Annotated in this window: 208 protein-coding genes, 1 tRNA gene and 2 riboswitches (2 of these 211 running past the window's edge); of the genes, 108 read left to right on the forward strand and 101 right to left on the reverse strand. The window is 68.8% G+C overall.

Annotated elements, in window-relative coordinates:
• Positions 1-519: the 3' portion of a c-type cytochrome biogenesis protein CcmI gene (ccmI, locus tag ACKTT0_RS04280; protein WP_407848407.1), read on the forward strand. The gene continues 339 nt to the left of window position 1, outside the view; 519 of the gene's 858 nt are visible here — the last part of the coding sequence; the start codon falls outside the window, past its left edge; the stop codon is at positions 517-519.
• Positions 520-594: 75 nt separating this feature from the next.
• On the opposite strand, the gene gcvP is transcribed toward ccmI, so the two are convergent.
• From gcvP to gcvT, 3 genes are all read right to left on the reverse strand, one after another.
• Entirely contained in the window at positions 595-3,468 is a 2,874-nt protein-coding gene (gene gcvP / locus ACKTT0_RS04285; protein ID WP_407848409.1) for an aminomethyl-transferring glycine dehydrogenase, read from the reverse strand.
• A 64-nt stretch (positions 3,469-3,532) separates the two neighbouring features.
• Positions 3,533-3,910, reverse strand: a complete 378-nt coding sequence (gene gcvH / locus ACKTT0_RS04290) for a glycine cleavage system protein GcvH (RefSeq protein WP_407848411.1) — start codon at positions 3,908-3,910, stop codon at positions 3,533-3,535.
• 69 nt (positions 3,911-3,979) lie between these two features.
• Complete coding sequence (gene gcvT, locus ACKTT0_RS04295) at positions 3,980-5,080, reverse strand: glycine cleavage system aminomethyltransferase GcvT (RefSeq protein ID WP_407848413.1); 1,101 nt, start codon at positions 5,078-5,080, stop codon at positions 3,980-3,982.
• Between the two features lie 81 nt (positions 5,081-5,161).
• Positions 5,162-5,279: riboswitch (glycine riboswitch) on the reverse strand.
• A gap of 36 nt (positions 5,280-5,315) precedes the next feature.
• A riboswitch (glycine riboswitch) is annotated at positions 5,316-5,413 on the reverse strand.
• Positions 5,414-5,591: 178 nt separating this feature from the next.
• Between gcvT and napF the strand changes: the two genes are divergently transcribed.
• From napF to ACKTT0_RS04330, 7 genes are read left to right on the forward strand one after another with little or no spacing between them, the layout of a single operon-like run.
• Positions 5,592-6,065 carry a ferredoxin-type protein NapF gene (gene napF / locus ACKTT0_RS04300; RefSeq protein WP_407848415.1) on the forward strand — a complete coding sequence of 158 codons (474 nt, stop codon included), beginning with the start codon at positions 5,592-5,594 and terminating at the stop codon, positions 6,063-6,065.
• Positions 6,062-6,364, forward strand: a complete 303-nt coding sequence (locus tag ACKTT0_RS04305) for a chaperone NapD (RefSeq protein ID WP_407848417.1) — start codon at positions 6,062-6,064, stop codon at positions 6,362-6,364. Before napF ends, ACKTT0_RS04305 begins: the two co-directional genes overlap by 4 nt.
• Positions 6,355-8,898, forward strand: a complete 2,544-nt coding sequence (napA, locus tag ACKTT0_RS04310) for a nitrate reductase catalytic subunit NapA (protein ID WP_407848418.1) — start codon at positions 6,355-6,357, stop codon at positions 8,896-8,898. The genes ACKTT0_RS04305 and napA overlap by 10 nt, the downstream gene beginning before the upstream one ends.
• A 37-nt stretch (positions 8,899-8,935) precedes the next feature.
• Positions 8,936-9,718 (forward strand): ferredoxin-type protein NapG, encoded by a 783-nt coding sequence (napG, locus tag ACKTT0_RS04315; RefSeq protein ID WP_407848419.1) that lies wholly within the window; start codon positions 8,936-8,938, stop codon positions 9,716-9,718.
• The gene (gene napH, locus ACKTT0_RS04320; protein ID WP_407848421.1) at positions 9,715-10,647 is read left to right on the forward strand and encodes a quinol dehydrogenase ferredoxin subunit NapH; all 933 of its coding nucleotides are present in this window, start codon (positions 9,715-9,717) and stop codon (positions 10,645-10,647) included. Before napG ends, napH begins: the two co-directional genes overlap by 4 nt.
• A complete protein-coding gene (locus ACKTT0_RS04325) occupies positions 10,644-11,099 on the forward strand; it encodes a nitrate reductase cytochrome c-type subunit (protein ID WP_407848422.1) in 456 nt (151 codons plus the stop codon). Before napH ends, ACKTT0_RS04325 begins: the two co-directional genes overlap by 4 nt.
• 12 nt (positions 11,100-11,111) lie before the next feature.
• Entirely contained in the window at positions 11,112-11,729 is a 618-nt protein-coding gene (locus ACKTT0_RS04330) for a NapC/NirT family cytochrome c (protein ID WP_407848423.1), read from the forward strand.
• A 12-nt stretch (positions 11,730-11,741) separates the two neighbouring features.
• Here ACKTT0_RS04330 and ACKTT0_RS04335 read toward each other — a convergent pair whose 3' ends face one another.
• The 3 genes from ACKTT0_RS04335 to ACKTT0_RS04345 form a co-directional block, all read right to left on the reverse strand.
• Positions 11,742-12,635, reverse strand: a complete 894-nt coding sequence (locus ACKTT0_RS04335) for a ZIP family metal transporter (RefSeq protein ID WP_407848425.1) — start codon at positions 12,633-12,635, stop codon at positions 11,742-11,744.
• A 35-nt stretch (positions 12,636-12,670) separates the two neighbouring features.
• Positions 12,671-13,285, reverse strand: coding sequence for a superoxide dismutase (locus ACKTT0_RS04340; protein WP_407848427.1), 615 nt, complete (start codon positions 13,283-13,285; stop codon positions 12,671-12,673).
• A gap of 62 nt (positions 13,286-13,347) precedes the next feature.
• Positions 13,348-13,914 carry a hypothetical protein gene (locus ACKTT0_RS04345; RefSeq protein ID WP_407848428.1) on the reverse strand — a complete coding sequence of 189 codons (567 nt, stop codon included), beginning with the start codon at positions 13,912-13,914 and terminating at the stop codon, positions 13,348-13,350.
• Positions 13,915-14,100: 186 nt separating this feature from the next.
• On the opposite strand from ACKTT0_RS04345, the gene ACKTT0_RS04350 reads away from it, so the two are divergent.
• The 5 genes from ACKTT0_RS04350 to ACKTT0_RS04370 are packed head-to-tail and all read left to right on the forward strand — an operon-like array spanning position 14,101 to position 19,395.
• Positions 14,101-14,889, forward strand: coding sequence for a hydroxypyruvate isomerase family protein (locus tag ACKTT0_RS04350; RefSeq protein WP_407848430.1), 789 nt, complete (start codon positions 14,101-14,103; stop codon positions 14,887-14,889).
• Positions 14,890-14,931: 42 nt separating this feature from the next.
• Positions 14,932-16,242 carry a Rieske 2Fe-2S domain-containing protein gene (locus tag ACKTT0_RS04355; RefSeq protein WP_407848431.1) on the forward strand — a complete coding sequence of 437 codons (1,311 nt, stop codon included), beginning with the start codon at positions 14,932-14,934 and terminating at the stop codon, positions 16,240-16,242.
• 56 nt (positions 16,243-16,298) lie between these two features.
• A complete protein-coding gene (locus tag ACKTT0_RS04360; protein ID WP_407848432.1) occupies positions 16,299-17,270 on the forward strand; it encodes a Bug family tripartite tricarboxylate transporter substrate binding protein in 972 nt (323 codons plus the stop codon).
• Positions 17,271-17,303: 33 nt separating this feature from the next.
• Positions 17,304-18,254 carry a PDR/VanB family oxidoreductase gene (locus tag ACKTT0_RS04365; RefSeq protein ID WP_407848434.1) on the forward strand — a complete coding sequence of 317 codons (951 nt, stop codon included), beginning with the start codon at positions 17,304-17,306 and terminating at the stop codon, positions 18,252-18,254.
• A 40-nt stretch (positions 18,255-18,294) separates the two neighbouring features.
• Positions 18,295-19,395: a tartrate dehydrogenase gene (locus ACKTT0_RS04370; protein WP_407848435.1), complete on the forward strand. Its 1,101-nt coding sequence runs from the start codon at positions 18,295-18,297 to the stop codon at positions 19,393-19,395.
• On the opposite strand, the gene ACKTT0_RS04375 is transcribed toward ACKTT0_RS04370, so the two are convergent.
• Complete coding sequence (locus ACKTT0_RS04375) at positions 19,376-20,272, reverse strand: LysR substrate-binding domain-containing protein (RefSeq protein ID WP_407848437.1); 897 nt, start codon at positions 20,270-20,272, stop codon at positions 19,376-19,378. The genes ACKTT0_RS04370 and ACKTT0_RS04375 overlap by 20 nt on opposite strands.
• A 76-nt stretch (positions 20,273-20,348) precedes the next feature.
• Here ACKTT0_RS04375 and ACKTT0_RS04380 point away from each other — a divergent pair, with 76 nt between their 5' ends.
• Entirely contained in the window at positions 20,349-21,200 is an 852-nt protein-coding gene (locus ACKTT0_RS04380; RefSeq protein WP_407848438.1) for a fumarylacetoacetate hydrolase family protein, read from the forward strand.
• Between the two features lie 7 nt (positions 21,201-21,207).
• Here ACKTT0_RS04380 and ACKTT0_RS04385 read toward each other — a convergent pair whose 3' ends face one another.
• From ACKTT0_RS04385 to fabG, 9 genes are all read right to left on the reverse strand, one after another.
• Positions 21,208-22,413: a BaiN/RdsA family NAD(P)/FAD-dependent oxidoreductase gene (locus ACKTT0_RS04385; protein ID WP_407848440.1), complete on the reverse strand. Its 1,206-nt coding sequence runs from the start codon at positions 22,411-22,413 to the stop codon at positions 21,208-21,210.
• A gap of 196 nt (positions 22,414-22,609) precedes the next feature.
• Positions 22,610-23,425, reverse strand: coding sequence for an enoyl-CoA hydratase/isomerase family protein (locus tag ACKTT0_RS04390; RefSeq protein WP_407848442.1), 816 nt, complete (start codon positions 23,423-23,425; stop codon positions 22,610-22,612).
• A gap of 36 nt (positions 23,426-23,461) precedes the next feature.
• The gene (locus ACKTT0_RS04395) at positions 23,462-24,592 is read right to left on the reverse strand and encodes a CaiB/BaiF CoA transferase family protein (RefSeq protein WP_407848444.1); all 1,131 of its coding nucleotides are present in this window, start codon (positions 24,590-24,592) and stop codon (positions 23,462-23,464) included.
• A gap of 17 nt (positions 24,593-24,609) precedes the next feature.
• A complete protein-coding gene (locus ACKTT0_RS04400; protein WP_028352721.1) occupies positions 24,610-25,347 on the reverse strand; it encodes an IclR family transcriptional regulator in 738 nt (245 codons plus the stop codon).
• 62 nt (positions 25,348-25,409) lie between these two features.
• Positions 25,410-26,585, reverse strand: a complete 1,176-nt coding sequence (locus tag ACKTT0_RS04405; protein ID WP_407848446.1) for an acyl-CoA dehydrogenase family protein — start codon at positions 26,583-26,585, stop codon at positions 25,410-25,412.
• A complete protein-coding gene (locus tag ACKTT0_RS04410; RefSeq protein WP_407848448.1) occupies positions 26,582-27,349 on the reverse strand; it encodes a citryl-CoA lyase in 768 nt (255 codons plus the stop codon). The genes ACKTT0_RS04405 and ACKTT0_RS04410 overlap by 4 nt, the downstream gene beginning before the upstream one ends.
• On the reverse strand, positions 27,346-29,481 hold the full coding sequence (locus ACKTT0_RS04415; RefSeq protein WP_407848449.1) for an acetate--CoA ligase family protein: 2,136 nt from the start codon (positions 29,479-29,481) through the stop codon (positions 27,346-27,348). Before ACKTT0_RS04415 ends, ACKTT0_RS04410 begins: the two co-directional genes overlap by 4 nt.
• Positions 29,478-29,957, reverse strand: a complete 480-nt coding sequence (locus ACKTT0_RS04420) for a MaoC/PaaZ C-terminal domain-containing protein (protein ID WP_407848450.1) — start codon at positions 29,955-29,957, stop codon at positions 29,478-29,480. Before ACKTT0_RS04420 ends, ACKTT0_RS04415 begins: the two co-directional genes overlap by 4 nt.
• A gap of 33 nt (positions 29,958-29,990) precedes the next feature.
• On the reverse strand, positions 29,991-30,743 hold the full coding sequence (gene fabG, locus ACKTT0_RS04425) for a 3-oxoacyl-ACP reductase FabG (RefSeq protein ID WP_407848451.1): 753 nt from the start codon (positions 30,741-30,743) through the stop codon (positions 29,991-29,993).
• 192 nt (positions 30,744-30,935) lie between these two features.
• Here fabG and ACKTT0_RS04430 point away from each other — a divergent pair, with 192 nt between their 5' ends.
• The 7 genes from ACKTT0_RS04430 to ACKTT0_RS04460 all read left to right on the forward strand — a co-directional run bounded on the left by ACKTT0_RS04430 (position 30,936) and on the right by ACKTT0_RS04460 (position 38,649).
• A complete protein-coding gene (locus ACKTT0_RS04430; protein WP_407848453.1) occupies positions 30,936-31,901 on the forward strand; it encodes a Bug family tripartite tricarboxylate transporter substrate binding protein in 966 nt (321 codons plus the stop codon).
• A gap of 25 nt (positions 31,902-31,926) precedes the next feature.
• On the forward strand, positions 31,927-32,904 hold the full coding sequence (locus tag ACKTT0_RS04435) for a Bug family tripartite tricarboxylate transporter substrate binding protein (protein WP_407848455.1): 978 nt from the start codon (positions 31,927-31,929) through the stop codon (positions 32,902-32,904).
• 63 nt (positions 32,905-32,967) lie between these two features.
• A complete protein-coding gene (locus tag ACKTT0_RS04440; RefSeq protein WP_407848457.1) occupies positions 32,968-33,825 on the forward strand; it encodes a MaoC family dehydratase in 858 nt (285 codons plus the stop codon).
• A 19-nt stretch (positions 33,826-33,844) separates the two neighbouring features.
• On the forward strand, positions 33,845-35,386 hold the full coding sequence (locus tag ACKTT0_RS04445; protein ID WP_407848458.1) for an acyl-CoA synthetase: 1,542 nt from the start codon (positions 33,845-33,847) through the stop codon (positions 35,384-35,386).
• Positions 35,387-35,885: 499 nt separating this feature from the next.
• Positions 35,886-37,043, forward strand: coding sequence for an acyl-CoA dehydrogenase family protein (locus ACKTT0_RS04450; RefSeq protein WP_407848460.1), 1,158 nt, complete (start codon positions 35,886-35,888; stop codon positions 37,041-37,043).
• A gap of 35 nt (positions 37,044-37,078) precedes the next feature.
• On the forward strand, positions 37,079-38,236 hold the full coding sequence (locus ACKTT0_RS04455; protein WP_407848462.1) for an acetyl-CoA acetyltransferase: 1,158 nt from the start codon (positions 37,079-37,081) through the stop codon (positions 38,234-38,236).
• 2 nt (positions 38,237-38,238) lie between these two features.
• Positions 38,239-38,649: a Zn-ribbon domain-containing OB-fold protein gene (locus ACKTT0_RS04460; RefSeq protein ID WP_407848463.1), complete on the forward strand. Its 411-nt coding sequence runs from the start codon at positions 38,239-38,241 to the stop codon at positions 38,647-38,649.
• A gap of 48 nt (positions 38,650-38,697) precedes the next feature.
• Here the strand turns inward: ACKTT0_RS04460 and ACKTT0_RS04465 are convergent, their stop codons facing one another.
• On the reverse strand, positions 38,698-40,959 hold the full coding sequence (locus ACKTT0_RS04465) for an arginine/lysine/ornithine decarboxylase (RefSeq protein WP_028352733.1): 2,262 nt from the start codon (positions 40,957-40,959) through the stop codon (positions 38,698-38,700).
• 246 nt (positions 40,960-41,205) lie between these two features.
• Entirely contained in the window at positions 41,206-41,652 is a 447-nt protein-coding gene (locus ACKTT0_RS04470; protein ID WP_407848465.1) for a hypothetical protein, read from the reverse strand.
• A gap of 259 nt (positions 41,653-41,911) precedes the next feature.
• Between ACKTT0_RS04470 and ACKTT0_RS04475 the strand changes: the two genes are divergently transcribed.
• Together ACKTT0_RS04475 and ACKTT0_RS04480 are read left to right on the forward strand one after the other, a co-directional pair.
• The gene (locus tag ACKTT0_RS04475) at positions 41,912-42,334 is read left to right on the forward strand and encodes a VOC family protein (protein WP_407848467.1); all 423 of its coding nucleotides are present in this window, start codon (positions 41,912-41,914) and stop codon (positions 42,332-42,334) included.
• Positions 42,331-42,783, forward strand: coding sequence for a GNAT family N-acetyltransferase (locus ACKTT0_RS04480; RefSeq protein WP_407848469.1), 453 nt, complete (start codon positions 42,331-42,333; stop codon positions 42,781-42,783). The genes ACKTT0_RS04475 and ACKTT0_RS04480 overlap by 4 nt, the downstream gene beginning before the upstream one ends.
• Here the strand turns inward: ACKTT0_RS04480 and dcd are convergent, their stop codons facing one another.
• The 4 genes from dcd to apbC all read right to left on the reverse strand — a co-directional run bounded on the left by dcd (position 42,784) and on the right by apbC (position 50,057).
• Complete coding sequence (dcd, locus tag ACKTT0_RS04485; protein ID WP_028352737.1) at positions 42,784-43,347, reverse strand: dCTP deaminase; 564 nt, start codon at positions 43,345-43,347, stop codon at positions 42,784-42,786.
• A gap of 92 nt (positions 43,348-43,439) precedes the next feature.
• Positions 43,440-47,072 carry a translocation/assembly module TamB domain-containing protein gene (locus ACKTT0_RS04490; protein WP_407848471.1) on the reverse strand — a complete coding sequence of 1,211 codons (3,633 nt, stop codon included), beginning with the start codon at positions 47,070-47,072 and terminating at the stop codon, positions 43,440-43,442.
• Positions 47,069-48,967 carry an autotransporter assembly complex protein TamA gene (locus tag ACKTT0_RS04495; RefSeq protein WP_407848472.1) on the reverse strand — a complete coding sequence of 633 codons (1,899 nt, stop codon included), beginning with the start codon at positions 48,965-48,967 and terminating at the stop codon, positions 47,069-47,071. The genes ACKTT0_RS04490 and ACKTT0_RS04495 overlap by 4 nt, the downstream gene beginning before the upstream one ends.
• 1 nt (position 48,968) lies before the next feature.
• The gene (apbC, locus tag ACKTT0_RS04500) at positions 48,969-50,057 is read right to left on the reverse strand and encodes an iron-sulfur cluster carrier protein ApbC (protein WP_407848473.1); all 1,089 of its coding nucleotides are present in this window, start codon (positions 50,055-50,057) and stop codon (positions 48,969-48,971) included.
• Positions 50,058-50,155: 98 nt separating this feature from the next.
• Between apbC and ACKTT0_RS04505 the strand changes: the two genes are divergently transcribed.
• Both ACKTT0_RS04505 and metG read left to right on the forward strand, forming a co-directional pair.
• A complete protein-coding gene (locus ACKTT0_RS04505; RefSeq protein ID WP_028352741.1) occupies positions 50,156-50,428 on the forward strand; it encodes a hypothetical protein in 273 nt (90 codons plus the stop codon).
• Between the two features lie 142 nt (positions 50,429-50,570).
• A complete protein-coding gene (gene metG / locus ACKTT0_RS04510) occupies positions 50,571-52,646 on the forward strand; it encodes a methionine--tRNA ligase (protein ID WP_407848474.1) in 2,076 nt (691 codons plus the stop codon).
• A gap of 44 nt (positions 52,647-52,690) precedes the next feature.
• Here metG and ACKTT0_RS04515 read toward each other — a convergent pair whose 3' ends face one another.
• From ACKTT0_RS04515 to ACKTT0_RS04525, 3 genes are all read right to left on the reverse strand, one after another.
• Entirely contained in the window at positions 52,691-54,262 is a 1,572-nt protein-coding gene (locus ACKTT0_RS04515) for a phospholipase D family protein (protein ID WP_407848476.1), read from the reverse strand.
• Positions 54,253-55,005 carry a sulfurtransferase gene (locus ACKTT0_RS04520; RefSeq protein WP_407848478.1) on the reverse strand — a complete coding sequence of 251 codons (753 nt, stop codon included), beginning with the start codon at positions 55,003-55,005 and terminating at the stop codon, positions 54,253-54,255. Before ACKTT0_RS04520 ends, ACKTT0_RS04515 begins: the two co-directional genes overlap by 10 nt.
• A gap of 82 nt (positions 55,006-55,087) precedes the next feature.
• Positions 55,088-55,615 (reverse strand): META domain-containing protein, encoded by a 528-nt coding sequence (locus tag ACKTT0_RS04525; protein WP_407848479.1) that lies wholly within the window; start codon positions 55,613-55,615, stop codon positions 55,088-55,090.
• A gap of 363 nt (positions 55,616-55,978) precedes the next feature.
• Between ACKTT0_RS04525 and ACKTT0_RS04530 the strand changes: the two genes are divergently transcribed.
• The gene (locus ACKTT0_RS04530) at positions 55,979-56,770 is read left to right on the forward strand and encodes a response regulator transcription factor (RefSeq protein WP_407848481.1); all 792 of its coding nucleotides are present in this window, start codon (positions 55,979-55,981) and stop codon (positions 56,768-56,770) included.
• Between the two features lie 54 nt (positions 56,771-56,824).
• Here ACKTT0_RS04530 and ACKTT0_RS04535 read toward each other — a convergent pair whose 3' ends face one another.
• From ACKTT0_RS04535 to tssJ, 6 genes are all read right to left on the reverse strand, one after another.
• Positions 56,825-58,288 carry a serine/threonine-protein kinase gene (locus tag ACKTT0_RS04535; RefSeq protein ID WP_407848483.1) on the reverse strand — a complete coding sequence of 488 codons (1,464 nt, stop codon included), beginning with the start codon at positions 58,286-58,288 and terminating at the stop codon, positions 56,825-56,827.
• Between the two features lie 28 nt (positions 58,289-58,316).
• Entirely contained in the window at positions 58,317-59,027 is a 711-nt protein-coding gene (tagF, locus tag ACKTT0_RS04540; RefSeq protein WP_407848485.1) for a type VI secretion system-associated protein TagF, read from the reverse strand.
• Between the two features lie 11 nt (positions 59,028-59,038).
• Complete coding sequence (tssM, locus tag ACKTT0_RS04545; RefSeq protein ID WP_407848487.1) at positions 59,039-62,650, reverse strand: type VI secretion system membrane subunit TssM; 3,612 nt, start codon at positions 62,648-62,650, stop codon at positions 59,039-59,041.
• Positions 62,647-63,930: a DotU family type VI secretion system protein gene (locus tag ACKTT0_RS04550; RefSeq protein ID WP_407848488.1), complete on the reverse strand. Its 1,284-nt coding sequence runs from the start codon at positions 63,928-63,930 to the stop codon at positions 62,647-62,649. Before ACKTT0_RS04550 ends, tssM begins: the two co-directional genes overlap by 4 nt.
• A gap of 35 nt (positions 63,931-63,965) precedes the next feature.
• Positions 63,966-65,300 carry a type VI secretion system baseplate subunit TssK gene (tssK, locus tag ACKTT0_RS04555; protein WP_407848490.1) on the reverse strand — a complete coding sequence of 445 codons (1,335 nt, stop codon included), beginning with the start codon at positions 65,298-65,300 and terminating at the stop codon, positions 63,966-63,968.
• An 88-nt stretch (positions 65,301-65,388) separates the two neighbouring features.
• Positions 65,389-65,934 carry a type VI secretion system lipoprotein TssJ gene (gene tssJ / locus ACKTT0_RS04560; RefSeq protein ID WP_407848492.1) on the reverse strand — a complete coding sequence of 182 codons (546 nt, stop codon included), beginning with the start codon at positions 65,932-65,934 and terminating at the stop codon, positions 65,389-65,391.
• Between the two features lie 229 nt (positions 65,935-66,163).
• Between tssJ and ACKTT0_RS04565 the strand changes: the two genes are divergently transcribed.
• Positions 66,164-67,513 (forward strand): FHA domain-containing protein, encoded by a 1,350-nt coding sequence (locus ACKTT0_RS04565; RefSeq protein ID WP_407848494.1) that lies wholly within the window; start codon positions 66,164-66,166, stop codon positions 67,511-67,513.
• An 18-nt stretch (positions 67,514-67,531) separates the two neighbouring features.
• On the opposite strand, the gene tssH is transcribed toward ACKTT0_RS04565, so the two are convergent.
• The 12 genes from tssH to tssA all read right to left on the reverse strand — a co-directional run bounded on the left by tssH (position 67,532) and on the right by tssA (position 80,035).
• Positions 67,532-70,210 carry a type VI secretion system ATPase TssH gene (gene tssH, locus ACKTT0_RS04570; protein ID WP_407848496.1) on the reverse strand — a complete coding sequence of 893 codons (2,679 nt, stop codon included), beginning with the start codon at positions 70,208-70,210 and terminating at the stop codon, positions 67,532-67,534.
• A 34-nt stretch (positions 70,211-70,244) separates the two neighbouring features.
• On the reverse strand, positions 70,245-70,631 hold the full coding sequence (locus tag ACKTT0_RS04575) for a DUF2195 family protein (RefSeq protein ID WP_407848497.1): 387 nt from the start codon (positions 70,629-70,631) through the stop codon (positions 70,245-70,247).
• Positions 70,621-71,142, reverse strand: coding sequence for a DUF2778 domain-containing protein (locus ACKTT0_RS04580; RefSeq protein ID WP_407848499.1), 522 nt, complete (start codon positions 71,140-71,142; stop codon positions 70,621-70,623). Before ACKTT0_RS04580 ends, ACKTT0_RS04575 begins: the two co-directional genes overlap by 11 nt.
• Positions 71,139-72,272 carry a type VI secretion system baseplate subunit TssG gene (tssG, locus tag ACKTT0_RS04585; RefSeq protein ID WP_407848501.1) on the reverse strand — a complete coding sequence of 378 codons (1,134 nt, stop codon included), beginning with the start codon at positions 72,270-72,272 and terminating at the stop codon, positions 71,139-71,141. Before tssG ends, ACKTT0_RS04580 begins: the two co-directional genes overlap by 4 nt.
• A gap of 2 nt (positions 72,273-72,274) precedes the next feature.
• On the reverse strand, positions 72,275-72,934 hold the full coding sequence (locus tag ACKTT0_RS04590; RefSeq protein WP_407848503.1) for a DUF3540 domain-containing protein: 660 nt from the start codon (positions 72,932-72,934) through the stop codon (positions 72,275-72,277).
• Positions 72,935-72,967: 33 nt separating this feature from the next.
• A complete protein-coding gene (tssF, locus tag ACKTT0_RS04595) occupies positions 72,968-74,872 on the reverse strand; it encodes a type VI secretion system baseplate subunit TssF (RefSeq protein ID WP_407848505.1) in 1,905 nt (634 codons plus the stop codon).
• Positions 74,872-75,429 (reverse strand): type VI secretion system baseplate subunit TssE, encoded by a 558-nt coding sequence (tssE, locus tag ACKTT0_RS04600; RefSeq protein ID WP_407848507.1) that lies wholly within the window; start codon positions 75,427-75,429, stop codon positions 74,872-74,874. Before tssE ends, tssF begins: the two co-directional genes overlap by 1 nt.
• On the reverse strand, positions 75,429-76,244 hold the full coding sequence (locus ACKTT0_RS04605; protein WP_407848508.1) for a type VI secretion system accessory protein TagJ: 816 nt from the start codon (positions 76,242-76,244) through the stop codon (positions 75,429-75,431). The genes tssE and ACKTT0_RS04605 overlap by 1 nt, the downstream gene beginning before the upstream one ends.
• 84 nt (positions 76,245-76,328) lie before the next feature.
• A complete protein-coding gene (locus ACKTT0_RS04610; protein WP_407848510.1) occupies positions 76,329-76,814 on the reverse strand; it encodes an Hcp family type VI secretion system effector in 486 nt (161 codons plus the stop codon).
• 53 nt (positions 76,815-76,867) lie between these two features.
• Positions 76,868-78,370, reverse strand: a complete 1,503-nt coding sequence (gene tssC / locus ACKTT0_RS04615; RefSeq protein WP_407848512.1) for a type VI secretion system contractile sheath large subunit — start codon at positions 78,368-78,370, stop codon at positions 76,868-76,870.
• 19 nt (positions 78,371-78,389) lie between these two features.
• Entirely contained in the window at positions 78,390-78,944 is a 555-nt protein-coding gene (gene tssB, locus ACKTT0_RS04620) for a type VI secretion system contractile sheath small subunit (RefSeq protein ID WP_028352763.1), read from the reverse strand.
• Between the two features lie 41 nt (positions 78,945-78,985).
• Positions 78,986-80,035: a type VI secretion system protein TssA gene (gene tssA, locus ACKTT0_RS04625; RefSeq protein WP_407848514.1), complete on the reverse strand. Its 1,050-nt coding sequence runs from the start codon at positions 80,033-80,035 to the stop codon at positions 78,986-78,988.
• Positions 80,036-80,379: 344 nt separating this feature from the next.
• Between tssA and ACKTT0_RS04630 the strand changes: the two genes are divergently transcribed.
• Positions 80,380-81,381: an Lnb N-terminal periplasmic domain-containing protein gene (locus ACKTT0_RS04630; protein WP_407848515.1), complete on the forward strand. Its 1,002-nt coding sequence runs from the start codon at positions 80,380-80,382 to the stop codon at positions 81,379-81,381.
• Between the two features lie 90 nt (positions 81,382-81,471).
• Positions 81,472-81,804 carry a four-helix bundle copper-binding protein gene (locus ACKTT0_RS04635; protein ID WP_407848517.1) on the forward strand — a complete coding sequence of 111 codons (333 nt, stop codon included), beginning with the start codon at positions 81,472-81,474 and terminating at the stop codon, positions 81,802-81,804.
• Positions 81,805-81,814: 10 nt separating this feature from the next.
• Here ACKTT0_RS04635 and ACKTT0_RS04640 read toward each other — a convergent pair whose 3' ends face one another.
• Both ACKTT0_RS04640 and ACKTT0_RS04645 read right to left on the reverse strand, forming a co-directional pair.
• Entirely contained in the window at positions 81,815-82,279 is a 465-nt protein-coding gene (locus tag ACKTT0_RS04640; RefSeq protein ID WP_407848519.1) for a DUF2269 family protein, read from the reverse strand.
• Complete coding sequence (locus ACKTT0_RS04645; RefSeq protein WP_407848520.1) at positions 82,264-83,553, reverse strand: SDR family oxidoreductase; 1,290 nt, start codon at positions 83,551-83,553, stop codon at positions 82,264-82,266. The genes ACKTT0_RS04640 and ACKTT0_RS04645 overlap by 16 nt, the downstream gene beginning before the upstream one ends.
• 107 nt (positions 83,554-83,660) lie before the next feature.
• On the opposite strand from ACKTT0_RS04645, the gene ACKTT0_RS04650 reads away from it, so the two are divergent.
• Positions 83,661-84,125: a hypothetical protein gene (locus ACKTT0_RS04650; protein ID WP_407848522.1), complete on the forward strand. Its 465-nt coding sequence runs from the start codon at positions 83,661-83,663 to the stop codon at positions 84,123-84,125.
• Here ACKTT0_RS04650 and ACKTT0_RS04655 read toward each other — a convergent pair.
• The 10 genes from ACKTT0_RS04655 to ACKTT0_RS04700 form a co-directional block, all read right to left on the reverse strand.
• Complete coding sequence (locus tag ACKTT0_RS04655; protein ID WP_407848524.1) at positions 84,122-84,658, reverse strand: BON domain-containing protein; 537 nt, start codon at positions 84,656-84,658, stop codon at positions 84,122-84,124. The two genes, ACKTT0_RS04650 and ACKTT0_RS04655, sit on opposite strands and share 4 nt — an antisense overlap.
• An 81-nt stretch (positions 84,659-84,739) precedes the next feature.
• Positions 84,740-86,197 (reverse strand): N-acyl-D-amino-acid deacylase family protein, encoded by a 1,458-nt coding sequence (locus ACKTT0_RS04660; protein ID WP_407848526.1) that lies wholly within the window; start codon positions 86,195-86,197, stop codon positions 84,740-84,742.
• A gap of 21 nt (positions 86,198-86,218) precedes the next feature.
• Complete coding sequence (locus ACKTT0_RS04665) at positions 86,219-87,904, reverse strand: ABC transporter ATP-binding protein (protein ID WP_407848528.1); 1,686 nt, start codon at positions 87,902-87,904, stop codon at positions 86,219-86,221.
• Complete coding sequence (locus ACKTT0_RS04670; protein ID WP_407852381.1) at positions 87,901-88,752, reverse strand: ABC transporter permease; 852 nt, start codon at positions 88,750-88,752, stop codon at positions 87,901-87,903. The genes ACKTT0_RS04665 and ACKTT0_RS04670 overlap by 4 nt, the downstream gene beginning before the upstream one ends.
• A 64-nt stretch (positions 88,753-88,816) precedes the next feature.
• The gene (locus tag ACKTT0_RS04675) at positions 88,817-89,758 is read right to left on the reverse strand and encodes an ABC transporter permease (RefSeq protein ID WP_407848530.1); all 942 of its coding nucleotides are present in this window, start codon (positions 89,756-89,758) and stop codon (positions 88,817-88,819) included.
• A gap of 8 nt (positions 89,759-89,766) precedes the next feature.
• Positions 89,767-91,359, reverse strand: coding sequence for an ABC transporter substrate-binding protein (locus tag ACKTT0_RS04680; RefSeq protein ID WP_407848532.1), 1,593 nt, complete (start codon positions 91,357-91,359; stop codon positions 89,767-89,769).
• 72 nt (positions 91,360-91,431) lie between these two features.
• Positions 91,432-92,676, reverse strand: coding sequence for a D-amino acid dehydrogenase (locus ACKTT0_RS04685; RefSeq protein ID WP_407848534.1), 1,245 nt, complete (start codon positions 92,674-92,676; stop codon positions 91,432-91,434).
• A 2-nt stretch (positions 92,677-92,678) separates the two neighbouring features.
• A complete protein-coding gene (locus ACKTT0_RS04690; RefSeq protein WP_407848536.1) occupies positions 92,679-94,355 on the reverse strand; it encodes a thiamine pyrophosphate-dependent enzyme in 1,677 nt (558 codons plus the stop codon).
• Between the two features lie 3 nt (positions 94,356-94,358).
• On the reverse strand, positions 94,359-95,018 hold the full coding sequence (locus ACKTT0_RS04695; protein ID WP_407848537.1) for a TetR/AcrR family transcriptional regulator: 660 nt from the start codon (positions 95,016-95,018) through the stop codon (positions 94,359-94,361).
• A complete protein-coding gene (locus ACKTT0_RS04700; protein WP_407848539.1) occupies positions 95,005-95,940 on the reverse strand; it encodes a DUF6963 family protein in 936 nt (311 codons plus the stop codon). Before ACKTT0_RS04700 ends, ACKTT0_RS04695 begins: the two co-directional genes overlap by 14 nt.
• Before the next feature lie 197 nt (positions 95,941-96,137).
• Here ACKTT0_RS04700 and ACKTT0_RS04705 point away from each other — a divergent pair, with 197 nt between their 5' ends.
• The 12 genes from ACKTT0_RS04705 (at position 96,138) to ACKTT0_RS04760 (ending at position 108,175) form a co-directional block, all read left to right on the forward strand.
• Positions 96,138-96,326: a DUF3008 family protein gene (locus ACKTT0_RS04705; RefSeq protein ID WP_028352779.1), complete on the forward strand. Its 189-nt coding sequence runs from the start codon at positions 96,138-96,140 to the stop codon at positions 96,324-96,326.
• Between the two features lie 160 nt (positions 96,327-96,486).
• Positions 96,487-97,623 carry an NAD(P)/FAD-dependent oxidoreductase gene (locus tag ACKTT0_RS04710; protein ID WP_407848541.1) on the forward strand — a complete coding sequence of 379 codons (1,137 nt, stop codon included), beginning with the start codon at positions 96,487-96,489 and terminating at the stop codon, positions 97,621-97,623.
• A gap of 45 nt (positions 97,624-97,668) precedes the next feature.
• Positions 97,669-98,070 carry a RidA family protein gene (locus ACKTT0_RS04715; RefSeq protein WP_407848543.1) on the forward strand — a complete coding sequence of 134 codons (402 nt, stop codon included), beginning with the start codon at positions 97,669-97,671 and terminating at the stop codon, positions 98,068-98,070.
• Positions 98,071-98,130: 60 nt separating this feature from the next.
• Complete coding sequence (locus ACKTT0_RS04720) at positions 98,131-99,576, forward strand: M81 family metallopeptidase (protein ID WP_407848544.1); 1,446 nt, start codon at positions 98,131-98,133, stop codon at positions 99,574-99,576.
• A gap of 47 nt (positions 99,577-99,623) precedes the next feature.
• The gene (locus ACKTT0_RS04725; RefSeq protein WP_407848545.1) at positions 99,624-101,195 is read left to right on the forward strand and encodes an ABC transporter substrate-binding protein; all 1,572 of its coding nucleotides are present in this window, start codon (positions 99,624-99,626) and stop codon (positions 101,193-101,195) included.
• A gap of 18 nt (positions 101,196-101,213) precedes the next feature.
• Complete coding sequence (locus ACKTT0_RS04730; protein ID WP_407848546.1) at positions 101,214-102,149, forward strand: ABC transporter permease; 936 nt, start codon at positions 101,214-101,216, stop codon at positions 102,147-102,149.
• A 9-nt stretch (positions 102,150-102,158) separates the two neighbouring features.
• On the forward strand, positions 102,159-103,034 hold the full coding sequence (locus tag ACKTT0_RS04735; RefSeq protein ID WP_407848547.1) for an ABC transporter permease: 876 nt from the start codon (positions 102,159-102,161) through the stop codon (positions 103,032-103,034).
• A 16-nt stretch (positions 103,035-103,050) separates the two neighbouring features.
• The gene (locus ACKTT0_RS04740) at positions 103,051-104,064 is read left to right on the forward strand and encodes an ABC transporter ATP-binding protein (protein WP_407848549.1); all 1,014 of its coding nucleotides are present in this window, start codon (positions 103,051-103,053) and stop codon (positions 104,062-104,064) included.
• Between the two features lie 8 nt (positions 104,065-104,072).
• Entirely contained in the window at positions 104,073-105,047 is a 975-nt protein-coding gene (locus ACKTT0_RS04745) for an ABC transporter ATP-binding protein (RefSeq protein WP_407848550.1), read from the forward strand.
• A 16-nt stretch (positions 105,048-105,063) separates the two neighbouring features.
• Positions 105,064-106,518 carry an N-acyl-D-amino-acid deacylase family protein gene (locus ACKTT0_RS04750; protein WP_407848551.1) on the forward strand — a complete coding sequence of 485 codons (1,455 nt, stop codon included), beginning with the start codon at positions 105,064-105,066 and terminating at the stop codon, positions 106,516-106,518.
• Positions 106,515-107,459 (forward strand): N-carbamoyl-D-amino-acid hydrolase, encoded by a 945-nt coding sequence (locus ACKTT0_RS04755; RefSeq protein WP_407848553.1) that lies wholly within the window; start codon positions 106,515-106,517, stop codon positions 107,457-107,459. The genes ACKTT0_RS04750 and ACKTT0_RS04755 overlap by 4 nt, the downstream gene beginning before the upstream one ends.
• A gap of 80 nt (positions 107,460-107,539) precedes the next feature.
• Positions 107,540-108,175, forward strand: coding sequence for a helix-turn-helix domain-containing protein (locus tag ACKTT0_RS04760; protein WP_407848555.1), 636 nt, complete (start codon positions 107,540-107,542; stop codon positions 108,173-108,175).
• Positions 108,176-108,186: 11 nt separating this feature from the next.
• On the opposite strand, the gene ACKTT0_RS04765 is transcribed toward ACKTT0_RS04760, so the two are convergent.
• Positions 108,187-109,110 (reverse strand): alpha/beta fold hydrolase, encoded by a 924-nt coding sequence (locus tag ACKTT0_RS04765; RefSeq protein WP_407848556.1) that lies wholly within the window; start codon positions 109,108-109,110, stop codon positions 108,187-108,189.
• A gap of 132 nt (positions 109,111-109,242) precedes the next feature.
• On the opposite strand from ACKTT0_RS04765, the gene ACKTT0_RS04770 reads away from it, so the two are divergent.
• Complete coding sequence (locus ACKTT0_RS04770; protein ID WP_407848557.1) at positions 109,243-109,911, forward strand: DNA-3-methyladenine glycosylase family protein; 669 nt, start codon at positions 109,243-109,245, stop codon at positions 109,909-109,911.
• Between the two features lie 184 nt (positions 109,912-110,095).
• Positions 110,096-111,076 carry a tripartite tricarboxylate transporter substrate-binding protein gene (locus ACKTT0_RS04775; protein ID WP_407848559.1) on the forward strand — a complete coding sequence of 327 codons (981 nt, stop codon included), beginning with the start codon at positions 110,096-110,098 and terminating at the stop codon, positions 111,074-111,076.
• 64 nt (positions 111,077-111,140) lie between these two features.
• Here the strand turns inward: ACKTT0_RS04775 and ACKTT0_RS04780 are convergent, their stop codons facing one another.
• Together ACKTT0_RS04780 and ACKTT0_RS04785 are read right to left on the reverse strand one after the other, a co-directional pair.
• Positions 111,141-113,477, reverse strand: coding sequence for a xanthine dehydrogenase family protein molybdopterin-binding subunit (locus ACKTT0_RS04780; protein ID WP_407848560.1), 2,337 nt, complete (start codon positions 113,475-113,477; stop codon positions 111,141-111,143).
• Entirely contained in the window at positions 113,474-113,938 is a 465-nt protein-coding gene (locus tag ACKTT0_RS04785) for a (2Fe-2S)-binding protein (protein ID WP_407848562.1), read from the reverse strand. The genes ACKTT0_RS04780 and ACKTT0_RS04785 overlap by 4 nt, the downstream gene beginning before the upstream one ends.
• Before the next feature lie 195 nt (positions 113,939-114,133).
• Here ACKTT0_RS04785 and ACKTT0_RS04790 point away from each other — a divergent pair, with 195 nt between their 5' ends.
• From ACKTT0_RS04790 to ACKTT0_RS04815, 6 genes are read left to right on the forward strand one after another with little or no spacing between them, the layout of a single operon-like run.
• Positions 114,134-115,312, forward strand: coding sequence for an acetyl-CoA acetyltransferase (locus ACKTT0_RS04790; RefSeq protein ID WP_407848563.1), 1,179 nt, complete (start codon positions 114,134-114,136; stop codon positions 115,310-115,312).
• An 18-nt stretch (positions 115,313-115,330) separates the two neighbouring features.
• Positions 115,331-116,881, forward strand: coding sequence for a class I adenylate-forming enzyme family protein (locus ACKTT0_RS04795; protein WP_407848565.1), 1,551 nt, complete (start codon positions 115,331-115,333; stop codon positions 116,879-116,881).
• 37 nt (positions 116,882-116,918) lie between these two features.
• On the forward strand, positions 116,919-118,013 hold the full coding sequence (gene dctP / locus ACKTT0_RS04800) for a TRAP transporter substrate-binding protein DctP (RefSeq protein ID WP_407848566.1): 1,095 nt from the start codon (positions 116,919-116,921) through the stop codon (positions 118,011-118,013).
• Positions 118,014-118,071: 58 nt separating this feature from the next.
• Complete coding sequence (locus ACKTT0_RS04805) at positions 118,072-118,596, forward strand: TRAP transporter small permease (protein ID WP_407848568.1); 525 nt, start codon at positions 118,072-118,074, stop codon at positions 118,594-118,596.
• 9 nt (positions 118,597-118,605) lie between these two features.
• The gene (locus ACKTT0_RS04810; protein ID WP_407848570.1) at positions 118,606-119,922 is read left to right on the forward strand and encodes a TRAP transporter large permease; all 1,317 of its coding nucleotides are present in this window, start codon (positions 118,606-118,608) and stop codon (positions 119,920-119,922) included.
• 27 nt (positions 119,923-119,949) lie between these two features.
• Positions 119,950-120,729, forward strand: a complete 780-nt coding sequence (locus ACKTT0_RS04815) for an SDR family NAD(P)-dependent oxidoreductase (protein ID WP_407848572.1) — start codon at positions 119,950-119,952, stop codon at positions 120,727-120,729.
• Between the two features lie 19 nt (positions 120,730-120,748).
• Here the strand turns inward: ACKTT0_RS04815 and ACKTT0_RS04820 are convergent, their stop codons facing one another.
• Positions 120,749-121,309, reverse strand: coding sequence for a LuxR family transcriptional regulator (locus ACKTT0_RS04820; RefSeq protein ID WP_028352801.1), 561 nt, complete (start codon positions 121,307-121,309; stop codon positions 120,749-120,751).
• Between the two features lie 427 nt (positions 121,310-121,736).
• On the opposite strand from ACKTT0_RS04820, the gene ACKTT0_RS04825 reads away from it, so the two are divergent.
• A complete protein-coding gene (locus ACKTT0_RS04825; RefSeq protein WP_407848574.1) occupies positions 121,737-122,840 on the forward strand; it encodes a porin in 1,104 nt (367 codons plus the stop codon).
• A gap of 231 nt (positions 122,841-123,071) precedes the next feature.
• Here the strand turns inward: ACKTT0_RS04825 and ACKTT0_RS04830 are convergent, their stop codons facing one another.
• On the reverse strand, positions 123,072-124,061 hold the full coding sequence (locus tag ACKTT0_RS04830; RefSeq protein WP_407848576.1) for an alpha/beta hydrolase: 990 nt from the start codon (positions 124,059-124,061) through the stop codon (positions 123,072-123,074).
• Between the two features lie 195 nt (positions 124,062-124,256).
• On the opposite strand from ACKTT0_RS04830, the gene ACKTT0_RS04835 reads away from it, so the two are divergent.
• The 5 genes from ACKTT0_RS04835 to ACKTT0_RS04855 all read left to right on the forward strand — a co-directional run bounded on the left by ACKTT0_RS04835 (position 124,257) and on the right by ACKTT0_RS04855 (position 129,701).
• Positions 124,257-125,303 (forward strand): P-loop NTPase family protein, encoded by a 1,047-nt coding sequence (locus tag ACKTT0_RS04835; protein ID WP_407848577.1) that lies wholly within the window; start codon positions 124,257-124,259, stop codon positions 125,301-125,303.
• Between the two features lie 50 nt (positions 125,304-125,353).
• Positions 125,354-126,982, forward strand: a complete 1,629-nt coding sequence (locus tag ACKTT0_RS04840) for an ATP-binding cassette domain-containing protein (RefSeq protein ID WP_407848579.1) — start codon at positions 125,354-125,356, stop codon at positions 126,980-126,982.
• A gap of 76 nt (positions 126,983-127,058) precedes the next feature.
• The gene (locus ACKTT0_RS04845) at positions 127,059-128,639 is read left to right on the forward strand and encodes a sensor histidine kinase (protein ID WP_407848580.1); all 1,581 of its coding nucleotides are present in this window, start codon (positions 127,059-127,061) and stop codon (positions 128,637-128,639) included.
• Positions 128,632-129,336, forward strand: coding sequence for a response regulator transcription factor (locus ACKTT0_RS04850; protein WP_407848581.1), 705 nt, complete (start codon positions 128,632-128,634; stop codon positions 129,334-129,336). Before ACKTT0_RS04845 ends, ACKTT0_RS04850 begins: the two co-directional genes overlap by 8 nt.
• Entirely contained in the window at positions 129,336-129,701 is a 366-nt protein-coding gene (locus ACKTT0_RS04855) for a TfoX/Sxy family protein (protein ID WP_407848583.1), read from the forward strand. The genes ACKTT0_RS04850 and ACKTT0_RS04855 overlap by 1 nt, the downstream gene beginning before the upstream one ends.
• Here ACKTT0_RS04855 and ACKTT0_RS04860 read toward each other — a convergent pair.
• From ACKTT0_RS04860 to hutI, 8 genes are all read right to left on the reverse strand, one after another.
• Positions 129,698-130,687: a 2-hydroxyacid dehydrogenase gene (locus ACKTT0_RS04860; protein ID WP_407848584.1), complete on the reverse strand. Its 990-nt coding sequence runs from the start codon at positions 130,685-130,687 to the stop codon at positions 129,698-129,700. The two genes, ACKTT0_RS04855 and ACKTT0_RS04860, sit on opposite strands and share 4 nt — an antisense overlap.
• Positions 130,684-132,348, reverse strand: a complete 1,665-nt coding sequence (locus ACKTT0_RS04865; protein WP_407848585.1) for an ABC transporter ATP-binding protein — start codon at positions 132,346-132,348, stop codon at positions 130,684-130,686. Before ACKTT0_RS04865 ends, ACKTT0_RS04860 begins: the two co-directional genes overlap by 4 nt.
• The gene (locus ACKTT0_RS04870) at positions 132,345-133,274 is read right to left on the reverse strand and encodes an ABC transporter permease (protein ID WP_407848586.1); all 930 of its coding nucleotides are present in this window, start codon (positions 133,272-133,274) and stop codon (positions 132,345-132,347) included. The genes ACKTT0_RS04865 and ACKTT0_RS04870 overlap by 4 nt, the downstream gene beginning before the upstream one ends.
• A gap of 1 nt (position 133,275) precedes the next feature.
• Entirely contained in the window at positions 133,276-134,190 is a 915-nt protein-coding gene (locus ACKTT0_RS04875) for an ABC transporter permease (RefSeq protein WP_407848587.1), read from the reverse strand.
• Between the two features lie 36 nt (positions 134,191-134,226).
• Positions 134,227-135,738 carry an ABC transporter substrate-binding protein gene (locus ACKTT0_RS04880; protein WP_407848588.1) on the reverse strand — a complete coding sequence of 504 codons (1,512 nt, stop codon included), beginning with the start codon at positions 135,736-135,738 and terminating at the stop codon, positions 134,227-134,229.
• Positions 135,739-135,849: 111 nt separating this feature from the next.
• Entirely contained in the window at positions 135,850-136,755 is a 906-nt protein-coding gene (gene kdgD / locus ACKTT0_RS04885; RefSeq protein WP_407848589.1) for a 5-dehydro-4-deoxyglucarate dehydratase, read from the reverse strand.
• 61 nt (positions 136,756-136,816) lie between these two features.
• Positions 136,817-137,566, reverse strand: coding sequence for a FadR/GntR family transcriptional regulator (locus tag ACKTT0_RS04890; RefSeq protein WP_407848591.1), 750 nt, complete (start codon positions 137,564-137,566; stop codon positions 136,817-136,819).
• 51 nt (positions 137,567-137,617) lie between these two features.
• The gene (hutI, locus tag ACKTT0_RS04895) at positions 137,618-138,865 is read right to left on the reverse strand and encodes an imidazolonepropionase (protein ID WP_407848593.1); all 1,248 of its coding nucleotides are present in this window, start codon (positions 138,863-138,865) and stop codon (positions 137,618-137,620) included.
• 104 nt (positions 138,866-138,969) lie between these two features.
• On the opposite strand from hutI, the gene hutC reads away from it, so the two are divergent.
• Genes hutC through ACKTT0_RS04925 form a run of 6 tightly spaced genes read left to right on the forward strand, consistent with a single transcriptional unit; the run spans position 138,970 to position 146,114 of the window.
• The gene (gene hutC / locus ACKTT0_RS04900; RefSeq protein WP_407848595.1) at positions 138,970-139,725 is read left to right on the forward strand and encodes a histidine utilization repressor; all 756 of its coding nucleotides are present in this window, start codon (positions 138,970-138,972) and stop codon (positions 139,723-139,725) included.
• 20 nt (positions 139,726-139,745) lie between these two features.
• The gene (gene hutU / locus ACKTT0_RS04905; protein WP_407848597.1) at positions 139,746-141,428 is read left to right on the forward strand and encodes a urocanate hydratase; all 1,683 of its coding nucleotides are present in this window, start codon (positions 139,746-139,748) and stop codon (positions 141,426-141,428) included.
• A gap of 28 nt (positions 141,429-141,456) precedes the next feature.
• Positions 141,457-143,238, forward strand: coding sequence for an HAL/PAL/TAL family ammonia-lyase (locus ACKTT0_RS04910; RefSeq protein WP_407848599.1), 1,782 nt, complete (start codon positions 141,457-141,459; stop codon positions 143,236-143,238).
• 42 nt (positions 143,239-143,280) lie between these two features.
• The gene (locus ACKTT0_RS04915; protein ID WP_407848601.1) at positions 143,281-144,267 is read left to right on the forward strand and encodes a Bug family tripartite tricarboxylate transporter substrate binding protein; all 987 of its coding nucleotides are present in this window, start codon (positions 143,281-143,283) and stop codon (positions 144,265-144,267) included.
• A 13-nt stretch (positions 144,268-144,280) separates the two neighbouring features.
• Complete coding sequence (locus ACKTT0_RS04920; RefSeq protein ID WP_407848603.1) at positions 144,281-145,285, forward strand: ornithine cyclodeaminase family protein; 1,005 nt, start codon at positions 144,281-144,283, stop codon at positions 145,283-145,285.
• Between the two features lie 10 nt (positions 145,286-145,295).
• Positions 145,296-146,114, forward strand: a complete 819-nt coding sequence (locus tag ACKTT0_RS04925) for a phosphate/phosphite/phosphonate ABC transporter substrate-binding protein (protein ID WP_407848605.1) — start codon at positions 145,296-145,298, stop codon at positions 146,112-146,114.
• An 11-nt stretch (positions 146,115-146,125) separates the two neighbouring features.
• Here ACKTT0_RS04925 and ACKTT0_RS04930 read toward each other — a convergent pair whose 3' ends face one another.
• Genes ACKTT0_RS04930 through ACKTT0_RS04940 form a run of 3 tightly spaced genes read right to left on the reverse strand, consistent with a single transcriptional unit; the run spans position 146,126 to position 151,011 of the window.
• Positions 146,126-147,268 carry an alpha-hydroxy acid oxidase gene (locus ACKTT0_RS04930; protein WP_407848607.1) on the reverse strand — a complete coding sequence of 381 codons (1,143 nt, stop codon included), beginning with the start codon at positions 147,266-147,268 and terminating at the stop codon, positions 146,126-146,128.
• A gap of 12 nt (positions 147,269-147,280) precedes the next feature.
• The gene (locus ACKTT0_RS04935; RefSeq protein ID WP_407848609.1) at positions 147,281-148,867 is read right to left on the reverse strand and encodes an indolepyruvate oxidoreductase subunit beta family protein; all 1,587 of its coding nucleotides are present in this window, start codon (positions 148,865-148,867) and stop codon (positions 147,281-147,283) included.
• Positions 148,864-151,011: a thiamine pyrophosphate-dependent enzyme gene (locus tag ACKTT0_RS04940; RefSeq protein WP_407848611.1), complete on the reverse strand. Its 2,148-nt coding sequence runs from the start codon at positions 151,009-151,011 to the stop codon at positions 148,864-148,866. The genes ACKTT0_RS04935 and ACKTT0_RS04940 overlap by 4 nt, the downstream gene beginning before the upstream one ends.
• A 177-nt stretch (positions 151,012-151,188) precedes the next feature.
• On the opposite strand from ACKTT0_RS04940, the gene ACKTT0_RS04945 reads away from it, so the two are divergent.
• The 5 genes from ACKTT0_RS04945 to ACKTT0_RS04965 all read left to right on the forward strand — a co-directional run bounded on the left by ACKTT0_RS04945 (position 151,189) and on the right by ACKTT0_RS04965 (position 155,936).
• Positions 151,189-152,121 (forward strand): LysR family transcriptional regulator, encoded by a 933-nt coding sequence (locus tag ACKTT0_RS04945; protein WP_407848613.1) that lies wholly within the window; start codon positions 151,189-151,191, stop codon positions 152,119-152,121.
• Between the two features lie 5 nt (positions 152,122-152,126).
• Entirely contained in the window at positions 152,127-153,035 is a 909-nt protein-coding gene (locus ACKTT0_RS04950) for a LysR family transcriptional regulator (protein WP_407848615.1), read from the forward strand.
• Positions 153,036-153,147: 112 nt separating this feature from the next.
• Positions 153,148-154,338, forward strand: coding sequence for a mandelate racemase/muconate lactonizing enzyme family protein (locus ACKTT0_RS04955; RefSeq protein ID WP_407848617.1), 1,191 nt, complete (start codon positions 153,148-153,150; stop codon positions 154,336-154,338).
• Positions 154,339-154,394: 56 nt separating this feature from the next.
• The gene (locus ACKTT0_RS04960) at positions 154,395-155,411 is read left to right on the forward strand and encodes a Bug family tripartite tricarboxylate transporter substrate binding protein (RefSeq protein ID WP_407848619.1); all 1,017 of its coding nucleotides are present in this window, start codon (positions 154,395-154,397) and stop codon (positions 155,409-155,411) included.
• A 108-nt stretch (positions 155,412-155,519) separates the two neighbouring features.
• A complete protein-coding gene (locus ACKTT0_RS04965) occupies positions 155,520-155,936 on the forward strand; it encodes a Rap1a/Tai family immunity protein (RefSeq protein ID WP_407848621.1) in 417 nt (138 codons plus the stop codon).
• A 10-nt stretch (positions 155,937-155,946) separates the two neighbouring features.
• Here ACKTT0_RS04965 and ACKTT0_RS04970 read toward each other — a convergent pair whose 3' ends face one another.
• Positions 155,947-156,345, reverse strand: coding sequence for a WG repeat-containing protein (locus ACKTT0_RS04970; RefSeq protein ID WP_407848623.1), 399 nt, complete (start codon positions 156,343-156,345; stop codon positions 155,947-155,949).
• A 70-nt stretch (positions 156,346-156,415) separates the two neighbouring features.
• On the reverse strand, positions 156,416-157,162 hold the full coding sequence (locus ACKTT0_RS04975) for an IclR family transcriptional regulator (RefSeq protein ID WP_407848624.1): 747 nt from the start codon (positions 157,160-157,162) through the stop codon (positions 156,416-156,418).
• Between the two features lie 250 nt (positions 157,163-157,412).
• Between ACKTT0_RS04975 and ACKTT0_RS04980 the strand changes: the two genes are divergently transcribed.
• The 5 genes from ACKTT0_RS04980 to ACKTT0_RS05000 all read left to right on the forward strand — a co-directional run bounded on the left by ACKTT0_RS04980 (position 157,413) and on the right by ACKTT0_RS05000 (position 162,483).
• Positions 157,413-158,153, forward strand: coding sequence for an enoyl-CoA hydratase/isomerase family protein (locus ACKTT0_RS04980; protein WP_407848626.1), 741 nt, complete (start codon positions 157,413-157,415; stop codon positions 158,151-158,153).
• Positions 158,154-158,214: 61 nt separating this feature from the next.
• Positions 158,215-159,189 carry a tripartite tricarboxylate transporter substrate binding protein gene (locus tag ACKTT0_RS04985; RefSeq protein WP_407848628.1) on the forward strand — a complete coding sequence of 325 codons (975 nt, stop codon included), beginning with the start codon at positions 158,215-158,217 and terminating at the stop codon, positions 159,187-159,189.
• 14 nt (positions 159,190-159,203) lie between these two features.
• Positions 159,204-160,421 carry a CaiB/BaiF CoA transferase family protein gene (locus ACKTT0_RS04990; protein ID WP_407848630.1) on the forward strand — a complete coding sequence of 406 codons (1,218 nt, stop codon included), beginning with the start codon at positions 159,204-159,206 and terminating at the stop codon, positions 160,419-160,421.
• Between the two features lie 9 nt (positions 160,422-160,430).
• Positions 160,431-161,498, forward strand: coding sequence for a CaiB/BaiF CoA transferase family protein (locus ACKTT0_RS04995; RefSeq protein WP_407848632.1), 1,068 nt, complete (start codon positions 160,431-160,433; stop codon positions 161,496-161,498).
• Positions 161,499-161,508: 10 nt separating this feature from the next.
• Positions 161,509-162,483 carry a tripartite tricarboxylate transporter substrate binding protein gene (locus ACKTT0_RS05000; protein WP_407848634.1) on the forward strand — a complete coding sequence of 325 codons (975 nt, stop codon included), beginning with the start codon at positions 161,509-161,511 and terminating at the stop codon, positions 162,481-162,483.
• Positions 162,484-162,495: 12 nt separating this feature from the next.
• Here ACKTT0_RS05000 and ACKTT0_RS05005 read toward each other — a convergent pair whose 3' ends face one another.
• Positions 162,496-163,470, reverse strand: coding sequence for an AraC family transcriptional regulator (locus tag ACKTT0_RS05005; RefSeq protein ID WP_407848636.1), 975 nt, complete (start codon positions 163,468-163,470; stop codon positions 162,496-162,498).
• 200 nt (positions 163,471-163,670) lie between these two features.
• On the opposite strand from ACKTT0_RS05005, the gene ACKTT0_RS05010 reads away from it, so the two are divergent.
• Positions 163,671-164,405 carry an SDR family oxidoreductase gene (locus ACKTT0_RS05010; RefSeq protein WP_407848638.1) on the forward strand — a complete coding sequence of 245 codons (735 nt, stop codon included), beginning with the start codon at positions 163,671-163,673 and terminating at the stop codon, positions 164,403-164,405.
• A gap of 29 nt (positions 164,406-164,434) precedes the next feature.
• Complete coding sequence (locus ACKTT0_RS05015; protein ID WP_407848640.1) at positions 164,435-164,893, forward strand: carboxymuconolactone decarboxylase family protein; 459 nt, start codon at positions 164,435-164,437, stop codon at positions 164,891-164,893.
• Between the two features lie 18 nt (positions 164,894-164,911).
• Here ACKTT0_RS05015 and ACKTT0_RS05020 read toward each other — a convergent pair whose 3' ends face one another.
• From ACKTT0_RS05020 to ACKTT0_RS05050, 7 genes are read right to left on the reverse strand one after another with little or no spacing between them, the layout of a single operon-like run.
• On the reverse strand, positions 164,912-165,673 hold the full coding sequence (locus ACKTT0_RS05020) for a maleate cis-trans isomerase family protein (RefSeq protein WP_028352825.1): 762 nt from the start codon (positions 165,671-165,673) through the stop codon (positions 164,912-164,914).
• A gap of 17 nt (positions 165,674-165,690) precedes the next feature.
• A complete protein-coding gene (locus ACKTT0_RS05025; protein WP_407848642.1) occupies positions 165,691-166,665 on the reverse strand; it encodes a Bug family tripartite tricarboxylate transporter substrate binding protein in 975 nt (324 codons plus the stop codon).
• 24 nt (positions 166,666-166,689) lie between these two features.
• On the reverse strand, positions 166,690-167,868 hold the full coding sequence (locus ACKTT0_RS05030) for an FAD-dependent monooxygenase (protein ID WP_407848644.1): 1,179 nt from the start codon (positions 167,866-167,868) through the stop codon (positions 166,690-166,692).
• Positions 167,865-168,341, reverse strand: a complete 477-nt coding sequence (locus ACKTT0_RS05035) for an acyl-CoA thioesterase (protein ID WP_028352827.1) — start codon at positions 168,339-168,341, stop codon at positions 167,865-167,867. The genes ACKTT0_RS05030 and ACKTT0_RS05035 overlap by 4 nt, the downstream gene beginning before the upstream one ends.
• Positions 168,328-170,016 (reverse strand): AMP-binding protein, encoded by a 1,689-nt coding sequence (locus ACKTT0_RS05040; RefSeq protein ID WP_407848646.1) that lies wholly within the window; start codon positions 170,014-170,016, stop codon positions 168,328-168,330. The genes ACKTT0_RS05035 and ACKTT0_RS05040 overlap by 14 nt, the downstream gene beginning before the upstream one ends.
• A gap of 24 nt (positions 170,017-170,040) precedes the next feature.
• Positions 170,041-170,937: a VOC family protein gene (locus tag ACKTT0_RS05045; protein WP_407848648.1), complete on the reverse strand. Its 897-nt coding sequence runs from the start codon at positions 170,935-170,937 to the stop codon at positions 170,041-170,043.
• A 23-nt stretch (positions 170,938-170,960) separates the two neighbouring features.
• Positions 170,961-172,220: an alpha/beta fold hydrolase gene (locus tag ACKTT0_RS05050; RefSeq protein ID WP_407848650.1), complete on the reverse strand. Its 1,260-nt coding sequence runs from the start codon at positions 172,218-172,220 to the stop codon at positions 170,961-170,963.
• Positions 172,221-172,362: 142 nt separating this feature from the next.
• Here ACKTT0_RS05050 and ACKTT0_RS05055 point away from each other — a divergent pair, with 142 nt between their 5' ends.
• On the forward strand, positions 172,363-173,067 hold the full coding sequence (locus tag ACKTT0_RS05055) for a TetR/AcrR family transcriptional regulator (RefSeq protein ID WP_028352831.1): 705 nt from the start codon (positions 172,363-172,365) through the stop codon (positions 173,065-173,067).
• 9 nt (positions 173,068-173,076) lie between these two features.
• Here the strand turns inward: ACKTT0_RS05055 and ACKTT0_RS05060 are convergent, their stop codons facing one another.
• From ACKTT0_RS05060 to ACKTT0_RS05085, 6 genes are all read right to left on the reverse strand, one after another.
• Positions 173,077-173,682 (reverse strand): ATP-dependent Clp protease proteolytic subunit, encoded by a 606-nt coding sequence (locus tag ACKTT0_RS05060; protein ID WP_028352832.1) that lies wholly within the window; start codon positions 173,680-173,682, stop codon positions 173,077-173,079.
• Between the two features lie 42 nt (positions 173,683-173,724).
• Positions 173,725-174,072, reverse strand: a complete 348-nt coding sequence (locus tag ACKTT0_RS05065) for an SRPBCC family protein (RefSeq protein WP_407848653.1) — start codon at positions 174,070-174,072, stop codon at positions 173,725-173,727.
• Positions 174,069-174,383: an ArsR/SmtB family transcription factor gene (locus ACKTT0_RS05070; RefSeq protein ID WP_407848655.1), complete on the reverse strand. Its 315-nt coding sequence runs from the start codon at positions 174,381-174,383 to the stop codon at positions 174,069-174,071. Before ACKTT0_RS05070 ends, ACKTT0_RS05065 begins: the two co-directional genes overlap by 4 nt.
• Before the next feature lie 123 nt (positions 174,384-174,506).
• Positions 174,507-175,472 (reverse strand): Bug family tripartite tricarboxylate transporter substrate binding protein, encoded by a 966-nt coding sequence (locus ACKTT0_RS05075; protein WP_407848657.1) that lies wholly within the window; start codon positions 175,470-175,472, stop codon positions 174,507-174,509.
• A gap of 33 nt (positions 175,473-175,505) precedes the next feature.
• Positions 175,506-176,297 (reverse strand): alpha/beta fold hydrolase, encoded by a 792-nt coding sequence (locus tag ACKTT0_RS05080; protein ID WP_407848659.1) that lies wholly within the window; start codon positions 176,295-176,297, stop codon positions 175,506-175,508.
• Positions 176,294-176,890: an amino acid synthesis family protein gene (locus tag ACKTT0_RS05085; RefSeq protein ID WP_407848661.1), complete on the reverse strand. Its 597-nt coding sequence runs from the start codon at positions 176,888-176,890 to the stop codon at positions 176,294-176,296. Before ACKTT0_RS05085 ends, ACKTT0_RS05080 begins: the two co-directional genes overlap by 4 nt.
• A 110-nt stretch (positions 176,891-177,000) precedes the next feature.
• Here ACKTT0_RS05085 and ACKTT0_RS05090 point away from each other — a divergent pair, with 110 nt between their 5' ends.
• Both ACKTT0_RS05090 and ACKTT0_RS05095 read left to right on the forward strand, forming a co-directional pair.
• A complete protein-coding gene (locus tag ACKTT0_RS05090) occupies positions 177,001-177,975 on the forward strand; it encodes a LysR family transcriptional regulator (RefSeq protein ID WP_407848663.1) in 975 nt (324 codons plus the stop codon).
• Positions 177,976-177,996: 21 nt separating this feature from the next.
• On the forward strand, positions 177,997-178,782 hold the full coding sequence (locus ACKTT0_RS05095) for a hypothetical protein (RefSeq protein WP_407848665.1): 786 nt from the start codon (positions 177,997-177,999) through the stop codon (positions 178,780-178,782).
• Between the two features lie 78 nt (positions 178,783-178,860).
• Here the strand turns inward: ACKTT0_RS05095 and ACKTT0_RS05100 are convergent, their stop codons facing one another.
• Entirely contained in the window at positions 178,861-179,748 is an 888-nt protein-coding gene (locus ACKTT0_RS05100) for a LysR family transcriptional regulator (RefSeq protein WP_407848667.1), read from the reverse strand.
• 162 nt (positions 179,749-179,910) lie between these two features.
• Here ACKTT0_RS05100 and ACKTT0_RS05105 point away from each other — a divergent pair, with 162 nt between their 5' ends.
• Both ACKTT0_RS05105 and ACKTT0_RS05110 read left to right on the forward strand, forming a co-directional pair.
• Positions 179,911-180,906 carry a Bug family tripartite tricarboxylate transporter substrate binding protein gene (locus ACKTT0_RS05105; RefSeq protein ID WP_407848669.1) on the forward strand — a complete coding sequence of 332 codons (996 nt, stop codon included), beginning with the start codon at positions 179,911-179,913 and terminating at the stop codon, positions 180,904-180,906.
• A 31-nt stretch (positions 180,907-180,937) separates the two neighbouring features.
• A complete protein-coding gene (locus ACKTT0_RS05110) occupies positions 180,938-182,149 on the forward strand; it encodes an FAD-dependent monooxygenase (protein ID WP_407848671.1) in 1,212 nt (403 codons plus the stop codon).
• 64 nt (positions 182,150-182,213) lie between these two features.
• Here the strand turns inward: ACKTT0_RS05110 and ACKTT0_RS05115 are convergent, their stop codons facing one another.
• Together ACKTT0_RS05115 and ACKTT0_RS05120 are read right to left on the reverse strand one after the other, a co-directional pair.
• Complete coding sequence (locus tag ACKTT0_RS05115; RefSeq protein WP_028352841.1) at positions 182,214-182,408, reverse strand: heavy-metal-associated domain-containing protein; 195 nt, start codon at positions 182,406-182,408, stop codon at positions 182,214-182,216.
• Between the two features lie 69 nt (positions 182,409-182,477).
• Positions 182,478-184,949 (reverse strand): heavy metal translocating P-type ATPase, encoded by a 2,472-nt coding sequence (locus ACKTT0_RS05120; protein ID WP_472977673.1) that lies wholly within the window; start codon positions 184,947-184,949, stop codon positions 182,478-182,480.
• 210 nt (positions 184,950-185,159) lie between these two features.
• Here ACKTT0_RS05120 and ACKTT0_RS05125 point away from each other — a divergent pair, with 210 nt between their 5' ends.
• From ACKTT0_RS05125 to ACKTT0_RS05155, 7 genes are all read left to right on the forward strand, one after another.
• Complete coding sequence (locus ACKTT0_RS05125; RefSeq protein WP_407848675.1) at positions 185,160-185,903, forward strand: sulfite exporter TauE/SafE family protein; 744 nt, start codon at positions 185,160-185,162, stop codon at positions 185,901-185,903.
• A 71-nt stretch (positions 185,904-185,974) separates the two neighbouring features.
• Positions 185,975-186,346, forward strand: coding sequence for a YciI family protein (locus ACKTT0_RS05130; protein ID WP_407848677.1), 372 nt, complete (start codon positions 185,975-185,977; stop codon positions 186,344-186,346).
• Between the two features lie 448 nt (positions 186,347-186,794).
• On the forward strand, positions 186,795-188,849 hold the full coding sequence (locus tag ACKTT0_RS05135) for a type VI secretion system Vgr family protein (protein ID WP_472977665.1): 2,055 nt from the start codon (positions 186,795-186,797) through the stop codon (positions 188,847-188,849).
• Positions 188,850-188,898: 49 nt separating this feature from the next.
• On the forward strand, positions 188,899-189,372 hold the full coding sequence (locus ACKTT0_RS05140; RefSeq protein ID WP_407848681.1) for a hypothetical protein: 474 nt from the start codon (positions 188,899-188,901) through the stop codon (positions 189,370-189,372).
• A 1-nt stretch (position 189,373) separates the two neighbouring features.
• A complete protein-coding gene (locus ACKTT0_RS05145; protein WP_407848683.1) occupies positions 189,374-190,201 on the forward strand; it encodes a hypothetical protein in 828 nt (275 codons plus the stop codon).
• Positions 190,202-190,205: 4 nt separating this feature from the next.
• A complete protein-coding gene (locus ACKTT0_RS05150; RefSeq protein ID WP_407848684.1) occupies positions 190,206-190,811 on the forward strand; it encodes a hypothetical protein in 606 nt (201 codons plus the stop codon).
• 51 nt (positions 190,812-190,862) lie between these two features.
• Positions 190,863-191,153, forward strand: a complete 291-nt coding sequence (locus ACKTT0_RS05155) for a PAAR domain-containing protein (protein ID WP_407848686.1) — start codon at positions 190,863-190,865, stop codon at positions 191,151-191,153.
• A 30-nt stretch (positions 191,154-191,183) separates the two neighbouring features.
• Here the strand turns inward: ACKTT0_RS05155 and ACKTT0_RS05160 are convergent, their stop codons facing one another.
• The 6 genes from ACKTT0_RS05160 to ACKTT0_RS05185 form a co-directional block, all read right to left on the reverse strand.
• Complete coding sequence (locus tag ACKTT0_RS05160) at positions 191,184-192,239, reverse strand: DUF72 domain-containing protein (protein ID WP_407848688.1); 1,056 nt, start codon at positions 192,237-192,239, stop codon at positions 191,184-191,186.
• 214 nt (positions 192,240-192,453) lie between these two features.
• A tRNA-Gly gene (locus tag ACKTT0_RS05165) sits at positions 192,454-192,527 on the reverse strand.
• 80 nt (positions 192,528-192,607) lie between these two features.
• Positions 192,608-193,597 carry a Bug family tripartite tricarboxylate transporter substrate binding protein gene (locus ACKTT0_RS05170; RefSeq protein WP_407848690.1) on the reverse strand — a complete coding sequence of 330 codons (990 nt, stop codon included), beginning with the start codon at positions 193,595-193,597 and terminating at the stop codon, positions 192,608-192,610.
• Positions 193,598-193,653: 56 nt separating this feature from the next.
• Positions 193,654-194,604: a hydroxymethylglutaryl-CoA lyase gene (locus ACKTT0_RS05175; protein WP_407848692.1), complete on the reverse strand. Its 951-nt coding sequence runs from the start codon at positions 194,602-194,604 to the stop codon at positions 193,654-193,656.
• On the reverse strand, positions 194,601-195,794 hold the full coding sequence (locus tag ACKTT0_RS05180) for a CaiB/BaiF CoA transferase family protein (RefSeq protein ID WP_407848694.1): 1,194 nt from the start codon (positions 195,792-195,794) through the stop codon (positions 194,601-194,603). Before ACKTT0_RS05180 ends, ACKTT0_RS05175 begins: the two co-directional genes overlap by 4 nt.
• A 111-nt stretch (positions 195,795-195,905) precedes the next feature.
• Positions 195,906-196,814, reverse strand: coding sequence for a LysR family transcriptional regulator (locus tag ACKTT0_RS05185; protein WP_407848696.1), 909 nt, complete (start codon positions 196,812-196,814; stop codon positions 195,906-195,908).
• Between the two features lie 120 nt (positions 196,815-196,934).
• On the opposite strand from ACKTT0_RS05185, the gene trmB reads away from it, so the two are divergent.
• The 5 genes from trmB to lysM all read left to right on the forward strand — a co-directional run bounded on the left by trmB (position 196,935) and on the right by lysM (position 200,335).
• The gene (trmB, locus tag ACKTT0_RS05190; protein WP_407848698.1) at positions 196,935-197,711 is read left to right on the forward strand and encodes a tRNA (guanosine(46)-N7)-methyltransferase TrmB; all 777 of its coding nucleotides are present in this window, start codon (positions 196,935-196,937) and stop codon (positions 197,709-197,711) included.
• A gap of 2 nt (positions 197,712-197,713) precedes the next feature.
• Positions 197,714-198,655 (forward strand): prolyl aminopeptidase, encoded by a 942-nt coding sequence (gene pip, locus ACKTT0_RS05195; RefSeq protein ID WP_407848700.1) that lies wholly within the window; start codon positions 197,714-197,716, stop codon positions 198,653-198,655.
• Between the two features lie 18 nt (positions 198,656-198,673).
• On the forward strand, positions 198,674-198,874 hold the full coding sequence (gene thiS / locus ACKTT0_RS05200) for a sulfur carrier protein ThiS (RefSeq protein ID WP_028352853.1): 201 nt from the start codon (positions 198,674-198,676) through the stop codon (positions 198,872-198,874).
• 161 nt (positions 198,875-199,035) lie between these two features.
• Complete coding sequence (locus ACKTT0_RS05205; RefSeq protein ID WP_407848703.1) at positions 199,036-199,752, forward strand: class I SAM-dependent methyltransferase; 717 nt, start codon at positions 199,036-199,038, stop codon at positions 199,750-199,752.
• Between the two features lie 136 nt (positions 199,753-199,888).
• Positions 199,889-200,335: a peptidoglycan-binding protein LysM gene (lysM, locus tag ACKTT0_RS05210; protein ID WP_407848705.1), complete on the forward strand. Its 447-nt coding sequence runs from the start codon at positions 199,889-199,891 to the stop codon at positions 200,333-200,335.
• 301 nt (positions 200,336-200,636) lie between these two features.
• Here the strand turns inward: lysM and ffh are convergent, their stop codons facing one another.
• A complete protein-coding gene (ffh, locus tag ACKTT0_RS05215) occupies positions 200,637-202,046 on the reverse strand; it encodes a signal recognition particle protein (RefSeq protein ID WP_407848707.1) in 1,410 nt (469 codons plus the stop codon).
• A 108-nt stretch (positions 202,047-202,154) separates the two neighbouring features.
• On the opposite strand from ffh, the gene ACKTT0_RS05220 reads away from it, so the two are divergent.
• The 4 genes from ACKTT0_RS05220 to ACKTT0_RS05235 all read left to right on the forward strand — a co-directional run bounded on the left by ACKTT0_RS05220 (position 202,155) and on the right by ACKTT0_RS05235 (position 204,558).
• Positions 202,155-202,997: a cytochrome C assembly family protein gene (locus ACKTT0_RS05220; RefSeq protein ID WP_094807765.1), complete on the forward strand. Its 843-nt coding sequence runs from the start codon at positions 202,155-202,157 to the stop codon at positions 202,995-202,997.
• 1 nt (position 202,998) lies between these two features.
• Positions 202,999-203,250 (forward strand): PP0621 family protein, encoded by a 252-nt coding sequence (locus ACKTT0_RS05225; RefSeq protein WP_407848709.1) that lies wholly within the window; start codon positions 202,999-203,001, stop codon positions 203,248-203,250.
• A gap of 95 nt (positions 203,251-203,345) precedes the next feature.
• Positions 203,346-203,924 (forward strand): 1,6-anhydro-N-acetylmuramyl-L-alanine amidase AmpD, encoded by a 579-nt coding sequence (gene ampD / locus ACKTT0_RS05230; protein ID WP_407848710.1) that lies wholly within the window; start codon positions 203,346-203,348, stop codon positions 203,922-203,924.
• A gap of 13 nt (positions 203,925-203,937) precedes the next feature.
• The gene (locus ACKTT0_RS05235) at positions 203,938-204,558 is read left to right on the forward strand and encodes a glutathione S-transferase family protein (RefSeq protein ID WP_407848712.1); all 621 of its coding nucleotides are present in this window, start codon (positions 203,938-203,940) and stop codon (positions 204,556-204,558) included.
• A gap of 22 nt (positions 204,559-204,580) precedes the next feature.
• On the opposite strand, the gene ACKTT0_RS05240 is transcribed toward ACKTT0_RS05235, so the two are convergent.
• Together ACKTT0_RS05240 and ACKTT0_RS05245 are read right to left on the reverse strand one after the other, a co-directional pair.
• Complete coding sequence (locus ACKTT0_RS05240) at positions 204,581-205,387, reverse strand: IclR family transcriptional regulator (protein ID WP_407848714.1); 807 nt, start codon at positions 205,385-205,387, stop codon at positions 204,581-204,583.
• Positions 205,388-205,496: 109 nt separating this feature from the next.
• Entirely contained in the window at positions 205,497-205,622 is a 126-nt protein-coding gene (locus tag ACKTT0_RS05245) for a hypothetical protein (RefSeq protein ID WP_407848716.1), read from the reverse strand.
• On the opposite strand from ACKTT0_RS05245, the gene ACKTT0_RS05250 reads away from it, so the two are divergent.
• From ACKTT0_RS05250 to ACKTT0_RS05265, 4 genes are all read left to right on the forward strand, one after another.
• Positions 205,621-206,637 (forward strand): 2-dehydro-3-deoxygalactonokinase, encoded by a 1,017-nt coding sequence (locus tag ACKTT0_RS05250; RefSeq protein WP_407848717.1) that lies wholly within the window; start codon positions 205,621-205,623, stop codon positions 206,635-206,637. The genes ACKTT0_RS05245 and ACKTT0_RS05250 overlap by 2 nt on opposite strands.
• The gene (locus ACKTT0_RS05255; RefSeq protein WP_407848719.1) at positions 206,634-207,287 is read left to right on the forward strand and encodes a 2-dehydro-3-deoxy-6-phosphogalactonate aldolase; all 654 of its coding nucleotides are present in this window, start codon (positions 206,634-206,636) and stop codon (positions 207,285-207,287) included. Before ACKTT0_RS05250 ends, ACKTT0_RS05255 begins: the two co-directional genes overlap by 4 nt.
• Positions 207,284-208,432: a galactonate dehydratase gene (dgoD, locus tag ACKTT0_RS05260; protein ID WP_407848721.1), complete on the forward strand. Its 1,149-nt coding sequence runs from the start codon at positions 207,284-207,286 to the stop codon at positions 208,430-208,432. The genes ACKTT0_RS05255 and dgoD overlap by 4 nt, the downstream gene beginning before the upstream one ends.
• Positions 208,433-208,521: 89 nt before the next feature.
• The gene (locus tag ACKTT0_RS05265; RefSeq protein WP_407848722.1) at positions 208,522-209,829 is read left to right on the forward strand and encodes an MFS transporter; all 1,308 of its coding nucleotides are present in this window, start codon (positions 208,522-208,524) and stop codon (positions 209,827-209,829) included.
• 17 nt (positions 209,830-209,846) lie between these two features.
• Here ACKTT0_RS05265 and ACKTT0_RS05270 read toward each other — a convergent pair whose 3' ends face one another.
• Positions 209,847-210,338 carry a MarR family winged helix-turn-helix transcriptional regulator gene (locus tag ACKTT0_RS05270; protein ID WP_289785544.1) on the reverse strand — a complete coding sequence of 164 codons (492 nt, stop codon included), beginning with the start codon at positions 210,336-210,338 and terminating at the stop codon, positions 209,847-209,849.
• A 140-nt stretch (positions 210,339-210,478) separates the two neighbouring features.
• Between ACKTT0_RS05270 and ACKTT0_RS05275 the strand changes: the two genes are divergently transcribed.
• Genes ACKTT0_RS05275 through ACKTT0_RS05285 form a run of 3 tightly spaced genes read left to right on the forward strand, consistent with a single transcriptional unit; the run spans position 210,479 to position 213,243 of the window.
• Positions 210,479-211,744 carry a flavin-dependent oxidoreductase gene (locus tag ACKTT0_RS05275; RefSeq protein WP_407848724.1) on the forward strand — a complete coding sequence of 422 codons (1,266 nt, stop codon included), beginning with the start codon at positions 210,479-210,481 and terminating at the stop codon, positions 211,742-211,744.
• Positions 211,741-212,220 (forward strand): DUF3237 domain-containing protein, encoded by a 480-nt coding sequence (locus ACKTT0_RS05280; RefSeq protein WP_407848726.1) that lies wholly within the window; start codon positions 211,741-211,743, stop codon positions 212,218-212,220. The genes ACKTT0_RS05275 and ACKTT0_RS05280 overlap by 4 nt, the downstream gene beginning before the upstream one ends.
• A gap of 57 nt (positions 212,221-212,277) precedes the next feature.
• Complete coding sequence (locus ACKTT0_RS05285) at positions 212,278-213,243, forward strand: Bug family tripartite tricarboxylate transporter substrate binding protein (protein WP_407848727.1); 966 nt, start codon at positions 212,278-212,280, stop codon at positions 213,241-213,243.
• Between the two features lie 153 nt (positions 213,244-213,396).
• On the opposite strand, the gene htpG is transcribed toward ACKTT0_RS05285, so the two are convergent.
• Positions 213,397-215,304, reverse strand: a complete 1,908-nt coding sequence (gene htpG, locus ACKTT0_RS05290; RefSeq protein WP_407848729.1) for a molecular chaperone HtpG — start codon at positions 215,302-215,304, stop codon at positions 213,397-213,399.
• Positions 215,305-215,578: 274 nt separating this feature from the next.
• On the opposite strand from htpG, the gene azu reads away from it, so the two are divergent.
• The 6 genes from azu to ACKTT0_RS05320 all read left to right on the forward strand — a co-directional run.
• Positions 215,579-216,028 (forward strand): azurin, encoded by a 450-nt coding sequence (azu, locus tag ACKTT0_RS05295; protein ID WP_407848731.1) that lies wholly within the window; start codon positions 215,579-215,581, stop codon positions 216,026-216,028.
• 140 nt (positions 216,029-216,168) lie between these two features.
• Positions 216,169-218,412 carry a 4Fe-4S binding protein gene (locus tag ACKTT0_RS05300; protein WP_407848733.1) on the forward strand — a complete coding sequence of 748 codons (2,244 nt, stop codon included), beginning with the start codon at positions 216,169-216,171 and terminating at the stop codon, positions 218,410-218,412.
• 43 nt (positions 218,413-218,455) lie between these two features.
• Positions 218,456-220,363: a TAT-dependent nitrous-oxide reductase gene (gene nosZ / locus ACKTT0_RS05305; protein ID WP_407848735.1), complete on the forward strand. Its 1,908-nt coding sequence runs from the start codon at positions 218,456-218,458 to the stop codon at positions 220,361-220,363.
• A gap of 9 nt (positions 220,364-220,372) precedes the next feature.
• Complete coding sequence (locus tag ACKTT0_RS05310; protein ID WP_407848736.1) at positions 220,373-221,668, forward strand: nitrous oxide reductase family maturation protein NosD; 1,296 nt, start codon at positions 220,373-220,375, stop codon at positions 221,666-221,668.
• Entirely contained in the window at positions 221,665-222,570 is a 906-nt protein-coding gene (locus ACKTT0_RS05315; protein ID WP_407848738.1) for an ABC transporter ATP-binding protein, read from the forward strand. The genes ACKTT0_RS05310 and ACKTT0_RS05315 overlap by 4 nt, the downstream gene beginning before the upstream one ends.
• On the forward strand, positions 222,567-222,878 hold the beginning of the coding sequence (locus ACKTT0_RS05320) for an ABC transporter permease (RefSeq protein ID WP_407848740.1). The gene runs 519 nt beyond the window's last position; only the first 312 of its 831 coding nucleotides appear in the window; the start codon lies at positions 222,567-222,569; its stop codon lies beyond the right edge, outside the window. Before ACKTT0_RS05315 ends, ACKTT0_RS05320 begins: the two co-directional genes overlap by 4 nt.

Raw genomic sequence — 222,878 nt, forward strand, 5'->3', positions numbered from 1 at the left:
TGGGGCTCGCTCGACCGCGTCATGCTGGCGCGACAATACGCCGGCCACCCCGCGCAGGGCATCGAGGAAATGACGGCGCGCCTGGAGGCGTCGCTGGCAGCCGCGCCCGATTCGGCAGAAGGCTGGTTCTTCCTGGGCCGCACGTACATGGCGCAAGACCGCATAGCGGACGCGGCGCGCGCCTTCGAGCGCGCCGCCGCGCTGGCGGGAAGGCCGCCGGAACTGCTGGGCCATTGGGCCCAGGCCTTGTATTTCGCCGGGGACCAGCAATGGACGGCGCAGTTGCAGGCGCTGACCGACGAAGCGCTGGCCGGCGACCCGCAGGAAGCGGCCAGCCTGGGGCTGGCCGGCATGGCCGCGTTCCAGGCGGAGCGCTACGCCGAAGCCGCCGCGTACTGGGAACGCCTGGCGGCTGCCCTGCCCGAAGAGGACCCAAGCCGCGCCGCCATCGCCGACGGCATTGCCCGCGCGCGCGAACTGGACCAGGCGCGAAAGGCGACAGCCCCGCCGGCGCCATGACACTGCGCGCCGGGCAAACTTGCCCGGCGCCGCTGCCCGAGCCTATCGAAACCGGCCCGGCCGGCCCGGACGGCTTCAGGCGTAAGCTTCGACCGGCAGGCAGGCGCAGACCAGGTTGCGATCGCCGTAGGCGTTGTCGACCCGCGCCACCGGCGGCCAGTACTTGGCCTCGCGCAGCGAGGCCACGGGATATGCGGCCTGCTGGCGCGGGTAATCGTGGTGCCACTCTTCGGCCAGCAGCATCTGCGCAGTATGCGGGGCGTTCTTCAGCACGTTGTCGTCACGGTCACGTTCACCGCGCTCGATCTGCGCGATCTCTTCGCGAATGGCGATCATCGCCTCGATGAAGCGATCCAGCTCGGCCAGGCCTTCGGATTCGGTGGGCTCGACCATCAGCGTGCCGGCCACCGGGAAGCTCATGGTGGGCGCATGGAACCCGTAGTCCATCAAGCGCTTGGCGATGTCTTCGGCGCTGACGCCGCTGCTGTCCTTCAACGGCCGCACATCCAGGATGCACTCGTGCGCGACCCGGCCATTGCGGCCGGCATACAGTACCGGATAGTGGTCGCGCAGGCGGGCCGCCACATAGTTGGCGTTCAGGATGGCGACCTCGGTGGCGCGGCGCAAGCCGTCGGCCCCCATCAGGGCGATATACGCGAACGAAATGGGCAGGATGCCGGCCGAGCCGAACGGCGCGGCCGCGACCGGCCCCACGCCGGCTTCCGCCCCCAGCCGGCCTTGCGCGTTCAGTACGCCAGGCAGGTACGGCGCCAGGTGCGAGCGCACCGCCACCGGCCCGACGCCCGGCCCGCCGCCGCCATGGGGAATGCAGAAAGTCTTGTGCAGGTTCAGGTGCGACACGTCCGAGCCGAAGTGTCCCGGCTTGGCCACTCCCACCATGGCGTTCATGTTGGCGCCGTCCAGGTAGACCTGGCCGCCTGCCTGGTGCACCAGGTCGCAGATCTGCGTGATCGCTTCCTCGAACACGCCGTGGGTCGACGGATAGGTGATCATCAGGGCGGCCAGGCGGTCGCCCACCTGTTCCAGCTTGGCGCGCAGGTCGTCGATGTCGACGTTGCCCTGGGCGTCGGACGCGACCACCACCACATCCATGCCGGCCAACTGGGCCGAGGCCGGATTGGTGCCGTGCGCCGAGGCGGGAATCAGGCAGACGTTGCGCTGGGCCTGGCCGTTGGCGCGGTGATAGCCGCGGATGGCGAGCAGGCCGGCATATTCGCCCTGGGCGCCCGAATTGGGCTGCAGGCTGATGTCGTCGTAGCCGGTGATCTCGCACAGCGCCGCCGACAGGCGCTCGATCAGTTCGCGGTAGCCGGCGCTCTGGTCGGCCGGCGCGTACGGGTGGATCAGGGCGAACTCCGGCCAGGTGATCGGAATCATCTCGGCCGTGGCATTCAATTTCATGGTGCACGAACCCAGCGGGATCATGCTGCGGTCCAGCGCCAGATCCTTGTCGGACAGCTTACGCAGGTAGCGCAGCATGTCGGTCTCGGACTGCACGCTGGAGAACACCGGGTGGGCGAGGATGGCGCCCTGGCGCTGCAGCGCCGCGGGGATGCCGCCGCCGGCGGCGGCGTCGCGCGCCGCGATGTCGAGCGCCACGTCATCCTTCTGCAGGCCCGCCGCGAACACATTGACGAGCGCCTGCAGGTCGGCGGCGGTGACGGTCTCGTCCAGCGAGACGGCCAGGCGCGCACCATCCACCCGGCGCAGGTTGATGCGCTCGCATTCGGCGGCCACGGCAATGGCCGGCGTGGCCGTGCCGGTTTCCAGCAGCAAGGTGTCGAAGAACGTGTCGTTGACCACCTTGACGCCCAGCTCGAGCAGCGCGCCGCGCAGGATGGCGGTGTAGCGCTGCACGCGCGTGGCGATGCGGCGGATGCCTTCCGGGCCATGCCACACGGCATACAGGCCCGCCATGATGGCCAGCAGCACCTGGGCGGTGCAGATGTTCGAGGTGGCCTTCTCGCGGCGGATGTGCTGTTCGCGCGTCTGCAGGGCCAGGCGCAGGGCCGCGTTGCCTTGCGCGTCCTTGGACACGCCGACCAGGCGGCCCGGCATGTTGCGCTTGTAGGCGTCCTTGCAGGCCATGAAGCCGGCATGCGGGCCGCCGAATCCGAACGGCACGCCGAAGCGCTGCGACGACCCTACCGCGATGTCGGCGCCCCACTCGCCCGGCGGCGTCAACAGGGCCAGGGCCAGCAGGTCGGTCGCGCATGTGACCACCGCCCCCTGTGCGTGGGCCGCCTCGGCCAGCGCCCGATAGTCGGCCACGGCGCCCAGGCTATGAGGGTACTGCAGCAGCACGCCGAAGCAATCCGGCAGGCCCAAGGCCTCGTCGCCGACGACGACCTCGATACCCAGGCCTTCGGCGCGCGTGCGCACCACTTCGATGGTCTGCGGATGGCAGTGCACCGACACGAAGAACACCTGGCTGGGGGACTTCGAGCCTCGCCGCGCCAGCGTCATGGCTTCGGCGGCGGCCGTGCCTTCGTCCAGCAGCGAGGCGTTGGAGATGTCGAGCCCGGTCAGGTCCGCCACCATGGTCTGGTAATTCAGCAGGGCTTCCAGGCGGCCTTGCGAGATCTCGGGCTGGTACGGCGTATAGGCCGTGTACCAGGCCGGGTTCTCGAGCACATTGCGCAGCACCACATTGGGAGTGTGCGTGCCGTAGTAGCCCTGGCCGATGTAATTGCGGTAGACGCGATTGCGGCCGGCGATCGCCTTGAGCTCGGCCAGCACGTCCGGCTCGCTGCGCGAGGCGGGCAGCGCCAGCGGCGCCTGGCTGCGGATCGCCGGCGGCACGACTTCCTGGAGCAGTTCGTCCAGGCTGGCGCAGCCCACGGCGGCCAGCATCTTCTGCTGGTCGTCCGAGGTCGGGCCGATATGGCGGGGAATGAAATCGGTATGGGTGTCTAGGGCGCGCGACATGGGATATCTCGGGGTGGCGGTAAGAATGCCGCACGGCCTCGGGGCAGCCGCGCGGCGTGCCGTATCAGCCGTTGGCCTCGGCTTCGTAGCCGGCGGCGTCCAGCAATGTGTCGAGGTCGGCCGCGTTGTCCGGCTTGATTTTGAAGATCCAGGCGGTATAGGCCGATTCGTTGATCAGGTTCGGGGTGTTTTCGAGCTCGTCGTTGAAAGCCACGATCTCGCCGTTGACCGGCGCGTAGATGTCGGACGCGGCCTTGACCGACTCGACCACGCCGGCGGTCTCGCCTGCCTTCAGCTTGGCGCCGACGTTCACGTCGCCGACAAAGACGAGGTCGCCGAGCTGGTCCTGGGCGTTGTCAGTGATGCCGACGACGAAAACGTCGCCGTCGGCTTTGACCCATTCGTGGGATTTGGTGTACTTGCGATCAGTGGGCAGACTCATGGATGAAAACTCCTGGATATTGGGGGATGCGCGCACGCGCCGGCACCCCTGCCGGCGCATGCTGGCAGTTTACGGGTGTTCGACCGCCTTGCCATGGCGCACGAACGGCAATTTGCATACCAGGGCCGGAACCCACTTGCCACGGATATCGACCTCGACCGTCTGGCCGGGCCGGACATCGCCGGGAACACGGGCCAGGCCAATCGATACGCCCAGCGTCGGCGACATCGTGCCGCTGGTGATTTCCCCGGTACCGGAGGGCGTGCGCACCGCCATGTGGGCGCGCATGACGCCGCGTTCCTGCAATTTCAGGCCGACGAAACCGCAGGGCGCGGCGAACTGTTCGAGCGCCTCGCGGCCGACGAAGCGCCGCGCGGGGTCCTTGAGCGAAACCGTCCAGGACAGCCCGGCCTGGTCCGGCTGGGTCAGTTCGTCCATGTCCTGGCCATACAGATTCATGCCGGCCTCGAGGCGCAGCGTGTCGCGCGCACCCAGCCCGCAAGGCCGCACGCCCTGCGCTGCCAGGTCGTTCCACAGCGCCTCCGCCTGCGCGGCCGGCAAGACGATCTCGAAACCGTCCTCGCCCGTGTAGCCGGTGCGGGCCACCAGCGTGTCGTCGTCGACCTGGGCCGCGACGAACGGCGTGAGCGGCTCGGTCGCGCCCTGCCAGCCCGGCCGCGCGGCCCAGGCCTTGGCGCGGGCATTCGGCCCTTGCACGGCGATCATGGCCAGGTCGCGGCGCGGCGCGATGGTCACGTCGAAACGGCCGGCCGCGGCGACGCGCTGCATCCAGGCGATGTCCTTGTCGGCCGTGGCGGCGTTGACCACTACGCGCCATTCCTCGTCGGCGAAGAAATAGATGATCAGGTCGTCGATGATGCCGCCCTCGGGATTCAGCATGCAGGTATACAGCGCCTTGCCGGGGGCGGCGAGCTTGGCGACGTCGTTGGCCACCAGGCGGCGCAGGAAGGCGCGGGCATCCGGGCCGGTGACATCGGCATTGAGCATGTGGGAGACGTCGAACATGCCCGCATCGCGGCGCACAGAATGATGCTCCTCGAGCTGCGAACCGTAGGCCAGCGGCATGTCCCAGCCGCCGAAATCGACCATGCGGGCGCCGGCGGCGATGTGCGCAGCAGCCAGGGGAGTGCGTTTGAGGGGGGCGGACATGGACGGGCTCCGGTGCGGCGGCATCGCCAGGGTTACGGAATGCCGGCCCGGAAGCGGAAAACGCCCGGAACCGGCTGGATTTTCCGCCCCTCTGTCCTTTTGCCTGAGAGTTGCCCCGCACCAGCGGGTTTGCACCTTCGGCGCCTGGGCTGCGCGGGTACTCAGGGCCGCGGCGCCAGGTCTCTCCAGAGTGCTGTTTCAGCCACGCAGGCCCGGCACGGCCGGGCGGAATGGCTGATGCAGCGCGGTATGGGTTACCTGAGCGATTCCGGGCGAATTGCGCCTTCGGCGGCGGCCATGTAACAAATGGCCACTCTCTCCCGCGACATGCATGACAGCGGCGTGAAGCATACATCGAAAGCCGGCCGCGGAAAAGCTCGCGCTATCAGGGTGCTGCGCCGGCCAGCAGCTTGACCCGCGTCAACGGCGGGGTTGGCCCCTTGACCGTCGTCAAGGAGAGGCTGGCGGGCCCATAACCATAATCCCCTACAGGTTTTATGGAATTGCTTACATGGACTTCTCCCGGCGCCGCTTGCTGACAGGCTCGAAGCCCCCGGCACGCCCCCCGTGGGCCATGCCCGAGGCCCAGTTCCTGGATCACTGCACTGCCTGCGGCGACTGCATCCGGGCCTGCCCGCGCGGCCTGCTGCGCCATGGCGGCGGACGCTATCCCATCATCGACCTGGCCCGCGGCGGCTGCGACTTCTGCGGCGAGTGCGCCGCACGCTGCCGGCCCGGCGCGCTGCGGCCCGGCCGGGCGGCCTCCGAAGCCTTCGCCTGGCGCGCCCGGCCCGGCACGGCCTGCCTGGCGCATCGCGCAGTCGAATGCCGGGTATGCGGCGAGGCCTGCGCGGCCGGCGCCATCCGCTTCGCCCGGCCAGCCGGCAGCCCGGCCCGCCCGCGCGTCGAGCCAGCCGCGTGCACCGGGTGCGGACTATGCCTGGCCAGTTGCCCGGCCGCCGCCATCGAACTGGAGGCGGCATGAGAATCGCCAGTCTCGTCATGCGGGTACCACCCCGCCACCTGGATGCGGCCGCCAGCGCGCTGGGCGCCATCCCGGGCGTGCAGGTCCACGCGCGCGACCCCGCCACCGGCAAGCTGATCATCACCGTGGAAGACGGCCCCGGCTACAGCACCGCCGACTCCATCCTCGCCGCCCACAAGGTTCCGCACGTCGTGTCGGCGACGCTCGCCTACGAATACAGCGAAGACGATGCGCCGCCCGCCGGCGAACCTCCATCCCCCCACCGACCCCCGGCCCTGGGAGCTCCATCATGTCATTGAACAGACGCGAATTCATCAAGTCCAACGCGGTTGCCGCAGCAGCGGCCACCGCAGGCATTGCCCTGCCTGGCGCGGCCATGGCGCAGGCCGGCGGCGCGCCGCTGCAGGTGCGCTGGGACAAGGCTCCCTGCCGCTTCTGCGGCACGGGCTGTTCGGTCCTGGTCGGCGTCCAGGGCGGACGCGTGGTGGCCACCCAGGGCGATCCGGAAGCCCCGGTGAATCGCGGCCTGAACTGCATCAAGGGCTACTTCCTGTCGAAGATCATGTACGGCGCCGACCGTCTCACCCGCCCCATGCTGCGCAAGAAAGGCGGGGTCTACGACAAGGACGGCGAATTCACGCCGGTCAGCTGGGACGAGGCCTTCGACATCATGGCCAGCAAATGGAAAGAGGCCCTCAGGACCAGCGGCCCGGAATCCATCGCCATGTTCGGCTCCGGCCAATGGACCATCTGGGAAGGCTATGCCGCCTCCAAGCTGTACAAGGCGGGCTTCCGCAGCAACAACCTGGACCCCAACGCGCGCCACTGCATGGCCAGCGCCGTGGTCGGCTTCATGCGCACCTTCGGCATCGACGAGCCGATGGGCTGCTACGACGACATCGAACACGCCGATGCCTTCGTGCTGTGGGGCTCGAACATGGCCGAAATGCATCCCATCCTGTGGAGCCGCATCACCGACCGCCGCCTGACGCACCCCGGCTGCGAAGTGCACGCCCTGTCCACCTTCGAGCACCGCAGCTTCGAGCTGGCCGACAACGGCATGATCTTCACGCCGCAGACCGACCTGGCCATCCTGAACTACCTGTGCAATTACCTGATCCAGAACGGCAAGGTCAACCAGCAGTTCGTCGAGCAGCACGTCAACTTCAAGACCGGCGTCACCGACATCGGCTATGGCCTGCGCCCCAACGATCCGCGCGAACAGGGCGCCAGCGCCAACGGCTATCCCGGCGCCGACGGCGCGCCGAAGGGCGACCCCGGCGGCGCCTCCGCCAGCAGCTTCGAGGAATTCGCGGCATTCGTCTCGACCTACACGCTCGAGTACACGGCCAGGCTCTCCGGCGTTCCGGCCGCGCACCTGCAGCGCATGGCCGAACTGTATGCCGACCCCGACAAGAAGGTGGTCTCGTTCTGGACCATGGGCTTCAACCAGCACACGCGCGGCACGTGGGTCAACAACATGATCTACAACGTGCACCTGCTGACCGGCAAGATCTCGCAGCCGGGCTGCGGCCCATTCTCGCTGACCGGCCAGCCCTCGGCCTGCGGCACCGCCCGCGAGGTCGGCACCTTCGCGCATCGCCTGCCGGCCGACATGGTGGTCGGCAACCCGGCGCATCGCAAGGTGGCCGAGGACCTGTGGCAACTGCCGGAAGGCACCATCCCGCCCAAGGTCGGCCTGCACGCCGTGGCGCAGAGCCGCGCCCTGAAGGACGGCAAGCTCAAGTGCTACTGGACCTCCACCACCAACAACATGCAGGCGGGGCCCAACATCAACGACGAAATCTACCCCGGCTGGCGCAATCCCGCCGCCTTCGTCGTGGTATCCGACCCCTATCCGACCGTATCCGCCCTGTCGGCCGACCTGATCCTGCCCACCGCCATGTGGGTCGAGAAGGAAGGCGCCTACGGCAATGCCGAGCGCCGCACCCAGTTCTGGCGCCAGCAGGTCAAGGCGCCCGGCGAGTCGCGTTCCGACCTCTGGCAATACCTGGAATTCGCCAAGCGCTTCGCCATGGAAGAAGTCTGGCCCGCCGAACTGCTCGACAAGAAGCCCGAGTACCGCGGCAAGACGCTCTACGACGTATTGTTCGCCAACGGCGTGGCCGACCGGTACCCCGTGGATGACGTGCCGCGCGTCAACGCCCATGCCATCGACGGCTACATGAACGACGAGTCCGAACACTTCGGGTTCTACGTGCAGAAAGGCCTCTTCGAGGAATACGCCAAGTTCGGCCGCGGCCACGCCCACGACCTGGCCGACTTCGACCTGTACCACCGGGCGCGCGGCCTGCGCTGGCCCGTGGTCGACGGCAAGGAAACCCTGTGGCGCTTCCGCGAAGGCTACGACCCGTACGTCAAGGCCGGCGAGGACATCAAGTTCTACGGCAACAAGGACGGCCGCGCCAACATTTTCGCGTTGCCCTACCAGCCGCCGGCCGAGAGCCCCGACCAGGATTACAACCTCTGGCTGTGTACCGGGCGCGTGCTCGAGCACTGGCATACCGGGTCCATGACCCGCCGCGTGCCCGAGCTGCACCGCGCCGCACCCGAGGCGGTGCTGTTCATGCACCCGGACGACGCCAAGAGCCGCGGCCTGCAACGCGGCATGCAATGCAAGATCGTCTCGCGGCGCGGCGAGGTGCTGGCCAGCGTCGAGACGCGCGGGCGCAACAAGCCGCCGCGAGGCCTGGTGTTCATGCCGTTCTTCGACGAAGGACGCCTGACCAACAAGCTGACGCTGGACGCCACCTGCCCGCTCTCGAAGGAAACGGACTTCAAGAAATGCGCGGTCAAGGTGCTCAAGGCCTGACGCGGCGCAGCCGGTCCACGCCACCGCGAACCATGCCATGACGGATCAAGCCTCCGCTTCCCCGGCCAGCCGCCGCCAGTTCCTGCAGCAGTCGGCTGCCGCCATCGGCGGCGCCTGCGCCGTGACCCTGGGCCTGGGCCTGTACGCACGGCAAGCCGGCTCGCTGCCGGCCACCGCCCTGCGCCCGCCCGGCGCTCTGCCGGAAGCCGACTTCCTGGCGGCCTGCGTACGCTGCGGGCTGTGCGTGCGCGCCTGCCCCTATGACACCCTGAAGCTAGCGACGCTGGGGCGCGCCGTCCCCACCGGCACGCCTTACTTCGACGCGCGCGCGGTGCCGTGCGAAATGTGCGAGGACATCCCGTGCGTGCCCGCCTGCCCCACCGGCGCCCTGGACCACGGCCTGACCGACATCGAGGACGCCCGCATGGGGCTGGCGGTGCTGATCGACCAGGAAACCTGTCTGAACTATCTCGGCCTGCGCTGCGACGTGTGCTATCGCGTCTGCCCGCTGATCGACGAGGCCATCACCCTGGAACTGCATCACAATCCGCGCTCCGACCGCCATGCCATGCTGCTGCCCACCGTCCATTCCGACCGGTGCACCGGCTGCGGCAAGTGCGAGCAAAGCTGCGTGCTGCCCGGCGCGGCGGCCATCAAGGTCTTGCCGCACGCGATCGCCCAGGGCTCGGCCGCGGGCCACTATCGCAAGGGCTGGGAAGAGGCCGAAAAAGCCGGCGGCTCGCTGATCGGCGAACAGGTCCAATTGCCGGTGCGCGGCCTGGATGATCCCGCGCCCGCTACTTCCGGAAGCCAGCCATGAACCACGTGCCTCCCAAGCCCAGGCGTCCCAACGTCGCCGGACGCAATCCCACGGCGGCCGCCACCGCCAGCAAGGGCTGGCTGCGCGCCAACCGCTGGCTGCTGCTGCGGCGCGCCACGCAGGCCGGGCTGCTGGCCCTGTTCCTGATCGGGCCGGCGACCGCATGGCTGGCGCAGCATGGCATCCTGGACCAGCCATGGTGGCCGGTGAAAGGCAACCTGTCGTCGAGCCTTACGCTCGACCTCCTGCCCCTGACCGATCCCTACCAACTGGCGCAAAGCCTGGCCGCCCTGCATCTGCCGCGGCGCACGGCCATCATCGGCGCCGCCATCGTGCTGGGGTTCTACCTGCTGTTCGGCGGGCGCCTGTACTGTTCGTGGGTGTGCCCCATGAACGCCGTCACCGATACGGCCGCGTGGCTGCGCCGCAAGCTGAAGATCCGCGCCAGCGGCCGCACGCCGCCCAAGCACCTGCGCATGTGGTTGCTGGCGGCGACCCTGGTCGCCTCGACGGCCACCGGCACCATCGCCTGGGAATGGGTCAATCCGGTGTCGATGTTCCATCGCGCGCTGGTGTTCGGCTTCGGAGCGGTCTGGGCGCTGGTGCTGGGCGTGTTCCTGTACGACTTGCTGGTCGCCCCGCGCGGCTGGTGCGGGCATGTCTGCCCGGTCGGCGCCTTCTACGGGCTGCTGGGGAAAACCGCCCTGCTGCGGGTCAATGCCGCCGGGCGCGCGGCCTGCGACGACTGCATGGACTGCTACAACGTCTGCCCCGAACCCCAGGTCATCCGTCCGGCGCTCAAGTCCGCCGGCCAGGACCACCCCGTCATCCTCGCCCCCGACTGCACCACGTGCGGCCGCTGCGTCGACGTCTGCAGCAAGGATGTATTCCACATGAGCCACCGGTTCTCCCACAGGAGTCAACAATGAAAAGCGCCATCCACAGGATCGCCCTCGGCCTGCTCGCGGGCCTGCTGATCGGCATCCCGCCGGTTTCCGCCGACGATGCGGCCACGGTCAAGAGCCTGCGCCAGAACTCGGTGGCGGAGTCCGAGCATCATGCGAATACCTACCGGCAGGAGCTCGACGTGGGCGCCACCCTGCCCCGCGACTTCGTCCAGCAGCCGCCCCTGGTGCCGCACGCCAGCAGCAACTACCCCGTGACGCTCAAGTTCAACAAGTGCCTGGACTGCCACGCCTGGGGGCGCGCGCAGGCCACCAACTCGCCGAAGATCTCCATCACGCACTTTCGCGACGCCGCCGGACGCGAACTGTCGTCGGTCAGCCCCAGCCGCTATTTCTGCATGCAATGCCATGTCACCCAGAGCGATGCCAAGCCACTGGTGGAGAATATTTTCCAACGCGTCCCCAGCCTGAACTAGAGAGCGTGCAGCATGAAACCGATCAACTGGATAAAGGGCCTGCCGCGACGGGCGTGGGGCATCGTGTTCAGCTCGATGGGCCTGGCGTTCGTGCTGGGCATCGTATTCTGGGGCGGCTTCAACACGGTCATGGAATGGACCAACACCGAGAGCTTCTGCATCTCGTGCCATGAAATGAACGATAACGTCTACCAGGAATACCGCAATACCGTCCACTACTCGAATCCCACCGGGGTGCGCGCGGTGTGCTCGGATTGCCACGTCCCCAAGGAATGGGGCCCGAAGATGGTGCGCAAGATATACGCGTCCAACGAGCTGCTGCACCATTTCCTGGGCACCATCGATACGCGCGAGAAATTCGAGGCCAAGCGCGCGCAGCTGGCCCAGAACGAATGGCGCCGCATGAAGGCCAACAACTCACAGGAATGCCGCAACTGCCACGACTACAGCTACTTCGACTATGCCGGGCAGAGCCCCCGGTCGGCGCGCATGCACCAGCAGGGGTTCGACGAAGGCCAGACCTGCATCGATTGCCACAAGGGCATCGCCCACAGCCTGCCGGCCATCGAGCAGTCCATTGGGCAGCCCAAGCCCGACGGCCTCCCGGCCAGCCTGCTGCATCCCGATTGAGCGCGAGCGCCGCTACGCCAGCGCGGTATCCAGCAGCATCATCAACACGAAGCCGAGCATCAAGCCGCAGGTGGCATAGACCTCATGCCCCTTGCGGTGCGACTCGGGGATGATCTCGTGGCTGATGACGAACAACATCGCGCCCGCGGCGAACCCCAGGCCCCAGGGCAGCAGCGCGGCCGACCACCCCACCACCACGGCGCCCAGCACCGCGCCGGCCGGCTCGACCAGCCCGGACAGCATGCCGAGCGCCACGGCGAAACTGCGGCGATAGCCGGCCGACAACAAGGCCAGCGCCACCACCAGCCCTTCCGGCACGTCCTGGATGGCGATGCCGGTTGCCAGGGCGCTGCCGCGCACCGGGTCATTGCCGACGTAGCCCACGCCGATCGCCAGACCTTCAGGCAGGTTGTGCAGCGCGATGGCGAACACGAACAGCCAGGTGCGCCGCAAGCGGTGCACCTCGATGCCTTCCTTGCCCTTGATGAAGTGCTCATGAGGCAGCAGCCGGTCCATGGCCAGCAGCACCGCCGCGCCAAGCAGCACGGCGCCGCCGACGATCAGCCCGGCGCCCCATGGGCCATGGCCCAATTGGCCGGCGGCATCGATGCCGGGAGCGACCAGGGAAAAAGCGCATGCCGCCAGCATCACGCCTGCGCCGAACCCGAACATCGTGTCCTGCACCTTCTCGGACAGCGACTGCGAGAACATGACCGGCACCGTCCCCAGCGCGGTCGCGCCGGCGGCCAGCAGGCCGCCAGCCAGCGCGTCCGCCACATGCGGCGCGCGCGGGGCCAGGTACTGCCAGAGCGAATGCGCGCCCAGGCAGGCCACCAGCACGGCCAGCGTCCAGACGCTGATGCTGGTGGCCTGCGGGCGGACCCGGTGACGGCTGAAGGTATTCATGCAGGGCCTTCGCGGACGGCGGCGAGCGGGCGGCCTCAGGCCTTGGCGGCTTCGTAGCGGCGCGCCACTTCGTTCCAGTCGATCACGTTGAAAAAGGCGCCGATGTATTCCGGGCGGCGATTCTGGTACTTCAGGTAGTACGCGTGTTCCCACACGTCCAGACCCAGCACAGGCGTATTGCCGTGCATCAGCGGACTGTCCTGATTGGCCGAACTCTCGACCGTCAGCTTGCCTTCCGGCGTGACGCTGAGCCAGGCCCAGCCGCTGCCGAAGCGCGTCAACGCGGCTTTGGTGAAGGCGTCGCGAAACGCCTCCATGCCGCCCAGCTCGGCATCGATGGCCGCGGCCAGCCGGCCTTGCGGCTGGCCGCCGCCCTGCGGCGACATCACGGTCCAGAACAGGCTGTGGTTGGCGTGGCCGCCGCCGTTGTTGCGCACGGCCGTGCGCACCGATTCGGGCAGGGTGTCGATGCGCCCCACCAGCTGTTCCACGGGCTGGTCGGCCGGCAGCCCCGCTCCTTCGAGCGCGGCGTTGAGGTTGTTGATATAGGTCTGGTGATGCTTGGTGTAGTGGATTTCCATCGTCAGCGCATCGATGTGCGGCTCCAGCGCATCGTAGGCGTATGGCAAATCGGGCAAGGTATAGGCCATGCAAAACTCCTTCTCGGGCTTCCGTGGCGGAAGCGGTTCATCGCGCCGGCAGGCCGGCGCGCTCAATGCCGGGGTTCGGCGCCGTCGCGCCAGGGCAGCGCGGCGGCGCGGCAGGCGCGGTCGTGGCCAGGATGCCGCCGCAAGAACTGCAACAACTCGGCATACGTAACACGGCCGTGGCGCCACGCTGCCGCGCGCCAGCAAGCATCCAACGCCGTATCGACAGCCATTTCATGCAGCAACCCGTGTGCCCGGCAGACGTGCGCGCCGGCGAGGCCCGCGCGCTGGTGCAATTCGGCCCGGTTGTGATGCGACACGAGCAGCGCGGCGATCGCGGTATCCGCATCACTGGCGCGGCCCGGCAAGATATCGGCCAAGCTCAGCGCGGCGCGATATTGCATCAGCGCCGTGGCCATGTCGGCGCGGTCCAGCGCGCGATTGCCCCGTAGCGTGGCCCGCTGCCACGCACCCAGGCAGGGTTCGGTGGCAGGGGGCGAGACGGCGGCGGACCTAGGTTGGGCCTGGACCATGAAGGCGCTCGATTCAGTCATGCAAAGATAATTCAAATGATAGTCATTTTTATTCAATATAACAATCGTACGCCGAGCCACCAGCAGCACGGCGGCCACATGCGAGCGCCGTCCGTCGGTCGCCGCGCCAATTCTGCCGGGGCCGGCCTGGCGCGTCCATAAGCTTTCCTAATCCATCCATAGGGTCACTTGCATTGTTCCCGCGCCATGCAGGCCGTAGATTGTCGGCCGTACGACAGGGCGACAGGCCCTGCACCAGACGCGAGATATCACCAAGGAGACTGCATGTTGCGTTTCGATCCCAACCTGCGCTGGATGTTCACCGAACTGCCCATGCCGCAGCGCTACGGCGCCGCCGCGCGTGCCGGCTTCAAGGGCGTGGAGGTGGCGTTCCCCTACGAGTACCCCGCCGGCCAGATCGCCGAGCTGCTGGGCGAGCATGGCTTGACCCTGGTGCAGGTGCTTACCCCCTGCGATTGGGCCGCCGGCGAGCGCGGCATCGCGGCGCTGCCGGGGCGCGAGGCCGACTTCCGGCGCAGCGTGGACCACGCGGTGGAATACGCCGTGCAGGTGGGCGGCCCCATGGTGCACGCCATGGCGGGGAACATTCCCGCGGGCATCGACCGGGCCCGATGCCGCGACGTTTTCCTGGAGAACATCGCCTACGCAGCCGACGCCACCGGCCGCGAGGGCCTGACCTTGATCCTGGAACCCTGTTGCCGGGCGCGCTTTCCCGATTATTTCTACAGCCGCATCGACGAAGGCCTGGCCTGCATCGAGGCCATCGGCAAGCCCAATGTGAAGCTGTGCTTCGACACTTATCACGTGCAGATGGAAGAAGGCAATCTCACTGATACGCTGCGCCGCGCCTACCCCCACGTGGGGCATGTGCAGATCGGCAATGTGCCGGGCCGGCACGAACCGGGCACGGGAGAAATCCATTTCCCCTGGTTCTTCGCACAGCTGGAGGCATTGGGGTGGGATCGCTGGGTCGGCTGCGAGTACGAACCCTCGGGGCCGACCACGGACACCCTGCAATGGGGCGCCCCCTATGGCATCGGCGGGTCGCGCTGAGACGCACGCCGGGACACAAGAAGCTACTGCAAGGATGCAAGCATGCTGAGCGCTGCTGATAACGAACTGTTGACCCGCACCGACGCGGACCAGCCCATGGGGCAATATTTCCGGTGCTTCTGGCAGCCGGTGGCACTGTCGGCCGAGTTGCCCGAACCCGACTGTACGCCGCTGCGCGTGCAGGTGCTGGGCGAGAAGCTGCTGGCTTTTCGCGATACGCAAGGGCGCGTGGGGCTGGTCGACCCGGTCTGCCCGCATCGCGGCGCCGATCTGTATTACGGCCGCAACGAAGACTGCGGGTTGCGCTGCGTGTTCCATGGCTGGAAGTTCGGCGTGGACGGCAAGGCCATGGACTTGCCGAATGTGGCGCCCGACTCCAATTATCACCGCGACATGGCTATCAAGGCCTACCCCACGCGCGAGTATGGCGGCATCGTGTGGGCCCATCTGGGCCCGCAGGACGGGGACGGCGAACTGCCGGAAGTGCCCCGGCTGGAGTTCGGCGAGCTGCCCGACACTCATCGCTTCGTGACCAAGAAGCGCCAGGAATGCAATTGGGCCCAGGCGATCGAAGGCGCGCTGGACACGTCCCATTTCTCGTTCCTGCACATGCCGGCGCCGTCGGTGCCGTCCAACGAAAATCCCGACGCGCCCGCCGACGAACAGCGCCTGGCGTGGATACGCCGCGACCCCATGCCGCGCTTCTCGATCCAGGCCCACGACGTGGGCTTCGTGGTGGGCGGCGCGCGGCAGGCGGGCGGCCAGAACATATATTGGCGCATGGCGCAGTTCGCCCTGCCCTCGCACAGCACGACCCCGTCGACGTTGCCCGGCGAGAACTATTTCGGCTACACCTTCGTGCCCATCACCGATACGGCATGCTGGATATACACCTATGTGTGGAACCCCGACCGCCCGCTGACCGAACAGGAACGGGCGCAGCTGCAAGGCGGGCACGGCGTGGTGGCCGAAGTCGGGCCCGACTACCTGCCCCTGCGCAACAAGTCCAACGAATACCTGCTCAATCGCATGGACCAGAAGCACAAGACCTTCACGGGCGTGCATGGGGTGGCCGAGCAGGACGCGATGATCCAGGAAAGCCAGGGCGCGATCGCCGACCGCACGCGCGAGCACCTGACCGCCACCGATGCCGCGATCGTGCGCTTCCGGCGCACCGTGTTGGCCGGCGCCAAGGCGCTGGCCAATGGCAACCCGCCGCAGGCGCCATGGCGCCACGACAGCTACCGGCTGCGCTCGGGCAGCTGGGTGGCCAGCGAGGGCACGCCCTTCGAAGACATCATGAAGGAACGCTTCGGCGATCCAGTAGGCCGGGTCCAGGCTGCCAAGGCCTGATACCCGGTGGGCAAGACCCGCCGAGACAGGCGGGCCCACCAACCAAAGGAGAGAGCATGACCCTATCCCTACGCAAACTGTGCGCGGCGACCTCGCTGCTGTTCTTTGCCTGTGGCGCGGCCGCGGCCGACTACCCGACCAAGCCGGTGCGACTGATCGTGCCGTACGCGGCGGGCGGCTCGACCGATAGCACCGCGCGCCTGGTCGCCAAGGCGCTGGCGCAACGGCTGGGCCAGCCATTCGTGGTCGAGAACCGCGCCGGGGCGGGCGGCATGATCGGGCAGGACGTGGTGGCCAAGGCGCCCGCCGACGGCTACATGCTGCTGTTCAGCGCCGCCGGCCCGCTGACCGTCACCCCCCACGCCTATCCCAAGCTGCCTTACGACGCCATCGATTCGTTCACGCCGATCAAGCTGGTGGCCGAATCGCCGCTGGTGCTGGTGGCCAACCCCAAGACCGGCTTCAAGACCGTGCACGACCTGATCGAGGCGGCGCGCGCCAAGCCGGGCACGGTGACCTATGCCTCGTTCGGCAACGGCAGCGCGGCCCACCTGGCGGGCGAACTGTTCAAGTCGATCGCGAAAGTCGACATGGTGCATGTGCCGTACAAGGGCAGCGCGCCGGGCCTGGTGGATGTCATCAGCGGCCAGGTCGACGTCATGTTCGACGTATTGGTGTCGGCCTTGCCACACGTGCAGAGCGGTTCACTGGTACCGCTGGCCATCACGCTGGGCAATCGTTCGCGCCTGATGCCGGCAGTACCGACCATGCAGGAGGCCGGCGTGGACGGCTTCGAGGCGGGCACCTGGTTCGCGGTGCTGGGCCCCAAGGGCCTGCCGGACGACGTGGTGGCGCGCCTGTCCCAGGCGCTGGATGAAACGATGCAGACCCCCGGGTTCCAGCAGGCCATGATCGCGCAGGGCGCCGAAGTGGCCAGCGGCACGCCGGAATCGTTCGCGCGCTTCTTCCGCGCCCAGTACGACAAGTGGGGCAAGGTCGCCCACATGGCCGGCATCAAGGCCCAGTGACCCGCCCGCCACCGCCCGATTTCCCCGCGCATCATGAGCAACGAGTCCCTGCTTTCCTTACGGGTTCGCTCCATTTCCGAAGAGGCACGTGGCATCCATGCTTACGAATTCGTCTCGAGCGATGACCGCCCCCTGCCCCCGTTCACGGCCGGCGCGCATATCTCGCTGGCACTGCCGGGCGGCATGCGGCGCAGCTACTCGCTGACGAATTCGCAACGCGAGCGCCATCGCTACGTGGTGGCGGTGAACCTCGACCCGCGCAGCCGCGGCGGCTCGCGCTACCTGCACGAGCGCGTCCGCGTCGGCGACGTGCTGCAGGCCGGCGCGCCGCAGAACGCCTTCGCGCTGGTCGAGCAGGCGCGGCAGTCGGTATTCATTGCCGGCGGCATCGGGATCACCCCGATACGCGCCATGATCCGGCGCCTGAACGACCTGGGAAAGGACTGGACGCTGCACTACTGCGCCCGGGCTTCCGCCGCGGCGGCCTTCACGACCGAGTTGGCCGGCGACGAGCGGGTGCGCTTCTACTTCGACCAGGCCGAGCCGGCCGACCGGCTGGATATCGGCAGCCTGGTCGCCGGCCTGCCGTCGCATGCGCATGTCTATTGCTGCGGGCCGGCCTCGATGCTGGACGCCTTCCTGGCCGCCACGTCGCGGCTGCCGGCCGAACGCGTGCACTACGAGCGCTTCGCCGCCGGGCAGGCGCCCGCGCAGGCGGGTGGTTACACCGTCACGCTGGCCCGCAGCGGCCGCAGCCTGCCGGTGCGGGCGGGCCAGACGATCCTGCAGGTGCTGCAGGAAGCCGGGCTGGATCCGGTGTTTTCCTGCGGCCAGGGAGTATGCGGCAGTTGCGAGACCTCCGTGCTGGCCGGCCGCCCCGACCATCGCGACCAGGTGCTCAGCGCGGACGAACGGGCCGCCGGGCGCAGCATGATGATCTGCTGCTCGGGCAGCCTGGACGACAACCTGGTGCTCGACCTGTAGCGGCTTGAATACTGCTTTATCCTGCCTTCGGAGTCATGTAGTGAAACGTCAACGTATCGCGGTCATCGCCGGCGACGGCATCGGCCAGGAAGTCATGCCGCAGGGCGTGCGGGTATTGCAGGTGGCCGCCGAGCGCTTCGGGCTGGAGCTGGCCTTCGAGCACCACGACTGGGGCTGCCATCAATATGCCCGCTGGAACGCCTGGATGCCCGATGACTGGAAAGACCGCCTGGCCGGCGTGGACGCACTGTTCTTTGGCGCCTGCGGCTGGCCGGCCACGGTGCCCGACCATATCTCGCTCTGGGATTCCGTTCTGAAGTTCCGCCGCGAGTTCGACCAGTACGTGAACCTGCGGCCGGTGCGCCTGATGCCCGGAGTGCCCTGCCCGCTGGCCGGCCGCGGCGCGGGCGACATCGACTATTGGGTCGTGCGCGAAAACACCGAGGGAGAGTATTCCAGCGTGGGCGGGCGCATGTTCGTCGGCACCGACCGGGAAATCGCCTGCCAGCAGGCCACCTTCACCCGCGTGGGGGTCGACCGGGTGCTGCGCCACGCGTTCGAGTTCGCCCGCGCGCAGGGCCGCGCCAGCGTGACCTCGGCTACCAAGTCCAACGGCATCAACATCACCATGCCGTTCTGGGACGAGTGCTTCCAGCGCATCGCCCAGGAATACCCCGACATCCGGGCGGAACAATTCCATATCGACGCGCTCACCATCAAGATGGTGCTGGACCCGGGCCGCTTCGACGTGATCGTGGCGTCGAACCTGTTCGGCGACATCCTGTCGGACCTGGGGCCCGCCACGGCGGGGACGATCGGCATCGCGCCGTCGGCCAACCTCGACCCGCAAGGCCGCTTCCCGTCGCTGTTCGAGCCGGTGCACGGATCGGCGCCGGACATCTACGGCAAGGGCGTGGCCAACCCCATCGCCCAGATCTGGTCGGGTGCCATGATGCTGTCCCACCTGGGCCATCGCGAAGCGGCCCGGGCGGTGCAGTCGGCCGTCGAGGCCGTGCTGGCCGATGGCCCGCGCACCCGCGACCTGGGGGGCACCGCCGGCACGGCCGAAGTCGGCGAGGCGGTGTGCCGGCGCTTGCGTGCGCCGCAAGCGGCCACCCACCCTACCCCCGGTCGGCCATGAACTGGGACAGGAACGCCTTCAGGCTTTGCGCGGCCGGCGACAGGCTGCGGCCCTTCTTGGTGAAGACGGACACCTGGCGATGAATCACCGGATCCTGAACTGGGATGCCGGTCACGCCGTACGACGACAGCAACGGCGTCGAGTACGACGGCAGCGCGGTCAGCCCATGGCCCCACTTCACCATGCCGATGGCGGTAGTCAGGTAAGACACCGAATGCGCCGGCTCGAGCACCAGGGAATCGGACCAGGCGCGCAGGTCGGCCTGCAGACGCACGGTGAAGTCCAGCGGCAGGCTGATGAACGGATACTCGAGCACCTGCTTCCAGGTGACCTTCTTCTTGCGCACCAACGGATGCGTGCGCGGGCAGATGAGCTGGATGCGGTCCTGGAACAGCCGTTCCTGCCGCATGCCGGCGGGCGTGGGGCGCTGCGGCGCAATGCCGAAATCGGCCTCGTCGTTGAGCACGCGCACCAGGACCTGCTCGTTGGGCATGTCCAGCATGCGCACGTTGATGCCGGGATAGCGCTGGCCGAACGCGGCCAGGATTTCCGGCATGAGCGCCTGGCTGTAGAGCAGCGTACAGGCCACGCGCACGCTGCCGCGCTGGCGCTCGTGCAGCTGCAGCGTGCTGTGCACGGCGTTGTCGAGGTCGTCGAGCACCTTCACGGCCAGCGGATAGAACTCGGCGCCCGTGACCGACAGGTGGGTATTGCGGCTGTTGCGATCCAGCAGCCGGAAGCCCAGTTCGCTTTCCAGCTCGCGCAGCAACAGGCTCAGCGCCGACTGCGTCACGTGCATGTGCTTGGCGGCCTCGGTGAAGCTGCCCGCATTGGCCACGTTCACGAACGCGCGCAGTTGCTTGATGGTGATGTTCATGGGCGTAGCGGTTCAAACATCGGTTCGCCATTCTAAGGCCCCCCCGCTTGTTAACGATAGAACGAAGGAGATCGACATGAAACTGCTCAGTTACCACCGGCAAGGCCAAGCATCCTGGGGCCTGCTTTCGGAAGACGGCCGCGTGATCGACGGCCCGTCGCTGACACAGGGCCGCTACCCGTCGCTGCGCGCCGCGCTGCAGGCCCAGGCATTGCCCGATATCGCGCGCACCGCGCAGGGCCGCGCCGCCGACTTCGGCCTGGACGACGTACAGCTGCTTCCCGTGATCCCGGACCCGGGCAAGATCCTGTGCGTAGGCTTGAACTACGAGGAGCATCGCCGCGAGACCCGGCGCGCGCCCACCGGCGAGCCGACGCTGTTCCTGCGTGTGGCAAGCTCGCAAGTGGGGCACGGGCAGGCCATCCTGTGCCCCGCTGAATCGCACAAGCTCGACTACGAAGGCGAAATCGCCGTGGTGATCGGCAAGCGGGGACGCCGCATCAGCGAAGCCAGCGCCTACGGGCACATCGCCGGCTACGCGCCCTACAACGACGCCTCGGTGCGCGACTGGCAGCAGCATACGACCCAGTGGACGCCGGGCAAGAACTTCGACGCCACCGGCGCGTTCGGCCCGTGGATGGCCACCCGCGACGAAGTCCCGGACGGCGCCGACCTGTCGCTGACCACGCGGCTGAACGGCGAAGTGATGCAACATGCCAGCACCGCGCAGCTGATCTTCGGCATTCCCCGGCTGATCCACTACATCTCGCGCTTCGCCACGCTGGAACCGGGCGACGTGATCGTCACGGGCACACCCGGCGGCGTGGGCTTCAAACGCACCCCGCCCCTGTTCATGCAGGACGGCGACGTGGTCGAAGTCGAGGTGGCGGGCGTCGGCCGCCTGTCGAACCGCGTGCGGGCCGGCTAGCGCCGGTTCACAGCGCGCGCCCGCAGGCCACGCCCGAGGCCCAGGCCCACTGGAAGTTGTAGCCGCCCAGCCAGCCGGTAACGTCCACCGCCTCGCCGATGAAGTAAAGCCCGGGCACGCCGCGCGCCTGCATGGATTTCTGGTCCAGGCCGCGGGTATCGACCCCGCCCCGCATGACCTCGGCCTTCTTGTAGCCCGCCGTGCCGCTGGGCACCAGGCGCCACTGGTGGATATCGGCGGCCAGCGCGCGCAAGACCTTGTCGGGCGTGTCGGCCAGCCGGGCGGCGGCCAGCTTGCTGCTGCCGCCCTGCTCTGCCTGCAGCCATTGGTCGGCCAGCCGCCGCGGCCAGAGCCCGGCCAGCACCGTGTGCAATTGCTGGCGGCTGCCGGGCTTGGCGGCGATCAGCTCGGCCGCCAGGTCGCGGCCGGGCGCCAGGTCCAGCACGATGGGTTCGCCGGGCTGCCAGTAACTGGATATCTGCAGGATGGCCGGCCCGGACAGCCCGCGATGCGTGAACAGCAAGTCTTCCAGGAACTCGCCGCGCGCGCGTCCGGCGCCGGTGCTGAGCGAGACTTCCAGCGCCACGCCCGAGAGTTCGGCGTAGGGCCGCCAATGCGCCGGGTCGAACGTCAGCGGAACCAGGGCGGGCCGGGGCTCGATCACCTTCAGGCCGAACTGGCGCGCGACCTTCAGGGCGAAATCGGTGGCGCCCAGTTGCGGGATCGCCATGCCGCCGGTGGCCATGACCAGCTTGGCGGCGCGAATCTCGCCCTGGCTGGTGCGCAGCACGTAGCCCGCCTCCTCGCGGCCGATCTCCGCCACGCGGCACGGCATGCGCCAATGTACGCCGCCGGCCTGGCATTCGGCGCGCAGCATCTCGATGATGGCTTCGCTGCTGTCGTCGCAGAACAGCTGGCCGCGATGCTTCTCGTGCCAGGCGATGCGGTGGCGCCGCACCAGCGCCAGGAAATCCTGCGGCGTATAGCCCGCCAGCGCCGAGCGGCAGAAATGCGGGTTGTCGGACAGGAAGTTGGCCGGCCCGGCGCCGATGTTGGTGAAATTGCAGCGGCCGCCGCCGGAAATGCGGATTTTCTCGGCCAGCCGCTCGGCGTGGTCGACCAGCACGACCTGCAGGCCGCGCTGGCCGGCCACGGCGGCGCACATCATGCCGGCCGCGCCGGCGCCGATGACGGCAACGTCGTAGGCGCTCATGGCGCGGTGGTCCGGCAGCCGGGCTGGCCACGCACGGCGACGGCGGCGCGCACGGCGATCCGGCGCAGGCCGGCGATGGGGCAATGGGGGCGGGGCGGCAAGGACATAGCCCGCTATTTGACCAGATCGCCGGCCATTGCGCGGGCGGCCCCGCCGGGCGCCGGCGCATGCGGGACGCCAGCCAGGCGATCGAACCCTAGGCCTGTTCTTCGTCCGCGCCCCAGCGATAGACCGGCGGGCGCTTGTCGATGAAGCGGGCGGCGGCCTCCCGGTGGAAGGCCGTGGAACGTGCAATGCCCTGGCCGGCGGCCTCCAGGTCCAGCATGGTGTTCAGGTCGCTGTTCAGCGAGGCGTTGAACAGCCGCTTGGTCAGGCTCAGGGCGGTCAGCGGCAGTTTGCTCATGCTGGCGGCCAGCGCCTGGGCGCGCGAGTGCACCTGCGATTCGGGAACGACCTCGAACACCACTCCCATGTCGCGGGCCTCCTCGGCGCCGAACTCGCGGGTGGAAAACGCCAGCTCCTTGGCCCGCTGCAGGCCGACGATGCGGGGCAGCGTATAGAACACGCCGCAGTCCGGCACGGCGCCCAGCCGCAGGAACGACAGGCAGAAGCGGGCACGGGGCGAAGCCAGGACCAGGTCGGCGGTCAGTGCCAGCCCCACGCCGGCGCCATAGGCCGGCCCGTCCACCACGGCGATAATGGGCCGGTCCAGGTTGAGCAGGTCGGCGATGACGATCTGCAGGTTCAGCATCCGGTCGCGCGCCTCGTCGGCGGCGGTGTCGGCGGTCATGGTGCTGATGTCGCCACCCGCGCAGAAGGCGCCGCCCGCCCCCTGCAGGATCAGCACCTTGATCGCGCGGTCGCGGCGCACGGCGGCCACGGCCTCGCCCAGTTCGGCGCGCATGGTCTGGTCCAGCGCGTTGCGCCGCTCGGGCCGGTTCAGCGTCAGCGTAGCGACGTGATCGGCGACCGCGAACTGGATCGCCTGGTATGTCCGGCGGGGTTCCTGCATGATGTCTCCTTGAATGCAACGTCGGTTGCGGCGCCATCAGGCGATGATGCCCTGCTGCCTGAGCCGGGCGATATCGTCGGCCGAATGCCCCAGCTCGGCCAGCAGCGCATCGGTGTGCTGCCCCGCCCGGGTGACCGGCCCGGGCGCGCCCTGGGTGCGGCTGAAGCGCGGCGCCGGCGCCGGATGGACGATGCCGTCGGTTTCCTGGAAGCTGTTGCGCGCCCGGTGATGCGGGTGGGCGCGCGCTTCTTCGAAATCCAGCACCGGGGCGAAGCAGGCATCGGTGCCTTCGAGCAGTTCGCACCATTGCTGGCGCGTGCGGGTCGCGAACAGTCGTTCCAGCTTTTGGCGCAACGCCGGCCACGCGGCCCGGTCCCATTGCGCCTGGAACTCGGGGTCATCCAGGCCGCAGCGTTCCAGCAGCAACGCGTAGAACTGTGGCTCGATCGCCCCGACGGAAATGAACTTGCCGTCGGCGCAGGCATAGCACCCGTAGAATGGCGCGCCGCCATCCAGCATGTTCGCCTGCCGGTCCAGCGTCCATTTGCCGCTGGCCAGCATGCCATGGTAGGCCGTGGCCAGGGTGGACACGCCATCGCAGATCGCGGCATCCACCACCTGGCCCTGGCCGCTCTGGCGCGCCTCGAACACCGCGCTGACAATGCCCAGGGCCAGCATCATGCCGCCACCGCCGATATCGCCCAGCAGGTGCAGAGGCGGGGTGGGCGGCCGGTCGGCATGGCCCATGGCGCACAGCGCGCCGGTGATGGCGATGTAGTTCAGGTCGTGCCCCGCGGCCTGGGCCAGCGGGCCGGTCTGCCCCCAACCGGTCATGCGGCCATACACCAGCCGGGGATTGCGCGCCAGGCAGATATCCGGCCCCAGCCCCAGGCGCTCCATGACGCCGGGACGAAACCCTTCTATCAACGCATCGGCCGACTCCACCAGATCCAGCACGATGGCGGCCGCGCCGGGCTGCTTGATATCCAGCGCCAGGGAACGCCGCCCCCGGTCCACGATGGTGCCGCCCCCGCCCAGGAAACCCGGGGCCTTGCGGTCGATCCTGATGACCTCGGCCCCCAGGTCGGCGAGCATCATGGCGCAGAACGGCCCCGGCCCGATCCCGGCCAGTTCCAGTATCCGCAGCCCGTTCAATGGTCCTGGCATGTCTCCCCCTGCATTGCCTATGATTCGAAAAACTCGGCGCGCGCCTTGAGCATGATCGCCACATTGGCGTCGAAGTTCTTCTCCATGCGCGAAGTAGGCCCCACCACCGACATGGCGGTCAGCTGGCCGCCGACGTATCCCGCGATGCCGATGGCGAACACGCCTTCGTTGCCCTCGTCCTTGGTGAAATAGTATTTTTTCTCGCGGCCTTCGATGATCTGCTTGCGGAACGCCTCCTTGTCCACGATGCTCTTGCTGGTGACGGCGGCCATGGGCAGGGTTTCGATCAGCGCATCGCGGGCCTTGGCGTCCATGGTGCCCAGCAGGGCCTTGCCCAGTGCGGAGGTGTGCAGGTCCACCATCGTGCCGGGCTTGAGCACGTACCGCAGCGCCCGCGGGCTTTCCTGGCAGGCGAATATCTGCACGCGGTTGCCGTCCAGGTGCGCGCACATGGACGACTCGCCCGACTGCCGGCTGAGGATCTCCAGCGCTTCCGCCGCGAAGATCTGCATGGGGTCGGCGGCCGCGATGCCCTTCGCCACGTCCAGCAGGCGCGCGGTCGGATGGAAGAAGCGGGTCTTGGGCGCGCGCAGCAGATAGCCCGCCTGCCGCAGGGTGTACAACAGGTCGGAACAGCTGCTGTCCGCCAGGCCGAGCAGGCGGGCCATTTCCGAGTTGCTCAGCGGCCGGCGCTCTCTGGCGTAGACCTCGAACACTTGAAGTACACGTTGTGCGGTCGGGAGAATCTGGGGCATGGGCTTCGATGGTTGCGGTGAAGGTCGCTATGAGGATGACGGGCCGTCCATTGCGCTGCCGATCACTTCAAGGCCGAAACGCCCAAGACGCTCTGCGCGATCAGCAGCGACTGGATCTGGTTGGTTCCCTCGGCAATGCTCAGGTGCCGTGCGTCGCGATAATAACGCTCGACGGGAAACAAGGCCGTATAGCCCGCGCCGCCGTGCACCTGCAACGCCTGCTCGGCCACGCGCAGCACGGCGTCGGTGGCATGGCGCTTGGCCATCGAGCACAGCATGTGGCTGTCGGGCGCGTCGCGATCGAGTGCGTCGGCGGCCCTGTAGCACAGCAGGCGCGAGGTCTCCACCAGCGTCAACATGTCTGCAATCATATGCTGGACCAACTGGAACCCGGCAATCGGCCGGCCGAACTGGACTCGCTCGCCGGCATAGCGCACCGCGGCCTCGCAGGCGGCCTCGGCAATGCCGAGCGCCGAGAACGCCACCACACAGCGGCCGATATTCAGGTACTTCTTGGCGAGCGCGAAACCGGCGCCTTCCGCGCCGACAAGATGCTCGCGCGGGATCTCGACATCGTCGAACAGCAGTTCGCCCAGCGGGCAGCTGTGCATGCCCATCTTGGGAATCGCGCTGACCGAGAACCCCGGCATCGTGCTCTCGAACAACAGGCAGGACACTTGGCGGCGGCCCGCCTCGCCGGTCCGGACGAACACCACGCCAAGTTCGCACACCGGGCCCAGGCTGATGTAGAGCTTGCGGCCGCTGACCTTCCAGCCCTGCGCGGTGGCCACCGCGCGCGTTTCGATATTGGCGGCGTCCGAGCCGATGTTGGGTTCGCTCAGCGCGAAGCTGGCGATCGCCTCGCCGCTGAGTATGCGCGGCAGGTACTTTTCCTTCAGCTCCGGCGAGCCGCCATCGGCCAGCACCGAAGCCGCCAGGTTGCTGGTGCTGACGATGCTGCGCAACGATGGCCACACACGCGCGACTTCGGCGATCAACATGCCGTAGGTGGTCATGGGCAATGCAAAGCCGCCGCTCGCTTCGGGCAACAGGCCGCCCAGCAGGCCGAAGCCGTGCATGGCGCGCACGATTTCCGCGGGCACCATGCGCGATTGGGCCTCATATTCGTCGACGATGGGCGCGACCTCGCTCTGCAGGTAGCGCCGCAGGGCATCCTGCAGTTCCACCTGGTCCGCGGACAACTGGAAATTCATGGGCAGATCCGGCATGGCGTTCATGGCTCGCGCTGCTCCGCCTGCAGTACCAGCTTCCACATCTGCGGCGCCGTGGGCGCGCCCGCTTCCTCGATGATGTGCGCGATCAGGCCGGCGGTGCGGCCCACCAGCGCCAGGCCGCGCGCCGCCTTCGGGTCCAGCCCCATGTCCGCGGCGATGGCGCCCATGGCGCCGGCGCCGTTGATGGGCAGGAACTTGCCGAATTCGGCCTGGTGGACGTCGGCGATGGCGTCCAGCAGGCGCCAGCATTTGCCGTAGTAGCCGTTCTCTTGCGACACCGTGCGCAGCGCGCCGACGCGCGGATCGCCGTTGACGTGGATGGGATGCCCGACGCCGGCGATCTTTCTCTTCTGCGCGGTGTAGCGCGTCAGCAGGTCGCGCGCGCGGTCCCGGAACTGGCCGGCCGGGCTGTCGGCCGCCAGGCCGTGGGTTTCTTCCGTGAGCATCTGGGCCACGTTCTGGGTCACGCCCAGGTAGCGGTCGCCCGCGCCCAGCAGCCCCGCGGCCACCGCGCCCTGGAGCGATTCGGGCGCGCCCAGGTACGTCAGGCGGGCCGCCATGGAGATAGGCGTGAAGCCATGGTCGCAGGACGTCACCAGGATGACGTTCATCATGCGCTTGAACCTGGGCTCTGGATAATGGCCCAGAATGCACAGGCACGCCATGTCGACGAAATCGGCATTCGGGATGATGTCGGTGGACAGGTTCTTGCCCCGCACGAAGATGTCTTCGGTGGTGGCATAGCCGATGCTGGTGCGTAGGGTCATGCGGTCTGCTCCGGTTCGATGGCGTCCTGCTCGAGTTCGCCGGACGCGATGATGAGCGCGTCCAGCGCGATGGCTCCCTGCCCCGGCGCCCCCACCCATACCGGGTTGAGCTCCAGCTCGACCAGCCGGCCGGCGTGGCGGGACGCGAATTCCGAGACTTGCAGTATCAGCGCGGTCAGCGCGTCGAGGTCGGCGGGCGGCTGCCCGCGCACGCCGTCCAGGATCGCGACGTTGCGGATCTCCCGGACCATGGCATGCGCATCGGCGTGCGTCAGCGGGATCATGCGGTGCGTGGTGTCGCGCAGGGTTTCCACCAAGATGCCGCCCAGGCCGAACGTCAGCACCTGGCCATAGGCGGCATCGCGATGCACGCCGATCAGGATCTCGCGGCCGCCGGCCGGCAGCATGGCTTCCACCAGCACGCCTTCGATGCGCGCCCCAGGCGCGGCCTGGGCGACGGCGGCGAGAATGCTGTCATAGGCCTGCGCGGCGGCGGCCGCGGAATCGATGTTCAGCCGCACGCCGCCGCATTCGGTCTTGTGGGCAATATCGGGACTGGCGACCTTCATCACCACCGGGAAGCCGATACGCGCGGCGATCTCGGCGGCCTGGCGCGCCGTGCCGGCCACTTCGTTGCGGGGCAGCGGAAAACCGGCGCGGCGCAGCACAGCCTTGGCCTGCGCCTCGCTGAATTGGCGCGGCGCGGCGGCGCCGACGGAATGGCCAGGCACCGCCGGCGCGGCGAGCGGCGCCGAGCCCTCGCGGGGCCAGACGCGCGACAGCGCGCCGATGGCGCCCGATATCGACAAGAAGGGCTGCAACCCATGCTGCTCCAGCAACTGGAACCCACCGCCCATGCGTCGGCTCATCCATACGGGGATGATGGGCGTGGCGGTAGATTGGGAGACCTCGATGATCGACCGCGCAATGCCATCGGTGACCTCGCCGTAGTCCATCGGGATGGGGAACAGCACGGCGCCGACATTGGGGTCGTCGCACACCACGCGCAGGCAGGTGTTGGCGGCTTCGGGATCGCGCAGGATGTCGGCGGTGGTATCGACCGGGTTGGCGATATTGGCGAACGCCGGCAGCAGGCTGCGCAGCCGCGTATTCGTCTGCTCGGTGAAGACGGCCATGGGCAGCCCGGCGGTGCCGGCGATATCGGTGGCCAGGGCGGCGGTGCCGCCCGAGAAGGTATAGATGCACAAGCCGCTGCCGTGCCGGGGCGCCGCCACCGCCAGCAGCCGAGTAACGGCCAGCAACTGGTCCAGGTCCTCGACCTCGATGGCGCCGAATTGGCGGAATACCGCGCTGTTGACCGCCGCGCTGCCGGCGATGGAGGCCGTATGCGACTGCGCCGCCCGCGCGCCGGCTTCGGAGTGCCCGACCTTGAGCACCACGACGGGCTTGCCGCGCTGGCGCGCGAGGTCCAGCGCCGCCGTCAGGCGCCGCCCGTCCTTGATGCCTTCCATCAGCAGGCCGATGACCTTGATGGCGGGGTCCTGCGCCATCCACGCGATGAAATCGGGAATTTCCAGGTCGACTTCGTTGCCCGCGGAGAACCACAGCCCGACCCCTTCGCCGTGGCTGAGGCCCTGCAGCAGGTTGCGGCCCAGCCCGCCGCCCTGGGTGGCCAGCCCGATCCCGCCGCCATTCAGGTCGTGCTGGAACGCGGGCGAGAACGTCATGCCGATGCGATCGCGCACATTGACGAAACCGGGGCAGTTGGGACCATACACGTGCAGGCCGGTGTCCTGGCACAGGCGGGCGATGGACCGCTCCAGTTCCTGGCCGGCCTCGCCCGCCTCGGAAAACCCGGAGGACATGACGATGGCGTAGGGAATCTTGCGCTCGACGCACTGGCGCAAGGCATCCAGCACGCGGCCGGCGTTGACGATGACCAGCGCCACGTCGATGGGCGCATCGGGCAATTCGCGGATCGACGGCCAGCATGGCGCGCCGTCGATCTCGTTGTACGCCGGGTTGACCGCGTACACCTGGCCAGGCAGGCGCGAGTGGCGCACCAGGTTCGCATACAGGCGCCCGCCCTGGCTGGCGGGCCGAGGCGAGGCCCCCACCACCACGACATTGACCGGGTTGATGAAGCGCGCGAGATCGGCGAAGGGCTTCATGCGGCGGCCTCCGGCGCGCGCATCAGCATGGCGAAATCCGCCTGCACCACGACCTCGCCGCGCTGGTTGACCGCCTCGCGCCGGAACACGACCTTGACGCGGCCGGGCCGGGCATCGGGCACGCATTTCGTGACAGTGACGCGCGCATGGACGGTATCGCCGATGAACGTGGGCTTGGGGAAACGGCAGTTCAGGTCGATCAGGGCCAGCACGCTGGGCTCGAGGCCGCGGTAGGCGACCGTCTGGGTGGTCAGCCCGGACAGCACCGACAGGACCAGCAGACCGTGGGCGATGCGCTGCCCGAAGCGGGTCGATTTGGCGTATTCGGCGTCGACGTGCAGCCGGTTGAAATCGCCCGACAGGCAGGCGAACTGCACTATGTCGGCTTCCGAAATGGTGCGGCCGGCCGATTCGAACGTATAGCCCACGTCCGGGAGCGCGGCTTGCCGGCCCGCCGGGCTGTCAGGGGTGTGCATGTTGTGGTGTCTCCTCTTCTTGTGGACGGCGGGTCAGCTCGAGTAGCGGCCCCCGGTGACGTGCAGGGTTTCGCCGGTGATGAAGCCGGCCCGCTCGGACGCCAGGAACGCGACGGCGTCGGCGATGTCTTCCACCGCGCCGAGCCGCTGCACCGGCTGGCGGGCCAGCGCGTTGGCGCGCAGCGTTTCATAGGTGGACAGCGCGCGGATCAGGTCGGTCTCGACAAAGCCGGGCGCGATGGCATTGGCCGTGATGTTGAACTTGCCCTGCTCGTAGGCCAGCGAGCGGGTGAAGCCGATCAGCCCCGCCTTGGCCGCCGAATAATTGGTCTGCCCGGGGTTGCCCAGGTGGGCGCGCGAGGCAATGTTGATGACCCGGCCCCAGCGCTTTTCCATCATGGACGGCAGCGCCGCCTTGGTGCAGTAGTACGCGCCCTTCAGGATGGTGTCCACCACCGCGTCCCAATCGGCTTCGGGCATTTTGGTCAGGTACTTGTCGCGGGTGAAGCCGGCGTTGTTGACCAGGATATCGATCGAGCCGAACTCGCCGACGGCGCGCTCGGCCAAGGCCTGGACCTGCTGCGCATCGCAGACATCGGCGACCACCCCGATGGCCTGGTGGCCGGCGTCCGCCAGTTGGCGCGTGGCCGCGTCGACCGCTTGCGGATTGATATCGGTAATGACAATGCGCGCGCCCTCGCGCGCCATGGCGAGCGCGGACGCGAAACCGATGCCCCGGCCCGACCCGGTGACCAGCGCGACTTTTCCCGTGAGTTGCAAATCCATTGTTTCCCCTTGGAGGCTGAGCTGCGGCGGCGGAGCCTGACGGCCCGTGCCAACCTGGACATTTTCTACGACATACGGGAGAAGTATACGGATACCCGGATTTCATTGCAATTAATTCCGGTACATCGTTATACTCTTCGATATGTCGTATTAAATACGGCATGAGACCTATAACAAATCCGGAGGTGACAAATGTCTGTTGTGAAGTTGCTGTGCGCGGCGGTCCTGGGCGTGGCGACCGCCGGCGCGCTGCCGGCGCGCGCCGACTACCCCGACAAGCCCGTCAAGGTGTATGTCGGCTTCGCCCCTGGCGGGGCCACCGACCTGCTGGCGCGCTTCTACGCCGAACAGTTGTCCCGCAAGCTGGGGCAGCCCTTCATCGTCGAGAACCGGCCGGGCGCGGGCGGCAATGTGGCGATCCAGTCGCTGGCCCAGACCAAGCCGGACGGCTACACCATCGCCATGGGGGCCAATTACATCGCGTCCAATGCAGCCCTCAAGCGCAATTCATATGATTGGGACAAGGACCTCACGCCCATCGCCCTGATAGCGTCCACGCCCAACATGCTGGTGGTGCCGCCCAATTCGCCGTTCAACAGCGTGGACGACATCATCCGGGCCGGCACCCGGTCCGATTCGTTCCTGACGTTCGGTTCGGCCGGCGTGGGGTCCTCCATCCACCTGTCGGGCGAGCTCTTCAAGGCCATGACGGGCGCCAAGCTCACGCATGTGCCGTACAAGGGCGTATCGCCCGCCGAAGTGGCCCTGATGGCCGGCGACATCGACATGATGTTCGGCAGCGTCTCCACCGAAGTGCCCCTGGTGCAGGCCGGCAAGCTGAAGATCCTGGCCGTCACCGGCCTGGAACGCATGAAGGTGTTCCCCGACACGCCCACGCTGGACGAAGCGGGCCTGAAGGGCTTCAACGTCGGCGCGTCCTACATGCTGGTGGCGCCCGCCCAGGTGCCCGACGATATCGTCCGCCGGCTCAGCCAGGCGGTCGCCGAGATCAACGCCGGCGCCGAGGCCCCCGCCTACACCGAACGCTTGTACGCCACGCCGATGCAAGGCGGCCCGGCCGAGGCCAAGGCTTTCCTGCGCTCGGAATACGAAAAATGGAACAAGCTGGTGGCGGAGAACGCCCTCAAGCTGGACTGAGCCGCCCGCGCCCAAGGAGACAACCATGAGACAAGCCAAGACAGCCATCCTGGCCGCAGCCGCCAGCCTGGCGGCGATGCTGGCGGCGCCGGCGCCGGCCGCCTCCCCCTTCCCGTCCAAGCCGGTGCGCATCATCGCGCCCAGTTCGGCGGGCGGCATCCTGGACCTGACCAGCCGCCTAGTGGGGGAAAAGCTATCCCAGCAACTCGGTTCGCCGGTGGTGGTAGAGAACATGGCCGGCGGCGGCGGCATCATCGGCATGCAGGGCATGCTGAATGCCGCCCCGGACGGCCATACGCTGGTGATGGGCAGCCTGGGCCCGAATGCCGCGAACTACTCGCTGTATTCCAAGCTGCCGTACCAGATGTCGGATTTCGCGCCCGTCATCGGCGTCATCTCGATGCCAAGCGTGCTGGTAGTGAACCCCAAGCTGCCGGTCAAGGACCTGGCGTCGCTGCAGTCTTACGCCAAGTCGAAGAATGGCGATATCGCGATGGCCATCTCCACGATGGGCGCCTCCAGCCACCTGATCGGCGAAGTCCTGAAAGGCGAGCTGGGCATATCGGCCATCAACGTCGTCTACAAGGGCGCGGCGCCCGCCATTACCGACCTGGTCGGCGGGCAGGTGGATTTCATGGTCGACAACATGATCACCGCCAAGCCGATGATCGAGGCCGGCCGGCTGCGCGCCATCGCCGTATTCAGCGCCGAGCGCAGCCCCCTCATGCCCGACGTGCCCACGGTGACCGAGCTCGGCTATCCGCAGTTGACGGGCGGCACCTGGCTGGGGCTGTTCGTGTCGGCTAAGACGCCGCCGGACCGCGTCGAGCGGCTGAACGCGGCGCTCAACAAGGTGCTGGCCGACCCGGGCGTGCGCGACGCCCTGGTCAAGCAGGGCGGCAACCCGGTCGGCGGCAGCAGCGCCGAATTCGACCAGTTCGTGCGCGCGGAAACCGAACGCTGGCGCAAGGTCATCCAGGCGGCCGGCATCAAAGTGGAATAAGCCTCGTCCGGCCGGCCCTTGCGCCGGCCGGCGGCGCGCACCCCCAAGGAGGATCTCGACCCCATGGCTATCCAGTATGAACGTTTGCGGAACTGGCATTTCGCCGACCGCACCGACCGCTACACCACCCGCGACAGCATGCTCTATGCCCTGACCCTGGGCTACGGACAGCAGCCGGACGATGCACACGACCTGCGCTATGTATACGAGCAGGACACGCTGGCGGTGCCAACCCTGCTGGCGGTGGTGGGCGCGCCCGGCTCATGGACCGCCGACCCGGGGACCGGCATCGACTGGCTGCGCCTGTTGCATGGCGAGCACCGCATGACGTTTCACGCCCCGGTGCCGGCGGAGGCCGCCGTGACCAGCCGCACGCGCGTCACCCACGTGGTGGACAAGGGCGCGCAGAAAGGCGCGCTGGTGGTCACCGCGCGCGAGGTTTGCGACGCCGATAGCGGCGCCCCGCTGGCCACTATCGAACATGTGTCGTTCTGCCGCGCCGACGGCGGCTTCGGCCGGGGCGACGCGCCGCCCGAGCCCTTGCCGCCGACGCCCGCCACGCCCGCGCACGACACGGTGCTGATTCCCAGCCTGCCGCAGGCGGCCCTGCTGTACCGCCTGAACGGCGACCTGAACCCGATCCACGCGCTGCCCGCCATGGCGGCCCAGGCGGGTTTCGAGCGCCCCATCCTGCATGGGTTGTGCACCTTCGGCATGGCGGCGCGCGCCCTGCTGCGCACCTATTGCCCCGGCGAGCCGGCCCGGCTGCGCCAGTTCGCCGTGCGCTTTTCCGCGCCCATGTATCCCGGCGAAACCCTGCGCGTCGAAGCCTGGCGCGACGGCGGCAAGGTGCAGTTCCGCGCCTGGGCGCACGAGCGCAATGTGGCGGTCCTGAGCAACGGCGTGGCCGGCATCGATTGAACCCGCGAGGAGCTTCTGCATGAAACCCATAGAACGCCATGCGCTCGACACGCCCGACCGCATCGCCTATTGCATGATGCCGTCCGGCTATGCGGTGAGCTGGGCCGACCTGGAACGGCGCAGCCGCAAGTGCGCGGCCGCGCTGCTGGCGGCCGGCCTGAAGACGGGCGATTCAATCGCCGTATTCCTGGAGAACCATCCCTACTACTTCGAGATCCTCTGCGCCGCGCACCGCATCGGCCTGTACTACGTGACCGTCAGCCGGCACCTGAAGCGCGAGGAAGTGCAGTACATCGTGGACGACTCCGACGCGAAAGTACTGTTCTGCTCGCGCCACACCCTGCAGGAAGTGTCGGTGGAGGCTTGCCACGCGCGCGGCACCACCTGCGTCATCATGGACGATGTCCTGGAGGGTTTCGAGTCCTACGATGACTGGACCGGCGGGCACGCCGACGACGTCCGCCTGCCCGACACGCCCGAAGGCACGGATTTCTGCTATTCGTCGGGCACCACGGGCGTGCCCAAGGGCATCAAGCGGCCGCTGGAGACCGCCAACCGGTTCTTCCGCGCCGACGAATCGGAGCGCAGCGCCTGGAAGGCGTTCGACCGCGACACGGTGTACTTGTCGACCGCGCCGTTCTACCACACCGCGCCGGTGCGCTGGAACATGGCCGTGCTGCGCGGCGGCGGGCGCTGCGTCATGATGGAAAAGTTCGATCCCGAGCAGGCCCTGCGCGCCATCCAGGACTACCGCGTCACGCATTCGCAATGGGTGCCGACGATGTTCATCCGCATGCTGCGCCTGCCCGAAGCGCAGCGCGCCCGCTACGACCTGTCGAGCCTGCGCTACGCGGTGCACGCCGCGGCGCCGTGCCCGGTCGAAGTCAAGGAAGCCATGATCGCCTGGTGGGGGCCGATCCTGTACGAATACTACAGCGGCACCGAACTGGTGGGCCGCACTTCGCTCAGCTCGCAGGAATGGCTGCGGCACAAGGGTTCGGTGGGCACACCGGAGTTCGGCCGCGTGCATATCGTCGGCGACGACGGCAACGAGCTGGGGCCGCGCCAGCCGGGGGTGATCTATTTTTCCGGCGGCGGCAGCTTCCAGTACCACAACGACCCGGAGAAGACGCGCAACGCCTACAACGAGCGCGGCTGGGCGACCTACGGGGATGTGGGATACGTGGACGAGGACGGCTATTTGTACCTGACGGACCGGCTGTCCAACACGATTGTGTCCGGCGGCGTGAACATCTATCCCCAGGAGGCGGAGAACCGCCTGTCCCTGCATCCGGCCGTGCGCGACGTGGCCGTGATCGGCGTGCCCAACCAGGAGTTCGGCGAGGAGGTCAAGGCGGTGGTGCAGCTGGTCGATCCCGACGCGGCCAGCGATGCGCTGGCCGCCGAGTTGATCGCTTTCTGCCGGGAGCAGATCTCGCACGTCAAGTGCCCGCGCAGCGTCGACTTCGTGACCGACATGCCGCGCACGGAATCGGGCAAGCTGCTCAAGCGCCTGGTCAAGCAGCGCTACTGGCCGGACAACATGGGGATTGCCCATTAGTGCCAGGGGGAGGGTTTTGTCCGTGGGCAAGAAGGAGGCTGGGATGGGGGGCGTTGTGAGGTGCCGGGGCGTGGGTGCCTGGGGCGTCCTGGGCGGGGCTCGCGACAGCGACATGCGCCGGTCCGACAACGCCGTCGATGAACGTGGCGGCGGGACCGTGGCACGACGGTGTCAGACACCCCTGGCGCACCGTCTTGCTTGTGCAGGTCATGTGCGGTGGGTGTCTGACACCTATACATCGACATATGCATCGCCCCGGTGCAAGGCATTGGGAACTCCCACTGGAGATACTGCGAGCCCGTGCCTGCCGGCGGGGCCGGGGCGGCCAGTTGGAGGGAGGGCAGCCCCCGCAGGGGGCCGAGGGCGCCTGGTGGCGCGCCCGAGCCGAGCGACGTGGCCGCCCCGGCCCCGCCGGCAGGCACGGGCGCCTCAAGAACCCAACCACCCAACGCCCCTGAGAAAACAACGACACCCATCAACGCAACCCTGAGGAACCCCCATGGCGAATATCCAGGCCGGCCCGCGCCGGCGGCAAGGTTTCAGCGCGGAACACGACGAGTTCCGCAGGACCATCGCGCGCTTCATCCAGGACGAGGTGAGCCCCTTCCACGCGCAATGGGAAGCCGACGGGCACGTCCCCCGCGACCTGTGGCGCAAGGCGGGCCGGGTCGGCATGCTGCTCACCAACATCCCCGATGAATACGGCGGCGCCGGCGGCGACTTTCTCTATACCGTGGTGGTGCTGGAGGAAATCGCCCGCTCCCTGTCCAGCGGCATCACCGGCTTCACCACGCACTCGGACATCGTCGCCCCATACCTGCTGAACTTCGGCACCGAGGCCCAGAAGCACGCCTTCCTGCCGGGCATGGCACAAGGCGACATCGTCGGCGCCGTCGCCATGACCGAACCGGGCGCCGGCAGCGACCTGAAAGCCATCCGCACCACGGCGCAGAAAACCGCCCACGGCTACCTGCTCAACGGCCAGAAGACCTTCATTACCAACGGCCTGCATGCCGATCGCGTGATGGTAGTGGCCAAGACCGACCCGGCCGCGGGCGCGCGCGGCATCAGCCTGTTCTGGGTCGACACGACCACGCCCGGATTCAAGCGTGGCCGCCTGCTGGACAAGGTCGGGCAAAAGGCGCAGGACACCTGCGAACTGTTCTTCCAGGACATGGAAGTGCCGGCCGACACGCTGCTGGGCGAGCCCGGCCAGGGTTTCGGCTACCTGATGAAAGAACTGGTCCGGGAACGCCTGATGATCGCCGTGCGCTGCGCCGCCGCGCTGGAGGCCGCGCTGGACTGGACCATCGACTATACCAAGGAGCGGCGCGCCTTCGACAAGGCGCTGATCGACAACCAGCATATCCGCTTCAAGCTGGCCGACATCAAGGCCCTGGCCGCCGCCACCCGCGCCTTCGTGGACGACTGCATCGGGCGCTACATGGCCGGCGAACTGGATGCCGCCGGCGCGGCCATGGCGAAGCTCTGGGCCACCGAAGCCACGCGCGCCATCGACGACCTGATGCAGTTCTACGGCGGCTACGGCTACATGCGCGAATACCCCATCGGGCGGGCCTATACCGACGTGCGCCCCAACCGCATCTACGGCGGCTCCTCGGAGATCATGCGCGAACTGATCGCGCGATCCCTGTAGGCGCCTGCCAGCACAACCAAGGACGGGAATTATCCATGACCAAACACTTATCGGGATCCGTCGCCATCGTCGGCGCGGCCGAATCGGACCTGGGCAAGGTGCCCGGACTGAGCGCGCTGGAACTGCAAGGCCAGGCCGCCCAGCGGGCACTGCGCGACGCCGGACTGGCCCTGCGCGACGTCGACGGCGTGTTCGCCCATACCGACGACAGGTTCTCGGGCCTGCAGGTGGCGGAATACCTCGGCATCCGCCCCCGCTACGTCGACTCCACCAACGTGGGCGGCATGTCCAACGTGCTGCACATCCGCCACGCCATGGCCGCCATCCAGGCCGGCATGTGCGACGTAGCGCTGATCACCTACGGCAGCACCCAGCTGTCGGACGGCTCGCGCAAGCTGGGCGTGACGGCCGAGGACGCGCGCAGCCCGCGCGGCCAGTTCATCACCCCCTATGGGCAGCTCAGCCCTATCGGCTACTACGCCATGGTGGCCCGCCTGCACATGCACCGCTACGGCACCACGCCGCAGGCCTTCGCGGAGGTGGCGGTGGCCGCGCGCCAGTGGGCCATGCTCAACCCCAAGGCCTACAAGCGCGATCCGCTGACCATCGACGACGTGCTCGCGTCGGCCTATATCGCCGAGCCGCTGCGGCAGCGCGACTGCTGCCTGGTCACCGACGCGGGCGGCGCGCTGGTCGTCACCGCCGCCGAGCGCGCCCGCGACCTGGCGCGGCCGCCGGTGTACGTGCGCGGCATCGCGGAGGCATTCTCGCACCACTACACGCCGTTCAACACCAGCGACTGGCTCGACACGCGCGTGGCCGAAACGGCGGAACAGGCCCTGGCGATGGCCGGCGTGTCGCGCGACGACATCGATGTCGCGCAGATCTATGACCACTTCACCATCGGCGTGATCCAGTCGCTCGAAGAACTGGGGTTCTGCAAGCGCGGCGAAGGCAAGGACTTCGTGGCAGGCGGGCGCCTGGCGCCCGGCGGCGCGTTTCCCATCAATACCTCGGGCGGCGGGCTGTCCTATAACCACCCCGGCATGTTCGGCATGCTGCTGGTGATCGAGGCCGTCAAGCAACTGCGAGGCGAATGCGGCGAGCGGCAATTGCCCGACGCCAGGCTGGCGCTGGTGCACGCGCCGGGGCTGGTGTTCTCCGCCAATACCACCATGATCCTGGGAGTCTGACCATGAACACCGCACAGCGTCCCGTCCCGCAACCCACCGACGTCACCCGCCCCTACTGGGAAGCCGCCGCCGCCGGCCGGCTGGTCATCCAGGAATGCCGGGCCTGCGGCGCGCGCCAGTTCTACCCGCGCGGCTTCTGCATCGCCTGCCTGTCGGACGAGCTGCACTGGCTGGCGTGCAGCGGCAAGGGCACCATCTACACCTACACCGTCAACCACCGCGCCCCCAACGCCCACATGAAGGAACGCCTGCCTTATGTCGTGGCCGCCATCGACCTGGACGAAGGCGCCCGCATGATCGCCAACATCGTCGATTCCCCACCGCAGGCGGTGGCGATCGGCGCGCGCGTCGAAGTGGTGTTCGAAGCGCTGGCGGACGGCATGGCGCTGCCGCAGTTCCGCGTCGGCGGCTGAAAAAAAAACCGCGCCCGGGGGCGCGGCCTCTGCTTACGTGTCTCGGCCTCAGTCTTCGATGAGGCAATCCACGTAATAGCGCTTGGTGCCGTCCGGGCCGGTGTCCTCGGCCAGGCCGTGTATGTACGTCTCGAAACCGGGAAAGCGCTCGTTGAACTCGCGGGCGAACTGCAGGTACTGCACGATGGTGCGGTTGAAGCGTTCGCCCGGAATCAGCAGCGGGATGCCGGGAGGATACGGCGTGAGCAGCACGCCGGTGACCCGGCCTTCGAGCTGGTCGATCTCGACCCGCTCGACCTCGCGGTGCGCCATGCGGGCGAAGGCGTCCGACGGCTTGAGCGCCGGAACCATGTCGCTCAGGTACATCTCGGTGGTCAGGCGCGCCACGTTGCGCTCGCGGTAGGCTTCGTGGATCTGCTGGCACAGGTCGCGCAGGCCCATGCGCTCGTAGCGGCGGTGGCCGCGGCAGAACTCCGGCAGGATGCGCCACAGCGGCTGGTTGCGGTCGTAGTCGTCCTTGAACTGCTGCAAGGCGGTCAAGAGCGTATTCCAGCGTCCCTTGGTGATGCCGATGGTGAACAGGATGAAGAACGAGTACAGGCCCGTCTTCTCGACCACCACGCCGTGCTCGGCCAGGTACTTCGAGACCAGCGCGGCGGGGATGCCGGTTTCGCCGAAGCTGCCCGACATGTCCAGGCCCGGGGTGATGATGGTGGCCTTGATCGGGTCGAGCATGTTGAAGCCGTCGGCCAGCTCGCCGAAGCCGTGCCAGTGATCGTTGGCTTCCAGCACCCAGTCGTCGCGGTTGCCGATGCCTTCCGAAACCAGCCGGTTGGGGCCCCAGACCTTGAACCACCAGTCGTTCTTGCCGAATTCCGACTCGACCTTGCGCATGGCGCGGCGGAAATCCATGGCCTCGCGGATGCTCTCTTCCACCAGCGCGGTGCCGCCGGGCGGCTCCATCATGGCGGCGGCCACGTCGCACGAGGCGATGATCGCGTACTGCGGCGACGTGGAGGTGTGCATCAGGTAGGCTTCATTGAACACGTTGCGGTCGAGCTTGCGCGACTCGGACTCCTGCACGATGATCTGCGACGCCTGCGAAATGCCCGCCAGCAGCTTGTGGGTCGAGTGCGTGGCGAACACCATGGGCTCTTGCGGGCGCGGGCGGCCCTGGCCGATGGCGTGCATGTCCTGGTAGTACTCGTGGAAGGCCGCGTGCGGCAGCCACGCTTCGTCGAAGTGCAGCGTGTCGACGTAGTCGCCCAGCTGCTTCTTGATCATCTCGACGTTGTAGATGACTCCATCGTAGGTGCTCTGGGTGAGCGTCAGGATGCGCGGCTTCTTGTTGGCGGCTTCGCGCGCGAACGGGTTGGCCTCGATCTTCTTCTTGATGTTCTCGGGGTCGAATTCCTCCAGCGGGATCGGCCCGATGATGCCCAGGTGGTTGCGGGTGGGCCGCAGGAACACCGGGATCGCGCCCGTCATGGTGATGGCGTGCAGGATCGACTTGTGGCAGTTGCGGTCCACCACCACCACGTCGCCGGCGGCCACGTTGGCATGCCAGACGACCTTGTTGGACGTGGACGTGCCGTTGGTCACGAAGAAGCAGTGGTCGGCATGGAAGATGCGCGCGGCGTTCAGCTCGGACTCGGCCACCGGGCCGGTGTGGTCCAGCAACTGGCCCAGCTCGTCCACGGCGTTGCAGACGTCGGCGCGCAGCATGTTCTCGCCGAAGAACTGGTGGAACATCTGCCCCACCGGGCTCTTCAGGAATGCCACGCCGCCGGAGTGGCCGGGGCAGTGCCACGAATATGAGCCGTCCTGTGCGTAGTTGACCAGTTCGCGGAAGAACGGCGGCGGCAGGCCGTCGACATAGCTGCGGGCCTCGCGGATGATGTGGCGCGCCACGAATTCGGGAGTGTCCTCGAACATGTGGATGAACCCATGCAGCTCGCGCAGGATGTCGTTGGGAATATGTTCCGAGGTGCGCGTCTCGCCGTACAGGTAGATGGGAATGTCGGCGTTGCGGAAGCGCAGTTCGCCGATGAAGGCGCGCAGGTTCTTGATGGCGCTGGCCACGTCCTCCGGCGAGTCGACGTCGAATTCCTCATCGTCGATCGACAGGATGAAGGCGCTGGCCCGACTTTGCTGCTGGGCGAACGAACTGAGGTCGCCATAGCTGGTGACGCCGATCACCTCGACGCCCTCGGCCTCGATCGCGGAGGCCAGCGCGCGAATCCCCAGGCCCGAGGCGTTCTCGGAACGATAGTCTTCGTCGATGATGAAAATGGGGAAGCGGAATTTCATGCGGGCGCTCCTGGGGGCGAGGCAAAACGGAGGCGAGTGTACTGCCAGTCGGGGACGGCAGGGTGACAGAGGGGCGAACCGGCGCGGACGGCGGTTTTACACGGAGGGGAATTGTAGGACGCTTTGCCCCCGGCCGCAGGCCGGCGCAGCACGCGGCATGCCTGGCGCGGCCCGGCGCGGCGCGGCGCGGCAGCGCAGGCTGCTGGCATGGCGTGGCGCACGCTGGCGGGGGACGCCGGCGAATCGTCAGCGGATAGTGACGGAGGCGCGGTCCATGACCGCGCGCACGTAGTGTTGGAAGAATTCCGGCAGCGACTCGGCCGCGCCGTGGCGGATGCGGCGCTCTACCTTGGAGATGGCGCACAGGCAGACGTCGAAGTCGGGCTCGCCGGTGACCAGCACGACCGGATCTTCGTCGTCGCAGACCTCGTAGAGGCCGCCATAATGACGCCGCGCGACTTCGTACAGGTAAGCAGCCGCGCCCACGGACTGGATCGGTGTCAGGGCCAGGGCGCCTTGGTGCGCCTGTTCGAGCACGCCGTCCAGGGCGGTCACGCTGGCGACCGAGTAATCGAATGACGAGGTGTCCGGCACCGCGGCCAGGAAGGCCTGGGCCGCGCCGTTGACGCGCTCGATGAACTCGTCCTGCACCTCTTCGTCGACTTCCTGCGTCTTTTTCAGAAAACCTAGCATCGTTGCCTCCCGCGCCGGCAACCGGCGATCAGGTAAGTCCATTATATTTGGCGGGTTTAGCGGGCAACAGCGCGTGCGCGCCCCCTGTTCGAGCCTCGTTACGAACCCCAACGCCATGTCACGCCCTCGCCCGGCGCCACGATAGCGGCGTGGCAGGGTGCAAATCGCCTTGAAGCGGCCAAGCCGCCGCGCGATACTGACACCAAGCGACACGCCTTTTTGTTGCGCGTACGCAACGCCACACGGGTTTGGAGGCCGCATGCAAGTCCTCATCAACATCGACGTCGATGACCTGGACCGCGCCATCCAGTTCTATCGCGACGCTTTCGGGTTCGAAGTCACGCGCCGGTTTGGCGCCGATGGCGCCGAGTTGACCGGCGCGGGCGCGCCCATCTACCTGCTGCGCAAGGCGCAGGGCACCCGCCCGGCCGGCACGGTGGCGGGCGGCCGCGACTATGCGCGCCACTGGACGCCGGTGCACCTGGATTTCGTGGTGGAAGACGTCGACGCCGCGGTGGACACGGCGGTGGCGGCCGGCGCGGTGCTGGAAGATCCGCCGCAAACCCATGCATGGGGGCGCATCGCCCACTTGTGCGACCCGTTCGGCCATGGCCTGTGCATCCTGCAGTTCCTGGGACAAGGCTATGACGCGATCTCGACCGTGGAAAACAGCCCGCCGTGACGGTCCGCAGCCTGGTCTACCGGCCCGTCGCCGAATCGGACTTCGACGCCCTGGCCGAGCTGCGCGCCGCCGCGATGCGGGCCAGCCTGGAGCAGTTGGGCCGTTATGACCCGCAGCGTTCGCGGCAACGGCTGCGGGAAAATTTCCACCCTGCCTGGACATACGGCATCGAACGCGACGGAAGCCGCATCGGCTTCTATGCGGCGCGTCCCGTGGACGGCGCGCTACGGCTCGACCACCTGTACTTGCTGCCCGCGGAATGCGGCCAGGGCCTGGGCGGCCAGGTGATGCGGCATATCATCGCGCAGGCCGACGCGGCGGGCCTGGCGCTGCGGGTGGGCGCCCTGCGCGGCAGCGATTCGAACCGGTTCTATCGCCGCCACGGCTTCGTGCAGGTAGGCGAAACCGAATGGGATATCGACTACCTGCGGCCGGCCGCGGCCGGGTGATCAGGTGCGCGGCAGGGTGACGCCGCGCTGGCCCTGGTACTTGCCGCCGCGATCGCGATAGGAGGTTTCGCAGACCTCGTCGCTTTCCAGGAACAGCATCTGCGCGCAGCCTTCGCCGGCGTAGATCTTGGCGGGCAGCGGCGTGGTGTTGGAGAACTCGAGCGTGACGTGGCCTTCCCATTCGGGTTCGAGCGGCGTCACGTTGACGATGATGCCGCAGCGCGCATAGGTGCTCTTGCCCAGGCAGATGGTAAGCACGCTGCGCGGAATGCGGAAATATTCGACCGTGCGCGCCAGCGCGAACGAGTTGGGCGGGATGATGCAGACGTCGCCCTTGAAGTCGACGAACGATTTTTCGTCGAACTGCTTGGGGTCGACGATGGTGGAATTGATGTTGGTGAAGATCTTGAACTCGTCGGCGCAGCGCACGTCGTAGCCGTAGCTGCTGGTGCCATAGCTGACGATGCGGTCGCCGTTGGCGGTGCGCACCTGCCCGGGCTCGTACGGTTCGATCATGCCGGCCTCGGCCGCGCGTCGGATCCAGCGGTCGCTTTTGATGCTCATGGTGGGGTGCCCAGGTTGATTGTCCGCTATTTTATCGTTTCGGCGGGCCGGGCCCGGCGGGGCCGGATCAAGGACGGCCCGCCAGGCCCGGTTCAGTCGGCAAAGAAGGTGCGGTACACCAGGGCGATGCCGTTGACCGCGCCGCCCTTGATGTCCAGCGACAGGCCGCGCGCCAGCCGGTAGCTGGCGCGGCCGACGGTCTCGGAACCGGCCATGGCCTGCTCGACGCTGAGCGTGATGCCATTGGAGAAATGCTTGCTGGCCACCAGGAACTGGGTCGCCAGGTCGCTGTCGCTGTCCAGGTTGACCTGGCTGGCGACGGTCCGGTCGGGCAGCAGGCTGCCCGAGCTGCCGATGGCGCCCGAGCGGATGCTGACGTCGTCCAGTCCGAACTGCCGGTAGAACGGCTGGCCGCCGCCCAGCAGCGCGGTGCCCACCGACAGCAGCAGCGCCGCGTCGCTGCCGCTTTCGTCGGGCCCGCGGCCCAGGACCAGCCACGACAGCTTTTCCACGTCGCTGACGTCGGGATAGGACACCAGGTCGATGCGCGGGCGCTGCGCCGTGCCCGTGACCTTGACGCCGGCCTCGACCTGCTCGCCGGTGCGCAACGCCTCAATGTCCAGCAGCGGGTTGTCCAGCCGCCCCTGGAAGGTCAGCGTGCCGCGGCGCAGGCGCAGCTTCTGCCCGTATGCCTCGATGCCGCCGCCGCGCGTGCGCAGCGCCCCCATGCCGGTCAGCCTGCCGTCGGCCATCTGGATCTCGATGGCGCCCAGCAGGCCGGCGTCCAGCCCCATGCCGGTGATATAGAAGCGCGGGCCCATGTCGAACTTGAGGTTCATGTGCATCTGGATGGGGGACTCGCGCGCCTGCTCGTCCTCGCCGGCACGGATGACGCGGACGTCGTCGTCCAGCGCGGGCACGCCTTGCAGGATTTCCAGGCTGAACCAGCCGGCATCAGCCTTCAAGTCGCCGGTGATCGAGATCCGCGGCAGCTGGGCATCGATGGCGACAGTGCCGGACACCATCGCGTAGCGGTCGGAACGCTGCAGCGCGGGGAAGCGATGCAGCTTCACGTTGACGAGGCCCTGGGAGGCCAGCAAGTCCCAATGGCCCGTGGCCTCGACATAGCCGTTCTTCGCATCGGGGTTTTCGGTGACCCATTCGCGGGTGCGCCATTCGTCGGGCATGACGCGCAGCGACGCCGGGAAGCGCAGCGAATCCAGTACCAGGCGGGTGCCGTCCAGGCGCGCCGCCAGCGTGCCGTCGATCAGGCGCACGCCGTCGTCGATGCGGACCACGCGCAGCGCCTGCCCGTTGATGGTGCCCGAGGCATTCCATTTGCCGCCCGGCGTGCCCTGGGCGCTGACCCTGGCCTGCAGCTTGCCGCGCACCTCCATGGTGTCGCCCACGAACAGGTCGACCCAGGTGAGGTCGGCGATATCGGCGTCGAGGTCGACGCGCACGGGCCGCCGCATGTCCAGGCCGAGCCCGGCCAGGGCGCCCGAGGCTGAACCGGAGATCGTGCCCATCTTCGCGGTGCGCACATCCAGTGTCGCGTCGAGCCGGCTGGCGCCGGCGCTGGTGGGCGTGGCCGACAGGTCCAGCACCAGGTTCGTCAGCCCCAACGGGATGGGCGGGTCGCCGGGGATGCGCAGGTCACCGTCGCGGCGCACGATGCGCGCCTTGCCCGCCAGCGCGCCGGCAAAGCGCAGGTCCCAGGAGGCGTCCAGGGCAATGCGGCGCTCGCCGTCGGACGGGCGGGCATTGACGCTCCGCTGTCCGGCCCGGGCGGCGCGCGCGGCAGCTTGCGGATCGAGCGCGCGCATGATTTGCCGCAGCATCGACGCGGTAATGACCAGGTTGTCGGCGCGGCCGGCGCTTTCCCAGCGCCCCGCGCCGCCCCGCGAGCCCTGGTGCGAGATCAGCGCGCGCTGCTTGTCGGGCAGGGTGAGCGTGAGTTCGGTGGCGCCCGCCTGCCATTGCCACTGCGGCGCCGCGGCCTGCGGCAGGAATGACACGGCGACCGGCCGCAAGGCCGCGGCGAAGCCCATCGAGTCTGCCGTGAGCTGCTCGACGGTGCCGCGCCAGCCGGCCAGTCCGGCATCGGGTTGGCCGGGCTGGCCGGTCCCCCAGCCGCCCGCGAAGCGGATTTCGGCGCGCATCGGGGCGCGGCCGAGCGTATCGGCGCGCGCGTCCTCGGGGGTATAGCGCGCCGACAGACTGCCCCGATGCTGCTCCATGCGCCCTTGCAGCTCGCCCTTGAGCGCCGCGCCGCCCGGCAGGCCCGGCCAGAATGCGTCCAGCGCCGGCGCATCGGCATCCAGGGCCAGGTCGGCGTCGCCCTGGCTGAACTCGCCCTGTGCCCGCACGCGGTTGCGCCCCAGGGCCAGGTCCAGTCGCAGGTCGTGCAGCGCGAAACCGGCCAGCGGATCGGCCGGCGCGGTGGCCGGGGCGGCGGCGGGCGCCGTCCCGCGCGCGGGCGCCGCCTCGATGCGTCCCTTCAAGGTGCCGGACAGGGCCTGCCGGTTCCAGCGGCTGCCCTTGGCCAGGGTCGCCTCGACATAGGCCTGCCGCAAATCCAGCGCCCCGGTCACCTGGGCGTCCACCGCCATGCGCGCGCTGAGCAGCGCGGGCGGAATCGCGTCGCCCAGGAAGCGTCCGAGATCCAGGCGATCGGCATCCAGCGTCGCCACCATGCGGTCGACGCCGGGCTGCAGCGGCAGCGGCTGGCGGTCGAGCGTGGCCATCACGCCGGACTTGTCGGCCAGGCGCAGGTTCAGGTTGGCGGTGCGCAGCGGGAACGGCTGGCCGAATGCCAGGCCGGCCTGCGCCAGCAGCGTCAAGGCGCCGTCGGCGGTCGCGCCGTCCAGGTAGACATCCAGCTGCGCCAGCGAACCTTCGGCCTCGGCGCGCAAGGTGGCCGCGCACGCGGCGCCGGCCTGCGGCGCCGCGGATCGCGCCGGCTCGGCGGGGGGGACCGGCTTGGCCCGCTTCGTCTTGGCCGGGCGGGCCGGCTTGCCGGACGACGCATCGCGCGCGGCCAGCATGCGGCTGGCGCACAGTGGAGAGTCGGCGCCGACCCCGCGCGCGGCGATATCGAGCCGGCCGCGCAACGGCCAGGGCTCGGCCATCTGCAGCAGTTCGACCTGCCCCTGCAGGTCGGCTTCGGCCTGGGCGTGTCCGAGGTGGAGGCTGGCCAGTTGCAGGCGGGCGCTTTGCGGGCCGGCCGCCAGCGACGCCGCCAGCCCGCCCACCGCCACCGGCAGGGGCGCGCCGTCGATGGCCAGGTCCAGCGTCCCGAGGGCCAGGCGATCGACCACTACCTCCACCGGCAAGGCCGGCGCGACGAATGGCTCTGCCGGCGGCGACGAATCGTCCGTGGGCATCAGCGCCACCCGCACCGCGCCGGCCGACAATTCGCGCACATGCAGCTGCCGCCGGCCCAGCGCGCGCCAGTGCACGTCGAGGCGCAGGTCGGCGATATCGAGCTCGGTCCCGGGCAGGGCCAGTTGCAACCGGCCGACCTGCAGGCCGCCGAGAATGCTGCCGTGCACCTGTTCGGCCCGGCCGTCGAATTGCTGCGCGACCGCGCCCAGCAGCATGCGCGTGCCCGGCTGCGTGCCGGTCAGCCACAGGGCGAACGCGCACAGCAGCACCACCAGCGCGATGGGCAGTGGCAGCCACCACACCAGCAAGTGGCGCAAGATGGCGCGCAGGCGGGTCAAAATGCGATCCCCAGCGAAAAATGCAGGCGCAGGTCGCGCTCGCGCTGCCCATACGCCAGGTCCAGGAACAGGGGACCGGCCGGCGTGCGCACGCGCGCGCCGACGCCGTAGCCGACGTTCATGCGCATCTCGCCGAACGACTCGGCCGCGTCGCCGGCATCGACGAAGGCGGCCATGCCCCAGGTTTCGTTGAAGTAATGGTCGTACTCGATGCTGGCCACGGCCAGCGTGGGCGCGCCGACGACGGCGTCGTCCTTGTCCAGGCCGATGCTCTGGTAGCGATAACCGCGAATGGAACGCGCGCCCCCGGTGCGGAAGCCGAAATCATCCGGCACGCGGGTCTTGGAGTCGGACCACACGCGTCCGACTTCGCCGCGGATCGTCAGCACGTCGCGCTCGCCCACCGGCCACCACTGCTGGCCGCGCAGGCGCGCGCGGAAATAGGGCTTGCCGGTGTCGAGCACGACGCCCACGCCGCCCCCGACCGCGATCAGGTTGCCTTCGCGGGGATCGTATTTGTTGTTGACGTCGCGACGCAGCCATTCCGAGGTCAGCGTGGCGGTGGGCAGGTCGTACTCTTCGCCGCCGTCGATCTTGACGTGATCGTGCGCCAGCAGCACGCCCCAGCGATTCTCGTATTCGACCCGGCTGTCGCCTGCGCCCTTGCGCTCGCGCAGCCGCGTGGCGCCCAGCGCGAAGCGCCGCACATCCAGCCCCTGGATGTCGGAATGGTCGGCCAGCACGCCGATCGAATCCTTCTGGCCCTTTTCGTCCGGCGGCAGATACAGGTCGGCGTAGGCGCGCTGGCGCAGACGGTCGACACTGACGCCGCTCTCGAGCGTCACGGGATGGCCGAACACCACGTTCTGCCGGTAGGTGACCTCGGCCCGCACGCCGGCCTCGTCGTCCACGCCCAGCGAGGTGGCCACCCGGCGCGCCGGAGCCTCGACCACCCGCACATCGACCGGCAGCGTGACCACGCCATCCGAATCGCGGGGCGCCCGCGCCGTACTGGCCGGACCGCCCGCCACCGCAGGATCGCCGCCGGGCGTCGCGGCGGCCAGGCCGGTGGACCCCGGGGCGCGGGCTTCATCGGTATGCGTGGCGGCTGGCTGGGCGGTCGATGCCGCCGGGCTGCCCAGCGTCACGAAGGCGCCGCGGAAAAACGAGGTGGCCTGCAGCTTCTGCTGCCAGTCGTCGAGCTTTTCCTGGTTGTAGGTGTCGCCTTCCCGGTAGCGCACGTAGCGGCGCGCGAAGGAATCGGGCACGCGCCGGAAGCCCTGCGTGTTGAGCGGCCCCATGCGCACCAGCGGCCCGCTGTCGATGGTCACCGACAGGCGCACCTCCGCGGTGTCGGCATGGACCACCGCATCCGAGTCGGACATATAGGCAAGCATGAAGTCGCGCGAGGCCACGGCGTCGAGCAAGGCCGCCTTGGCCCGGTTCCATTCGCTGTTGACGAACGGCCGGCCCGCCGGCAGCGACCAGCCCTTGCGCAGCGCCGCGACGCGCTCGGCGTATTCGGGACGCGTCACGCGCCCGGTGAACTTCAGGTCTACCGAGGCCACCACCGCCCGCTCGCCGGGCTGGATGGCGATGTCCCAGGTTTCCCGTCCCAGGGCGGTGCCGGCATCGAGCGTGACGACGGGCGCGAAATAGCCTTGCGTGGCCAGCGCGGCCACCGTGGCGTCGCGCGCGCGCCGCCGCAGGCGGTTGATTTCGCCGCCGTCCTGGTCTTCGGCCAGGCGCGTGATGGCGGCCACGGCCTCGGTGATGGACTGCAGGGCTTCCGGCGGCACGCCGCCCGGGTCGATGATGACCTCGGGCCCCTGCGCGCGCGCGCCGCCCGCCGCCGCCAGCAGGCCGACCAGGAGCAGAGCAGCCCGGACCCGCATGTCACGCGGGCGGCTGGACGACCACGGGCGGCAGCTTGCCGGCCATGTCGCGCGGCAACGCGGCAATGCCGGCGGCCAGTTTGCGGGCGATATCGCGGTAGCGGCGCGCGGCCTCGCCGGCGGGATCGGCCACCACCGTGGGCCGGCCCGAATCGGTCTGGGCCCGGATGTCCAGCGCCAGGGGCAGGCTGCCCAGCCAGGGCGCCTGGTACTGCTCGGCCATGCGCTGCCCGCCGCCCGCGCCGAAGATGTGCTCGGCATGGCCGCACTGCGAGCAGACGTGCACCGCCATGTTCTCGACGATGCCGAGGATCGGCACGTCGACCTTCTGGAACATGCGCAGGCCCTTGCGGGCGTCCTGCAGCGCCAGGTCCTGGGGCGTGGTGACGATCACCGCGCCGACCACCGGCACCTTCTGCGCCAGGGTCAGCGCCAGGTCGCCCGTGCCGGGGGGCATGTCGATGACGAGATAGTCGAGGTCGCGCCAGTTGGTCTGGCGCAGCAACTGCTCGAACGCCCGGGTCGCCATGGGGCCGCGCCAGATCGCCGGGGCATCCGCGTCGATGAGGAAACCGATGGAATTGGCCTGCAGGCCATGGGCCTCGAGGGGCTCCATGGTCTTGTTGTCGTGGCTGGCGGGGCGCCCCGTGATGCCCAGCATGGTCGGCACGCTGGGCCCGTAGATGTCGGCATCCAGGATGCCGGCCGCGGCGCCCTCGGCCGCCAGGGCCAGCGCCAGGTTGACGGCCGTGGTGCTCTTGCCCACGCCGCCCTTGCCCGACGCCACGGCGACGATATTGCGCACGTTGGGCAGCGGCTTGAGGCCACGTTGCACGGCATGCGCGGCCACGGCCCAGTCGACCGTGATGCGGGCCTGGGGCGCGCCCGCGGCGGCCAGGGCCTGGCGAGCCGTGCGCTCGATCCCGGCGGCCGCGACCCCCGCCGGATACCCCGCTGTAATTGTGACCGACGGCGTGTCGCCGCCCAGGTGGATGTCACTGTCCCTTACAAACGAGGCCAGATCCTGACCGGAAAACGCATCTGTTACTGCCCGCAACGCTGCACGGATTTGCGCTGTCGTTATACTCATTACTCAGATTCCCTAGGCAGGACGGCTTTTCGCCGGCCGCTACCCCCAAGGATAGCGGATACGCGGGAACCTTTTGTCCTGTTTTGCATCCGACCATCATGATCGACACTATTTCCCGACTTCTCCGCGCCGTCGCGTTCGCCGTCCTGGCCCTGGCCGGCATGCTGATGGCGCTGGTATTCATGATCTCGACCGCGATCGCGGTGGGCATCCTGTACATCGTCGCCAAGGTGCGCGGCAAGCCGTTCGGCGTGCGCGCCTACTGGAGCCAGCGCCAGACCTCGCGTCCCGGCCCGTTCGGCTCCGGCGCGGCGCCGTTCACGCCGCCGCGCGGCGACGTGATCGACGTCGAGGCCCGCGAAGTCCGCTAGGCCTTTCCCGGCCCGCCCCCCTCGCGCCCCTGCGCCGGCCCCGCCCGGCGCAGGGGCTTGTTGTTGCCGCCGCCCGGCGCGCCGCCCCGGCCAGGCCGCTAAAATAGCGGGCTCACCCCTCCCCCTTCTACCCGTTCACGATATGTCCCGTACCCTGTTCGTCACCACCGCGCTGCCCTACGCCAACGGATCTTTCCATATCGGCCACATCATGGAATACATCCAGGCCGACATCTGGGTCCGCTCCATGCGCATGGCGGGCCACACGGTGCATTTCGTCGGGGCTGACGACGCGCACGGCGCGCCCATCATGCTGAAGGCCGAAAAAGAAGGCATTTCGCCGCGGGAACTGGTGGCCCGCTATGCCGCCGAGCGCCCGCGCTACCTGGACGGCTTCCATATCCGCTTCGATCACTGGCACTCGACCGACTCGGCCGAGAACGTCGCGCTGTCGCAGGACATCTACCGCGCGCTGAAAGCCGCCGGCCTGATCGAAACGCGCTCGATCGAACAGTTCTACGACCCGGTCAAGGGCATGTTCCTGGCCGACCGCTACATCAAGGGCGAATGCCCCAAGTGCCACGCCAAGGACCAATACGGCGACTCCTGCGAGGTCTGCGGGGCGGTATACGCCCCCACCGAACTGATCAATCCCTATTCCGCCCTGACCGGCGCCACGCCGGTGCTGAAGTCGTCCGAGCACTTCTTCTTCAAGCTGTCCGACCCGCGCTGCGTGGAATTCCTGCAAGGCTGGACCACCGGCGCCAACGCCGCCGGCAACAAGCACCTGCAGCCCGAAGTCCAGGCCAAGACGCGCGAATGGCTGGGCGGCGACGACGGCCAGGCCAAGCTGGGCGACTGGGACATCTCGCGCGATGCGCCGTATTTCGGCATCGAGATCCCCGACGCGCCGGGCAAGTACTTCTATGTCTGGCTGGACGCCCCGGTGGGATACCTGGCCTCGCTGAAGTCGTACTGCGCCAAGGAAGGGCTGGATTTCGACGCCCTGCTCGACCCGCACGGCGACACCGAGCAAGTGCACTTCATCGGCAAGGACATCATCTACTTCCATGCCCTGTTCTGGCCCGCCATGCTGAAATTCGCCGGCCGCAAGACGCCGGACGCGCTCAATGTGCACGGCTTCATCACGGTCAGCGGCGAGAAAATGTCCAAGAGCCGCGGCACCGGCATCTCGCCGCTGCGCTACCTGGAGCTCGGCATGAATGCCGAATGGCTGCGCTATTACATCGCCGCCAAGTTGAACGCGCGGGTCGAGGACATCGATTTCAATCCCGACGATTTCGTCGCGCGCGTCAACAGCGACCTAGTCGGCAAGTACGTGAACATCGCCAGCCGCGCCGCCAATTTCATCACCAAGCACTTCGATGGCGCGCTGGCCTACGAGGGCGACACCGCGGCCCTGTCGGCCGGCTTCGCGGCCCAGGCCGAATCGATCCGCGCGGCCTTCGAGGCGCGCGAATACAACCGCGCCATCCGCGAAATCATGGCCTATGCCGACGGGATCAACCAGGCCTTCGACACCGCCCAGCCGTGGGTGCTGGCCAAGGGCATCGGCAACGCCGACGCGGCCCAGAAAGCCCGCCTGCAGGATATCTGCTCGCGCTCGCTGGCCGGCTTCAAGGCCTTGTCGGTGATGCTGGCCCCGGTGCTGCCGGCGCTGTCCGACCGCGTGGCGCGCGAGCTGTTCGGCGCCGACCGGCCGTTCGACTGGACCGATGCCGCCGTGCTGCCGCAACGTGTGGCGCCGTTCAAGCACCTGATGCAACGGGTCGACCCGGCCCTGCTCGACCAGTTGTTCGAACCGCCCGCGGAGCCCGCGCCGGCGGCTCCCATGCCGGGTGGCGAGGCGCTGGCCAACACCATCACCATCGACGATTTCGCCAAGATCGACCTGCGCATCGCCAAGATCGTCGACTGCCAGCACGTCGAGGGCTCGACCAAGCTGCTGCAGCTCACGCTCGATGTCGGCGAGGGCCGCCACCGCAACGTGTTCTCGGGCATCAAGTCGGCCTACCGGCCCGAAGACCTGGTGGGCAAGCTCACCGTCATGGTCGCCAACCTGGCGCCGCGCAAAATGAAGTTCGGCGTATCCGAAGGCATGGTGCTGGCCGCCAGCCATGCCGACGAGGCGGTCGATGCCGGCATCTACGTGCTGGAGCCCTGGCCCGGCGCCCAGCCCGGCATGCGCGTGCGCTGAACCGGCGGCGCCTGCCGCCCGCCAGCCCGGAGGGCGGGCAGGCTTTAGAGCAGCCAGTCGATCGGCAATAGCGACAGCAGCCACATCAGGGCGCGCTGCCACCAGCGGGTGCCCGGCTCGGTGTCGTAGCGCCGCTGCCCGTCCGCCTCCTGCGCCAGCCAATACAGCCGGCCGTCCTCCGCCAGGCGGACCTGGTAGGCCTGCCGGGCAAGCTGCCGGTCGAACACGGCCCCGACTTGCCCGGCCAGGGCCGGGCTGTCGATGACGAAACCCAGTTCGGTATTCAGTTCCAGCGAGCGCGGGTCGAAATTGAACGAGCCGACGAATACGCGCAGGCCGTCCACCGCGAAGGTCTTGGCATGCAGGCTCGAGCCCGAGCTGCCGAACGGCCCCAGCCCGGGCGCGCGCTCGCCGGACTGGCTGCGCATTTCGTACAGTTCCACGCCCGCCCGCAACAACTGCCTGCGCCATTTGGCATAGCCGGAATGCACCACCGCCACGTCGGTGGCCTCGAAGGCGTTGGTCAGCACGCGCACCTTGACGCCGCGCCGGACCATCTGGGCGAAGGCCTCCGTACCGGCGGCGGTAGGCACGAAATAGGGAGACACCAGTTCCAGGTGGCGGGCCGGCTGGCCGATGGCGGCCTGCAACTGCCGCGCCAGGGTGGCGCCGTCGCCCGTGCGGCCCAGTGCCTTGGCGGGATCGTCGCTGACCATGCGGGTCGGCGCCCATTCCAGGGGAAGCTCCTGCGCCAGCAATTGGCGGATGAACGGCAGTTCGCCCAGCGCCTGCACATACGCGCGGGCGGCCGGATCGCTTTCCACCCGCGAGGCCGACCGGTGCAGCGCGTCGAGCCGGGCGGTGTCCGGGCGCCGCACGACCGATGCCACCGGATAGGCCGAATCGCTGGCCCAGTAGCGGTCGAAATCGGCCGAGACATCGCGCACCACGTGCCCCGCGGCCAGCACGTCCAGGTCGGCGAACAATACGCCGTCGGTGGCGCCGAAGTATTCGTCGCCGACATTGCGGCCGCCGATGATGGTGGCCGAATTGTCCGCCGTGAACGATTTGTTGTGCATGCGCCGGTTCAGGCGCGCGAAGTCGGTCAGGTAGCCCAGCATCTTGGGCTTGCGCAGTACGAATGGATTGAACAGCCGCACTTCGATGTTGGGGTGCAGGTCCAGCGCGGCAAGCACCTGGTCCAGGCCCGCGGTGCCGTTGTCGTCCAGCAGCAGGCGCACCCGCACGCCCCGCTCGGCCGCATCGAACAGGGCCTCCAGCAACAGCGTGCCGGTCATGTCGTTGCGCCAGATGTAGTACTGCACGTCGAGCGTCTTCTGGGCGGCATGGGCCAGCAACGCGCGCGCGGCGAAGGCGTCGCGCGCGTCATCCAGGGGATGGATGCCGGACAGGCCTGGATGGGCGTCCGCCATGGGCGCGATGGCCCGGCCCAGCGCGGTGTCCCTGGCCTGCTCCGGCGCGAGCGCGCTCGAGGCGGGACGGTTCTCGAGTGGCGGCAAACTGCATCCTCCGAGCAAGCCCGCGCACAGCGCCAGCAGCGCCAGGCCCCGCCGGCGCGCCCCGCGCCTGCGGGCGTGCAACGGGTTCAGGAACATTGGGGACCAACCCCGCTGGGAGCCAGGTCCCGGTCGAGCGCGATCCGTTCGTCGAATACGAAACAATGGCCGTCGAAGCCCCGCCCGTCGGTTTCCTCGAAATACTTGAGGATCCCGCCGTCGAGCTGGTAGACGTGCTCGACGCCCGCCTCGGCCATGTAGAGCGCGGCTTTTTCGCAGCGGATGCCGCCGGTGCAGAAGCTGACCACGGTCTTGCCGCGCAGGCTGTCCCGGTTGGCCTGCAACGCGGCGGGAAACTGGGTGAAGCGCTCGATGCGCCAGTTGATGGCGCCGGCAAAGGTGCCGGCATCGACCTCGAAGGCATTGCGGGTGTCCAGCATGACCACCGGCCGCCCGGCGTCATCGGCGCCCTGCTCCAGCCAGCGCGCCAGGGTGGCGGGGACCACGGCCGGCGCACGTCCGGCCTGCGGACGGATGGCCGGATGGTCCATGCGGATGATCTCGCGCTTGATCTTTGCTCGCAGCCGGCGAAACGGTACGATTGCCGAATGACTGCGCTTGACCTCGAGATCGGCGAGGCGCGTGTCGGCGCGCAGCCAATCGAGGAATTCCTCGATGCCGGCCGCCGTGCCAGCCAGGAACAGGTTGATGCCTTCTTCGGCCAGCAGGATCGTGCCTTTCAGCGCCGCGGCCTCGGCGCGTGCCAGGGCATGGGCCCGCAACTCGGGCAGGCCGTCCAGGAACACGAACTTGTAGGCGGCAATATTGACGACGGGTGACATGGAAGGCAGCATGGCGGCAACGGGATGAAGCGCATAATAGTAGTAAACAACCAGAGCAGAGGGGCGGGCGCCGCCACCGGCGTCATTGCGGTGTGGGGGGGTCCTGGCGGCGTGCGAATTCGAGCACATCGCCGTTATGCACGTTGAAGGTCAGGTGACGCGGCGCGCCGCCGCTGTCCAGGGTAAAAGAACGGATATCAGCCAACGCTTTCAGATAGGCAGCCTCGAGCTGCGCGCGTTCAGGGGACGGGCAGGCCATGCGGGTGCTGGCGGGAGCGGAAATCGACAATTTCCCGCCTTGCAGCCTGTAACTGCCCATGTATTGGTTGCAACCGGAGAATCCGCTCACCCGGTATTGGTTGTTGTGGGCCAGGAAGGTCAGGCGGATCGGCTCGCCGTTGTCGCCGTGCGGAATGGGCCGGGCGGCGCCATCGGCGGCGACCCAGCGCGTCAGCTCCCAGCTGGTCTGGGCCAATGAATCGGCGCTGGTGGCCGCATTGGCCGCGGCGGCTCCCTGGGCGGTGGCGTGGCCGGTGGTTTCGGCGCAGCCGGCCAGCCCGAATGCCAGGCTGGTCAGCAGCAGGCCCCGGGCGAGCGTAGAAATCGGCATGACAATGCTCCGCAATACAGTACGAATCTTCTACTGTAACGCGGCGCGGGCCGGGTATTTATGAGCAATTGGCGCGGACAATGCGCGCCGATGGGCTCAATTGTATCAATCCGAGAGTCATATTCACATATATACACATTTGAGGTTAAATGACACACAGCGTCACACAACAACAGCAGCCAGACCTCGCCCCTGCCGATAACCCCGATTTATTCTTGATCCCCGCGAATCAGGCGCCCGGCCGTGCCTTGCTACGGCCTATCCCGCGCCGTCACCCTTATCCAACCAATAAGCACATCGCACGCCGCGGAGTTTCAGACGCGGCGGCCAGGCCGACTCTGGATCCTCCATCGGAAGGGAATCATGAATAGAACGTTGGATGTCCTCTTTCTTGCTGGAGATGACACCGCACACCCGCAGCAGATCGCCGATCTATCCCACCTCGGTTTTCAGGTCCATCGGTATGCCGAGCTGGCCGACCTCTATACGCACGTCGCGCGGCATGCCGTATCCCTGATCGTCCTGACCGGTTCCCTGCCGAAGATCCATATTGCCGCGGCCCAGTTGCGCGCCATGCGGCAGACCCTGGGCATCATCGCCCTGTCGACCTTCGCCGACAGCGAAGCGCGCATCCGCACGCTGCTGTGCGGCGCCGATGCCTGCCTGGACACCAGCGCCAGCGGGCTGGAACTGGCGGCGGTATTCCAGTCGCTGCTGCGGCGCGTCGCCGACGTGGCGCCCGCCGCCGTCGCGGAGCCCGCGGCGGCGCCCAAGAACGTACCGCTGGAAGCGGCCGGCCTGGTCGAACCCGGGGAGCCCGCCTCGCCGGGCTGGCGCCTGGTCAGCAAGGGCTGGACCCTGATCGGCCCGGCCGGGCAGGAGCTGGCATTGACCACCGCCGAGCGCGGCTTCCTGCTGCGGCTGGTGCGGGCGCCCGACAAGAAAGTCAGCCGCGACACGCTCATCGCCGATGGCGTGCAGTCCGGCGAAGCAGCCGAGGGCGAACGCCGCGGACGCTTCGTCGATGTCATGATCAGCCGCATGCGCCGCAAGGCGGCCGCCAACCATATGCGCCTGCCGATCAAAGCCGTGCACGGCTGGGGCTACATGTTCACGGCCGACGTCGTGGAAGAAGCGGGCTCGTCGGAGGAATAGGCCGCGCCGGTCCGGCGCGGCCCAGGGCCTTTTGGAGAGAACGGGCCCCTGGAGTCATTCGAATACGTGGGACACCGACGCCGAGCCGCCCGGCGATACATTCACCGTGGTGTGGTAATCGGACGCGGCCGGATTGCGGATCGTGATCTGGTGCCGCCCAGGCGACAGGCTCAGGCGGTTCAGCGGCGGGCTGATGCCGCGCGAACGGCCGTCAACCAGCACCTCGCCCCACGGCTGCACATGAATACGGATTTCGGCGGACGCCGGCGGCGCCGGCTCGGGGGGTTTGGGCTCGTCCGCGGCGGCCGGGCCGGCCGGGTCTGCGGAATCGGCCGGGTCCGCCGTGCCGGGCTGGCCGGGGGCCGCCCCAGGCAGCGCGCCCGCCGGGGCGCCAGCCGCTGGATCGGGCGCGGCGTCCGGCGGCGCGGTGGCCGTCGGCGGCTGGCCGGGTACGACCGGCGGCTGCGCGGCCGTACCCGGCGGCTCGCCTGGCGGGATGGCCGGCGCGGCATCGGGCGTTGGAGCCGTCGCTGCGGGAGGCACGGCCGGCGCCGGAACGGCCGCGGCCGGCGGCTGCTGGGGCGCCGGAACTGCCTCGGGCGCAGCCGGCCCGCCGGGGCCGGTTCCCGGGCCAGGAACCGGCCCCGTATTGTCGGACGGCGCCGGCCGGGTATTCAGGTCCGACAAGGCGGGCGGCGTGGGCACGGGCGCCTCGGCGGGCGGCGGCGCGGCGGTATCGCGCGCGGCCTGCTGCGCGGGCGGCTGCATGCCGGGGCGCAGCCACAGATAAACCGCCAGGGCGACGGCGGCCAATACTCCCAGCATGACCAGCAAGGGCAGGCGCGGGCCCGGTTCGCTACGGGGTGGCGGCGGCACGGACGGCGCCGTCGGCTCGGCCGCGGCGCCCGCGGCGGGCGGAGCCGCGGGCGCTTCCGGCCGGGCGACCGCCAGCCCGAACGCCGTGGCCAGCGCTGCCACGGTCTGCGGACGCGCCTGCGGGTTCATCGACAGCCCCTGGTCCACCGCGCGCAGGAAATCGGCGTCATAGGCGCCCAGGTCGCGCCCGGCCAGCGGCACATAGGTATCCTTGACGCAGCGGGCCAGCGCGGCCGGCGGCGCCGCGCCCACCACCATGGTGTGCGCCACGGCGCTCAGGGCGTAAACGTCCGTCCATGGTCCGCACGGGCGTTCCGGGTCGTCCGTGTATTGTTCGAAGGCGGAATAGCCGTCGATGCGCAGGGTGCCCTCGGCATCGGGTGCCGGCTCCAGGGGCGGCACCAGCAGATGCGCCCTGCCCGCCGCGTCCAGGCCGATCGTGCTCATGGCGATCGCCCCATGCACCTGGCCCTGCCCGTGCAGTTGCGCCAGCGGCTCGGCCAGGTCCTGCAGCACGCGGCGGATGCGCGCCTGCGGCACGCCGCCGCCGGCGGCGGCGGCGATCGCGCTCAGCGGCCGATGGCCGGACCAGCCCGCGCTGGAGGCGGCTCGATTCGACGAGGTTGCGGGAGAAGCACTCATACGGGACTCCGGGGCTCTTGCGTCGCCACTAGCTCCAGGCGGGCAGTGAAGCGAACAGTCGGGTGAACAGGGCGGCGTTCAGCGAACCGCCGTGCACATAGGTTTGCAATGCCGCCCCGTCGACCTGGTTGGTCCACCAGTAGCTGGTGTGCGAGCTGGGGTTGAAGCAGAACGGCAGATCGGGCCAGGCCGCCAGCGTGCGCTTGGCCACCGGCTCGGCGTCGCCCTCGAGGCCCGCATTGAGGATGTCCATGATGTCGCTGCCGCTGGAACGCTCGACCGGCTGCACGGGGCCGGGCGCGCGGATCTCCATCAGCTCGCGGTCGAACTGCTCGGCCGCGCAGCCGTGCCGCACGGCCGACAGCATGCTGGTGCCGATCTGCCGGTAGTAGTCGGAAGCGCCATCGAGCATGCTGCTGTGATACTTGCCTTCCGGGATGGCCATGATGACGCACAATGGATAGCCGCGCCCGACACGGTCGCGGCTGGGGGCGATGCAGCCCATCTGCGCCACGCTGCCGCTCGGGCCGGACGGAATGGCGAAATTCCAGATCGGCGCGGCCGCGAAGCTGCGCGCCGCGCTGTCGTCAGGCGCCTGCTTGAGCGCGGCGAGCCCATACTGCAGCCAGCGGTCCCACCAGGCGATCAGGTCGCGCGGCAGGCGCCGGTGCATGAAGTCGCCCGCGGCGGGAATCTTGCCGTACCACCCCAGTTGCCCCCTCGAGTCGTCTGGTCCCATGGCTGCAAATCCTAGCGGCCGGGGCAGGAGAACCCCTGCATCTCGGCAAGATGGAAAGGACTTTTCACGCTGCTGGCCGTGATCTCCAGCACGACTTTACGGCCATTGATATCGAACGTGGCGATCGTCACCTCCGGCGACGGGCCTCGCCGCAACTGCGCCTTGTCCAGCAGGCGATTCAAGGCCCACGGCCCCGAGGCCGACAGGCCGGCCGCACCGCTCTGCGGCGTCAGCTCGATGCGCGCCTGGTTGCTGCCGCGCGGCCCCGGCCACTGGACCGTGGTGGCCACTTGCGGGCCGTGCGCGTAGCGCACCGTCTGGCCATCCACGTCCATGAGGAACTGGGTGATCTGCGCATCCATCTCGATGGGGCGGATCGCCACGCGGTACGACGGCAACGGATTGCCCGCCGTGAAGTACACGTCGCGGATGACGCCGGCGCGCTGGAACGAATCCAGGTAGCCGGCCTTGTCGCCCTGCTTGCCGTCGATGCCCGGCTTGAAACGCCAGCGCGAACCGGATACGTCGATCTGGGTGGCCAGATGCTTCTGGAAGAAGTCGTCCATCATGCCATTGGGCCCGAACAGCCGCGCCATGTCGTTGGGCGCCACGTCGCGCGAGGAACCGGAGGCGAACGGATAGCGCCCGGCGATGGACTGCCGGCAGAACAGCCCGATGGTGGCCGACACGGTCTCGCCCATGCGCGCCCGCGTGGCGTCGGAAATCTCGCCCGACGCCTTGACCGACAGCGTGTTGAGCAGGTCGCGCAAAGGCTCCGGCAGGCGCCCCGCCTCGGCGCGCAGCTTGGTCACCACATCCGAGCCGGGAGCCGGGCTGGCGCTGCGCAGGGCCGCGTCGGCGGCCGTCAGGTAGGTATAGAGCTCGTTGATCAGCCCGGTCGTCGCCGCGATGGCGGGCGGCGAGCCCTGCGCCTCGCTGTGCGCCAGGCGCCGGTACGGCTCGAAATGCAGGTCGACGATGCGCTCGAGTTTTTCGTCCGAGGCGTCGGCACGCACGGCCGCGCTGGGCCCGGTGGGCCCGAACATCTGCTCGAGCGCCTCGCGCGTGCTGCTGACGCGGTCGCGCGCCTGGTCCATCAGGGACCGCGCGTCGCCCGTGTCGCGCAGCAGCGTGGTCTCGCGCGCCACGCCCTGCACCAGTTGCACCAGCGGCGATTCCGGCGCCGACAGCGTGCGCGCCATCTGGATGTTCTGCAGCAGCGACGTGGTGGGGGCCAGCTCCAGGTCGTTGAGGTAGGCGTCCCACTGCTCGACGTAGTCGTTCATGTACAGCCGCTTGATATCGACGATCAGCTGCTGCTGCGCGCGCTGGTCGAGCACGCCCGGGGCTTCGATATCCAGCACCCAGGCATCGTCCTGCCGCAGCAGCTCGGCCACCCTGGTCACGCGCTTGTTGAAGACATTCCAGTAGCCGTTATAGCTGTACAGCGAGGGGATGCCCTGCGTCAGCGGCTTGCCGCTCTTGCGCACGAATACCGCGCTGGCCTGCGGCCCGCCCAGCGTGATGGCGGTCTGCTCCGGCCCCTGCTCGGTATTGGACAGCATGCGGCGCAGGCGGCTGTAGGCGCGCTGCGCCAGCGTGAAGCGCGCCAGCCGGTCGCGCGCCTCGGTCACCAGCTCGTCGTCGCGAGGGAATGGCGACGCCAGCACGCGCCCCTGGACCAGGTTGCGCAGGTGCAGCGACATATGCTCGTACTGGCTGCGCGTGTAGCCTTCTGGCAAGGTCTTCTGCATGTCCGACAGCAGCCAGGCGTGCATGAACTCGGCGTCGTAGTGGTCGGCTTCATACAGCATCAGGTAGGCCCGCAGCGCCTCGTAGGAAAACTCCAGGTCGTTGGGCGCGGACTGCCGCAAGGCCGTCTCGATGCGCCGCGCCACCTGGGGCAGCAGCACGTCCTCGAGGGTGTCGCGGTATACGCCCTGGGCCGCCGACTGCATCTTGCGGCCCTGGTACAAGCCCAGCTGGTACGTCAGCGGCGGCTCGTCCAGCTCGAAATTGGCGTGGCGCGGCAGGTACCACAGGCTGTCCAGGAACGGCATCAGGCCCAGCACGTCGCCGGCGCGCGTGATCTTGATATCGCGGCCGAGCTTCTCGACCGTCGGCACGCGCCGGGCCACTTCGTCGACATAGGCGGCATTGTTGCGGTAACTGATGGCCCAGCCGACCAGCAGCGCCACGAACAGCACCGTGATCAGGCCGTAGCCGGCCCAGTGCAGGCGGCGATAGCGGCGCTCCCAGCGCAGGTTGCGTCCGGCCAGGCCTGCTTCGCGGAAGATAACGTCTTGCAGCAGGCCCTTGAGGAAATAGCTGCGTCCCTCGCCTTCGCCCGGCACGGTGGGCGCCGGCGCGGGCCCGCCATCGATGCGCAGATAGCGCTTGAGGTGGCCGGTCACCTGGTCGAAGGTCTCGCCGCCCTGGGTGCCGCTGGTGAAATACACCCCGCGCGGCACCAGGCGCGCCTCGAATTTCGAGGTGGCGAACACGTCGCTCAGGAAATGGCCCAGCACGGCCTGCAGGCCGGCGAACTGCTGCGGCAACATGTAGGCCAGGGCGCGCCGCGACGGGTCGGTCTCGGCCGCCAGCACTTCCGGCAGCGCGTCGTCCAGGCGGCGCTGCAGCAGCCGGTACTCGGCGTGGAAGGCCTCGTACAGGTCGAAATCGGCTTCCTGCGTGCGGGTATACGGCAGTGTGAAGCCCCACACCTGCGACAGGTCTTCGCGATTGAACGAGGCGAAGTATTCCTCGAAGCCGGACAGCAGGTCGGCCTTGGTCACCAGCACATAGACCGGGAACTGGATGCCCAGCTGCTCGCGCAGTTCCTGCAGGCGCCGGCGCAGCACGGCGGCATGCTGCACGCGCTCGGCATCCGAGGCCGCCAGCAGGTCCTCCACGCTGATGGTCAGCATGGCGCCGTTGATGGGCTGGCGTCCGCGGTATTTCGAGAGCAGGCGCAGGAAGCCCTTCCATTCCTCCTCGTCGCCGGTGGCGTCGCTTTCATGCGTGGTATAGCGGCCGGCCGTGTCCAGCAGCACCGCGTCATCGGTGAACCACCAGTCGCAATTGCGCGTGCCGCCGACGCCGCGCAGCGCCACCTTGCCGAAGCGGTCGGCCAGCGGGAAGTTCAGGCCGGAGTTCACCAGCGCCGTGGTCTTGCCCGCGCCCGGCGCGCCGATGATCACGTACCACGGCAGCTGGTACAGGTACTGCTTGGAGAAGCGGTCCAGCGACAGGCGCCGCTTGCTGCCTTCGAAACGGGTCTTGCGCAGTAGCTCGACCGCTTCGTTGAAACGTTCCTCGAGCTGGCGGATCTCCGGATTGCCGGGCTCGGGCTCGACTTTTTTCTTGGTTGCCGGCTTGCGCAGCTGCCCCAGCAGCTGCGCGTTGAGCCGGCCCTCGCGCCACTTGCGCCAGATGATGCGCAGCAGCCACAGCGAGAACAGCACGACGATGACGATGATGCGCGTGGTCTCGCTTTCCAGCGGCCGCGTGGCGCCAATGGCCAGCAGCGGCCCGGCGATCCAGATCAGCAGCGCCAGCGCGACCAGGCCCAGGAAATTCCACAACCCGCGGCTGAAGAGAAAACCAAATACGTTGTGGATCATTGCTGCGCACCCTCGACCGTCTCTGCCCTGGGCACCGGCGGCACCATCAGCGTGATTTCGACGCGGCGGTTGCGCGACCGGCCGGCCGCCGTGTCGTTGGGCGCCACCGGATCGGCGTCGCCGCGGCCTTCCGCGCGCACCCGGCTCGGGTTGTCCAGGCGGCCCTCGAGCAGTTCCTTGACCGCGTCGGCGCGCGCCTGCGACAAGTGCCAGTTGGACGGATAGCGCGCGCCGCGCATGGGAATGTTGTCGGTGTAGCCGCGCACCAGGATATTGCCCTCGGTCTCGCGCAGCGCATCGGCCACCCGCGACAGCACCGGCAGGTACTGCTCGCGCACGTCGGCCGAGCCGGATTCGAACAGGCCGTCGCCGCGCAGCACCACCACGCTGCGGTCGACCTCGTCGCGCACGGTGACCAGGTCGTCGCGGATCTCGGGCGCCAGGAACACCGCCAGGCGCGGCGATGGCGCCGGCCTGCGCACCGGCGCGATCTGCACGGTCGGCGGCTTCAGGGCGCTGACCGCCGAGAACACCTCATCGGACTGGCCGCTCAGGCGCCACGCCAGCGCCCAGTAGATCGCCAGCGCCAACACGCCGGCCAGCACGCCGAACACCCACAGCGGCACCGGCAGCCGGCGCAGCTGGGTCTGGGCCGGCACGTCCTGCCAGTGCGGCGAAAGCGCGCGCGGGTAATCGCCGCGGGCGCCACGCAGGATGCGCAGCAGCCGCTGGCGCAGGGTCTCGAGTTGCGACCGGCCATTGTCGGCCACCCGGTAGCGCCCCTCGAAGCCCAGCACCAGGCAGTAGTACAGCAGTTCGAGCAGATCCAGGTGCTGGCTGGGGTTCTGCGACAGCTTGGCCAGCAACTGGAAGAACTTCTCGCCGCCCCAGGTTTCGTTGTGGAAAGTCACCAGCAGGCTGTGCGCCGACCACACGCCGTTGCCGCCCCAGGGGGTCAGGGCGGCCGCCTCGTCCAGGGCCGTGCACAGGCAGTAGCGCGCCCCCAGGATGGTTTCGTTGGGAATGCCGGCCTGCTGCGCGCGCAGTTCGAACTGGCGGATCTCGTCGAGCAGGTGCTCGCGCAGCATGGCGGGCGAAGGGTGCGAAGCCGTCGCGCGGATCTGCGGGATGAGATCGAGCAGCGGGTTGGCCGCCGCCACCAGCGGGTTGGAGCCGCTGATGACGTATTCGTGCGGCCTCAGCCGGCTCGAGGCCGACGCGGCGCCTTCGGGAATGCCCCCGCCCAGCGGTCCGGGCAAGGCGGTATCGGAAGCATGCATGAGTCTCTCCGGGCCGTTTCAGTGTCGACAGGCCCTCAATCGCGCAAAGCCCAGAACTCCATGGACAATCCGGGAAACTCGCCGGCCAGGTGCAGCGCCAGGGCGCCGGTGCGCTCCAGCTGTTTCCAGAAATCGCCGCCCTTGTCGAGTTCGAAATAAACGTGTCCGGCGCTGTAGGGAATCTGCCGCGGCGCCACCGGCAGCGCGCGCACGGTCACGCCCGGCAGCTGCAGGTGCACCAGGTCGCGGATGCGCTCCACCGGCCCGATCTTGACCTGGGCGGGGAAGCGCGAACGCACCGTATCCGACGGCATGTCGGCGTGCACGGCCAGCACGAAGCCGGCGGTGCGCAGCAGCTCCAGGTCGGGGATCTGCGCCACGCGCACGCCCTGGCCGCGGTCCTGCAGCGGGATCTGCAGGGCGTGCTGCTCCAGCACCGCCGACAGCGAGCGGCGCAGTTCATCCATCAGCGCGCCAAAGGTGGCCTGCAGGTCATCGTGTTGGTATTCCGGCAACACCTCGGGGCGGCGTGACGCCGCCGTGTACGTGGACAGGTCGCAGGCCAGCATCAGCCAGTCGTGGAACAGGCGCTCGGGATGCAGCCACTCGGCCTGGCGGGCATGCCAGAGCGCGCCGATGTAGCGGTTGACCGTCTCGAGCAGCATGAAATCAGAGACCTCGGACACGCCGCCGCGCCCGGGCTGGGACAGGCGCGCGGCGAGCGCTTCGCTGCGGGCGTTGAGCAGGCCGTAGAGCTCCTGGGTGAAGCCGAGCAGCAGCGGGTGGCTGCCGGCCGCCAGCCACGGCGCGATATAGCGGTCGTCGAGCACCACGCGGTTGTCGGCGCGGCGCTCGACCACCCGGACGACGCCCAGGCCCAGCCACTCCTCGCCCAGGTCGGTTTCCAGCATCAGGCGCAGGCGCAGCCGGCCCAGCTGCAGCAGGGCCGGTTCCAGGCCCATCGAGCCGGAATCCCCGACCTCGGCTTCCTGCACCAGGTAGCGCGCCAGCGAATCGGGCTCGTCTTCATACTGCACGTCGGTGGCGCCCGGCCGCACCCGCGGCAGGGCCAGCATGACGCGCACATCCTGCGCCTGCTCGGGCACGTCCAGCGCGGCCGGCGCGTCGTCGGGATGCGAGAAATCGAACGGCGTGCCGTCCGGCAGCACGCCGCGGGCCTCGGTCAGCACCAGCTTGCCCACCGCCAGCGCGTCGCGGTCGATGGCCAGGTGGCTGAAGCCCCAGTAGAACCCGTGCAAAGCCCCGGCGCGCTGTTGCAGGGCACCTTCCAGATAGCGTTCGAACTGCTGAAAATGCTGGGGACGCAGGAACATCCCCTCTGACCATATGACCTTGCTCTTCTGTGCCATGGCTATGCTTGCGATGAAGTTGCGGACGGGGACTGCGGACACATGCGGGCGCTTGTCGGGATGCGTGGTTCCTTTGCCCAGTCGAGGCCTAGAACGGCCACCAGGAACGCTCCCGGTCGGTCACCGCCAGTCCGTTGTCCTTCACCGACACCTTGATGGTCTCTTCGTTCGGCGAGAACTGCCAGATCTTGTAGATATTGGTGTTCTGCGCCTCGGGCAGCGGCACGACCAGGCGCCAATGGCTTTTCTCGAGCTCGCGATAGGCGGCCACGATGCCCACCATGCGCGCCTCGGCGCTGCCCGTGTACTGCAGGATCTTGGTTTCCCCCGGCCGCAGGATGGCCTGGTCGGTATTGAGCAGTTCCTTGCCCAGCGCGGCCTGCGGATCGGACTGCAGCGAGAAGAAGTCGCGTGATTCGAACGCGCTGGACGAACTGAGCTCGTAGATGGTGACCTGGATCGGCGATGGCCGCCCGTTCGCGTCGGGATTCACCTTCGGGTCGACAGCCAGTTCGATCGCATAGGGCACCGGCACCCGCCGCGCCGTGGACGAACAGCCGGCCAGCACCACCAGCGCGGCGAATCCCGCGCACAACGCCCTCAGGCCAACGGTAGCAGTCTTGCGGAACACCATATGCGCGGTCAGCCCCCTGGGATGATGGAGAAAGCGTGTATGACAAGGGAAAAACAAGTAGCTGTCGTGTAAATACAGAAATAGTTACCACTGTTACGGAACTTGTGGAAGATTTCGGCGCTTCGATATATTTTCATAACGCTCCGACATCTGTTCGGTCATGACGGCTGGCTATCATCGAGATGTCCACGCCTGTCGATTGCGCGCCAGCGCTCCGGAGATTCTCCGCATGAAGCTAACCGTTCTTCAACGCCACGACGATCCGGGTTTTTCCCCGATATCGGCAATATTCCACGCGCCCGGCGGCACGCTGGGCCGCTCGGCCGACAACCACCTGACGCTGCCGGACGCCGAGCGCGCCATCTGCCGCGTCCAGGCCGCCGTGCGCATCAGCGGCGATGCCTGCTACCTGGTCAACCTGAGCGGCATGAGCCACGTCAGCATCAATGGCCGCACCGTGTCGCGCGACCAGGAAGTGCCCTTGTCGCCGGGCGACGAACTCGCCATCGGGCCCTACCGCCTGCGGGCCGACGACCCCGCGGCGCCGGCCCGGGCCGTTGCCGCCGCTGGCGCGGCGGCCGCCGTGGCCGCGCAACCCGACGTACCGGCCGAGCCCGACCCGCTGCTGGAGAGCCCGCTGCTGGACGACGTCGACCTGACGCCGCCTTCCACCCGCGCGGCGCCACCCGAAGCGGCGCCGGCCGCCATGGCCGCCCCCGCGCCGGAACCGCCGGTCGCCGACACGGCCGGCCTGCCGCCTGTCGACGTGCCCGCCGCGCACCTGCCGGCCGCCGACCTGCCGCCAGTGGACCTGCAGCCGGAGCGCCACGACGCGCCGCGCGCGGCCGAGGCCGCGCCAGGCGGCCCGGACACCGCGATGCCGCCGCCCGCGCAGGCGGGCGCAAACGCCGCTGCCGAGCGCCAGCCGCCCGCGGCGCGGCTGCCGGTCGACCTGCCGTCCCTGGACCTGGAGTCCGACGAGGACGCGCCGCCGGCCACGCCCCGCGCCGCGGAGCGGCCGCCGGCCTCGCCAGGCGCCCTGGCGGCGGCACCGGCCGAGCCCGCCGCCCCGGGCCCGCTCGATGCCCCGTTCGGCGACATGGAACCATTGGCCGCGGAACCCGACGCCCGGCAATCCGACCCTTCGGACGTCTTCAGCGACCTGTTCGGCCCCGGCACCCTGCCGGTCGGCAGCGTGCCGGATGTCTCGGCGCACCCCTTCGACCTGGACTCGGCCCAGTCGCGCAATCCGGAAGACCCGCTGCGCCAGTTGCCGCGCGGCGACGCCAACGTGGCGGGCCCGCTGCGCGACCCGCTCGACGCGCTGGCCTCGCCCGACAGCGACGACGCGCACAGCGTGTTCTCGGACCAGACCCCTTCCACCCTGCCCGCGCATGACCCGCTGGCCCCGCACCGTTCGGACCCGGTCAGCGAGACGCTGAACCGGCCGCGCGACGAGGCCGGCGACGGCCGGGCGGCGCGCGACCACCTGCGCGAGTACGGCGGCTACCTGCGGCCGGCGCGCGTCAAGCCGCATGACGAACCGGAGCGCCTTCCGGACCCGCCACGCCGCAAATAGGGGGCGGCGCGAGCCGCCCTACTGATAGCGGTACTGGAACTCGCCGCCGTCCGCCGCCAGCGTCACGGCGCCCACCGCGCGCCCTTCCATGGACGCGGTCAGCAATTCGCGGCTGATCTGCGGCAGCACCGTGTTGGTGAGGATCGCGTCCACCATGCGCCCGCCCGACTCCACTTCGGTGCAGCGGGCCACCACCAGCGCCGTCGCTTCCGGACTCACCGTCAGGACGATGCCGTGGTTGTCGAGCAGGCGCCGGCGCACGCGGTCGAACTGCAGATCGACGATGCGGGCCAGCATCTCGTCCGATAGCGGCAGGTACGGCACCGCCACCAGGCGGCCCAGCAGCGCGGCGGGGAAGGCCTTGAGCAGCGGTTCGCGCAAGGCCGCGGCCAGGCCGTCGGCATCGGGCATCAGCTGCGGGTCGCGGCACAGGCTGGCGATCAGGTCCGTGCCCACGTTGGATGTGAGGATGATGACCGTATTGCGGAAATCGATATAGCGCCCCTCGCCGTCCTCCATCCAGCCCTTGTCGAACACTTGGAAAAAGATCTCGTGCACGTCGGCATGGGCCTTCTCGACTTCGTCGAGCAGCACCACGCTGTACGGGCGCCGCCGCACTGCTTCGGTCAGGACCCCGCCCTCGCCGTAGCCGACGTAGCCGGGCGGCGCGCCCTTCAAGGTCGATACGGTGTGCGACTCCTGGAACTCGCTCATGTTGATGGAGATGAGATTCTGCTCGCCGCCGTACAGGGCCTCGGCCAGCGCCAGCGCCGTCTCGGTCTTGCCGACGCCGCTCGGGCCGCACAGCAGGAACACGCCGACCGGCTTGTTGGGATCGGTCAGGCGCGCCCGGGAGGTCTGGATGCGCCGCGCGATGGCCTCCAGGCCATGCCGCTGGCCGATGACGCGCTGCTCCAGCGTGTCGGCCAGCCGCAGCACGGACTGGGCTTCGTCGCGCACCATGCGACCCACCGGAATGCCGGTCCAGTCGGCCACCACCGATGCCACGGCGGCGGCGTCCACGGCCGGGTAGATAAGCGGAAATTCGCCCTGCCGCTGCGCCAGTTCGGCCTGCGCCTGGGCCAGCTCGGCGCGCAACTGCGCGGGGTCGGGCGGCGCGGCGGCCACGTCGGGCGCGCCGGCGTCGGACGCATCGGTCGCGGCCGGCGCCGCAGCCGCGTCCTGGTCGAGCGCCCGGCGCAATTCGAACACACGCGCCGCCAGGGCGCGCTCGGCCTCCCAGCGGCCGGCCAGCTCATGCTCCTGCGCGCGCGCCTGCGCCAGGTCCTCGTCGATCCGCGCGACGCGGGCTTCGTCGGCCGCGCCCAGGCGGGCTTCGCGCGCGGCGATGCGCTGTTCCGTCTCCAGCGCCTCGATGCGCCGGCGCGCGTCTTCGAGCGCCGCCGGCACGGCGTGCTGGCTGACGGCCACCCGGGCGCAGGCCGTATCCAGCAGCGCCACGGCCTTGTCGGGCAGTTGGCGGGCCGGGATGTAGCGATGCGACAGCGACACGGCGGCCGCGATGGCTTCGTCCAGCAGCAACACCTGATGGTGGCTTTCCAGCGTGGCCGCCAGGCCGCGCAGCATGCCCAGGGCGCGCGGCTCGGCCGGCTCATGGATCTGCACGACCTGGAAGCGCCGCGTCAGCGCCGGGTCTTTCTCGATGTACTTCTTGTATTCGGACCAGGTCGTGGCGCCGATGGTGCGTAGCTGGCCGCGCGCCAGCGCGGGCTTGAGCAGGTTGGCCGCATCGCCGGTGCCGGCCGCGCCGCCCGCCCCCACCAGTGTATGGATCTCGTCGATGAACAGCACAATGGGGCTGGGGCTGGCCTGCACTTCGTCGATGACGCCGCGCAGCCGCTGCTCGAACTCGCCTTTCACGCCCGCGCCGGCCTGCAGCAGGCCGATGTCCAGCAGGTACAGCGACACGTCGCGCAACGGCGGCGGCACGTCGCCGCTGGCCAGGCGCAGGGCCAGCCCTTCGACCACGGCGGTCTTGCCCACCCCGGCCTCGCCGGCCAGCAGCGGGTTGTTCTGGCGCCGCCGCATGAGAATGTCGACGATCTGGCGGATTTCCTCATCGCGGCCGGACACCGGGTCGATCTCGCCGGCCCGCGCCCGCGCGGTCAAGTCCACCGCGTACTTGGCCAGGGCCGGCCCGCCCTCGCCCGGCCCCGCCCCGCCGGCCATGGCCGGCTCGGCCGGCTGCGCCGTGGCGTCCTCGGGCGAGCCGTGGACGATATCTTCGAGCTGCTCGAGCAGCACGTCCGGCACGATGCGCGAAAACTGGTCCGACATGCCCAGCAGCACATTGCGCAGGGCGTAGGTCTTGACCAACCCGGCCATCAGGTGCCCGCCGCGGATGCGCGACGCGCCATAGCGCAGCGAGCCCAGCACCCAGGCCCGCTCGACCGCGTGGTCGATATGCTCGGACAGGTCGGACACCGAGCCGGCCCCACGCGGCAGCTGGTCCAGTGCGCCGGTCAGGTCGGCCTGCAGGCGGCCCATGTCCAGGTCGAAGCGGCGGGCGATACGATGCAGGTCGCTGTCCTGCGTGTGGACGACCTGGTGGATCCAGTGCACCAGCTCGACATAGGGATTGCCCCGCAGCTTGCAGAACGAAGTGGCTCCTTCCAGCGCCTGGTAGAGCAGCGGGTCGAGCTTGCCGAAGAGATCGATGCGGCCGATGTCGGACATATAGTTGTTGTGTTTGAGCGTGTGGAAAATGGAATCAGTCGGGCGCGGCGCAGCCCAGCGACAGCACGACGCCGCGCTCGCCCGCCAGGCCGGCGTCGCTGGCCAGCGTCAGCGTGCGCGCGCCGGACTCGCGCACGCGCAGGTTGCCGCGTTGCAGGAAGCTCCGATATCCGCCCTCCATCACCACTTCCGAGCTATACGTGGCAATGGCGGACTTGCAGCCGCAGCGGCCGATCGACTGCTTGACTTCGAGGTCGGCGCGCAACAGCAACTGGCCGTCGGCCGTGCTGCGCAGGCCTGGCCGGACATCCACGCAGGCCGCCAGCGCATTCTCGACCTTGACCGGCCCGGCCGCCTGCGCCGCCGGGACACACAGCGCGGCCGCCAGCAGGGCCGCCAGGCGCAGGGAATTATTCGACAAGCGTGCCTCCGTTGGTGGCACGGTCGCCCACATAGTCGACCTTGAGGATCATCGTCGCGCGCCCGTTGCCGCGCGCATAGGTGCGCAGCAGCGGGAAGATGCGGCCTTCGACTTCAATGCAGCCGTGGCTGTAGCCCTTGGTCGAATCATGCAGGTAGAACCCGCCGCGGATCGGCGCGCAGCGGTTGCGCGTCGCCGCGTCGGCCGGCTCCATGCGCGCCCGGTTGTTGCCCCAATGGACCCAGAATTCCTCGCATTCGCCGGCGTCCGCGCCGCGCGGAATCGACTGGATGCCCCAGGCCGGCTTCAGGTTGCAGGCGTCGCGGCCGTCGTCCTGGGCCACGCCCTGGTCCGCCAGGAACACCTTGTAGTACCCGGGCGGCACGGGGCCGCTTTCCGGCGTGCAGAATTCGGCGGGCGCCTGGAAACCGAGCAGGCCGCTGGTGGCGCGGAAACTGCCATGGCCGGCCCAGTTCAGTCGCTGGCCGTCATAGATCATGTCGTGCTTCACGGGTACCCTCCCTGTGGTTGCGGATTCGATAAAAGCTTGCGCCGCGCCGCCCGCTCGCGGCCCTCGTAGTCGAGCAGCAGGTCGCGGGCGTCGCCCTGCTCCGGCCGGCGCTTGCCCAGCCACGAAGACAGGCCCAGCGGCTGGCGCCCGCCCAGCTTCACGCCGCGCACGTCCTGGCGCTTGAGCACCGGCCGCACATCCCAGGCCAGCTCGACGCCAATGTAGTCGCGCACCCAATGCGTCAGCTGCCGCGCGCGCTTGCCGCCCGGCAGGAAGCTGGCGTAGTCGTCGCCGGCCAGCGGCCCCACTTCGATGCGGAACTTGTGCTGCGCGTCGCGCACCGCGGCGCCCAGTATGGTGTCGCGGCCGAGCGCCTGGCTGCCGCCCAGCCCCAGGCGCTGCGACGGCGGCAGGCGGATCCACTGGGGCACGAATTCGCAGATGCGCACCGGCAGCGCGAAGAAAGTCTGCAGGATCTGCTTCAAGCCTTCCGGATTGCGGGTCTGGCGCAGCAGGTGGCCGGCCATGAAGAATTTGGCATGGTCCATCACCGTATCGCGGCGCAGCATGGACGGTACGCCCATGTGCAGCAGGCTGGCGACGTAGCGGGTGAAGCGCTCTTCCTTGCGGTCCAGGCTCACCGTGCTCTGCGCGTCCGCCCAGGCGCGGTAGAACAGCAGGATGAGCCGGTGGTGGAAGATATCGGCAAACCCGGACAAGGTGTGGTCGCCGTAGTGGTGCATGCGCTCGCGCGCATATTCGGTCAAGTGCAGCGGCAACGGGCCATTGGGGCCGAACAGGCCGAAGCTGTAGATGGACAGCTCGGGCGGCCGGCCGTCGCGCGCGGCGCGCGCCGCCGCCAGGGTCGAGGGCGCGAACGCCATCGAGGGTTCCTGGCGCAGCCGCACCGGTTCGTTGCGCGCCACCGTGTCGCGCCCCAGCGGCGCGCGCGCGCCGGCCCGCGCGTCGATCCAGCGCAGCACATTGAACAGGTCGTAGGCGTAGGGCTCGCGCTCCAGGTCGCGCCAGAATTGCGGCGGCAGCGTGCTCGCCGCCGGCCGCGGCGCGTCCCCGGACGCCGCGGCCGCCTCGGGCGCGGAATCGGCCGCTTCGGTCAGGACGCTGGCCACGTCTACCCCATGTGGATCTGCTTGGCGTCCACTTTGACCAGCTTGTCGCCGGTGACCATGGTGTACGAGGCGTGCAGGCGCGCGCTCTTGTCGGCCCGGTAGTCCAGCGCGCCGGCGCGCACGTGCTCGATCTCCTCGGCGGCGCGGAACGTCACCCGCGACAGGAACGACAGGCGGTCCATGACCGCCTCGTAGGTCTTGCCGATCAGGCGCGTGGCGCCGATCGTGGCGCTCACTTCGGCGGCCGCGTAGCTGGCCTGTTCGGCGACGAAGCGCGCATCCTTGGCCTGCAGTTCGAACGAACCGGCATCGATGCGGACCGCCTGCTGCCCCGCCAGGCGCACCGCCTGCGCGCCCTCCAGCGCCACGCTGCCATTACGCGAGCGCAGCACCACATCGCCGGCGGTCTCCAGGCTGGCCTGGCGCGGGTCGGCTTGCTGGGTCACGGCGATCAGGTACACGCGCGAGGCGTCGGGGCCGCTGATCAGCACTTCGTCGCCCTGCCGGGGGGCCAGCAGGCAGCTGGCGGCCTGGCGGGCATGCCAGGTGCGGCCGTCGCAATCGACCGTGAAAATGCCGTCCTCGTCGCGGTGGGTGACAGTGCCGATCAGGTGGACCGGGTCATAAACGGGGTATTGGCGCTTCGCCGCGGCGGTTTTCATGGCGCATTCCTTTCGATCTAGTGGGCCCGTCGCCTAGACGGCGGGCCGGGCTCCCATGCGGGGCTTCCAGCGGGCGATCTCGCCGCGCTGCAAAGTGGACAACACCAGTTCCGACATCATGTTGATGGACACATGGCGCGCGAAGAACTGCTCGAGGACGGCGCCGAACAAGTACGGGCTGATACCCGAGAATGCCGCCTCGTCGACCTGCAGGCCGATGCGCACGCCACGGCCGTAGACGATCGGTCCCGGCACCGGCAGGCGGTGGTGCATGGGTTCGGCCAGCACATGGCGCACGCCCGAAATATGCTTGCGCACGACCGGATCGGCGAGGTTGCCGTACACATGCAGCATCTCGCGCAGCGTCTGCGCCCCCTGTTCGGCGTCCAGGTCGATCAGGCTCAGGTAATTGAGCCCCAGGTGGCTGATCAGGTGCCACGTGGCGGCGTTCTCGGCCAGGGCTGTGTGCGGCCGCGTCGGCCCGTGCAGCACCTTGATGGCGCCCACCGGCGCCGATACCCGCAGCGTCAGGTCGGTGTCGGTGCCCAGGGGCAGCAGCATCGCCAGGTCGCGGTTGGTGCACAGGGTCTCGAGCGTCAAGTGGCGCAACTGGCCGGAAAACGGCGCCTCATGGCGATCGACCAGCGACACGAACACCTCGCTGCCCGTATAGCCGGTGCGCGTGCCGTTGCGCTGGGCCTGGTCCGACAGCAGGCGGGGTTCGCGGCGCAGCGAATAGTACGCGCCGTAGTCGTCCGGGTCGGTGCCCAGCGTGCCGTAGAACGGCCGGAACTCCTGCTCCGGCCGCTCCGCCGAGGCGTGCCCCAGCACGCGCGTCACGCCGAAGACTTCATAGTCCAGCGGGCGGGTGCGGTCCACCACCAGGTGGTATTCGTTGGTGCGCGGCGTCACGGCAATGCGGTCGGCGCGCTTCGGGAACAGATTGATCACCGGCGCGCAATGCAGCGCCAGGTGCTCGGCGGCGATGGCGCCTTCCAGCTCGGGCGCGGCGGTCGAGAACAGCAGCGTCAGGTCGAAGCTGCGCGTCTCGCGCCGCGCGGCCCCGGGCAGGGGCGGCGTGCGCAGCCCCTGTTTCAGGCCGTTCAGGCTGAAGAACAGGAAGCGGCGCGGAAAGGCGAAATACTCCTGCAGCAGCCGGTAGCCCTGGAACACCCGCGAATCGGCCGGCAGGAGCGCCTGGTCGTCATCGAAGCCTTCATGGCGCACCGCGCCGGCGGGCAGTTTGTTGATCCAGCTGACGGGGCGGGCGGTGTCGTGGCCCAGCACGGCCACCGTGTGCCCCATGATCACTTCCAGCAGGCGCTGCATCTGCAGGTCCTGCCCGGCCAGGTGGAATACCAGCTGGTCCAGGTCCATGTCCTCCAAGCGCACGCCGCCGCACACCTCGATGCGGATGCGCAGGGCGCTCAGCACCCGGCCGTTGCGCCCACCGAAGCCCAGGCGGGTCAGCGGCAGGTCGGGCGGCGTGCCGGTGAACTCGGCTTCAGTCACGCGCAGCGGCCACAGGCGCACGGTATGCCCGGTCATGAATTCGCACGGCGTCTGCTCGCCGCGCGGCAGCCGGCCGCGCAGCAGCGTGCCGCGCGGCAGATCGAACCCGCGCGCCAGCGTGCCCTCGTTCATGCTGGGCGACAGCTGCACCACCGCCATGGCCGGCGTGGGCGCCAGGTAGTTCGGGTACACCACTTCCAGCAGCCGCTGCGAGAAGCGCGGGAATTCCGCGTCCATCTTCAAGTGGATGCGCGCGGTCAGGAAGCTGAAGCCCTCGAGCAGGCGTTCGACATACGGGTCGGCCACCTCGGTGCCGTGCATGCCGAGGCGCCCGGCCACCTTGGGGTACATCTGGGCGAATTCCGCGCCCATCTCGCGCATGTACACCAGCTCGCGGTTGTAATAGTCGAGCAGGCGCGCGTCCATCAGCCCGCTCCTCCGAGGTCGCGCAGGTCCATGTGGCCGCTTTCCAGGTCGATATCGGTGCGGAACAGGAATTCCATCGGATGCGGCACGCACCACAGCATGCCCTTGATCTCCAGGCTCAGCACGTTGTGGTGTTCCAGCGTGCCGGTATCGGTCACGCAGCGGACCTCCACCGACGAATCCAGGATGCGCGGCTCGAACGAGGCAATGGCGTTGCGGATCGAGTCCTCGACGTCGACCCAGTCGATTTCCGACATGCGCTTGCCGGCCATGGCCTGCACGCCGAAATTCAGCGTGGAATCGGGCACGTAGCGATACGGCGACAAGTCGTCGGTGGTTTGCAGATTGACCGTGTTGAGCAGCCAGCGCAGGTCGCGCAGCACCGCGGTGCGCAACTCGGCATGCGTCAGCATGGCGGCCTCGCGCGGCTCCTGGCGCTTGGCGGGATCGTCGTCCATCAACCGGTCGAGCAGCGACGGCTGCAGCCGGTCGCGGGCCACGCGCTCGCTGCGCGGCAACTGCTCCCAGGGACGAAGGGCCGCGTCGAACTGCCCCATCAGGCCATCTCCAGCGCGCGCACATCCAGCAGCGCGTGCTCGCCCCGATCGGTCATCCACATTTTCTGGCCCACCCCGGCGTAGGCGTCGCCAGCCAGCGGCAGCCAGTCGGTCATGCGGCCCAGCTTGGCACTGTCGGCCAGGTCAGCCATGCGCTGCCCGGGCGGCGCCGGATAGCGCGCCGGCACCAGGCCATGCAGGGTTCGGCCGTCCTCCAGCGCGATCTCGGCCTGCGCCCACACCATGTCGCTCAGGCCCTCCGGCGCCAGCAGGCGCACGCTGCGCAAGCCGCTGAAGGGCAGCCAGCCGTAGCGGCCGCCCGCGATCACTTCGAATACCGGCCCGAGGCGGCTGTCGCCGTCGCTGATCCAGTCGAACGGCGCGGGCGTGTCCTGCCCGGCGCATTCCAGCCGCCCGGCGCGCGCCTGCGCGGCTTCATAGGCGCGCTCGCGCAGGGCGGCGGCCTCTTGCGGCGCGTCGGCGTCGCGGCGCAGGGCCTGCAGCAAATCGCCGAACCACTCGGGCGGGGCGCCAAAATAGGCGGGCTCTCCCTGCCCGGCCAATACGCCCTCGCGCTGCCGTTCGGCAACGATGGCCTGCTCGTACAGCACCGCCATGGGCTGTGCCTGGGAATTCAATTGAGCGCAGAGCGCGAGCTGCTCGGACGCGCGCGCCCAATCACCCTGCACGGCCATCAGCTGGAACAGTTGCGCGCGCAGGTCGGCGTCGGCCGGCTGGCGGCGGATCTGCGCCTGGATGGCGTCCAGGTGTTCGGACAAGCTGCTTTCGCGCAGCGCGACAGCGGGTTTGGTCATGGACTAGGCACCGCGCAAATAGACGGGAAGCCGGCGCGCGGCCAGAAAGCCGCGCGCCGGCCGGAGAGAGGGCGCGCTAGCGCGTCAGCCCACTTCCTTGTTCTGCTTGATATCCCAGGCGACCAGGCTTTCCGCGCCCTTGCCGCCCTGCTCGGTTTGCTCCCAGTATTGCTGCTTGACCTTGGCGGCCTGGAAGGCGTAGTTGACCACCACCGCTTCCGACTTGGGCTCGGCCGACAACTGCACCGACGAGACCAGCACATCTTCCAGCGTGATCTTCGTGTATTCGACCTGCTGGCCACCGGCCTTGCAGACCGACAACTCGATCTTGCTCAAGTGCTTGCCGCTGGCGCAGTGCTTCATGACGGCCGGGGCCGCCTTGTCGATGCGCGCAACGACATGCAGGTCGTTGAAGCTGGCCTTGCCGGCGCCCAGGCCACCGCCGCTTGCCATGTTGCCCGGCTGGGTGGCGCCCCATGAGAACGAAATGATGTCGCTCCAATTCTTGTGGTTGGCATCTTTCGACTCGCCATTGGCCCCGTCGATCTTCATGAACATGTCAACAGCCACTTCTCTCTCCTAAGTTGCAGTCACGGCACGACGTGCCCTGGAAAAAATGTCCATCAGCCATCGTTCTTCTTCAACGAAGGCAGCTTGGACACGAGGCGCAGCGACACCGTCAACCCTTCGAGCTGATAGTGCGGCCGCAAGAAAAACTTGGCGGAGTAATAACCGGGGTTGTCCTCGATCTCCTGGACCTGCACCTCGGCGGCGGCCAGCGGCTTGCGGGCCTTGGTCTCCTGCGACGAATTGACGGGATCCCCGTCGACGTAATTCATGATCCAGTCGTTGAGCCAGCGCTCCATGTCGTCGCGCTCGCGGAACGAGCCGATCTTGTCGCGCACGATGCACTTCAGGTAGTGGGCGAAGCGGCAGCATGCGAACAGGTACGGCAGGCGCGCCGACAGCTTGGCATTGGCCGAGGCGTCGGCATCGTAGTATTCGTGGGGCTTCTGCAACGACTGGGCGCCGATGAAGGCGGCGAAATCCGAGTTCTTGCGATGCACCAGCGGCATGAAGCCGTTCTTGGCAAGTTCGGCCTCGCGCCGGTCGCTGATGGCGATCTCGGTGGGGCACTTCATGTCCACGCCGCCATCGTCGGTGGGGAACGTATGGCACGGCAGGTTCTCTACCGCGCCGCCCGATTCCACGCCGCGGATCGAGGTGCACCAGCCATACAGCTTGAACGAGCGGTTGATGTTGGCCGCCATGGCGTAGGCCGAATTGGCCCAGGCATAGCGGTCGTGGTTGGCGCCGTCCGTGTCTTCCTCGAAATCGAACTCGTCGACCGGATTGGTGCGCGCGCCGTAGGGCAGGCGCGCCAGGAAGCGCGGCATGGCCAGGCCGATATAGCGCGAATCCTCGGACTCGCGCAGGCTGCGCCACGCGGCGTACTCGGTGTTGGTGAAGATCTTGGTCAGGTCGCGCGGATTGGCCAGCTCCTGCCAGGAGTCCATCTGCATCACGTTGGGCGAGGCGCCGGCGATGAACGGGCAGTGCGCCGCCGCCGAGATGCGCGCCATCTCCGCCAGCAGCTCGACATCGGGGGGGCTGTGGTCGAAGTGGTAGTCGCCCACCAGGCAGCCGATCGGCTCGCCGCCGAACTGGCCGTATTCTTCCTCGTAGACGCGCTTGAAGATGGGGCTCTGGTCCCAGCCCACGCCCTTGTGGCGCTTGAGGGTGCGGCCCAGCTCCTTCTTCGAGATGCACATCACGCGGATCTTCAGCAGCTCGTCGGTCTCGGTGTTGGTGACCAGGTAGTGCAGGCCGCGCCACGCGCCTTCCAGTTGCTGGAACTCGGGGTGGTGCATGACCAGGTTGATCTGGTCCGACAGCTTGCGATCGATCTCGGCGATGATCGCCTGGATGGTCCGGTAGGCATCCGACGACACGGCGACGCCGCTGTTTTCCAGCGCCTGGTGCGCCAGCGTGCGCACGGCGTGTTCCACCGCCTCGCGCGCCTGTTCGGTCTTGGGCTTGAATTCTTTCTTCAGCAGGGCGGACAGGCCGTCCGCTTCCAGCGTTTCGGTAGTGCGGGCATCCGCGCGTTTAGCCACAGCAGTCATCGCGTTCTCCGTTTATCGTTCACTTCTCGGCCGGATCGGCTTCGGGCGCATCCGCCTTGGGCGGGGCGGCATCCGGATTGGGTGCGGCGGCCAGCGCGTTCATCAGCGCCGGGTTCTTCAACACCTTGCCGATCAGCTCTTCCGCGCCGGTCTTGCCGTCCATGTAGGTCAGCAGGTTGGCGAGCTGGGTGCGGGCGTCGAGCAGTTCGTTCAGCGCCCCGACCTTGCGCGCCACCGTGGCGGGCGAGAAGTCGTCGATGCTTTCGAAGGTGATGTCGACGTTCAGGTTGCCTTCGCCGGTCAGCGTATTGGGCACCTGGAAGGCGGCCCGGGGCTGGATCGACTTCATGCGCTCGTCGAAGTTGTCGATATCGATGTCCAGGAACTTGCGGTCGGCCACGTCGGGCTGCGGCTCGACGGACTTGCCGGCCAGGTCAGCCATGACGCCCATGACGAACGGCAGCTGGATCTTGCGCTCCGCGCCATAGATTTCCACGTCGTACTCGATCTGCACGCGCGGGGCGCGGTTGCGCGCGATGAACTTCTGTCCGCTGCCTTTCAGTGTCGTTGCCATTTTGCTCTCCTGTCCTGAAATTGGTGCTCGATCGGGCCGTGTCAGGCGCCAGGTCCGCCGTCGGCGTCCCTGGGCAGCCACGTCTCGAACTGTTCGAGACCCTGCGGCGCCAGATTCTTCATGATGTCGTGGAAACTGAGGGAAATGAGCTGCTGCGCCCGGCGGATCAGGTACGGCGCGGGGTGGCTGGGCTCGTGCACCTCGAAATATGCGCACACCTTGGCCAGCATGGCCGAGGCGTCTTCGCGCGACTGGATCTGCGCATCCTGCCAGCGCAGCACCGGCACGGGGGCGCCAGGGGCTGCCTGGGCCGGCGCCGCGGGGGCCGCGGGTGATTCGTCCCCGACTTGGGGCTCGACGCTTGCAACGGTGCCGCCCTCGCCCAACACCTGGCCCACCATCTCGAAGGTGCGCAGGATGCCGGCGTAATCCGGCACCCATTCCTGGCCCAGCCTGTCGGCGACCAGTTCCTGGATGCGGCGCAGGGTCTGTGCCGCGTTCATCAGGGCCACCAGGTCGGCGTCCTGCTGCAGCCAGGCCTGGCGCAGATGCTCGACCAGGCGCGCGCGGCCGCCAGGATAAAAATCGGGATCGGAACGGCTGCCGTCCAGCAAGGATTCCGCATCGCGCAGCGACAACTGCCCATGCACGCCGTTCACCAACCGGCTGGATCGGGCGCTGCGCGCGCAGCCGCTGACCTCGCCCAGCGCGACCAGTGCATTGATGCGCGGCATGGGATCGTCCTCGCCGACGCTGTCCAGGCGCGGATGCACCGCGTCCCAGTAGCGCTCCAGCGTATCGGCCGCCAGCGCCAGGCCGTCGGCATAGCCGGGCAAGCCGCGCACCTCGGTCCAGGCCTGCGTCAGGTAGGCAATGATGCGCACGTCGCGCGTGCGCTCGAGCAGCCCGCGGGCCAGTTTCTCGACTTCACGCCAATCGGGCGGCTGCGCCGGGATGATGGTCGATCCGAACTGCTGTTCGCTGCGCTCGACGGCCGCCTGCTGCAATTGCAGGAACTCGGCGTCGTACTCCAGGTCTTCTCCACACGGCAGACGCGGATCGAGAGCGGTCAGGATATCGGCAAATTCCATAGCGATCGGTCAGATTGGGGAATACCCGGAGCCTAAAAAGGGCTATCTCCGGTTATCTCCCGCAGAAGTCCGAATTCTAGGCACACCGGGCAGTAAACCCGGTGACGCCTAACAGCTACTGTTTTTTCTTACTTTTCATTTACAAATATGAAAAGAATCGAACAATTAATCCACAGGTAAATTGAGGATTTGAAACATTCTCGTGCTGTGATGAGGGCATTAATGCAGCGCAACAGGGTCGGGCCCCGCGCCGCGCTGCCCCACTCTTATATATAAGTATGTAGACCCGGCGACAGCCGTTTTGCTAGGATGCGCCTGACTTCGACTCTCAGCAAGGGGCGCGCGTGCTGGGCCAGGCCGTCTTCATCCTCTTCGTTGCGGCGACCGCCGCATGGGGCGCGCTGGCCCTGCATGTGCAGGCGCCCGCCGGGCCGCGGCCGACGCGCCTGCTGATCGGCGCATGGCTGGCGGCCGCGCTGGCGGCCGGCGTGCTGGTGGGCCTGGGCCGCTGGGCGGGCGCGGCGCTCTACCTGGCGCCCGCCGCGGCGCTGGCCACGTGGTGGCTGACCCTGCGGCCCTCCAACCAGCGCGACTGGGAGCCGAGCGTGGCGCGTCCGCTGCGCGGGGCGATCGCGGACGACACGGTCACGCTGGACAACGTGCGCAATTTCCACTGGCGCAGCCCCACGGACTACGACATACGCTGGGAAACGCGCCGCTATGCGCTGTCGGCGATCCGCTCGGTGGACCTGGCGCTGTCGTACTGGTCGCATGCCGCCATCGCGCATACGCTGGTCTCGTTCGGCTTCGCCGGCGGCGACTACCTGGTGTTCTCGGTGGAGATCCGCCGCAAGAAGAACGACCGCTTCTCGGAGATCGGCGGCTTCTTCCGCCAGTACGAACTGAGCATCGTGGCCGCCGACGAACGCGACATCCTGCAGGTGCGCACCAATGTCCGCGGCGAGGAAGGCTATTTGTACCGGGTCCACATGGCGCCCGACGATATGCGCGCCCTCTTCGCCGAGTATGTCAGCCAGGCCAACCGGCTGGCCCGGCGGCCGCGCTTCTACAACACCTTGACAGCCAACTGCACCACGCTGGTGTTCCGCATGGTCAACCGCATCGTCACCGGCCTGCCGCTGGACTACCGGCTGCTGGCCTCGGGCTACCTGCCCGAGTACCTGTACGACCTGGGCGCGCTGCGCGGCGCGGATTCACTGCAGGCCTACCGCGAACGCGGCCGCTACACCGGGCGGGCGCGCGACGAAACCAGCGGCGAGCCCTTCTCGCGCCGCATCCGGCGCGGCGTGCCCGGCATCGGGGCGGCCGAGCTGGCGGGCGAATAAACGCGCGGCCGCCGGCCGGGGCATGCCGCTTGCTGCGGTCCTTGCCGCATGCGGCGCGGCGCCGCTTTGCGCCAGCAAGGAGTACATCACATGGAATCCCGTTCCCCTCAATTGCAGATCTGCATCGACGAATGCCTGAAGTGCTATCAGTCGTGCCTGGGCATGGCCATGGGCCATTGCCTGGAACGCGGCGGCCCGCACGTCGATCCCGCTCATTTCCGCCTGATGACCGCGTGCTCGGAACTCTGCCGCACCGCCGCGCACTTCATGCTCACCGGCGTGCCGCATCACCAGCACATTTGCGCCGATTGCGCCGCGATCTGCCGGCAGTGCGCCGACAGCTGCGACCCGCTGGACGGCATGGACGAATGCGCCGCCATGTGCCGGCGCTGTGCCGACGCCTGCGAACGCATGGCGGGCTGATGCCGCGCGCTCAGGCCGGCTTGATCGTCATCAGGTAGAAAATGACCACGAAGGCGGCGAACGCCACCACGCCAAGCGCGAACCAGAAGCGGAAATACCGCCAGTAGGCAGGAGGCAGCGCGGCGCCGCGCGCGGCGGCGGCGCGCGCCAGGTCGCGCAAGCGCAGCTGCAGCCACACGACCGGCAGCCAGCAGGCGATCGCCAGGACATACAGGCCGACCGACCAGCGCAGCCAGGCGGCATCCCACCCCATGCCGGCCACGCGCACCATCCAGTAGCCAGTCAGCGGCTGCGCGATGGCCGTGGTGGCGGTGAACAGCCAGTCCGCCGCCACCACGTAGCCGGCGACGCTGGCCGCCGTGCGCGCGTCGCGGCTGAGCGCCGCGGCCAGGAAGTAATAGGCGCTGCCGATGCCGGTGCCGAACAACACGGTCGACGACAACACATGCAGCCATTTCGCTATCGCGTATTCCATGGGCGCTCCAGTTCGTATAGCAGCCACAGCATGGCAAGGAGCGGCACGTTCTTCAGCACCGGCCCATACGGATGCAGCCAGAATTCAGGCAGCCGCCACGAAATGATGGCGGTATAGCCCAGCACCAGCCCCGCCTGCGCGGCCCACAAGATGCGCGTGCGGCGCGGCAGCAGCGCCAGCAGGCCCAGCGCGATGTCCAGCAGCGCCGCGCCATGCAGGGCCAGCGGCTGCAGCGCCGCCGGCACCCCGGCGCGCGCCAGCAGTTCGTAGCTGGACGCCACCGGATAAACGCCCAGCGACAGCACGCCAGTGACGATCCACAGACAGGCCAGGCTCAGGTGCAAGATCGGCAGCAGCCAGCGCAGCGCGGCCTGGGTACGCTGGGCGGCCGCGTCCTCCGGCGCGATAAAGGCGGGCACGCCGCGCGGCGGCCGGCCCAGCAGCCGCGTGATCGCGCCGGCATCGGCGCTGTTGCCCCGCCGCAGCATGCGCCACGCATCCGCGTCGAACAGCATGCCGGGCCACCAGGCGCCCAGGCGCGCGGCGGCGCCGGCCAGGCCGGCGGGAATGGGCAGGAATCGCGCGCGGCCCGGCGCGCCCAGGGCTGCCCGCAGGCCTGCCAGGAAAGCGCGCCACGAAAGAGCCCGCGGCCCCACCAGCGCGATGCGCGCCGGGTGCGGGCAGGCCGGGTCGGCCAGCGCCACGACCGCCGCCGCGACGTCGTCCACATGCACCGGCTGCAGGCGCGCGCTGCCCAGGTCGGGGGCGGGAATCCAGGGCAGCGTCGCCAGCGCGCCGAACAGCGCGGCGCTGGCGCCATCCTTGCCGTAGACCAGCGAAGGCTGCAGCACCACCGCGTCCAGCGGCAGCGACAACAGGTATTCGTCGGCGGCGCGCTTGCTGCGATGGTAAGCGGTGCCGGCCTGCGCGTCCGCGCCCAGCGCGGATATCTGGATGACCCGCCGCACGCCGGCGCCCACGCACGCCGCGAACAGCGCCTGCGGCGCGCGCACGTGCATCTGCTGGAACGTGGCGTGCGCCGACTCGCGGAAAATCCCGACCGCGTTGACCACGACATCGATGCCGGCCAGCAGGTCGCGCCAGGCCGGTGGATCGCCGGCCTGGTTGAAATCCACGGCACGGTACTCGATGCCCGGCGTGCCCCGCGCTGGCGCGCGGCGCACGCCGGCCACCACCGCATGGCCGGCATCGGCCAGGGCGCGCACGATATGCCGCCCCAGGAACCCGTTGGCGCCGATCACCAGGATCTTCATGGCGTGCCGCCAGGCAGCGCTAGAGGAAGCACTCGCGCACCAACCGTTACAGCCGCCCGGCCGCCGGCCGGGCATGCTGGAAGCAGACGAATCGACCGGGAGACGACATGAGCCTCATTGTCGAAGCAACTGCGCGCGCGCTGGTGTCGGGCACGACGGCCAGCGCATTGTCCACCTTGGCCCTGGCGGGCTGCGGCGCGCGCGACTGCAGCAGCGTGTTCGCGCCCGTCAATGCGGTCAGCCACTGGCTGTGGCGCGACCGCGCCTTGCGGCAGCAGCAGCCCTCGCTGCGCTACACCTTGACCGGGTACGTCATTCATCATGCCATGTCCATCCTGTGGGGCGCTGCCTACGAAGCCCTGATCTACAGCGAGCGCGACGACAGCCCGCGCTGGCGCCCCTATGCGGCCGGGCTCGGCGTCGCCGCGACCGCCTGCCTGGTCGACCTGAAGGCCACGCCGCGCCGCCTGACGCCAGGCTTCGAGCGCCGCTTGTCCGGCTCCTCACTGGCGATCGTCTACGCGGCCTTCGGCATCGGCCTGGCGCTCACGCGCTTCGCGCGTCGGCCCTAGGGCCTGGCCGCGACGCGGATGCGGTTCTCGACCTCGATCACGCCGCGCGTCTCCACCGCGGCATCCTCGACCGCGTGCTTGATCCAGCGGGCCGGGACATTGCCGGTCAGCACCGCCTTGCCGGCGGACACCGCCACCTCGACCTCGGCCACCTCCAGGCCGCTGCGGCTGAGCCGCTCGCACAAGTCGTCGTGGATGTATTCATCCGAACGCACGTAGCCCTTGGGGTACACCGGCGTACGCGGCTGGCTCTGGTACGGGAAGCTCAGGCCCGACCGGCCCGGGAAATCGCCCTGGCCGGCGCCCTGGCCGCGCCATTGCGGATCGTCCGCCCAGCTGTCGCGGCGCGCATAGCGCTCGCGCGTTTCGCGGCGCGCGTGGGCGCCGCCGGCCGGGTCGTCGTAGCGGCGGCCATAGGGATCGTGCTCCTGGGTATACGATTCGCCGCCGCCCGGATAACCGGAATTGGAATGGCGGTCGCGGTTGGGCCGGTCCGCCGGTTCGTCCGGCGGGGTATTGTGGCGATAGCGCATGGTCTGCCCCCAGTGCGGAAGTCAACTTGCATGTGCCTCGCAATTAGCGTGCCGGCCCCCCGGCGCAGCCGGCCGGCGCCGCTATGCCCCGGCCTGCCGGCGCAGCACCCGGCCGGGCCGGGCACCGCCCGGCTTGCCGTCGCGCCATACCACCGCGCCGTTGACCAGTACCGTGTCAATGCCTTGCGACGGCGCGATCGGCTTGTCGAACGTGGCGCGCTCGTCGACCGTGCCGGCGTCGAAGATCGCCAGGTCGGCGTAGGCGCCCTCGCGCACCACGCCGCGATCGGCCAGGCCGAAGCGCGCGGCGGTCAGGCCGCTCATCTTGTGCACCGCCTTTTCAAGCGGGAACAAGCCCAGTCCGCGCCCATAGTGCCCAAGCACGCGCGGGAAGGTGCCCCACAGGCGCGGATGCGGCTGTTCGTCGTGCGGCAGCCCGTCCGAACCGATCATGGTTTCGTCGAACTGCAGGATGCGCTGCACGTCGGCGTCGTCCATGCGGAAATAAATCGCCCCGGCCGGCAACAGCCGCTGGACCGCCTCTTCCAGCGAGCAGCCCATTTCGCGCACGACCTCGGCCAGGTCGCGGCCGGCGTACTGCGGCAGGCTGCGCGACCAGGTCACGATGGTGCGCGACGACCCCGCCGCATGCGCGTAGGTCAGGATCGTCGACGAGGCCGGGTAAGGGTAGCAATCCAGGCACACCGGCTGGCGCGCCATCGCCTCGCGGATGCGCTGCAGGGTCTGTACCGAGCGGCCATGGTTGTTCACGCCGGCCAGCTTGTGGTGCGAGATGACCACCGGCACGCCCAGCTCGCGGCCAATGCGGAAGGTCTCGTCCAGCGACGCCATGATTTCATCGCCCTCGTCGCGCATGTGGGTGCAGTACAGCCCGCCGTATTCGGCCAGCGGGCGGCAGACCTCGATCACCTCTTCGGTTGGCGCTGCCATGGCGGGAGCATAGGCCAGGCCGGTCGACACGCCGATGGCGCCGGACTCCAGGGCCTCGGTCACGTGGCCGCGCATGGCGGCGATCTCGCCGGCGCTGGCGGGCCGCGCCAGGTCGTCCATGGTGATCACGCGCAGGGTCGAATGGCCCACCAGCATGGCGCAATTGGTGGCGGCGGGCTGGGCCCGCAAGGCGTCCAGATAGTCGCCGAAGCGCGCGTACCGGTACCACTGGCCGGTATTGTCGAGCAGATCCAGCGGCGGCGTGAGGGTGGCAGGCGCGGGCTGCGGCATCGGCGCCAGTGAAATGCCGCAGTTGCCGCCGATCACCGTGGTGACCCCCTGGCTCACCTTGGCCGCCATGTCGCCGGCCGACAGCATGACGCGGTCGTCGTGAGTATGCGCGTCGATGAAGCCGGGCGCGGCCACCAGGCCGCGCGCATCGATTTCGAGGCGGCCGCGCGCGCCGCTCAGGTCGCCGACGCGGGCGATGCGATCGCCCTCGATGCCGATGTCGCCATCAAAGCGCGCCGCGCCCGTGCCATCGACGATCTCGGCATGGCGGATCAATACTTCATAAGTGGCTTGCATGGTGAAACCTCGTCAATGGAATCAGACGCCGGCGGCGGCCGCCTGGATGGCGGCGCCGGGCGTCGGGCGGAAATGGCGGAAATCCCAGCCGCGCCCCGGCGCGGCATCGAGCAAGGCCCGAGTGTACGGCTGTCGCGGGGCGGTCAACACCTGCGCGGCCGGCCCGCTCTCCACCATGCGGCCATGCTGCATGACCATGATGGAATCGCAGACCTGCGCCGCCACGCGCAGGTCGTGCGTGATGAACAGCACCGCCACGCCGGTGCGCGCGCGGATCTCGTCCAGCAATGCCAGCACTTGCGCCTGCACCGAAACGTCGAGCGCCGAGACCGCCTCGTCCGCCACCAGGATGTCGGGCTCCAGCGCCAGCGCCCGCGCGATGCAGATGCGCTGGCGCTGGCCGCCGGAGAATTGGTGCGGATAGCGCTGCAGCACGCCCGCATCCAGCCCCACCAGTTCCATCAGCGTGCGGGCGCGGTCCAGCGCCTGCGCGCGCGGCATGCCGTAGTTGACCAGGCCCTCGATGATCGACTCGCCGATTTTGACGCGCGGATTGAGCGACCGGTAGGGATCCTGGAAGACGATCTGCACCCGCTGGCGCAATGGCCGCAGGCGCCGCCCGGCGACGCCGGCGATCTCGTCGCCGTGCACCCGGATGCTGCCCGAACTGGGTTCTTGCAAGCGGACGATGCAACGCGCCACGGTGGATTTGCCGGAGCCCGATTCGCCCACGATGCCGAGGATCTCGCCGCGCCGCAGCGTCAGTCCGATATCCACGGCGGCCTGCACCACGCGCGAGCGGCCGAACAGCCGCCGCTCGGCATAGGTCTTGTGCAGCCCCGCCACCTCGAGCACCACCGTGTCCCGGTTCGGCGCGCGCGGCTCGGGCACCAGGCTGGGCACGGACGACACCAGCATGCGGGTATAGTCCTGCGCCGGGGCCGCCAGGACCTGCCGGCAGGCTCCCACTTCCACCACGTGCCCGCGGTTCATCACCACGACGCGATCGGCGATCTCGGCCACCACGCCGAAATCGTGGGTAATGAACAGCACGGCGGTATTGTGCTTGTCCTGCAGTTCGCGGATCAGGGCCAGGATCTGCTTCTGGGTGGTCACGTCCAGGGCGGTGGTCGGCTCGTCGGCGATCAGCAGCCGGGGCTCCAGGATGAGCGCGATGCAGATCACCACCCGCTGGCGCTGGCCGCCCGACAACTGGTGTGGATAGCAATCGTAGATGCGCTCTGGCTCGGGCAGGTGCACGGCGGCCAGCATCTCCAGCACGCGGCGCCGGCGTTCGCGCTTGTCGTAGTCGCGATGGATGCACAGCACCTCGTCGATCTGCCGGCCCACCGTCTCGACCGGGTTGAGGGCGGTCATGGGCTCCTGGAAGATCATCGCCATCCGGGTGGCGCGCAGCTCGCGCAGGCGTTCCGGGCTGGCGCGCAGCACGTCTTCGCCATCGAGCAGGACGCGCCCGCCGGTGCAGCGCAGGCTGTCCGGCGGCAGCAGCCCCATCACCGAGAAAGCCGTGACCGACTTGCCCGATCCCGATTCGCCCACCACGCAGACGGTTTCGCCGGGCCGCACGTCGAAGCTGACGCCGCGCACCACGCTGCAGGCCGGCTGCTCGGCCAGGCCGACCGACAAGTCCTCGATGCGCAGGACCGGTTCCTGCGCGGCGCCGGCTTGCATGGATGTTCCGCTCATGATTTCCTCGCCATCTTGGGGTCGAGCACGTCGCGCAGCACGTCGCCCAGCACATTGACGCTGAGCAGCGTCAGGGCCAGCACCACGCCGGGATACAGCACCAGCCCGGGCTGCAGCTGGAAGTACATGCGGCCATCGGCCATCATGTTGCCCCACGACGGGATCTCGGTGGGCAGCCCGGCGCCCAGGAAGCTGAGCGTGGCCTCGGTCAGGATGGCCGACGCGAAAATGAACGTGCCTTGCACGATCAGCGGGGCCACGGTATTGGGCACCATGTGGCGCAGCAGCAGGCGATGCAGCGGCGAGCCCAGCGACACGGCGGCCTCGACGTAGGGCTCGGCCCGCACGTTGAGGATCACGCCGCGCACCAGGCGCACCACCCGCGGCACCTCCGGCACGATGATCGCCACCAGCACCGTGGCCAGCGTGCCGCCGGTCAGCGACACCAGCGCGATGGCCAGCAGGATGCTGGGAATCGCCATGATGCCGTCCATCACCCGCATGATGATGGCGTCGGCGGCGCGGAAATAGCCGGCGATCACGCCGATCACCAGGCCCAGCAGGATGCTGGCGAGCATGGCGCCCAGGCCGACGATGAGCGACACGCGCGCGCCGTACAGCACGCGCGAGTAGGTATCGCGGCCGAAGGCATCGGTGCCCAGCCAGTGTTCGGCCGACACGCCGGCGAAGCGCCGGGCCGGGTCGATGGCGATCGGGTCCATGGTGCCCAGCACCGGCGCCAACGCCGACAGCACCACGACGACGCTGAAGATCACGAAGGCCGCCAGTACCGGCGGACTCTTGAGCGCCTGTCCGAGCTGCGCCGCCAGGGTCTGTGCGGCCGGCATGGACAGCGCGGCCGGGTCGCCGGCCTGCAGCGCGGGGCGGACGGGGTCGATGTTCATGGTTGCCTCAATATCGGATGCGGGGATCGAACACGGTGTACAGCACGTCCACCACCAGGTTGATCAGGATGTAGGTGAACGAGAACAGCAGGATCAGCCCCTGGATGACCGGGTAATCGCGCGCCAGCACCGCCTCGACGACCAGCCGGCCCAGGCCGGGCAGGTTGAAGACCGACTCGGTCACCACCACCCCGGTGATCAGCGAAGCGACGCCGATGCCGATGATGGTGACGATGGGCACGGCCGCGTTGCGCAGCGCGTGGCGCAGCAAGATGGCCCGTTCCCGCGCGCCCTTGGCCCGTGCGGTGCGGATGAAGTCCTCGCCCATCACCTCGATGATGCTGCTGCGCGTGATGCGCGCCACCAGGGCGATGTAGATGCCACTGAGCGCCAGCGTCGGCAGCACCAGGCGATGGGCGAACGGCCAGAAACCCCCGGCCGCCGGCTTGTATCCCTGCACGGGAAACCAGCCCAGCTTCAGCGCCAGCAGGTAGATGAGCAGGTAGCCGATCACGAAAGTCGGCACGGAAAAGCCGAATACCGACAGCGTCATCACCAGGCGGTCGAGCAGCTTGCCGCGCTTGCGCGCCGCGACGATGCCCATCGGCACCGCCACGATCACCGTCACGACGATGGTCGCCAGCGCCAGCGCCAAAGTGGGGCCGACCCGGTTGCCGATCAGGTCCAGCACCGGCTTGCCGGACAGCAGCGATACCCCGAGATCGCCGCGCGCCAGCTGCCCCATCCAGACCCCGAACTGCGTCAGGATGGGCTGGTCCAGCCCCATGCTCTGGCGGATCGCTTCGAGTTGCGCCCCGGTGGCGTCATCGCCGGCCAGGATGGCCGCCGGGTCCCCCGGGGTCAGGCGCAGCATGGCGAACACCACCACCGCCACCATGACCATGACGGGCACCGTAGCAAGCAGCCGGCGGGCAATGTAGGCAAGCATGGGGGTCCTCACTCAGCCGATTTTTTGAGGTTCCAGAACACGGTGACCGGCGACTCCATCACGCCGCTCAACCGGCTGCTGTAGGCTGCGGGAATGCGAAACTGCCCCAGCGGCGCCACCACGCCTTCGTCGATGGCGAGCTTCTGGATCTGCGCGGTGATCTCCTTGCGCTCGGCCGGGTCGGTGGCGCGCGCGAATTTCAGGCGCAGGGCCTCGATCTCGGGCACGTCGGGCCAGCCCGCCCAAGACTTGCGTCCGGCCGAGGCCAGCGTGGTATTGCCGAACGGGTCGCCGCTGGTAGCCAGGATGCTGTAGGTGGAAAAGATGTTCCAGCCGCCTTCGGCGGGCGGTTTCTGGTTGCCCTGCTGGGTTACCACCGTCTGCCAGTCCATGGTCTTCATGTCCACCTTGAAGCCGGCCTTGCGCAGCGCCGCGCCGATCACGATCGGCTGGGCCGCCAGCATGGCGATATCGGTAGGCTGCAGGATCACCACCGGCGTGCCGTCGTAGTTGGCCTCCTTGAGCAGGGCGCGGGCCTTCTCGATGTTCGAGGGCACCACCCAGTCCTCGCCATAAGTATTGCCATAGGGGTTGCCGCAGCCCATCACCGCCGCGCAGGTCTGGTAGTACTCGGGATTGCCCACCAGCGCCTTGAGCACGTCTTCCTGCCCGACCGCCGCCATGGCGGCCTGGCGCACCAGCTTGTTGTCGAACGGCGGGTACAGGTGGTTGAAGCGGTAGTAGGTCCAGGCACCCAGCTTGTCCAGCACCTGCACCTTGATATCGTCGCGGTTCTGCACGATGGGCAGCAGGTCGAACGGCACTTGCTGGATGAAATCCACCTCGCCGTTCTGCAGCGCGTTCAGCGCGGTCATCTGGTCCGGCATGCTGACCCATTCGACGCGCTCGACGTTGACCACCTTGCCGCCCGCCGTCCAGCTCGCCGGCTCGGCGCGCGGCACGTAGTCGGCGTTCTTCTCGTAGACCACCTTCAGGCCCGGCTTGAATTCCGAGGCCACGAACTTGAACGGCCCGGAGCCGATATATTCCTTGATCGGCGTGGAAGCCGGCGTCTCGGCGATGCGCTTGGGCATCATGAAGGCCGGCCGTGAACTGAGCTTGGACAGCCCTTCCAGCAGCAGCGTGGTGGGCTCTTTCAACTGCACCTCGAAGCGCTTGTCGTCGAGCGCCTTGATGTGCTGCACCATCGGCATCAGCACCTGGCCGGTGGAATCGAGCTGCGCCCAGCGCTGCAGCGAGGCCACGCAATCCTCGGCCTTGACCGGCGCGCCGTCGTGCCACTTGAGGCCGTCGCGCAGGGTGAACGTGTAGGTCTTGCCGTCGTCCGAGGCCTGCCAGCTGGCCATCTGCGGCTGGATCTTGAAATTCGCGTCCACGCCCAGCAGCGTGTCGTAGATCATGTAGCCGTGGTCGCGCGTCAGGAACGCCGTGCTGAGCACCGGGTCCATGACCCGCAGTCCGGACTGCATGACGGCCGTCACGGTCTGCGCGCCGGCGGGCGCCGCCGCCAGCAGGGCGCCGGCCAGCGCGGCGCCGCACAGCAGGCGGATGGCTTGCGGCAGATACGTCTTCGTCTTCATGTTGCTTACCCCCTGGTTCAGTTGTCGATGCATGCTCGCCGCCGGCCCGGGCGCGGTGCCGGCGGCCCGGTGCTACAAGGTGAAACTGCGCGCCAGCGTCACGGCGCGCCCGGCGATGCGGTCGGCCAGCAGGCCGGCGCTGCCGGCCGCCAGCGTGAAGCCGAGCGCGCCGTGGCCGGCGTTGATCCACAGGTTGCGATACGGGGTGGCGCCGATCACCGGCTTGCTGTCGGGCCGGGCCGGTCGCAGGCCGGCCCAGGCCTGTGGCTCGCCGGCGGCCTCCAGGCGCGGCAGGTAGCGGGCCACCTGGTGCCTGAGGCTGGCGATGCGCCGCTCGTCGAGCGCGGTCGAACGGTCGCCGATATCCATCATGCCGGCCACCCGCAGCCGGTCGCCCAGGCGCGCGTACACGACTTTGTTGTGCACGTCGCTCAAGCTGGTCATGGGCGCGCGGCTGCGTTCGCTGAGCTGGTAGGTCAGGCTATAGCCCTTGAGCGGATAGATCAGCGGGTTGATGCCGACCTGCCGGGCCAGCGCCTGCGCGCCCACGCCGTTGGCGATGACATAGCCGTCCGCCTCGATGGCGCCGGCGCCGGTCTCCAGGGCCTGCACGCGGCCATGGCGCACGCGCAGCCGGCGCGCCTCGGTATTGAAATGAAAGCGCACGGGATCCGCCCCGCCGGCCAGCGCGCGCTGCAATTCCCCGCACAGCTTCAGGCAATCGCCGGCATCTTCGGTCGGCGTGAAAATACCGCCCACCACCCGCGTCGCGATATCGGCCAGCGCCGGCTCCAGCGCCAGGCACTCGCGCGCGTCCAGCGCGCGCTGCTCGCAGCCCAGCGAAGCCTGGTAGCGCATCTGCGCCAGCGCGCCGCGGTAGGCCGCCGCGTCCTGGTACACCAGCAGCTTGCCGGACGAGGCGAAATCGAAGTCCAGCCGTTCGCGCGCCACCAGCCGGTGCATCAAGGTGCGGCTGAGCAGGCCGAGCTGCAGCAGTTCGGCGGTGCTGCGGCGGACCGTGGCGTGCCGGCAGGCCCGCAGGAAACCCAGCCCCCAGCGCCACAGCTCCGGGTCGGCCCGCAGGCGCAGCCGCAACGGGCCGTCGCGGTCGGTCAGCCAGGATGGCAGCTTGGGCAGCACGGCCGGATCGGCCAGCGGCGCGACGAAGCTGTAGCTCAGTTGCGCGCCATTGGCCTGGCTGGTGGCCAGCCCGGGGCGCGGCCCGGCCTCGACCACGCTGACGGAATGGCCGTCCTCACGCAGGAAGTAGGCGCTCATCATGCCGATGATGCCGGCGCCGATCACGACGATGTGCATGCTCAACCCCGCGCGCCGGCTGGGCGGGCCCGCAGCTGCCCGATGGTGGCCGCGGCCGAGATGTGCTGCAGGCTGGTGCGCACGGCGACGATCGCCGGCCGCCGCGCCGCCAGCGCCGCCTCCAGCGCGGCATCGATCTCGCCGCTGTGCCGCACCGCATAGCCCAGCGCGCCGTAGCTGCGCGCCAGCGCCGCGAAATCGGGGTTGTGCAGCGCCGTGGCGCTGACCCGCTCGGGGAAGTGCTTTTCCTGGTGCATGCGGATGGTGCCGTAGGAAGCGTTGTCGGCCACGATCAGTACCGGCCGGGCGCCGCACTGCATGGCGGTGGCCAGCTCGTTGCCCGTCATCAGGAAGCCGCCGTCGCCGACGAAACACACCACCTGGCGCTCGGGGCAGCGCAGGCTGGCCGCGACCGCGGCCGGCACGCCATAGCCCATCGCGCCCGAGGACGGCGCCAGCATGGCGCGCCCGCCGCCGAAGCGCATCAGGCGCTGCACCCAGCCGCCGAAGTTGCCGGAATCGATGGTGATGATGGCATCGTCGTCGAGCAGGCGGTCGGCCGCCTGCGCCACCGCCCCGAACACCGTGCCGTCCTCGGCGTCGCGCGGTCCGTCCCAGCGCCGCAGGCCGGCGGCGACCTGGTGCAGGCGCTCGCTCCAGGCCAGGTGCGCGGCCGCCGGCCGCGCCGGCGCGAAGGCGCGCAGGTCGGCCAGGAAAGCGGCCGGGTCGGCCACCAGCCCCAGCGCCAGCTGGCGGATGTGCCCGACCGCCGCGGCGTCCGGCCATACGTGCACGACGTCCTGCGCCGGCCGCGGCGCCGCCGGGAAGGCGTAGCCCTGGGTCGTGACGTCGCCCAGCCGGGTGCCGATGCCCAGCACCAGGTCGGCCTCGCGCACGGCATCGGCCAGCTCGGCCGGCGCGCCGTAGGCCAGGTGGCCCGCATACTGCGGATGGTCATTGGGCAGCAGGTCGGCGTGGCGCACCGCGGCCGCCACCGGCAGGCCGAACGCTTCCGCCACGGCCTGCAGCGCCGCGCGGCCGGCCTCGTGCTTGAGCAGCCCGCCGGCGATGACCAGCGGACGCCGCGCCGCGGCGATCAACCCGGCCACGCGGCGCAGGTCTTCCTGGCTGGCGCCGGCGCGCGGCCGCGCCAGCGGTTGCGCCGCCACGCCGCCGACCCCATCCTCCAGCATGTCCTCGGGCAGCGCCACCACCACCGGCCCGGGCGTGCCGCTCTGCGCGGCATGCAGCGCGGTCGCCACCGTATCGGCCAGCCGGGCGGCGTCGCGCACTTCCACCACCCACTTGGCCATGGCGCCGAATACCCGCTCGTAGTCGATCTCCTGGAAGGCGCCCATGTGACGGTGCGCGCGCTCGACCTGGCCGACAAACAGCACCAGCGGCACGGCGTCCTGCTGCGCCGAGTGCACCGCGATGGCGGCGTTCATGGCGCCGGGGCCGCGGCTGACCAGGGCCACGCCGGCACGGCCCGTCAGGCGGGCATCGGCCAGCGCCATGAAGCCCGCGCCGCTTTCATGGCGCGCGGTCACGGCGGCGACATCGGCGCGGCCGGCCAGGCCGTCCAGCACGCTGAGGTAGCTTTCGCCCGGCACGCAGAACACGCGGTCCACGCCATGCGCCGCCAGGGTATCGATGAGCAGGTCGGCCGCGCGTCTCATGGGTCAATCCTCCTTGGGTGTCTCGGCGCCGGGCCGCGCGGCGGCCTCCAGCGCGCTCAGCGAGCGGTGCTTGAGATCGTCGGGCAGGCTTTGCGTCAACGTCTCGAGCGCGGCATACAGGCGCGCCCAGCCTGCGTTGGTGCGCAGGGGCACGCCCAGGAAATGGCTTTCCGTCTTCGAGCGCAGCATCAGGTACAGCACGCCGGCCAGCATGATGCTGACCATGGCGGGCACATCCGCCTCGCCGGTCAGGCCATCGACGCGGTCGATGAACTGGCGGGCGGCCTGCTCGCGCCGGTCGGCCAGTTGGGCCGTGACATCGTTGCGCTCGATCAGCTCCCAGCGGCGCACTTCGCGCAGCGACTCGTTGCCCGCCAGCGCCTCGATCTGCGCGCGCAGCATGGACAAGATCAGGTCGGCCGGCGTGCGCTGGCTGGACTCGCCGTTCTTCAGCAAGTCCGAACGGCCGGTCCAGAAGTCCTGCTCTTTCATCCAGGCCAGCATCAGGCCCGGCATGCCGTCGAAATAGCGGTAGATGAGCTCCTTGCTGACCCCGGCGCGCTTGGCGATCACGTTGATGCCCACGCCGGCCATGCCGGTTTCGCAGATCTGCGCCTCCAGCGCGGCCAGGATCTGCCGTTCAGTCTGTTCACGCCGCGACATCGTGGCTCCTCATCAACAGGGTGCGCCGCGCCAACCCCTCGATGGGCCGCGCCACGCCGGCCGCCACATCGGCATAGAGCTCGGTGGCGACCCGCCCCGCCGGCGCGCCGTCCTGGCGGACCTCGGCGCCCAGGTAGATGGCGGTGCCGCGGCGCTCGAGCGTCGGCAGGTGCGGGTCGGCCGATTCCAGCGCCACGATGGTGCCGGCCGCGTCGATATGCACGCAGTCGCGCGCCGCGGGCCGCACGGGCACCGGCGCCGCCAGCGTCAGGAAGCGCCATGGGGCCGGGCAGCCGGCAAGTTCGGCCCATGCCAGGCCGGCCAGCGCATCGGCCAGCGTCGCGCCGTGCAGGTCCGCGTAAATGGAGTTGTGCAACAAGGCCAGGCGGCCGGCGCCCGCGGCGCGCTGCGCCTGGCCGAGATCCGTGCGCCCAGCCACGCGCGCGCTGTTGCCCCAGCCGAGCCTGCCGTCGGCGGCCAGCGCGACCAGCCCGGCGTCGGCCTGCGCGCAGCCCGCCAGCACCGTATCGATGGCTTGCTGCGGATCCTGCCCCTGGGCGAGCCGCGCCAACACGGCCTGGTTCAGCGGCACGCCGTCGGCGCCGGGGCGGTTCGGCAGGCGATGTCCGGCGACCAGCCCGACACCGGAGGCGCCCGGCAGGAACTGCACCAGCGGTTCGGGACGATCGGGGCCGCTGGAAATCACGGCCGCCGCGCGCGCTTCCAGCCAGGCGGGCGGGATGTCCAGCGCGCCGATGCCGCCACGCTGCGTCTCGCAATGCTGATAGCGGCCTTGTTCGTCCAGCACCGCGAACACCGCGAAGCCGCCGATGGCGCCCCGGCCCAGTAGTTCGGCGCCCAATACCGCCGCGTGCACGGCCGCGCCGGCCCGTGGCCCGCTGGCGGCGATTCCTATGGTCATGCCTGCCGTTCCCGTTGCTCTGCCGGCGCGGTGCGCCGGTGCAGAAATCATCGATGTGACCACATGGTCACATTTGCGCAAATCCTACACCCGCGCCGGCGGGGCAACAAGACCGCCGGCATAGGGAGAAACCCGCCCCGCCGGGCACGCGGCTTGCGTGCCCGGCGGCTCATCCTGATTTATCGACGGAGGTGACCATGCCAGCCAAATCCCAAGCACAGCAGCGCGCGGCCGGCGCCGCGCTGTCCGCCAAGCGCGGCGAACAGAAGAAGAGCGAACTGAAGGGCGCCGCCAAGTCCATGTATGAATCCATGGACAAGAAGGAGCTGGAAAAAATGGCGTCCGGTTCCACCCGCGGCAAGCCGGAACACAAGCGCGATTCCTGACGCGGCGATCCGCCGACCCCACGCCGGCGCAGGCGCGGGCGCAACGCCCGACGCGGCCGCCGGCTTTCCGCGCCGCTAGGTAAAACCCCTATTACACGGCCAGCCAAACAAACTTATCGTATCCGCGAATTATCTAATCAGAGAATTATCGAATACGACAATGGCTGAGCAGCAAACGTACGATTACGCCATCGTGGGCGCCGGCATTGCCGGCGCCTCGGTCGCTTACCGCATGGCCGAGACCGCCTCGGTGGTGGTGCTGGAGCGCGAGCCCCAGCCCGGCTACCACTCCACCGGCCGCTCGGCCGCGATGTTCATGGAAACCTACGGCACGCCGCACATCCGCGCGCTGACGCGCGCCAGCCGGGAGTTCTACGAGCATCCGCCGGCCGGGTTCGCCGATCATCCCCTGCTGGGCCCGCGCGGCGTCCTGTACATCGCCACACTCGGCCAGGAGGACCTGCTGCAACAGACCTACGCCGAGTTCCGCGACCAGTCGGGCCAGGTCGCGCTGGTGAGCGCCGCCGAGGCGGCGGCCCGCGTGCCCTGCCTGCGCGGTGAGCTGCTGTGCGGCGCCATCGCCGAACCCGAGGCGCGCGACATCGACGTGCACGCGCTGCACCAGGGGTTCCTGCGCGGCATGCGCCAACGCGGCGCGACGCTGCGCGCCAACGCGGAGCTGGCCGGCGCGCGCCATGACGCGGACGGCTGGACGCTGCAACTCACCGACGGCCAGACGCTGCGTGCCCGCGCGCTGGTCAACGCGGCCGGGGCCTGGGCCGACCAAGTGGCCGGGCTGTGCGGCGCCGCGCCCATCGGCCTGCAGCCGCGCCGCCGCACCGCGTTCACCTTCGCCGGCCCCGAGGGCATGGACTTCGCCGACTGGCCGGCGGTGGTCGGCGTGGACGAGAGCTTCTATTTCAAGCCGGACGCCGGCCAGTTGCTGGGCTCGCCGGCCAACGCCGACCCGGTAGCCCCGCACGATGTGGTGCCCGAGGAACTCGACGTGGCCACCGGCATCCACCGGATCGAATCGGCGACCTCGCTGAGCATCCGGCGGCCGCGCCACACCTGGGCGGGCTTGCGCTCGTTCGTCGCCGATGGCGATTTCGCGATCGGCTGGGACGAGCAGACGCCGGGATTTTTCTGGCTGGCCGCCCAGGGCGGCTACGGCATACAGACCGCGGCCGCCGCCTCGGAGCTGGCCGCCGCGCTGCTGGCGCGCCGCCCGGTGCCCGGGCACCTGCGCGAGCATGGGGTGGACGCCGAGGCCGTGCGACCCGGACGCCTGCGCTGAATCGCCTCACACTGAAAGCCCCTGGAAACCGATCGAGGTACTGCCATGTCACGACGCATCATCCGCCATCCCAGCCCGCTGCCCATGCCGTTCTCGCGCGCCACGCAGGCAGGCGGCTTCCTGTTCCTGTCCGGCCAGGTGCCGATGGACGCCGCCGGGCAGGTCGTGCGCGGCGACATCCGCGTACAGACCGAGGCCGTGTTCGACCGCATCACCGAAACGCTGGCCCTGGCCCGCTGCACCCTGCACGATGTAGTGCGCGTCACGGTGTGGCTGTCGGACCTGGCGCTGTTCGCCGATTTCAACGAAGTCTACGCGGCCCGCTTCGGCAAGGCCCTGCCGGCCCGCTCCACGGTGCAGGCGCGGCTGGCGCTGGACGTGGATGTGGAGATCGAGATGCAGGCGCTGGTGCCCGACCGCCGGCCCGGGCCGGTCTCGGAAGCCTGACCGCAGCCGCTCGCCCGGCGCCCGCGCGCCGGTCCGCCATTCCAACCGTGGAGCCACCGCATGAAGATCTTCTCCGGATCGCTGGCCACCGAAACGAACACGTTCTCGCCCATTCCCACCGGCCTGTCGGCCTATCGCGCGCGCGGCTACTTTCCTGCCGGGCAGCACCCCGATCGCATGCAGATGTTCTCAGGGCCGTTGTGGGCGGCGCGCCAGCGCGCCCAGGGCAAGGACTGGACGCTGATCGAAGGCATGGTGGCCGGCGCCATGCCGGCGGGAGTCACCACGCGCCACGCCTACGAGACGCTGCGCGACGAGTTGCTGGAAGACCTGCGCCGCGCGGGCCCGGTCGACATCGCGCTGTTCGGCCTGCATGGCGCCATGGTGGCCGACGGCTATGACGACTGCGAAGGCGACCTGCTGCGCCGCGCGCGCGAGATCGTCGGCCCGGACACGGTCATCGGCGCCGAGCTGGACCCGCACTGCCACCTGACGCAGGCCATGACGCAGGCCGCCGATTTCCTGGTGTGCTTCAAGGAGTACCCGCATACCGACATCCTCGAGCGCGCCTACGACCTGGTCGACCTGTGCGTGGCCAAGGCACAGGGCGGTATCAAGCCGGCCTGTGCGGTGTACGACTGCCAGATGATCTCCATCATGCACACCAGCCGCGAACCGATGCGCGGGTTCGTCGACCGCCTGCTGGCCATGGAAGGCAAGGACGGCGTGCTGTCGGTGTCGATCGCCCACGGCTTTCCCTGGGGCGACACGCCCGACATGGGCTCGAAAGTGCTGGTCTACACCGATGGCGACCAGGCCCAGGCCGACGCCCTGGCGCGCCGCCTGGGCGAAGAGATCATCGGCTTTCGCGACCAGCTGGCGCCGCCCTATCCCGGCGTCGACGAGGCCCTGGACCAGGCGCTGGCCCATGGCGAGTTCCCGGTGGTGCTGGCCGACTCGGCCGACAACGCCGGCGGCGGCGCGCCCAGCGACTCCACCTTCATCCTGGAGCGCATACTCGATCGCGGCATCGACGGCGCGGCGCTCGGGCCGTTCTGGGATCCGGTTGCCGTGCAGTTGTGCTTCGAGGCAGGTGAAGGGGCGCGCATGCAGTTGCGCCTGGGCGGCAAGGTGGCGCCCGTGTCCGGCCGGCCGCTCGACCTGGAATGCACGGTGCTCGCCCTCAGGCGCGATGCCGTCATGACCGGCCTGGCGGGCACGCCCGCCCAGCTCGGCGACTCGGTCGCGCTCGACTGCGGCGGCACGCTGCTGGTGCTCACCTCGTACCGCAACCAGGCCATGGGCACCGACCTGTTCACCCAGTTCGGCGTCGACCTGGCCAGCCGCAAGCTGGTCGTCGTGAAGTCCTCGCAGCACTTCTACGCGGCGTATTCGCAGATCGCCAGGCGCGTCATCTACGTCGAGACGCCGGGCGCCATCACGCAGGACTACAACGCCCTGCCCTACACCAAGGTCGCGCGCCCCAAGTGGCCCCTGACCGCCTGAACCATTTTTCCGCGGCCCGCGCGGCCGCCGTGCAAGGGGGAACAACAATGATGAAACGACTGAGCCTGCTGGGCGCCGCAGCCCTGGTGGCCATGGCCGCGGCCACCGGGGCGGCCGCAGAGCCCAAGACCTTGCGGCTGGTGCCGCACGCCGACCTGAAGACGCTGGACCCGCTGTTCAACACCGCGTACATCACGCGCAACCATGGCTACATGGTGTTCGACATGCTGTTCGCGCGCGACAGCAAGGACGAGGTGCGGCCGCAGATGGTGGATACCTGGACGCGCTCGGACGACGGCAAGACCTGGACCTTCAAGCTGCGTCCGGGCCTGAAGTTCAGCGACGGCACGCCGGTCACGGCCGAGGATTGCATCGCGTCGATCGAGCGCTGGGCCAAGAAGGACACCCTGGGGCAGGCCATGTTCGCGGCCGGCGCCAGCTTCACCGCGGACAGCGCCGACTCCTTCACGCTGACGCTGAAGGAGCCGTTCGGCCTGGTGCTCGACGCACTGTCCAAGCCGTCCGGGCTGCCGCCGTTCATCATGCCCAAGCGCCTGGCCGCCACCGATCCCAACTCGCCGGTGACCGAAATGGTGGGCTCGGGCCCGTTCCTGTTCAAGCGCGACGAGTGGGTGCCCGGCAACAAGGTGGTGTACGTGAAGAACCCCGCCTACGTGCCGCGCGACGAGCCGGCCGACGGCCTGGCCGGCGGCAAGCGGGTCAAGGTGGATCGCGTCGAATGGGTCTACATCCCCGACGGCAACACCTCGACGGCGGCGCTGATGAACGGCGAAGTCGACATGATCGAGCAGGTCACGCCGGATTTCCTGCCCGTGCTGGAAAGCAGCAGCGACATTCAACTGAGCACCTCGGTCGCCTCGCAGGGCATGGTGGTGGTGAACGCGCTGCATCCGCCGTTCAACGACGCGCGCGCCCGCCAGGCGCTGTACTACCTGGTCAACCAGGCCGAGATGCTGGCCGCCATGGGCTACCCGGAGAAGTATCGCGTCGATTACTGCCCCACGCTGTATATCTGCGGATCGCCGCTGGCCACCGACGCCGGCGCGGCGCGCTATGCCAAGCCGGACGCCGACAAGGCCCGCCAACTGCTGCAGGAAGCCGGCTACAAGGGCGAGAAGGTGGTGGTGCTGTACCCCACCGACCACCTCAGCGCCCCGGCGGTGATGGTGCTGGCGCAGAACATGAAAAAGGCCGGCATCAACGTCGACCTGCAGTCCATGGACTGGGCCTCGCTGGCGGCCCGGCGCCTGAAGAAAGATCCGCCCGCGCAAGGCGGCTGGAACATCTTCCTGACCTGGGGCGGCTACTTCGACGCCAGCACGCCGGTCACCAACCCGTGGCTGTCGGCGGCGTGCGGCAACAGCCTGCCGGGCTGGCCGTGCGACGAGGAACTCGACACGCTGCGCACCAGCTGGATCCGCGAATCGGACCCCGCCAAGCGCAAGGAGTTGGCGGCCCGCATGCAGGCCCGCGCCTACGAGAGCGTGCCCTATGTCATGTGGGGCGAATTCAAGCCGGTCTTCGCGGTGCGCGGGCTGCAGCACGTCGAGCTGATCAAGACCGGCATCCCCGTCATGTGGAATATCGAGAAGCCCTAGGGCCCGGGAGTAGCCAGCGTGAAATACCTGCTGCGCCGCATCGCGGCCGTCATCCCCGTCATGGCGGTGGTGGCCGTGGTCGTGTTCCTGTTGATCCACCTGTCGCCGGGCGACCCGGCGGCGGTGATCGCGGGCGACAACGCCACCGCCGCCGACGTGGAGAAAATCCGCCAGAACCTGGGGCTGGACAAGCCGCTGCTGCAACAGTTCGGCATCTGGGTCGGCAACATCGCCACCGGCAACCTGGGCACCTCGATCGGCACGCAAATGCCCGTGTCCACGCTGATCGCGCAGCGCATGGGCCCGACCCTGTCGATCGCGGCGTTCACCATCCTGTTTGCGGTGCTCGCCGCCATCCCGCTGGGCGTGCTGGCGGCCTGGCACGCCGGCCGCTGGCCGGACCGGCTGGTGATGATCGGCTCGGTCTGCGCGTTTTCCGTGCCGGTGTTCCTGATCGGCTACAGCCTGGTCTACGGCTTTTCCATCAAGCTGGGCTGGCTGCCGGTGCAGGGCTACCGGCCGCTCGCGCAGGGCCTGGGGCAATACCTGCGGCACCTGGTGCTGCCCTGCCTGTCGCTGGGGCTGGTCTACATGGCGCTGCTGACGCGCATGACGCGCGCCACCATGCTGGAAGCCCTGTCGGAAGACTATATCCGCACCGCGCGCGCCAAGGGCCTGGGCACCTGGCCGGTGATCTGGCACGCCCTGAAGAACGCCGCCAATCCCATCGTCACCACCATCGGCGTGGGCATCGCGCTGCTGATCGGCGGCGTGGTGGTCACCGAGACGGTATTCGCCATTCCGGGGCTGGGACGGCTGACCATCGACGCCGTGCTGCGGCACGACTATCCCGTCATCCAAGGCGTGCTGCTGGTGGCCTCGGGCATCTACGTGCTGATCAACCTGCTGGTCGACCTGAGCTACAGGCTGTTCGACCCGCGCATCCGCTTCTGAGGCATCGCCATGTCGACCATCGCCCTGCCCCTGCCGGCCCGCCGTCCCGCGCATCAGCGCGCGCTGCGCGCCCTGCGGCGCCAGCCCACTCTTTACCTGGGCGCGGCCATTCTCGCGCTGCTGGCCTGTGCGGCGCTTGCCGCCCCCTGGCTGGCCACCGTCGACCCGCAGGACATCAATCCGCTGGCGCGCATGAAGCCGCCCTCGGCCGAACACTGGTTCGGCACCGATGCCCTGGGCCGCGACGTCTATTCGCGCACCGTCTGGGGCGCGCGCATCTCGCTGCTGGTGGGGCTGGCGGTGGCCGCCGCCGCCACCCTCATCGGCGTGGCGCTGGGCATGGCCGCGGGCTATTTCCGCCGCATTGACGCGCTGATCATGCGCATCATGGACGGCCTGATGGCCATTCCCGGCGTGCTGCTCGCCATCGCCCTGATGGCCACCCTGAAAGGTGGCCTGATGACGGTCATCATCGCCATCGTCGTGCCGGAAGTGCCGCGCGTGGTGCGCCTGGTGCGCGCCCTGGTCCTCAGCATCCGCGAGCAGCCGTACATCGAGGCCGCGGTGTGCTGCGGCACGCGCGTGCCGGCCATCCTGGTCCGCCACGTGCTGCCCAACCTGTTCGCCCCGCTGATGGTACAGGCCACCTTCATCGCCGCGTCCGCCATCCTGACCGAGGCGGTGCTCAGCTTCCTGGGGGTCGGCATCCCGCCCCACACGCCGAGCTGGGGCAACATCATGGCCGAGGGCCGCAACTTCGTGGCGGTGGCGTTCCATATCATCCTCTATCCCGGCCTGTTCCTGGGCCTGGCCGTGCTGGCGGTCAACCTGGTGGGCGACGGCCTGCGCGACATGCTGGACCCGCGCCTGGCGCGCAAGCTCTGAACGGAGAGAAGCAGCCATGCCTACCCCCGCGAACCCCGCCCTGCGCGTGCAGGGACTTACCACCTGCTTCGACGGCGACGACACCACCGTGGTGGCCGTCGACGACCTGTCTTTCGAGGTCGCGCCCGGCGAGACCCTGGGCCTGGTCGGCGAATCCGGCTGCGGCAAGAGCGTGACCTCGCTGTCGATCATGCGGTTGCTGCGCGCGCCCGGCCGGGTTGCCGCCGGCCGGGTCGAACTGGACGGCCGCGACCTGCTGGCCCTGCCCGAGAAGGCCATGCGCGCCATCCGGGGCAACCAGGTCTCGATGATCTTCCAGGAGCCGATGACCTCGCTCAACCCCGTGTTCACGGTCGGCCGGCAAATCGCCGAATCGATCATGCTGCACCAGGGAAAATCGCGCCGTGCCGCCTATGAGCAGGCGGCCGAACTGCTGGAAATGGTGCAGATCGCCGACCCGGCCCGGCGCGTGCGCGAGTATCCGTACCAGATGTCCGGTGGCATGCGCCAGCGCGCCATGATCGCCATGGCGCTGGCCTGCCAGCCCAAGGTGCTGATCGCCGACGAGCCGACCACGGCCCTGGACGTGACGATCCAGGCGCAGATACTGGACTTGCTGCGCGACATCCAGGCGCGGCTGGGCACCGCCATCGTGCTCATCACCCACGACCTGGGGGTGGTGGCGCAAATGTGCCAGCGCGTCATCGTCATGTACGCCGGCCGCAAGGTCGAGGAAGGCACGGTGGACGACGTGCTCGACCGGCCCCAGCACCCGTACACGCGCGCGCTGATCCGCTCGCTGCCCGCCTTCGTGGACGGCCAGGACCACACTGCCCGCCTGGCGGAGCTGCCCGGCATCGTGCCGGTCATGACCCCGGCGGCGCGCGGCTGCGCTTTTGCCGCCCGCTGCCCCGAAGCGCAGCCGCGCTGCGGCGCCGAGGCGCCGCCGGCGGTCGAGGCCGGCGCCCGCCATCGCGCATGGTGCTGGGCGCGCGCCGCAGCTCCCGTCCCGAACGCCGTTCCCGCATGAGACCCGCCATGGATACCCCCGCCACCCGCTCCGCCCCGGCCCTGCTGGAGGTCGCCGGGCTGAAGAAGCACTTCACGGTCCAGGGGCCGGACGGCCCCGCCATGCTGCGCGCCGTCGACGGCATCTCGCTGGCGGTGCCGCGCGGCCAGACGCTCAGCCTGGTCGGCGAGTCCGGCTGCGGCAAATCGACCACCGGCAAATGCCTGGTGCGCCTGACCGATCCGACCGAGGGCCGCATCCAGCTGGAGGGCCGCGATCTGGCCGAGATGGACGCGCGCGAACTGCGCGCCATGCGCCAGCGCATGCAGTTCATCTTCCAGGATCCGTTCTCGTCGATGAACCCGCGCATGCGGGTGCGCGACATCGTGGGCGAGCCGTTGCGCAATTTCGGCCACGACCGCGCGGCCATCCGCGGCCGCGTGGCCGAGCTGCTGCAGCGCGTCAGCCTGCGGCCCGAGGCGGCCGACCGCTATCCGCACGAGTTTTCCGGCGGCCAGCGCCAGCGCATCGTGATCGCCCGCGCGCTGGCCCTGCAGCCCGCCCTGATCGTCTGCGACGAGCCGGTATCGGCGCTGGACGTGTCGGTGCAGGCCCAGGTCATCAACCTGCTGATGGACTTGCAGCGCGACATGGGCCTGACCTATGTCTTCATTTCGCACGACCTGAGCGTGGTGCGGCACATCAGCCACCACGTCGCCGTCATGTACCTGGGCAAGATCGTCGAGACCGGCACGCGCGACGCCATCTTCAATCACCCCGCGCATCCGTACACCCGCGCCCTGCTGGCTTCCGTGCCCTCGGCCCGCCAGGGCGAGCGGCGGCCCGCGCAGACGCTCAAGGGCGAGATCCCCAGTCCGCTGAACCCGCCGTCCGGCTGCGCGTTCCGCACCCGCTGCCCGCTGGCGCAGGCACGCTGCGCCAGCGAAGCGCCGGCGCCTCGCCCGGCCGGCGCCGGCCAGCAGGTCGCCTGCCATTTCGCTTGAATCAACGGAGTCCCGCATGTCCCAACCCGCTCATGAACCCTACGACTTCATCCTGGCCGGCGGCACGCTGATCGACGGCAGCAACGCGCCGCGCCGCGTCGCGGACGTGGGCGTGCGCGGCGACCGCGTGGCCGCCGTGGGCGACCTGGCGGGCCAGCCGGCGCGCCGCCGCATCGACGTGGCCGGCAAGGTGGTGGCGCCCGGCTTCATCGATTCGCACACGCACGATGACAACTACCTGCTCGAACACCGCGACATGGCGCCGAAGATCTCGCAGGGCGTCACCACCGTGGTGACGGGCAACTGCGGCATCAGCCTGGCGCCGCTGCGGCACGATTCGCCGCCGGCGCCGCTGGACTTGCTGGACGCCGGCGGGTCGTACCGCTACGCGCGCTTCTCGGACTACCTCGACGCGCTGCGCGCGCAGCCGGCGGCCGTCAACGCGGCCTGCATGGTCGGCCATTCGACCTTGCGCGCCGCCATCATGGCCGACCTGGACCGTCCCGCCACCTCCGCCGAGATCGACGCCATGCAGGCGCTGGCGGAGGACGCCATGGCCGGCGGCGCCATCGGCATCTCGACCGGCACGTTCTACCCGCCGGCCGCGCACGCCAGCACCGAGGAGATCATCGAGGTCTGCCGCCCGCTGAGCCCGCGCCGCGGCATCTATGCCACCCACATGCGCGACGAAGGCGACCGCATCGTCGAGGCCCTGGAGGAAACCTTCCGCATCGGCCGCGAACTGGCGGTGCCAGTCGTCATCTCGCATCACAAGGTGATGGGCCAGCCGAACTTCGGCCGCTCGCGCGAGACGCTGGCCATCATCGAGGCCGCCATGGCCCGGCAGGACGTCTCGCTGGACGCCTACCCCTACGTGGCCGGCTCCACCATGCTGAAGAAGGACCGCGTGCTGCTGGCCGGCCGCACCATCGTGACCTGGTGCAAGCCCTATCCCGAACTGGCCGGCCGCGACCTGGACGAGGTGGCGGCCGAGCGCGGCAAGAGCAAATACGACGTGGTGGAGGAACTGCAGCCCGCCGGCGCCATCTACTTCATGATGGACGAACCCGACGTGCGGCGCATCCTGGCGTTCCCGCCCACCATGATCGGCTCGGACGGCCTGCCGCACGACGAACGCCCGCATCCGCGCCTGTGGGGCACGTTCCCGCGCGTGCTGGGACACTATGCGCGCGACGTGGCGCTGTTCCCGCTCGAGACCGCGGTATGGAAAATGTCCGGCCTGACCGCCGCCAAGTTCGGCCTGTCCGGGCGCGGGCAGGTGCAGCCGGGCTACTTCGCCGACCTGGTGGTGTTCGACCCGGACACCGTGGCCGATACCGCCACCTTCGAGCGCCCGATGGAACGCGCCGCCGGCATCCATTCGGTATACGTGAATGGCGCGCCGGTCTGGGAAGCGCAGGCCTTCACCGGCAACCATGCCGGCCGCGTGCTGGAAAGGAATGCGCAATGAGCGCCGCCAGGAAACTGCACCTGGCGGTGGCGCAGCTCGGGCCGGTGCAGCGCGCCGATACGCGCGCCCAGGTGGTGCGCCGCCTGGTCGAGCTGCTGCACGAAGCCCACGGCCGCGGCGCGCGCTGGGTCACCTTTCCGGAACTGGCGCTGACCACCTTCTTCCCGCGCTGGTCGCTGGAAGACCCCGCCGAGGTGCGCAGCTTCTTCGAGACCGAGATGCCCGGCCCGGCGACCCGGCCGCTGTTCGACGCGGCGCGCGCCAAGGGCATCGGCTTCTACCTGGGCTACGCCGAACTGGACGGCGAGACCCAGTACAACACCAGCATCCTGGTGGGGCCGGACGGCCGCATCATCGGCAAGTACCGCAAGATCCACATCCCCGGCGACGCCAGCAGCCGCGAGGGCGCGGCCCTGCAGCACCTGGAAAAGAAGTACTTCGCCGTGGGCGACCTGGGCTTCCCGGTCTGGGACACCCCCGACGCGGCCATCGGCATGTGCATCTGCAACGACCGGCGCTGGCCCGAGACCTTCCGCGTCATGGGGCTGCAGGGCGTGGACGTGGTGATGGTCGGCTACAACACGCCGTCGGGCTACGTGCAGTGGAACGAACCCATCCACCTGCGCATGCACCATCACTTGCTGTCGCTGCAGTCGGCCGCCTACCAGAATGCCTGCTGGATCGCCGCGGCGGCCAAGGCCGGCGTGGAGGAAGGCAGTCCCATGATCGGCGGCTCGTGCATCGTCGCGCCCACCGGCGAGATCATGGTGCGCGCGTTCTCGGAAGACGACGAGGTCATCAACTACATGTGCGACCTGTCGGTGTCCGGGCATTACCGCGCCAATATATTCAATTTCGCCGCGCACCGCCGGCCCGAGCACTACCGGCCGATCGTCGAGCGCACTGGCGCGGGCGCGCCGCTGGGGTCCGCCCCGTCCTGAACCGCAGGCTTTACAATTGCCCTTGCATTGCGGCGGGCCCGCGGGCGCCGCCGCCCAGCCACAACAATACCAAGCTTTCCATGGCCCCTGCCGCCCCGCGCGTTCCTCCCGAAATCGTCGGCAAGAAAGAAATGGGCGCCCGGCTGCGCGCCGAGCGCAAGGCCCGCAAGATGACCTTGCACGACCTGTCCCGCGCATCGGGCATCGCCGTCTCCACCATCTCCAAGGCGGAACTCGGCCAGATCGCCCTCAGCTACGAAAAGTTCGCCTCGCTGGCGCGCGGGCTGGACATCGACATGACCCGGCTGTTCATGCTGGGCGACAGCCCGCAGGCCGAAGTGCCGCCCACCTACGTCAAGGCCACCCTGGACGAGGCGCGCGACTACGTCACCGAGAACTACCATTACCGGCTGCTGCTGGGCGAGTACCCGGGCAAGAAGATGACGCCCATGCTGGGCATCATCGATTCGCGCAGCGTCGACGAATTCGACGACTACATCCGCCATCCCGGCCAGGAATTCGTGGTGGTGCTGTCGGGCAAGGTGCGCATCCAGTTCGAGAACGGCGAAAGCGTGGTCCTGCAACGCTTCGAGTCGGCCTATTTCGACAGCAGCATGGGACACGTCTACCTTACTCTCAGCAAGACGCCCGCGCAGGTGCTGGCCGTCTGCACCGACCTGGACGAAGTGCCGCAGGGCCGGCGCAAGAAACGCTAGGGCCTGGTCCCTCAAGAAGAAGCGCCGCCCTGCCCGCCGGACACGAAGGCCGCCGCCCGCCGCAGGATGTCCGGGTCGCGCAGCGCCCGCGTGTGGCCCATTTTCTCGGTCGGCAGCAGCTCGGCGCGCGGCCAGCCCGCCGCCAGCAGCGCGCCGTCTTCATAGGGACTCTCGCGGTCGCCGCGGTCATGGACGACCAGCAGCGGGATCGACATGGACGGCGCGAGCCGCGCCGGCTCCATTTCGGCGAAGGTGACGCCCAGCCAGCGCTCGGCGTGGCGCGCGATGCGCGGCATGACCTGCGGCGGCAGGTTCATCATGCGGCGGGAATATTCCCAGACGCTGTCGTAGCGGCTGACGGGCCCCAGGAAGACCGCGCGGCGCGCCTGCAGCCCGCGCGACAGGGCGAAGGTCACCGCCGCGGCGCCCATCGAATGCGCCACGACGCCGTGGAATGGGCCATGCGCGCGCGCGGCGCTGGCGATGCACGCCTCGAAATGCCGCACCGAGGCCTGCCGGCCGCTCGACCGGCCGTGCGCCACCATGTCGATGGCCACGACCCGATGGCCGGCCTGGCGCAGCGGCTCGACGAAGCCCGTCATCTGGGCGGCGTCGCCGCCCCAGCCATGCACCAGCAACACGCCCGGGCCTGGCCCGCCCCAACTGTAGCTGTACATCGTCTGCCCATCCACCTGCAGCGGCTCGATCCGCGCGGTGGCCAGGATGCTGCGGCCCGGCTCCGATGCCGGCAGGCGCCGGGGCCGGAACATCAGGCGCCGCGCCAGGCGCGCGGTCAGTCCCGGCGCCATGGCGCCGGCCAGGCCGAACGCGCCACCCGCCACGACCGCGGCCCATGAGGTTTTCTTCGCCTGCCGCGCCGGCCGGGCGGCGTCCCGCGGGGCGGGATCGGGCGGGATCTTGCTTGCGCTGTCCATGGTTCTGTATCCGGAAGACGGCTGTACCTCGGGGCCTGTTCGGACGAAAAGGAGCCGCGCATGAGCAGGCCCCAGGCAGGCTAGTATATGCGGCAAGACAACCCGGCCCGCCCACTCCCTACCGACCCACGCATGCCCGCTCCGCGCCCCGCCTCCGCCCCCGCCCGCCTGACCACCCAGGGTGCCGTCGACCAGCAGCTGCGCCAGCTCATCGAACTGGATCCGCGCCTGCGGCCGGTGCGCGAAGCGGTGGGCGACGTTCCCCTGCGCGCGCGGCCGGCGGGCTTTGCCGGCCTGGCCCGCGTCATCTGCGGCCAGCAGGTGTCGGTGGCCTCGGCCGATGCGATCTGGGGGCGGCTCGCCGCGCGACCCGGCGCCACGACGCCGGACGGCTTCCTGGCGCTGGGCGAGCGCGGCCTGCAGGGCGTGGGCCTGTCGCGCAGCAAGTTCCAGGGGCTGACCGTGCTGGCCAACGCGCTGGTGGCGGGCGAGCTGGACCTGCCCGCCATCGAGGCCATGCCGACCGATGCCGCCATCGCCGCGCTGACCCGCTACAAGGGCGTGGGCCCCTGGACGGCCGAGATCTACCTGATGTTCTGCGCCGGCCATCCCGACATCTTCCCGGCCGGCGACATCGCCCTGCAGAAGGCCGTGGGCGACGCCCTGACGCCCGGCCAGACGCCCGACCGCCCGCGCCTCATTGCCATGGCGGCCGAGTGGTCGCCCTATCGCGCCACGGCCGCCCTATTGTTCTGGCGCTTCTACCGGGTCACGCGCCAGCGCGACGGCGTGGGGCTGTAAGCCGCAGCCCGCGCGGCTTCTCAGGGTTTTCCCCGCTTCGCGTGCCGTTAAGCGCGCGTTTCACAAACTCGAATTGCCGGCCCGCGGCGCACTGTCCAACAATAGCGGGCTGGGCGGCCGACGCCGGCGTACCTATCGCGGCTACGCCGGGTCCGCCCGCAATACCGAGAACACAGGAGATCGCATGGCCTTCCGTCCGCCATTCACCATTGCCCTTTCCCTGCTCGCGCTTTCCCTGGCACCGGGGGCGCAAGCGGCCGACTACCCGTCGCGCGCCATCACCCTCGTCGTGCCGTTCGCGGCGGGCGGCCCGACCGATGTCGTGGCGCGCACATTGGGCGCCGAGCTCAGCAAGGAACTGGGCCAGCCTGTCGTGGTGGAGAACCGCACGGGCGCGGGCGGCACGGTCGCCGCCACGTATGTCGCCAATGCCGAGCCCGACGGCTACACCTATTTCATCCACCACAATGGCATGGCCACCGCCACGGCCCTGTACCCGGCGCTGAAGTTCGATCCCCTCAAGAGCTTCGAATACGTCGGCGAAGTGGTCGACGTGCCCATGACGCTGCTGGCGCGCAAGAACTTCCCGCCCGGCAACATGGCGGAATTCATCCAGTACGCCAAGGCCAACGCCGACAAGATCAACCTCGCCAACGCCGGCCCTGGCGCCGTATCGCAATTGTGCGGCTCGCTGTTGCAGCAGGCGCTCGGCGTGAAATTCACCACCATTCCGTACCAGGGCACCGGCCCGGCCATGTCGGCCCTGCTGGGCGAGCAGGTCGATGTGCTGTGCGATCAGACGACCCAGACGATTCCACATATCCAGGCCGGCAACGTGAAGTTCTACGGCGTCACGACCCTGCAGCGCATCTCCAAGCTGCCCGACGCGCCCACCCTGGACGAACAGGGCCTGAAGGGGTTCGAAGTCAAGGTATGGCACGGCATCTACGCGCCCGCCGGCACGCCCGCCCAGGACATCGCCGTCTTCAACAAGGCGCTCAAGACGGCGCTGAAGTCGCCCGCCTTCACCAGCAAGATGGCCGACCTGGGCGCCGAGATCGTCTCGGAAGACCGCCAGACGCCCGAATCGCTCAAGAAGTGGGTCAAGTCCGAGATCGACAAGTGGACACCGGTCCTCAAGGCCGAGGGCATGAACGTCAACTGATCCGCCTCCGGACAAAACAAAACCCGCCGGCGCGCACGCGCCGGCGGGTTTTTTATGGCGCCGCTCAGGCCTTGAGCTGGTCGCGGACCGGCAGGCTGCGGATGCGCTTGCCGGTGGCGGCGAAGATCGCGTTGCACAACGCCGGCGCGAAGGGCGGCACCGCGGGCTCGCCCACCCCGCCCAGCGGCACGTCGAAGCCGTGTTCCACCAGGTGCACCTTGATGTCGCGCGGCGCCTCCGACATGCGCGTGACTTCATACTGGTGGAAATTGGTCTGGTTGGTGCGCCCCTTGGAGAACGAGATCTCGCTGCGCGTGGCCAGGCTCAGGCCCATGATGCAGGCGCCCTCGACCTGGGCCCGGACCCGGTCCGGATGCACCTGCGGGCCGCAGTCGACCGCCACGTGCACCTGCGGCACCGCCAGGCTGCCGTCCTTGCCGACCTCAACCTCGACCACCGTGGCGACGTAGGTGACGAAGCTGTAGCTGACCGCTACCCCGAGCCCCTTGCCTGGCTCCAGCTTGCGCCCCCAGCCCGCCTGCTCGGTGGCCAACTCGACGACCTTGCGCATGCGGCCGGTATCCAGCGGATACACCGAGGGCGATTCGCCATAGTTCCAGCCGTCCGACATATCCGCCGGGGCGATCTTGCGCGCCGGGCCGATGAGCTCCAGCAGGTAATCGCGCGGATCGCGCCCGAGCGCGTGAGCCATCTCGGCCACGAAGCTCTGCACCGCGAAGACGTGCGGAATGTTGGACACCGAGCGGAACCAGCCGATGCGGGTATGGGCCGGCACCGGCACCGATTCGACACGGAAGTTGGGAATGTCGAACGGGATGTTGACCGCCGACATGCCCAGCTCGAACGGCTGCTGGCCCTGCGCATCGGCCACGAAAGTGGAACCGATGGTGGGAGCCGCCGTGCGGTGCAGCCAGGCCACCGCCTTGCCCTGCGCATCGACGCCGGCCTCCAGGCGCTCGACCGAGACCGTATGGAAATAGTCGTTGGCGATGTCGTCTTCGCGCGACCAGGTCACCTTGACCGGCTTGCCGCCCATCTCGCGCGACAGCAGCGCCGCCTCGACCGCGAAGTCGGACTTGGACTTGCGGCCGAAGGCGCCGCCCAGCAGGGTCTGGTGCACCGTGACCGCCGCCATGTCCATGCCCAGGTGCTTGGCGACGTTCTCGCGCGTGCCGTACGGCGACTGCACACAGGCCCAGACTTCGCACTTGCCGTCGGCCACGCGGGCGGTCGCGGCGGGCGGCTCCATGGAAGCATGGGCCAGGTGCGGCAGGTAGTACTCGGCCTCGATGCGCTTGGCCGCGCCGGCCAGCGCCTGCATGGCGTCGCCGTCGTTGCGCACGGCCTTGGCCGGCTTGTTCGCCCCTTCGCTCAGCGTCTTGCGGAAGGCCTCGGAGTCGTAGCTGGCGTGGGGCCCGTCGTCCCATTCGATTTCCAGGGCCTGGCGCCCCTTGAGCGCCGCCCAAGTGTCGCGGGCGATCACCGCCACCCCGCCCAGCGGCGTGAACACCGGCGGGGTCGGCCCGGCCGGCAGCTCGACCACCTTCACCACGCCGGGCACCTTGAGCGCGGCGTCGGCCTGGTAGCGCTTGACCTTGCCGCCCAGCACGGCCGGCCGCGCGATGGATGCGTACAACATGTCGTCCAGGCGCGTGTCGATGCCGAAATGGGTCTTGCCGGTGACGATGTCCTGGATGTCGACGCTGCGCGTGCTCTGCTTGCCGATATAGCGGAACTGCTCCGGCGTCTTCAGGCGCAGCGCGTCGCCGGCCGGCACCGGCAGCGCGGCGGCGGCCTCGGCCAGCTCGCCATAGCCGAGCTTGCGTCCGGACTTCTCGTGCACCACCTCGTGGTTGCGCGCGGCGACTTCCTCGACCGGCACGCCCCACTGCTTGGCGGCGGCCGCTTCCAGCATGCCGCGCGCCGCCGCGCCGACCCGGCGCATCGGCTGGAAGAAGTGGCGCGTGCTGCGCGAACCGTCGGTGTCCTGGTTGCCGTAGCGCGGTTCGTCGCCGGGCGCCTGGATGACGCGCACCTTGGTCCAGTCGGCCTCGAGTTCGTCGGCCACCACCATGGGCAGGCCGGTGCGCACGCCGGTGCCCATCTCGGCGCGGTGGGCGATGATGGTCACGATGCCGTCGGCCCCGATCGAGACGAAGATCTGGGGATCGTCGACCGTGCCGTGCGGCATGCCGTCGGCGCCGTATTTCTTTTCTTCCTTGGCGTCGGCTGCGCGCACGATGCCGGCGGCGCCCACCGCGAGCACCAGGCCGGTCAGCGCGCCGGCCGTCTTCAGCCAGTCGCGGCGCGCCATCGAGGCAGGCGCGGGGCCGGTCAGGCCGGCGGACAATTGCGGGATCAGACGCGAAAATTCGCTCATTTGGCGGCTCCCTTGCTGGCGACTTGCTTGATGGCGGCGCGGATGCGCGGATAGGTGCCGCAGCGGCAGATATTGCCGCTCATGGCCGCGTCGATATCCGCGTCGGTCGGCTTGGGATTGCTCTTGATGAGCGCGGTGGCCGACATGATCTGGCCGGACTGGCAGTAGCCGCATTGCGGCACGCCGATGTCGGCCCAGGCTTCCTGCACGGCGCGCCCGACATCGTCGTCGCCGACCGCCTCGATGGTGGTGATCTGCTTGCCGGCCGCCGCGGAAATCGGCGTGACACACGAACGGATCGGCTGCCCGTCCATGTGCACCGTACAGGCGCCGCACATGGCCATGCCGCAGCCGAACTTGGTGCCGGTCATGCCGAGCCGGTCGCGGATCACCCACAACAGGGGCATGTCGTCCGGAGCGTCTATGTCTTGGGTCTTGCCATTGATCGTCAGACTGGCCATGAAGGCTCCTTGGCAAAGAAAGAGGGGGCAGATCATACTAGCGCGGGCGCCGCGGCAAGTCACTATGCCGCACGGGTCGGCGGCGCGGCGGGGGCCGGCCCTGCCCGTACGTATTTTTGTACGTAGCTGCACGTATGGATATACGGGGTACCTCCACCCATACTAAAAAAACCAGAAAAATCAACGGAGACGACGATGCCCGGCATACCGGTATCCATCGTGGGCAGCGGCCATACGCCCTTCGGCCGCCTGGACGCCCTGAATCTCGAACAGCTCATCGTCATGGCCGCTACGGAGGCGATCGAGGATGCCGGCGTGGACCCGGCCCGGATCGACGCGGTGTTCCTGGGCAATTTCAACGCCGGCCTGGTGCCGGACGCCTTCGCCGCGTCGCTGGTCCTGCAGGCGTCGCCCGCGCTGCGCTTCAAGCCGGCCACCCGCTGCGAAAACGCCTGCGCGTCCGGCGCGGCGGCGCTGCACGCCGGCATGCGGGCCATCCAGGCGGGGGCCGCGCGCACCGTGCTGGTGGTGGGCGCCGAGAAAATGACCGCGCGCAGCACCGCCGAAGTCACCGAGGCGCTGGCGGGCGCGGGCTACAAGAATGATGCCGCCGAGGCCGGCCTGAGCTTTCCCCAATTGTTCGCCCTGGCTGCCGGCCAGTACGCCGAGCGCTACGACGATCCGCTGCCCGCCATGGCCCGGATCGCCGCCAAGAACCATGGCAACGCCATGGACAACCCACTGGCGCAGATGCACCGGCCGATGGACGCGGATTTCTGCAATACCGTGTCCGACAAGAACCCGCTCATCGCGCCGCCCCTGCGCCTGACGGACTGCTCGCTGGTTACCGACGGCGCGGCGGCGGTGGTCCTGACCGCCGCCGAGCACGCGGCGCCGTTCGCCCGCGAAGTACGCTTTCGCGCCGCCTGCCAGGTCAACGATTTCCTGCCGCTGCGCGGCCGCGACCTGCTGGCCTTCGAAGGCCCGCGCCGGGCGATCTCGCAGGCCTATGCCGACGCGGGGATCAGCGTGGGCGACCTGGATTTCGCCGAGGTGCACGACTGCTTCACCATCGCCGAACTGCTGATCTACGAGGCCATGGGACTGGCCCCGGCAGGACAGGGCCGGCGCGCCCTCGACGACGGCACCGTGCTGCGCGACGGCAGCCTGCCGGTGAACCTGTCCGGCGGCCTCAAGGCCAAGGGGCACCCGGTGGGGGCCACCGGCGTGTCCATGCATGCCCTGGCGTTCCGCCAGCTCACCGGCCGCGCCGGCGGCATCCAGCGCCCCGGCGCGGAACTGGGCCTGGTCTTCAACATGGGCGGAGCGGCGGTGGCCAACTATGCCTCGATCCTGCAGGCGACCCGCGCCTGAGCCGCCAATTCCCGCATCATGAATATCGCGAACTGGCTGCATGCCGCGGCCCTGCTGCATCCCGACAACCCCGCCCTGTTCCGCGGCGACCGCCTGCACGCCGATTACCGGTCCTTCGCGCTGCGCGCCGGCGGCCTGGCGCGCTGGCTGGCCGGACACGGCGTGGCCCAGGGCGACCGCGTCGCCCTCTTCATGAAGAACCGGGTCGAATACCTGGAGCTGTTCTACGCCTGCTGGTGGATCGGCGCCATGGTCGTGCCGGTCAACCCGAAACTGCATCCCAAGGAAGTGGCGTGGATCCTGGGCGATTCGCAGGCCCGGACCGTGCTGACCGACTCTCCGCTGGATCTGCCCGGCGACTGCGTCCCGGCGGCGTGCCTGCACCTGGCGGTCGACAGCCCCGCCTACGACCAGGCGGCCCGCGCCGGCCTGGCGGACGATCTGCGCGCCCCGCTCGCCCTGGCGCCCCAGGCCCTGGCATGGCTGTTCTATACCTCCGGCACCACCGGCCGCCCCAAGGGGGTGATGCTCAGCCACCGCAACCTGGCGGCCATGGCGCTGTGCTATGCCGCCGACGTCGAGACCGTGACGGCCGGCGACAGCATGCTGTACGCCGCGCCCATGTCGCACGGCGCCGGACTGTACCACTTCGTATACGTGCGCCGCGCCGCGCGCCACATCGTGCCCGCCAGCCGCGGCTTCGACCCGGCCGAGATCCTCGACACCGCCGAAGCATGCGGTTCGCTGTCGCTGTTCGCCGCCCCCACCATGGTCAAGCGGCTGGTCGAGCAGGCGCGCCGCGACGGGCACGACGGCCGCGGCCTGCACACCATCATCTACGGCGGCGGCCCCATGTACCAGGCCGACATGCTCGAGGCCCTGCGGGTGCTGGGGCCGTGCTTCGCCCAGATCTACGGCCAGGGCGAAAGCCCCATGACCATCACCGCGCTGCCGCGCGAGATCATCGCCGACAGCGGGCATCCGCGCTGGCAGGCGCGCCTGGCCTCGGTCGGCGTAGCCCAGAGCTGCATGGAAGTGCGCGTGGTCGATCCCGCCATGGCCGACGTGCCGGCCGGCGCGGAAGGGGAAGTGATCGTACGCGGCGACGCCGTCATGGCGGGCTACTGGAACAACGAGGCGGCCACGCGCGCGACCCTGGTCGACGGCTGGTTGCGCACCGGCGACATCGGCCGCCTGGACCAGGACGGCTTCCTGACGCTGACCGACCGCTGCAAGGACGTGATCATCTCGGGCGGGTCGAACATCTACCCGCGCGAAGTCGAAGAAGTGCTGGCCCGCCATCCAGCCGTGCACGAAGTGGCCGTGGTCGGCGCGCCCAGCGCCCAGTGGGGCGAGGAAGTAGTCGCCTTCGTGGTGCTGCGGCCGGGCGCGACGGCGCCCGCGGACGAGCTGGACCGCTGGTGCCGCGCCGAGATCGCCGCGTTCAAGACCCCCAAGCGCTATTGCTTCCGCGCCGAGCTGCCCAAGAACAGCTACGGCAAGATTCCCAAGACGCAGTTGCGCGAAGCGCTGCAGGCCGAAACGGCAGCGCGCCCCGGCACGGCCTGAAGCACAGGCCGGCCCAACCCACCACGAGGAGACAACAATGAAAAGACGCGATTTCATCAAGACCGCCGGCCTGCTGGCCGGCGTCTCGGCCCCGGCGGTCTGGCCGTCCCGGCTGCTGGCGGCGGACAAGCCCGTGTCCATCAAGTTCGACAGCTACATCGCCGAGACGGCCGGGCCGTCGCGCCTGGACGACTGGTTCCTCAAGCAGCTGGAAACGCGCAGCAACGGCGCGGTCAAAGTGCGCCGCTACTGGGCGCAGTCGCTCAACAAAGTGGGCGAGCACCTGTCGGCGGTGCGCGACGGCACGTCCGAAATGTCGTTGATCTCGCCGGGCTATTACCAGGCGCAGCTGCCCGTCACGCGCGGCCTGGAATGGTATTACCGCATGAACCGCGCCGACGCGCTGCACCTGGTGTGCCGCGACGTCTACGAGCAGTTCCAGCCGCTGCGCGACGAATGGGAAAAGCGCTACCGCGCCAAGGTCATGTACTGGACCAACTGGTATTACGCGCCGCTGGTCACGCGCGAACCGATCAAGTCGGTCGAGGACATCCGCGGCAAGCGCATCCGCGGCTACGGGGTGGCCAACGACGTGATCCAGCGGCTGGGCGGCACCGCCGTGCCGATGGCCGCGCCCGAGGTCTACACCGCGCTCGAGCGCGGCGTGCTGGACGGCGTGTACGGCTTCGACTTCATCACGGCGGTCGGCTACAAGCTGCACGAGATCGCGCCCTACTTCACCGACATCGGCGACGGCCCGCACGGGCCGTCCGCCACCATCATCAACATGCGCACCTGGGAAGCCTTCCCGGAGCCGGTCAAGGCGCTGTGCAACGACATCGTCGGCGAGATCTACGGCGGCAAGTACACCGAGATCTTCGACGCCGCCGCGCGGCAATACGTCAAGACGGCCCTGGCCGAAGGCGCCAAGTTTTCCTCGCTGTCCGACGAGGAAAAGCGCAAGGCCAAGGCGCTGGTGCAGCCCGCCGAAGTCCAGGCCTGGCTCGACAACGTCGCCAAGCCCGCCGGCATCGACGGCCCGCGCATGCAATCGCTGATCGACGCCGCCATCGCCAAGTACGACCCGCAGGGCACGCTCAAGCGCTTCGACGAGCTGGCCGCCCAGGCATGACCCACGGCGGCCGCGGCGGGCCCCCGCCGCGGCGCGCCATTCTTCGAACGGCCTCCACATGAAAGAAGAAACTCCGCTCGGCAGGCTGCTGCTTGCCCTCTCCAACATCATGGGCGCGCTCGCCCTCGCCTTCCTGTTGTTCATGATGCTGGGCACCACCATCGACGCGGTGTTCCGCACCATCGCCGGCAGCCCCCTGCCGGGACTGTTCGAGATGTCCGAGCTCAGCATGGTGATGATCGTCTTCATGGGCCTGGGCTGGACGCAGTTCGACGACGCGCACATCCGCGTGACCATGGCCCGGAAATGGCTGCCGGAAGCGGCCGGCCGCGCGCTCGACTGCCTGGCCTGGCTGCTGGCGGCCGCCATGCTGGCCGTGCTGGCCTACCCGGCCACCGGCGAGGCGATCGAGTCGGTGGCGATCCGCGAATTCCGCTGGGGCTATGTGGAAGTGCCGATCTGGTGGACCAAGGTGGCCGTCGCCATCGGCCTGTGGTTCGGCGCGCTGCAGATGCTGTTCTGCGCCGCCCGGGCGCTGGGCGGCCGCGCGCCCCGCCGCACGGCCGCCGCCGCGTCGCACTGAGGAGCCGGCATGGACACCACCACCGCCACGCTGATCGCCACCGGCCTGATCTTCGTCCTGATGCTACTGGGCACGCCGGTGTTCGCCGCGCTGGGCCTGGCCGGCGTCGCCGGCATCGTCATGGTCGAGGACTTCGGCTTCGTCCTCAACCGCCTGAAATCGTTCTCCTATGCGCAGTCGGCCTCCTACCTGCTGACGGTCATCCCGCTGTTCATCCTGATGGGCGCCTTCGCGCATCATGCGGGCGTCGGCGCGCGGCTGTTCAATGTGGCGCGCAAATGGGTGGGGCACTTTCCCGGCGGCCTGGCGATGTCATCGGTGCTGACCTGCGCCGGCTTCGCCGCCACTTCCGGTTCCAGCGTGGCCACCGCCGCCACGGTCGGCGCGGTGGCCATCCCGGAGATGAAGCGCGCGGGCTACGATCCGCGCCTGTCGGCCGGCGCCGTGGCCGCCGGCGGCGTGCTGGGCGTGCTGATCCCGCCCAGCGTGCTGCTGATCTTCTACGCGGCCCTGACCGAAGTCTCTGCCGGCAAGATGCTGGTGGCTGGCGTGCTGCCGGGCCTGCTGTCGACGCTGGTGTTCGTGGCGGGCATCTGGGCCGTCGCGGCCAGCGGCCGGGTCGGCGCCGCCCCCTTGCCGCGCCACGGCTGGGGCGAGCGCCTGGCGTCGCTCAAGGATGGCTGGCAAGTGGTGATGCTGTTCGTGATCGTGCTGGGCGGCATCTACCTGGGCATCGTCACCGCCACCGAAGCCGCCGCCGTGGGCGCCCTGGCCGCGCTGGTCATGCTGCTGTGCGCGGCGCAGGCGCGCGGCACGCTGCGCGGCAAGCTGTACGAGAGCTTCCGCAACGCCATCACCACCACCGTGATGATCCTCTTCACCATGCTCGGCGCGGGCATCTTCAGCTTCTTCCTCAGCCTGGTGCAAGTGCCGCAGCAGATCGCCGAGCTGATCGTCGCCTCCGAGGTGCCGCCCACCCTGATCGTCATCCTGCTGCTGCTGGCCTACGTGCCGATGGGCATGTTCCTGGATGCGTTCTCGATGCTGGTGATCACCTTGCCGATCATGTTTCCCACCGTCGTGTCGCTGGGCTTCGACCCGATCTGGTTCGGCATCCTGGCGGTCAAGATGTGCGAAATCGGGCTGATCACGCCGCCGGTCGGCCTGAACGTCTTCGTCATTGCCGGCATCGACCGTTCCACGCCGCTGACCAAGATTTTCCAGGGCGCCTGGTGGTTCGTCATCATGGAATTCGTCGCCACCGCCATCCTGTTCGCCTTCCCCATCATCGTCACCATCCTGCCCGAGATGATGCTGGGCAAATGACGCCGGGCAGCCGGCAAGGGAGCTTCCATGCAACAAGAACGAACCCGCGTCGCGCTGGTCACGGGCGGCGCCTCGGGCCTGGGCCGGGCCGCCGCGCTGGCGCTGGCCGCGCGCGGCGACAAAGTGGCGGTGGCCGACCTGCGGCGCGACGGCGCGCTGGCGTGCGCGCGGGAGATCGCCCAGGCCGGCGGCCAGGCCGCCGCGCTGGCCATCGACGTGACCGACGATGCCTCGGTGGAGCAGGCCTTCCAGGAAGCCGAGGCCGCGCTCGGCCCGGTCGACATCCTGGTCAACAGCGCCGGCATCATGGGCGTGGCGCCGCTGCTCGACTACCCCATCGCGGACTGGGAGCGGATTCTCGCCGTCAACGTCACCGGCACCTTCCGCTGCGCCCGCCGCGCCGGCATCGGCATGGCCGCGCGCGGCTACGGCCGCATCGTCAACCTCGCCTCGATCAGCGGCGTGCGCGCCGGTATCGGCCGCGCGGCTTATGGCACCTCCAAGGCCGCGGTCATCGGCCTGACCCGCCAGCTGGCCATGGAACTGGGCCCGCTCGGCATCACCGCCAACGCGGTCGCGCCCGGGCCGGTGGTCACGGCCATGACGGCCGGCGCCTACACGCCGGAAACCCGCGCGGCCTTCGAGGCCATGCTGCCGGCCGGCCGCCTGGGCACCCCGGAAGAGATCGCCGAGGCCATCGTCTTCCTGGCTTCGCCGGGCGCCGGCTACATCAACGGCCACATCCTGGCGGTCGACGGCGGCTACCTGGCCGCCGGAGTGAACCGCACCGGCAGCCTGTCGCGCTGACGCCCATCCGCCGGCCGCCTCAGGCCTTGCGGTCGACCATGATGATGCGCGAGACCAGCTCGGCGGTGTTCTTGACCTCGAGCTTGCGCATGATGCGGCCGCGGTGCACCTCGACCGTGCGATGCGAGATCTTCAGGCGCGCGGCGATTTCCTTGCAGCTCAGGCCATTGACGACGTAGCCGGAAATCTCACGCTCGCGGCGGGTCAGGTTGGCGGTCTTGACCGGATTGTCGGCGATCCGCTCGAAGCTCCAGATCATCAGGTCGAAGGGATCGTCGGAAGTCAGCGTGATGCCGCGCGCGCGGGCCCAGAAGATCTCGCGGTTGCGATGCTGCATGAAGCGCTCGTCCTCGTAGTAGCAATTGCTCTGCAAGTGCTTCAGGCAGCGCTGGCCGATCTCGTGGTAGTCGGCCAGCGACGGGTACAGCTTGAGGATCGATTCGCCCACCAGCTCTTCGCGCTTGTAGCCGAACAGGTGCGCGAACGCATGGTTGCACTCGGATATCTTGCGGGAACGGCAGACGACCTGCGGAGCAGGCGATTCCGTGAATGCCAACAACGCCAGATGGTGGTCCCGCATGCTTGTCTCCGTTGATCGACCCGCCATCGTCCATGACACGCGGGTGACGACATATATACCGCAGCGGCGGCCGGCGCGACAACGGCCCCCCGGGCGTGCCCGGATCAGGCCTGCTGTCTGATCCGCGCCACACCGCGCCGGGCCGCCAGGCATGCGCCGGACGGCGAAATAGCGGGCTATCGCCGCGTTGCCGGCGCGAACCGGGCCGCGGATTTTGCGGTATCGCGCGAGCAGCGCGCACGCGCGATGCCATGCCTTTATTACAGCAACGCGCACGGACTGTTCCGTTGCGCGGAAAACTCTTTTTGAACTGCGCCGAAATATTTCCAAAGCTCTCCGTCTTCTAGACTGCGGGCCATGCCGATGTCGGGGCACGGATTTCCGGACTTCGATGCCGGCCGTCATATGGCAAACACAGGAGCATTACATGAAGAAAACCTTGCTCGCTGCCGCTCTGGCAACGGGATTCGCCGGCGCAGCGCACGCGGCCGATACCAGCGTCACGCTGTACGGCCTGATCGACACCGGTATCGGCTATGAACAGGTCAAGGGGCCCAACGGCTTCAAGGAAAGCCGCGTCGGCGGCGTCAGCGGCGTCAGCGGCGGCTCGCGCTGGGGCCTGAAGGGCACCGAGGACCTGGGCGACGGCCTGAAGGCCATCTTCACGCTCGAATCCGGCTTCGACAGCCAGAACGGCACCTCGTCGCAGGGCGGCCGCCTGTTCGGCCGCCAGGCCACGGTGGGCCTGGCCGGCGATTCGTGGGGCAAGCTCGAGTTCGGCCGCCAGACCAACATGGCCTCCAAGTACATCGGCGGCATCAGCCCGTTCGGCACCGACTACGGCATCGCCGGCATCGGCAGCGCCTTCGGTTCGGCCAAGTCGCTGCGCCTGGACAACATGGTGATGTACCAGTCGCCCAACCTGTCGGGCTTCAGCTTCGGCGTCGGCTATTCGTTCAACGCCGACGACGAGAAGGACGGCAACTTCGCCACCGGCGACAACAACCGCGTCATCACGGTGGGCGCGAAGTACAGCAACGGCCCGCTGACGCTGGCCGCCGCCTACGATCGCCTGAACCCGACCAACGCCGTGTCGGACGAGCAGGACACCAGCCTGCAGGAATACATCATCGGCGCCGAGTACGACTTCGAAGTGGTCGCGCTGCACGCGGCCTGGGGCCAGACGTACGACGGCTGGTTCTCCGGCATCAGCATGGGCACCAGCCCCGATGACTTCAATTCGCTGGGCAGCCTGCGCGTGGTCGACGGCGCGCGCGTGAACTCGATGATGCTGGGCCTGACCGTGCCCCTGGGCGCGACCAAGATCTTCGGCGGCTGGCAGCGCGCCGACCCGAAGAACAGCAAGCTCACCGGCGACGACGAAGCGTTCAACATCTTCGCCCTGGGCGCCACCTACGACCTGAGCAAGCGCACCAACCTGTACGCCTATGGCGCGTACGGCGACAACTTCGCTTTCCAGGAAGACGTGAAGAACACGGCGTTCGCCGTGGGTATTCGCCACCGGTTCTGACCGACCGGAAAGGCGGGGCCGTCCTTCCGGGACGGGGCGGCCTCGCCTGGCGCAGCACGGGTGTCCCCTCTGATCACGCGGCTTTCCCTCCGTTGTCCGCGAGTGACGATCTCCCCGGCCCGGCTGCGCCTTCCGGCGTTCCGAAGGGTCGGGCCTCCCCGCAAGGGAGGCCCACTCGCAACCGCCGCGGGGCGACGCCGCCGCCATGGTGGCCACATCGCACGGATTTCCCTACTCGCTGGCGACCCGCTCGGTGTCGAACAACCAGCGCAGCCCCACCGGCGAACGCAGAATGCGCGCGCCCTCGTGCCCCAGCCCCGGCACCACCTCGAACACATGCCCGGGCGGCAGCCCGCCGTACAAATACGCCAGGTGGCCGCGATAGGCCAGGCAGCGGTCGCGCCGGTCGCGTCCCTGCAGCATGGCCGCGGCGCTGCGGTCCAGGTGCCGGTCGTCCGGGTCGTCGTCATGCTCGCCGACCAGGTACACCACTTCCTTGGCCGCATAGGCGCGGCGCAGCTCCACGGGATCGCGCGCGCCCACATAGGCATTGGCCTGGCGCAGGCCATACTTGTAATGGTTGTAGCGCGGACAGCGCAGCAGCGCCTCGCTGGAGGGCCGGCCATGGGCGCCGGCCGGTCCGGCGCCGCGGCGGGTCTCGTCCAGGTAGAGATACGAAGATGGCGCGACCACGATATACCGCAGCGCCACGCCGCGGTCCCGCGCCCGCGCATGGCAGGAGCTGGCCACCGCATGGCGCTGTGCGAATTGCGCGCCGGCCGAATGGCCGACGATGACGATCTGCCGCAGGTCGGGAAAGCGGTCGCGCCGCAACAGGCGCTCGACCATGGCATCGACCACCGAAAACGCGCTGACGCCGCCCCCATTGCGCGAATCATCGCCCTGCTTCCAGGCCTGCGGCGCCCAGGCCAGCGTATCGGCACCCAGGCCGCGCGCGCGGATCTCGCGGCGCGTGAAAAACTGCGGCGCCGCCAGGAAGGTCCGGCCGCGCACGTCCCGCCCCGCCCGGCGCGCCGCCCGCGCCAGGGCCCGCCAGTAGCGGTGGCCGTCGCGCTCGGTACCGTGCACCACCAGCACCGCGCGGCGCATCTCCGGCTGGACCTCGTCCAGCGAACTGTCGCTGATATAGACACAGGCCGAACCTTCGCGCAGCCACAGGCGGCGCGCATGCCCGGCGTCCGAAACACGTTGCAGGCTCATCGACCCGGATCCGCCTCCCGTCGCGCGGACCGGCGCGACACTGCGCCGGCCCAAAGTACCCGGCCGTTGTAGCACGCCGGCCGGGCGCGAGCGGCGTTCTCACCGGTTTTTAATCTGGCGCTTCTCTATTTCTCAATTGCGTGGCTCGCTGCCTTGATATCTTGGGTTCATCCCGCTTTCGACCTGGAGATTTTCATGCACGACCTCGACCTTCACCAGCGGCTGCAGCATTGCAAGACGGCCTATGCCACCCGCCACGTCGATCTGTCAGAAGCGGCCAACTTGGTCACGACCGCCAGCCCGCGCCCCGGCGACCTGGTGCTGGCCGAAGTCGCCAAGATCGGCCACCACAAGGCGCTGGAACTGCGTGACGGCCGGCGCGCCAACCTGTTTGTCGGCGACGAGATCGTGGTGGCCTATGGCCACCGCTACGCGCCCGACCAGTTCGAAGCGGAAATCCGCGGCGACCTGCAGGCCTGCGACCTGGTGGCCGCCGGCGGCATCGCCTCCAGCGTCCTGTCGCGCAGCGCGAAGACCGCCCCCGCCACCCGCATCACGCCGATCGGCCTGCTGGCCGACCGCGGCGGCCGGGTGCTCAATGTGGCCGATGCCACCCTGCCGCCGCTGCGCGCGCCCAAGACCGCGCGCGTCTATGCCGTCATCGGCGCCTCCATGAACGCCGGCAAGACCACCACCGCGGTCAGCCTCATCCGCGGCTTCCTGGCGGCGGGCCACCGGGTCGGCTCAGCCAAGGTTACCGGCACGGGAGCCGGCGGGGACTTGTGGCGCATGATGGATGCCGGCGCGCGCCCCGCCCTCGACTTCACCTCGGCGGGCGTGGTGTCCACCTACAAGGTGGAACGCGCCGAACTGCTGCGCATTTTCCTGACGCTTGCCTCGCACGCGATGAACACCGGCATCGACGTCCTGGTGATCGAAGTGGCCGACGGACTGTATCAACGCGAAACAGCGCTGCTGCTGCAGGCGCCCGAGTTCCAGCGGCTGGTCGACGGCGTCTTCTTCGCGGCGCGCGATGCGCTGGGTGCCAAGGCGGGAGTGGAGTGGCTCGCCCGCCACCGGCTGAAGACCATCGCGCTCAGCGGCATCATCACCATCGCGCCGCTGGCCATCCAGGAAGCCACCGAGGCCGTGGGACTGCCGGTACTGGGGCCCGACGAATTGGCGGATCCGGTCGCGCTGGAGGAATTGACCGCCATGGAACCGGCGCGGGCCGCCCTGTGAGCCCGCGTGCGCCGCTTCCGCCCATCCTGGCGGGCAGCCGGCGCGGCCTGATGGCCCGCCTGCTGGCCAACGGCGTCGCCCAGGCCGGCGCCATGGCCGGCATCGCCGTGGCCACCCGGCACGGCTTCGACAGTCTGCACCAGCCCGATGCGGCGCCACAATGGGTGCTGGCCCATGCGGCGGCCGTGGCCCTGCTGGGCCTCGCCCTGATGGGCCTGCGCACCATCGAGCGGACCACCGCGGAACGGCTCGGCCAGAGCTACCTGACGGCCACTCGCCTGCGGCTGTTCGACCATCTCAACAGCCTGTCCAGCCGCGTTCTGCAGAAGCGCACCCAGGGCGTCATGATGGTGCGCTTCGTCGCGGACCTGAACGCGCTCAATGACTGGGTCGGGCGCGGCCTGGCGCGGCTGGCGGTCGCCACGATCACCATCATGTCCGCGGTGGCGGTGTTGGCCTGGCTGGATCCGCTCATTGCCGCCTGCGTAGCCGGCGTGGTCGCCGCCGCGCTGGCGTTGCTGGCGACGGCCGGCGGCCCCCTGTACCGACGCGTGCGCGAACTGCGGCGCGCCCGGGGCCGGCTGGCCGCCAACTTGGGCGAGAAGCTCAACGCCTACTCGCCGGTGCGCGTGTTCGGCCGCACGCGCGGCGAACGCTCGCGGCTGAAGAAGCAAAGCCGGCGGCTGGCCGAGGCCGCCGTGTCCCAGGCACGGCTGGCGGCCCTGCTGCGGGCGGTGCCGGACGCGGTCTCCACGCTGCTCACCGCGCTGGTGCTGGCGGCCGGCCTGCTGCAGGCGCAACGCGCCGGCTGGGGCACGCTGCTTGCCGCCATCCTGGTAGTCAACCTGCTGGATTCGCCCCTGCGCGACCTGGGACGCATCTTCGTCTTCTGGCAGAACTTCCGCGCGGCCCGGGATGTGCTGGGCGGGTTCCTGCAACTGCCGACGCTGGCGGCCGCGGGGCCTTTGCCGCCGCTCGCGACGGGGCCCGGTCATCTGGCGCTGGAGAACGTGACGGTCGCCCGTGCGCTGGCCCGGGCCAGCGCCGAGGCGCCGCCGGGTTCGCTGGTCGCCGTCACGGGCGGCGGCGGCGCGGGCAAGTCCACTTTGCTGGCGCTGGCGGCCCGCATGTTCGATCCCGACCAGGGCGCCGTGCGCCTGGACGGCCAGGCCCTGGCCGAGCACGACCTGACATCGATCCGCCAGGCGGTAGGCATGATTTCACCCGACCTGCCCCTGCTGCGTGGCTCCATCCGCCGCAACCTGACCTATCGGGCGCGCGCGGCCAGCGCGGCCGAGATCGCCGATACCCTGCGGCTGTGCGGCCTGCAGGAAACCATCGCCGCGCTGCCGCGCGGCCTGGACACCCGGATCGCCGAGCGTGGCGCCGACCTGCCGGCCACGCTGCGCCAGCGCCTGGTCATTGCCCGGGCCATCATGGGCAGCCCGCGCGTTGTGCTGGTCGACGATGCCGACGCCATGCTGGATAGCGTGCGCAACGACGCGCTGGCGCAAGTGCTGCGCCGGCGCGCGGCGACCATCCTGCTGGTGACCAGCGATCCGCGCTGGCTGGCGGCGGCCGACCTGGTCTGGCGCCTGGAGGCCGGCCGCATCCACGTGGTTAAACAGACGAAACATCTGCATTCATCAGGAAATGAATGTGCGGTGCTAAATCGATAAAAAGCGCGCATCCTGGGCGCTTCCGCACAGGCATCGTGCGCGGCCCGCCCGCGCTTTCCTAGTGTATGAGGATATTTTGAGCATCAAGACTCGCATCTGGGTCTTCCAATCCATTGTCGCCTTCTCGGTCATTGTCATGGCGGTCACGACCGTACTCGCCACGCGCGCGACCAAGGGCTATTTCGACCGGGTGACCCATGCGCGCCGGGAACTGGCCATGACCTCGCACCTGGCCATCGACGCCAACCGGTATTCCGAGCAGATTGCCGAACTGATGTTGCTGGGGCCGTCGGAGCTGCCCGACTTCGAAAGCGCGCGCGCCGACGTCCACCAATCGTTCGCGCGGCTGCAGCAGATGGACCTGCGGCATGCCGACGCGGCGGATCGCGACGAAAAATTCGCGCCGTCGCGCTACGAGCGCATGCGCCTCTTGATGGACGGCATCAACCGTTCGGTAGAGCGCCTGCTGGCGCTGTATTCGGCCGGCCGCCGCGACGACGCCGTTGCCCTGTTCCGCGTCGAGATCGAAAACCGCCTGGATGCCGAATTCGAGCAACTGGTCGCCGAGAACGTCAAGGCCAAGCGGCGCGAAGTCGCCAAGCTGGAGTCGGCGGCCGAGCGGCTGCGGCGCACGGTGACTGCTTCCATGCTGGCGTTGCTGGCGACGCTGCTGGCGCTGACCTCGCTGTCGGGCTACCTGCTGGCGCGCTCCCTCGGCCGGCCGATCCGCGCGCTCGCGGCCGGCACGCGCGCCATCGAGCAAGGGTCGCTGGAATACCGCATCGGCAGCCGGGCGCAGGACGAACTGGGCGCGCTGTCGCGCAGCTTCGATACGATGGCCGCCCGCCTGCACGAACAGCACACCATGCTGCTGGCCGCCAAGAGCCAGCTCGAACACGAGGTCGCGCAGCGCACGCGCGACTTGGCGCAGGCGAACCAGCGGCTGACCGAGGTCGACCAGCAGCGCGTGCGATTCCTGGCGGACATCAGCCACGAATTGCGCACCCCGCTGACGGCGCTGCGCGGCGAGGCCGAGATCGCGCTGCGCGGCAAGACGCCGCAGGAATCCAACTACCGCCAGGCGCTGTCGGAAGTGGTGGCGCGCGCGGCGGAAATGAGCCACCTGATCGAAGACCTGCTATTCATCGCCCGCTCGGAAAGCGACGACATCGATTTCGACAAGGGCCTGCTCGACCTGAAGGACGTCGCCCGCGCGGCCCTCCACGACACCGACGTGCTGGCGCGCCGGCGGGACATCCGGCTGGCCATGCACAGCGACGAACCGGCTCGCGCCGTGCCCATCTACGGTGACAAGGTACGCCTGAAGCAGGCGGCCATGATCGCGCTGGACAATGCCATCAAGTATTCAGCGCCCGGCACGGCGGTCGAAATATCGGTGCGCCGCCTGGACAACGAGGGCGAGCTGTCCATCCGCGACCAGGGCGCCGGCTGCGCCGCCGACGACCTGCCACATATATTCACCCGCTTCTACCGGGGCGCGCAGGCGCGCGAGCGCTGGGCCGCCGGCAGCGGCCTGGGCCTGTCCATTGCCCGCTGGATCGTCGACAAGCACGACGGCACGGTGAGCTTCGACAGCACGGAGGGACAGGGCTCGACGTTCACCATCCGGCTGCCCCTGAGGAATGGCCATGTATAACGCCAAGGTACTGCTGGTCGAGGACGATCCGCGCATCATTTCCTTCCTGCAGCGCGGCCTGCAGGCCGAAGGCTACAGCGTGGACGTGTCGCGCGACGGCCAGCACGGCTACGAGACGGCCCGCGACGGCGATTTCGACCTCATCATCCTGGACCGCATGCTGCCCCGGCTCGAAGGCGTCGAGGTGTGCGCCCGGCTGCGCGCCGACGGATGCCGCAGCCTGATCCTGATGCTCACCGCCAAGGCCGAACTGCAGGACCGCATCGTCGGGCTGAAACAGGGCGCGGACGATTACCTGAGCAAGCCTTTCGCATTCGACGAACTGGTGGCGCGACTGCAGGCGCTGCTGCGCCGCCGGCAGGAAAGCCGGGGCGCGGCAGCGGCATTGAGCGTGGGCGACCTGCGGCTGGACTTCGCCGCCCGCACGGCCCACCGCGGCGAGCGCCGCATCGACCTGACCGCGCGCGAATTCGCCCTGCTCGCCCACCTGATGGAACATGCCGGCACGGTGGTCAACCGCGCGCAGCTGTTGCGCGCGGTCTGGGGCATGGACTTCGACCCGGGAACCAAGGTGGTGGATGTCTACATACGCTACCTGCGGCGCAAGCTGGAGCACGACGGCGAGGCGCCGCTGGTGCGCACGGTGCGGGGTTTCGGCTATATGATCAGCGCTGAAGACAGCCACTGCCCGTCCTGATGCCCATCGAACACTCCCAGGCCCTGATCAGCGCCCTGCGCGCCGCGGCAGAACCGCATGGCGAAGTGGACGAGCGCCTCATGTTCGGCTGCCATTGCATCCTGCTCAACGGCAAGATCTGCTTCGGCGTGCGCGCTGACGACCTGCTGGTGCGCCTGCCGCCGGACACCCATGAAGCGGTCGCCGAATCGCCGGCCGTGCGCGAGCTCGACCCGCGCGGCGGCATGCGCGGGTACTTCTGGATCGAGCCGGCCGGTTATGCCACCCGCGCGCAATGGGAGCAATGGGTGTCCGCCGCGCTGGCGTACAACCCGCTGGCCAAGGCGTCGCCCCGCAGGAATCGCCGGCGCGCCATCGGCGGCTAGCCCGGCCCCGACGGCGCGCGGATCACGCAGCCGGGTTGCCCGCCACTGAAGCACGCATCCACATTCGCCGCCATGGCGCGCGCCCGGCGGCGGATGGTGCCATCGGTCCAGGCCGACATGTGCGGTGTCATGAGAACGTTGTCCAGTTCGGCAAAAGGCAGCCGCGACGGTGCCGCCGCCTGTCCCGCCGCCGCGGGATACTGGTACCAGGTATCGATTACCGCCCCGCCGATGCGCCGCCGCGACAAGGCGTCGTACAGCGCCTGTTCGTCCACCACCGGGCCACGCCCCACATTGACGAGCACTGCGTGCCGCGCCATCCGCGCGAAGGCCGCCGCGCCGACCAGGCCGTGCGTCCCGTCCAGCAGAGGCAGGGACACCACGATGAAATCGGCGTCCGCGTAGAAACGGTCCAGGTCCTGCAGCCCGTGCCAGGCATCGACCGTGTCCGACAATGGCACCGGGCTGCGGTTGGCCGCCAGCACCCGCATGCCGAAGGCCTTGGCGCAGCGGGCAATCGCCCGGCCGATCTGGCCGTAGCCGAGCAGGCCCAGCGTCGCCGCGCCAATCTCGCCGTGCAGGCCGTCCGGCGTGCCCGCCCGATACGGCCACTGTCCTTGGCGCAGGCGGGCATCCGCGTCCGCCAGCGGGATGCGGCGCGCCAGGATGGCCGCCATCACGTACTCGGCGATCGCCTGCTCGTGGCCATAGCAATTGCACACCGTGACGCCGGCGGGCAGCAAGTCCAGGTCGATGCGGTCGTAGCCCGTCGCGCACACCTGGTACAGCCGCGCGCCCTCGGGCACTGGCATGGAAGCGTCGAGGCGATTGCCGATCACCACGTCGGCCTGCCGCAGCGCCTGAATATCGTCCGGCTCGCAAACGGCCTCGGGCACGGTCCGGATATGCGCCTCGCAGCGCAGGGCCGCGCGGAAGTCGTCGAGGTAGGCGGCGGCGGTGCGGCCATGGAACACAATATCGATCATGCGCCCCCCGGCAAATCCGCCGCCAGCCACTTGGGCCGCGGCGTAGCCGCCAGCAGGCTGCGTGTGTACTCGTGGCGCGGCCGTTCGAAAATGGCCTGGGTCTCGCCCTGCTCCACCACCTTGCCCTGCTGCATCACCAGGATGCGGTCGGCGAAGTGGCGCGCGATCGGCAGGTCATGGGTGATGAACAGGTACGACAGGCCGAGCCGCTGCCGCAGGTCGGCCAGCAGGTCGATGACCTGCGCCTGGATCGACACGTCCAGCGCCGACACGGCCTCGTCGCAGACCACCAGCTCCGGCTCGCTGGCCAGCGCGCGGGCGATGGCGATGCGTTGGCGCTGACCGCCCGAGAACTGGTGCGGGTAGCGCTGCGCGTGCTCGGGCTTCATGCCCACCAGCTCCAGCAGTTCGGCCACCCGGCCGGCCCAGCGCCGCCGGGGCAGGATGTCGCCGTGGATGGCCCACGGCTCCGAGATGATGTCGTGCACGTTCATGCGTGGGTTCATCGAACCGAAGGGGTCCTGGAACACCATCTGCACCTTGCGGCGGAACACCCGCATCTGCGCGTCGCTCATGCGGAAGATGTCCTGGCCCTGGTAGTACGCCGCGCCGGCGGTCGCGTCGAACAGCCGCAACAGCAGGCGCGCCATGCTGGACTTGCCGGAGCCCGATTCGCCCACAATGCCCACCGTCTCGCCCTTGCACAATTCGAAGCTGACGTCGTCCACCGCGCGCAGCATCCGCTTGCTGCCAAACAGGCCGGCCGACAGCGGGTACTCCTTCACCAGGTGCTCGACGCGCAGCAACACCTCGCGCCGGCCCGCCGGCGCGCGCCGATGCCGCTGCTCCATCGCCGCGCCGTGCGGCAGCGCGGTGGTCAGCTTGCGCGTGTACGCATGCCGCGGCTGCGTGAAGACCTCGCGCGCCGGCCCCGCTTCGACGATCTGGCCGGCATTCATGACGATCACGCGGTCGGCCATCGCCGCCGCCACTTCCAGGTCGTGGGTGATCAGGATCAGCGCCATGCGGCGCTCGCGCTGCAGGTCGCGCAGCAGGTCGAGGATCTGCGCCTGCACGCTGACGTCCAGCGCCGTGGTCGGTTCGTCGGCGATCAGGATGTCCGGTTCGAGCGCGATGGCCATGGCGATCATCACGCGCTGGCGCTGGCCGCCCGAGAACTGGTGCGGGTAGAAATCGACCCGGGTCTCCGGCTCGCGGATGCCCACCCGCCGCAGCAGGTCGATGGCCCTCGCCCGCGCCTGGGCGCCCGCCGCGACGCCGTGGCTGGTGTATACCTCGGCGATCTGGCGGCCCACCGTATAGACCGGATTCAGATAGGCCAGCGGATCCTGGAAGATCATGGCGATGCGGCGCCCGTTGACGGCGCGCCGGGCCTCGTCGCCCAGGCGCGCGAGCTCCATGCCCTGGAAGTGGATCGCCCCCGCGACGATGTCGCCGGGCGGGCAATCGACCAGGCCCATCACCGTGCTGGTGCTGACGCTCTTGCCCGAGCCGCTCTCGCCCAGTATGACCAGCGTCTCGCCCGGGCACACATGGAACGACACGTTATCCACCGCGCGCACCGGCTCGTCGTCGGACAGGAAATCGACGGTCAGCCCGTCGATGCGCAGGATGGGCTGCGACAGGTCGGCGTCGCTCATCGGGCGGCCCTCTTCAGTTGTTGCAGGCGCCAGCGCTGCTGCGGGTCCGCCGCCGTGCGCGCCCAACTCGACAGGATATTCAGCGACAGCGTGGCCAGCATGATGGCCATGCCGGGCCAGAAGGCGATCCACCAGGCGCTGGCCAGGTAGCCGCGCCCATTGGCCACCATCGCGCCCCAGGTGAAATCGGGCGGCTGGACGCCCAGGCCCAGGAAGCTCAGCGCCGATTCGGCCAGGATCACGGTGGCGAAGTCGATCGCCAGGATGGTGACCAGGGTGGGCGCCACCAGCGGCGCGATATGGCGCAGCAGTATGCGCAGCGAACTGGCGCCCATGGCGCGCGCCGCCGTCACGAACATGCGCTCGCGCAGTTCCAGCACCTCGGCGCGCGCGGTGCGCAGGTAGACCGGCATGCGGGTGATGGCCAGCACGATCACCAGGTTGGTGACGCTGGGGCCCAGTGTGTACAGCACGATCAGCGCCAGCAGCAGCGACGGAAAACTCATGATGATGTCGGCCGCGCGCAGGATGAGGTGGCTGTACCAGCGTTCCGAATAGCCTGCCACCAGCCCCAGCAGGCCGCCCACGATCATCGAGGTGAACACCGCTGCAGCGGCGATGCCCAGCGTGTTGCGCGCGCCCAGCACCAGGCGCGGCAGGATCGGCCGGCCCAGGGTGTCGGCGCCCAGCACATACAGCCAGCCGGCGTCCAGGCTGAACGGCGCCAGGTTGCGGTGGCGCAGGCCCAGCCGGGTCGCCGTGTCGCCCACCAGCCACGGGCCGAACAGCGCCGCCAGCACCAGCAGGAGCAGGAACACAGCGGCCGCCAGGGCCAGCCGGTCGCGCTTGAGATAATCGAACAGCAGGCGGGCGCGGCTGCGGCCGGGCGGCGCGGCGGCTGGGCGGGCGGATAGCATGGCGGTCATGTCAGTACCGGACGCGGGGATCGAGCACCGCGTACAGCACGTCGATCACGATGTTGAGGATGAAGATCGCGGTGGCGGTGACCAGGATGGTCGACTGCACTACGGCGAAGTCGCGCTGGATGATCGAATCGATCATCAGCTTGCCGATGCCCGGCCAGCCGAAGATCGACTCCACCACCACCGCGCCGTTGATCAGGCCGGTCGCCAGGTCGCCGGCCACCGTGATGACCGGCAGCAGCGAATTGCGCAGCGCGTGGCCGAACACGATGGCGTGGCGGCCCAGCCCCTTGGCGCGCGCCGTCTTGATGTACGGCGAGGCGAGCGACGACAGCATGGTGCCGCGCACCACCTGCACCAGCAGGCCGAACGGCCGCAGCATCAGCACGAAGATCGGCATGATCCAGTACTGCCAGCCGCCGGTGCCCGAAGTGGGCAACACATCCAGCCCCACGGCGAACACCAGGATGGCCACGATGGCCACCCAGAAGTCCGGCGCGCTGGCGCCGGCCAGCGAGGCCACGCTAGCCAGCCGGTCGAATACGCCGCGCGGACGCGCCGCCGCCAGCGAGCCCACCAGGATGGCCAGCGAGACCGACAGCAGCATGGCCACGCAGGCCAGCTTGAGCGTCTGCGGGAACGCCTGCAGCGCCACGGCCATGGCCGAGCGGTGCTGGCGCATGGATTCGCCGAAGTCGAGCCGCGCCAGATCGGACAGGTAATGCCAGAACTGAACGTAGACCGGCTGGTCCAGCCCGTTCAGCTTGGCGAACGCGGCGCGCGCCTCGGGCGTGGAATCCAGCGGCAAGTAGAGCGCGGAGGGGTCGCCGGTCAGCCGGACCAGGAAAAAAACCAGTATCAGCAGGCCCAGTATGGAAATGACACTGTGCGAGGCCCGCCGGCCAAGATAATTCAGCATGAAACTCCCCGACTGCCGTGATGCGCCCGGCCGCGATCAGTTCTTGAAATGCAGGTTGGCCAGCGGGATCTCGCTGTTGGTCGTGATGTCCGGTTTCCAGTCCAGGCGCTCGCCCACGCGGGTGTAGCCGATCATGTGGAACATGGGAATGTCCGGCACCACTTCCTTGCGCATCTGGTCGAAAATCTGCTTGAAGGCATCTTCGCGCGCCTGTCCGGTGGCGGCCATGGCGGCGTCGATCTCCTTGTCGACGGCCGGGTCGTTCATCATCGAGTACTGGCCGCTGGAACGGTAGAAGATGGGAATGGTGAAGGCCGCGTCGCCCTTGTTGTTGTCGTGCATCATCTGCAGCAGGTTGGCGCCGCGCTCGGCCGGGTACGGCTTCTGCAGGTAGCGCAGCCAGTCGGCCACGTCCAGCATCACCAGCTTGACGTTCAGGCCCGCCGCCTGCCACATGGTCATCATGGCCTCCATGGCTTCGGCGCCGTTCGGGTAGATGCCGTTGCGGCCGATCAGCTTGATCTCGGCATCCACCTTGACGCCGTCGGCGCGCGCCGCGTCGACCAGCTTCTTGGCCTCGGCGGCGTCGTACTTCCAGGGCTCGAGCCTGTCGTCGTGGCCGACGATGCCCGGCACCACCATCTGCGCGGCGCGCTCGATGTCGTCGCCGAACAGCTGGCCCAGGCCATCCCAGTCGATCGCCAGGTTCAGCGCCTTGCGGACGCGCACGTCATCGAGCGGCGGCTGCGCCACGTCGATGCGGATCGCCGTGGTTTCCGAATTCAGGTACGCGAAATCGGTCTTGGGGTTGGTCGCGTCCTGGATGGCGATGGAGGGGGTCAGGTCCGCCTCGCCGGTTTCCACCATGGCGGCGCGGATCGACGATTCCTGGCGCCACACATAAGTGGCCTTCGAGACCTCCGGCTGCTTGCCCCAATAGCCGTCGAACCGCTCCAGCACGACCGTCTGCGGCGTGAAGGTCGCCAGTTTGTACGGCCCGGTGCCGATCGGGTCGTTGACCGCCTTGTCGGCGGGCGTATTGGGCGACACCGCCATGACCACGCTCAGCAGCGTCGGCAGGATGGGCGCGGGCCGGTCGGACTTGATCTCGACGGTGTACTCGTCGACCGGGGTGACCGTGAGTTTGGCGTTGCCGAACTTGGCCATGTTGCTGCACGTCACCTTGCCGCCGATCATGCGCTCGATCGAGTAGGCCACCGCCTTGGCATTGAAAGGCGCGCCGTCGTGGAACTTCACCCCCTGCCGCAGCTTGATGCGCCAGGTGTTCGGGTCCAGTTGTTCCCAGCCGGCGGCCAGCTTGGGCTCGGCCTTGCCGGTCTTGGGATTGATGACCGACAGCGACTCGGTGACGTTCTGGTTCAGGATCTGCCCGATGTTGGTCACGATGGTGCCGCAGGGCTCCAGGTTGGCCGGCTGCTCCGGCAGCACGATGCGCACTTCCCGGTTGCCATCCTGCGCGGCGGCCGGCCCGGCCAGGGCGGCCAGCAGGGCCGCCGAGGCCAGGGAAACGATACCTGCTCGATTCATGTCTTCCTCCTTGGGTTGGTCTTGCGCGACGGTCTTGCACAGTTCTGCCCGCGTGCTTGCTCGTCGCCGGCCCGCCGTCGGACGGGCCGTTCGCGGCCGGAGCCGCCCGGCTCAGTCGCCGGCGCGCTCGATCAATGCCTTGAGCATGTCCTTCTCCTGCGGCTTCAGGTTGGTCAGCGGCGGGCGCACCGGCCCGGGCGTGCGGCCGATGAGCTCCACGCCCGCCTTGATGATCGACACCGCATAGCCCTTCTCGCGGTCACGGATGTCGGCGAAGGGAAAGAAGAAGCTGTCCAGGATCGCGGTCATCGTCGCCTGGTCATCGGCGCGCAGCGCGTTGTAGAAACGCACGGCCAGCTTGGGCACGAAGTTGAAGACCGCCGACGAATACGTGCTCAGCCCCAGGCCGTTGAAACCCTGGGCATACAGCTCGTGCGTGGGCATGCCGCCGATATACGACAGCCGGTCGCCCAGCTTGGCGGTGATGCGGCGCACCAGTTCGGTCTTGCCCGTGCCATCCTTGAAGCCGATCAGGTTCGGGCAGGCGTCGGCCAGGCGCGCCACGGTGTCGGCGCTGGCGATCGAATTCGAGCGGTTGTAGACGATGACGCCCAGGCCGGTGGCGTCGCAGACCGCCTTGACGTGCTGGTAGATGCCTTCCTGCGGCACTTCCATCAGGTAGTGCGGCAGCAGCAGCAGGCCGTCGGCGCCCGCGTCCTCGGCGCGGCGCGCAATATCCTTGGCCAGCGCGGTGCCATAGCCGCAGCCCGCGATGATGGGCACGTCGCCGGCGGCCTCCTTGGCGGCGCGGGTGACCGCGCCGATCTCGTCCGGCGCCAGCGAGAACATCTCGCCCGTGCCGCCGGCGGCGAACAACGCCGCCGCGCCAAAGCCGGACAGCCATTCCACGTGGGCGCGGTAGCTGTCCAGGTTCAGGCTGTAGTCGTCATGGAAATGCGTCACCGGAAAGGACAGCAACCCGGAGGCCACGCGAGCCTTGATCTCCTGCGGAGTCATACTTACCTCTCAACTGATAATATGAATTTTGAAAAATCATATTATCAGTATTCAGGCAGTGTCAATCCTCGGAAGCACTGGCCGCCTTGCGGCGCGTGACGGCGCGATAGCGCTGGATGCCCGACAGCAGATGGCGCCGCATGGCGTCGCGCGCGCGGTCCACGTCGTTGGCGAAGATGGCCTCGGCGATCTCGGTGTGCTCGGCCAGGATGATGTGGTCGCGGTTCGGCAGCGGGTCGATCCCGCCCATCACCGTGCGGAACTTCACGCGCGGGATCATGCGCCGCCCGATGTGCTCCAGGAACGCCTTGAAGCGGCCATTGTTGGTGGCCGCGGCGATCGCCATGTGGAAGCGGAAGTCGGAGTCGTCGGTGGACTGCCCGGCCGCCATCAGCTCGCCGAACCGGTCCAGCTCCGCCTGGATGGCCGCCTCCTGGGCTGGCGAGCTGCGGGCGGCGGCCAGGCCGGCGGCCTCGACCTCGATGCCGATGCGCAGCTCGAGTTCCTCGATGATGTCCGAGATCTTGTCGGTTGCGTGGGTGAACAGCAGCAGGGTCTCGGGCGACTGGCGCGGCCCCAGCACGAACACCCCGGCGCCCTGGCGCGATTCCAGCAGGCCGTCGGCGCGCAGGGTGGCGATGGCTTCGCGGATGACCGTGCGGCTGAAGCCGAACTTCTCTACCAGCACCGGCTCGGTGGGCAATTTGTCGCCCGGCGCGTACATGCCGCTCTCGATGCGGGCGCGCAACTCATCGGCGACTTGGGCCGACAGGGTTTTTTTCCTGGCGGGAACGGGTGGGGGCGTGGTCAATCTGTATCTCCCCCGGCAAGGCTGCCGGCCCGGTCATCATATCATTTGGCCTCACGAGGCCCGTTCGATGCCGGCATGCAGGACCCGGGCCGGCGCATGGGTGCCATAGCTGTAGCAGAGCTCGGCCAGGTCGGTTGCCGGCCAGAATGCCAGGTCGGCCTGCTTGCCCACCTCCAGGCTACCGACCCGGTCGGCCATGCCCAGCGCGCGCGCCGCGGCGTATGTCACGCCGTTCAAGGCTTCCGCCGGCGTCATGCGGAACAGCGTGCAGGCCATGTTCAACATCAGCAGCAGCGACGCGAACGGCGACGTGCCGGGATTGCAATCGGTCGCCACCGCCATCGGCACCCCGTGCTGACGCAGCAAGGCAATGGGCGGCGTGTGCGTGTCGCGCAGGAAGTAATAGGCGCCGGGCAACAACACCGCCACCGTACCGGCCGCGGCCAGCGCGCGCGCGCCCGCCTCGTCCAGGTGCTCGAGATGGTCCGCTGACAACGCGCCGAAGCGCGCCGCCAGTTTGCTGCCGCCCAGGTTGCTCAGCTGTTCGGCATGCAATTTCACGGGCAGGCCCAGCGCCGCGGCGGCCTTGAACACCCGTTCGACCTGTCCGGCATCGAAGCCGATGTTCTCGCAGAAGGCGTCCACGGCATCGGCCAGCCCGGCGGCCGCCACTGCGGGCAGCATCTCGTCGCAGACATGGTCGATATAGGCATCGGCCCGGCCGGCATATTCCGGCGGCAGTGCGTGCGCGCCCAGGAAGGTCGTGCGCACCGTGACGGCTTCCATTTCGCCCAGGCGCCGCGCCGCGCGCAACATGGCGAGCTCGGTGTCGCGATCGAGCCCATAGCCCGACTTGATCTCCACGGTGGTGACACCTTCGCGCATCAGCGCCTTGAGCCGCGGCCGGGCTTGCTCGAACAGGGCGGCCTCGCCGGCCTCGCGCGTGGCGCGCACAGTCGAGGCGATGCCGCCGCCCGCGCGGGAGATCTCTTCGTAGCTGGCGCCCTTCAGCCGCAATGCGAATTCGCGCGCCCGCGAACCCGCGTACACAAGGTGCGCGTGGCAGTCGACCAGGCCGGGCGTGACCCACTGGCCGCCAGCGTCGACAGTGGCCGCCACCCGCGTCCGGGCCGGCCGTTCGGCCGCGCGGCCGATCCAGGCGATGCGGCCGCCGGCGATCGCCAGCGCGTCCGCGTCGTCGGCCACCCCGTAATCACCCGCGCGCCCGGGCGCGAAAGTGGCCAGCCGGGCATTGACGACCAAGGTATCCCAGGCCTGGGGTATTCCCTGATGCTCCATGGAACGGCTCCTTTCGGGATATGCATAGCACCAAAGTTTACTTGACTATACTTGTATATCCAAGTTAAATCCTCCTGTCGACATCGCTTTTCGGAATCCTGTCCATGAACGCCACGCTACGCGACCAGCCCCTGGCCCCCTATGCCCGCATCAAGCAGCACATCATCGAGAACATCGAATCGGGCCAGTGGGCAGTCAATGAACAAGTGCCCTCCGAGAACCAGTTGGCCGCGCAATTCGACGTATCCCGCATGACCGCGCGCCGCGCCATCCTGGAACTCACGCAGGACGGCATGCTGGTGCGCAGCCAGGGCGTGGGCACCTTCGTGGCCGAACGCCGGCCCGTACTGCCGGTGCTGGAAGTGCGCAACATCGCCGACGAGATCGCCGAGCGCGGCCACCACTACAGCAACCGCGTGATCACGCTCGAACAGGACGCGGCCACCGACGGTATCGCCATCGCGCTGGGCATCGCGCCCGGCAGCCCGGTGTTCCATTCAGTCCTGCTGCACCTGGACAACGGCGTGGCGGTGCAACTGGAAGACCGCTACGTCAATCCGCAGGCCGCCCCGGGATATCTCGAGCAGGACTTCAGCCAGGAAACCCCCAATGCCTACCTGAGCCGCGTCGCGCCCCTCTCGGCGGTCGAACACACCATCGAAGCCATCCTGCCCAACGCCGAAGTCGCCGGCTGGCTTGGCCTGGCAGGCCCGCAAGCCTGCCTGCAGGTGCTGCGGCGCACCTGGACCGCGCCCCATGTCGCGACCTTCGCCCGCCTGATCCATCCGGGCAACTCGTATCGCCTCAGCGGCTATGCCACGGTGTCCGCGCCGGCCGCCCGGACTGCGGCGTCCAAATAGAAACCCGACGGAGACACGCCATGAGCGCCCCCACGCCCACCCGCCACGACGCCTCGCGCAGCATCCGCGCCCCTCGCGGCAACACCCTGAGCTGCAAGAACTGGCTGATCGAGGCCGCCTACCGGATGATCCAGAACAACCTGGATCCCGAGGTCGCCGAACACCCGCACGAACTGGTGGTGTACGGCGGCATCGGCCGCGCCGCCCGCAACTGGCAGGCCTACGACAAGATCCTGGAGGTACTGCGCCGGCTCGAGGCCGACGAAACCCTGTTGATCCAGTCCGGCAAGCCGGTCGGCGTCTTCAAGACCCACGCCGATGCGCCGCGCGTGCTGCTGGCCAATTCCAACCTGGTGCCGCACTGGGCCACCTGGGAACATTTCCACGAACTCGACCGCAAGGGCCTCATGATGTTCGGGCAGATGACCGCCGGCAGCTGGATCTACATCGGCTCCCAGGGCATCGTCCAGGGCACCTACGAGACGTTCTACGCCGTCGCCAACCAGCATTTCGGCGGCGACCCCAAGGGCCGCTGGATCCTCACCGCCGGGCTGGGCGGCATGGGCGGGGCGCAGCCGCTGGCGGCGACCATGGCGGGGTTCAGCATGATCGCGGTGGAATGCGACGAATCGCGCATCGACTTCCGGCTGCGCACCCGCTATATCGACGTCAAGGCCACCTCGCTCGACCAGGCGCTGGCGATCATCGAACAGGCCCGCGCCGACGGTCGCGCGGTCTCGGTGGGCCTGCTGGGCAACGCCGCCGACGTCGTCCAGGAAATGGTTCGCCGCAACATCACGCCCGACTGCCTGACGGACCAGACCTCGGCCCACGACCCGTTGAACGGCTACCTGCCGCAGGGGTGGTCCATGGACGTCTGGCGCGACAAGCGCCAGGGCGATCCCGCCGCCGTGGTGGCGGCGGCGAGGCAGTCGATGGCCGCGCACGTGCGCGCCATGCTGGAACTGAAGCAACGCGGCGCGGCCACGCTGGACTACGGCAACAATATCCGGCAGGTCGCGCTGGAAGAAGGCGTGGCCGACGCCTTCGACTTTCCCGGTTTCGTGCCGGCCTACATCCGGCCGCTGTTCTGCGAGGGCATCGGGCCGTTCCGCTGGGCGGCGCTGTCGGGCGACCCGGAGGACATCTACAAGACCGACGCGAAGGTCAAGGAACTCATCCCCGACGACAAGCACCTGCACAACTGGCTCGACATGGCGCGCGAACGCATCGCCTTCCAGGGCCTGCCGGCGCGCATCTGCTGGGTCGGCGTGCGCGACCGCGCGCGGCTGGCGCTGGCCTTCAATGAAATGGTGCGCAGCGGCGAGCTGAGCGCGCCCATTGTGATCGGCCGCGACCACCTCGACTCCGGCTCGGTGGCCAGCCCCAATCGCGAAACCGAATCGATGCGCGACGGCTCCGATGCCGTATCCGACTGGCCGCTGCTGAACGCGCTGCTCAACACCGCCAGCGGCGCCACCTGGGTGTCGCTGCACCATGGCGGCGGCGTGGGCATGGGCTTCTCGCAACATGCCGGCGTGGTCATCGTGTGCGATGGCACGGCCGAGGCCGACCGGCGCCTGGCCCGTGTACTGCACAACGATCCGGCTACCGGCGTGATGCGCCACGCCGACGCCGGCTACGACATCGCCATCGAATGCGCCCGGTCGGCCGGCCTCGATTTACCCATGCTGCAACCGTAGCCCTGCCTTCTGCCCCCAAGGAGCCGTGATGCATGATCCCCTACCGACTGCAAGCCGCGCCTTGAGGGCCCTGCCGCTGGCATGGCGCCGCAGGGCGGGCCAGGTCCTCATGGCCGTGGCCGTCGCGGCCTGCGTGCTGCACGGTCCCCGCGCACAGGCGGGCAACACCGCCGTGGCGACCGCGCAGCCCGCGACGGCTGCGGCCCCAACTGCCCGGCTGGCGCCGTTGGCGCTGGATGGCCGGTCGCTGACGACGGCACAGGTGCTCGACGTGGCGCGCGGCCATCGGCCCGTGGCTCCCACCGATGACGCCTGGCAGCGGGTGGACCGTTCGCACCAGCTGCTGCTCGAATACGCGCGACTGGGCCAGCCCGTCTATGGCCTGAATCGCGGCGTCGGCCAGAACAAAGACCAGACGATTTTCTCCGGCGACACGCTGTCGGACGAGGCGCGCGCGCTCTCCGAGGCCTTCAACCACCGCATGCTGCTCTCGCATACGGTCGCCTATGGCGAACCCGCGCCGGCCGACGCCGTCCGCGCCGCGATGCTGGTGCGCCTGAATACGGCGCTGTTCGGCGGCACCGGCATGAGCCCGGCGCTGGTGCGCCAGTATGTGGCATTTCTCAACCATGGGCTGACGCCGGTGGTGCTCGGCCAGGGCTCGGTCGGCGAAGCCGATATCGGCATCCTGCCCCAGATCGGCCTGGCCATGATGGGCGAAGGCCAAGTGGAGCTCGGCGGCAAGCTCATGCCGGCGGCCGATGCGCTGCGCCAGGCGGGCATCGAACCGGTCAGGCCCTACGCCAAGGATTCGCTGTCCCTGCTCAGCTCGAACGCCTACGGCGCCGCCCTGGCCATCCTGGCCGCGCATGATGCCGGGCGGCTCGTCGACCGCGCCGACGAGATCGCCGCGCTGTCGCTGGAAGGCCTGAACGGCAACGTCGCGCCGTTGCTGCCGGCTACGCAGTCGCAACGCCCTTATGCAGGACAGCGCCAATCCGCCCGGCATATTCTCGGCATGCTGGAAGGCAGTGCGCTCTGGCAAATCGACGAGCAGCGCGCGCAGGATCCCTTGAGCTTCCGTACCGCCAGCCAGGTCCACGGCGCCGCCCGGGACGCGCTGCGGGCGCTGGAGGCCCAGCTGGCCATCCAGATCAACAGTTCCGACGACAATCCCACCGTGGCGCTGGACGTCGCGCCGCCACCGGGCGCTCATCCGCAGCAAGCGCGCTACTACGTCACCGAGGGCGCGGTGCGCGGCGCGGTGCTGCCCAGCGCCGGCTTCGACCCCACGGCATGGGTGCTGCCGCTGCAGTCGGTCGGCGTGGCGCTGTCGCATATCGCCCAGTCGTCGGCGCAACGCGTGCTGCGCCTGGGCGACCCCGCATTCTCGAAGCTCTCGCGCTTCCTGTCGCCCGACAGCAAGACGCTGGCCTACACCACCATCCAGAAACCCGTGTCGACGCTGGCCACGGAAATCCGCGCGCTGTCGCAGCCCGTCTCGTCGGATGCCCTGGTGGTGGCCGGCCACATCGAAGACGTGGGCACCAACGCGCCCCTGGCCGCGCAACGCGTTCAACGGCAAGTGCAGCGGCTGCGCACGCTGCTGGGCATCGAACTGATTCATGCGGCGCAAGCCGTGGACCTGCGCAGGCGCGCCGATCCACGGCGCGCGCTGGGCAAGGGCACCGGCGCGCTGCTCGCGGCATTCCGCGACCAAGTGCCGTTTCTGTCGGAAGACCGGCGGCTGGCCACCGACATCGCGCGCGCCGACCGCTTTCTTGAACGGGACCGCGACGCCGGACAGTAGGCGCCGGCCCGATACAGCAGCGAGACCTGCACAGGGGAAACCATGAATACTTCTCTCGTCATCCGCATGAGCGCCGCCATCCTGGCCGGCGCGCTGTCCACGTCGGTCGCATGCGCCGCCGGCGGCAAGTATCCCGAGCGGCCCGTCACCATCGTCGTGCCATTCGGCGCCGGCGGCATTGCCGACGCCCTGCCCCGCATCGTCGGGCAGGAGCTCGGCGACAAATGGGGCGTGCCCGTCATCATCGAGAACAAGGTCGGCGCGTCCGGCAACATCGGCATGGATTACGTGGCCCGCGCCAAGCCCGACGGCTATACGCTGGCCCTCGCGCCGGCGGGCAACCTGACCGTCAACCCCTTGCTCTACACCAAGCTGCCCTTCGACACCGCCAGGGATTTCGCGCCGGTCACCATGCTGGCCACGTCGCCCAATGTGCTGGTAGTCAATGAGCGCGTGCCCGCCCGCACTTTCAAGGAGCTGGTGGACTACGCCCGCCAGCATCCCGACAAACTCAATTACGCGTCGCCGGGGCCTGGCAGCGGCGCCCACCTGGCCGGCGAACTCCTCAACCAGTCGGCCGGCATTGTCGTGCGGCACATCCCGTACAACGCAATGGCTGCGGCGGTCAACGATGTGGTCGCCGGCAATGTCGACATGATGTTCGCGGGGGTCTCCACGGTGCTACCGCAGATACAGGCCGGCAAGCTGCGTGCGCTGGCCGTGGCCGGCCCCGCGCGCCTGCCCCAGCTGGCGGACGTTCCCACCGTGGCCGAAAGCGGCTACCCCGGCTTCGACGTGACCTCCTGGTACGGCATCGTGGCGCCCGCCGCGGTCCCGGCCGAAATCCTCGACCAGCTGCAAGCCGATATCGCTGCCGCCGTCCACCAGGAGGCCGTGCGCCAGAAGTTCGCCGGCCTGGGCGTCGAGCCGGCCGGCTCGAGCCGCGTCGACTTCGCCCGCACCATCCAGGACGAGAGCCGCAAGTGGTCGGCCATCGTCAAGAAAGCCGGCATCCAGCCTATCCAATGACCGAGGAGACCTCATGCAGTCCATCGACATTACCTACCTGAACGGCCCCGACGTGCGCGCGCTGGCGCTCACCGACGCCGAGATTCTCGCCGCCGTCGAAAGCGCGCTGGACGCCCAGGGTCGCGGCAAGACCGTCATCGAACCGCGCGTGCACCTGGTGCCGGAATCCTCGGCCAAGGGCCATTTCAATGTGCTGCGCGGCTATATCGAACCGCTGCACGTGGCCGGCGTGAAGGTAGTGAGCGACTTTGTCGACAACTACAAGATCGACCTGCCGTCCGAGATGGCGCTGCTGAACCTGTTCGACCCCGCCAACGGCAAGCCGCTGGCGGTCGTCGACGCCACCGCCATCACCGACATGCGTACCGGCGCGGTCACCGCCCTGGGCGCCAAGTACCTGGCGCGCAAACAAAGCAAGGTGCTGGGCCACATCGGCTCGCGCGGCACCTCGTATTGGAATGTCCGCCTGCTCGACAGCCTCTACGATTTCGACGAGATCCGCGTGCATTCCCGCCGTCCCGAAAGCCGCCAGGCATTCGGCGAGCGCTTGTCGCGCGACCTGGGCAAGCCGGTCAAGGTGGTGGACGACTGGGAATCCTGCGTGCGCGACGCCGACATCGTCGTCGAGGCCTCGCGCCTGCCCGAGCCCACGCCGCTGCTCAAGACTGCCTGGATCAAGCCCGGCGCGCTGGTCATGCCCTACGGCACCATGAGCGCGGTGGAATTGAGCCTGACTGACATCATGAGCAAAGTGGTCGTCGACGACTGGGGCCAATGCCGCAAGGGACTTCCCTACGGCGCGCTGCGCGCCCATGTCGACAGCGACCGCATCACCGAGGAAAACCTGCATGCCGAGATCGGCCAGGTCGTCGCCGGACTGAAGCCGGGCCGCGAGCGTGACGACGAGACCATTCTGTTCTGGCACCGCGGCCTGTCGACCACCGATATCGCGCTGGGCCATGCCATGCTGGAGAAGGCCCGCCAGATGGGCCTGGGCCAGACACTCAAGTTCGCCTAGGCGCGGCGCCATGGAGCTGATCGCTTCCACACGCATGTACGACGCGGCCCCCGCGGCGCGCGCGGCCTGGCACGCGCTGCTCCAGGCCGCGCACGCGCGCGCCGGCCTGGAGATCCGGTTCGTCGAACACGGCTGGCCGACGCCCATCGGCGAACTATGGGACCGGCCCGGCCTGTGCGGCGCCTTCATGTGCGGCTGGCCCTACGCCACCGCCTTGCGGGCGGGGCGCGCCTACACTGCCATCGCCGGCGTGGTCCCGGCCTGGCCAGCCTATCGGGGGTTGCCGCGCTATCGCAGCGAGTTCCTGGTGCGCGCCGACAGTCCCTGGCGCACGCTGGCCGACGCGGCCGGCAGCCGCTATGGCTGGATGGTGCGCGACTCGCAATCCGGCTGGAACGCGCCGCGCGCCACGCTGGCCCGGCACATGCCGCCGGGCGGCTCGCGGTTCGCCGAATCCAAAGGGCCATACGGCAACCCGCGCGGCCTGCTGCGCGCCCTGGCAGACAAGCAAATCGATCTCACCGCCGTGGACGGCTGGTACCTGGACTTGCTGCGCGCGCACGACCCGGACACATTGGCCGGGCTGCGTACCCTGGCCTATACGCCCTGGACCCCCAACCCGTTGCTGGTGGCCGGGCCCGACGTGGATGCGGCCGTCGCCGCCCGCCTGTCGCGCGCGCTGCTGATCCTGCATGCAGATCCGCGCGATGCGCCGCTGCTGCGCAACGCGCACGTGGCGCGCTTCGTGCCGCCCGACCCCGCGCGCTACGCGGCGCTGATAGACATGGAGCAGGCGGCGCTGGCACGCGGCTATCCGGAGATCCGCTGAACCAGGCGCCGTCAGGGGCCGGCGCCATGGACGCACAAATGCGCGGCGTTAAAGCCCGCCGCATGCGGCACCCCCATCAGGATCATGGTGCGCTCCAGTTCGGCGCGCAGCAAGGACAGCACGCCACGCACGCCCCGTTCGCCGCCGGCGGCCAGCCCGTATGCCATCGGCCGGCCCATCATTACCCCTTGCGCGCCGCAGGCCAATGCCTTGGCGATATCCGAACCGCGCCGGAAACCGCCGTCGACGAATACCAGCGCCTTGCCATCCACGGCATCCCGCACGCGCGGCAACATGTCCATGGCCGCGGGCGCCGCATCCAGCTGCCGGCCGCCGTGGTTGGATACGATGAGCCCGTCCAGGCCCAGCGCCACGGCGCGACGCGCATCGTCCGGATGCAGCACGCCCTTGACCAGCAGCGGCCCGTCCCACAAGGACCTGAGCCAGGCCAGGTCCTCCCATACCAATGACCGGTCCATGGCGCGCGACAGCAGCGCGGCCTGCGCCTGGGCCGACGCGGCGCCGTCGGCCGGCGCCAGGTTGACGAACTGCGGCGCGCCCGCGCGCGCCATGCGGGCCAGCCAGCGGGGGTGGGCCAGCATGTCCCACAGCATGGCCGGCCCCGGCCTGAAGGGCAGCGCGAAGCCATTGCGCACATCGCGCTCGCGGTAGCCGCTGACCGGCACATCGATGGTCAGCACCAGCGCGTCGAACCCGGCCTGCCGCGCGCGCCGCACGATCTGCGCGGCCAGGTCGCGCGCCTGCATGACATACAGCTGCATCCAGCAAGGGCCGGCGGTGGCGGCGCGCACGGCCTCCAGCGGGCTGTTGGACGCGGTCGACAGGATGAACGGCAGGCCTTCGGCGCCCGCCGCCCGCGCGGCCAGCACATCGCCATCCGGGCGCAACAGGCCGTTGAGCCCGACAGGCGCCACGCCGAACGGCGCGGCCCAGTGCTGCCCGTACACCCGCACGCCGGTATTGACGCGGGTCGTGTCGCGCAAGCCACCGGGCAGCAAGCCCAGCCGGTCCAGGCTGTGCGCGTTGCGGCGCAGGCAGCGTTCATCCTCCGCGCCACCCTCGACATAATCGAACACGAAGCGCGGCAGCGCGCGACGCGCCAGCTCGCGGTAGTCGGCGACATTCAATTGCATGGCCGCCTCGCCTCAAGACGACGCGGGCTTGCGCACGAACCGCAGCGGATGCGCGACCAGCTCCGGCGCCGGCAGGTCCAGGGCGCGCGCCAGCGCCTGGCCCTGCGGGTCGGCCAACGCCGCCTCGCGCGCGCGGGCAATGCGTCCGGCCAGCGGCTCCCTGGGGCTATCGCCGGCCGGGGCCGCATCCAGCCACGCCTGCACGTCGTCCAGGATGGCGCTCAGGCTGCGATGGCCGCGCTCGCTGGTCTCCCCGTAGCCCTTGACCACGTTGCCGCACAATGCCAGCTCGAGGGCGGCGCGTGGATCGTGCGCCAGCAAACCGCGCACGGCCGCCAGCCAGCGCCCCATCATCCGCTGCTCGACCGCATAACGTTCGGTGCGCGGGCGCCAGCGGCGCAAGCCGCGCAAGAGGCACAGCAGCGCGAAACCGCCCACACTGCTGGTGCGCACGCGCAAGCCCATGGCCAGGCGGCCGGCGTGCCTGGCCAGGCGGCGGCGCAGCCATCCTGCCAGGGCGGGCGGCAACACCGAACACAACTCGTCCAGGCCCGGCTTCAGGAATTCGGTCATGCGCACCGGCTCGTCCGGCGCCGCGCCCACTTCACGCCGGACGCGCTCCAGCCGCTCGCGCCGCGTCTTCAAGTCGGCGACGCGGATCACATCTTCGTAGCTCATCCACAAGGCCAGGAAGCGCGCAGTTTCGCGGGTCACGTCCAGGCCCCCGCCGCCATGCGCCTGCTCGCTTTGCAGGATCGACTCGATGCGGTCCAAGTACAGGTCCGCATAGGCCGGGCCCTGGTAGTCGACAAGCTGGGCGACGCCCGCGTCGGCCAGTGGCCTGACCTGGACAGGCAGGGCCGCGACGCGCGCCGGCATCGGCGCCACCGGCGCGGCATGGGGCTGACCGTCCGCGGCGGGAAGTTCCGGCCCGGCGCCAGCGGGCGCATCCGGCATGCCGGCGCCAGCCGCCCGGGCCTGCTCGTAGCCGGCCGCGAAGCCGGCCAGGCTGGCATCGACCGCCTTGCCGGCCTGGCGAATGGCGTCTTCGCACGCCGCGCGGCTGAACGGCAAGGCGCCGCTGCCGGCCATCGCGCCGAACAGCACGGTATTGATGACGGTGCGATGGCGCGCCGCCAGGGCCGCCATGTCGAACAGCACGGCCTGCCTGGCCAGCGCCTCGGTCGCGCGCAGCACGCGCTCGGCGCGATAGCGTCCGTCGCCCATCGCCGCCTTCTCGGACACGGCAAACTCGCGGTGCGTGGAAGCCACCAGCACCGTCTTGTGCGGGCTGACATAGCCGCCTTGCAGCATGCGGCCGGCCTCGACCAGCTCGGAGGCCGCCACGATCGCCACGTCCCCCGGATACGGCACCAGGGAAAACACCGGATCGCGCCCCTGCAGCGCCGCGCGCGGCGCCGGCAGGATTTCCAGGTAATAGTTGGTGGCCCCGGTGCGCTGCGCCACCCCGGGCACGGAGGTGCTCTGGACCGGGAAGTCGTGCGCGCGCGCCGCGGCGATGATCCAGTCGGCCAGCACGCCGCCGCCTTCGCCCCCCAGCGCGGCGACCAGCACGGTGATCGGCGCGGGAATGCTCATTGCAACGCTCCTTCGAGGCGGCGGGCGCGGCCGGCCAGCGCGCCGATGATGCGTCGGCGCCAGCGGTCGGCGCGCCGCTCCCAGGCGGTCGGGTTCTGCACCACCTCGGCCTTGAAGAACGATGGGCACAGCTGCGCCGCATGCGCCACTTCACCGCACAGCCCGCAGCCCACACAGCCTTGGTTGACGGTAGCCACGGGGTCGGTGCGCAACGCGCTGGGGTTGGGCTTGATCGACAGCGACGGGCAGCCCGACAGCCGGATACAGGAATGGTCGCCGGTGCACACGTCCTCGTCGATGCCGAACCGGGTGCGCACCACGCGTTCGCCGTTCTTGAGCTTGCGCGCGGTCAGCGGCTTGAGGCGGCGCTGCCGCTCCAGCTGGCATTCGCCGTCGGCGATGATCACCTTCAACCCGCCTTCGGGCGTGCTCATCGCCTCGTCCAAGGTACGCCGCATGTCGGCCACCTGGTAGCTGGGAACCGTGCGCAACCACTTCACGCCCACGCCGCGCAGCGCCGCTTCGATATCCAGCGTCAGCGGCTTGGCCGCCGGCTGCGAAGGCGAGGAAGGAATCGCCTGCGTGCCGGTCGCCGAGGTATAGCCGTTCTTGAGGATCACCAGCACGGAGTCCTGCCCGTTGTACATGGCATTGACGACGCCGCTGGTGAAACCGTTGTGCCAGAACCCGCCGTCGCCCATCACGCTGACCACCCGCTTTTGCATCAGCGGCGCGATGCCGGACGAACTGGCCAGCCCCAGGCCGTACCCCAGCACGGTGCTGCCGATGTTGAACGGCGCCAGCGTGCCGAACGTGTGGCAGCCGATGTCGGCGCTCACGTGCAATGGCCCCAGCTTCTGCTGCGCCAGCTTGATCGCGGAAAACACCGGCCGCTCCGGACAGCCGACGCAGAATCCCGGCGGCCGGTTCGGCACCGGCTCGCCCAGCGCCTCGAGCGCCGCCTGCTTGTACCCGGTCAGCGCCCGGGCGGCCTGGTGCAGCGCTTCGCCGTCACCCGCCGGCTCGGCCTGCCGCAGGTAGTCCGCCAGGCCGCGCAGCATGATCTCGCCCGTGTATTCGCCCGCCAGCGGGAACACGTCCTTGCCGTGCACCCGCGTGGCCACGCCCGCCTTGCGCAACAGCGCATTCAAGGCTTCCTCGATGTAATTGGGCTGGCCTTCCTCCACCACCAGCACCGCGTCCTTGCCCTGGCAGAAGGCCTGCAGTTCCTCGGGGACCAGCGGGTACACCACGTTGAGCACGTAGATGGGTACTTGGCTGGCGCCGAAGGCGTCGGCCAGCCCCAACTGCTGCAGGGCCCGGATGACGCCGTTGTACAGCCCGCCCGGCACGACCAGCCCGAGCTTCGCGCGCGCCCCGGGAAAATGCTCGTTCAGCCGCGCGTGGCGTATGTGCTCCAGCGCCGCGGGCCAGCGCACCTGCACTTTCTGGCGTTCGTGCTCGTAGGTCGAGGGCGGCAGGTTGATCTTGGCGTAGTCGAACGTGCCATCGCGCAGCCCCAGGCGCGTCGATACCCGCGGCGCCACGTTGTCCTTGCACGCGAAGCTGCCGTGCACGTGGCAGGCGCGGATGCGCAGTTGCAGCATCACCGGCGTCTGGCTGGCTTCCGACAGTTCGAATGCCTGCTCCACCGCGTTGACGATCGACGCCAGGTTGGGGCGCGGGTCCATCAGCCAGATCTGCGACTTCATGGCGAAGGCGTGGGTGCGCTCCTGGATGATGCTGGAGCCGTCGCCGTAGTCTTCGCCCAGGATGATCAGCGCCCCGCCCTTCACGCCGGCCGATGCCAGGTTCGACAACGCGTCCGACGCGACATTGGTGCCCACCGTGGACTTCCACGTGACCGCCCCGCGCACCGGGTAATGGATCGAGGCGCCCAGCATCGCGGCCGCGCCGGCCTCGGAAGCGCTGTTCTCGAAGTAGATGCCCAGTTCCCGCAGCAAGCCCCGCGCGTCGCCCAGCACGTCGATCAGGTGCGACACCGGCGCGCCCTGGTAGCCGCCGATATAGCTCACGCCGGACTGCAGCAGCGCCTTGGTGACGGCGAGGATACCCTCGCCGTGGAAAACCTGGCCCGCGCCCAGCGAGAGACTGTCGACCTCGCGCGCGAAAGAACGTTCCATGCCTGCCTCCTGACGGCGCCGCGCCATGCTGCCGCGCGGGCGCCGATGTAATGGGTATTGGGCGATAGTAGGAGCGGGCATACAATCCATACAATCGATGCCAAGTATGTTTCATATCGAATCCATCGATAAAACACCCACAACACACAGGCGCACGGCGCCGGGGAGACAACACGCATGGCGGCCTCCGCCCCTGACGCCGGCGAGGCGCACCGGCTCGACCTGAACCTGGTGCGCCTGATGGTGGCGGTATTCGAGACGGGCAGCGTCAGCCTGGCGGCCGAGCGGCTGGCGCTGACCCAGCCCACGGTCAGCTACGGGCTCGCCAAGCTGCGCCAGTCATACGGCGACGCCCTGTTCGTGCGCGACGGCCGCGGCATGGCGCCCACTCCGCGCGCCGAGCAGATCTACGCGGCGTTCCAGGAGGCGCTCGCCTGCATCGACAGCACCCAGGAGCTGGCCGGCCCCTTCGTGCCGGCCAGCACGACGCGGCGCTTCCGGGTCGCGATGTCGGACATCGGCGGCTTGTGCTTCCTGCCGCCGCTGATGGCCCGCCTGCGGCGCGTGGCGCCCCAGGCCAGCCTGGAGGTGCTGCAAGTGCCGGTGGACACCCTGATCGAGCAACTGGCCTCGGGCAAGGCCGACGCCGCCGTCGGCAACCTGCCGATGCTGCACGACAAACTGCGCAACCAGCCGCTGTTTCGCGAACACTACGTCTGCCTGATGGCGCGCGGGCATCCGGCGGCGGCCAGCGGCAAGCTGTCGCTGGCCGCTTTCCTGGCCACGCCGCACGTGCTGGTATCGTCGCCCTTCTTCGCGCACCAGCGCATGGAAGAAACCCTGCGTGCCCAGGGCGTGCACCGCAAGATCGCGCTGCGCATCCCGCACTTCACCATCCTGCCCGGCCTGATCGCGCAAAGCGACCTGATGGCGATCCTGCCGTCGCGGGTCGCGCGCGTGTTCGAATCCTACGGGAATCTGCAATCGCTGCCGCTGCCGGTGGCCATCCCGGAATTCGAGGTGTGCGTGCACACGCATGCCTACCATGCCGCCCAGCCCGCGGTGCAATGGTTCGCCGGTCAAGTCGTGCTGGCCTTGCAGGACCTCTGACCATCGTGAGCACCCTGTCCCAACTCGACATCGCCGCGCTGCGTCTGCTGATCGCCGTGGCCGACAGCGGCAGCATCAGCGCGGGCGCGGCGCGCAGCCACGTATCGGTGGCCGCCGCCAGCAAGCGCATCAGCGACCTGGAAGCGCGGGTCGGCGTGGCCCTGCTGCTGCGGCACCGGCGCGGCGTCAAGCCCACCCCGGCGGGCGACATCTTCATCGCCCACGCGCGCCGCATGGCGGGCCTGGCCGGCGCCATGGAAGAGGACCTGCGCGATTACGCGCATGGCGTGGAAGACCGCGTCCGCGTCGTCGCCAATTCGGCCAGCATTGTGCAGTTCCTGCCCGAGGACCTCAACGGCTTCATGCAGGGCAACCCGCGCGTGCGCATCGACCTCGAAGAACACACCAGCCGCTCGGCCGTCGAAATGCTGCAGACCGACCGCGCCGACCTGGGCCTGTTCGACGGCGGCTACGCGGCGGGCAACGTGCACTGCCGCCCCTACCGCACCGACACCCTGGTCTGCGTCATGCACCCGCGGCACAGCCTGGCGCGCCACCGGCGCGCGCTGCGCTTCGAACAGACGCTGCAGCACGACCAGGTCGGCCTGTACCGCGGCACCGCCATCCTGACCCAGATGGAGCGCGCCGCCACCGAGGCCGGCCGCGCGCTGCGCCTGCGCATCCAGGTCACCAGCTTCGACGCCGTCTGCCGCATGGCCGAAAGCGGCATCGGCGTCGGCATCGTGCCCGACCGCGTGGCCCAACCCTATGTCGCCTTGGGGCGCTTGCACCAGGCGCCGCTGCGCGACGCCTGGGCCACGCGGCAGCTCATGCTCGGCTGGCCACAGCAGCGCGAGCCGTCGCCCGGGACCCAGGGCCTGATCGCCCATCTGCTGGATGCGGCGGCGGGCTGATGCTTTCGGGTTTCTCGAAAGCTGCTTGAAAAAAACTCGATTGCCCGTCCGGCGTCGCCAAACCTATAACCGCAACCAGGCGGTGAGCGCCGATCCAGACACGGAGACAATCATGCAGCACGCAGCACCCGGGGCCCTCGCGCACGACCTGACCATCCAGCGGGTCCAGGCCATCCCCCTGCATATCGAAGTGGCCATGCAAGTGCCGGGCGGCCAGAAGCGCAGCGCGCTGTCGTGCGTGCTGGTGCGCGTCGATACCGCATGCGGGCTCACCGGCTGCGGCTTCACGGCGATCACCGAGGAAGAAGTGGTGGCCGCCGCCATCGACCACGTCGCGGCCGACGCGCTGGTCGGCGCGTCGGCGCTGGACACCGAGAAGCTATGGGAACGCCTGTACTGGCTGCTGGCGCCGCGCGGTCAGAGCGGCTATGCCGCGCATGCGATGGCGGCCGTGGATATCGCGCTGTGGGACCTGAAGGCGCAACGGCTCGGCCTGCCCTTGTGGCGGCTGCTGGGCGGCGCGCGGCCCGCCGTGCCGGTCTACGCCACCTTCGGCTTCAATTTCCTGGATCGCGAACAACTTGCCGAAGCCGCCGCACAATGGGTCGCGCGCGGTTTCTCGCGCCTGAAGATGACAGTCGGCAACCACGGCCTGCAGCGCCGCGACGAGCCGCGTCCGCTGTCCGACCTGATCCGGGAAGACGAGGCGCGTGTGCGCGCCGTGCGCCAGCGCGTCGGCCCGCAGGTCGAACTGTGCATCGATGCCAATTGCAGCCTCGACCCCTACCATGCGCGCATCCTGGCCATGCGCCTGGCCGACTGCGACATCGCCTTCTTCGAGGAACCGGTCACGCAGAACGACGCGCGCGCCCTGGCCGACCTGCGCCGGCGCGCGCCCATGCCGCTGGCGGGCGGGCAGAACGAAGGACAGGCCGCGCGCTTTGCCGATTTCTTCCACGCGCAGTCGCTCGACATCGTCCAGCCCAACGTCGCCATCACCGGCGGCTACACCCAATGCCTGCGCATCGCCGGCATGGCGCAGGCCTGCAACGTCGCCATCGCCAATGGCGGCGCCTGGCCGTTCCACAACATGCACTTGCACGCCGGCCTGGCGCACGGCGGTTTCATCGAATATCACACCGTCGCGGTGCAAGTCTGCGAGCAGATCTACACCGGCTTGCCGGTGCCGGATGCCGGATGGCTGCCGCTGCCCGAGGCGCCAGGCCTGGGTTTCGCGCCGGACTGGAGCGCCATCGCCGAGATCGCCAGGCGCCCGCTGTCGCGTGGGCACGGCAAGCATTAGGGCCGCAAGCCAGGCGTTTACCAACAACCCGCGCCATGACGCGGCAGGAGACAAGCATGCACCATACCCGCCCCCCAGGAACTTCCCGACGTCGCCGCCTGGTCGCCGCCCTCGCGCTGGCCGGCTGTGCGCCGCTGGCCGGCCTGCTCGCCGGTGCGCCGGCCCGGGCCGCCGACTGGCCGGCGCAGCAGCCGATCCGGCTGGTGGTGCCGGCTCCCGCGGGCGGCTCGCTGGACATCCTGTCCCGCCCGCTTGCCGCCAAACTGGCCGACATCCTGGGCCAGACCGTAGTGGTCGAGAACCGGGGCGGCGCGGGCGGCATGGTGGGGGCCGACTATGTCTCCAAGGCGGCGCCGGACGGCTATACCTTCCTGATGGGAGCCATCCACCATGCCATCGGCGCCACCGTCAACCGCAACCTGGTGTTCGACCCCGCCCGCGAACTGGTCGGCGTGGCCAACATCGGCACCACGCCCAACGTGGCCATCGTCAACAACCGCCTGCCGGTGCGCACGCCCCAGGAATTGGTGGCATGGCTGAAACAGCGGGGCGACAAGGCCAACTACGCCACCGGCGGGCCTGGCACCTTGCAGCACCTGAGCATGGAATGGTTCAAGTCGCTGACCGGCGTGCAGGCCATGACCGTTCACTATCGCGGCAGTTCGCCGGCCATGAGCGACTTGCTGGGCGGGCAGGTCGACCTGATGTTCGAGACCATGCCGCTGGCCCTGGCCCAGACGCGCGCCAACGCGGTTCGCGCCATCGCCGTCACCAGCCAGGAGCGCTCGCCCGCCCTGCCCGACCTGCCTACCTTCAACGAAACCGTCGCCCCCGGCTTCGCGGTGTCGAGCTGGTACGGCGTGATGGCGCCCGCCGCCACGCCACGCCCCATCCTGGAACGGATGCACCAGGCCATCGAACAGGCGCTGGCCATGCCGGACATCGTGCAGACCTGGCAGTCGGCCGGCGTGCAGCCCCAGCCTATGTCGCAAGCCGAATTCCAGGCCTTCTGGCTGGGCGAGATCGACCGCTGGGGCAAGATAGCCGACGAACACGGCATACGCATCGAATGATGCCGTGGCGCCGGTTCGCGGCATGCGTCTTTTGAAAGGGGCGCAGCGGAGCGCGGCCCGGCCGCGCTGATAACATGGGAGCTGTGATCCCGCTTCGACACCCCTGCCATGATCCAGCATGAACGTCGCGCCAGCTTGCGCCTGGCCGCCCTGGCGCTCGCTACCGCATTAGCGGCCGCCGCCCCGGCGGCACCAGCCGCCGGCGCCGACCGGCAGCCCGCTCCCTATCGCCCCATCACCGCCCAGGAACTCTACGACGGCATCATGCAGGGCGGCCTCGCGTCGTGGATCGAGGATCCGGCGCAGCGCACCATGCTGTCGACCCTGATGGCCACCTCGTACATCCTGGGCATCGCCGACAGCGCCACGGGCAAGCAGTGGTGCCCGGCGTCCGGCCTGGACATCGAGGCCATGCCGGCACCTGTGCTCGACTACCTGGCCGACCTGCCCGAGGCGCGCCGCGCCGAGCCGGCGGCCGGCATCGTGGTCGAAGCGCTGGGCCACGCCTACCCCTGCCCGCGTTGAATCGCCGCCTTCACCGGGAGGGAGGCCGCGCCAGGGCCTGCCATTGTTCGCACTGCACGGAAGAATGCTCCCCGTGCTGCCGCGACTTGCAGCGCATGCCTACCCTGGCCACGCCATTTTCGAATGGAAACGCGAAGTCATAGCGGGCCGGGATGACCACGGCCAGGGTTTCATCATGAAAGCCCATCTTGCCGTCTTGCACGAACCGCGCCAGGCCCTCTTCGAAATAGTCCGGCCCGTTGTCGTAAATGTACGGCCGCAGGATGGGGCGCCGGTCCCGGTCGACATACACCCAGCCATGGGCATCCCTGACCAGGGCATGGCCATGGCGGTCGTAGGCCTGTGCCGCGGCGGGGCGGGCCGCGGCGGCCAGCATGGCCAGAATGAAAACGGCGCGCAGCGTGTTCATTGCCTCAAGTGAAGGTGGCGGTGGCGCCGACGGGTCCGCGCCGCCACATCGCATTATGGCCCACGCCCGGTCAGTCCGCGGATTCGCCCGCCATGGCCAGGCTGGCCTGCCGGCCGGCCTCGACCACCAGCGGCACGATCTCTTTCACCCTGGCCAGCGTCAGGCGCGACGCCGGCCCCGACAAGCCGATCGCCGCGACGGTGCGGCCGGTGGGATCGATGACCGGCGCCGCCAGTCCACAGACATCGTCGTGCCATTCGCCCCGGTTGCTGGCCCAGCCGCGCACGCGCGTGCGCCGGATGTCCTCGTCGAACTTGCGCACCGCCGCCCCGCCATCGGCATGGCCAGCGGCGGCCAGTTCGCGGTAGCGCGCCTGGGCGTGCTCGGGCAGGGTCGCGATCAGCATCTTGCCCGACGCAGTGCGCACGCTCGGCGCCCGGCCGCCCACCTCGGTATGCGACCGCACTTTCTCCAGGCTGTCGAGCTTGGCAATGAAGACAATATCGTCGCCCTCCAGCACGGACAGCAGGATCGACTCGTGCGTCAGTTGCTGCAACCGCGTCATGGCGGGCATGGACAGCGACCGCACGTCGAGCCGCTCGACCAGCGGCACGCCAACCTGCCATAGCTTCAAGGTGGCCCGGTAGGCATTGCCCTCCTTCCTGACGTAGCCCAGCGCGACCCACGTCTGCAACAGCCGGTGGACCATGCTGGGCACCATGGACAGCGCCTCGCCCAGCTCGGTGATGCCGGCCGTGCCGCCGTGCCTGGCCAGGTATTCGAGCAATTGCATGCCCTTGACGAGCGTGTTGTTCATGCCGATAGCGTCCCCGAAGTCTGAAGAATCGATTGAGCAAGACGAATTATCGCCAAATCGGTTCGGCCCCACGGCGCCGCGTCTTTCATACAGGGTTGACGGCCTTGTCCAACGCTCCTATTATTTCCACATTCTAGATTTCATTTTCTACTATATAGAAAATAATAAATAGCCCGCAGTTCCAGGCAGCAAGTGATCCGCTTTGAAAACCAGGCCGCGCGCCCCAGGCCATGGCCAAATGGAGAGAGACATGGAAAGGATTGCTGTACAGAACTTCCCCGACCGCACCACCCTCATCACCATCAACCGGCCCGAACGGCGCAACGCCATCTGTTCGCGAACGGCCATTGAACTGCAGCAGGCCTTCCAGGCCTTCGATGCCTCCGGGCAACGGGTGGCGGTGCTTACCGGGGCCGGCGACCAGGCCTTCAGCGCCGGCGCCGATGTCGCCGACGTACCGGAACTCTGGCGCTGCGTCCCCACCGTCGGCGTCACCACCGAAAAGCCGATCATCGTGGCCGTCTCCGGCTGGTGCGTGGGCGGCGGGCTGACGCTAGCCATGATGGCCGACCTGGCCGTGGCGGCCGAAAACGCCAAGTTCTCCTACCCCGAGGCCAGGCTGGGCCTCACCCAAGGCATGATCGCCGGCCTGGCGGGCCGGATCCCCCACAAGCTCGCCATGGAGATGATGCTGCTGGCCCGGGTCTTCGATGCGCGGCGCGCCGCCGAGGCAGGGCTGGTCAACGCCGTCGTGCCCAACGGCCAGCACGTCGAGGCGGCGCTCGCCATGGCGCGCGAGATGGCGCAGATGGCGCCGCTGGTGCTCAAGACCCTCAAGCGCGTCGTCACCACGGCGATCCTGCCGGTCGGCCCCACCGAGCACTTCGGCCGCGCCAAGTACGCGATGGAAGCCGTGGCTGGCAGCGCCGATTGCGCTGAAGGCTTCGCGGCCCACCAGGAAAAACGCGCGCCGGTCTTCCACGGCCGTTGACCGCCCCGCGCGGCCGCCCGCGACACCGCCCCATCCAATCCGCTTCCTGGAGGAGAGAGCCATGGCTCACCTGCTCAAGCAGCTGCTGTCCGCCTGCCTGCTGTTGCTCGCCGTACCATCGCCGGCCGCGCTGGCCGACACTTATCCGTCCCGTCCGATCAAGCTGGTGGTGCCGTTCCCGCCGGGCGGCACTTCCGATACCGTGGCGCGCGTGCTCGCCAAGGGCATGGGCGAACGCCTCGGACAGTCCGTCATCGTCTACAACCAGGGCGGCGGCGGCACCATCATCGGCACCGAGGCCGTGGCCCGCAGCGCGGCCGACGGATACACGTTGCTCTGGATGACGACGCCGTTCGCCATCAATCACACGCTGTTCGCCAAGCGGCCCTACGACACGTTCAAGGACTTCGTTCCAGTTGTCGATGTCATCTCGGTGCCGCTGGTGCTGATCGTGCCGTCGAACTCGCCGGCCAAGACCCTCCAGGACCTGATCGCCATGGCGAAGAAGGCGCCCGGCAAGGTGGCCTACGGGTCTTCCGGGCCTGGCGGGTCCCCGCACCTGGCCACCGCCATGTTCGCCAGCAAGGCCGGCCTGCAACTGAACCACATTCCCTACAAGGGCAGCGCCCCGGCGGTCATGGACCTGGTCGCCGGCCAGACCGACTTCGTCATCGACACGCTGTTTCTCACCCGTCCGCAGATCGAGGCCGGCAAGGCGCGCGCGCTGGCGCAGACCGGGGCCGCGCGCTCCCCGCTGCTGCCCGATGTGCCGACGATGCGGGAGGCCGGCCTGAGCGACTACGAGGCCAGTTCATGGCTGTCGCTGGCGGCGCCGGCCGGCACGCCGGAAGCCATCGTGTCGCGGCTCAACGCGACCGCGAACGAGGTGCTGCAAGACGACGCCGTGCGCCGCTCGCTCGAGGAACAGGGGCTTGTCATCGCCGGCGGCAGCCCGGAGCGCGCCAGGACACACCTGCGCGCGGAAGTCGAGCGCTGGGGCCAGGCCGTGCGCGATTCCGGCGCGACCATCAACTGAAGAGGGGAAACAGCATGTCTGATGCACAAGGGCCGGCGAAAAGCGGGCCGCTGACCGCCCTGCGCGTGCTCGACCTGGGCACCATGGTGGCCGGGCCGGTGGCTGCCACGCTGATGGGCGACTTCGGCGCCGACGTGATCAAGATCGAGCAGCCCGGCGTGGGCGACACCATCCGCGGGCTGGGGCCGTTCGTGAACGAGGAAGGCCTGTGGTGGACGGTGGAAGGCCGCAACAAGCGCTCCATCACTCTCGACCTGCGCCAGGCAGCCGGGCAGGACCTGCTCAAGCGCCTGGTGGCGGGCGCCGACGTGCTGGTGGAGAACTTCCGTCCCGGCACGCTGGAGCGCTGGGGCCTGGACTACGACGCGCTGGCCCGGGTGAATCCGGGGCTGGTGATGCTGAGCGTTTCGGGCTTCGGCCAGACCGGCCCGAACGCGCAACGCGCGGGCTACGACCGCATCGCCCTGGCCTTCAGCGGCGTGATGGACATGACCGGTTTTCCCGACCGCCCGCCGGTGCGCGTGGGCGTCTCGGTGGCCGACTACAGCACCGCCACCATGGGCGCCTTCGCCGTGATGATGGCGCTGTACCACCGCGACACCGGAGGCGGCCGTGGCCAGCACATCGACCTGGCCCTGTATGAGTCGATGTTCCGCTTCACCGACTCAATGTGCGCCGCCTACGACCGACTCGGCATGGTGCGCAAGCGCACCGGCAATGTGCACCAGGCCGCCGCCCCGGGCAAGACCTTCCCCACCCGCGACGGCCGCTACATCATCCTGACGATCTCGGGCGATACGCTGTTCCGGCGCCTGATGCAGGCCATCGACCGCCCCGACCTGGGCGAGGATCCCGGCCTGGCCACGCATGAACAGCGCTGGCGCCGCATCGAAGAACTGAACCAGGTAGTGGAAGACTGGATCGCTGCGCGGCCGGTCGACGCGGTCGGCCAGGCGCTCGACCGCCATGGCATCCCGTTCTCGCTGGTGCTGTCGGTGGAAGACATTTTCCGCGACCCCCACTACGCGGCGCGTGGCAACCTGGTCACCACCCAGCACCCGCGCATGGGCCCGGTCACCATGCAGGGCATCGTGCCGCGCCTGTCCGGTACGCCGGGCGAGATAGCCTGCGCCGCGCCGTCGCTGGGCCAGCACAACGCCGAAGTCTATGGCGGGCTGCTCGGGCTGGATGACGCCGCCCTGGCCGCCCTGCAAGAGCGCGCCGTGATCTGAGGGAAGACCATGCGCATACTCGATGGACTCAAAGTGCTGGAAGTCGCCTCGCTGGGACCCGTTCCCTGGAGCGGCATGCTGTTGGCAGACATGGGCGCGTCGCTGATACGCGTGGACCGCCCCGGCAGCGATCCGGACGATACCAAGCGTGATCCGGTGCGGCGCGGCCGCCGCGCCGTGTGCCTGGACCTCAAGTCGCCGCAGGGACAGGCGGGTTTCCTGGCGCTCGCCGCGCGCGCCGACGTGCTCATGGAGGGCATGCGGCCCGGCGTCATGGAAAGGCTGGGCATCGGGCCCGGCCCGTGCCTGCAGGCCAATCCGCGCCTGGTCTATGCCCGCATGACCGGCTGGGGCCAGGCCGGCCCCCTGGCGCTGCGCGCCGGCCACGATATCAACTACATCGCCGCCACCGGCGCCCTGCATGCGATCGGCACCGCGCAGTCGCCAGTCGTGCCGCTCAACCTGGTGGCCGACTATGGCGGCGGCGGCGCCTTCCTGGTGATGGGCATCCTGGCATCGGTGCTGCAGGCTCGGCAATCCGGCCAAGGCCGCGTGCTGGACATCGCGATGATCGACGGGGTGGCCAGCCTCATGACCGCCGCGTACGGCCGCCTGGCGAACGGCACGTGGCAGGACCGGCGCGCCGCCAATGCCCTGGACGGCGGCGCACCCTGGTACGCCGTGTACGAAACGCGCGACGGCAAGCACGTGGCGGTGGGCGCCGTCGAACCGCAGTTCTACCAGGAACTGCTCGAGAAACTCGCGCTTGCGCACCTGCCCGACCGCTCCGATGCCGCGCATTGGCCCGCCATCCGCGCGGCCTTGGCGCAGGCTTTCGCCAGCCGCACCCGCGACGAATGGGCCGGTTACTTCGCCGACAGCGATGCCTGCGTGACGCCTGTGCTCTCGCTGCGCGAGGCCCCCGATCATCCCCACAATCGCGCGCGCGGCCTGTTCGCTTCCTGGCAGGGCGCGCCCACGCCGGCTCCCGCGCCGCGCACCGGCGACCTGCCGGCCGCCCTCTCGCCCCCCTCCCATACGGTGCCGCTCGAGCAGGCCCTGGCAACCTGGAAATGAAGGAGACAGCATGAAAGCGCCCCCCTTTGCCGCAGTACTGCTGTACGCCCTGGCCCTGTGCGCGCCCGCCCCCGCCATGGCCGCCGATGCCTTTCCGGCCAAGCCGATCAAGTTCGTCATTCCCTACCCGCCCGGCGGCACCTCCGACACCTTGGGCCGGGTGGTCGCCGACGGCATGGCCAGGCGGCTGGGCCAGAGCGTCATCGTCGAAAACCGCCCCGGATCCGGTACGGTCATCGGCGCCGACCATCTCGCCAAGAGCGCGCCGGACGGCTATACCGTGCTGCTGACCAGCCCGGGCGTGGCCATCAACGCCGCCCTGCGCACCGACCTGCCGTACGACACCCGGCGCGACATCGAGCACATCTCCACCGTCGCCCAACTGCCCATGGCGATTTTCGCGTCCGCGGGCAGCCGCTACGGCACGGTGGACGACATCGTCGCGGCCGCCCGCAAGGCGCCCCGGGAGATCTCCTACGGCACGGCGGGCACCGGCTCCACCGGCCACCTCACCATGACCTTGATGGAACACCTGGCGGGTGTCGAACTGCTGCACGTGCCGTTCCAGGGGTCCGCGCCGTCCGTCAACGCAGCGGCCGGCAACCACGTCATGATGGCCGTCGACACGGTCTACCTCGGCAAGCCCATGGTCGATGCCGGCAAGCTGAAAGCCATCGTGGTGTTCGACGAACAACGCTCGCCGCTCCTGCCCGATACCCCCACGGCGCAGGAAAGCGGGCTGCCGAAACTCGTATCGACCGCCTGGTACGCCATCGCCGTCAAGCGCGGCACTCCCGCGGCCATCAGCCAGAAAATCAATGCGGCCATCAATGCCACGCTGGCCGAACCCAAGGTCGCACGGACATTTGACGAAATGGGGCTGCAGATCATCGCGGATAGCCCGTCCCAGGCCGAAGCGCATTTTGCGGCCGAGCTCGAGAAAATGCAGGATGCCGTGAAGCTGTCGGGCGTTTCCGCGCCCTAGTCGCGGCGACCGTCACATGCGCGCGGCCTCGCCTGGCAGCCCGCGCGCATGCACCCCGGCCGCCACCACCGGCGACGCCAGCGACAACAATGCCTTCAGGTGCCGCGCCTCGTCGGTCGGGCTGCGCCCGAACAGGCGCTTGAATTCGCGGCTGAACTGCGAAGGGCTCTCGTAGCCTACCTGTTCACAGGCGCTGGCCGCGTTCATCCCCTGGCGGATCATCATCAGCCGCGCCTGGTGCAGGCGGATCGCCTTGATGTACTGGATGGGCGACGTCGCCGTCACCGCCTTGAAATGCACATGGAACGCCGGCACGCTCAGGTTCGCCTCGCTGGCCAGCGTGGCCACGTCCAGCCCACGGTCGTATTGCGTGTGAATGCGCCGCAACACCTTGGCAATGCGGCCGAAGCTGCCGCCCTGCTGCAGCGCCGCGCGCAGGCCGCCGCCCTGGTCGCCCGTCAGCACCCGGTAGGTGATCTCCCGGTAGATCGACGGCCCCAGCAGGCGCGCCTCGACGGGCGAGCGCAGCGCCTCCAGCATGCGCAGCGCCGCGTCCTCCAGCTTGTCGTCCATCCGCGTCGCATACATGGTCACGGGCCTGGCTTTCGTGCCGGATGCCGCCTCGTCCACCTCCATCACCAACTCGGCCGTCATGGCGGGGTCGATGCGCAGCGCCAGTCCCAGCAAGGGCTCGGCCGGGCTGGCTTCGGTCTCGATGCTGAAAGGCAGCGGCACCGACAGCACCAGGTAATGCTGCGCGTCGTAGACATACATGGCGCCGCCATGAAAGCCGCGCTTGCGGCCCTGCACCACGATGACGATGCTGGGTTCGTAAAGCGCCTGGGTGCATGAGAGCGGGTGGTTCGAGCGCATGAAGGTCACGCCGTCCAGCAGCGACTGGGTGTAGCCCTCGGCGGGCGCAAGATCCCCCAGCAGCGCGATCATTCGCGCCTGGCGCGGCGAGTGGACTGGAGCGGCATGGGCCATGGGCGGCATTCCCGGGATCAGTAGCTATAGGCCAGGAGCATAGCAATCCGGCCGCCGTTTTGGGAGGCGGCCAATAGTTTTGGGCAAGCATCCAATAAGAACAGGCCTTAACGGCGGTGGCGCCTCTCCTTAGCATGACTGCCATGACGCAAGGCCGCTGGCATGCCGCCCCGGCAACCGTCCCACCAGGAGAACCCGCAATGTCCCAAGCCACCGAAGCAAAAGTCATCCTCGTCACCGGCGCCAGCAGCGGCATCGGCGAAGCCACCGTCAAGCTGCTGGCCCGCCAGGGCCATCGACTGGTGATCGGCGCGCGCCGCACCGAGCGGCTGGCGGCGCTGGCCGAAACGCTGCGCGCGGCGGGCGGCCAGGTCGAGTACCGTGCCCTCGACGTCACGCAGCGCGCCGACGTGCAGGCCTTCGCCGATTTCGCGCTGCAGCTCCACGGCCGCATCGACGTGATCATCAACAACGCCGGGGTCATGCCGCTGTCGCCCATGGCCTCGCTGAAAGTCGACGAATGGGACCGCATGATAGACGTCAACATCCGTGGCGTGCTGCATGGCGTGGCCGCCGTGCTGCCCGCCATGCAGCGCCAGGGCGGCGGACAGATCATCAATATTTCCTCGATCGGCGGCCTCTACGTGGTGCCGACGGCGGCCGTGTACTGCGCCACCAAATACGCGGTACGCGCCATTTCCGACGGGCTGCGCCAGGAAAACGACAAGCTGCGCGTGACCTGCGTCTACCCCGGGGTGGTCGAATCGGAGCTGGCGGACACCATCACCGATCCGGCCGCCGCCCGCGCCATGGAAACCTACCGGCAGATCGCCCTGAAGCCCGAGGCTATCGCCACGGCCATCGCGCACGTCATCGCCCAGCCCGCCGATGTGGACACGAGCGAGATCGTCGTGCGCCCGACCGCCAGCCAGTAATGACTTTCCGCCATCCACAAGGAGCTGCGATGAACCGCCTGCATTCCGCCCTGGCCTGCCTGCTGCTGGCCGCCGCCATCCCGTCCCCGTCACATGCCTCCAGCACCGAAGCGCGCATCCAGCGCGGCGCCGAAGTTATCCGCGAACTCAACAACGGCAAGGCACAGCCGACACTGGAAACCATGCGGCGCGAGTTCCCGTTCCTGGCGGAGGCCACCGAAGCCTATGCGCTGGGCGACGTGTGGAGCCGTCCGGGGCTGGACAATCGCACCCGCCAGCTTGCCGCGGTGGCGGTGATGGCCGCGCTTGGCGAGACCGCCATGATGCGGGTACACGCCGGCTACGCGCTGAACATCGGCGTGTCCGAGGACGAGTTGAAGGAGGCCATCTACCTGATCACGGTGCCGGTGGGATTCCCCCGCGCCATCGCGGCGTCGCAGGCACTGGCGCAACTGTTCCAGCAGCGGCGCGCCGCCGCGGGCGGCTGACCGCCCCTCCGCCCGCGCTCAGGCCGGCACGGCGCGCGGGGCCAGCAGCGCCCCCGCGCCCGGCACGACCGGCTCCAGCCCCAGGTGGTCCAGCATGCGCCACACCGTGCAGACCGCGGTCGACACGACCGGCACGTCCATCCGGTCCTGCACCGCCTGGATGGCGGGCAGCGACGGCATTTGCACGCAGGCCGACAGCACCACGGCATCGACGCCGCGGGTATCAAGGGACTTCACATCCTCCACCAGTTGCATCGGGTCGCGCCGGCCGACCTCCAGGTTGTCGGCAATCTCGAAGCACTTGGCGTCCGCCACCTCGATGCCTTCGTGCTCGATGTAGGCCACCACCTGGTCGGTCAGCGGCCGCATATAGGGCGCCATCAGCGAGATCCGGCGCGCGCCGAGGCGGCGCAGGCCGTCGATGAGCGCGCCCGCCGACGTCATGACGGGCGCCTGGCAAAGGTTGGCGCGCGCCACCTCGCTCAGCTCGCGCTCCGTCTGGCGGTGGTATCCCGGCCCCATGGCCATGATGGCCACCAGGCAGGCGGTGCTGATCACGTCCATGCGCGCGTCCGCCAGTTCGGCGGCGCAGCGCAGTCCCTCCCGGTTCATCGCCTCCAGCTCGGCGCGCGTCACTTTGTGCATGCGCATGCGACTGCTGTGGAAGGTGAAGCGCTCCGGCCGAATCGCCTCGCGGGCGCGCAGCATGGCCGGAATCTCCGTCTCCATGGTGATGTTCGAACTGGGCACGATCTGGCCGATGCGATAGACGCGGCTCATGGCGGTTCCTTTGCGGTTCATTCCAGGGAAATACTGGCCTGCTTGACGATTCCGGCGAAGCGCGCCGAATCCTCCTCCTGCGCGCGCGCCACGGCGGCGGCGTCGGCGGCCCAGGCGTCGAAGCCGAAGGTCTCGAAACGCTGCCGCACGGACGGCGCCGCCAGCGCGGCCGTGATGTCGGCGTTCAGGCGCTTGACCACTTCCGGCGGCGTGCCCTTCGGCGCGAAAGCGGCCACCCAGGTCTTCAGCTCGAAGCCGGCCGGCCCGCCCGCCTGCGCGACCGTGGGCACATCGGGGTACAGCGCCAGGCGCCCGGGGGCCGCCAGCGCCAGCAGCTTCACCCGCCCCGCCTGATACAGGTTCTGCACCGTGGCGGCTGTGCCGAACGCCCAGTCGACCTCGCCGCTGGCGACGGCGGTATACAGCTGCGGCAGCTCCTTGAAAGGCACGTGGGTCATGGAAGTCCCGGTATCCCGCTGGAACATGGTGGCGCCCACATGGGCCACGCTGCCCATGCCCCAAGTGCCGTAGGTCTGCCGCCCGGGGTCGCGGCGCGCGGCCTCGACCAGGTCGCCGACATCGCGCCACGGCGAATCGGCGGCCACCACAATGAAGAAATGGGTGGTATAGATGGGCGCCACCGCGATGAAGTCGCGCGAGGGGTCGAACGGCATCTTGCTGTACAGGTGCGGCTGCAGCGTCATGTGCGTGTTGTCCACCACCGCCACCGAATAGCCGTCGGGCGCCGACCGCTTGACCTCGCCGATGGCCAGCCAGCCGTTGGCGCCCGGCTTGTTCTCGACAATAAAGGGCTGGCGCCACGCCGCCGCCAATTGCTCGCCGATCATGCGGGTGACGGCGTCGGGGCCGCTGCCCACCGAGTACGGCAGCACGGCGCGCACGCTGCGGGCCGGGAAGTCGCTCGCCTGCGCGTGCGCCGCGCCGGCCAGGACGCCCAGGGCGAGCGTCGCCAGGATCAGGGTCTTTTTCATGTCTCCTCCATGCCTCATGGCTGGTTATCGGACGCTGTGTGCGTCTGCTTGTGCAACGGCCTCGCCGGACCGCTCCGGGTGCCGCGCCTCGTAGGCCGCGGTGAAGCCCGGATCGCGCTGGCGCAGGTCGTCGTGGCTGACCTGGCCGGTGCGCCGCATGTAGTCGTAGGCGAACGACACCGGGTCCAGGTGCATCTTGTCGGCGACGTTCTCATACCAATCCAGGCTGCGCGCCGCCGCGGCCTGGAAGCTGGCCGACGCCGGGCGGCGCCCCGCCTCGAACAGCGCGAAGGCGGCCGCCACGTCGTCGGGGTGCCGCGCCAGTCCCTGATGCAGGGCAATCGCATCCTGCATGGCCATGCGCGTGCCCGAGCCGAGCGAAAAGTGCACGGTGCGCAGGGCGTCGCCCAGCAGGACGATGTTGCGGTGCGACCAGACCTCGTTGCGCACGATGTTCGCCTCGAACCACAACGACCGGTTCGTCAGCAGCTCATGGGCGCCCAGGTCGGCCCGGAACACATCGGCACAGTAGCGGCGACTGGCCTCCTCGTCGGCCTCGTCCAGGCCGGCGCGGCGCCAGGTATCCGGGTCCACCTCCACCAGGAAGGTGCTCAACTCGGGGCTGTACTGATAGCTGTGCGCGATGAAGATGCCGTGCGGCGTTTCGCGGAAGATCAGCGACACCGGATGGAAGCGCTGACGCGTGCCGTACCAGGCGAACTTGTTGCGGCGCCGCTCGAAGCTCGGGCGGAAGTGGTCGGCGAACTGCTTGCGCACCGCGCTGTTGCTGCCGTCGGCGGCGACCACCATGTCCACTTCGCCGGCCAGCCGCTCTACGTCCTCGATGCGGCGATCGTGGGCGATGCGCACGCCCGCGCGCAGGCACGCCTGCTCCAGCACTTCCAGCATGTCCAGGCGGGCGGTGCGCGAGAAATGGTTGCCCTGCACCTGCACCCGCGTGCCCCGGTGGACGATTTCCATATAGTCGCAGCGCTCGTGATGGGCCACGAATGTCTGGAAAAACTCCGGGTCCGCCTCGCGCAGGAACGCCAGCCCGATATCCGAGAACACCACGCCCCAGCCGTAAGTGGCCCCGCGCGGGTTCTGCTCGTAGACCTGAATGTCGTGGCGCGGGTTGTGCTTCTTGGCCAGCAACGCGAAGTACAGGCCGGCCGGGCCGGCCCCGATGACGGCGATATTCATTGCATCGAACTCCTGGACAATGCCGCCTGCCCGCAGGCGGCCTGGTAGGCAAGCAGCGCGTCGCGCATGACAGGCGGCACCGGGATCGCCCGGCGTTCGCCGCGCGCCACGCAGATGGGCGTCAGCCGCGCGTCGAACGCCGGCTCGCCGCGCACGCTGCCGGCGATATGCAGCGTGTACGTCCGCTGGCCGATGTGCTCGACCGCGACGCTCATGTCGAACTCCTCGTCGGGCCACAGCGAGGCGCGGAAATCGAACGCCAGCGCCCGCGTCGGCGTGCCGAAGCCGTGCTCGTCCTTCAGCCGCTGCGGCGTGCCGCCCAGCAGCCGGCCATAGAAGAGCTCCGCGGCCGATATGACGTACTCGCCGAACATCACCGTGTAGACCACGCCGGCCGGATCGCAATCGCCCCACTTGACCCGGCGCCGGATCACGAACGGCGTTTCGCTGATGACATGCTCAGTGCTGATCATGATCGGCTCCCGCGGCCGCCCGGGCCTCCTGGTTGAGCATCTCGGCGATCATGGCGCGCAGCGCCGCCTTGTCGAGCTTGCCGACCTTGGTGACCGGGAACGCCTCGATGACCTCCACGCGCTCCGGGCACTTGTACTTGGCCAGCCCCTGGCCCACCAGGAACGCCAGCAACTCCTGCACGGACGGCGCCGCGCGGCCCGGCCGCGGGATGACGAACACACAGCCCTTCTCGCCATAGAACGGGTCGGGCATCGCCACCAGCCGCGCCTCGGCGATTGCCGGATGCGCGCTGACCAGCGCCTCCACCTCTTCACAGCCGATCTTCTCGCCGCCGCGGTTGATGTTGTCGCGCAGCCGGCCTTCGAAGGTGTAATAGACCTCGCCCTGGTATTCGTGGGCGGTCATCATGTCGCCGGTGCGGTAGAAGCCGTCCGAGGTATAGGCCTCGGCGTTGGCGGCCGGCGCGTCGAAGAATCCCGGCAGGGTCGCCGGCCCGCGAAAACACAGCTCGCCCATCTGCCCCGGCGCCACCGGCTCTTCGGTGCCGGGCGCCAGCAGGCGGATCTCGTCCTGGGCGCACCCCGAACGGCCCTGGGTGCGGTGCCGCACGTACGCCGGCGCCTCGGCCGGCGACCCCAGCAGCAAGCCTTCCGTGATGCCGAACAGGTTGGAGCACGGCACCCGCAGATGCGCTTCCAGCCGGTCGGCCGCGCTCATGGTGGTGAACAGCCGCAGCGAGGACAAATCATGGCGCGCCAGGTCGGAATACGCCATCAGCTGCGGCGCGATGGGGCCGATCGAGATCGCCCGGGTCACCCGCTGCTGCTCGATCAGCTCCAGCATGCGCGGGACGTCGACCTTGGGCATGAACACCGCGGACAGCCCCATCAGGACGACCGGCATCAGCACGTAGACTTGCGCGGCGTTGTGCAGCAGCGGCAGCGCCCAGATGATGCGGTCATCCTCGCGCAGCTCGTAGCGGTCGGCGCACGCCCTGGCATGCGCCAGGTATTCGGCGTGAAACCGGGGGATGATCTTGGGCACGCCGGTGGTGCCGCCGGACAACTGGAACGCCAGCACGTCTTCGCAGCCCGGCCCCGCCTGGGCGAGCCGCTGGCGCGCCCGGTCCAGCGGCATCGCGTCGATGAGCGCCTGCATGGCGCGGCCGGCTGGCGCCCCGCCGCGCGCCACCACCAGGTGCGCCAGCCGCTCGTGCCCGGCCATCATGCGGGCCGCGAAGCCTACCAGGTCGAAGGCGTTGAAATCGGCCTGCACGAAATAGCCGCGCGCGCCCGACTGGCGCGCCAGCTGGCCGATTTCCAGTTCGCGGTGCTGTGGCAGCGAACACACCGGCACGATGCCCGCCTTGTAGCACGCCAGCAGCGCGACGGCCGTCTCCAGCGTGGTGCCCATCTGGAAGATCGCCCGGTCGCCCGGGGCCAGGCCCATCTCCAGCAGGGCGGCCGCCAGCCGCTCGGTCTGCTCGTCCAGTTCCGCGAAGCTGGCGCTGCCTTCGTCGGTGATGATGGCCTGCCGCGCGCCGCAGCGCCGCGCCGTGGCGCGCAAGGCCTCCCCCACCGTCAGGCGCTGCCACGCGCCGCTGGCGAAATAGCCCCGCGCGCGCTGTTCCGGGTGGTAGACCACGCCCTCTATGGGGTTGCGTATGTCCCGCATGTCTCTCTCCTCCATGCCCCGGACTCAGCCGGCCGCGGGCACGATGCGCACGCGGTCGCGATCCAGCACATCGATGGCGCCGCGGACGCCGCCGGTGAACAGCCCATACCAGACGGCGGGCTTGAGCCCCAGGGCCTTGCGGCGGAACTCCAGCGGGCCGTCGGCCTGGATGCAATCGAAATGCTCGCCCGCCACCACCGCGCAGTCGCCGCGCTGCGCCGCGTCGCGGACCAGCGGCGCGAACTCCGCCACGCGCGGCACGAAGATGCGCACGCCCGCGGCCGTCCCGTCCGGACGCGGCAGCCGCGTCTCCAGCAACGCCGCCTTGCGCGACCAGATCTCGTCGATCTGCCGGATGCGGCCGCCCGCGGCGAGCGCCTCGTCTTCCGCCTGGATGGCGGCCCGCAGGGTCAGGTCCGCATCCAGCGCATCGATTTCGCCCAGCGGCCGCAGCTTGCGCGTGAACTCCACGAAATAGCCATTGGGATCGCGCACATAGATCGACTCGATCACCTCGTGGCGCGTCTCCACCGACACGTCCAGCCCCGCGTCCTCCAGCCGCTTCTTCCAGGCCTTCAGTTCGTCCTCGTCGCGCACCAGCCAGGCGGTATGCGTCGCGTCGGCAACATGGTCCTCGGGCAAGGGCCGCATGCGGCTGCGCCCCTGCATGGCCGTGGGCTCTTCCGAACCCAGGTAGTAGAAGAAGGCGATGGTGCTGCCGTTACCGCTGTCAAAAAAGAAATGCAGGAAATCGGGATGTGTTTCCGGACCCCAGCCGCGCGCCGAAATAACGTGCACCAGGGGCAGCCCCAGCACATCGCGGTAGAAGCTCACCGTTTCGCGCAGGCGCCAGGTCGGCCGCGCGGTGTGGTCGACCCCGTGCAGCCGGAGCGCGCCCGGGGCGTTGTGTAGCGTCGTCATGCGGAATCTCCGTCAGCCGTGAATCAAAGGAAGCGCTGGCGCAGCCAGGCGGCCAGTTCGCGCCCGGCGCGGTAGCGCCCGGGCTCTTCGCCTTCCTGCAGCGCGCGGCCGTGATGGTCGCCGCGGATGCGCAGGTGCTGCTTGTCGCGCGCCGCGATGGCGTCGTAGATGGCGCGCACATCGGCGGGGAAGCAGGCCTGGTCGCCGGTGTACTCGATGACCAGCGCCGGCTGGACGATGGCCGGCGCGGTGCGCGCCAGGCTGGCGTTCGACGCCAAGCCGGACCAGGTCGACAGCCAGCTCTCCGGCGTGCAGAAGCGCGCGAACCCCACCGCGCCGTAGTTCGAGGCGTACGGATCCCGGCCCCACAGCGACCCGGGATGGCGGTCGGACGGGTCCAGGCTCAGGTCCAGGCAGCGCAGGTCCGCATCGGTGCGCCAGATGGTGAGCACCGGGGTATGCGCGGCCTGGCGGCGCCGCGCCGCCGAGGTGTCGGCGCCGCTCTTGACCTGCTCGCGCGCGCCCAGCCGGGCTGCGATCAGCTCGCGCGCCCGCGCGTCCAGCCGCGCCACGCGCGCCTGCTGGCCGGCGCGATAGCGCGTCACGAAGTCCGGCGCGTAGCGCGCCTGTCCGCCCGGCCGATAGCCGTTGGCGGCATCCAGCGGGTCGAGTTCCGGGATCACCGACAAGGCGTCGCCCTCGTCCGCGACGGACGGGTCGATGCAATTCATCAGCAGCGCGCCCTGCCCCGGATGCGGCCCCACCAGCACGACGCCCTGGACCTGCGGCATGTCCAGCTCGCCCAGCCCGGTACGCTTGCCGCCCGGCGTGCGCGCGATGCGCCGCGCGCCGGGCAGCGCCGCCTGCTGCGCGTACAGCCCGTACAGTCCCGCTCCGCCCGAGTTGCCCAGCAGGACGATATTGCCGAACCCCTGCTCGCGCAGGAACGCCATGCCCGCCGTGACGTCGTGCAGCGCGATCTCGTGTTCCAGGCGCAGGTCGTTGCCGACCGAGCGGGCGCCCTGCGACCAGGCTGCGCAGCCGGCCGCCACGATGTCCGGAATCAGGTAATGGCACGCCATGAACTCGCGCGGGTGCATCACGCACACCACCGTGTCCGGCCGCTTGCCGGCCGGCAAGTACAGCGAGCCGGAAGTCGCGGCGTCATCGGCGGTGCGCAGCACCACGTTGCGGGTCGAGGTGCCCGCCGGCAGGTCACGGGGGTTCCAGTCGGTGTTCAGGAACCCCGCGGTAACCAGGCCTGAAGAATTGCCCGTTGCCACATTTCTCTCCTTTCCTGCGCTGCATCGCAGTGTGTTTTGTCGAATTAGACAAATTTTTGACTCTTACGTCAATTAAAGTTAATTAATTGACGAATCCGTCAATTCGCGGAAAATAATGGGGCAACCCGAGGACACCGCAACCGTGAACGACGTTTCGACCAAGGCCACCCTGAAAGGAGAGGCGCTGCGCAGCGCCATACTGGATGTGGCGGCCACCCTTTTCATCGAGCGGGGCACCGGCGGCACCAGCATGCAGGACATCGCCGAAGCGCTGGGGCTGAGCCGCACCGCGGTCTACTACTACTTCAAGAACAAGGAAGCCATCCAGCGCTCGCTGACCGAAGAGGTGCTCAGCGCCGCCCGCAAGCTGGCCGGCGACACCGTCGCCCGCGACGACCTGGATCCGGTGACGGCGCTGCGCGCCCTGGTCACCCAGCACGCCGAGCTGATCCTGTCGCGCCCGGCCGAATTCCGGGTGGCCGACCGCACCGAGGCCGACATGACGCCCAAGCAGCGCGCCTCGGTGCAAAGCGCGCGCCGCAATGTGCTGGACAACTTCAGCAGCGTCATCGAACGCGGCATCCGGGAAGGCCAGTTCCGCATGGTCGACCCGCACGTCGCGGCCTTCAGCCTGATCGGCATGTGCAACTGGTCGGCCTGGTGGTACAAGCCCAATGGCCGGCTCAGCCGCGCCGAGGTCGCCGGGATCATGGCCGACATGGCCGTCAATTCCCTGCTGCGCGACGCGGCCCGCCGGCCGCAGGCGCCCGACGTGCGGGAATCGCTGCGCCTGGTTCGCGAGGACCTAGCCTACCTGGAAAAACTGATCTTGCCCGACGCCAAGTAGCCCCGGGCTTCAGCCGCCGGCCACCCGCTTGTCGAGGATGCGGTCGATCAGCCCCCACGCCAGCGCTTCTTCCGCGCTCATGAACCGATCGCGGTCCAGCGTACGCTCGACCTCTTCGAGCGTGCGCCCGCAGTGCTCGGCATACAAGCGGATGACGCGCTGCTTGGTGCGCTGCATTTCCTCGGCCTGGATGAGGATATCCGACGCCTGCCCCTGCACGCCGCCCAGCGGCTGGTGCACATGCAGGCTGGCATTGGGCAGCGCCATGCGGTGCCCCGGCTCGCCCGCCATCAGCAGGAACGACCCCATCGAGCGCGCCGTGCCCATGCACAGCGTATGCACCGGCGACTGGATGAAGCGCATCGTGTCGTAGATGGCCAGGCCGCTGGTGATCACGCCGCCGGGCGAATTGATGTAGAGGTGGATCGGCTTGCCCGGATGCTCCGCCTCCAGGAACAGCAACTGTGCGCACACCAGCGCCGCCACCGCGTCATTGACTTCGCCGTTCAAGAAGACGATGCGCTCGCGCAGCAGCCGCGAGTAAATGTCGAATGACCTTTCCCCGCGGCCGGACTGCTCCACCACCATGGGGACGAACTGCATCGATTCGCGCATGGGCGAACTCCCTTTCCTGCGTTGACGAGTGTGCGACGGGCTTCAGGCGGCCAGCATGTACGGACCGCTGTCGTTCGCGGCCGGACGCGCCGGCAGGCGCGCATCCGCCAGGGCGTGGATGATGCGCAGCACGGTACCGCCCGCCTGGTCCGGCCTGACCTGGAACGTCACCACGCTTTGCAAGTGCGGCGGCTCGACATCCCGCAGCCGGTAGCGGATTTCCTCTTCTCGTACCGACGATACCGGCTCGGCCTGCGCCAGGTCGCCCGCCGGCAGCCATTGTTCGCGGAATTCGGGGATGCTGATGGCGCGCCAGACCTGCCCGGGCGGTGCATCCAGCGTGTATTCGAACACCAGCTCGGCCGGCGCCTCGGTTGCTTGTTCGTTCATTGGTCCATGTCCTTCAGCAGCGCCTTCAGCTTGTCCACCCGCGCCGGCCAGTAGGCGCGGTACTTGGACAGCCAGCGGGCAATCAGCAGCACGCCGGCGGGATCCACCTGGTAGTTGACGAAGCGGCCCTGCCGTTCCTCGCGCACCAGCCCGGCCTTGCGCAGCACGGCAAGATGCTGCGACATGGCGGACTGGCTGATCGTCATCCCCTCGCGCAGGGCGGTGGCGTTCATGCCGCCGGCCGCCAGCTTGTCGAAGATCGCGCGGCGGGTCGGGTCGGACAATGCCTTGAAGATGTCGTTCTCGAGCATGCCGACACATTAGCAGACACTTATTTAATTAGCAAGCGGCGCCATGCGGCGCGGCGCCGGCGCGAGAACGCCTCAAAACAATGGCGAGTCGCGCAAGCGGAGCGGGCCTGCCACGGCCTCCCCTCAGGCCGCCTCGATCCTGAGCCGGCCCGATCGCACCAACTCGGATACCGCCGCCACCTCGGCAACCAGGCTGCGCCGCAGGTCGTCCGGCGTGCCGCCAACGGGCACGAACCCTTGCTCCACCAGCTTGTCGCGCACGCCTGCATCGGTCAGCGCCTGGTTGATGGCGCGATTCAAGCCTGCCACCGCCTCGCCGGACGTGCCTGCAGCGACGTACGTGCCGAAAGCGATCTCGGCCTCGAAGCCCGCGAAGCCTGCCTCGGCCATGGTGGGCACATCCGGCAGGCGTTCCAGCCGCTGGTCGCTGGTCACCGCCAGCGCCCGCAGGCGCCCGGATTTCACATGCTGCTCCGCCGCCGCGACGGTGGCAAACACCACCTGGATTTGCCCGCCCAGCAGATCGGTCATCATTGGTCCCGTGCCGCGATACGGCACATGCAGCATGTCAATGCCTGCCTGGATGCGGAACCGTTCGGTCGCCAGGTGCTGCGGCGTGGCGTTGCCCGGCGACCCGAACGCCAAGTCCCCGGGCGATCGCCCGGCCAGCCGCACCAGTTCCCGCAACGTGCCGGCGGGCACGCCGGGGTTGACCGCTACCAGGTATGGAGAACGCGCGATCATGCAAACCGGCGCCAGTTCGTCATCGATACGCGACAACGGCTGGCTGTAGTAGCGCACCGACGGCACCAGCCCGGAGAACAACAGGGTGTTGCCGTCCCGAGCCGACTTGGCGACGTACTCCGCGCCCACGATGCCGCTGGCGCCCGGCTTGTTTTCCACGACCACTGAGCGCCCAAGCTGCTGCTCCAGGCGGAAGCCCAGCGCGCGCCCCAGCACATCGGTGCCTCCGCCCGGCGGAAATGGCACGATGACATGCAAAGGCCTTCCCGGCGCCGCCCGCCCCACGCCCAGGCCGGCCGACGAACCCAGCGCCAGCAGCGCCGCGAGTATTTGTCTACGCCCCATGATTGGTCTCCTCTCGTCTTGTCGCGGGACGGGTCACGCCATTGGCGCACCAGCGTCTCCGCCCAGGAATGCCCGCAGCGCCGCGGCCACCCGGGGCGCTGCCTCCACCGGCAGCATGTGCCTCTGCTCCGCCACCACATCCAGCACCGCATGCGGGACCGCCGCCGCCAGTTCGGCCGCCATGCGCGGCGTCGAACCGGGGTCGAGCGCGCCCGTCATCACCAAGGTGGGGCATTCGATGCGCGGCGCGGACTCCGGCAATGCTTCATCGCCTGCCGCGAACAGGCGATAGGCGGCCAGAAAATCCGCCTGCCGATTGGCCAGCAGCCGCCGCCGGAAGGCGGTCACGCGTTCGGGGCACGCGCGCCGGAATGCCGGCGAGAACCAGCGGTCAATGGAAATCTGCGCCGTCGCCGCGCGCTCGCCTGCTTCGGCCTGGCGCAGACGTGCCTGCACCGCCTGGCGTTCCGCCCCGTCTCGCCGGAACACCGTACTCATCAATACCAGCCGGCTCAACTTGCCGGGATACTGCGCCGCAAAGCGCCCGGCCACCAGCCCGCCCATCGAATAACCCACCACGCAAGGCCGCTGCAGCCCCTGGCTGTCGATCACGGCGGCCAATTGCCTGACGTAGGCATCCAGGTCGGGCCGGCCACCCGCCAGCGGTGTCGCGCCGTGCCCCAGCATGTCGTAGCGCACCACTTCGCAAGTGCCCGTCAGGGCCTGGGCCAGTTCGTCCCACATGCCCAGGTCCAGCCCCACTCCGTGGATCAACACCAGCGGAACACCCGACCCGCCGCGCACCACGCGCGTCGCCTGCGTCATGCCTGCCCGCCAGGCTGCGTGCCCAGTTCCCGCATGTCCTGGTAGCGGTCGCCAATGCGATGATGCGGCCGTCCGCCCACGCTGGCGCCCAGCGCCACCACGATCTCGCCGGCGGCCGGGGCATCGGGGATAGTGGTCTGGACAGTGAGGTAGTGCGAACGCATGCCCTCATCGTTCTTGTGCATCATCGGCACCACGATCGGGCAGCCCATGGGCCCGCGTGAATTGGTAAAACTCAGGTAGCTGGTGCCTGCCACGGCATCTCGATACTTGTTGCCGAAGCGCAGCGTGTGGATCAGCGCCGAGGCATGCTCCACTTCGCCATCGGCCCCCACGACCGCGGCCTTGCCGTATCCCTCCACCCGCTCGCCCGAGCCGGCGTGACGCAGGACTTCCCGCACCAGCAGGTCGCCCAGCGGCGGCGCGATGCGCAGGATGCCGGGCCGCAGGTCCTCCGTGAAGGGCACGCCCGCCCAGGGGTTCCTGACCACGGCGGCGCACAGGATCATCAGCAATGGCCGGGCCGCCGCCTTGCCGCCCTCGATGCGCGTTTCCTCTATATAGGAAACGACTTTGCGTACCTCCAACGTCATGTGGCCTCCTTGATTGACAGAGGCAATGGTCGGGCGGGCCGCAATTTTTGGCAAACCAAATTAATCGAAATAAAATTCAGAAAACCCAAATTCATTGGTGACGCGTCGTCGTGGAGCCTTTCAAGATCCAGCACCTGCGCCAGTTCGTGGCCGCCGTCGACAACGGCAGCTTCCTGGCGGCAGCCCGTGCTACGTTCCGATCCCAAGGCGCCGTCTCGGCGGCCATGGACGACCTCGAACGCCAAGTCGGCGCACCGCTGTTCGAACCCGGCAAGCGCGCCCTGCCCACGCCGCTGGGCCAGAGCCTGCTGCCGCTATTCCGCGAGCTGCTGGCCGTGCACGACCGCGTGCGCCTGGAAGCCGGCGAACTCGCCCAGGCCCGCCAGGGCGCGGTCGCCCTGGCGGTCATGCCGTCGCTGGCCGACGAATGGCTGCCCGCCATCCTCGACCGCTACGCGCGCGAGTGGCCGCGCGTGCGCCTGCGCGCGGTCGACATTCCCTCGCAGGCCGTGCGCCAGATGGTGCTGAGCGGCGAGGCCGACATCGGCGTCGCCGGCCTGCTGGCCGACGACCCGCGGCTGAGCTTCCGGCCGCTGGTGCACGACGAATTCGGCCTCATCTGCCCCGCCTCGCACCGGCTGGCCAAGCAGCCGCAGCCGCTGGCCTGGCAAGCGCTGCAAGGCGAGCGCCTGATCGGCAATGCCACCTTCGAGGCGCTGCGGCATCCCGACATCCCGCCATGGATCACCGACCCCGGCATGGTCGTCACCAACCGCGCCTCGCTGATCGCCAGTGTGCGCTCCGGGCTGGGCGTCACCATCCTGCCCGTCCTCGCGCGGCCGGCGCGCGCGCACGGATTGGCGTTTGTGCGCCTGCACCGGCCGGTCATCGCCCGGACGGTGGGGTTGGTAACCCGGCCAGGGCAGAGCCTGTCGCCGGCGGCCGAATCGATGTATGGGCTGTTGGTCGACCTGATGGCGGAATTGGCGCGTGAGCGGGGCGCAAGCCTCGTCGACGAGCAGTCGCTCGCGGTGCGCATATCGCCGCTCGATAATCAAGGGCGGGAGAATTCCGGAAAATACTAATTACCCTGTTGGTGAGCCCATATGAGCCAAAGCTCCAGAGAACCGCTGTGGAGAAGCCTCGTCATTTCCATCGTCCCGCTTTTTTTCGGGTCGTTGTTGTTCGCGGGCATTCTCGAGTCATACAAAAACGACGCTTCCGCCCGCAAGGAGATAATGAATGACTTCTACCGGCCCATGCGTGAAACACAGTCGGGCTGCCAGAAGACTCACAACAACCTGTTCCTCGGATATGCGAAGCTGGCCGGCTCGTACCGGCTGATGCTGGACGAATTCAAGCATCTGACAACACTGGATATGTCCAGGATGACTCGGGATTATGAAATCCTTCTGGAGTCGATGCTATCGACGCATGCGACAACTACTTCGGATACGAAACGCCTGGAAGTCGAACTCGAGGCCTGCCGAGCCAAGTTATTCCGCCAATATGAAGAACTGGCCCTCGTGACCGGAACCTACGATCAATTCAAGGGACTTTCGCGGGATCGAGCAACCCGCCTCAATGACTTGTACGCGAAGCGCAAGGCCTTGGCCGACCAGACACTGCGGGGCTACGACATCAACAGCTTGATGGGCATGCTACGGGATTTCCTGCAATTCAATTTCGAGAATCAAGAGCAAAAAACCCTGGCAGCACAGAAGGTCAACGAACTCGGCGAACCAATCATCCAGCACTACCTGCAGCTCAGTAACAGCGAGCAGGACATGTTCAAGATCGATGCCGAGCTCTTTGAAGGCCTGCATACTGTCTTTGCCAAGGACATAAGCAGCCGCTTCGAAAGAGGATTCATTGCCCGCAACTTTTTCTAATGCAAAGGGCCCAGCAGGCAGGCCACCTCTCATACCGGCGAGCGTGCAACAGCGCCGGCCGGAACGACCCGCGGGATGTCAATGCATGTGCGCCCCGACCACTTCTCCGAAGCACCGCGCAAATGCATCGATCCGCTCCGAATCCCCCTGCCCCGCGCGCGTGATGCAGTAATAGTCCACCGCCACGGCGGGCACCACCGGCACCAGCCGGACGTGCCAGCGGTTGCTGGCCACCGCCGCGAACGACGGCACCACCGCCTGCCCCAGGCCGGCCTCGACCATGGCCAGCACGGTCTCCAGGTGCGTCACCACGCGCGCCGGCGCGTCGCCCTGCACCCCCAGGTGCTGGTTCACCAGCCGCTGGATCGGATTCTCGTCCGGCAGGGCAACCAGGCTGTCGCGGTCGATCTGCTGCCAGCGCACCGAACGGCGCCGGTCGCTGTCCAGCCGCTGCACCGCCAGCGCCAGGCGCGCCGGAAACACCGTGCGCCGGCGGATCCCCGACACGCGCGTGAAAAACGCGCCGAACCCGGCATCCAGGTCGCCGCTCTCCACCCGCGCGGCGATCAGGCTGCGGTCCAGGTCCATCACCTCTACCCGCAACTGCGGCGCCAGCTTGTGGAATCGCTTCAACACTTCCGGGATCACGCTGCAGGCAATCAAGGGCGTGACGCCGACCCGCAGGCGGTCCCGTCCGCTCGCTCCCAGCGCGCCCAGTTGCGCCACCGCCGCGCCCAAGTCGTGCACCGTGCGCTGCGCCACCGGCAGCAGGGCCTGGCCCGCCGGCGTCAGCCGCACCGCGCGGGTGGTGCGTTCGAACAGCCGGCAATCGAGCTGGGTCTCCAGGTCGCGCACCATGGCGCTCAAGCCGGCTTGCGAAATATGCAGCTGTTCGGCCGCCTTCGTGAAACTGGCGTGCCGCGCCACCGCAAGGAACGCGCGCATCTGGCGGAAAGAAAAATTCATGGTCGGCGGAAGAGAAGATCGGGAAACCAGCAGCCCATATTAACAAGCAATGCTTGTCAATTGATTCAATATTGTTCTTTTACTTATTTAACACGCTGCGTTGAAATAACCCATCGGCTCATCCGAGGCCGTCATTACCAAGAGAGAAACAGGAGACGAGGCATGACTCACTTGCCCGCATTCGCCCTGGCGCGCCGCGCCATCCTGGCGTTCACTGCCAGCGCCGTGCTGGCCCTGGGCCTGGCCGCCCCCGCGGCCGCCGCGGATTTCCCGACCAAGCCCATCACCCTGGTGGTGCCGTTCCCGCCGGGCGGCCCCACCGACACCAGCGCGCGCCTGTTCAGCACCGTCATGGCCGAACGCCTGGGCCAGCCGGTCATCGTCGAGAACCGCGCCGGCGCCGGCGGCAGCGTCGGCACCGCCGCGGTCACGCGCGACCCGGCCGACGGCTACACCCTGCTGTGGGGCGGCACCAGCAGCATCGTGGTGGCGCCCGCGCTGTACACCAACCTGCAATACGACCCGGTCAAGTCGTTCACTCCCATCGGCATGGCCGTGCGCGGCCCGCTGATCCTGGTCAGCCGTCCCGAGCTGCCGGCCAAGGACCTGCGCCAGCTGCTGACCCACGCCAACAGCCACGACCTGAGCGTCGCCTCGGCCGGCACCGGCTCGATCGGCCACCTGACCGCCGAAATGTTCAAGGACCAGGCCGGCGCCAAGCTGCTGCACGTGCCCTACCGCGGCGGCGCGCCGGCGCTTACCGACGTCATGGGCGGCCAGGTCGACCTGCTGTTCGACACGGTCACGCTGCTGACGCCGCAGATCCGCGCCGGCAAGCTGCGCGCCTATGCTGTCACCGGCAGCCAGCGCTACAGCGGCCTGCCCGATGTGCCGACCGTCTCGGAAGCAATCGGCAAGCCCTTCGAAGCCTATTCCTGGTTCGGCCTGCTGGCGCCCGCCGGCACCCCGGCCCCTGCCGTGCAGGCGCTCACCGACGCCCTGGCCGCCGCGGCCAAGGACCCCGAGGTCATCAAGCAACTGAGCGCCCAGGGTCTGGAACCCGTGGGCGGGACGCCGCAAGACTTCGCCCGCACCATCCGCGCCGACCTCGACAAATGGACCAGCGTGGTCCGCAGCGCCGGCGTGAAACCGCAATGACCACATCCGCAACACCAGAAGGACAAGCACAATGCCCGATGACACCGCCAAACCCCAGATCCTGATCGCCGGCGCCGGCCTGGGCGGCCTGACCGCCGCGCTGGCCCTGCAGGCGCGCGGCTTTCGGGTCCGCGTGCTGGAACAGGCCGAGCAGCTGCGGGAGCTGGGCGCCGGCATCCAGCTCAGCGCCAATGCCAACCGGGTGCTGTACCGGCTGGGGTTGGGCGAGGCCCTGGAGCGTGTCGCCAGCCCGGCGGCCGGCAAGCGCATCCGCCTGTGGAACACCGGCCAGACCTGGCCGCTGTTCGACCTGGGCGGGCAATCCGTCGAACGCTACGGCTACCCGTACCTGACCATCTACCGCGCCGACCTGCACCGCGTGCTGGCCGAGGCGGTGCTGGCGCGCGACCCGCAAGCCATCGAGCTGAACGCCCGGGTCGAAGCCGTGGCGCAGGACCCCGACGGGGCCACCGCCACCCTGGCCGACGGCAGCACCCGCCGGGCCGACATCCTGGTGGGCGCCGACGGCGTGCATTCGCGCGTGCGCGCCGCCCTGCACGGCCAGGACCAGGCCCGCTTCTCGGGCGCGCTGGCCTGGCGCGGCGTGATCCCGGCCGAAAAACTGCCGCCGCACCTGCGCGAGCCGTACGCGGTGAACTGGGTCGGCCCCGGCGCCCATGTCATCCACTACCCGCTGCGTCGCGGCGAACTGGTGAACTTCGTCGGCATCCTGGAACGGGACGACTGGCAAGTGGAATCCTGGACGCAGCAGGGCTCCATCGCCGAATGCGCCGGCGATTTCGCCGGCTGGCACGACGATGTGCAGACGCTGATCCACGCGCTGGACACGCCATTCAAGTGGGCGCTGATGCTGCGCGAACCGCTGGCGCAATGGACGCGGGGGCGCATCACCCTGCTGGGCGACGCCTGCCACCCAACCCTGCCCATGCTGGCCTCGGGCGCGGCCATGGCGATCGAGGACGGCTATGTGCTGGCGCGCTGCCTCGCCGAGCTGCCCGGCGCGGCGGAGCGGGCGCTGGTGCGCTACCAGGAACTGCGTACCGAGCGCACGGCGCGAGTCGTGCGCGGCTCGGCGGAGAATGCCAAGCGCTTCCACAACCCGGAACTGGCCCACGCGGCCGGCGCGGCGGCCTATGTCGAGCGGGAATGGAGCGAAGAGCGGGTGCGTGAACGGTACGAGTGGCTGTTCACCTACGACGCGGATGCCGCGCAGGTAGCCTAGCGGCCCATGCCGACGCGCCCGCCGGCAGCGGCGGGCCCGCGTCGGGGCCGGCCGCAATGACCTGTTATTGCGCGCGCGGGGGGAAGCCGGCCTCGCGCAGCGCCGCGACGACCTCCGCCTCGGACGCCGAGGTTTGCACCTTGACCAGGCGAGCCGGCGGATCCGTGACCACGCTGGCGTCGGGATCGAGCAGCTGGATCGCCTTGGTCACGGTACGGGCGCAGCCGCCGCAGGTCATGTCGTCGAGATGGAACTGCATGGAAAACTCCTTGCTTGTGAAATGGCGCGGCAGCGAGATGCCTGCCGCGGTGGGAAGATCCAGCGGTATTTACAGCGGCGCCTGGAAGCGGCGCAGGCGCAATGCATTGCCCAGCACGAACACGCTCGACATGGCCATCGCGCCAGCCGCGAACACCGGCGACAGCAACACGCCCCAGCCCGGGTACAAGGCGCCGGCGGCCACTGGAATCAGCGCCGTGTTGTAGGCAAAGGCCCAGAACAGGTTCTGGCGAATATTGCCGAGGGTGGCCTTGGACAGCGCGATGGCATTCGGCACGCCCTGCAGGTTGCCCGACACCAGCACCACGTCGGCGGACTCCACCGCCACATCGGTGCCGGTGCCGATGGCCAGGCCCACGTCGGCCTCGGCCAGCGCCGGCGCGTCATTGATGCCGTCGCCCACGAACGCGACCTGGCCATGCGCCGCCTTGAGCCGGCGCACCGCCTCCACCTTGCCTGCCGGCAGGACCTCGGCCACCACCTCGTCGATGCCCAGCTGCCTGGCGATGGCCTGCGCGGTGCGGGCGTTGTCGCCGGTGATCATGGCCACCTTCAGGCCAAGCTCGTGCAGCGCCGCGATGGCGGCGGGCGTGCTCGGCTTGACCGGATCGGCTACCGCGATGATCGCCGCCAGCCGGCCGTCGATGGCGGCGTACAGCGGCGACTTGCCCTCGTTGGCCAGCCGCTCGGCCGTGCCGCCGAAATCGCCCACGTCCAGGCCCAACTGGCGCATATAGCGGTCCGCGCCCACTTCCACGCGCGCGCCGCCCACCGTGGCACGCACGCCCATGCCCGTGACCGACTCGAAACCGCTCATCGCCGGCGGCGCAATGCCGCCTTGCTCCGCCGCCGCGACGATGGCGCGGGCAATCGGATGCTCCGAGCGCGATTCCACGGCAGCCACCTTCGCCAGCACCTCGCCGCGCTCGAAGCCCGGGGCGATCTCCAGGTCGGTCATCGCCGGGCGGCCTTCCGTCAGCGTGCCGGTCTTGTCCACCGCCACCACCCGCGCGTCCTTCAGCAACTGCAGCGCCTCGCCCTTGCGGAACAATACGCCCATCTCGGCGCCGCGCCCCGTGCCCACCATGATGGAGGTCGGCGTGGCCAGGCCCATGGCGCAGGGGCAGGCGATGATCAGCACCGCCACGGCATTGACCAGCGCAAAAGTCAGGGCCGGCGACGGCCCGAACACCAGCCAGGCCAGGAAAGTCAGCGCGGCGGCCAGCATCACCGCCGGCACGAACCACAGCGTCACCTTGTCCACCACCGCCTGGATCGGCAGCTTGGAACCCTGCGCCTGCTCGACCAGGCGGATGATCTGCGCCAGCATGGTCTGCCCGCCCACGGCGGTGGCGCGCAGCGTCAGCGCCCCCTTCTGGTTGACCGTGCCGCCCACCACCGCGCTGCCGGCCGTCTTCTCGACGGGAATCGGCTCGCCCGTGATCATCGACTCGTCCACGAAGCTGCTGCCGTCGGTCACTTCGCCGTCGACCGGCACGCGCTCGCCAGGGCGGACTTCCACGATGTCGCCCAGCGCCACGTCATTGACCGGAATATCCACGATGCGCCCGCCGCGCGAGACGTGCGCCACCTTCGCCTGCAAGCCGACCAGGCGCTTGATGGCCTCGGAGGTGCGTCCCTTGGCGCGCGCCTCCAGATAGCGCCCCAGCAGGATCAGCGCCACGATGACGGCGGCCGCCTCGTAGTAGACATTCACCGTGCCTGCCGGCAGCAGGCCGGGCGCGAACGTAGCCACCAGCGAATAGCCGAACGCCGCGGCCGTGCCGACCGCGACCAGCGAGTTCATGTCCGGGGCCAGGCGCGCCAGCGCGGGAAAGCCCTTCAGGTAGAAGCGCCGGCCGGGAATGGCCAGCACCAGCAAGGTCAGCGCGAACTGCAGGTACCAGCTCTGCCGCATGCCGATGGTATCCATGACCCACTCGTGCATGCCGGGAATCACGTGCGAACCCATTTCGAGCACGAACACCGGCAATGCCAGCACGGTGGCCAGGATCAGGTCCCGCTTCAACCCGGCCCGCTCGGCGTCCTTCTTTTCCGCGGCCTGCTCCCCGGCCTGCGCGCCGGTATCGGCCGGACGGGCCTCGTAGCCGACCTTCTCGATGGCCGCCACCAGGTCTTGCACGGCCGCCACGCCGCGCACGGTGGCGCGTTCGGTGGCCAGGTTCACCGTGGCCTGCGCGACACCCGGCACCGCCTTGAGCGCCTTCTCGACGCGGCCCACGCAGGATGCGCAGGTCATGCCCCCGACCGCCAGCTCGACGGTGCTGGCGGGCACGTCGTAACCCACCTTCTCGATCGCCTGGATCAGCGCCTGCCGGTCCACCGGCCCGGCCGGGCGGATATCGGCGCGCTCGGTGGCCAGGTTGACCGACACGCTGCCCACGCCTTCGACCCTGGCCAGCGCGGCCTCGACCCGGCCCACGCAGCTGGCGCAGGTCATGCCTTCGATAGGCAGGCTGATCGTCGCCGCCGCGGCGCCGGCATTGCTGCTGCTCGGCATGTTCATGGCTTGCTTCCCATAGTGACATTCGACATGAGGGGAGCTTAAAGCTTGCCACGGTGGGAAGGTCAAGCGCAGAAAGCGCGACTTGCGCCGGGATTGCCCGGGCGCAACGCCCGCGTCTCGGCCCTAATCCGCCCCCATTAACTTCAGGTCGGCCCAGGACGAAGCAGTACACTTCGCGCTTGCCCCGATTACCCGAGCCGCCAGATGCCCGACCTCGAAACGGTCCTCGTCGCAGCGCCGACATTCGTCGTCGCGTACACGGTCTTCGCCATGGTCGGATTCGGCACGACGCTCATCTCGGCTCCCATCGTGGCGCAAGTAGTGCCGCTGCCCACGCTGATCCCCGCCCAATCCCTCCTCGACCTCGCCGCCTCGGCCGGCAACGGCTTGAGACTAGGCTCAAAAGTGGCGAAAGCGGAAGTCTTGCGCCTGCTTCCGGCGATGATGCTAGGCCTGACTGCGGGCGCCTACCTGCTCATCATCGTTCCCTTGGCGGCGCTGATGGTGCTGCTCGGCGCATTCGTCGTCCTCTATGCCTTGCGCGGCATGTTGACACGGCCCCGGCGGCGGCCGCTGCGCCCCGGATGGGCGTGGTGGTATGGCTTTGCGGGCGGCATCTTAAGCGCCATGTTTGGCGCGGGCGCATGGCTGTATGCGATCTACCTGACGCGCCGGATCGACGACCCCACCGTGATACGGGCAAGCCAGACCAGCCTGATCGCCATCAGCGCGGTCGTCCGGGTCGTGCTCTTTGCCGTGGCAGGCAAGTATTCCGACTGGCAAGTGGTCGGGCTTTCGCTGGTCCTGCTGCCGGCAATGGTGCTTGGCGTCTTCATCGGCAACAGGATCGCGCACAAACTGGACCGGACACGTTTTCTGCGCGCTCTTTATCTGGTTTTGCTGGGCACCGGCGGAGCGCTCCTGGTGCGCGGAGTCATCTCTGCTTGACACGGTTGCCTGCGGTTGACGAGGCAAGCATCGGGTTCATCGTTGGCGCATTACCACCCAAAGGACTTCCCATGAAATATCTCGGCTTGGCCTATTTCACCCCAGAAAAGTTCGCAGCGATGGCGCCAGATGACGTCAAGGATTTGGTGAGCCAATGTCCCGGCTTGGACGAGAAAATGCGCGCCACCGGCAAGGTCCTGGTTTCCGCGTCGCTTGGCGATCCCGACAGCTGGAAGACGCTGCGCCCGCGCAACGGCAAGACGCGCGTCACGGACGGACCCTACACCGAGTCGAAGGAAGTGGTGGGCGGCTTGTTCATTATTGAGGCGGACAGCCATGACGAGGCGCTGCGCATCGCATCCATGCACCCGGCCGCCACGCTGGGCGAAGCAGGTGGATGGGCCGTCGAGCTGATCCCCATGGATTCCTACCTGGCCCGCTAGGGATTCGGACGCTTGGGTCGAGCATGCTTTGGCGAAGCTCGGTAGCGATATCGCCCTGGCTGACAGGCGACGCCCCCTCCAAGCATCGCTGGCCAAGCCATTGAAACAGAATGTAGCTACAACCACCGTTCTGACGTCCGGTCCCTTGGATTCGGCTCCAAGGGCTGGATGAACCGCGCAAAAAACCCCGTAGTCAGCTTACTTTTTTGCAGTTACACATGGAATCACACATGTCTATTTGCAAACAAATTTAAGAAATATACCTGCTGGGGTTCATTTAGTATACGCGGCGCACCAACGCTTCATGGCCATACACAAGTCCAGAATGATAAGTACCGCTCATTCACGGGAGATGCCTTCGATTGCAGATCCATCAAACATACTGAATACGGACCGGGTAATCCGGGTTTCAGTCGGCACCGAGTCCTCCGGATTTCTGTTCGACGCCATGCAAGGCACGGACGGCTTGTCTACCTTGTCAGAGTACCGGGTGCGCCTGCTGCATCGTTCGATGCACGTCGACGTCGGAAGCCTGCTGGGGCAGCCCCTTACCCTGACGATAGAAACCACGGCCACGCCCAGGTATCTCGGCGGCGTGATCGCCAGCTTTGCGCTGCTTGGCCAGGCCGACGACACGGATCGCTATTTCGTCTACGAGGCCGTAGCGGTACCGTGGCTGTGGCTGGCCACGCACAAGCGGGACTTCCGCATCTATCAGAACCAGACCGTGCCGGACACCATCAAGCAGGTGCTGGCGCCTTACGGTTACCCGTTCGAATTCGAGCTGGCCGAAAACTACGAGCCGCGCGTCTATTGCGTGCAGTACGACGAAAGCGATTTCCAGTTCGTCAGCCGGCTGCTGGAAGCCGAAGGCATCCACTACTACTTCCGGCACGCCCAGGACGAACACACCCTGGTGATGAGCGACGAAGTGCAAAGCCACAAGACCGTGGCTGGCTATGAGCAGGTCCGGTACTTCCCCGAAGACAAGCTGACGCTGCCGCGGCAGGACTACATGACCCGGCTGGCGGTATACCAGGGCCTGCGGCCCGGCCGGTACACGACCAACGACTACAACTTCGTCACGCCCAATGCCGACCTGATGGCCCGCCAGCGAATCCAGCTACCCCATGAGCACAGCCAGGCCGAGGTATACGACTGGCCCGGCAACTACGGAGACGCGCCCCTGGGCGAGCGCTACGCACGCCAGCGCATGGAGGAACAGCATCACGTGCGCAACACCCGCACATTGCGCAGCACGGCCCGGGGCGTGGCCACCGGCTCGCGGTTCAATCTGACCGGCTGCCCGCGCACGGAAGAAAACCGCGAATATCTAGTGCTGGCCACGCGCTACGACCTGAAGGAGAACAACTACAGCTCCGTGGGCGACGATGCCTCGCAGAGCCACAGGTGCCTGTTCAACCTGACGGTGCAGGATGCGAAGCTGCCGTTCCGGCCGCCCCGCATCACCGAAAAGCCGCGATCCAGAGGCCCGCAGACCGCGGTGGTGGTAGGACCGCAGGGCAAGGAGATCTGGACCGACGAGTACGGCCGGGTCAAGGTGCATTTCCACTGGGACCGCTACGACAAGCGCGACGAGAACAGCTCCTGCTGGATCCGTGTATCCAGCAGCTGGGCCAGCGGCAATTTCGGCGCGATCCAGGTGCCACGTATTGGCGACGAGGTAATCGTGGATTTTCTGAACGGGGATCCGGATTATCCGATCATCACGGGACGGGTATACAACGCGGCGAAGATGCCGCCCTGGAAGCTGCCCGACAACGAGACTCAGATGGGCATCTATACGCGCTCCAGCCCTGGCGGCAACTACCACACCGCCAATGCCCTGAGATTCGAGGACAAGACCGGCCAGGAAGAAATCTACGTCCTGGCGCAGAAGGACCGCAACGAGAAGACCAAGAACAACCATACCGAGCGGATCGACAATAACTGGGTGCAGTCGGTGGGAAACCACAAGGCCATCGAGGTCGATGGCAATCACAGTGAGTCGGTGCACGGCAACATGACGCTGCACGTGGGCCCCAGCGGCGTGGGACGCGTGTTGTCCGATTCGTTCCGCAAGTTGGTGGAGGGTATTGCCGACGTGGCCAAGGCGTTGCCGATCCCGGGCATCAACCAGCTGGGGCGCGGCGTTTATTCCCTGTTCGCGGACCAGGCCATCAACGAGGCCACCGCCGGCGTCAAGACCGAGTTCGTGGGCCTGACCAAGACCGTGACGGTGGGCGGCACGATCGTCGAAAGCGCCGGTCATTCGATACAACTGACGTCGGGTTCCAACATCTCGGTGGACGCTGCCAACACGGTTTCCATGACCTCGAATGGCGAATTCCACGTTCAGGTCGGAAAATCGGAGCTGCGCTTGACCGCCGATGGGTTCATTCGGTTGAGCGGAGACACGCTCTTCCTGAATTTCGAGAACGGCATCGAAATGCAAGCCACGAACGAGATTGCGCTTTCTTCCAGGAAAATCAATCTGAATTGATCGCCCCAATATCAAGATTCACCCAATCGCATTAAGCACATCAATCCTCATGATCCACAACAAGCGACAGTTCTTTATCGCGGGCGTGACATTATTGCTCGTGATCGCCGGTGTATTGATTGCATCGCATTTTTTTGGCGAGCAAGGCCAACCGCCCCTGGCTTCGGCACAAGGGAAACTTTCTTGCGGCAGCGAGCAGTATTCCGAATACAACAAGAACATGGTGCTGGCCGGAGAATTGACGATCGGCAGGCAGCCGCCGTCGGGTACGCGCCAGCAGCAGCAAGCCATGGTCGACGCTTTCGGAGCGCTCACCCTGCCAAGGGACAAGACCATCATCTCCGCTGGTCACCTGAAAACGGGGAAGGTGTATACCAAGGTGTGTCAAGGCGAAAAATGCACCATGAACGAGATGGCGGAGCCAGAGCAGGCCTGCCTGACCGAGAATTGGAGTGGTTGTCAGTATCTGGCAATGCAATTCAAAGAAAAACAGTACTGCTTCCTGACGCCCTCGGATCAGTGACATGGACGACACGGAATTTCCATTTGGCAATGACCTGATGAAGCCCGAGGATTGGGTGGGCACCATGGGCGCGAAATCCAAGCGCTGGCTCATTTCCTATGACGGCAGCCTGGCCGTCGTATGCGGCTACCACAGCTTCATTTTTCTTGGCCTGGACAGCATGGCCATCAGCGTGGTGAACATCCTGAACTGCGGTCTCACCGCGAGCGCCCCCATCGGCAAGATATTCAAGGCCGTGGGCGGCGCCGCCAGGGACGCCCTGGCGTTCGAGAAAGCCAACGATCTCGTCGGGAACGCCAAGAAGATCGACGATGCCGTCACCATGGAGCGGGAACAAAGCGAGGCCAACAGCGGCATGGCGCTGTACCAGCGCATGAAGAAAGCGATCCCCCAATTGATCTACGCGAACAAGCCTTTTTCGTTCGACGACCTTGCGGGCATGCCTGGCGGCATCGCCGGCGCCGAGATCGAGGCCGTCGGTGCCGCGGGCATATACCGGATCGAAGGCTACGACGGCATAGCGGGAGGCTTGACGAGCGATTTTTTCTTCAGGGCCACGGTCGCCAACGCTGGGACGGGGTTGATAGCAGGTGGCGTGGGAATATCCGCGGGGGTCTGGAGCGTCGAGGGCCCCCGCAATCTCTATTGGGAGCTGGGCGCGAGCGCGCGCGCGCGCTGTGTCGTGGAGAACAGCTCACCGAGCTACGATCAGCCCTATCGGCAAATTCCCAACCTTCATCCGTATCTGCAGGGCCTGCCTCCGGCGGGCTGCTCGATGGAAGAAACCAACTTCAATCCTGCCCGCCTCCTGCAACAACCGGTCCCGTAACCCAATGAGTACGCAAAGCGCAATCGAATCCAGCAAGCCGGCATTGGCTGGCGCCAGACTGTCCAAGGGCGGCCAGAGCTTGCCGGACCTGTGGCGCATTCAGCACTCGAACGCGAACCTGTTCGCCCGCTTTGTCAGAACGGGGCAGCCTCGACGCGCGGCAAGCATCGCGGCGCTGATTGGCGAAGGAGAGACAGCCATCCGGCGGGAATTGCAATCCATTCCCGCGGCGTCCTGGTTAAGCCTGTGCGCGGCGGCCGGCTGGACGCATGTCGGCGCGGCATCGCTGTCCTGGTGCGAAGGCGCCACCGAGGCACAGGTATGGCAGGCATGGACCGAGGCCACGCCATCGGCCGCCCTCCCCGGGGATGCGTTCTTCATCGCGGCCAGGTCGATGAACCCCGCGTTCCTGTTCGAAGGCCAGGCCCTGTCGTCTTTCGTACCCCATCTGTTGGCGGACAAGATGAAGGTGTGCGTATCGCTGGCGGCACGTTGCGAGCAGGTATCGATGGATTGCTCGCCGGCAGCGCTACATGCCCTGCCCAAGGACTTTCAGCAGTTCCTGTCCCATCGAGAAATCAAGTTCGCCCAGACGGACGCCAGGCGTTGAGCGCCGAACCTACCCGTATGGCCCAGCCTGTTTCGGAATATAGACACGACCATGCCAGCCGCAGCCAGACTCAACGACCAGGCCTCTGACCATGACGGTGCGCCGCCGACACCGTGCACCGGTGCCTCGCCCGATGTCAGCATCGACGGGCGCGGCGCCGTACGTGAAGGAGACCCCTTCGCGTCGCACGCCCGCCCGGACGAATCCGATCACGCGCGCAGCCTGGCGGCAGGCTCGAGCTCGGTGTTCATCAACGGCAAGCCTGCCGGCAGGATGGGCGATCCGATTTCATGCGGCGGCCAGATCGCGGAAGGCTCGGAGACCGTATTCATCGGCGGCTGAGGACGACGCTTGAATGACTTGGCGGCAGCCCTACACCGCAATGGCCTGAGCCAGCTTCTGGATGGACAGCGGCGCGCAGCCCTCGGCATCGTTGCTGACTGTCACGTAGGCCGGCTGGCCCGCGCCCGTGATCCCGCGGATCGTACGCGCCAGCACCGTGCGGGTAGGAAGATCCTCGCTGAGAATGGCATTGAAAGGATCGTGCTTTTTCTGCGCGTCGGCATAACCATACGCGCCGAAAATGCGGTTCAGGTTCCAGCGGCAGACCAGCGGCCCCGGCCATAGCGCGCGCAGCATCGGCAGTTGCGCTTCGATCGGCGGCATCTTGCCATGCAGGCCCAGGCAGAACGTGGCCCCATGCGCCTTGAGTGTGTCGACCAGCGCCTGGACCAGTAGTTCAGGGTCCCGCACTTCCACCGCGACGATCACGGCGCCATGCCCGGGCAAAGCCTCCCGGACAGCCGCCAGCATGCGGCCCAGCTTCTCGAACAGCGTTGCGGGGCGACTCAGCCACCCCCAGGGCAGAGGGCTCAACTGGAACACCAGAACGCCAAGCTTGGCGCCCAGGCCTTCGAGCGCCGGCCGCACGAATTCCTGGATGGCCAGCGACGGATCGAGGAAAACCGGGTTGGCCTCGCGCGACCTGCCTTCTTCGCCCCGCACCTGGGCGTCGGTAATGCTGGCCGGACATTTCACGACGAAACGGAAGTCGTCATCGACCTGCCCCGCATAAACGGCATACTGGCTTGCCGTCAATGGGCGCCAGAACGTGCGGTCCACACAAACCGTGCGCAACAGCGGATGCTGATGGTAGGCGCCAAGGCCATGCTTGGACAGCGTGCTCGAATCGTACTCGCCATCCCAGACCAGCCCTTCCCAGCCCGGGTATGACCAAGTAGAAACGCCGAAGCGCAGCGGCGCCGGAAGCTGCCGCGCGAGCGCGCTCCACTCCTGCGCCGCAGGCGCGGGAAGCACCTTGGCCATGCTTCGAAGAACGGAAAAATCCGGATTCTCATGAGCGGCCGCATTGTTCGAGGAATCGGGCAGGGGCTGGAGAGGCACATCTCCGAAAAGATCGTCTTGCATACTTGTCGTACTGGCACGGAAGTAGGCTAAAGGGTACTTGAATAACACCGGCGGTCATGCGGCACACCATGTTGATGGGCCGAAAAATGTGCCGAACTTGAGGTGCCAGGCGTGGATTTTCCCGATCCAAACGGCATCAGGAATAAAAACATCACTGCATTTCAACCACTTGGGATGACCTCCCAAAGTGACGAGACGAGTGTGAAGCGCGAATTGGAGCGGGTGATGGGAATCGAACCCACGCTTGAGGCTTGGGAAGCCGCCGTTCTACCATTGAACTACACCCGCCTGGGTGTCGTACCGCACCCCGGAGGGCGCGGCAGAGAATGAAATTATAGCCAGGTTTTTCCCCGGCCCTGGGCCGGCGCTCAGTTGCCCTTGATCCCGGCGGCCTTGACCACCTTGCCCCAGCGGTCGTATTCCGCCTGGGTGTACTCGGCCAGTTTGGCCGGCCCCATGAATTCCGCCTCGGCGCCCTGCTCGGCGGCCTTCTTGCGGAACTCCTCGGTCTTCATGATTTCCTCGATGGTGCCCGCCAGCTTGTCCACCACCGCCTTGGGCGTGCCGGCCGGCGCGTACATGGCGAACCACGACGACACCAGCAGGTCGGGGTAGCCGGCCTCGGCGGCGGTCGGCACGTCGGGCAGCGAATCCAGGCGCTTCGGCCCGGTGACCGCCAGGGCGCGCAGCTTGCCGGCGGCGATGTGGCCCAGCAGCGGCGGCGGCGTGGTGATGGTCATGTCCACCGCCCCGCCCAGCAGGTCGTTCAGCGCCGGGCCGGTGCCCTTGTAGGGAATGTGCTCGATTTTGACGTCGGCCATCTGCTTCAGCAGTTCCGTGGCCACGTGCTGCAGCGCGCCGTTGCCAGACGAGGCGTAGTTGAGCTTGTCCGGGTTGGCCTTGGCGTAGGCGACCAGTTCCTTCAGGGATTTGACCGGCAGGTCGGGCCGCACCACGATCACTTGCGGGGCCGACAGGATGTTGGCGACCGGCGCGAAGTCCTTGATCGGGTCCCAGTCCTGCGGCGGCTGCACGTGCGGCGAGATAGCGTTGTAGCCGGAATACTGCAGCAGCAGCGTGTAGCCATCGGGCGCGGCCTTGGCCACGGCGGAGGTGGCGATGCTGCCCGACGCCCCCGGCTTGTTGTCCACCACCACGGTCTGGCCCAGGGCCTGGCCCAGCGGCTGGGCGATCAGGCGCGCGGCCAGGTCGGTGGTGCCGCCGGGCGCGGCCGGCACCAGCAGGGTGATGGGGCGGTCGGGGTAGTCGGCCAGCGCGACGGCGGGGCCGGCGGCGACCGCCAGGGTGGCGGCGGCCAGGCAGGCGCGCAGCGGCTTGGTCAGGAACGGGATGCTCATGGGACAGGTCTCCTGGTGGATTGTTATGGGTAGCAAATGCCTGGGTACGGCGCGGGTCAGGCGGGCCCGAAGCGTTCGGCCAGCCACGCGGGCGGCGCGTGGGTGGCCAGGCGATGGCCGGCGGCCAGCAGGGGGTTGGTCAATTCGCGCCGGACCAGGCCGGGCAGGCCGCGCACGATGGCCAGCAGCGGCTGCAGCGCGACGCCGGTCTGCACGCCCATGCACTCGAACATGTGCACCAGCTCTTCGGTGTTGACGTTGCCGCTGGCGCCGGGCGCATAGGGACAGCCGCCCAGGCCGCCGGCGGCGGCATCGTAGCGGGTGACGCCGGTCTGCCAGGCGGCCACGGCGTTGGCCAGGGCCATGCCGCGGGTGTTGTGCAGGTGCACGGTCAGAGGCATGGCGGGCAATTCGCGCGCCATGCGCTCGCACAGTGCGGCGACCTGGGTGGGGTAGGCCATGCCGGTGGTGTCGCACAAAGTGATGCCGGCGGCGCCGGCTTCGGCCAGGCGGTGGGCCAGGCTCAGCACCTGGTCGCCCGGCACGTCGCCGTCGAAGGGGCAGCCGAACGCGGTGGACAGCGAAACATTGCTGGGCACGCCGGCGGCCCGGGCGGCCTGCAGCACGGCGCCGAGTTCGGCCAGCGACTGTTCGCGCGTCATGCGCAGGTTGGCGCGGTTGTGGGTCTCGCTGCTGGACATGACCAGGTTCAGCTCGTCGACCCCTACTTCCAGGGCGCGTTCCAGGCCGCGGATGTTGGGCACCAGGGCGGTGTAGACAACGCCGTCGCGGCGGCGGATGCGGCGCATCACTTCCTGGGCGTCGGCCAGCGCCGGAATGGCCTTGGGCGAAGTGAAGCTGGTGACCTCGATGCGGGCGAAGCCGCAGTCGGACAAGGCGTCGACGAAGGCGACTTTGTCGTCGGTGGGGACTTGGGCTCTTTCGATCTGCAGGCCGTCGCGCGGGCCGACTTCGTTGATCTCGATGCGGGCGGGTCCGGTGTTCATGCGATGACTCCACGGGCGCGCAGCTGCGCGCGTTGGGCTTCTGTCAGGCCGGCCTCGGCCAGCACGGCGTCGGTGTGTTCGCCCAGCGTGGGCGCGCGCTCGCGGATGGCGCCGGGGTTGTCGGACAGCAGCGGGAACACGGCCGGCATCTCGACGCGCACGCCGCTGGCGCCCTGGATTTCGGCGATGGCGTTGCGAGCGCGGTAGTGCGGGTCGCGGGCGATGTCGGCCACGCTGTAGATGCGGCCGCTGGGCACGCCGGCTTCGCGCATGGCGTCCAGCACCGCGTCGATGGAACGCTGCGAAGTCCAGGCGCCGATGGCGGCGTCGATCTCGGCCACGCGCGCGGCGCGGCCGTCGTTGTGGGCCAGGGCGGGATCGCGGCCCAGGTCGTCGCGGCCGATGCGGGACATCAGGCGCTGGTAGATGGCGTCGCCGTTGCCGGCGATGAGCACATAGCCGTCCTGGCAGGGGTAGGCATTGGACGGGGCGATGCCGGGCAGCGAGGCGCCGGCCGGCTCGCGCACGGCGCCGAACGCGGTGTATTCCGGCAGCAGGCTTTCGGTCAGGTTGAACAGGCTTTCATACAGGGCGGCGTCGATCACCTGCCCCACGCCGCCGCGCGCGTCGCGCTGGTACAGGGCCAGCAGCACGCCCAGCGCCCCGTGCAGGCCGGCGATGGTGTCGCCCAGCGACAGGCCGGCGCGCACCGGGGCGCGGCCGGGCTCGCCGTTCAGGTAGCGCAGCCCGGCCATGGCTTCGCCGATGGCGGCGAAGCCCGGCTCGCGCGCCTTGGGCCCGGTCTGGCCGTAGCCGGAGACGCGCAGCATGATCAGGCGCGGGTTGAGGGCGTGCAAGGTTTCCCAGGACAAGCCCCATTTCTCCATGGTGCCGGGGCGGAAGTTCTCGATCAGCACGTCGGCCTGCGCGGCCAAGGCGCGGATGATGTCCTGCCCCTCTTCCTGGCGCAGGTCCACGCACACCGACTGCTTGTTGCGCGATTGCGCTTCCCACCAGACGGAGGTGCCTTCGTGCAGCAGGCGCCATTTGCGCAAGGGGTCGCCCAAGCCGGGCGGCTCGATCTTGACGACTTGCGCGCCGAAGTCCGCCAGGGTCTTGGCGGCGAACGGGCCGGCGATCAGCTGGCCGAGTTCCAGCACGCGTATGCCGGCGAGAATCTGCCCTGCCATGCCTCCTCCAGACATCCATAGAGTTCCAAGGCCTGGCAGTGTGCGCGCATCCGCCGCGCGCGGGAATGGCATTTATGGGAAACGGGGGTTTCCCAAACGCGAAAGCCCCGTCTATTCGTTGCCCGGCCGGGCATCGCGCAGGTGGGCCAGCAGCAGGCGCGCGGCCACGGTCAGGGTGTCGGCGTCGCGCACGCCCAGCAGCAGCCAGCGGCGCGCCCAGTCGTCGGCCAGCGGGATCAGGCGGATCGGCATCGAGCGCGCGTGCGGCTCGGCGGCGATGCGCGGCAGGATGCCCACGCCACCGGTGGCGACCGCCATGCGGCAGATGGCGTCGAAGCTGCGCACCTGGATGCGCAGGCGCATCTGCTTGCCCAGCCGCGCGCTTTCTTCGTTGAGCCGCGAGGCCAGCGAGGTGGACGGCGGCAGGCTTACGTAGGCGTAATCCAGGGTGTCGGCGAAGGCGACCCGGGACAAGTTGGCCAGCGGATGGCGCTGCGGCGCGATCACCACCAGCTCGTCCAGGCGGTACGGCACGGTCTGCAGGCCGGACGCCGGGGTGCGGTCGGCGAATACGCCGATGTCGGCGCGGTTCTCCAGCACGGCGGTGACGATGTCGGTGCTGTTCTGCTCTTCCAGGTCGATGCGCACCGCCGGGTGCTCGTCCATGAAGGCGGCCAGGTCCTCGGGCAGGAACTGGGTCAGCGACGAGGTGTTGGCGGCGATGCGCACCTGGCCGCGCACGCCCTGGGCGAAGTCGGACAGCGTGCCCGCCATCAGTTCCACTTCCTGCAGCACGCGCTGGGCATGGGCCAGGCAGGCCTGGCCGGCGTCGGTCAGTTCGACGCCGGCGCTGTTGCGGTACAGCAGCGGCGTGCCCAGCGCGGCCTCCAGGTCGGAAATGCGCTTGCTGGCCGCGCCGACGGCCAGGTGCGACTGGCGCGCGCCAGCCGAAATGCTGCCGGCCCGGGCAACCGCGACGAACAGCGCCAGGGTGGTCAGGTCGATGCGGGCGAAATTCATGCGGCAGATGCTACCCCACAACCGGGCGGCGGGGCAGCGCGAAAAACGCCGGCACCGCGGGCGGCCGCCGTCGCCCCCCGGGGATACGCGGCGCCCGCCCAGCCCACTACAATCCGCCTTATGAATACGAACACCCCCGAATCCCCGGGCGGCGCCCAGGCGCCCGCCTCCCTGTCGGACGCGACCCGCGCTGCCCTGGCTCCGGCCGGGCAGGCGCCGCACAGCCCCGGCGCCACGCACATCCGCAGTTTCGTCCACCGCCGCGGCCACATTACCCAGGGCCAGCGCGAGGCGCTGGAACAGTTGTTGGGCAAATGGTCGATTCCCTACGCCGACCGCCGCCTCGACCTGGCCGCCGCCTTCGGCCGCGCGGCCCCCACCGTGCTGGAAATCGGCTTCGGCATGGGCGAGACCACCCAGCAGATCGCGCAGGCGCGGCCGGGCGACAATTTCCTGGGGGTCGAGGTCTTCAATGCCGGGGTCGGCGCCATGCTGCGCCGGATCGAAGACAACGGCCTCGAGAACGTGCGCATCGTCCAGCACGACGCGGTCGAAGTGGTGCGCGACATGATCGCGCCCGACTCCCTGGCGGGCGTGCACGTGTATTTCCCGGACCCCTGGCCCAAGAAACGGCACCACAAGCGGCGCCTGATCCAGCCGCCCTTCGTGGCGCTGCTGGCCAGCCGCATCGCCCCGGGCGGCTACCTGCACTGCGCCACCGACTGGCAGGAATACGCGGCGCAGATGCTCGAGGTCCTCAGCGCCGAGCCGCTGCTGCGCAATACCGTGGCTGACTACGCGCCGCGCCCCGATTACCGTCCGCAAACCAAGTTCGAGACGCGTGGCCTGCGCCTGGGCCACGGCGTGTGGGACCTCATCTTCAAGAGGATCGCGTAGCCATGCTGTACCCCGCCATCGAGCCTTACCGCCACGGCATGCTGGATACCGGCGACGGCCATCAGGTCTATTGGGAACTGTGCGGCAACCCGGACGGCAAGCCGGCGGTGTTCCTGCATGGCGGGCCGGGCAGCGGCTGCTCGCCGGTGCATCGCCAGCTGTTCAACCCGCAGCGCTATAACGTGCTGCTGTTCGACCAGCGCGGCTGCGGCCGCTCCACCCCGCACGCCAGCCTGGACAACAACACGACCTGGCACCTGGTGGCGGACATCGAACGGCTGCGCGCCGAAGTCATGGGCGCGCAACGGTGGCTGGTGTTCGGCGGTTCGTGGGGCTCGACGCTCGCGCTGGCCTATGCGCAGGCGCACCCCGGCCACGTCAGCGAGCTGGTGCTGCGGGGCATCTTCGGCCTGCGCCGCGCCGAACTGCAGTGGTTCTACCAGGACGGCGCGTCGTGGCTGTTCCCCGACCACTGGGAAGCCTACCTGGCGCCCATTCCGCCGGAAGAGCGCGGCGACATGATCGCCGCCTACCACCGGCGCCTGACCGGCCCGGACCCGGCCGAGCAGCTGCGCGCGGCCAAGGCCTGGAGCAAATGGGAAGACAGCACCATCACGCTGCTGCCCAGCCCGCGCCACCAGCAGAGCCATGCGGCCGACCGCGCCGCGCTGGCGTTCGCCCGCATCGAGAATCACTACTTCGTCCATGGCGGCTTCATGGAAGAGGGCCAGCTGATCCGCGACGCCCATAAACTGCACGGCATTCCCGGCACCATCGTGCAAGGCCGCTATGATGTCTGCACGCCGGTGCGCACCGCCTGGGACCTGCACCGGGCCTGGCCGCAGGCGCAGTTCCACCTGGTGCCGGACGCCGGCCACGCCTTCGACGAGCCCGGCACGCTGGCCCGCCTCATCGAGGCCACCGACGGCTATGCGACGCAATAGATCAGACAGAGAACCATCATGCACATCACCCTGAACGGAGACGCGCGGGAGTTTCCGCTGGACACCACCATCGCCGAACTGCTCGATACCCTGGGCTACGCCGGCAAGCGCATCGCGGTCGAGCGCAACGGCGAAATCGTGCCCAAGAGCCAGCACGGCGCGACCGTGCTGCGCGACGGCGACCAGGTCGAGATCGTGGTGGCGGTCGGCGGCGGCTGAACCGCCGCGCCACAACACATTGTGAAATTTATCAACGGTGCGCTACCCATGCGCCCCGCGCGCTTGTATAAGCCGTTGCGCGTAGTACCCTGACGCCTGGTTTGTCGCCGGCCCGCGTCGCAACTCACGCCGCAGGCCGGTTTCACCCACCGGAGTCCTGCATGCCGCTCAAAGTCCTGACCGGAGACACTTCCGGCCTGTCCTTCGGCTCGCTGTTGCTGCGTATCGTCTGGTTCACCGGCCGGGCCACCAGCGCGGTCGCCGAACGCATCGCCAGCCATTCCTGGGTGGCCGAGCGCATCCGCTTCCTGCGCGCCTGGCACGCCAACCCCAGGGGCATCGGCGCCATCTGGCCATCCAGCCCGCGCCTGGCGGCCGCCATCACCCGCGGCATCGAGCCGGAGGCCGGCCCCTGCCTGGAACTGGGCGCCGGCACCGGCGCCTTCACCCGCGCCCTGGTGGCGCGCGGGCTCGACCCCGCGCAACTGGCCCTGGTGGAAATGGACTCCCAGTTCGCCCAGCAATTGCGGCGCGATTTCCCGGCAGCGCAAGTGCACCAGATCGACGCCGCGCGGCTGGCCGGGCTGCCGCTGTTCGACGGCGGCCTGGCGGGCGGCGCGGTATGCGGCCTGCCCTTGCTGAACATGCCGGTCAAGCAACAGATCGGCATCCTGCGCGGCACCTTCTCGCAGTTGTGCCCCGACGGCGCGGTGTACCTGTTCACCTATGGCCCGCGCTGCCCGGTGCCGCGTCGCGTGCTCGACCGCCTCGGCCTGCGCGCCCGGCGCACCGAAACGGTGCTGGCCAATGTGCCGCCCGCCCACGTGTGGAAGCTGACGCGGCGCAGCGCGGCGGGCACCCTGCACACCCGCCCATAATAGGTTGTTACACCTTGCCCGCCGCGCGCGGCGGCGCGTGACGCATATTCGGCCCATAATCAGCCTGCAGTATGCGTATACGCGGCATCTTCTGCGTTCTCGTGCTTAACGTTTCTTAACAGCCAAAGGAAATACCATGGGTCTGCTCAGCTTTATCAAAGACGTCGGCGAAAAACTGTTTGGTGCCAGCGAAGCCCAGGCGGCATCCGTTGATGAACTGAAAAAAGAACTCGACAAGCATGGCCTGAATGCCGAAGGCCTGGACATCAAGGTTGACGGCGACAAAGTCACCGTGTCGGGCCAGGCTGCCTCCACCGAAGAGGCCGAGAAAATCGCGCTGGCGCTGGGCAACACGGTCGGCGTGGCGCAGGTGGACAACCAGCTCACGGCCAAACAGGCCGCGCCGGAAGCGCAGATGTACACGGTGCAGAAGGGCGACAACCTGTGGAAGATCGCCGAGGCGCACTACGGCAAGGGCCAGGGCGCCAAGCACACCGTCATTTTCGAGGCCAACAAGCCCATGCTGACGCATCCGGACAAGATCTACCCGGGTCAGGTGCTGCGCATCCCGCCACTGAACTGAACCGCACAAACCGGCAAGCCCCGCAGTATTTGCCGGTTTGCCTCGGGGCGGGCCCTCCCCGCCCGCCCCGACCGACTCGGCCAGGCCAATCAGGCGCCTGGCCGTTTTTTTGGCCGGCCGCCGTCGACGAAGGCCCAGGTGTCAGGCTCCGAAGGTGCCTGACACCCCTGTGCGCCTGGACTCTCTCAGTCGTACGGGGTCAGTGCTTCACCACCCGCTGCGCGGCCGCCGCAAAGGGAACGCGGAGGTGTCTGACACCAGCAGGGAGTCAGACACCTGGACACCTCGGCGCCCGCCAGGATCAGCGCAGGCCGCCGAAGCGCCCCAGGCCCTTCATGCCGCCCATGGCGCGCATCATCTTAGACATGCCGCCCTTTTTCATTTGCTTCATCATGCCCTGCATCTGCTCGAACTGGGCCAGCAGGCGGTTGACTTCCTGCACGGGCACGCCCGAGCCGGCCGCGATGCGGCGCTTGCGCGAGGCCTTGATCAGTTCGGGCTTGGCGCGCTCGGCCGGCGTCATGGCATTCAGGATGCCTTCGGTGCGGCGCAATTGCTTTTCCGCCTGGCCGCCCTGCAGCTGGCCGGCCGCCTGCTGGAACTGCGCGGGCAGTTTTTCCAGCAGCGAGCCCATGTCGCCCAGCTTCTTGACCTGGCCCAGTTGCTCGCGGAAGTCGTTCAGGTCGAACTTGCTGCCCGACTTGAGCTTGGTGGCCAGCTTCTGCGCTTCGGCGATGTCGATGTTCTTCTGCGCCTGCTCGACCAGCGACACGATGTCGCCCATGCCCAGCACCCGCTGCGCCATGCGGTCGGGGTGGAACGGCTCCAGCCCATCGAGCTTTTCGGAGACGCCGACGAACTTCAGCGGCTTGCCGGTCACGTGGCGCACCGACAGCGCCGCGCCGCCGCGCGCGTCGCCGTCCAGCTTGGTCAGCACCACCCCGGTCAGCGGCAGCGCGTCGGCGAAGGCGCGCGCGGTGTTGACCGCGTCCTGGCCCTGCATGGCGTCGACCACGAACAGCGTCTCGACCGGGTGGACCAGGTCGTACAGGGCCCGGATCTCGCGCATCATGGCCTCGTCCACGCCCAGGCGGCCGGCCGTGTCCAGGATGAGCACGTCGTAGTGATGGCGGCGCGCGTGGTCGACCGCGTTGCGGGCGATGTCTTCCGGCTTCTGGCTGGGATCGGACGGCAGGAAATCGATGCCGGCCTGCGCCGCCACGGTCTTGAGCTGCTCGATGGCGGCCGGGCGGTAGACGTCGGCGCTGACGGTCAGCACCTTCTTCTTGCCGGTGTTGCGGCCGTTCTGCACGTGCTGGCCCTGGGCCAGCCAGCGGCCCAGCTTGCCGGTGGTGGTGGTCTTGCCGGCGCCCTGCAGGCCGGCCATCAGGATCACGGCGGGCGGCTGCACGGCCAGCGACAGTTCCCCGGCGCCCTGCCCCAGGTCGCCGCCCATCAGGGCGGTCAGTTCCTTGTGGACCACGCCGACCAGCGCCTGGCCGGGGCTGAGGCTGCCGGCCACTTCCTCGCCCAGCGCCTTTTCCTTGACGCGCGCCACGAAATCGCGCACCACCGGCAGCGCCACGTCGGCCTCGAGCAGCGCCATGCGCACTTCGCGCAGCATTTCCTGCGTGTTGGCCTCGGTCAGGCGGGCTTCGCCGCGCAGCGTCTTCACGACGCGCGACAAACGTTGAGTCAGGTTATCGAGCATGAGAGGCGTTTCCGCTTACACTAGTTGATTGAACGGTGGCCCGGGCAGGCGGCTTTTTGTGCCTGCCGGCGAATAGCGCCCTGCGGCCCCATCCAGACAACGGTTTTTATGTCATTAGGCATTGTATTTCACGCCGTGGCCGCCCTGGCCTACGCCGTGCTCGCGGCGGCGCTGTGGCGGCGCCTGCGGGGCGCGGGCAGCGTCGAAAAAACGGGCCGTATTGCCCGGGCCTGCCTGCTGGGGGCGCTGGTGCTGCACGGCATCGGCCTGCAGCAATCCATGCTCGGCGGCGGCAACCTGTTCATCGGCTGGGCGCTGGCCCTGTCGGCCGCGGTCTGGCTGGGCATGGTGGTGTTCTGGCTGGAAAGCCTGCTGGTGCGTATCGACGGCCTGCAACTGCTGCTAGTGCCGGCCGCCACGCTGGTCTGCGCCATGGCCGCGCTGTTTCCCGACGGCCAGCTGGTGCCGCACGCCGACAACACCTGGCTGCGCCTGCACCTGCTGATCGCCCTGGCGGCCTATGCGCTCATCACCGTGGCGGCCCTGCATGCCCTGCTGATGGCGCTGCTCGACCGCCACCTGCACCGCCCGCTCGACGCGCCGGCCGAGCGCAGCATCGTCAGCCGCGTGCTCGACGCCCAGCCGCCGCTGCTGGTCCAGGAACGGCTGCTGTTCCGCGTCATCTGGATCGGCTTCGTGGTGCTGACCGCCGCCGTGGCCTCGGGCTCGATCGCTTCCATGCAGCTGACCGGCAAGGTGCTGCCGTTCGACCACAAGACCGTATTCACCCTTTTGTCATGGCTGACCTTCGGCGTGCTGCTGCTCGGCCGCCATATCCGCGGCTGGCGCGGCCGCGTGGCGCTGCGCTGGACGCTCACCGGGTTCGCCTTCCTGATCCTGGCCTACACCGGCAGCCGGTTCGTGCTGGAAGTCATTCTTCATCGGAGCTGAAGTGGGCAAGCTGCTGATCTGGGTCGTCATCATCCTGGTGGCCATGCTGGTGCTGCGCATCGTCGCCGCGCGGGCCGCCACCAAGCGCAATGCTCCCCCGCCGCGCCCGCCCGCGCGCCAGCCGGGCGGCCAGCCGGCCGAATCGATGGTGCGCTGCGCCCATTGCGGCATCCACCTGCCGCGCTCCGAAGCGATCATGCTCGAGGGCAAGGTGTGGTGCAGCCGCGACCACGCCCGCCTGGGCGAGCGCTGACGCGGCGCGTGCCCGGCGCGGCCGGGCCCGGATGGGGGCCGCCGGCAAGGCGGGCATAATGGGGGCTGTGCTTCCCCATTCGATGAGCCGCATCCATGTTCCTACAGCTTGATCGACACGGGTGGCTGGCGCCCGCGCCGGGTGTGCGCCTCCTCCCTTCGCCCAATTGCGATACCCGCCCCGCCGGCATGCCGGTTTCCCTCCTGGTGATCCACAACATCAGCCTGCCTCCGGGCGAATTCGGCGGACCGCACGTGGCCGGCCTGTTCCTCAACCGGCTCGACTACGGCGCCCATCCCTGGCTGGACCGCCTGCGCGGGCTGCGCGTGTCGGCGCATTTCTTCGTGCGCCGCGACGGCGCCATCGTGCAGTTCGTATCCACCGAGGCGCGCGCCTGGCATGCCGGCGTATCGCGTTTCGGCGCGCGCGAACGCTGCAATGATTTTTCGCTGGGCATCGAACTGGAAGGCACCGATACGCTGCCCTACACCGACGCGCAGTACACTGCTCTGGCCAAGCTGGCCCGCGTGCTGCGGGCGCGCTATCCGCTGCGCGCCGCGTGGGGCCACGAGCACATCGCGCCCGGCCGCAAGACGGACCCGGGCCCGGCTTTCAATTGGGCGCGATTCGGCCGCGCCGCCGGATTCCCCCGGCGCATGCTCGCGCCCTGCTGACCAAGGAACCATCATGCTGAAGATCTGGGGACGCCTGAGTTCGGTGAACGTGCAGAAAGTTGTCTGGGCGGTGCGCGAACTGGCGCTGCCGCACACGCTGACGCAGGTCGGCGGCCAGTACGGCGGCCTGGACACGCCCGAATACGGCAAGATGAATCCCAACCGCAAGGTGCCCGTCATCGACGACGGCGGCCTGGTGCTGTGGGAATCGAACGCCATCGTGCGCTATCTGGCCGCGCGCTACGGCGAAGGATCGCTGTGGCCCACCGATGTGGCGCTGCGCGCCCATGCCGACCGCTGGATGGACTGGACCGCCACCGAATGGCAGCCGGCCGTCGCACCTGCCTTCCTGGGCCTGGTCCGCACGCCCGAGGCGCAGCGCGACGCGGCCGCCATCGAGGCCTCGGCGCACAAGGCCAATGCGCTGGCCCTCATGCTGGAAGACGCGCTGCAGCAGCGCGAATTCATCGCCGGCGCCCACTTGACCATGGGCGACGTGGTGCTGGGCTGCGTGGCGCACCGCTGGCTGGGCACGCCCATCGAACGCCCCGCCACCCCGGCCTTGTCGGCCTGGTACCGCCGGCTGATGATGCGCCCGGCCACCCAGGGCGTGCTGACGCTGCCGTTGTCCTGACACGCGGCCCGGCCGGCGCCACTCAGGCGCGCGCCGCCGGGCGCCAGCCCAGTTCCGCCGAGATCGCCGCGGCCACCTGCTTGACGGTGGGCGTCAGTTCGCCCATGCGTTCCAGCGACAGGTACGGCACCGTGCTGGACACGCTCAACGCCGCCACGATGGCGCCGCCCGCATCGCGGATCGGCGCGGCCACGCAGCGGATCGACGGTTCATTGTCTTCCAGGTCGTAGGCATAGCCGTGCGCGGCGTAGTCACGCATGCGGTCGCGGAACGCCTCCCAGCCTTGGCCCGCCCCCGCCGCGCGCGGCGACACCGGCGCCCCCACGCGCTGCAGGCGGCGCCAGTCGGATTCATCCAGGTCCAGCAGCAGCGCCTTGCCGACGCCCGTGGCGGCAAGCGGCATGCGATGCCCCACGCGCGAGCGCATCTCCAGCCCCTTCTTGCCGGGGATTTTCTCCAGATACAGCACTTCGTCGCCGTCGCGCACGGCCAGGTGGATGGTGTCGCCCGTCAGTTCCGCCAGGCCATGCAGGTGCGGCCGCGCCAGCGCGGCCAGGGGGAACGCCTCGCGCGCCTGGAAGCCCAGCTCGATCAGCTTCGGCCCCAGCGCATAGCCCACGCCCGCCACCACGCGCAGATAGCGCTCCTGCACCAGGCTGCTAGCCAGCCGGTGCGTGGTGCTGCGCGCCACGCCGATGCGGGCGCAGATCTCGCGCAGGTCGCGCGCGCCGTCGGCCACCGCCTGCACGATCGCCAGTCCGCGCATCAAGGTCTGGGTGCCGGTGGGAACGGCGGAAGCGGTCGAGTCGGAAGCAGTAGGAGTGGGCATCGCGGAAATCTGCAAAACGGACGAGCGTGGCCGCCAGGAAGGCAAGCCCGCAAGGATACCGGACCGTGCCGGATTGCGCTGAGTTTATCCCTATATATGGGATAAAGTTCTATATTTTGAGATTTTTTCGCGATTCTTCTAGAATTTCCGCCATGCCGCCGGCCGCCAGCCGCGGCCACCCGATGACGACAAGGCAGCCGCCGCGTGCGGCCGCCACACGACGAGACAGCTTCATGCCTATCCATCCGCCCGGCCGCGCGGCCCTGATCGCGCTGGATTGGGGCACCTCCTCGCTGCGCGCCTACCTGCTGGACCAGTGCGGCCAGACGCTGGAAACCCGCCGCCTGCCATGGGGCATCATGCACCTGCCCCAGCCCGCGCCGCATGACCCGGCCGCGCCGGCGGCGCGCGGCTTCGAGCTGGCGTTCGAGCAGGCCTGCGGCGACTGGCTGCGCGCCGCGCCGGACCTGCCCGTCATTGCCTGCGGCATGGTCGGCAGCGCCCAGGGCTGGCGCGAGGCCGCCTACCTGGAAGTGCCCACCGAACTGCCGCGCATCGCCACCCGGCTCACGCTGGTCGAGCGGCCCGGCGCCACGCCGGTCCACATCGTGCCGGGCCTGATCCAGCGCCACGGCCTGGCCAACGTGATCCGCGGCGAAGAGACCCAGGTGTACGGCGTGCTGGCGCAACAGCCCGACCTGGCCGATGACGTGCTGATCGGCCTGCCCGGCACGCACTCCAAATGGGTGGCCGTGCGGCGCGGCCGCGTCACGCATTTCGACACCTTCATGACCGGCGAGGTCTACGCCGCCCTGCGCAGCCACACCATCCTGGGCCGCACCATGGCCGCCGACGCGCCGTCCGACCCGGCCGCCTTCGCGCGCGGGCTGCGCGTGGCCGGCTCGCCGGCCGGCCGCGCCGGCGTGCTGTCCACCATCTTCAGCGCGCGCGCGCTCGGCCTGGCCGGCGAACTGGCCCCGGCGGCCCAGCCCGACTACCTGTCGGGCCTGCTGATCGGCCACGAAATCGCCGCCCTGGCCGAGCTGCTGCGCCACAGCGGCGGCCAGCCACGCATCGTGCTGTGCGGCGACGCCGAACTGTGCCAGCGCTACGACGCCGCGCTGCGCCACTACGGGCTCGACGCACCGGCGCTGGCCCGCCACGCCACGGAGCGCGGCCTCTATCACCTGGCCCGCGATGCCGGCCTGGTGGCCGCCGCACCCGCACAACCCGCCAAGGAACCCTCATGAACGCTTCCGCCCTGCAAACCGCCATGGCCCGCTGCGGCCTGATCGCCATCCTGCGCGGCATCCGTCCCGCCGAAGCGGTCGCCGTCGGCCAGGCCCTGTACCAGGCGGGTTTCCGGCTCATCGAAGTGCCGCTGAACTCGCCCGAGCCGCTGGACAGCATCGCCGCGCTGCGCCAGGCGCTGCCGGACGACTGCCTGGTCGGCGCCGGCACCGTGACCGCCCCCGCCGACTGCGCCCGCATCGCGGCCGCCGGCGGGCAGCTCGTCGTCATGCCGCACAGCGATGCCGCCGTGATCCGCGCGGCCAAGGCCGCCGGCCTGGCCTGCTGCCCGGGCGTGGCCACGCCCACCGAGGCCTACGCCGCGCTGGCGGCCGGCGCCGACGTGCTGAAGATGTTCCCGGCCGAACAACTGGGCCCGGCGGTGCTCAAGGCATGGCGGGCGGTGTTGCGCCCGCCCGTGGGGCTGGTGCCGGTGGGCGGCATCGTGCCCGACAGCATCGCCGCCTACGCTCAGGCCGGCGCCAGCGGCTTCGGCCTGGGCTCGGCCCTGTACCAGCCGGGCGACGCCGCCGCCAGCGTCGCCGCCCGCGCCCAATCCTTCATCGCCGCCTGGCGAGCCGCCTATCCCGCAAAGGAAAACCAAGCATGAAGATCACCAAGCTCACTACCTACGTCGTGCCGCCGCGCTGGCTGTTCCTGAAAATCGAAACCGACGCCGGCGTGGTCGGCTGGGGCGAGCCCGTGGTGGAAGGCCGCGCCCATTCCGTGGCGGCCGCCGTCGAGGAGCTGTCGGACTACCTGGTCGGCAAGGACCCGCGCAACATCGAGGACCACTGGACCGTGCTGTACCGCGGCGGCTTCTACCGCGGCGGCGCCATCCACATGAGCGCGCTGGCCGGCATCGACCAGGCGCTGTGGGACATCAAGGGCAAGGACCTCGGCGTGCCCGTGTCGCAGCTGCTGGGCGGCAATGTGCGCGACCGCATCCGCGTGTACTCGTGGATCGGCGGCGACCGGCCGGCCGACACCGCCGCCGCGGCCAAGGCGGCGGTCGAACGCGGCTTCACCGCCGTCAAGATGAACGGCACCGAAGAGCTGCAATTCATCGACTCGTTCGACAAGGTCGAGAAATGCCTTGAGAACGTGGCGGCGGTGCGCGACGCGGTCGGCCCCAACGTGGGCATCGGCGTGGACTTCCACGGCCGCGTGCACAAGCCCATGGCCAAGGTGCTGATCAAGGAACTGGCGCCCTACCGGCTGATGTTCATCGAGGAACCCGTGCTCAGCGAACACTACGAGGCCCTCAAGGAACTGGCGCCGCTGTCGTCCACGCCGATCGCGCTGGGCGAGCGGCTGTTCTCGCGCTGGGACTTCAAGCGCGTGCTGGCCGACGGCTATGTGGACATCATCCAGCCCGATCCTTCGCACGCCGGCGGCATCACCGAGACCCGCAAGATCGCCGCCATGGCCGAGGCCTACGACGTCGCCCTGGCGCTGCACTGCCCGCTCGGCCCGATCGCGCTGGCCACCTGCCTGCAGATCGACGCCGGCTGCTACAACGCCTTCATCCAGGAACAGAGCCTGGGCATCCACTACAACGCCGACAACGACCTGCTCGACTACGTCAGCAACCGCGAGGCGTTCGCCTACCAGGACGGCATGGTGGCTATTCCGCAGGGTCCCGGCCTGGGCATCGAAGTCAATGAAGACTACGTGCGCGAGCGCGCCGCGGTGGGCCACCGCTGGCGCAACCCGATCTGGCGCCACGCCGACGGCAGCTTCGCCGAATGGTAGGCCCGCCGGACCGCCCCTAGACCAACAATCCCCGTCCGCGCCGGCCGACGCCAGGCCGCGCGCGCCGCCAAGAGCCTGAGGAGACTTTCGTGCCGACCGCCAACACCGCCACCCTGGGCGCCGCGCAGCCGACGCGCAGCCGCTACCTGATCATGGTGATGCTGTTCATCACCGTCGTCATCAATTACCTGGACCGCAGCAACCTGTCGATCGCCGCGCCGGCGCTCAAGGACGAGTTCGGCCTGGACACCGTCCACGAAGGGCTGATCCTGTCGGCCTTCGGCTGGACCTACGCCGCCATGCAGATCCCCGGCGGCTGGCTGGTCGACCGCGTGTCGCCGCGCGTGCTGTACGCGCTGGCCCTGATCCTGTGGTCGGCCGCGACCTTCTTCATGGGCTTCGCCGGCAGCTTCGTGCTGCTGTTCGTGCTGCGCCTGGCCGTCGGCGCGCTCGAGGCGCCGGCCTACCCGATCAACAACCGCGTGGTCACCACCTGGTTCCCGGAACGCGAGCGCGCCACCGCCATCGGCTTCTATACCTCCGGCCAGTTCGTGGGGCTGGCCTTCCTGACGCCGGTGCTGGCCTGGCTGCAGCACCACTACGGCTGGCACATGGTGTTCGTCAGCACCGGCCTGCTGGGCATCGTATGGGGCGTGCTGTGGTTCATGGTGTACCGCGAGCCGCGCGAGTTCAAGGGCGCCAACGAGGCCGAGATCGAGCTCATCCGCCAGGGCGGCGGCGTGGTCGACCTGGAGCGCCGCGTCACCGAGAAAAAAGCGCCGTTCCGCTGGAGCGACCTGGGCCTGGTGATGTCGCGCCGCAAGCTGTGGGGCGTGTACCTGGGCCAGTTCTGCCTGACCTCGACGCTGTGGTTCTTCCTGACCTGGTTCCCCACCTACCTGGTGAAATACCGCGGCATGGACTTCATCAAGTCCGGCTTCCTGGCCTCGGTGCCGTTCCTGGCCGCCTTCATCGGCGTGCTGTGCTCGGGCGTGCTGTCCGACTTCCTGATCCGCCGCGGCGCCACCGTCGGCATGGCGCGCAAGCTGCCCATCATCCTGGGCCTGCTGATCTCCACCGCGATGATCGGCGCCAACTTCACCGACTCGACCGCCTGGGTCATCTTCTTCCTGGCCGTGGCGTTCTTCGGCAACGGCCTGGCGTCCATCACCTGGTCACTGGTGTCCACCCTGGCGCCGGTGCGCCTGCTCGGCCTGACCGGCGGGGTGTTCAACTTCGTGGGCAATCTGTCGTCGATCTGCACGCCGATCGTGATCGGCTTCCTGGTCACCCAGGACAGCTTCGCGCCCGCCATCATCTACGTATCGTCGCTGGCCCTGCTGGGCGCGCTGTCGTACATCCTGCTGGTGGGCAAGGTCGAGCGCATCGAGGCCTGAACGGCAACGGCCGCCGGCTAGCCGAGCCGCCCCAGCAAAGCCATCAGCTGGCGGCGCTCGGCCGCGCCCAGGCCGGCGCTGATGCGCCGGTCGTGCGCCAGCACGGCCTCGGTGATGGCCGCGTGGGCGCGCCGGCCCGCCGGCGTCAGCACCAGCGCATAGGCACGCTTGTCGGCCACCGCCTCATGGCGGGCCACATAGCCCAGGTCCTGCAACTGGTTCACCAGTTGCACCGCGCCCGACCGGGCGATCCCCAGGATGCGCGCCAGGTCGGTCAGCTTCAGGTCGGCATTGGCGGCGATCAGCGTCAAGGCCGAGAAGCGCTGCGGCGTGATGTCCCAAGGCTCCAGCGCGGCCAGGAAATCCTCGTAGATCAGGATCTGCGCGCGCCGGATCGCATAGCCCACCAGCTCGTCGAGCGCGCCGTACTCGACCCCGGCGACGTGCGGGTCGAAACGCTCGCCGCGCGCCTGCGGGCGGCGCGGCCGGGACGATCGGGCTTGGGGCATGGCAACGACTGCAATTCAAGGGGACTACACACTACCCCAGACCCGCCCGCCGCGCCACCCGCCCCGGGTTAGTCCCAGTGTGGCCGGTCCGGCGATTTTGTTATGTTGCATAACAAAATCGATAAAGCTGGAGAGGGACCATGGACATCGTGATCGCCGGCGCGGGCATTGGCGGCCTCGCCCTGGCATTGTTGCTGCACCAGCGCGGCATTAGCTGCCGCGTCTACGAAAGCGCCCAGGAACTGCGGCCGCTGGGGGTCGGCATCAACCTGCTGCCGCACGCGGTCAACGAGCTGGAGCAGCTCGGCCTGCTCGACGCGCTGGCGCGGCGCGCCATCCCGACTTCGGCGCTGCACTACTACAACAAATTCGGCCAGCCCATCTGGCGCGAGCCGCGCGGCCTGGCGGCCGGCTACCCGCTGCCGCAGTTCTCCATCCATCGCGGCGAATTCCAGATGCTGCTGGCCGATACCGTGCGCGCGCGGCTGGGCCCGGACGCCATCGTGACCGGCATGGCGCTCGAGTCGGCCGACCAGGAAGGCGGCCAGGCGCGCGCGCACCTGCGGCGCCGCGCGGACGGTACGCTCCATACGGTCACGGGCGACGCGGTGGTGGGCGCCGACGGCATCCATTCCGCCTTGCGCCGCCAGCTTCATCCCAGCGGCGACGAGCCGCGCTTCTCCGGCCGGATGCTGTGGCGCGCGGTCACCGAGGCCCCGCCATATCTGGACGGCTGCACCATGTTCATGGCCGGCCACCAGGACCAGAAGTTCGTCTGCTATCCGATTTCCGAGCCGCTGCGCCAGGCGGGCCGCTCGCTGATCAACTGGATCGCCGAACTGGCGGTCCCCGGCGCCGCGCTGCCGGCCACCGACTGGAATCGCCGCGTCGACGCGGCGGTATTCGCCGGACGCTTCGCCGACTGGCGCTGGGACTGGATCGACATCCCCGCCATCATCGACGGCGCGCAGGCCATCTACGAATTCCCCCTGGTCGACCGCGACCCGCTGCCGCGCTGGACCCGCGGCCGCCTCACCTTGCTGGGCGACGCGGCCCATCCCATGTACCCCATCGGCTCGAACGGCTCGGCGCAGGCAATCTTGGACGCGCGCTGCCTGGCCGACTGGCTGGCGCAGGCGCGCCAGGGCAAGGTGCGCGCCCTGGAAACCGCGCTGCTGGAGTACGAAGCCGAACGCTTGCCGCGCACGGCCGGCATCGTGCTGCGCAACCGGCTCAACGGCCCCGAGCAGGTCATGCAGATGGCCGAAGAACGCGCCCCGCAGGGCTTCGCCGACATTGCCGATGTAATCGACGAACAAGAGCTGCAGGCCGTAGCGTTGCGCTACAAGCAGCTAGCCGGCTTCGACCCGGCCGCGCTGCGCCGCCCCGCCGGAGAGACGCCATGACCACCGCCGCCGCGCATGCCGCGCCGCCCCCGCTCGAATACGTGGCCACGCTGCACGTCCAGGTAGGCCCGCCCCAGGAAGTCGGCGACACCCCGCAGGGACGCCGGCGCGTCATCCCGATCCTCGGCGGGCGGGTCGAAGGCCCGCTGCTCAATGGCGCCATCCTGCCGGGCGGCGCCGACTTCCAGTCGATCCGGTCGGCCACCTACACCGACATCCACGCGCGCTACGTCATCGAGACGCCCACCGGCCAGCGGGTCTATGTCGAGAACACCGGCATCCGCACCGGCAGCGCCGACGACATCGCGCGGCTGGCGCGCGGCGAACCGGTCGACCCCACCCGCATCTATTTCCGCAGCTACCCGCGCTTCGAAACCGCGGCGCCCGAGCTGGCCTGGCTGCACGACTGCCTGTTCATCGGTACCGGCGCCCGCTATTCGGACCGCGTGGAACTGCGCTTCTACCGCATCGGCTGAGCCCGCACATCGACAAACGCCGGCCATGCACCGGCGGCCATCCCAAGGAGACGACCCATGCCTACGCTTTCCCGCCGCCTGTTCACCGCGGCCCTATTGTGCCTGCCGCTGGCCGCCGTGGCGCAATACCCCGACGCGCCTATCCGCCTGAACGTCGGCTTCCCACCCGGCACCGGCCCCGACATCGTCGCGCGCACCCTGTCGCAACAACTGGGCGCACGGCTCGGGCAAAGCGTGGTGGTCGAAAATCGCGCCGGCGCGGGCGGCCAGATCGCCGCCCAGGCGGTCGCGCGCAGCCCGGCCGACGGCTACACCCTGCTGCTGGGCGAAGTCGGCTCCATCAGCATCTCGCCCGCCACGTACAGCAACCTCAACTACGACCCGGCGCGCGACTTTGCGCCGGTCTCCGAAGTCGTGCGCGCCGACTTCGTCCTGGTGGTGCCGGCCAGCTCACCGCACCGGGACCTGGCGGCGTTCATCGCCGCCGGCAAGAACGCCGGCGACCGCGTGAACTTCGGCACGTTCGGCGCCGGCACGCCGGGCCATTTCGGCGCCGAGCTGTTCGCGCGGGAGGCCGGCATGAAGATCGAGCCAGTACACTATCGATCCACCGGCGACGCGGTCTCGGCCTTGATATCGGGCGGCGTGCAGGCCGCCTTCGTCACCACGGCGATGGCCGCGCCGCAGGTCAAGGGCGGCAAGATGCGCGCGCTGGCCATCACCGGCGCGCAGCCGTCCTCCGCGCTGCCCGGCGTGCCCACCTTCGCGCAGGCCGGCTATGGCAAGGTCGATTTCGGCGCCTGGTTCGCCCTGTTCGCCCCGGCCGGCACGCCGGCAGCGGTGCTGGACCGCCTGCAAACCGAAAGCGCCGCCGCATTGCAAGTACCAGAAGCCCGACGCATCCTGGGCGATGCCGGCTTCACCATCGTCGGCTCCGACCGCCAGGCCCTGCAGGCCTTGCTGGCATCCGAAGCCCGCCGCTGGTCGGACATCGTCAAGGCTACCGGCTTCAAGGCCAACTGACGAATCGACGCCGCGTCCTGCATCAACTCAGCGACGGCAAGTGTCGTTCCAGGTGTCAGACACCCCTGGGATGTCTGGCACCTCCAGCGGCGACATCCATACCCAGGTCTGCAGGTGTCAGGCACCTTCGGTGTCTGACACCCATTGCCCACCTCAAGCCTTCAGCAACAAGGCATTCATGCGCTTGACGAAGGCGGCCGGGTCGGCGATCTGCGCGCCTTCGGCCAGCAGCGCCTGGTCCAGCAGCAGCCGGGCCCACTCGCCGAACTCGTCGTCGCCGGCGTCGCGCACCCGGGCGATCAGCGCGTGCTCCGGGTTGATCTCCAGCACCGGCTTCACATTGGGCGCGTCCTGGCCGGCGGCCTTCAGCATGCGCAGCAGGTGGGGGCTCAGCTCGTTCTGGCCCACCACCACGCAGGCCGGCGAATCGACCAGCCGCAGCGTCACCCGCACTTCCTTGACCTGCTCTTCCAGCGCCTTCTGCAGGCGCTCGACCAGCGGCTTGAAGGTCTCGGCCACTTCGGCCTGGCGCTTCTTCTCGTCCTCGTCGGCCAGCTCGGCCAGGTCCAGGCCGCCCTTGGCCACCGACACCAGCGGCTTGCCGTCGAATTCACGCAGGTAGGACAGCATCCATTCGTCGACGCGGTCCGACAGCAGCAGCACTTCGATGCCCTTCTTGCGGAAGATCTCCAGGTGCGGGCTATTGCTGGCCGCCGTGAAGCTGTCGGCCGTCACGTAGTAGATCTTGTCCTGGCCTTCCTTCATGCGCGACACGTAGTCGGCGAACGACACGGTCTGGGCCGCCTCGTTGGCATGGGTCGAGGCAAAGCGCATCAGCTTGGCGATGCGTTCAAGATTGCCGGCATCCTCGCCCGTGCCTTCCTTCAGCACCTGGCCGAATTCCGTCCAGAAGGCGGCGTAATCCTCCGGCTTGTTCTCGGCCAGGTCCTCCAGCAGCGACAGCACGCGCTTGGCCGAGCCCTCGCGGATGGCGCGCACGTCGCGGCTTTCCTGCAGGATCTCGCGCGACACGTTCAGCGGCAGGTCGGCCGAATCGATCACTCCGCGCACGAAGCGCAGGTACGACGGCAGCAGCTGCTCGGCGTCGTCCATGATGAACACGCGCTTGACGTACAGCTTCACGCCGCGCCGCCCTTCGCGGTCCCACAGGTCGAACGGCGCGTGCTTGGGCACGTACAGCAGCTGCGTATATTCGCTGCGCCCCTCGACCCGGTTGTGGGTCCAGGCCAGCGGGTCGTCGTAGTCGTGCGACACCGTCTTGTAGAACTCGCGGTACTGCTCGTCGGTCACGTCGTTCTTGCTGCGCGTCCACAGCGCATTGGCCTGGTTGACCGTCTCCAGTTCGTCCTTCTTGACCTGCTCGCCCTTGTCGCTGTCCCACTCTTCCTTGGCCATGCGGATCGGCAGCGAAATATGGTCGGAATAGCGGCGCAGGATCTCGCGCAGTTTCCAGCCATTGAGCAGTTCGTCCTGGTCTTCGCGCAGGTGCAGCGTCACATCGGTGCCGCGCGTGTCTTTCTCGGCCGCGGCGATGCTGAATTCGCCCTGGCCGTCCGACTCCCAGCGGATCGCCTCGCCGGCGGCGGCGCCGGCCCGGCGGCTCAGCACCGTGACCTTGTCGGCCACGATGAACGACGAATAAAAACCCACCCCGAACTGGCCGATCAGCTGCGCGTCTTTCTGCTTGTCGCCGGTCAGCTGCGCGAAGAACTCGCGCGTGCCCGAACGGGCAATGGTGCCCAGGTTGGCCACGGCCTCGTCGCGCGACAGCCCGATGCCGTTGTCGGAAATGGTGATGGTGCGCGCGGCCTTGTCGTAGTCAACGCGGATGGCGAGCTCGCCGTCGCCTTCCAGCAGCGCCGGGTCGTCGATGGCCTGGAAGCGCAGCTTGTCGCAGGCGTCGGAGGCGTTCGAGACCAGTTCGCGCAGGAAGATTTCCTTATTGCTGTACAGCGAATGGATCATCAGGTGCAGCAACTGCTTCACCTCGGCCTGGAACCCCAGGGTTTCAGGCGTGGCGGACGTGGCGGTTTGGCTCATGATTCGAACGATATGATCAAAAATTGAACAAAATAACGGCCCGAGGCCGCGAATTCGGCCGGCCGGGTCCGGAAACCGCAAGTTATATGGGCGACCCCGGGGAATTTCAAGTCGCGGGCCGAGCAGCCCGGCTGGGCACTTAACATAGTGCCGTTGGTGTGTCATTGTGTGGAGTCAAAGCCGCCGCAAGCGGGCCTGGATAAACTTTTGGTTTTGGCGACACTCGCACCGGCGCGTGCCGGCACTTCCCGTCGCCGTGTTACTGGAGATCCCCATGCTGGTCAAAGCCACCCTTGCCGTCCTGCTGTCCGCCGCCAGCCTGCCCGTGCTGGCAGCGCAGTGCGAAACCACCGTCGAAAGCAACGATGCCATGCAGTTCAACACCAAGGAAATCGTCGTCGACCAAAGCTGCAAGGAATTCACCGTCCACCTCAAGCACGTCGGCAAGATGGCCAAGGCCGCCATGGGCCACAACTGGGTCCTCACCAAGGAAGCCGACATGCAGGCCGTCGCCACCGACGGCATGACCGCCGGCCTCGACGAAGACTACGTCAAGCCCGACGACACCCGCGTCATCGCCCACACCAAGCTCATCGGCGGCGGCGAATCCGACTCCGTCACCTTCGACACCTCCAAGCTCGCTGCCGGCGACAAATACGCCTTCTTCTGCTCCTTCCCCGGCCACTGGGCCATCATGAAAGGCGCGCTGAAGTTCGGCGGCTGATCCGCCTCGCTTCCATCGACGGGCGCCCCACGGGGCGCCCGTTTCGTTTCATACGTCCCCGACCCGGTTGACCTAGCGCAACGCGCGCCCCGGCGCGCCTGCGTAGCATGGCGTGCAACAACATTTCAAAGAGTAATCGCATGCCAGGGCCCGCAGTACCGGCGAAATTCTCAGGGCTATTTCGCGTCGTCGCCTTCCTCCTCCTGGCCTGTACCGCCGTCCTCATCAGCACCGCGCACGCCCAGCGGCTGCCGCATTTCCTGGCCGCCTTCCCGCCCGGCGAACTCTACCCCGGCGCCGACCGCCTCGGCCCGCCCGAAGGCCAGCCGCTCGCCGCCCGCGCCTACGCCGGCGACCGCCCCCTGGGCCATGTCTACCTGACCACCGACGTGGTCAACACCCGCGGCTATTCCAGCAAGCCCATCGACGTCGTGGTGGCCCTGGCCGACAACGGCCGCATCGAAGGCGCCCGGCTGGTCGAACACCACGAACCCATCGTGCTGATCGGCATCCCCCAATCCCGGGTCGAGGCCTTCATCGACGGCTACGTGGGCCTCAATTTCATCGAATCCCCGCCCCGCCACGGCGCGCCGCCGCCGGTTGACATCATCAGCGGGGCCACCGTCACGCTGATGGTCATCGGCGACAGCATCACCCGTTCCGCCATCGCGGTGGCGCGCAGCCGCGGCATCGGCGCGCCCGCCGCCGCCCCTGCCAGCGCCCCCGCCGCCCCGGCGCGGGTAGTGGACGACACCCTCGGCCCGGTCCAGCCGTGGCAGGCCCTGCTCGACAACGGCGCGGTGCAGCGCCTGCGCCTGTCGGTGGCCGACGTCAACCAGGCGTTCGAGCGCACCGGCCGTCACGACGCCGCCGTCAAGCCGGAAGCCACCGACCCCGCCGCCACCTTCATCGACCTCTACGCGGCGCTGGTCAGCGTGCCCACCATCGGCCGCAGCCTGCTGGGCGACGCCACCTGGCAGCACCTGTCCGCCCGTCTGGCGCCGGGCCAGCAGGCCGTCCTGGTGGCGGGCAGCGGCGCCTACTCGTTCAAGGGCTCGGGCTACGTGCGCGGCGGCATCTTCGACCGCATCGAGATCATCCAGGGCGAAAGCAGCTTCCGCTTCCGCGACCGCGACCACCAGCGCCTGGCCGACGTCGCCGCCCCCGGCGCTCCCTCGTTCCCCGAGGTCGCCCTGTTCGTCGTCCCGCCAGACGCCACGCTGGACCCGGTCGCCCCCTGGCGGCTGCAACTCATGGTGCAGCGCGTGCTCAGCGTCACGGACAAGGCCTTCGTCACCTTCGACCTGCCGTACGAGCTGCCACAAGCCTACACTCGTCCGGCCCCCGGCGCGGCGCCGGCCGCCGCGGTTGCCGCGCGGCCCGCCGCGGCCGAACCCGCCTTCGACGACACCGCGCCCGCGCTCTGGAAGCAGATCTGGCACGCCAAGCGCGGGCAGGTCGTCATCCTGGCCGTCGGGCTGGCCGTGCTGGTGGGTATCTTCTTCTTCCAGGACCAGCTCACCCGCCGCCCCCTGCTGCACGACCGCGTGCGGCTGGCCTTCCTGGCCTTCGCGCTTTTCTGGATCGGCTGGTACGCCCAGGCCCAGCTGTCGGTGGTCAACGTGCTGACCTTCACCACCGCGCTGCGCACCGAATTCCGCTGGGACGACTTCCTCATGGACCCGCTGGTGTTCATCCTGTGGTGCGCCACCGCCATCTCCATGGTCTTCTGGAACCGCGGCGCGTTCTGCGGCTGGCTGTGCCCCTTCGGCGCCCTGCAGGAACTGACCAACCGCCTGGCCAGGCGCCTCGGCATCAAGCAGGTCACCGTGCGCCACGGCGTCAACCAGCGCCTGTCCACCCTCAAGTACGTCATCTTCCTGGTGCTGTTCGGCTACTCCCTGTACGACCTGGCCCTGGCCGAGAAGCTCGCCGAAGTCGAACCCTTCAAGACGGCCATCATCCTGCGCTTCATGCGCGACTGGCCCTTCGTCGTGTTCGCGGTGGCGCTGGTGGTCGCCGGGCTGTTCATCGAACGCTTCTTCTGCCGCTACCTCTGCCCGCTCGGCGCGGCGCTGGCCATCCCCGCGCGCCTGCGCATCTTCAACTGGCTGCGCCGCTACCACGAATGCGGCAACCCCTGCCAGCGCTGCAACCAGGAATGCCCGGTGCAGGCCATCGACCCCACCGGCGCCATCAACCCCAACGAATGCATCCAGTGCCTGCATTGCCAGATGCTCTACCACCACGACGGCAAATGCCCGCCCCTGATCCAGAAGAAAGCCAAACGCGAACGCCGCCGCGCGCCGCCACAGGAAGCCGTGCTGCACCACGTGCCGCGCGCCAAGGCCGACACGCCGGCATCGCCGTCCGCCAATTTCTGACCCCACACCACGGCCCCACGCCATTACATCCAAGGAGTTAGCCATGTCCGATCAGAAAACCGACCGCACCGGACTCAGCCGCCGGGGCTTCCTGGGCACCGCCGCATTGTCGGGTGCCGCAGGCCTCGTCGGCGGTGCGCACCTATCCGGCGCCTACGCCAAAGACGGCAAGCCGAATGGCCAGTCCGGCCATGTGGCCCCGGGCGAGCTCGACGAATACTATGCCTTCAACTCCGGCGGCCAGTCGGGCGAAGTCCGCATCCTGGGCCTGCCTTCCATGCGCGAGCTGATGCGCATCCCGGTCTTCAACCACTGCAGCGCCACGGGTTGGGGCGTCACCAACGAAAGCCGCAAGGTCCTCACCGAGGGCCTGACGGAAGAAACCCGCGCCTACCTGAAGGACAAGGGCGGCGTCTACCTGAACGGCGACGCGCACCATCCGCACATGTCGTTCACCGACGGCACCTACGACGGGCGCTACATCTTCATCAACGACAAGGCCAACAACCGCGTCGCGCGCATCCGCTGCGACGTCATGAAAACCGACAAGGTCACCGAGATCCCCAACGCCTCGGGCATCCACGGCCTGCGCCCGCAGCGCTACCCGCGCACCGGCTACGTGTTCGCCAACGGCGAGCACATCGTGCCGCTGCCCAACGACGGCACCGTCACCGACGACCCCAAGAAGAACTTCTTCGCCATCTACACCGGGATCGACGGCGACACCATGAAGATCGCCTGGCAGGTCATGGTCGACGGCAACCTCGACAACGGCGACGCCGACTACCAGGGCAAGTATTCCTTCGCCACCTGCTACAACTCCGAAAAAGGCGTCACCGTCGAAGAAGCCTCGGCCAATGAACAGGACTGGGTCGTGGTCTTCAACATCAAGCGCATCGAGGAAGGCGTCAAGGCGGGCGACTTCAAGACGCTGAACGGCGTGCCGGTGCTCGACGGCCGGGCCGGCTCCAAGTACACCCGCTACATCCCCGTGCCCAACTCGCCGCACGGCTGCAACGCCGCGCCCGACGGCATCCACGTGGTGCTCAACGGCAAGCTCTCGCCCACCGTCACCGTCATCGACGTACGCAAGCTGGACGACCTGTTCGACGACAAGATCAAGCCGCGCGACTGCGTGGTGGCCGAACCCCAGCTCGGCCTGGGCCCGCTGCACACCGCCTTCGACGGCCGCGGCAACGCCTACACCACGCTGTTCATCGACAGCCAGATGGTCAAGTGGAACCTCGACAAGGCCCGCCGCGCCTATGCCGGCGAGAAGGTCGACCCCATCATCCAGAAGCTCGACGTGCACTACCAGCCCGGCCACAACCACAGCACCATGGGCGAAACGCGCGAAGCCGACGGCAAATGGCTGGTGTCGCTCAACAAGTTCTCCAAGGACCGCTTCCTGAACGTCGGCCCGCTCAAGCCGGAAAACGACCAGCTCATCGACATCTCGGGCGACGAAATGAAGCTGGTGCACGACGGCCCCAGCTTCGCCGAGCCGCACGACATGCTGCTGGTGCACCGGTCCAAGGTGCATCCGCTCAATGTCTGGAAGCGCGACGACCCCATGTGGGAAGACGCCCGCCAGCTGGCCAAGAAGGACGGCGTGGTGCTCGAGGACGCCGCCAAGGTGGTGCGCGACGGCAACAAGGTGCGGGTCTACATGATCGCCGTGGCGCCGATGTTCAGCGTCAAGCGCTTCGAGGTCAACCAGGGCGACGAGGTCACCGTGGTGGTCACCAACATGGAAGTCATCGAAGACCTGACCCACGGCTTCACGCTCGAAGGCCACGGCATCGCCATGGAAATCGGCCCGCAGGCCACGTCCTCGGTCACCTTCAAGGCCGACCGGCCGGGCGTCTTCTGGTACTACTGCCAGTGGTTCTGCCACGCGCTGCACATGGAAATGTCCGGCCAGATGGTCGTCCTGCCCAAGAAGTCGTAGCGGGTACGCATGGGCCATGCCTGTCTCCCGCCGTTGCGCGGCGTGGTCCCGGCCGGCGTGCTGCTGGCCGGGCTGGCCCTGGCCGGCGGCGCCGCGGCGGCCGTCGTCGCGCTGCCGGCCGGCGCCGACCTGCAGCAGGCCATCGCCGCCGCCGCGCCCGGCGACGTGCTGCGCCTGGCGCCGGGCGAATACCCCGGCAACCTCGTCATCGACAAACCGCTCACGCTCGAAGGCCCGGCCGACCGCTCGGCCGTCATCCTCGGCGAGCGCGCCGGCCGCACCATCTGGGTGCACGCCGAGCGCGTCACGCTGCGCCAGCTCACCATCCGCCAATCCGGCCTGAGCCTGCCCGCCATGGACGCGGGCGTGTTCCTGGACCGCACCGCCCACCATGCCGTGGTCGAGCACAACGACATCCTCGACAACCTCATGGGCGTCTACGTATGGGGCCCGAACGAAGCGCTGGTGCGCGCCAACCGCATCGTCGGCAACACCGAACTGCGCGTGGCCGAGCGCGGCAACGGCGTATCGCTGTGGAACAGCCCCGGCAGCCGGGTGCTGGACAACGACATATCCGCCGGGCGCGACGGCATCTTCTCCAATACCAGCCGCAACAACATCTTCCGCGGCAACCATTTCCACCAGCTGCGCTACGCAGTCCACTACATGTACACCAACGACAGCGAAGTCAGCGACAACTTCTCTGAAGACAACGACATCGGCTACGCCATCATGTATTCCCATCGCCTGGTGGTGCGCGGCAACACCGCCGTGCGCAGCCGCGACCAGGGCCTGATGTTCAACTATGCCAACGGCGCGGTCATCACCGGCAACGCGGTACGCGGCGCGCCGAAATGCGCGTTCCTGTACAACGCCAACAACAACCGGTTCGACGCCAACCACTTCCAGGACTGCGACATCGGCATCCATTTCACCGCCGGCTCCGACGGCAACGAAATTTCCGGCAATGCCTTCATCAACAACAAGAACCAGGTCAAGTACGTGGGCACGCGCGTCATCGAATGGTCGCGCCACGGCCGCGGCAACTACTGGAGCGACAACACCGCCTTCGACCTGGACGGCGACGGCATCGCCGACACCGCCTACCGTCCCAACGACGTGGTCGACCAGATCCTCTGGCGCGCCCCGGCCGCGCGCATCCTGCTCAACAGCCCCGCCGTTTCCATCGTGCGCTGGGCGCAGTCGCAATTCCCGGCGCTGCTGCCGGGCGGCGTCATCGACAGCGCCCCGCTGATGCAGCCGCCCGCCCTGCCCGCCGCCGGCGCCATGAGGGCCGCCCGATGAACGCCGTGCAAATCGCGCTGGAAGGCGCCAGCAAGCACTACGGCGCCCATCGCGCGCTCGACCGCGTCGACCTGCAACTCAACGCCGGCGAGTGCGTGGCGCTGGCCGGCCACAACGGCGCGGGCAAGAGCACGCTGATCAAGCTGGTGCTGGGCCTGATCCGGCCCACCCACGGCCGCGTGCGCCTGCTGGGCCACGACGCCGCCAGCCGGCCGGCCGCCCGGCTGCGGCACGACATCGGCTACCTGCCCGAAACCGTCGCCCTGCACCCCGCCATGACCGGCGCCGAAACCCTGGACTTCTACGCGCGCCTGAAGCGCCAGCCGCTGGCGCGCAACGCGGCGCTGCTCGACAAGGTCGGCATCGCCGACGCCGCGCGCCGGCGCGTCGGCGGCTATTCCAAGGGCATGCGGCAGCGGCTGGCGCTGGCCCAGGCCTTGCTGGGCCAGCCCCGCATTCTGCTGCTGGACGAACCCACCACCGGGCTGGACCCGGCCTCGCGCCTGATGTTCTACGACATCGTGTGCGAACTGCGCGACCAGGGCGCCGCCGTGCTGGTCAGCACCCACGCGCTGGCCGAGATCGCCGACCACGTCGACCGGGTCGTCGTCATGAAGAGCGGCCACAAGATCGCCGACGGCAGCCTGTCGCAGCTGCGCCGCGCCATCGACGTGCCGGTGCGCATCGGCATCACCCTGGCGGTCGACGCCGCGGCCGGCGCGCTGCCGCCGCCATGGCGCCAGACCGGCCCCGCCAGCTTCGAACGGACCTGCGCCGAGCACGACAAGGTCGAGGCCATCCGTGCGCTCGGCGCCATCGACCTGCCCATCGCCGACCTCCACGTGCACATCCCCAGCCTGGACGAGGTCTACGCCCACCTGCTCGAACGGAACCCCGTATGAACGCCGTATTCACCATCGTCGGCAAGGAAATCCGCGACGGCCTGCGCAACCGCTGGGTGCTCGCCACCGCGCTGCTGCTGGCCGCGCTGGCCCTGTCGCTGGGCTTCCTGGGCAGCTCGCCCACCGGCGCGGTCAAGGTCGACCCGCTTACCGTCACCGTGGTCAGCCTGTCCAGCCTGTCGATCTTCCTGGTGCCGCTCATTGCCATGCTGCTGGCCTACGACGCCATCGTCGGCGAAGCCGACCGCGGCACCCTGGCCCTGCTGCTCAGCTACCCCGTGTCGCGCTGGCAGGTCATCGTCGGCAAA

It is taken from the genome of Bordetella saccharivorans, assembly GCF_045862855.1.
GTDB classification, from domain to species: domain Bacteria; phylum Pseudomonadota; class Gammaproteobacteria; order Burkholderiales; family Burkholderiaceae_B; genus Bordetella_A; species Bordetella_A petrii_F.

What these genes read in the sequence shown, in the direction of transcription:
- ACKTT0_RS05105 (WP_407848669.1), top strand. Translation starts at nt 179,911, where the DNA reads ATGACTCACTTGCCCGCATTCGCCCTGGCGCGCCGCGCCATCCTGGCG.
- ACKTT0_RS05125 (WP_407848675.1), top strand. Translation starts at nt 185,160, where the DNA reads ATGCCCGACCTCGAAACGGTCCTCGTCGCAGCGCCGACATTCGTCGTC.
- ACKTT0_RS04945 (WP_407848613.1), top strand. Translation starts at nt 151,189, where the DNA reads ATGGCGGCCTCCGCCCCTGACGCCGGCGAGGCGCACCGGCTCGACCTG.
- ACKTT0_RS05100 (WP_407848667.1), bottom strand. Translation starts at nt 179,748, where the DNA reads ATGAATTTTTCTTTCCGCCAGATGCGCGCGTTCCTTGCGGTGGCGCGG.
- ACKTT0_RS04670 (WP_407852381.1), bottom strand. Translation starts at nt 88,752, where the DNA reads ATGCCGGCCGCACAGACCCTGGCGGCGCAGCTCGGACAGGCGCTCAAG.
- ACKTT0_RS04960 (WP_407848619.1), top strand. Translation starts at nt 154,395, where the DNA reads ATGCACCATACCCGCCCCCCAGGAACTTCCCGACGTCGCCGCCTGGTC.
- ffh (WP_407848707.1), bottom strand. Translation starts at nt 202,046, where the DNA reads ATGCTCGATAACCTGACTCAACGTTTGTCGCGCGTCGTGAAGACGCTG.
- ACKTT0_RS04525 (WP_407848479.1), bottom strand. Translation starts at nt 55,615, where the DNA reads ATGCCGATTTCTACGCTCGCCCGGGGCCTGCTGCTGACCAGCCTGGCA.
- ACKTT0_RS05220 (WP_094807765.1), top strand. Translation starts at nt 202,155, where the DNA reads ATGTCATTAGGCATTGTATTTCACGCCGTGGCCGCCCTGGCCTACGCC.
- ACKTT0_RS05085 (WP_407848661.1), bottom strand. Translation starts at nt 176,890, where the DNA reads ATGACGTTGGAGGTACGCAAAGTCGTTTCCTATATAGAGGAAACGCGC.
- ACKTT0_RS05150 (WP_407848684.1), top strand. Translation starts at nt 190,206, where the DNA reads ATGAGTACGCAAAGCGCAATCGAATCCAGCAAGCCGGCATTGGCTGGC.
- tssJ (WP_407848492.1), bottom strand. Translation starts at nt 65,934, where the DNA reads ATGGTGTTCCGCAAGACTGCTACCGTTGGCCTGAGGGCGTTGTGCGCG.
- tssC (WP_407848512.1), bottom strand. Translation starts at nt 78,370, where the DNA reads ATGACTGCTGTGGCTAAACGCGCGGATGCCCGCACTACCGAAACGCTG.
- ACKTT0_RS04930 (WP_407848607.1), bottom strand. Translation starts at nt 147,268, where the DNA reads ATGCAATTGAATGTCGCCGACTACCGCGAGCTGGCGCGTCGCGCGCTG.
- ACKTT0_RS05235 (WP_407848712.1), top strand. Translation starts at nt 203,938, where the DNA reads ATGCTGAAGATCTGGGGACGCCTGAGTTCGGTGAACGTGCAGAAAGTT.
- ACKTT0_RS04350 (WP_407848430.1), top strand. Translation starts at nt 14,101, where the DNA reads ATGTTGCGTTTCGATCCCAACCTGCGCTGGATGTTCACCGAACTGCCC.
- ACKTT0_RS04880 (WP_407848588.1), bottom strand. Translation starts at nt 135,738, where the DNA reads ATGAATCGAGCAGGTATCGTTTCCCTGGCCTCGGCGGCCCTGCTGGCC.
- ACKTT0_RS04675 (WP_407848530.1), bottom strand. Translation starts at nt 89,758, where the DNA reads ATGCTTGCCTACATTGCCCGCCGGCTGCTTGCTACGGTGCCCGTCATG.
- dctP (WP_407848566.1), top strand. Translation starts at nt 116,919, where the DNA reads ATGAAAAGACGCGATTTCATCAAGACCGCCGGCCTGCTGGCCGGCGTC.
- ACKTT0_RS05135 (WP_472977665.1), top strand. Translation starts at nt 186,795, where the DNA reads ATGCAAGGCACGGACGGCTTGTCTACCTTGTCAGAGTACCGGGTGCGC.
- ACKTT0_RS04660 (WP_407848526.1), bottom strand. Translation starts at nt 86,197, where the DNA reads ATGCAAGCCACTTATGAAGTATTGATCCGCCATGCCGAGATCGTCGAT.
- ACKTT0_RS04465 (WP_028352733.1), bottom strand. Translation starts at nt 40,959, where the DNA reads ATGAAATTCCGCTTCCCCATTTTCATCATCGACGAAGACTATCGTTCC.
- ACKTT0_RS04940 (WP_407848611.1), bottom strand. Translation starts at nt 151,011, where the DNA reads ATGGAACGTTCTTTCGCGCGCGAGGTCGACAGTCTCTCGCTGGGCGCG.
- ACKTT0_RS04915 (WP_407848601.1), top strand. Translation starts at nt 143,281, where the DNA reads ATGAATACTTCTCTCGTCATCCGCATGAGCGCCGCCATCCTGGCCGGC.
- thiS (WP_028352853.1), top strand. Translation starts at nt 198,674, where the DNA reads ATGCACATCACCCTGAACGGAGACGCGCGGGAGTTTCCGCTGGACACC.
- ACKTT0_RS05240 (WP_407848714.1), bottom strand. Translation starts at nt 205,387, where the DNA reads ATGCCCACTCCTACTGCTTCCGACTCGACCGCTTCCGCCGTTCCCACC.
- ACKTT0_RS04355 (WP_407848431.1), top strand. Translation starts at nt 14,932, where the DNA reads ATGCTGAGCGCTGCTGATAACGAACTGTTGACCCGCACCGACGCGGAC.
- dcd (WP_028352737.1), bottom strand. Translation starts at nt 43,347, where the DNA reads ATGAGCATCAAAAGCGACCGCTGGATCCGACGCGCGGCCGAGGCCGGC.
- ACKTT0_RS04725 (WP_407848545.1), top strand. Translation starts at nt 99,624, where the DNA reads ATGATGAAACGACTGAGCCTGCTGGGCGCCGCAGCCCTGGTGGCCATG.
- ACKTT0_RS05280 (WP_407848726.1), top strand. Translation starts at nt 211,741, where the DNA reads ATGACCACCGCCGCCGCGCATGCCGCGCCGCCCCCGCTCGAATACGTG.
- ACKTT0_RS04340 (WP_407848427.1), bottom strand. Translation starts at nt 13,285, where the DNA reads ATGGCCTATACCTTGCCCGATTTGCCATACGCCTACGATGCGCTGGAG.
- ACKTT0_RS04470 (WP_407848465.1), bottom strand. Translation starts at nt 41,652, where the DNA reads ATGCTAGGTTTTCTGAAAAAGACGCAGGAAGTCGACGAAGAGGTGCAG.
- ACKTT0_RS04760 (WP_407848555.1), top strand. Translation starts at nt 107,540, where the DNA reads ATGGCCCCTGCCGCCCCGCGCGTTCCTCCCGAAATCGTCGGCAAGAAA.
- ACKTT0_RS04440 (WP_407848457.1), top strand. Translation starts at nt 32,968, where the DNA reads ATGGCTATCCAGTATGAACGTTTGCGGAACTGGCATTTCGCCGACCGC.
- hutU (WP_407848597.1), top strand. Translation starts at nt 139,746, where the DNA reads ATGAGCGCCCCCACGCCCACCCGCCACGACGCCTCGCGCAGCATCCGC.
- ACKTT0_RS04985 (WP_407848628.1), top strand. Translation starts at nt 158,215, where the DNA reads ATGGCTCACCTGCTCAAGCAGCTGCTGTCCGCCTGCCTGCTGTTGCTC.
- hutI (WP_407848593.1), bottom strand. Translation starts at nt 138,865, where the DNA reads ATGGAGCATCAGGGAATACCCCAGGCCTGGGATACCTTGGTCGTCAAT.
- dgoD (WP_407848721.1), top strand. Translation starts at nt 207,284, where the DNA reads ATGAAGATCACCAAGCTCACTACCTACGTCGTGCCGCCGCGCTGGCTG.
- tagF (WP_407848485.1), bottom strand. Translation starts at nt 59,027, where the DNA reads ATGGGACCAGACGACTCGAGGGGGCAACTGGGGTGGTACGGCAAGATT.
- ACKTT0_RS05245 (WP_407848716.1), bottom strand. Translation starts at nt 205,622, where the DNA reads ATGAAGCTGTCTCGTCGTGTGGCGGCCGCACGCGGCGGCTGCCTTGTC.
- ACKTT0_RS05010 (WP_407848638.1), top strand. Translation starts at nt 163,671, where the DNA reads ATGTCCCAAGCCACCGAAGCAAAAGTCATCCTCGTCACCGGCGCCAGC.
- ACKTT0_RS04690 (WP_407848536.1), bottom strand. Translation starts at nt 94,355, where the DNA reads ATGAGACGCGCGGCCGACCTGCTCATCGATACCCTGGCGGCGCATGGC.
- ACKTT0_RS04775 (WP_407848559.1), top strand. Translation starts at nt 110,096, where the DNA reads ATGGCCTTCCGTCCGCCATTCACCATTGCCCTTTCCCTGCTCGCGCTT.
- hutC (WP_407848595.1), top strand. Translation starts at nt 138,970, where the DNA reads ATGAACGCCACGCTACGCGACCAGCCCCTGGCCCCCTATGCCCGCATC.
- ACKTT0_RS04380 (WP_407848438.1), top strand. Translation starts at nt 20,349, where the DNA reads ATGAAACTGCTCAGTTACCACCGGCAAGGCCAAGCATCCTGGGGCCTG.
- ACKTT0_RS04750 (WP_407848551.1), top strand. Translation starts at nt 105,064, where the DNA reads ATGTCCCAACCCGCTCATGAACCCTACGACTTCATCCTGGCCGGCGGC.
- ACKTT0_RS04535 (WP_407848483.1), bottom strand. Translation starts at nt 58,288, where the DNA reads ATGAGTGCTTCTCCCGCAACCTCGTCGAATCGAGCCGCCTCCAGCGCG.
- ACKTT0_RS04640 (WP_407848519.1), bottom strand. Translation starts at nt 82,279, where the DNA reads ATGGAATACGCGATAGCGAAATGGCTGCATGTGTTGTCGTCGACCGTG.
- ACKTT0_RS04605 (WP_407848508.1), bottom strand. Translation starts at nt 76,244, where the DNA reads ATGACCAAACCCGCTGTCGCGCTGCGCGAAAGCAGCTTGTCCGAACAC.
- ACKTT0_RS05065 (WP_407848653.1), bottom strand. Translation starts at nt 174,072, where the DNA reads ATGAACGAACAAGCAACCGAGGCGCCGGCCGAGCTGGTGTTCGAATAC.
- tssF (WP_407848505.1), bottom strand. Translation starts at nt 74,872, where the DNA reads ATGGACGCGCGCCTGCTCGACTATTACAACCGCGAGCTGGTGTACATG.
- ACKTT0_RS04720 (WP_407848544.1), top strand. Translation starts at nt 98,131, where the DNA reads ATGAAGATCTTCTCCGGATCGCTGGCCACCGAAACGAACACGTTCTCG.
- ACKTT0_RS04840 (WP_407848579.1), top strand. Translation starts at nt 125,354, where the DNA reads ATGGCCCGCCTGCTGGCCAACGGCGTCGCCCAGGCCGGCGCCATGGCC.
- tssE (WP_407848507.1), bottom strand. Translation starts at nt 75,429, where the DNA reads ATGGGGCAGTTCGACGCGGCCCTTCGTCCCTGGGAGCAGTTGCCGCGC.
- ACKTT0_RS04460 (WP_407848463.1), top strand. Translation starts at nt 38,239, where the DNA reads ATGAACACCGCACAGCGTCCCGTCCCGCAACCCACCGACGTCACCCGC.
- tssK (WP_407848490.1), bottom strand. Translation starts at nt 65,300, where the DNA reads ATGGCACAGAAGAGCAAGGTCATATGGTCAGAGGGGATGTTCCTGCGT.
- ACKTT0_RS04700 (WP_407848539.1), bottom strand. Translation starts at nt 95,940, where the DNA reads ATGACCATAGGAATCGCCGCCAGCGGGCCACGGGCCGGCGCGGCCGTG.
- ACKTT0_RS05025 (WP_407848642.1), bottom strand. Translation starts at nt 166,665, where the DNA reads ATGAAAAAGACCCTGATCCTGGCGACGCTCGCCCTGGGCGTCCTGGCC.
- ACKTT0_RS04505 (WP_028352741.1), top strand. Translation starts at nt 50,156, where the DNA reads ATGATCGACACTATTTCCCGACTTCTCCGCGCCGTCGCGTTCGCCGTC.
- ACKTT0_RS04740 (WP_407848549.1), top strand. Translation starts at nt 103,051, where the DNA reads ATGCCTACCCCCGCGAACCCCGCCCTGCGCGTGCAGGGACTTACCACC.
- ACKTT0_RS05270 (WP_289785544.1), bottom strand. Translation starts at nt 210,338, where the DNA reads ATGCCCCAAGCCCGATCGTCCCGGCCGCGCCGCCCGCAGGCGCGCGGC.
- ACKTT0_RS04410 (WP_407848448.1), bottom strand. Translation starts at nt 27,349, where the DNA reads ATGACCCTACGCACCAGCATCGGCTATGCCACCACCGAAGACATCTTC.
- ACKTT0_RS04590 (WP_407848503.1), bottom strand. Translation starts at nt 72,934, where the DNA reads ATGAAAACCGCCGCGGCGAAGCGCCAATACCCCGTTTATGACCCGGTC.
- trmB (WP_407848698.1), top strand. Translation starts at nt 196,935, where the DNA reads ATGAATACGAACACCCCCGAATCCCCGGGCGGCGCCCAGGCGCCCGCC.
- ACKTT0_RS04550 (WP_407848488.1), bottom strand. Translation starts at nt 63,930, where the DNA reads ATGCATGCTTCCGATACCGCCTTGCCCGGACCGCTGGGCGGGGGCATT.
- ACKTT0_RS05155 (WP_407848686.1), top strand. Translation starts at nt 190,863, where the DNA reads ATGCCAGCCGCAGCCAGACTCAACGACCAGGCCTCTGACCATGACGGT.
- ACKTT0_RS04705 (WP_028352779.1), top strand. Translation starts at nt 96,138, where the DNA reads ATGCCAGCCAAATCCCAAGCACAGCAGCGCGCGGCCGGCGCCGCGCTG.
- ACKTT0_RS05180 (WP_407848694.1), bottom strand. Translation starts at nt 195,794, where the DNA reads ATGGCAGGGCAGATTCTCGCCGGCATACGCGTGCTGGAACTCGGCCAG.
- ACKTT0_RS05020 (WP_028352825.1), bottom strand. Translation starts at nt 165,673, where the DNA reads ATGAGCCGCGTCTATCGCATCGGCCAGATCGTGCCCAGTTCGAACATC.
- ACKTT0_RS04795 (WP_407848565.1), top strand. Translation starts at nt 115,331, where the DNA reads ATGAATATCGCGAACTGGCTGCATGCCGCGGCCCTGCTGCATCCCGAC.
- ACKTT0_RS04635 (WP_407848517.1), top strand. Translation starts at nt 81,472, where the DNA reads ATGGAATCCCGTTCCCCTCAATTGCAGATCTGCATCGACGAATGCCTG.
- ACKTT0_RS04835 (WP_407848577.1), top strand. Translation starts at nt 124,257, where the DNA reads ATGCACGACCTCGACCTTCACCAGCGGCTGCAGCATTGCAAGACGGCC.
- ACKTT0_RS04860 (WP_407848584.1), bottom strand. Translation starts at nt 130,687, where the DNA reads ATGATCGATATTGTGTTCCATGGCCGCACCGCCGCCGCCTACCTCGAC.
- ACKTT0_RS05060 (WP_028352832.1), bottom strand. Translation starts at nt 173,682, where the DNA reads ATGCGCGAATCGATGCAGTTCGTCCCCATGGTGGTGGAGCAGTCCGGC.
- ACKTT0_RS04850 (WP_407848581.1), top strand. Translation starts at nt 128,632, where the DNA reads ATGTATAACGCCAAGGTACTGCTGGTCGAGGACGATCCGCGCATCATT.
- ACKTT0_RS04820 (WP_028352801.1), bottom strand. Translation starts at nt 121,309, where the DNA reads ATGCGGGACCACCATCTGGCGTTGTTGGCATTCACGGAATCGCCTGCT.
- ACKTT0_RS04405 (WP_407848446.1), bottom strand. Translation starts at nt 26,585, where the DNA reads ATGAACGCCATGCCGGATCTGCCCATGAATTTCCAGTTGTCCGCGGAC.
- ACKTT0_RS05040 (WP_407848646.1), bottom strand. Translation starts at nt 170,016, where the DNA reads ATGCGGGACATACGCAACCCCATAGAGGGCGTGGTCTACCACCCGGAA.
- pip (WP_407848700.1), top strand. Translation starts at nt 197,714, where the DNA reads ATGCTGTACCCCGCCATCGAGCCTTACCGCCACGGCATGCTGGATACC.
- ACKTT0_RS04735 (WP_407848547.1), top strand. Translation starts at nt 102,159, where the DNA reads ATGTCGACCATCGCCCTGCCCCTGCCGGCCCGCCGTCCCGCGCATCAG.
- ACKTT0_RS04870 (WP_407848586.1), bottom strand. Translation starts at nt 133,274, where the DNA reads ATGACCGCCATGCTATCCGCCCGCCCAGCCGCCGCGCCGCCCGGCCGC.
- ACKTT0_RS05030 (WP_407848644.1), bottom strand. Translation starts at nt 167,868, where the DNA reads ATGAATATCGCCGTCATCGGGGCCGGCCCGGCCGGCCTGTACTTCGCG.
- ACKTT0_RS04810 (WP_407848570.1), top strand. Translation starts at nt 118,606, where the DNA reads ATGGACACCACCACCGCCACGCTGATCGCCACCGGCCTGATCTTCGTC.
- ACKTT0_RS04955 (WP_407848617.1), top strand. Translation starts at nt 153,148, where the DNA reads ATGCAGCACGCAGCACCCGGGGCCCTCGCGCACGACCTGACCATCCAG.
- ACKTT0_RS05140 (WP_407848681.1), top strand. Translation starts at nt 188,899, where the DNA reads ATGATCCACAACAAGCGACAGTTCTTTATCGCGGGCGTGACATTATTG.
- ACKTT0_RS04965 (WP_407848621.1), top strand. Translation starts at nt 155,520, where the DNA reads ATGATCCAGCATGAACGTCGCGCCAGCTTGCGCCTGGCCGCCCTGGCG.
- ACKTT0_RS04710 (WP_407848541.1), top strand. Translation starts at nt 96,487, where the DNA reads ATGGCTGAGCAGCAAACGTACGATTACGCCATCGTGGGCGCCGGCATT.
- ACKTT0_RS04390 (WP_407848442.1), bottom strand. Translation starts at nt 23,425, where the DNA reads ATGCAGGAACCCCGCCGGACATACCAGGCGATCCAGTTCGCGGTCGCC.
- ACKTT0_RS05080 (WP_407848659.1), bottom strand. Translation starts at nt 176,297, where the DNA reads ATGACGCAGGCGACGCGCGTGGTGCGCGGCGGGTCGGGTGTTCCGCTG.
- ACKTT0_RS05310 (WP_407848736.1), top strand. Translation starts at nt 220,373, where the DNA reads ATGGGCCATGCCTGTCTCCCGCCGTTGCGCGGCGTGGTCCCGGCCGGC.
- ACKTT0_RS04685 (WP_407848534.1), bottom strand. Translation starts at nt 92,676, where the DNA reads ATGCACATCGTCGTGATCGGCGCCGGCATCATCGGCATGATGAGCGCC.
- ACKTT0_RS05250 (WP_407848717.1), top strand. Translation starts at nt 205,621, where the DNA reads ATGCCTATCCATCCGCCCGGCCGCGCGGCCCTGATCGCGCTGGATTGG.
- ACKTT0_RS04530 (WP_407848481.1), top strand. Translation starts at nt 55,979, where the DNA reads ATGAATAGAACGTTGGATGTCCTCTTTCTTGCTGGAGATGACACCGCA.
- lysM (WP_407848705.1), top strand. Translation starts at nt 199,889, where the DNA reads ATGGGTCTGCTCAGCTTTATCAAAGACGTCGGCGAAAAACTGTTTGGT.
- ACKTT0_RS05275 (WP_407848724.1), top strand. Translation starts at nt 210,479, where the DNA reads ATGGACATCGTGATCGCCGGCGCGGGCATTGGCGGCCTCGCCCTGGCA.
- gcvT (WP_407848413.1), bottom strand. Translation starts at nt 5,080, where the DNA reads ATGTCCGCCCCCCTCAAACGCACTCCCCTGGCTGCTGCGCACATCGCC.
- ACKTT0_RS04995 (WP_407848632.1), top strand. Translation starts at nt 160,431, where the DNA reads ATGCGCATACTCGATGGACTCAAAGTGCTGGAAGTCGCCTCGCTGGGA.
- ACKTT0_RS05005 (WP_407848636.1), bottom strand. Translation starts at nt 163,470, where the DNA reads ATGGCCCATGCCGCTCCAGTCCACTCGCCGCGCCAGGCGCGAATGATC.
- ACKTT0_RS04305 (WP_407848417.1), top strand. Translation starts at nt 6,062, where the DNA reads ATGAGAATCGCCAGTCTCGTCATGCGGGTACCACCCCGCCACCTGGAT.
- ACKTT0_RS05160 (WP_407848688.1), bottom strand. Translation starts at nt 192,239, where the DNA reads ATGCAAGACGATCTTTTCGGAGATGTGCCTCTCCAGCCCCTGCCCGAT.
- ACKTT0_RS04875 (WP_407848587.1), bottom strand. Translation starts at nt 134,190, where the DNA reads ATGCTGAATTATCTTGGCCGGCGGGCCTCGCACAGTGTCATTTCCATA.
- ACKTT0_RS05045 (WP_407848648.1), bottom strand. Translation starts at nt 170,937, where the DNA reads ATGACGACGCTACACAACGCCCCGGGCGCGCTCCGGCTGCACGGGGTC.
- metG (WP_407848474.1), top strand. Translation starts at nt 50,571, where the DNA reads ATGTCCCGTACCCTGTTCGTCACCACCGCGCTGCCCTACGCCAACGGA.
- ACKTT0_RS04785 (WP_407848562.1), bottom strand. Translation starts at nt 113,938, where the DNA reads ATGGCCAGTCTGACGATCAATGGCAAGACCCAAGACATAGACGCTCCG.
- tssM (WP_407848487.1), bottom strand. Translation starts at nt 62,650, where the DNA reads ATGATCCACAACGTATTTGGTTTTCTCTTCAGCCGCGGGTTGTGGAAT.
- ACKTT0_RS04765 (WP_407848556.1), bottom strand. Translation starts at nt 109,110, where the DNA reads ATGGACAGCGCAAGCAAGATCCCGCCCGATCCCGCCCCGCGGGACGCC.
- napH (WP_407848421.1), top strand. Translation starts at nt 9,715, where the DNA reads ATGAACCACGTGCCTCCCAAGCCCAGGCGTCCCAACGTCGCCGGACGC.
- ACKTT0_RS04790 (WP_407848563.1), top strand. Translation starts at nt 114,134, where the DNA reads ATGCCCGGCATACCGGTATCCATCGTGGGCAGCGGCCATACGCCCTTC.
- ACKTT0_RS04865 (WP_407848585.1), bottom strand. Translation starts at nt 132,348, where the DNA reads ATGAGCGACGCCGACCTGTCGCAGCCCATCCTGCGCATCGACGGGCTG.
- ACKTT0_RS05110 (WP_407848671.1), top strand. Translation starts at nt 180,938, where the DNA reads ATGCCCGATGACACCGCCAAACCCCAGATCCTGATCGCCGGCGCCGGC.
- ACKTT0_RS05300 (WP_407848733.1), top strand. Translation starts at nt 216,169, where the DNA reads ATGCCAGGGCCCGCAGTACCGGCGAAATTCTCAGGGCTATTTCGCGTC.
- ACKTT0_RS05035 (WP_028352827.1), bottom strand. Translation starts at nt 168,341, where the DNA reads ATGATCAGCACTGAGCATGTCATCAGCGAAACGCCGTTCGTGATCCGG.
- ACKTT0_RS04815 (WP_407848572.1), top strand. Translation starts at nt 119,950, where the DNA reads ATGCAACAAGAACGAACCCGCGTCGCGCTGGTCACGGGCGGCGCCTCG.
- ACKTT0_RS04770 (WP_407848557.1), top strand. Translation starts at nt 109,243, where the DNA reads ATGCCCGCTCCGCGCCCCGCCTCCGCCCCCGCCCGCCTGACCACCCAG.
- ACKTT0_RS05095 (WP_407848665.1), top strand. Translation starts at nt 177,997, where the DNA reads ATGAGCCAAAGCTCCAGAGAACCGCTGTGGAGAAGCCTCGTCATTTCC.
- ACKTT0_RS04830 (WP_407848576.1), bottom strand. Translation starts at nt 124,061, where the DNA reads ATGAGCCTGCAACGTGTTTCGGACGCCGGGCATGCGCGCCGCCTGTGG.
- ACKTT0_RS05120 (WP_472977673.1), bottom strand. Translation starts at nt 184,949, where the DNA reads ATGCCGAGCAGCAGCAATGCCGGCGCCGCGGCGGCGACGATCAGCCTG.
- kdgD (WP_407848589.1), bottom strand. Translation starts at nt 136,755, where the DNA reads ATGACTCCGCAGGAGATCAAGGCTCGCGTGGCCTCCGGGTTGCTGTCC.
- ACKTT0_RS04935 (WP_407848609.1), bottom strand. Translation starts at nt 148,867, where the DNA reads ATGAGCATTCCCGCGCCGATCACCGTGCTGGTCGCCGCGCTGGGGGGC.
- ACKTT0_RS04420 (WP_407848450.1), bottom strand. Translation starts at nt 29,957, where the DNA reads ATGCACACCCCTGACAGCCCGGCGGGCCGGCAAGCCGCGCTCCCGGAC.
- ACKTT0_RS05185 (WP_407848696.1), bottom strand. Translation starts at nt 196,814, where the DNA reads ATGAATTTCGCCCGCATCGACCTGACCACCCTGGCGCTGTTCGTCGCG.
- ACKTT0_RS04925 (WP_407848605.1), top strand. Translation starts at nt 145,296, where the DNA reads ATGGAGCTGATCGCTTCCACACGCATGTACGACGCGGCCCCCGCGGCG.
- ACKTT0_RS04385 (WP_407848440.1), bottom strand. Translation starts at nt 22,413, where the DNA reads ATGAGCGCCTACGACGTTGCCGTCATCGGCGCCGGCGCGGCCGGCATG.
- ACKTT0_RS05115 (WP_028352841.1), bottom strand. Translation starts at nt 182,408, where the DNA reads ATGCAGTTCCATCTCGACGACATGACCTGCGGCGGCTGCGCCCGTACC.
- ACKTT0_RS04980 (WP_407848626.1), top strand. Translation starts at nt 157,413, where the DNA reads ATGGAAAGGATTGCTGTACAGAACTTCCCCGACCGCACCACCCTCATC.
- napF (WP_407848415.1), top strand. Translation starts at nt 5,592, where the DNA reads ATGGACTTCTCCCGGCGCCGCTTGCTGACAGGCTCGAAGCCCCCGGCA.
- ACKTT0_RS04855 (WP_407848583.1), top strand. Translation starts at nt 129,336, where the DNA reads ATGCCCATCGAACACTCCCAGGCCCTGATCAGCGCCCTGCGCGCCGCG.
- ACKTT0_RS05205 (WP_407848703.1), top strand. Translation starts at nt 199,036, where the DNA reads ATGCCGCTCAAAGTCCTGACCGGAGACACTTCCGGCCTGTCCTTCGGC.
- ACKTT0_RS04655 (WP_407848524.1), bottom strand. Translation starts at nt 84,658, where the DNA reads ATGCGCTATCGCCACAATACCCCGCCGGACGAACCGGCGGACCGGCCC.
- ACKTT0_RS04365 (WP_407848434.1), top strand. Translation starts at nt 17,304, where the DNA reads ATGAGCAACGAGTCCCTGCTTTCCTTACGGGTTCGCTCCATTTCCGAA.
- ACKTT0_RS05285 (WP_407848727.1), top strand. Translation starts at nt 212,278, where the DNA reads ATGCCTACGCTTTCCCGCCGCCTGTTCACCGCGGCCCTATTGTGCCTG.
- ACKTT0_RS04825 (WP_407848574.1), top strand. Translation starts at nt 121,737, where the DNA reads ATGAAGAAAACCTTGCTCGCTGCCGCTCTGGCAACGGGATTCGCCGGC.
- napA (WP_407848418.1), top strand. Translation starts at nt 6,355, where the DNA reads ATGTCATTGAACAGACGCGAATTCATCAAGTCCAACGCGGTTGCCGCA.
- ACKTT0_RS04395 (WP_407848444.1), bottom strand. Translation starts at nt 24,592, where the DNA reads ATGCCAGGACCATTGAACGGGCTGCGGATACTGGAACTGGCCGGGATC.
- ACKTT0_RS04435 (WP_407848455.1), top strand. Translation starts at nt 31,927, where the DNA reads ATGAGACAAGCCAAGACAGCCATCCTGGCCGCAGCCGCCAGCCTGGCG.
- azu (WP_407848731.1), top strand. Translation starts at nt 215,579, where the DNA reads ATGCTGGTCAAAGCCACCCTTGCCGTCCTGCTGTCCGCCGCCAGCCTG.
- ACKTT0_RS04330 (WP_407848423.1), top strand. Translation starts at nt 11,112, where the DNA reads ATGAAACCGATCAACTGGATAAAGGGCCTGCCGCGACGGGCGTGGGGC.
- ACKTT0_RS05315 (WP_407848738.1), top strand. Translation starts at nt 221,665, where the DNA reads ATGAACGCCGTGCAAATCGCGCTGGAAGGCGCCAGCAAGCACTACGGC.
- ACKTT0_RS05175 (WP_407848692.1), bottom strand. Translation starts at nt 194,604, where the DNA reads ATGAACACCGGACCCGCCCGCATCGAGATCAACGAAGTCGGCCCGCGC.
- ACKTT0_RS04650 (WP_407848522.1), top strand. Translation starts at nt 83,661, where the DNA reads ATGAGCCTCATTGTCGAAGCAACTGCGCGCGCGCTGGTGTCGGGCACG.
- ACKTT0_RS04780 (WP_407848560.1), bottom strand. Translation starts at nt 113,477, where the DNA reads ATGAGCGAATTTTCGCGTCTGATCCCGCAATTGTCCGCCGGCCTGACC.
- ACKTT0_RS04455 (WP_407848462.1), top strand. Translation starts at nt 37,079, where the DNA reads ATGACCAAACACTTATCGGGATCCGTCGCCATCGTCGGCGCGGCCGAA.
- ACKTT0_RS05130 (WP_407848677.1), top strand. Translation starts at nt 185,975, where the DNA reads ATGAAATATCTCGGCTTGGCCTATTTCACCCCAGAAAAGTTCGCAGCG.
- ACKTT0_RS04445 (WP_407848458.1), top strand. Translation starts at nt 33,845, where the DNA reads ATGAAACCCATAGAACGCCATGCGCTCGACACGCCCGACCGCATCGCC.
- ACKTT0_RS04360 (WP_407848432.1), top strand. Translation starts at nt 16,299, where the DNA reads ATGACCCTATCCCTACGCAAACTGTGCGCGGCGACCTCGCTGCTGTTC.
- ACKTT0_RS05075 (WP_407848657.1), bottom strand. Translation starts at nt 175,472, where the DNA reads ATGGGGCGTAGACAAATACTCGCGGCGCTGCTGGCGCTGGGTTCGTCG.
- ACKTT0_RS04910 (WP_407848599.1), top strand. Translation starts at nt 141,457, where the DNA reads ATGCATGATCCCCTACCGACTGCAAGCCGCGCCTTGAGGGCCCTGCCG.
- ACKTT0_RS04680 (WP_407848532.1), bottom strand. Translation starts at nt 91,359, where the DNA reads ATGAAGACGAAGACGTATCTGCCGCAAGCCATCCGCCTGCTGTGCGGC.
- ACKTT0_RS04920 (WP_407848603.1), top strand. Translation starts at nt 144,281, where the DNA reads ATGCAGTCCATCGACATTACCTACCTGAACGGCCCCGACGTGCGCGCG.
- ACKTT0_RS05015 (WP_407848640.1), top strand. Translation starts at nt 164,435, where the DNA reads ATGAACCGCCTGCATTCCGCCCTGGCCTGCCTGCTGCTGGCCGCCGCC.
- ACKTT0_RS04400 (WP_028352721.1), bottom strand. Translation starts at nt 25,347, where the DNA reads ATGCCCCAGATTCTCCCGACCGCACAACGTGTACTTCAAGTGTTCGAG.
- ACKTT0_RS04325 (WP_407848422.1), top strand. Translation starts at nt 10,644, where the DNA reads ATGAAAAGCGCCATCCACAGGATCGCCCTCGGCCTGCTCGCGGGCCTG.
- ACKTT0_RS04475 (WP_407848467.1), top strand. Translation starts at nt 41,912, where the DNA reads ATGCAAGTCCTCATCAACATCGACGTCGATGACCTGGACCGCGCCATC.
- napG (WP_407848419.1), top strand. Translation starts at nt 8,936, where the DNA reads ATGACGGATCAAGCCTCCGCTTCCCCGGCCAGCCGCCGCCAGTTCCTG.
- ACKTT0_RS04975 (WP_407848624.1), bottom strand. Translation starts at nt 157,162, where the DNA reads ATGAACAACACGCTCGTCAAGGGCATGCAATTGCTCGAATACCTGGCC.
- ACKTT0_RS05145 (WP_407848683.1), top strand. Translation starts at nt 189,374, where the DNA reads ATGGACGACACGGAATTTCCATTTGGCAATGACCTGATGAAGCCCGAG.
- tssH (WP_407848496.1), bottom strand. Translation starts at nt 70,210, where the DNA reads ATGTCCGACATCGGCCGCATCGATCTCTTCGGCAAGCTCGACCCGCTG.
- ACKTT0_RS04970 (WP_407848623.1), bottom strand. Translation starts at nt 156,345, where the DNA reads ATGAACACGCTGCGCGCCGTTTTCATTCTGGCCATGCTGGCCGCCGCG.
- ACKTT0_RS04430 (WP_407848453.1), top strand. Translation starts at nt 30,936, where the DNA reads ATGTCTGTTGTGAAGTTGCTGTGCGCGGCGGTCCTGGGCGTGGCGACC.
- apbC (WP_407848473.1), bottom strand. Translation starts at nt 50,057, where the DNA reads ATGAGTATAACGACAGCGCAAATCCGTGCAGCGTTGCGGGCAGTAACA.
- ACKTT0_RS04375 (WP_407848437.1), bottom strand. Translation starts at nt 20,272, where the DNA reads ATGAACATCACCATCAAGCAACTGCGCGCGTTCGTGAACGTGGCCAAT.
- ACKTT0_RS04645 (WP_407848520.1), bottom strand. Translation starts at nt 83,553, where the DNA reads ATGAAGATCCTGGTGATCGGCGCCAACGGGTTCCTGGGGCGGCATATC.
- fabG (WP_407848451.1), bottom strand. Translation starts at nt 30,743, where the DNA reads ATGGATTTGCAACTCACGGGAAAAGTCGCGCTGGTCACCGGGTCGGGC.
- ACKTT0_RS04335 (WP_407848425.1), bottom strand. Translation starts at nt 12,635, where the DNA reads ATGAATACCTTCAGCCGTCACCGGGTCCGCCCGCAGGCCACCAGCATC.
- tssA (WP_407848514.1), bottom strand. Translation starts at nt 80,035, where the DNA reads ATGGAATTTGCCGATATCCTGACCGCTCTCGATCCGCGTCTGCCGTGT.
- ACKTT0_RS04990 (WP_407848630.1), top strand. Translation starts at nt 159,204, where the DNA reads ATGTCTGATGCACAAGGGCCGGCGAAAAGCGGGCCGCTGACCGCCCTG.
- ACKTT0_RS04495 (WP_407848472.1), bottom strand. Translation starts at nt 48,967, where the DNA reads ATGCGGGTCCGGGCTGCTCTGCTCCTGGTCGGCCTGCTGGCGGCGGCG.
- ampD (WP_407848710.1), top strand. Translation starts at nt 203,346, where the DNA reads ATGTTCCTACAGCTTGATCGACACGGGTGGCTGGCGCCCGCGCCGGGT.
- ACKTT0_RS04515 (WP_407848476.1), bottom strand. Translation starts at nt 54,262, where the DNA reads ATGTTCCTGAACCCGTTGCACGCCCGCAGGCGCGGGGCGCGCCGGCGG.
- ACKTT0_RS04805 (WP_407848568.1), top strand. Translation starts at nt 118,072, where the DNA reads ATGAAAGAAGAAACTCCGCTCGGCAGGCTGCTGCTTGCCCTCTCCAAC.
- nosZ (WP_407848735.1), top strand. Translation starts at nt 218,456, where the DNA reads ATGTCCGATCAGAAAACCGACCGCACCGGACTCAGCCGCCGGGGCTTC.
- ACKTT0_RS04450 (WP_407848460.1), top strand. Translation starts at nt 35,886, where the DNA reads ATGGCGAATATCCAGGCCGGCCCGCGCCGGCGGCAAGGTTTCAGCGCG.
- ACKTT0_RS05170 (WP_407848690.1), bottom strand. Translation starts at nt 193,597, where the DNA reads ATGAGCATCCCGTTCCTGACCAAGCCGCTGCGCGCCTGCCTGGCCGCC.
- ACKTT0_RS04520 (WP_407848478.1), bottom strand. Translation starts at nt 55,005, where the DNA reads ATGTCACCCGTCGTCAATATTGCCGCCTACAAGTTCGTGTTCCTGGAC.
- ACKTT0_RS05070 (WP_407848655.1), bottom strand. Translation starts at nt 174,383, where the DNA reads ATGCTCGAGAACGACATCTTCAAGGCATTGTCCGACCCGACCCGCCGC.
- tssB (WP_028352763.1), bottom strand. Translation starts at nt 78,944, where the DNA reads ATGGCAACGACACTGAAAGGCAGCGGACAGAAGTTCATCGCGCGCAAC.
- ACKTT0_RS04695 (WP_407848537.1), bottom strand. Translation starts at nt 95,018, where the DNA reads ATGTCGCGGCGTGAACAGACTGAACGGCAGATCCTGGCCGCGCTGGAG.
- ACKTT0_RS05000 (WP_407848634.1), top strand. Translation starts at nt 161,509, where the DNA reads ATGAAAGCGCCCCCCTTTGCCGCAGTACTGCTGTACGCCCTGGCCCTG.
- ACKTT0_RS04665 (WP_407848528.1), bottom strand. Translation starts at nt 87,904, where the DNA reads ATGAGCGGAACATCCATGCAAGCCGGCGCCGCGCAGGAACCGGTCCTG.
- ACKTT0_RS04415 (WP_407848449.1), bottom strand. Translation starts at nt 29,481, where the DNA reads ATGAAGCCCTTCGCCGATCTCGCGCGCTTCATCAACCCGGTCAATGTC.
- htpG (WP_407848729.1), bottom strand. Translation starts at nt 215,304, where the DNA reads ATGAGCCAAACCGCCACGTCCGCCACGCCTGAAACCCTGGGGTTCCAG.
- ACKTT0_RS04715 (WP_407848543.1), top strand. Translation starts at nt 97,669, where the DNA reads ATGTCACGACGCATCATCCGCCATCCCAGCCCGCTGCCCATGCCGTTC.
- ACKTT0_RS05255 (WP_407848719.1), top strand. Translation starts at nt 206,634, where the DNA reads ATGAACGCTTCCGCCCTGCAAACCGCCATGGCCCGCTGCGGCCTGATC.
- ACKTT0_RS04745 (WP_407848550.1), top strand. Translation starts at nt 104,073, where the DNA reads ATGGATACCCCCGCCACCCGCTCCGCCCCGGCCCTGCTGGAGGTCGCC.
- gcvH (WP_407848411.1), bottom strand. Translation starts at nt 3,910, where the DNA reads ATGAGTCTGCCCACTGATCGCAAGTACACCAAATCCCACGAATGGGTC.
- ACKTT0_RS04565 (WP_407848494.1), top strand. Translation starts at nt 66,164, where the DNA reads ATGAAGCTAACCGTTCTTCAACGCCACGACGATCCGGGTTTTTCCCCG.
- gcvP (WP_407848409.1), bottom strand. Translation starts at nt 3,468, where the DNA reads ATGTCGCGCGCCCTAGACACCCATACCGATTTCATTCCCCGCCATATC.
- ACKTT0_RS04755 (WP_407848553.1), top strand. Translation starts at nt 106,515, where the DNA reads ATGAGCGCCGCCAGGAAACTGCACCTGGCGGTGGCGCAGCTCGGGCCG.